This is a genomic window from Halopiger thermotolerans (assembly GCF_054654555.1).
In genome coordinates this window covers 1-222,485 of the sequence record NZ_BAAIEU010000002.1, presented here as the reverse complement: position 1 = coordinate 222,485, position 222,485 = coordinate 1, and the positions used below count along the sequence as shown (strand labels likewise).

Genomic DNA, 222,485 nt, shown 5'->3' with positions numbered 1-222,485 from the left:
TCGCGGCCGACGAGTCCTGCGTCACGCTCGAGGACGTCCCGCAGATCGCGGACCGCTGCGACATCGCGAACCTGAAGCTGATGAAGTGCGGCGGGCTGCGGGAGGCCTGTCGGATGATCAGCACCGCCCGCGCGCACGGGCTCGAGGTGATGCTTGGCTGTATGACCGAATCGAACGCCTCGATCGCGGCGGCCTGTCACCTCGCACCGCTTTTGGACTACGCCGACCTCGACGGCGCGCTGTTGCTCGCCGAGGATCCCTACGAGGGCGTTTCGATGCCCGACGGCCGGATCGATCTCGCGGGGCTCGACCGGCCGGGGACGGGCGCGCGGCTCGAGTAGCTGCGATTCCGACTCCGGCCGCCCCTTCGATCAACTGACCGTACTGTCGCGTTCACTCGCAACACGGTTTTACGGCGGTCCGCAGCGTGCGACACGCTGCCATGGCAGACGAGAGCGACGGGTCGGCGGACGCGGACGGATCGAACGGGCCGGTACCCACCCGACGCGCCGTACTGAAAGCCTCGAGCGGCGCGCTCGCGCTGCCGGCGGTCGGAGCCGGACGCGTGCGGGCCGCCGACGGCGACGGTAGCGACGGCGGCCCGCTCGACGCCCTGCCGATCGACGAGCCCTGCCCCGAGGCCACCCTCGAGCCGAGTATGGGCCACTGTGAGAGCGCGACGACGGCGGGCTGCGCCGACGGCCATCCCGCAACCGTCGCACTCCGGGAGGCCGTTCAGGAGTCGCTCGAGACGCGGTATCCGACCGCGGGCGCGCTGCTCGACGCGGGGTACAAACCCTACTTCGACACGCTCGAGTACGGCGACGATAGCTGGTCCCACTGGCTCAGTCCAGAATTCATCGGCGACGACGCGGTCTTAGATCCCGAGCGACCGGAGTCGGTGCTCGTCGACAACCGGTCGTGGCGCTCGATCGGCGTCATGTTCATCGCGACCGGAAGCGGCGAGGCGCTCGAGCCCCCGCCGCCGGTCTACGAGGGCGACGAGGCCGTCTGGCGGGAGGAGACCGCGATCGAATACGGTGCTGACGACCGGCATTCGGAGAGCGACGGACCGGGAGCCGACGAGCAGGAGAGCCGGCCGGACCGCTGTTCTCCCTGGCACTACCACGCCGGCTTCCCCGGCCGCGCCGCGTGGTGGTACTACCAGCAGGTCTACGAACGGGCGTTCGCCGACGGCGACCTCTCGATTCCGTGTCACACTCCCTGCATGATGCACGTCTGGTCGGTCGACCACCCCGAGAGCGTCTACGCCCACGACGCGCCCCCCGAGGAGTATCGAACGCAGGAACCGGCCGACGAACCGGGGTTCAAGACCGACGCCGAACCCGGCACCGACGAACTCGGCTGGGACGTGATGCCCGACGGTCTCGTCCCCGAACGGCCCGACGAACCCTCGCTGCTCGAGTTTCGCCGATAAGCGCCGTCCGTCTCCCGTCTCCTACCTCGAGACGTCCGTTTTACCCGTCCCGTCGAGCCAGCCCCACTCCTCGAGCGCGGTCAGCACCCGATCGATCGCCTCGGGGATCGTCCGCCGGTCCGTGTCGATCGCCACCTCGGCGTCCGGCTCGTCGAACTCGCGGTAGACGACGTGGACGCCCTGCTCCGCGATCGGATCCGCCCGAGTTCGGTTGCGCTCGAGGCAGGTCTCGAGGCTCGCGGTGACGCGGACGAACCGCACGTCGGGGAGCGTCCGGAACTGCGTCTGCCACTCGCGGCGGTAGAAGGTGCCGTCGACGAGCGTGAGATCGGCGGTCGCCTCGCGGGCCCGCTCGTACAGCCGTTCGTAGGTCCGACTCGAGAAGTCGTCAGAGTGGAGGGTCTCGACGGCGACGGGGACCTCGCGGGCCTCGAGCCGCTCCCGGACGCGGTTCGTCAGCGTCGTTTTGCCCGCCCCCGGCGGCCCGCAGATGACGAGGATCACTGATACGGCCGGCCGTAGCGCCCGCATGCACTAACAGTATGTGATCCGCGACTCGAGTCCGATCGCGACCGGTCGCTGGCCGGTCGCTGGCCGGTTAGCGCCAGGTCGGACCCGCTTCCCCCTGCGAGTCGTCCTCGGCATCGGCGCCGGAATCCGGCCACGAATGCGTCGGCTCCCAGCCGAGCATCGCGGCCGCCTTCGCGTTCGAGAGCGCCGCCTCCTTCCCCTCGAGGGTGCAGTCGGCCGGCAGGTCGCCGCAGATCGCCTCGACGAGTTCGGCGGTCGGGCGTCCGAGGTAGTTCTCGTCCGCGACGCAGTGGAACGCCTCGTGGCCGTCGCGGTCGGCCGCCAGCGCCGCCTCGACCATCCGGGCCACGTCCCGAACGTCGACGTAGGAGCCGAAGTCGCCGCCCGACTCGACGGTCGTCAGATCGGAGTCGTCCTCCGCCGGCCGTGCCCGCGCCTTCTCGGGCGTGAAGATCGTCGCCGGTCGGATCGTCGTGACCGAGACGTCGTACCGGCGGGCCGTCGCTCGAGCGATCGCCTCGCCGCAGCGTTTCGACAGCCCGTAGGAATCTTCGGGTCGCTGCTCGTGGGCCTCGTCGATCGGCAGGGCGTCGGGCTGCCAGCCGCCGGCGGCGAACAGCGCGCCGTAGGCCGCCTGCGAGGAACTCCAGACGACGTCGACTCCCTCGCGGCCGGCCGCCTGTAGGACGTTGTACGTGCTCGTTACGTTGTTCTCGAAGACCCGCGTCGCGGGGTTGTCCAGCGGATCCGAAATCGCGGCCAGGTGGACGACCGCGTCGGGGTCGACCTCGCAGATCGTCTCCCAGGTCGGCGCCTGCTCGGTCAGGTCCACGGCCCGAAAGTCGGCGTTGGCCCGGACGCCGCTGGGCCGCTCGAGGTCGACGCCGACGACGTGCGTGCCGCGGTCGGCGAGGCGGTCGACGACCCAGGATCCCACATCGCCGGTCGCTCCCGTAACGAGGGCGGTCTCGACGTCATGGTCGAACTCGGGCTCGAGGTCCGCCGTCGATGTCGAAAACGAGGATTCGTCGGCCATACCGCCCGTCCAACGTTCGGCCACTAAACCGTATGTCTACCTCTCAGTGGTCGGGAACGAATGCTGTCGATAATAGTTCGACGAGAAAAGCCTAGGCCGGGATTTGAACCCGGGCTCTCGTCCTTACCAAGGACGCGCTTTACCGCTAAGCTACCCAGGCGCGCATTCCTTCGTTGTCCGGAGTCGACTTTATGGGTTTCGATTCGCCATCGGGCGTGGGGCTCAGTACCGGGGCACGGATCGCCACTCGAGAGAGCGAGCGCTACTGAAGCGCGTACCACCTGAAAATCGAACCACACCGGGCCGAGACGGCTACGGATCCGTCGCCGACGTCGCGCGATCCGTCGGGCCGTCCTCGAGCGACCGATCGTCGAACTCGAGCGGGCGGTCGTCGAACGAGTCCTCGCCGAGCGACGGCTCGAGGTCGAGGTCGGCCAGACACTCCGCGGCCGGCGGGAAGGCGGTGCCGGCGTCGGCGGCGAGTTCGTCGGCGAACGCGAGCAGTCGAGTGGAGGGCGAGCAGCCGACGGCGGCCGCGCCGGTCTGGACGGCGAGCTCGAGGATGTCCCGCTCGAGGTTGGCGTCGATCGCCGCGGGGTCGCCGGTTCCGTCGGCGGCGACCGCCGTGCGTCTGGTCTGGTCGCGGCCGAACGCCTGGACCGTCCGAACCGCCTTGTCCGCGGCGTCGGTGCGCGCGAGCAGGTAGAACCCCCGCGAGACGAGGATGTCCGCAGCCAGAATCTCGAGGTCGCTCTCGATCGCGTCGGCGTCGGGCTCGGCCTCGTCGTCGACGACGCGCCAGGGCTCCTCGTGGGCCAGCGTGCGCGTGAGCCGCAGGCCCTCGTAGATGAGCTGGACGCCGGCCGCGTGCGTGACGAGCGCGTCGGCGTCGCTCTCTGCGGGTTCGCCCTCGAGTTCGGCGGCGTAGCGTTCGGTTGCGGACGGCAGCGGTCCGTCGGTGTCGGTTCCAGTGCTACCAGTCCCGTTCCCGGTTCTGGCACCGGCCCCGGCTGCGCCGGACGCCGCGATCGCGGCGCTCGTGACGGTGAGTGCGCCTGGAACCATCGATGCACCGTCGAGAACGGATTCGACGAGATCGTGCAACTGCGGTGGTTCGACGTCCGCAACGGCTTCGCGGGCGGCACGCCGACAGTTGTCGGCCGTCTCCATTAGCGGGAGGTTATGACGGGGGAGGCAAAGACCTTTGGAAACGCCCAGTGGTCAGCCGGCCGAACGGATCGCCACCGCCTGCGAACCGACGTGCGTGACGTCCGCGTAATCGGCGACAGCGATCAGAACACGTCGCTGTGACACGATAGCGATCCTCAATGTACGGTCGTGGGTGCGAGAGAACGCGAGACGATGCCCGGGATAGCCGTTCTCCCCGGAGAGCGCGTCGATCTGCGGCCGATCGAGGAGGACGACCTCGAGTTCCTGCAGACGCGCATTAACGACCCGCGGGTCCGGCGCGGGATCGGCCGCGCGAAACCCGTCACCGGCGCGCAGAACGCGAGTTCTTCGAGAACGTCGTCTGCGACGACGACAGTATCACCCTGCTGATCGTCGTGATTCGGAACCAGTCGGCACGATCGGCGTTCACACGCTCGAGTCGGTCGGCTTCGCGCGAGAGGGCGCCACCGGACGCCGAGTTCGTCGACGGCGAGTACCGGGCCACCCACCGGTACGGCCTGCTCGCGGACGAGCGGCGGAAGCAAACGCGGGCGAAGTAGCGGCGGCGAGAGCGGCTGACCGACCGCCCAAACTCAGTCGAGCGGCTCCGGCGCCGGCGGCACATTGCGTTTGTGCTCGCTGCGCTCGTACATCGTCCGCACCCGCTCGACGGTTTCTTCCTCGACCTCGAGCAGGCGGGCGGTCGCGGCGACCGACAGCGGTCCGTCGACGTGGGCCGCGAGGATCGAATCGAGCGTCTCGTAGCTGATCCCCAGTTCGTCCTCGTCGGTCTGGTCGGCCCACAGCTCAGCCGTGGCCGTCTTGGCGGCCAGTTCCTCGGGGACGCCGACGTGGCGCGCGAGCTGGCGGACTTGTCCCTTGTAGAGGTTGCCGATCGGGTGGCAGTCGACGGCGCCGTCGCCGTACTTGGTGAAGTAGCCGACGGCGGCCTCGCTTCGGTTTCCGGTGCCGACGACGAGTCGGCTCTCGTGGTTGGCGACGAGGTAGTTCAGGACCGCTCGGACGCGCGCTCGCGCGTTGCCGACGGCCTCGCGGTCGCCCTCGGCTTCGGGATAGGCGGAGAGGATCTCGTCGACGATGGGCTCGATTTCGATGACGTCGTACGCGATGTCCAGCTCCTGGGCGACCCGCTCGGCGTCGCTCATGTTGCCCTCGCTGCTGACGTGTGCGGGGAGGACGAGCCCGTGGACGTTCTCGGGCCCGAGCGCTTCGACGGCGAGGTAGGCGGTAAGCGTGCTGTCGATGCCCCCCGAAAGTCCGAGGACCGCACCGTCGGCCCCCGCAGCGTCGACCCGCTCGCTGATAAAGTCCGTAATGTGCTCGCGTCGCCGTTCCAGTTCCGCGTCCGAAAACCGAAGGTCAAGCATTTGTCGTCAATACGAACGGGAGTGCCAAATAGCCTCCCCTCGAGCGGAAAAAGTGGACGAGCGGGCGATTCGGCGGTTGATCGAGAACGCTACGTTGAAGTGGAATCGGTGGCTATAGCTACCTGACCGCAGTGCGCCGGTGGTGAGCAAATTCGACGGATTTGCGATCCACGGTGCGAGCGATCAACGAAAGCGAGCGCCGGTGGTGAGCAGTTCCGCAGGAACTGCGAGCTACGGAGCGCGAGGAACGAAGTGACGACATGCGCCGGTGGTCTAGTGGTAGGACATGAGCTTCCCAAGCTCATAGCCCGGGTTCAATTCCCGGTCGGCGCACTTTTCGATTCTCGCCGATCGATCCGTGAGCGGCGCGTCCAGTTGTCGCAAACGACGGGGAGAGTCGTCGCGCGAGCGCCGCGGACGTGGGGCGGCTCACCGTACCATACGGCGATCGATTGGAAAGCCATAATACGTCCACCGACCAAGGAAGCACTGCGAGCCCGGGTGGTGTAGTGGCCCATCATACGACCCTGTCACGGTCGTGACGCGGGTTCAAATCCCGCCTCGGGCGTTTTCTCCTGCGACCTACACGACCAGCGACTTCTGGCGCGGTCGGCGCCGACGCGCGCGGTCGAGATGCGATCTCGGGCGACTCGCGGCGTCGGCGACCGTCGTGAGCGGGCGGACCGCGGGACGGGCCGCCGTCGGCACACGCGAAACGCCCCCACTCGAGAGTCAAGGCCTCGAGTTGAGTTGCGCGGCCGTCGATACGGAACAGAACCCTTAAGTCTCTCACCGGGGAACCGAGTATTGCAAGCCCGGGTGGTGTAGTGGCCCATCATACGACCCTGTCACGGTCGTGACGCGGGTTCAAATCCCGCCTCGGGCGCTTTTCGAGTATCGTTCCGTTCTCCGCAGCGTCGCCGTTCGAGAGCGCGCTGATCGTACTGGTCCGGTTCCTCACACCTGCTCGAGGGCGCGTACTTCCGGTAGCGTCCATCGACGCCGGATCGACGCAGGTCAGATCGGCGCAGGGTTCCCGACGGGTCGGCGCTGCAATCGGGTGCCGAGTGCGGTCGACGGCGTCGCGATCGGCCAGCACCGCCGAGAGAACTCGTCGGTACGACCGGCGCTACCGGGAGATTTCAGCTACCGGGCCATCAGGCTTAATTATCGTATATGACATGAGTACGTATGCAGACCTCACGCGACGAACCGTCGGACGAGTCGCTACATCGACGGATATACGAAACGGTGCGGAGCCGATACGCCTTCAAGATCGGCGTCGCGATTCTCGTACTGACGGTCGTCCTGCTCGGGACCGGCTACGTTGCGTTCACGCAAGCGCAGGCGAGCGTCGAATCGAACGCGGAGGAAACGCTTCGCAACGCCGCGGAACGCGAGGCTGACGGGATCGACAAGTTCGTCCAGGATCGGAGCGAAAACACCGTGGAAATCTCCAACAGCGTCGACGTCACCCGCGCGGAGGGGAGCGAACGCCGGGCGGCGCTGCGGACGTATCTCAAGGCGATGCCGGACAGCGTCCACGCGATCCACTACTACAACATGGAGACCGACGAGATCGAAGTGAGTACGCAGTTCAACCGGGAAGGGGATCTGATCGGTCAGATGGCCCGGCCCTGGGCGGTCAACGGAGACGCGTTCAACACGAGCGGCGACGTGCGGTCGTTTGAACCGTACGACGCCGACGGCGAGAAGCGGCTCGGGTTCGTCAGTCCGGTCTCGGGACAGACGGATCACGCGATCGTCGTGACCGTCAATCTCGAGGAGCGCAGCAAGCTCCTCACGTCGCCCGTCGACGGCGGCGAGGTCGAGGTCGTCTCCTCGAGCGGCCGGGTCACGCTCGCCGAACGGCCCAGCGCGATCCACAACGAGTCGTTCCTGGCCGGGAAACTGCCCCATCTGCAGACGGGGACGTCGGAGACTCGCGTCGATCAAGTGACGGCCGAAAACGACGTCGTCGGGGACGATCAGGTCGTCGTGGCGACGGTCCCGCTCGAGGAGAAAGACTGGGCCGTGACCGTCGTCGCGCCGGAGAGTGCGGTGTTCGATACGGCCAGCGCGGTCACCCGGAACATTCTACTGCTGATCGGCATCTCGCTCGTCGGTTTCGTCGCCGTCGGCGCAGTGATCTCCCGGGACGTCAACAACTCCCTCGAAGAGATGACCGGCTACGCCGAGGCCATCGAGGACGGGAATCTCGAGGTCGAGATCGACCGGTCCCGAACCGACGAGTTCGGCCAACTTGCCGGCCTGTTCGACCGGATTCGGAACACGCTGCGGGAGCGACTGACGGAAGTCGAGCAGCAGGCCAAAGAGGCCGAACGGGCCCGCGAGCAGGCCGAGGAATCGAAGGCGGAGGCCCAACAGGCCAAGGCCGAGGCCGAGGAAGCGAAAGCCGAGGCCGAAGCCCTGAGCCAGCACTTGGAGGAGAAGGCCGACGAGTACCGGCGCTCGATCGAGGCCGCCGCCGACGGCGACCTCACCCAGCGCCTCGAGACGGCCAGCGAGAGCCAGGCCATGACCGAGATCGGCGAGGCGTTCAACGAGATGCTGACCGACATCGAGGCGATGGTCGTGCGCATCCAGACCGTCGCCGGGCAGGTCGACGAGAAGAGCTCCGAGGTCACCGCCTCGACGGAGGAGATCCGCGCCTCGAGCGGCGAGGTCGCCGAGAGCATCGAGGAGATTTCCGCCGGCGCTGAAACCCAAAACGAGAAACTGGCCACTGCAGCGGCCGAGATGAGCGACCTCTCGGCGACCGTCGAGGAGATCGCCTCCTCCTCGAACACCGTCGCCGAACAGGCCGACCAGGCCGCCGAACGGGGCGAGGAGGGGCGGGAAGCCGCGAGCGACGCCGTCGAACAGATGGACCGCATCGAGTCCAAGGCCGTCGACACCGCCGCAGAGATGGAGACCCTCCAGGAGGAGGTCGAACGCATCGGCGAGGTCGTCGAACTCATCGATCAGATCGCCGAGGAGACCAACATGCTCGCGCTGAACGCCTCCATCGAGGCCGCCACCGCCGGAGACGCCGGCGACGGCTTCGCGGTCGTCGCCGACGAAGTCAAGTCCCTCGCCGAGGAGACCGCCGAGGCCACCGAGGAGGTCGAGGACCTCGTCGAGACCGTCGAGGCGTCGACCGAGTCCGTCGCCGACGACATGTTCGAGATGCGCGACGGCATCGCGGACGGCCGGGAGACGATCGACCGCACCGTCGATACGCTCGAGTCGATCGTCGACTCGGTCGACGACGCGAACGCCGGCATCCAGTCGATCAACGACGCGACCGACGACCAAGCGGATTCCGCGCAGGAGGTCTCGACGATGGTCGACGACATCGCGGCCGTCAGCGAACAGACCGCCGACGAGGCGCAGAACGTCTCCGCCGCCGCCGAGGAACAGACCAGCGCCATCACACAGATCTCCGACAGCGCCGAATCCCTCTCCGAGCGCGCCGAGGAACTCCAGTCGCTGACCGCTCACTTCGACACCGAGACCGACGCCGACGCCGACGACGGACCGACCGAGTCAGAGTCGCTCGTCGCGGTCGACGACTGAACGACCCGGCCGCCGACCCGTTTCGAACCGATTTACGCGCCAGATGCGAACGGGAGAATTACGCGCCGGCGAGGGGATGAAACACAACCCTTAAGTCTCTCACCGGGAAACGACGTATTGCAAGCCCGGGTGGTGTAGTGGCCCATCATACGACCCTGTCACGGTCGTGACGCGGGTTCAAATCCCGCCTCGGGCGTCTTCTTCCGCGAACAACGTCGACGAGCACCGCGAGGCGTCTATTCGTCACTCGTAAGCGGACGATTCCCCACAAAGGAGGTTGAACGACATCCCCACAAAGGGAGTTGATCGACAGAACGAACAAATATCGTGAGCGACGTTCGGGTGGTTCGAATCCCGCCTCGAGCGCTTCTCGAGATACCATTATCGATCGTGCGTCGAGACGTCGACTCGAGCGTTTTCGTCCGAGCATCCAGTCGCTTACGCTGTCAGCAGCACTACTCGCGCTTCTACTCCCGTTTTTACCGTTTGGACACCCCCACGCCGATCAGCAGACGGCGTCCGATCAACTTACGTGCCGGTCGCGTCATCATTCGAGCGCGAATTACACGTTGTTCCGATATGACGAATCCCATCACCGTCCTCGTCGTCGACAACGAGCCCGGCTTCGCGACGCTTGCCTGCGAGATGCTCGAGCGCGAACGCGAGTCGATCGACGCCGTGCCGGCGACCAGCGCCGACGAGGCCCTCGAGCTCCGCGAGCGGCGCGCGATCGACTGCATCGTCAGCGACTACGAGATGCCGGCGATGAGCGGCCTCGAACTCCTTGAGCGGGTTCGGGAGGACGATCCGGATCTCCCGTTCATTCTCTTTACCGGACGCGGCTCCGAGGAGGTCGCCAGCGAGGCGATCGCGGCGGGCGTCACGCAGTACCTCCAGAAGGGGACCGGCGACGAGCAGTACACGCTGCTGGCCAACCAGATCACGAACGCCGTCGCCCAGTACCGCACCGAAACCGAGCTGCGGGAGAGCGAGCGCCGCTACGAGCGGACGCTGACGACGCTCCACGAGACGACGCGGGACCTGATGCGGGCCGAGAGCAAGCGCGAGATCTACCGGTCGGCGGTCGACACCGCCGGCGACATCCTGGACGTGCCGCTCGCCGTCGCCTACGCGTTCGAACCGACGGCCGGTCGCCTCGAGCGCGCGGCCGCGACCGATTCGGAGCGGCTGGCCGAGCCCGCGGCGACGGTGGAACGCGGCGACAGCCGGGTCTGGGACGCGTTCTCGGAGGGGGACAGCGCCTACTACGAGGACCTCGAGTGCGACGAGATCGCCGAGGCGGAACGGGAGGTGAAGACGGAAACGGAAGCGGAAACGGAGGCGAACGCCGCACCCTCGGCCGACCGCGGCCGGAGCGAACTGATCGTCCCGCTCGGCACCCACGGCGTCCTGATCGCGCGGACCGAGGACGCCGACGGGTTCGACGAGACGATGACCGAGCTCCTGCACATCCTGGCGGCCAACACCGAAGCGGCGCTCGACCGCGCCGAGCGGGAGGAGCTGCTCCGGGATCGCGACCGATCGCTCACGCGAAAGAACGAGGAGCTCACCCGGCTCAACCACATCAACGAGATCGTCCGCGAGATCAACCACGGCGTCGCTCAGGCCGCGACGCGCGAGGAGATCGAGTCGATCGTCTGCGAACGGCTCGCCGACACCGACCGCTACCGCTTCGCCTGGATCGCGACGGCCGACGACGAACCGCCCGCGCCGACCGCGTGGGCCGGCGTCGACGCCGCGTACGTCGATCGAGTGCGGGACGACGGGAGGTGTGCGCCCGAAATCGAATTCGTCGAGAGCGTCCTCGCGGCGAACGACGTCTGCGTCGTCGAGAACGTCCTCGAGGACGACGCCTGGGAGCCGCGGCGAAAGGAGGCGCTGACCTACGGCTTCCAGACGGTGCTGGCGGTGCCGCTTGTCGACGACGAACGGCAGCGCGGGGCGCTGGTCGTCCACGTCGGCGGCGTCGACGCGGTCGGCGACGGCGAGCGCGACGTGCTGGGCGAACTCGGCGAGACGATCGGCTACGCGATCCGCTCGGTCGAACGGACGCGCGCGCTGTTGACCGACAGCCGGCTCGAGCTCGAGCTCCGCTGTACGGATCCGCGGCTGCTTCTCAACCGCCTCACCGAGCGGGTCGACGGCCGCGTCGCGCTCGAGGGCGTCATCGACCGCGGCGACGAGATCGTGACGTTCGTCAGCGCGCCCGCGACGGCGGCGTTGCCCGAGCTCGTCGCGGACAAGGCGTCGGTCGCGAGCGTCTCGGTCGTCAGCGACGGCGAGGACGAGTCCCTGTTCGAGGTGACGGTCGAACCGACGCCGTTCTTCGAGACGCTGCGGGGGTACGACGTCGCCCTGCGGACGGCGGTCGGCGAGGACGGCGCGACGACCATGACGCTCGAGTTGCCCCAGCGGGTCGAGCCGCGGTCGCTCGTCGAATCGATCGCCGAGGCCTACCCCGAGACCGAACTCGAGGCGCGCCGCGAGCGGACGACGCTTTCGGCCCGCCAACTCGATACCCACCTCGAGGAGCGCCTGACCGACAAGCAACTCGAGGCGCTGCAGGCGGCCCACTACAGCGGCTTCTTCGAGTGGCCCCGCGAGAGCACCGGGGAGGATCTGGCCGCGACGCTGTCCGTGTCGGCGCCGACCTACCACTACCACCTGCGAGCGGCCCAGCGAAAGCTGGTGTCGCTGGCGTTCGACGGCGACTCTAAGTAATTAGTACTCATCTCGAGAGAGTACTAAACAGATAGAGATCATATTTAACCCCGATCAACCCCTACCAAGAAGTGGCGATCTGCGATAGGCTATCGCCACCCCCAATCCCCCACCCCCACTTGCTTCGGACGACTACTCCTCGAGCGTAGCGGCTGCGTCGCGAGCGAACGCGCGTGAACCCGTTCTGTGAGGAGAGCGCCTACCGTGGCCGCGACTGCGAGTCGATCGCCTCGTCCCATTCGATCCAGTCCTGTTCCCAGCCCCGGCGCGACTCCGCGCGGCGCTGGGCGTGCTCGACGTCCTCGCGCGCCGTCCGGTTGCGCTCGACGGCGCCGGACTGTTCGCCCTCCACGAGCAGCGGATCGAAGGCGACGGGGCCGCGCGGGTCGCGGTCGCCGTCGGCCGTCACGACCTCGAGGCGCTGGGACTGCGAGCCGCGCGGGAGCACGAGGCGGCCGTCATCGGCCAACTGTGCGAGCAGCGCCCGCGGCGGGTCGACCGCCGCGGCCTCGAGCAGGATGCGGTCGAACGGGGCGTACTCGGGGAGGCCGTCGGCGCCGTCCCGGCGATCGACGAGGACGCCCTCGTAGCCGGCCGACGCGAGGTTGCCCCGCGCCTCGTAGACGAGCGGGCGGGCGATGTCGATCGCGTGGACGTTCGCCTCGCCGACGAGTTCGGCTGCGACGGCGGCCGTGTAGCCGACGCCGACGCCGACGATCAGCACGGAGTGGCCTTCCTCAAGGTCGAGCGCCTGGAGCATGCGGGCGGCCGTGCTGGGGGCGAGCACGCGGGTGCCGAAGGCCTCGTGTTCGCGATCGGCGTAGGCCGCCCGCTCGTCGTCGACGAACTCGTGGCGGGGGACGTCGCGCATGGCGACGGCGACGGCCTCGTCCCGGAGGACGTCCTTCGCGGCGGACTCGAGGCCGTCGACCATGTCTTCCCGGAGTACCGCGGGGTCCATACTCGAGCTATCCGATCGCCGGTTATGAATGGTCCGCTTGCGCTACCCGCCCTCTCTCGTGCGGTTTCACCCCTCGACGGGCGTCGACGACTGCGAACTCGAGCCCGTCAGCCGCGCATCTGCACGAACCGAACGCCGCCGTGTTCGGTCCGCTCGAGCGACCCGTCCGCGCGCTTGTCGGCCTGCACGAGGGTCTGGTGACTGGTCCCGACAGGAGCGAGGATGCGGCCGCCGGGACGGGCCTGCTCGACGACTGGATCCGGCAGCTCCCGCGTCGCGCAGGTGAAGTAGGCGGCGTCGTAGGGCGCGTGCTCCGGCCAGCCGTTGCGGCCGTCGCCGACGCGAACCGAAACCTCGCCGTAGCCCGCGTCGGCGAGCCGTTCGCGGGCCTGCTCGGCGAGTTCCTCGCCGTACTCGACGCTGTAGACGTGCTCCGGGCCGACGATTTCGGCGGTGACCGCGGCGTGGTAGCCGCAGCCGGTGCCGATCTCGAGGACCTCGTCGCCGGGCTCGAGATCGAGCCGGTCGGCCATGACCGCGACCATGTGGGGTGCGCTGATGGTCTGGCCGTCCCCGATCGGCAGCGGGCGGTCCGCGTAGGCGTCGCCCCGCCGATCGGGCGGGACGAACTCGTGGCGCGGAACCGCCTCGAGGGCCTCGAGGACGCGGTCGTCGTCGATCCGGTGGGCGACGGTATCGACCATTCGCTCGCGGGCGGCCGCGTAGTCGACGTCGGGGTCGCCGTCGGCGCTCGAGCGGAACCGATCGAACATGGTTGCGTCTAGCACGGCCCGCGCAATAGGCTGTCGGGCGCGAATGCCGGCCGCGCCGTCCTCGAGCGGGAGCCGGGCTCAAACGCGGGCGTTCAACCGAATCGCGGGAACGTGACAGGCCGAAGACGCGACCGCGCGGGGTTGAGAAGACCTATACCGGCCCTGTCGGATACTCGCTGCTATCGGTCAATATGGATGCCGTCCGGAAAGTCGTTCGATCGCAACGGTCGCTGCTCGTCGTCCTCGCTGCGACGCTCGTCGGCGTCGCGTATCCGAGCTTCGCTGCCCCGCTTCAGCCGATCATCCCCGCCCTCGTCGCCGGCCTGATCTTCACGTCGTTCTACGGGTTCGACCTCGCCGAGTTGACCGGCCGGGGGCGAAGCGCGTCCGTGCCGGTCGTGCTCTCGCTGGGTTGTCTCTACCTGCTCACGCCGCTCGCGCTGTATCCCGTCGCCGCGGCGGTGCTGTCGGGGGACCTCTTGCTCGGCGTCCTCGTCGTCCTCGCCGCACCGCTGACCGCGGGCAGTTCGATCATCTGGACGCGGTTGAGCGGCGGGAACGCGCTGCTGGCGACGGTTATCGCCCTCGCGTCGCTGCTGCTCGCGCCGCTCGCGACGCCGTCGCTCATCGCGCTGTTCGCCGACTCGACGGTCGATATCGCCGCCGCCGAGATTCTCGTCGACCTCGCGGCGATCGTCCTCGGCGGCGGGCTCCTCGCCTATTTCGTCCCGAACGGCGCTGTCTCCGACGGTCGGCTGGACGCGTTCTCCCTCGCGACGATGGGGATCCTGATCTACGCCGGCGTCGGCGCGTCGGCCGGCGGGATCGACACCCTGGAACTCGCGTTCGTGGGCGGCCTCGCGGTGGCCGCGTTGGGCCTCAGCGCCGGCCTCGCGTCCGCCCTGTACGCCCGCGGGCTGGGCGGCGACGACTGCGTCGCCGTGCTCTTCTCGAGTTCGATGAAGAACCTGAGCGTCTCGGTGATGGTCGGCGCGGCGTTCGGCGGCGGCGCAGTCGTCGCCGCGATCACCGCCTTCCACGTGGTACAGCAGCTCGTGAGCAGTTCGCTCGTCCACCGGCTCGCCTCGAGCGGCGCCGCGCAGTCATCGACGACCGTGACCGCTGCTCGCGCCGACGATTAGCCGTCGTGAATCGCAGAGAAAACGAGGTTACCAGGCCGACCAAGCGCTGGTCGTCTGATCGTAGGCGTAGACGCGCTTGGCGTCCTTCGCGAGGACCGTGTCGCCCTCCATCTCGTAGCGGTCGCGCTCGTAGCCCGTCGCATCGTCGCGGACGACGAAGGCGTCGATCTCGATCTCGTCGTCGCCGAACTCCTCAACCGCGCCAACCTCGAACTCGTAGTCGCCGGGGACGCGGACCGTGATGGAGCGGCTGTCGTCCCGTCGGCCGTCCTGCGGGTGGACCGTGACGTTGACCGCGACGTTGTCGACCTCGCGGGTCCAGACCGTCGCGATCTCGTCGGCCGGCGCCTCCTCGACCCGGCGGTGCTCGTCGAGTTCGACGCTGGTCACACGGACGGTCGAGAGGACCTCCTCGGTCTCGAGAATGAACTCGTCGCCGACCTCGACGGTCTCGTCCTCGGGCGTGGTGACGTTCGCGGTGAAGGACTCGCCCTCCTGCGAGACGACGACGTCGAGGGTGACCTCGCGCTCCTGTTCGGGCTGTACCTTGTGGACGTGTCCGCACTCGCTGCAGCGGACGGTGACGGTTCCGCCGCCCTCGCTGGCGGTCAGAACCTCGTGGACCGTCTCGAGCTCCGGCGAGCACGAGGGGCAGGGCGTGGGGACCCGGTCGGGGATCTCCGATGTATCGCTCATAGCACGCTCTAAACGCCACGCATTGAAAAGGCGATTGGACCGTCCCCGCCACCGTTCGCGTCGAACCGTCGCTCGAGTTCGAGCCGTCGCGCTCTCACTCGCCGACGTGTGCCACCCGCTGGCCCGCGTGGACGTACGCCTCCTCGCGGGTTTCGGTCGCGGTCCGCGGGTGAGCGGTGCGGACGTCGCTGAACCGGATCGGGAGCCCCATCCCGAGGAAGAACGACGAGCGATCCTGCAGGTGGAAGTGAAGGTGGGGTTCGGTCGTGTTTCCGGAGTTGCCACAGCGCGCAACCTGCTGCCCCCGCTCGACCCGCTCGCCGGATTCGACAGCGACGCTGCCCCGCTGGAGATGTGCCAGCACGCTGTACTCGCCGTTCTCGTGGTCGATGATCACGTGGTTCCCGAGGATGGAGCGCTGGAGCGGATCCATCCAGCCGTTCGTTCGGTGGTAGTCGCGGTGGTCGTTTCGGGTGCTCACGACGACGCCGTCGGCCGGCGCGAGGACCGGCTCGCCGAAGCAGTAGTACTCCTCGGGGGGTCCGCGCTCGCCCGCAGTCGTCCGGCCGTCCTCGTCGGTGATCACGAAGTCGTAGGCGTAGCGCTGGGTGAGAATCCCCCACGAGTGGGAGTACTCCCGATCGGGGCTGCCGTTGACGACGGTCCAGGTCCCCTCGAGCGGGAGCCGGTAGTCGACGTCGCTCTCGTAGGTCTCCGCGGACGGCAGATCGCCGCGGTAGCGGGCGAGGATCGGGAGGTGGCCGACCATCTGCAGGATCCCCGTGACGAGGACGATCGGCTGGAACTGCAGAAGCAGCATCGAAAGGAGGGCGCGAGCGGTAACGCTCCGGTCGCCCGAATCGATCCAGTCGGTCGGCTCCGCCGTATCGGCCTCGGCGTCAGCGGCGGATTCGCCCTCGGTTTCGTGTTCGTGCTCGTGCCCGAGAGCGCTCGTCACCGCGCCGCCGACGAGGCCGGCGAACCCGGCGGCCAGCGGCCACAGCGCGGCGAGGAACAGGAACGCGAACACCTGCAGCGCCTCGAGCGGTTCGTACAGGTATCCGGGTACCGAGAGGAACCCGAGGCTGGCGAGCAGCGTCGGACTCGGGACGAAGCGGCGGACGGCGGCCAGCCGACCGGGTTCCGCCGCGGATTCGGACTCGGGCTCCGGGTCGGGGGCGAGCGGATGACGAGTCTCCATACGCTGACACTTGCGCCGACGAGCGAATCAAGCTTTGGCGAAGGAAGTTTCTATAACCTATCGGACGGGTTCGCCGCTACTCGATCTCGAGGTCGACCACTCGCGCTGTCTCGTCGACGATCGCGCACAGCCGCGCATCCTCGACGTCGACGGTCAGACGAACGCGCTGCGGGCCGTCGTCGGCCTCGAGAAGTTCGATCCGGCCGTCGCCGCTGACGAGCTCGAGCTCCCACCAGTACTGGCTGCGGATCGGTCGCCCCTGCCGATGGTAGAGGGACTCGACCCGCGGATGGGTAAATAGGACGAAGCCGACCGGCGCGTCCCACCGGGCGCCGCAGGCGTCGCAGCGCGCGGCGAACCGAACCGATCGGCCGTCGACGGCGGCAGTAGCGTCGGCGTCGGTGTTCGTCTCGGTCTCGTCGAGCAGCCGAATCCCCGGCTCGACCGGCGAGTAACACTCCGAGCAGGTCCCGTCGGCGACCAGTTCGTACGACTGGACGGCGAGCGTCGTCGCCAGGTCGACGATCTCCTCGAGCGAGGCGCCCGCGGCGGCGTTCGGCGGGAGCGTCCAGACGAACAACGGGTGGTCGTTCTCGCAGGTCACCTCGAGTACGCCGTCCCGGTAGCTGGCGCGGGCGGTCGTCCCGCAGCGGCCGCAGGCGCTCTCGAGGGCGGCGGGACCGCGCCGCTCGCGGTCGGTGTATGTGCCGGCGATGATCGCGTTGATTACCTCCGAACCGGCGTACGTGAGTCGGTAGCCGCCGGCGTTCGCGCCCGCGGCGGTCTCGTCCGCGCCAGCCCTACCGTCCCCGTCGCACTTCTCGACGAACTTCCCCCGAAGCTGCTCGAGGTGGTAGCGAAACCGCCCGGAATCCCTGATCCCGACGGTCTTTCGCAGCGTCGAGAACCGGACGACCGGCTCGGCGGTCCCCGCATCCGCCTGCGCGTGCTCGAGAAACGCCCGCAGGATCTCGACGCGGATCGGATTCCCGAGCGCGGCGAAGGCGTCGGCTGGCTCGAGGGCGAGCCGCGACTCGCGTTCGTCCTCGGTCCCAGTGTCGGGCATCGAACACGCCGACGCGCTCGAGCGACTTTAACGTTCGACGGCGAAAAAAGGACGCCGACGCTACTGCTCGCTCGGCGTCGGCAGGTCGATCTGTTCGCCGTCGACGAAGACCGTCGGGTCACGGACGATGCCGTCGAGGTGCAGCGGCGCTTCCGTCTCGCCGCCGATGCCGGCGTTGTCGCCGATGGCGATGTGGATCGTCCCCGCGGCCTTCTCGTCCAGGAGGACGGAGCCCACGAGGTCGGTGACGCCGACGTTCGTCCCGATCCCCAGTTCCGCGAGGTTGTAGGCCGCGTCGCCGACCTCCTCGGCGGCTTCCTCGACCTGCCGACGGATCTCGTCGTCCGAAATCTCGGTGACGTAGCCGTCCTCGACGACGAACTCGAGTTCCTGACCCGCCTCGAGCAGCCCGTGGGGGCGCATCGTCCCGTCGACGACGTAGGTGCCGTCGGCGGACTCGGGGCTGATGAACACCTCGCCGGCGGGGAGGTTCGAGAACGAGCCGGGGTCGCTCACGTCGCCCGTGTCGTCGAGCCACTCGCGGTCGCCCAGTTCGAAGGTGATGTCGGTGCCGCGCTCGGTCGTCACGCGCACCTCGTCGGCGCCGGCGACGCGCTCGAGCATGCGTTCGCACTCCTCGCGGATGCGGTCGTAATCGGCGTCGAGGCCGGTGACGAACACCTCGTCGGTGATCCCCGGCAGGGTCGCGCCGCGAGCGCCCTCGTCGGTCGCATCGGACCGAGCGCGGGTGTGGCTCAGGCTCTTGGTCGTCGGCGCGAGGAAGGCGTCGGCACCGCGCATCGCGGCCGCGACAGGTGCTGGCGGTTCGGCACCGTGTTGCTCGCCCGGCGGATACCGGACGATCGTCGCGTCGTCGGTGATTTCGCGTGCGACCTCGTAGAGGACGTCGCCGATGGGTTCGCGCTTGTCGTCGGTGACGACGACGCAGGACTCGTCGGCCTCGAGTTCGAGACACTGCTCGACGGCCGTCCGGGCCGCCGTTCGACGGGCGGCGTCGGAGTCGGCAGAATCGGACATGGTTCAATATGGGGCAAGCGCCGGGTTATGTCTTCCCTTCGCGGGAATGCCGTTTCCGTTCGCGCTCGGCGGCCTCGGTCGTCCGCTCGTCGCGCGCTCGGACGGTCCGCCGGAGCGCGTCGTGGCTCTGCCCGCGCGTCGCGCCCTTCGAGAGGCGAACCCCGTCGAACGTCGCCGTCGTCGGATCCTCGCTCGAGCCGACGGAGCCGACGTGATCCATCTGATAGGCGACGTGCGTCAGGTAGCCGAGCACGAGCGTCAGCCCGGCGAACGACGCCCAGATGCCGATCGGCGAAAGGTTGGCTGCGCCGACGCCGATCCCGACCACGACGTAGACGAACGAGTCGACGATCAGCAACACCGTGATCGTGACGAGCACGTCGTTGACCGCGGTCACCGCGGCGTTGTACTCGATCCACTCGCCGTAGCTGCGGACGAGTCGCTCGGCGAACGCGGCGTCGGAAAGCGCCGTCTCGAGGGCGTCCCGGCCGACGCCGCCGCGCAGGTTCGAGGTGGTGTAGGTGACGCCGGCGATCGCCGTCGAGACGAGCATGAGGACGGCCCCGGAGACCGTGTGGGGGTTGACGAACGCCTGGACGTCGATCTCGGTCTGCCCGACGACCGACAACCCGGTGACGAAGACCCCGATGATCAGCAGGTTCGCCTTCAGGATCTCGATCGCCTTCGCGTCGATCTCCCGCAGGCGCTCGACCTGGTAGTCGAAGGTCGTGCGGGCCTCCTCGAGGGCGAGCGCCCGAGTTTCGGGATCGGCGCCGTCGAGGCCGTCGTCACGGACGCCGGCGCCGCCGACACCGTCGCTCGAGTCCCCCGCGTCTACTGCCCGATCGTCGGAATCGCTGTCGATCTCGCTCTCGCTCTCGGTCGCCACTGCGAACGGATGGACGCGCTGCGACCAAGAAGGTATGGATCGGAGAGAGTCAGGAAGCTGCGGACGTTTCGCTCAGGCCTCGCGTTGCAGCACGTCGACGCCGACGAGTCCCTCCCCGGTCAGCGCGCGGACGTAGGCGCCGCCGGCGACCGAGACGTGGCCGAAGTCGTCCTCCTCGAGGCCGTACATTTCGATCGATCGGGAGGTGTCGCCGCCGCCGATCACGGAGAAGCAGTCGGTCTCGGCGATGGCCGAGAGCACGTCGACGGTACCGTCGGCGAACCGCTCCTCCTCGAAGACGCCGAGCGCCCCTTTGACGAAGACGGCCTCGGACTCGCGGACGAGGTCGGCGTACTCGTCGGCGGTGTCGGAGCCGACGTCCAAGTAGGAGGTTTCCTTGTCGATGTCCTCGACGGCCTCCTCGGCGCGCTCGCCGTCGTCGTCCTCGTAGGCGAGGTCGCTCGCGAGGTGCAGGCGGTCGCCGTACTCCTCGAGGACCCGTTCGATAGTCTCCTGGTGGTCGTCCCACTGGTGGTCGAAGAACTCGGTGCCCTCGACGTCGTAGCCGAGGTCGTAACCGGCCGCGCGCAGGAACAGTTCGCCGACGATGCCGCCCAGACAGAACCGGTCGACGGTGTCGTCGACTCGCTCGATGACGGGGATGAGGTCCTCGGCCTTCGTGCCGCCCAGCACCATCGTGACGGGGCCGTCGAACTCCCGCTCCTGAATCGCGGAGTTGGCGGTGTACTCGGCCTCCATCACGCGGCCCGCGTAGGCGTCCATCACGAGCGGGAAGCCGACCAGCGAGGCGTGCGAGCGGTGGGCCGCCGAGTAGGCGTCGTTGACGTAGGCGTCGAACTCGGGGGCGAGGGTCTGCACGAACTCCGTCTCGGCCTTCACTTCGGGGTCTTCCTCGGGCAGTTCCTCGTCGCACATCCGGGCGTTCTCGAGGACGAGCATGTCGCCGGACTCGAGGTCGTCGATGGCGTCGAGCGCCTCGTCGCCGAACGTGTCGGGGACGAAATCGACGTCCCGATCGAGGTGGTCCGCGAGGATGTCGGCGTGTTGCTCCAGCGAGACGAAGGTGTCCCGGCCGGGCCGGCCCTGGTGGGCGAGGACGGCGACCGCGTGGTCGTCGTCGAGCAGTTCCGCGAGCGTCTCCGCGTGGCGGGCGAACCGGCGGTTGTCCTGCACGACCCCGTCCTCGACGGGGGCGTTAATGTCGATGCGTACCAGTAGCCGCTGTCCTGCCTCGAGGTCGTCGAGCGTCTTGAACGTCGTCATGGTGTTCGTCGTAGCGAAAAGAGGGCTGCGAACGGGCTTAAAAGTTCGATAGACGGGAGCGGGAACCGACGGGGCGTCGGCTTACTGCGCGACGGCTTCCTCGGCGTCGACGTCGTCCGCTTCGGCGGCGACGTACGTCGCGAGGTCGAGCATCCGGTTGGAGAAGCCGAACTCGTTGTCGTACCAGGTCAGGACCTTCACGAGGCCGTCCTCGAGGACCATCGAGGCCTCCAGGTCGACGTACGAGGAGAACGGCAGGCCGATGATATCGCGGGAGACGATCTCCTCGTCAGTGTAGCCGAGGATGCCGGCGAGTTCGTCGTCCGCGGCGTCGCGGAAGGCCTCCTCGAGTTCCTCCTTCGTGACGTCCTCCTCGAGGTCGACGGTGAAGTCCGTGATCGAGCCGTTCGGGACGGGGACGCGGATCGCCATCCCGTCGAGCTTGCCCTCGAGTTCGGGCAGGACTTCGGTGGCGGCGATCGCGGCGCCGGTCGTCGTCGGGATGATGTTCTCGGCGGCGGCCCGGCCGCGGCGGCGCTTGCTCGAGGGACCGTCGACGATGCTCTGGGTGCCGGTGTAGGCGTGGACGGTCGTCAGCAGGCCGGACTCGATGCCGAACTCCTCGTCGAGCACCTTCGCGACCGGCGCGACGGAGTTGGTCGTACAGGAGGCGTTCGAGACGACGTCCTCGCCGTCGTACTCGTCGTGGTTGACGCCGTAGACGAACATCGGGACCTCCTTCTCGCCCTTCGGCGGCGCCGAGATGACGACCTTGTCGGCACCGGCTTCAAGGTGCTGGGACGCGTCGTCGTAGGTACGGAACAGCCCGGTCGCCTCGAAGGCGACGTCGACGTCGAGCTCGTCCCAGGGCAGTTGGCTCGGGTCGCGCTCCGAGAGCAGTTCGATCTCGCGGTCGCCGACGCGGAGCGTGTCGCCGTCGCGGGAGACCTCGTCGAGGCGCCCGTGGACGGAGTCGTACTTGAGCAGATACTCCATGTCGTCCGCGTCCATCACGTCGTTGATGGCGACGATCTCGACGTTGTCGTAGGAAAGCGACGCGCGCAGGACGTTACGCCCGATTCGGCCGAACCCGTTCAGGCCGATCCGAAGCGCTCCGTCCGACCCCGCACCACCGCTGTACGAATGTTCACTCATATCTGAGTAATACGCGCCCCGCCGTTAAAGTTGTTGCCCCTTCCGAAACGTTGGTAAACGATCGATACAGATCTGTCAGCATCCCGGCCGCTACCGGAATTACCCCTACTACCACATTCCTTATATATTGGTGTTCCTTGGTGTGTACTAGTTCACACACTTCCCTGTTGCGATTACACCCGAGTAACTCAATTTCGAGTTAAGATCTATCAATTTACTGCAAAACAGTTATGAGCGTTCGCGGTGGAGAACGATCCGTATGATACGGGTCGGAGTCAACGGGTACGGAACCATCGGCAAACGCGTCGCGGACGCCGTCCGCGCACAACCCGACATGACGGTCCACGGGGTCGCGAAACGGAGTCCGGATTACGTCGCAGTCGGGGCCGCGGAAGCGGACTACCCCGTCTACGCCGCCGACGAGGATCGCGCCGACGGGTTCCGCGAGATCGGCATCGACCTGGCCGGCACGGTCGACGACCTCGTCGCGGAAAGCGACGTGATCGTCGACGCCACGCCCTCCGGAATCGGCGCCGAGAATCGACCGCTGTACGAACGTCACGACACCCCCGCGATCTTTCAGGGCGGCGAGGACGCGACCGTCGCGGAGGTGAGCTTCAACGCTCGAGCGAACTTCGAAGAAGCCGAGGACGCCGACTACGCCCGCGTCGTCTCCTGTAATACGACCGGGCTCTCCCGGTTTCTCGCACCGCTGCACGAAACGTACGGCATCGACAAGGCCCGCGTCACGCTGGTCCGCCGGGGCGGCGACCCCGACCAGACCGGGCGCGGCCCGATCAACGACACGGTTCCGGACCCGGTATCGATCCCCTCGCACCACGGCCCCGACGTCCAGACCGTCTTCCCCGAACTCGACATCGACACCATCGGCCTGAAGGTCCCCACGACGATGATGCACGTCCACGCCGTCAACGTCACCCTCGAGGACGAGCCCGACGGCGTCGACGCGGTTCGCGACCAGTTCCGCGCGGAGGATCGGCTGCTCACGATTCCGGAGTACGCCGGCATCGACGGCGCCGGGACGCTCAAGGACTTCGCGATGGACGCCGGCCGCCCCCGCGGCGACATCTGGGAGAACTGCATCTGGGGCGAGTCGATCACGCTGCAGGGACGGGACCTGTACTGTATGCAGGCGATCCACCAGGAAGCCGACGTGGTTCCGGAGAACGTCGACGCGATCCGCGCGCTCACCAGACTCCTCGACGGTCCCGAGAGCCGGTCGCTGACGAACGAGACGCTGGGCATCGACCTCGGTCGACTCCGCGGTCGCGAGGACCTGACGGCCGACCAGCAGCCCGCGGAGCAAGTCTCGTCCGACGACTGAAGACTGAACCCGTCGCCGTCGAACGCGGCTCGTCTCGGCACCCACAGCGACGACCGCCCGAGCGCCGGCCGCCGCTCACCGATCGAAGCGCGGGGAAAGTTTTTGCACCTCCCCTTCTTATACACGCCCATGCGCCGAGACGACCGCGACGAACCCTTCGACGACCTGTTTCGCGAAATCGAACGGATGATGAACGAGATGATGAGCGGTGCCGACGGAAACGTCGACTTCAACACCTCGAGCAACGCCGACAGCGGCTTCGGCGCGGACACCCACGTCGACATCCACGAGACCGACGACGAGATCCGCGTCGTCGCCGACCTCCCCGGCGTCGAGAAGGACAACATCGAACTCGAGTGCGACGGCAAGACCCTGACCATCTCCGCCGGCAGCGAGCACCGCCAGTACGACGAGCGCGTCTCCCTCCCGACCCGGGTCAACGAACACACCGCCTCCGCGACGTACAACAACGGCGTGCTCGAGGTCGTCTTCGACCCCGCCGAGGAATCGTCCGACATCAGTCTCGAGTGAGCGGGACGTCGCGGTCGCCGTCGCGGCCGTGCGCTGTTCCGTCGGCCGGACCGCGATCGCTTGCCGGTTCGTATCCGTAGTTTAGTTTCGGCACCGGTTCCGACTCCGTCGCCGCCCTATTCTCACCACTACCCCGGAGCCGAGCGCCTACTCGTCCGCCGCAGCCGACCGAATCGCGTCCGCGAGCCGATCGTAGAACCCCGGCTCGTACTTCGTCGCCTCGTCGATCGTCGGCCGGGCGTTCGTCTCGTTGACAACCAGCCGACCGTCCGTCTCGAGCAGGTCAACGCCGAGGAACGGAATCTCGAGTTCCGCCGCGACCCGCTCGGCCAGCTCGCGGTGCCGGTCGGGCAAGTCGACCCCAGTCGCCTCGGCCCCGCGGTGGACGTTGTGCTTCCACTGACCCTCCGACACGGCCTCGTCGGGCAGTCGCCGCTCGACCGCGCCGACGTACTCGCCCTCCAGCACCATCACGCGGTAGTCGACGGCGTCCGGCAGGTACTCCTGGACCAGAAACGACCGGTCCCCGGTCGCCTTGTAGTCGTGGACCAGCGAGAGGTAGTCGCAGATGCCCAAAAACGAGTCCAGGTCGTGGGCCTTCGCGACGCCGACCCCCCGCGTCGTCGAGTTCGGCTTGACCACCACTGGGGGATCGAACCGCTCAAAGACGTCGGTCAGTTCGGCCTCCGAGACGTCGTTCGAGACGTACACCGACCGCGGCACCGGCAGGTCGGCCCGCTCGAGGCGCGCGAGCACCTCCCCCTTGTTCCGCGAAGTCAGCACCGTCTCGTGGTCGTTGAGCCACGGGAGCTCAAGGAAGGCGTCAGCCACGCCCCCCTCCATGAGCCGCCCGGGGTAGACGAAGCCGACGTCGTACTCGTCGGGCTCCCACGGCGGGGCGGTCAGGTCGACCACGCGCTCGCTCGCGGGCACGTGATGGACCCGGATGCCGCGCTCGGCCAGCGGCTCCCCCATCCGCTGAAACGTTTCCTGATCGTTCGCGACGGCGAGGTCGATCATACTCGGCTCTCGGGCGCAGAGGGGCAAAAAGGTGCTCGAGACGGCGACCCGCAGCGTGCAGATCGATCCGGCCGGGAGCGCGGCTCGAGCGATGCGAGAGCCGCGCGACTCGGGGGAGGGTAGGCTGTCACACCGTCGCGACCGCGAGCGAGTGAAACGAGCGAGCGGGCCGACGACTGACGTGGAGAACGCTACGCGTTCGGAACGGAGGGAGGAGTGCTTTTGGTCCAGCTTTTACCGAGTGACAGCGCGTCGTGCAGCAGCGTAGCTGCTGTCGACGCGAAACGAACGTAGAGTAAAAGGTGGTTCGTCCTACGCGATCAGCTTCTCTTCGCCCTTCTCGACGACGATGCGGCACGGCGGCGAGATCTTGTTGTAGGCGCGGCGGAACGCGTCCTTGGCGAACTCGGCGTCGTCGACGTCACACCAGACGGTGAAGATGCGCTCGCCCTCGTCGATGCGGGCGGCGGTGCCGACGATCTTCCCGAACGCCTGGCGCATTCCGTCGGAAACACGGTCCGCACCCGCGCCGGTCGCCTGCTTGTTCTCCCGGATGACGTGGTGGGGGAACTTGCGCAGGATCATCTTGTAGTTGTTCTCGCCGGCGTTTTTCAGCATGTGGCGGTTCGCCGACAGGCGCGAGGCCTCGAGGCTCCCGTGGCGGATCTGGACCTCCTCCTCGGTGATGAGGCTGATCTGAATCGGGTAATCCTCGGGATCGGCGCTGACGTCGCCCATCTTGTGCTGTGCGATCTTCGAACCCGGGATGCCGGTAATGTACTCGCGGCGGGTGTATGCCGGCTTACTGATCTCCCGGTACATGGAGGCAGGTTTGTCGGACATGGTGGTTACTTACGAAAACGGAAGCCTACCGTGCGGATAAAGCCTTCGAACCGTCGCCTCGAGCGGGGTGGTAATGAGGGGACAGCAGGAGCGCTAGCGTGGGAAGTGGTAGCATCCACTTCGCTCGACCGTGAGCCGCAAACGGAATAGAGGAGATAGAATCTAACGTACGCGCTCGAGCGCGGCCACTGCGACTGGCACCGCTCAGTTCGCCGCCGCAACCGCAACCGGCGCGTACCCCGCGTCCGTCCGCTCGACGAGCCCCTGCGTCGAGAGCGACTCGAGCACGCTCAGGATCGCCATCTTCTGCATCCCGAGCGCTCGGTGGAGGTCGGTCAGCGTCGCGCCGCCAGACGTCTGGAGGAACAGATAGACGAGTTTGCCCTGCGAGGACTCGAGGTCGGTGGGTAACGGATCGATTTCGGTCGGTGAACGCTGTTTCGTTTCTGATAGCATACATTCACCGTCCACGAACTCCTGTATAACTCTATGGTGTAAGGTGGTTATACGGACTATTCGATAAGTGTGCGATAATATGTCTTGAACAAGCGATGACCGTCCTCGATTCGAGAACGAATTCCGGCGGAAGACGCGCCGGAACGAGCAGCGAACCCTCGGTCCGGCACCGTGCTTAAGGAGCAGCCACGGCTACCATACAGCATGATGCGGAGCTTTCGGATCGGATCCCTGTTCGGGATCCCGATCAAGTTGGATATCACGTTCCTCCTGGTGCTCCCGCTGTTCGCCTACCTCATCGGCGTCCAGATCGAGCAAGTCTCGGAGGTGCTCAACGTCGCCCTCGACGCCGGAATCAGCGTCGATGCCGTAACTTCAGGGGCGAACCCCTGGATCTTCGGCCTCGCCGCGGCGCTCGGTCTGTTCGTCGGCGTCGTCCTCCACGAACTCGGCCACTCGCTGACGGCCCAGCGATACGGATTTCCGATCGACTCGATCACGCTCTGGCTGTTCGGCGGCGTCGCCCAGTTCACCGAGATGCCGGAGGACTGGCGCCAGGAGTTCGCCATCGCCGTTGCCGGACCGATCGTCTCCGTACTGGTCGGCGTCGTCTCCTACGGCCTGTTTTCCGTGACGCCCGCCGGTCTAGACGGCGCGCGGTTCGTCCTCGCCTACCTCGCCATCCTGAACGTCGCGCTGGCGGCGTTCAACATGCTCCCCGCGTTTCCGATGGACGGCGGCCGCGTCCTGCGTGCGTTTCTCGCCCGTTCGAAACCCTACGCGAAGGCCACCCAGCAGGCCGCCAGCGTCGGGAAGATCTTCGCGGTCCTCATGGGTATCTTCGGGATCGTTCCGCCCGTCAACATCATCCTCGTCGGCGTCGCCTTCTTCGTCTACGTCGCCGCCTCGAGCGAGGCCCAGCAGGTGACCATGAAGGCGGCCTTCCAGGACGTGACGGTCTCCGACATCATGACGCCGGCCGGCGACCTCCACACCGTCGAGCCGGACACCTCGGTCGCGGACCTGATCCAGCGGATGTTCAGCGAACGCCACACCGGCTATCCGGTTATCGAACGTGACGCCGCCGGTGGGGATCGGCTGGTCGGGCTCGTGACGCTAACCGACGCTCGCGAGATCGATCCGGTCGAACGCGACGCCTACACGGTCGACGACGTGATGACGACCGACCTCGAGACGATCGCGCCCGATTCGGACGCGATGGAGGCGATCGATCGCATGCGCGCGAACGATATCGGCCGCCTGCTCGTCGTGGACGACGGCGACCTCGTCGGGCTGATCTCGCGGACGGACGTGATGACCGCCTTCGACATCGTCCAGAAGAGCGGCGCCTTGAATCCGTCTCGGTCGCCCCAGACCGCGGACTGAGCGATCGGCTGCGGACCGGCAACCCACGACTCGAGAAACCCGGCAAAACCGTCCGTAACTCCCGTCTCGAGGGCCGAGACCAATATTCTTAACCGCGGCCGGGGCCGACGATTCGGCGATGCCACCGGCCATCGAGACCGTCGATCTCGTGAAGGAGTACGGCGACTTGCGCGCCCTGCAGGAGCTGTCACTGACCGTCGAGGAGGGCGAGTTCTTCGGCCTGCTCGGCCCCAACGGCGCGGGGAAGACCACCTTTATCAACACGCTGGTCGGGCTGGTCCGCAAGACCGGCGGCGAGGCGCGGGTCTTCGGCTACGACGTCGAGGACGACTACCGCGAGGCCCGCGACGCGATCGGGCTCGCCCCACAGGAATTTAATGTTGACAGGTTTTTTCCGATTCGAGAAGTCTTGCAACATAAGGCCGGCTACCACGGAATCCCCGAGGACGAGGCCGCCGAGCGGGCCGACGAGGTCCTCAAGCGCGTCGGCATCTACGACAAGCGCGACGAGCGCTTCGACTGGCTCTCCGGCGGGATGAAGCGTCGACTGCTGCTCGCCCGCGCGCTCGTCACCGATCCCGATCTGCTCATCCTCGACGAACCCACGGCGGGCGTCGACGTCCAACTGCGCCACGACCTCTGGGAGCTCGTCACCAAGCTCAATGAGGAAGGGACGACGGTCCTGCTGACGACCCACTACATCGAGGAGGCCGAACGCCTCTGCGATCGGGTCGCGATCATGAACGAGGGCCGAAAGGTGACCGTCGCGACGCCGGACGAACTCAAGGAGCGGGGCACCGACACCATCTCGGTGCGCCTCGAGTCGGCCCCGTCGACGACGCCCGATCTCGGCGCGGCCGAGTACGCCCACGAGACGACGCTCGACGGCGACCGCCTTGAGGTCCGCGTCGACGACGGCGGCTCGACCGCACCGCGGCTGCTCAACGACCTCGAGGCGAAGGGGTACGAGATCGCCGACCTCGAGATCACGCGCACCTCGCTCGAGGAGATCTTCGTCGATCTCACCCGCAGCGAGGACCGGACGGTGACGCGGTCGTCGGCGTCGTCGGCCTCGAGCGCCGGTGACAGTGACGACGAGGACGGCGAGCGCGGTGGAACCGCCGAGCGCGAACAGGAGGGGGTCGCCTGATGCTGTCGGTCGGCTTCCGCGCATTGTTCCGGCGCGAGGTGTTGCGGTTCGTCCGCCGGCCCAAGAACACGTTCATGCCGCCGGCGATCACGAACGTGCTCTACTTCGCCGTCTTCGGGCTCATCCTGGGCGGCCGGATCGACGAGATCGCGGGCTTTCCCTACATCCTCTTTATCGTCCCCGGGCTCGTCGTCCTGGGGGCCATCTCGAACGCCTTCGAGAACGCCTCGTTCTCGATCTTCCACGGGCGGTGGAACGAGTACATCCACGAGACGCTGACCTCACCGCTGTCGTATGCCGAAATGGTCATCGCCTACGTCGCGGCCAGCGCGGTACGGGGCCTGATCGTCGGCGTCATCATCGCCGTCGTCGGTCGACTGTTCGTCCCGATCAGCATCGAGCACGGGCTGTTCCTCGTCGCGACGATGGTCGTCATCACGGCGCTCTTTGCCGGCCTCGGAATTATCGGTGGTCTCGTCGCCCGCGACTTCGACGACCTGACCGTGATGAACCAGTTCATCCTGCGGCCGCTGGTGTTCTTCGGCGCCGTCTTCTACTCGCTCGAGACGCTCGAGCAGGGCTGGCAGATCCAGGTGTCGCTGTTGAATCCGATGGTCTACATGGTCGACAGCGTGCGGTACGGGCTGTTGGGCTACTCGGATCTGCACTCGGTCGGCATCCTTCCCGCACCCTACGGCGATCTCGCCCCGCTGTTCTCGCTGGGCGTGCTGACGACGGCGACGCTGGTCGTCCTCGCGATCGATATCTACCTGTTCAAGATCGGTTACGGGCTGACGGACTGACCGATTCAGCGGCTGTGAATGGGATTCCGGGTCGTACGAAAACGGGGACTCGTCGCGCAGTGTCGTTCCGATAGTGAGACGTTCGCGACGAGATAATTGCGCTTTCTTTCGTCCGAAACGGGAAGTGAGGTTTTTATTTTCGGATTGGGACGATCGCATATGGCTCCGCTCGGAAACGGGAAAGCAGGATCAGAGCGCGACGATGACGATCGGTTAGATGATTACGGGAGGTCTTCTGTGAATTCGTATATTTCGGAAAAAGCGGAGAAAGAGACGGAATCCCTCTCTGTCGAAACTCGCGTCGAAAACGCCAAGAGCGCCACGGTTACAGCGGACGTTCTTACGAGTACGAGTCCGGAAGATCGGGGCAACTACATCGAGAAACGGTTCGTAAACGAGTCGCTGATAACGTATCTCGGCCCTCGAGAGCAGCCCCACTTCGTATTCCACGCCAAATCGAAAGCCGCGAGAAAGGACGGCGAGTCCGTGCTGAAACCGGATCCGTCCGGGGGACTTGCCATCTGCTTTACCGACGAGCGGATCCTGCTCGTCGCCGGACAGGAAGACGGCGATTCGAGCGTCGACGTCACGTACTCCGAGCTGGACGACTACGAAACGAGTACCGGGCGGTTGAAACACCGCATCACGGTCAGTTCCGCGGACGGTACGGAATACGACATTTACGTCGCCAATCACTACGGTTCCGACGACCTCGCTCAACTGTCTGACTTTTTAGCCGGAACGATCGCGGGGACGGGTGAGGGTGACGAGGACGCGAGTAGCGAGACGGGAGACGCCAGCGAGGACAGTGGAGACGAACCGGACGAAGAAGCGAACGACGAGTGCGCGGACGTGGATGAGGACGAGGAGGAAGAATACCGTACCGAGACCGACGAGAAACGCATCGCGTCCCTTCTGGCCGACACTGAAAACGATTCAGTCTCGCGGGCTAAACTGGAGGGGATCGCGACGCAGTCCCACGAACCGATCGTTCGATACCTCGAAGACGGGGAAGCGGTGCGACACGTGTTCACGGACAAGAGCGGCGGCGTCACGGAATTCAAAGAGGACGAGACGAACCGGCGGATCAAACCGTACGGTTCCTCGAACACCGCCTACATCTTCACCGACGAACGCATCGTCGCGGTCGTTCCCCAGTCCGACGGAGACGAGGTCGTCGAAATACCGTACGACGCGTTGGTCGATTACAACACCTCGCGGGACATCTATTTCAAATACCAGGATCCGACGCTCGGAGTCAGCCGGATCAAAATCGGCGTGAAAACCGAAACGAAACGCTACGAATTCCGTATTCGCGTGACGTATCTCGAGGAGTGCAGGGAGTGGATCCGATTCGTTCGCAAGGAGATGCACGACGAGTACGAGGAGATTCTCCTCTCGGCGGAACTCTCCGCCGAGAAGCCAAAACTCGGCCTCTCCATCCTCGATAGAGAAACCGGCGAAGCCGAGATGGAAACGAGCGGCTGGGAGTACGGCGTGGGATTCGTCGAGCGTGAGCAGTCGACGTCGAAAATCGAGAAAAAGGGATACCAGACCTACGCCAGCGACTTCGTCGTTACGGACGACGGGATTCAGGTCGTGTTTACGGAGGCCAACGAGGGCGGTACCGTCCGGATGCACCGGTCGTATCACGAGATCGGGAAAGTCGATCTGACGAGTTCGGGATTCATCATCTACTGTCGGGACGGCATCTACAAATTCGACTACCACTACGAGTACGAGGAAGCGGTCGACCCAGATCGAATGAAGGAAGTCGGAGAACACCTCAGAGAGAGGGTTCGAGCGGCAAACGAGCCAGAACGAGAACCCGGGACCGCAGACGACCGAGGCGAGGCCGACGAACTCGATAAGTTAGAACGGCTCGCAGAGCTCAAAGAGCAGGGCGTAATCACCGAATCGGAGTTCGAGGAGAAGAAATCGGAACTCCTCGACAGTATCTGAGGAACGACGAGTCCCGACGTCGAGACAGTGATTCCCCGGTAGCTCGTGCCGGTGGCGGTTTAGGACGGCAGTAGAACACGGACGAGACACCCGGTTCGCTCCGATCGACCGGCGGCTGGCCGCCGAGCCCACGACCGACCCCCGATCACTCGGCGAGTTCGATGATCTCCTCGCGGACCGACAGCAGCGTCTCCAAGTGGTCGGTCTCGAGCGTGCGGACGGTAACATCCCGATCCTCGTAGACGCGCTGCACGGGCTCGAGCCGGACGTTCACGTCGTCCGCGCCGTGCCAGACCGTCGTCGGGACGTCGGGTTCGGGCTCGGGGAGCGACCAGTCGCCGGCCAAAAATCGGCTCTCGCGGACTGCACCCGACGGCCGGCCCGCCAGTCCGGTCCGGAAATCGTGGCCGACGAGTTGGGCGGTGACGTCGTCGAGATTTCGCTCGGTGAGCTGGTCGACGACGAACGCGTCGCCGCGACGCTGGGCGAACAGCCGGGAACAGCGCAGCGCGATGTCGAGCAGTCGCGGAAACCGGGCCAGCGACGCGAGCGGCCCCTCGCTCTCGGGGACCGGCGCGCTGATGACGCCCGCGGCGGTGACCCGGTCCGGGAACCGGTCGGCGACGGCCAGCGCCGGGGGTCCGCCCCCCGAGAAGCCGGCGACGGCGAACGACTCGAGGCCGAGTTCGTCGGCGAGGTGGCGACAGTCGTCCGCCCACGTCTCGAGCGTGCCGTCGGGATGGGGATCGGAACGGCCGTAGCCGGGGCGGGTCGGCACGATCACGCGGACGCCGCGCTGGCGGGCGGCGTAGGAGAGGACTGCACCGAGGACGCACGATCCCGGGACGCCGTGGTGGAAGACCAGCGGCGCGCCGTCCTCGCGGCCGTACGTCGCGTACGCGAGCGTCCGACCGTCGGGCAGCTCGACCGTCTCGACGTTCAGATCGCGATCCAGGGCGAGGTCGACGTCCGGAACCGAGTTCGACTGGAGTGGAAGCATCGGTATCAGTACGGGATCGGCGAGCGCAGGGTACGATCGGCGACGATACACGACTGTGGACGCGGCCGGCCGAAAATAGCTCCGGTTTGCGAGACGGTGCGCGGGTTCGAGACGGCGCCTCGAGCGGGCGACCAGCGGTCTACGCGTCCCGTTCGGCGACCTTCACGAGTTGCTTCCCGATGTTCTCGCCCTCGAACAGGCCGAGGAAGGCGTCGGGCGCGTTCTCGAAGCCCTCGACGACGTTCTCGCGGTAGTGGAGGTCGCCCTGCTGAATGAACTCCGAGAGGGACTCGAGGGCCTCGGTCCACCGGCCCTGATAGTCGCCAACGAGGAAGCCCTCGACCGTCGCGCGGGACTCGATGAGCTTGCTCAGCTTGCGCGGCCCAGTCGGCGTTTCGGTCGCGTTGTACAGCGAGATCTGGCCGCAGACGGCGACGCGGGCGTCGACGTTCAGCAGCGGCCAGACGGCGTCGGTGATCGGGCCGCCGACGTTGTCGAAGTAGGCGTCGACGCCGTCGGGGCAGGCCTCGGCCACCGCGGCCTCGAGGTCGTCGGTTTCCTTATAGTTGATCGCGGCGTCGAAGCCGAGCTCGTCGGTCAGCCACTCGATTTTCTCCTCGCTGCCGGCGGTGCCGACCACGCGGGCGCCCGAGAGCCGGGCGAGCTGGCCGGCGACGGAGCCGACCGCGCCCGCCGCGGCGGAGACGACGACCGTCTCGCCGGGCGAGGGATCGGCCACGTCGAGCATGCCGAAGTAGCCGGTGATGCCGGGCATGCCCAGCACGCCCAGCGCGGTCGAGACGGGGCCGAGCTCCGGGTTTACGGGCCGAAGTTCGTCGGCGTCCGCGACCGCGTGCTCGGCCCACAGGAGGTTGCCGGTGACGACGTCCCCCTCGCCGAACGCGTCGGCCTTCGATTCGACGACCTCGCCGACGACGCCGGCCTGCATGGGCTCGCCGACGTCCCACGGCTCGGCGTAGGACTCCTCGTCGCGCATGCGGCCGCGCATGTACGGGTCGACGGACTGGTAGAGGGTCTTCACGAGGACCTCGCCCGGACCGGGTTCGGGGCGGTCGACGGTCACGAGGTCGAAGTTCTCGCGGGTCGGTTCGCCGGTCGGGCGGCTGGCGAGTCGCCACTGTCTGGTTTCCGCCATGTCGAGTCGTAGCGGTCGGCGAGGGATGAAACGTCGCCTCGCGGAAGTGAGTGCCGATGCTGCGGTCGAGCGGGGCGAGACGCACCGCAGCCGCGAACGCGCTCGACGCTCCACCACCGACCGAGCCAGCGTGGGAGCTTTTTCACCGCCGTCCGCGTACGGTACTGTATGGCGACCGACAACGACGGCGGCGATCGCGACCGGGGCGACGCCGAGTCGAGCCCGGCGGCCAGCGGCGTCGATTCCGACCGGGAACACGACCGCGACGCCCTCGAGACGCTGCTCGCCGGTAACCGACGCCACGTCGAGTCGCTGCCCGAGGACTACTTCGAGGACGTCCAGACGAGCCAGCATCCGGGCGTCGTCGCGATCTGTTGCTCGGACTCGCGGGTCCCGCAGGAGCACATGTGGGGGGTCGACCACCCCGGTGCGGTCTTTACGCCGAGCAACATCGGCAACCAGGTCTGGGACGAGGACGACGGCGAGCGCATCGTCGACGGCGGGATCCTCTACCCGATCCACCACACAGAGACCGCGGTCGCGGCGGTCGTCGGCCACACCGGCTGCGGCGCCGTGACGGCGGCCTACCGGGTCGCGACGGGCGGCGAGATGCCCGGCCCGCAGGGGGTCGACAAGTGGGTCGGAATGCTCGTCCCCGTGGTCGAGGAGGCCATAGAGAGCGGGGCCGTCGACCCCGACGGCGACGAGGAGACGGTCGTCAACCAGCTCGTCGAGTACAACGTCAACCGCCAGGTTGCGTTCCTCCGGAACGCGGCGGACGTCCCGGACGATATCGCCGTCTACGGCTTCGTCTACGACTTCCAGCGGGTCTACGGCGACGCGGACGGCCGCGCGTACCTGATCAACGTCGACGGCGAGACCGATCCGGCGGCGATCCGCGAGCGCGTTCCGGACGGCTACGAGACGGCGGCCGCCAGCCTGCTGTCCTGACTCGAGGAGCCCCTACGATCCGGCGTCGGACCGTTTTCCCGCAGCCAGCCGTCGACACCGTTTTACCACTCCCGGAGAACGTATCGACCATGCGTTCGCTCCTCGAGTCCGACGTCGGGTTCTACTACGCCGTCGGCGCGTTCGTCGCCGTGATCTTCGTCATCGGACTGGCGACGCTCGCGGTGCTCTCGCCGGCCGGAATCGGCGCTCAAGAGCTGGGCGGGCTCGTCGTCGGCTTCGTGCTGTTCATGATCGTCTACTTCATCTCGATTACGATCCACCAGCTCGAGAAGCGCGAGGAGCTGTAATCGCGGGACAGCGGTGTCGAAACAGGCGCAAAAGTAGGGTCAGTCCTGCGCCGACGCCGAAATTCCTTCTTGCCGCTGATCGCGACCCGACGCCGCCGGCCGCGACGCCGAGGCCCACGCGAGATTACCCTGATAGTGGAACGCCTCGTTGTCCTGCTCCGGATCGACGACCGTCAGATCGGCGATCCAGCCGTTGTCGAGCAGTTCGGCGACCTCGTCGTGACGGCGGAGGATCTCGGTCACGCGCTCGACGGGCGCGTGGATGACCGCCGTCAGGCGGAGCGGCTGATGGTACGACTCGTCGTCGGACAGTTGCAGCGACTGGAGCGGCAGGCCCGTCATCAGGTCGCCGCCGTTGCCCTGCACGACGCCGACGTTGCCGAGCGCGTTCTGCGTGACCTTCGAGCCGCTGCCGTAGACGCCGTTGTCAACCGTCGCGAAGTAGTACTGGTTGTTGATCCACTGAGTGACCACCAGCGGCCCGGTCACGATGGCCTCGAGCGCCTCGCCCTCGGGGTCGGTCGTCCAGTCGTAGGAGTGGAGGAACGCGCGGCCGTCCAGGTTCTCGTCGTCGGTCAACTCGCGCGGTCCGATGACGAAGGAGGCGTTACCGGCCAGCCCCCACTCGGGACGGGTTTCGGCCCAGTCGGCGGCCCTGCGTTCGACCTCGACGACCGCCTCCTCGGGGTCGGGGTCGACATCGGTCTCGTCGGTCATCGACTCGAGGCGCTCGGCCGCCGCGCCGGCCTGGGCGCGCTCTAAGTCGGCGCGCAGTTGCTCGAGGTCCTCGCGGTGGCTCTCGGGGACCGCCTCGTCGAACAGGGTGATCTCGTCGGTCGTCGTGTTGTGCTCGCCGGCGAGGAAGACCGTGTCCTCGGGGATGTGGAACCCGCGCTCGCGGAGTTCGGCCTGCACGTCCGGATCGTTACAGATCGTCGCGAGCACGCGGGCGTTCGGGCCGCCGGGGTTGCCGGCGCAGGCCCCGCAGTCGAGGCTCGAGTCGAAGGGGTTGTTCGTCGTCTCGCTCGCGTGGCCCGCGAAGACGACCAGGCGGGCGAACTCCGTCCAGCCCATGAGCGCGAAGGCGTTCTCCGCGTACTCGACTTTCTCCTCGAGGGTCATGCCCTGCGGCAGGTCGTGGTCCGCGTGGGCGTGATCGTCGTGGTCGTCGTAGTCGATCGCAGGCGAGCAGAACTCGTGTTTGCTCGGGACGCGGTCCGCGACGGCGCTCTCGAGCGAGGCGATCGCCGAGGGGGCGAGCGTCCGCGCGGCCATCGCCGAGCCGTAGGCGGCGCCCCCGCCCTCGACGAACGGGAAGGCGGCGACGACGTTGGCCTTGAGCCGCTTGAAGTGTTTGCGCGTCGCCGTCGCGAGGCCGGTCCAGCGGTCGCGTTTCGCCGTCGTCTCCGGGTCGTCCGGCCGGTCGACCACGCGGTGCTCGGGGTCGACGATCGGCGGACAGGCGTCGACGGGAGCGGTCGCGTCGTACCCCTGATACCGCATCGGGACGCCGAAGAAGCCGGCGTAGCCGTGGGTCTCGTAGTCGCCTTGCCGCTCGATGTGGCGGCGGATGATCTCCGAGCGCGTGTCGATGCAGAACACCAGTTGTGCGTCGGGGCGGGACGTCTCGCCCGCGTCGGCGGGATCGGTCACCGAGCCGTCGATTCGCTCGAGCAGGCGCTCGCGGTAGCTCTTTTCCCAGGCGGTCAGCCAGATCTCGGGGAGCGGGGGCTCCTCGGCCTCGCCGTCGTCGGCGTTTGTCTCGTCGTTCGCAGGCTCGATCGGCGCGTCGAGCAGGTCCGCGAGGGTCAGCCGCACCGCGAGGTAGTCCGCCAGCGTGATCGGGTACTCGGCCTGCCAGGGGTCGGTGTCGTCGTCGACGCGCTGCTTGATGAAGCCGGTCCAGCCCGGCAGCGCGGCGAAGTGGTGCTCGGCGACGTCGACCCACTGGTCTTCGGGATGGTCGCCGAGGACCGCCTCGATCGCCTCGGTCGCCGTCTCGGGCAGATCCGCGGGGTCGTCACAGCCGGGCACGTCCCCGTCGTAGGGCGCGACCGAGCGCCAGGCGGCGTAAAAGCCGTCCTCGCGGTTCGGCATCGGCCACTTGGCCTGGCCCTCGTCGAGGAAGGCGGCGAGCCACTTCGAGAGCACGCGGTCGACGGTCTCGGTCGCGTCGTCGGCCTCGGTATCGCGCTCGGCTTCGGCCGCGGCCATCTCCTCGAGGAGCATCTCCGGATCGCGGTCGATCCCGCGGGCCTCGAGTTCCTCGCTCAGGACGTCCGGATCGATCTGGCCGCGCTCCCAGGCTTTCCGAAAGACGTCGGGGTGAGGGTAGCCCCGGCCGCCGAACAGGGACTCGGCCTCGTCGACGGCCCGATGGAACGGCCGGTCCTCGAACCCCGAAAGGGGGTTGGCCGTGACGAACGAGTACAGCGGCCAGACGGCGCCGACCCGCTCGGCCGCGCGCTCGATCGTCGCGGCGAGGGGGTCCTGATCGGCGGCGGTGCCGGTCGCAGGGTCGTCCGCCGCCTGATCGCGTTGCTGTGGCGTCTGTTCGGCTTGCGCGTCGTGGTCGAGTTCGGATTGAGCCGTCGGCTTAGACATCTTTGTACTCCTCCTTGTTCGTGAGGACGGTCGCGGAATCCGGCTGCGAGAGGTTCAGCAGCGAGACGTAGAGGCGCTCGCTCGAGCGGTGCCACCCGAGTTCCGTCGCGACGTAGGCCCCGACGAACAGGGCGACGACGAGCCCGTGGGCGATCGTAACCTCGGTCGAGGCGTGGGTCATCGGTGAGGGAACAACGGCCGAGATCGCGTTGTACAGCAGGGCGTAGCCCCCGATCGCGGTGAGGACGACCAGCGGGACGCTGACGAACCGGACCGACCGCGGCAGGGTCGTCCGGTTGAGGATGTCCCGCGCCGCGGTCAGGGTCGTCAGGACCACGACGAGCGTCAGGATCGTCCCGCTGTCGAACGCCAGGCCCGTCGCCTTCCCGGTGAGAACGCCGAACAGCACGCCGCCGCCGACGGCCGTCGCCAGGCTGACGGCGGCGCTCGCGAAGCCGAACTCGGTGTGGCCGGCGTGTTTGGCGGTCGATTCGGGCGCGGCCTCCTCGACGACGGCGCCCGACGAGAGGAACAGGTAGGCCTTGTAGAACCCGTGTAGAATCAGGTGGGCGATCGCGGCCGCGAAGAAGCCCAGTCCGCACTGGAGGATCATAAAGCCCATCTGGGCCATCGTCGAGCTCCCGAGCTTGCGCTTGACGTTCGTCTGGACGAGCAACATCGCCTGGCCCAGCAGGGCGCTGACCGCGCCGAGGACGACGATAGCCGACATGATCGCGAGGCGGTCGGAAACGAGCGGCGCGAAGCGGGTCAGCAGAACGCCGCCCGCGTTGACGAAGCCGGCGTGCATCAGCGCCGAGGCCGGCGTCGGCGCCGTCATCGAGGACAGCAGCCAGCCGTGGAACGGGAACAGCGCCGACTGGATCAGCGCCGCGAGGACGATCCCACCGGCGGCGACGAGGCCGACCGTCGGGGAGACGTCCTCGAGGCCACCGAGGATGCCGGCGATCGAGGTCGTTCCCGTCTCCCAGGCCAGCAGCGCCAGGCTGCCGGCCAGCACCGCGCTGCTGGCGACGAAGTAGCGACGCGCCAGCGCGCCGGCGGCGCGGGCCTGCTCCCAGTCGCGGACGTGGCCGATGAGGCCGGCCATCAGCAGCCCCATCGCGAGCCACGCCGCCGCGAACAGCGCGACGTGATCCGCCGCCGCCAGCGCCATCACGACGAGCGTGAACGCGAACACGCGAGCGAAGAATCGCTCGAGGTCGCGGTCGCCCGCCATGTAGCGCCGGGAGTAGCTGTGAACGATGCCGCTGAAGAAGGTGACCACGACCCACAGCACCGCGGTGAGCCCGTCGACGACCGCGTAGTCGACGCCGGTCCACGGCTCGCCCCGCCGGATCGTCAGCGCGAGAACGCCGACGCTACAGAGGAACAGTACCCATACCAGCCGCGTCGACGCCCGGGGGACGACCGAATCGTCCGTCGTCGTCAGTTCCGAGAGTTGTGCGGCGTCGATCGAGCGTTCGTCGGTCATGCGTCGAGTGTCACCTCCGACCGGCGCGGACGGTCCCGCCGCGGGGCCGATCCGCCCAGTCGTCGTTACCACCGCTTTGAACATCCTGGTTATTATAACCTGCTGTTCGAACAAATCGTTCGCCGAAACCCGTGTGAAAGAACATCATGGTCTATCGCAAGAAGTGCCGCGAACCGACCTGCCGATTCACCATCCGTCCAGAGGGTCCGCCGCGCTGGCAGGACGGAGACGCCGCTGACGCGGCGGAACCGTCGGACTCGAGCGGAGAGCAGTAGTATAAAAAGCGAATCGGAACCGGAGCCGGGTGACGGCGCGATCACTCAGCGGAGAACTCGTCGAACGAGGTCGACTCGTGACTGCGCACGAGCACCTCGTCGGTGATCGTCAGCCCCATGTCCGAGAGCTCCTGCGCGATCGGCGTGATGTCGCGATCGTTCTTGACGACGGCCGTGACGAGGAGGTTCTCCTCGCCCGTCACCAGTTCCTGCACCGAGACGACGCCCGAGATGTTCAGAATGTCGTCGATATAGTCGCCGCGGTCCGGGATCGGCGCCGTACAGAAGAGCAGCATCCGGATCGGATAGCCGGACTTCGTGTAATCGATGTTGGCGCTGTACCCCTTGATGACCCCCTCCGACTCGAGGCGCTGGATGCGCTTGCGGACCGTGCTCGAGGACGCGTCGGTCCGTTCGGCGATCTCGCCGGAGGAAAGGTTCCGGGCTTCCTCCTGGAGCGCGTAGAGGATCTCCCGGTCGACCGCGTCGAGCTCGTACTCGGTCATACCGCGTCGTTTCGACCGGCGAATATAAGGGACTTCGCCTGCGTCCCGCGGGCTGGGCCCACCGGACGGCCGAGGACGCTCGCGGATCTCGCCCGGCTCGGGGGAACGGGAAAGGCGGCGACGGAACCGTGATACCCGGTGTGTCGGCGGTCCGCGAGTCGCAGCGTTTATACGTATCCGTCCACTCTCTTTAGAAGCAATGGCGCAAGGAACCGTTGATTTCTTCAACGACACTGGCGGCTACGGATTCATCGAGACTGAGGATGCGGACGAGGACGTCTTCTTCCACATGGAAGACATCGGCGGCCCGGACCTCGAAGAAGGGCAGGAACTCGAGTTCGACATCGAGCAGGCCCCCAAGGGCCCGCGCGCGACGAACGTCGAGCGCCTGTAAGGCGGATTCGTAACGGTATCGGCTCTTGACTGCAGTATTTTACACCGCCCAGCTGCGGCTGTCGGGTGCGATCGGCGACAAGTAAGGGACTTTAGTAGCGCCGCGTTCGAGGATCGAGTATGGCTGACTCCTCGTCGGGGCCGGAATCCGAACCGGACGTCGACGCCGCAGATCGTGTGTCCGCAGACGGCGACCCGCAACCGCTGGTCCGGCGCAGCGACGACGTCTCCTACGAGGCCGTCGACGCGGCCGACGGCCTCGAGAAGGGCGTCCTGATAAGCGACGAGCACGGCGCGCCGAACTTCGCGATCCGTCGGTTCGTCCTCGATCCCGGCGCCGAGGTCCCGAAACACACCAACGCCGTCGAGCACGAGCAGTACGTGCTCGAGGGCGAATACACCGTGGGTATCGAGGACGAGGAGTACGAGGTCGCAGCCGGCGACTCCCTGCTGATCCCCGCCGGCGCGGTCCACTGGTACCGCAACGAAAGCGACGAGCAGGGGGCCTTCCTCTGTGCCGTCCCGAACGGCGACGACGAGATCGAACTGCTCGACGACTAGTCGCTCGCGCAGGACCGCTCGAACGCACCAACTTGGCGCTGTCATAGCAATCGTCTTCCTGACTACTGGGTCGAACCGCAACTACTAAACACTCTTTAGGCACACCTAAACACGAATGGCAGGATCGCACTCGACGGGAGGACACGCAGTCCGCGAGCAAGAGGGATGGTTCACCGGGACGCTCGTCCTGTTCTGTCTCGCGAGTACGGTCGTCACGGTCGTCGCGGGGCTCGTCCAGGTGAGTTTCGGCTCGTACTCGATGACGCTCGCGGAGACCTGGCGGGCGGTCTTCGACCCGTCGATCGTGTTCAACCGCGCCGCGTGGAACGCGTTCCTCTTCGGGGGCGAACTGCCCGAGATGAGTCGAAACAGCATCGTCGTCTGGAACATCCGGCTGCCGCGGGTGTTCGTCGCGATCATCGCCGGGACGACGCTGGCGGTGTCGGGGGCGATCTTCCAGGCGGTGACGCGCAACGAACTGGCCAGCCCCTTCGTGCTCGGCGTCAGTTCGGGGGCCGGGTTCGCCGTCCTCGCAACGCTGGTCGTCTTCAGCGGCCTCGCGCCGCTCCTGCCGCTTATCGCCGCGCTGGGCGGCACGATCGCGTTCCTGGTCGTCTACGCGATCGCCTGGAAGGACGGGACGAGCCCCGTCCGGCTCGTGCTGGCTGGCGTCATCGTCAACATGGTCTTCCAGTCGCTCCAGCAGGGGCTGTTCTTCTTCGCCGACGACATCGGCGTCGTCCAGACGGCGATCGCCTGGCTGACCGGGTCGCTCACCGGCACCGGCTGGGACGAAGTCCGCATCGCGACGATCCCGGCCGCCGTGGCGATCCTGTTCGCGATCGCCGGCGCGCGACAGCTCAACATCTTGCTGCTCGGGGAACAGACCGCCCGCTCGCTCGGCATGCGCGTCGAGATGGTACGGTTCCTGCTCTCGGGCGTGGCCATCCTGGCCGCCAGCGTCGCGATTTCGATCGCGGGGATCGTCAGCTTCTTCGGGCTCGTCGTTCCCCACATCGTCCGCAACACCGTCGGGAGCGACTACCGACAGCTGATGGTCGGCTGTCTGTTCGCCGGACCGGCGCTGATGGTCGCCGCCGACGTCGGGGCCCGCCTCGCGCTCGGCGGCACCCAGCTTCCGGTCGGCGTCGTCACCGGCCTGCTCGGCGGGCCGTACTTCCTCTACCTGATGCGCAAACAGCGATCGATGGGTGAACTCTGATGACGAGACACACCGCGAACGACACGGACCTCGAGGGTGACGTCGAAACGACGACGGGACGTCGGGGCACGGACGCCGACGGCGAGCGCAATCGAGAGACGGACGATACTGGCGAGAGCCGCAACGGAATCAGCGTCCAGAGCGCGCTCGTCGGCGACGACCTCGAGTTGAGCTACCCCGGCAGCGACGAGACGATCGTCGACTGCACGCGCCTGGACGTACCGGAGGGCGAGATCACCGCCCTCGTCGGCCCCAACGGCAGCGGCAAGAGCACGATGCTGAAGGCGCTCTCGAAGCACCTCGAGCCCGATACGGGAACCGTTCGGTTGCGCGGCGAAGACCTCCGGTCGTTCGACCGCCCCGAACTCGCGCGCGAACTCGGCCTCCTCTCGCAGGAGAACGACTCGGTCAGCGGGATCACCGTCGAGGATCTGGTCTACCACGGTCGCTATCCGCACCGAGGCTTCTTCGAGGGCATCTCCCGCGAGGACCGCGAGGCGGTCGAACGCGCCCTCGAGCTGGCCGGCGTCGAGCACCTCCGGGATTCCGAGGTCGGCCAGCTTAGCGGCGGACAGAAGCAACTCGCCTGGATCGCGATGGTGCTGGCCCAGGACACGGACATCCTCCTGCTGGACGAGCCGACGACCTTCCTCGATCTCCACCACCAGTTCCGCGTCCTCGAGACGATCCGCCAGCTCAACGAGGAGAAGGGCGTCACCGTCGCGGTCGTCCTCCACGACATCTCCCAGGCGGCGCGGTTCGCGGACTACCTCATCGCGATGCGGGACGGCGAACTGTACGACTGGGGGCCGCCCGAGGAGATCGTCACCGAGCAGTTGCTCGCGGACGTCTTCGACGTCGAAGCGACCGTCACCTACGACCCCGAACTGCAGGTCCTTCCGAAGCGAGCGCTGCAAGCTGACAACGAGTAACCTCGATACCAGAACGCTTTTCTACTTTTAGGCGAGCCTAAAGAGTAATGACTGACGACAGCCACCGGTCGAGACGAACGATCCTTCGAACGGGCGCGACGGTTGCCGCGGCGGGCCTTTTCGCCGGGTGTACGAGCGACGGGAACGGAAACGGTAACAGCGACGCCGAAGGCGGCAACGGGAACGGTAACAGCAGCGCTGACACCAGCAGTAACGGCGACGGCGACAGCGACGACGGCAGCGGGGACGGCTCGAGCGAGAGCTACTCCGTGACGATGGAGCCCGTCGGCACCGTCGAGTTCGATTCCGTCCCGGAGGCGTGGGCGGCCAACAACGGGAGCTGGGCCGACATGGGGATCGCCCTCGGCCAACAGCCGCCCGAGGCCGTCTACCTCACCGCGCGCTATCACACACAGTACTACGACGAGATTCCCGACGTCAGCGTCGACAAGAGCGGGATGGACGCGCTCTGGGACGACGAACTCGATCCGGAGGAGTTCGTCGAACTCAGCGGCGACGTCGACGTGTTCGTCATGGACCCGAACTTCCTCATCAACCGGGGAGACTGGGACCAGAGCGATATCGACCAGATCGAATCGATGGGGACGCCCTTCTTCGGCAACAGCATTTTCTCGCAGGACTACGGCTGGCACGACTACGAGTTCCTCTCGCTGTACGAGGCCTTCGAGAAGCTGGCGGAGGTCTTCCAGGAACAAGAGCGGTACGAGGCCTTCGCGTCGCTCCACGACGAGTTCCAGAGCGAGGTCGAATCGATCGTCCCGCCGGAGAGCGAACGGCCGGACGTCGCGATCGTGTGGCCGGCCGGCGACGGGACGTTCTACCCCTACACCATCGGCGACGGGACGGGCTACAAGCAGTGGCGCGATCTCGGCGTCGGCGACGCGCTGGGCAAGGCGGGCGTCTCGGACTTCACCAGCGACCGCGGGACGATCGACTACGAGAACCTGCTCGAGATCGATCCCGACGTGCTCCTGCTTCGCGGCCCGAGTAACGAGTCCCTGACCGCCGAGGAGTTCCAGAATCAGGTCGTCGCGGAGATGGAAAACCACGACATCGCCAGCGAACTGACGGCCGTCCAGAACGGCGACGTCTACCGCGGCGGCCCGCTCTACCAGGGGCCGATCGCGAACCTCGTGCTGACCGAGCGCGCCGCACAGGATCTCTACGGCGTCGAGAAGGAACTGTTCGATCGGCAGCGAGTCAGCGACATCGTCAACGGAAACTTCTGAGCTGACGCGGCTGTAGTTGCGAACGCGGCTCCGGTGGGCCGTCGCGCTTTCGCTTTTCGTCTTTCTTCTGTCGCCGTCGTTCGAACCCCGACCTGCCCGATGCGCTCGAGCGACCCCGCGACTCGAGCGCGACGCCCGTCGGCGAGCCGAGGCGGTCTCGCGTCGGTCCAGTCCGAACCGCTGAAATACCGCGCTCCCGTACCCGTGGTCGTGTCGAAGCAGGTCCAGCAGGTCGAAACGATCTTCTGCCACGAGACGGGTGACGACTACCTGATCGTCGTCCAGCGCGACGGCGAGCGGCTGTTCCGAGCGAAGCTCGTCCTCTCGGAGACGTCGGCCGGACCCCGGCCCGCCAAGTTCCGCCTCAAGCAGGGCTCGAGCGAGGAACCCCGCCAGCCCGACGAGTTCATCGAGCTCGCCCGTCGAGCGAAGCGGATCCGCATCTCCGAACAGACCGCCCCCGAGAAGCGCCGTGAGTTCAAAGAGATGCTCGCGGGCTACCAGCTCGAGGACAAGGCAAAGACCGTCCGGACCTGCCGGTACTGCGCCTCGGCGGGCCGGTACTCGCCGATCACCACCGAGACCGCCGTCAAGGACGACAACGACTGGATCTGTCAGGACTGCGCGCGCCAGGAACTCGAGCGCCAGCTCTCGTTTTCGAGCGGCGGCGAGGTCACCGGCGCCGCCAAGGAACGGCTCGAGGACCTCATGCTCGAGGTCCAGGACCTAGAGCGGATCGTCAACCTGCTCAAGGGGCAACTCGACCCCGATCTGACGAAGTTCGATACGATCTCGGCGACGACCGACGAGATCGACCCCGTTCCGGTCGACTCGCTGAACCTCCATCCGGGCCTGCAGAACCTGCTCGAGGACCGGTTCGAGACCCTGCTTCCCGTCCAGAGCCTCTCGGTCGAGAACGGCCTATTCGATGGCGACGACCAGATGGTCGTTTCCGCGACGGCGACCGGGAAGACACTGGTCGGCGAGATGGCCGGGATCAACCGCGTGCTGAACGGGAAGGGGAAGATGCTCTTTCTCGTCCCGCTCGTGGCGCTGGCCAACCAGAAGTACGAGGACTTCCAGGACGAGTACGGCCACCTCGTCGACGTCTCCATCCGCGTCGGCGCGAGCCGGATCGCCGACAACGGCAACCAGTTCGATCCCAACGCCGACGTCATCGTCGGCACCTACGAGGGGATCGACCACGCCCTGCGGACGGGCAAGGACATGGGCGACATCGGGACCGTCGTCATCGACGAGGTCCACACGTTAAAGGAGGAAGATCGCGGTCACCGCCTCGACGGGCTGATCTCGCGGCTCAAGTACACCTGCGAGCAGCGCGCGAAACGGCGCGACGACTACGGCGGCGCCCAGTGGATCTACCTCTCAGCGACCGTCGGTAACCCCGAACAGCTCGCCGACGCGCTCGAGTCGAAGCTCATCGAGTTCGAGGAGCGCCCGGTGCCGATCGAGCGCCACGTCACCTTCGCCGACGGACAGGAGAAGGTCCGCGTCGAGAACAAACTCGTCAAACGCGAGTTCGACACCGAGTCCTCGAAGGGGTATCGCGGGCAGACGATCATCTTCACCAACTCCCGGCGGCGGTGCCACGAAATCTCGCGCAAGTTGGAGTACTCCTCGGCGCCGTACCACGCCGGCCTGGATTACAAGCGCCGGAAGAAAGTCGAGCGACAGTTCGGCGAACAGGAGCTATCGGCGGTCGTGACGACCGCTGCACTCGCGGCCGGCGTGGACTTCCCCGCCTCGCAGGTCATCTTCGACTCGCTGGCGATGGGCATCGAGTGGCTCTCCGTCCAGGAGTTCCACCAGATGCTCGGCCGCGCGGGCCGACCCGACTACCACGACAAGGGGAAGGTGTACGTCCTCGTCGAACCCGACTGCGCCTACCACAACTCGATGGAGGGGACCGAGGACGAGGTCGCGTTCAAGCTCCTGAAAGGCGAGATGGAGTCGGTGATGACCCACTACGACGAGGCCGCCGCCGTCGAGGAGACGCTGGCGAACATCGCGGTCGGCGGCAAGGCCGCCAAGGCGTTAAACGACCGCATGCTCGGCGAGGTGCCGACGAAACACGCCATCGGCAAGCTCCTGCAGTACGACTTCATCGACGGCTTCGAACCGACGCCGCTCGGACAAGTCGTTACCCAACACTTCCTCGAGCCCGGCGAGGCCTTCACCCTCGTCGACGGCATCCGGAAGGACGCCCACCCCTACGACCTCGTCGCCGACCTCGAGTTGCGGGACGAGGATCTCTGAGGAGTCAGTCCTCCTCTCCCTCGCCCTCACTCTCGAGTGGGTTCGATTCGGGCGGATTTCGATTGCGGGGACTCTGGGGGCTCGAGGCGGTCAGCAGATTCTGGAGGTACCGCATCGCAGTAGCGATGGCCATCACGCTGTCCATCAGCGCCTGCTGGGACGCGCCGTCTGGATAGATCCGGTGCTCCATCTGAAGGGTCTCGGCCTCGCGAAGTTCACAGGCCCCGCCCTCCTCGTCGAGGAACGTGTAGAAGCCGGGCGTCGTCGCGAGCACGGGTCCGATCTGGCTCAACAGTTCCGCCCGTTGGCCGTCGTCGCGCACGAGCCGCCTAGCCCGCTCGCTGTCGAGTCCGCTACGGCCGACGACCCGGATCGGCCCCTTCGTCTCCTCCTTGATGAGGTGGATCGGCAGGCTCGAGAGGGTCACCTGCAGGTTGAACTCCGTCTCCTCCTGCGTGTGCGCCGTTATGTCCTGGATTGCGTTTCGGTCGAGCCACCAGCGGACCTGTCGTTCGCTCACGTGGGTCGTCATGGCACGGGTACGACTCCGGGAAAATAAAGCGTTGAGCCGGCAGCAGCCGTCGTTCAGATCGCGATCGGCTGTCCGCCGGTGCGGAGTGCTCGCGAAAGCCTCCCGTCCGAGCGGGTCGGTGCGGACGCTCAGGGGACGAACGCGACGCCGAACAGCGACAGCAGGATCACCAGCAGCGAGCCGGGGAAGCCTCCGATCGCGACGACGACGAGCGCGATCGGCGTGACGGCGACGGCGAGGCCGAACACCGCCTGTGCGAGAAACAGCACGATGAGACCGACCACCGCGTTGACGATGAAGGGCCTAACCGTCTGGATTAACGTGGAGGCGCCCAGCACGGCCGCGAGGACGAGGACCAGCAGGACGATCTCGAGACCGGTAACCATACGCGAGACTACCTCGAGACGATACAAAACGGTTCGGATCGGAACGAAACCCTTTATGACGTCCGCCCGAAAGAGTGGATGCGGGATCGTGGGTTAGCCTGGTATACTTCGGGCCTTGGGTGCCCGTGACCCCGGTTCAAATCCGGGCGATCCCATCCGTTCTATCGCGAACAACAGGCGTCGAGTAGCGCTTGGTGCGAGCGGCGAGCCGATAAAAATAGAATTCTCGATCAGTTCCAACTCGGAGTGCTCGGGACGGGAGGGTGGCTCTCGGTTACGCTCTGGTGGGTGCTCGCGTGGCGGGCTGACCTGCCTTCGAGGAGGCAGGCCAGTCGGATGTGAGAGAGTGACACTGGTAAGTACTGTCCCATCGTTGTTTGGGTCACAGCCGTCGGGCCGGAATACCACTCCGGAGAAGCGGCGTGACGACCGCTCCGAGGGAGATACCCCGTTGAAAGGCGAGTCGAAGCCGAAGAACATACGACTCGTCGCGAGCGGGGAGTCCGATCTCGCGGGGTCCGTCAGCGGACGACTCTACCGCTGCCAACATTCGCGGGCATTGACGATTCCGCACGTCAGAGACTCTCTAGACCGCTTTCCGGAATTCGTTTCTGCGAGCGCAGGCCCTTTTCTCGTCACGTCCCAACCGCCGCCCATGCAGGGAGACGCTGACCCGGAGACGTGTCCGACCGCGAACGGCATGCCGATGCTCGGCCTCGGCACCTGGCAGAACGAAGACCCCGAGGAGTGCGCCGAAAGCGTCCGCACGGCCCTCGAGACGGGGTATCGTCACATCGACACCGCCCAGGCCTACGACAACGAGGAAGCCGTCGGCGAGGGCATCGAGCGGGCCGACGTCGACCGCGAGGATGTCTTCCTCGCCACCAAGGTCTGGATCGACAACCTCGCGCACGACGACGTCCTCGAGACGACCCGCGAGAGCCTCGACCGGCTGGGCGTCGACTACGTCGACCTGCTGTATGTCCACTGGCCCGCCCGAACGTACGACGCCGAGGAGACGCTGTCCGCGTTTTCGGAGCTCTACGACGAGGGCCTGATCGAGCGCGTCGGCGTGAGCAACTTCCAGCCCGAACAGCTCGAGGAAGCCGTCGAAATTTGCGACGCGCCCATCTTCGCGAACCAGGTCGAACTCCATCCGCTGTTGCCCCAGGAGGAACTCCGCGAGGTCTGTGACGCCCACGACGTCGAGGTCGTCGGTTACTCGCCGCTGGCCCGCGGACAGGTGTTCGACCAGCCCGAAATCCAGGAGATCGCCGCGAAACACGACGTCAGCGAGGCGCAGATCAGTCTGGCCTGGGCCCGCGAAAAGGGCGTCACCGTGATTCCGAAGGCGACTGGCGAGGAGCACATCCAAGACAACTTCGAATCGCTCGCCGTCGATCTCGACGCGGACGACGTCGAGACGATCGACGCGATCGAGGAAACCGACCGGCAGATCGACCCCGGATTCGCGCCCTGGAACTGATCGCGTCCGTCGCGGTCGCCGCCATCGGTATCGGTCCCGACCACCGTTTTCACGACGACGAGAGCCGACGCCTGCTCGCGGTAGAATTCAGTCTCCGCTCGAGAACGGGTCGTTTAGCTGCCTCGAGCGACGACCGCCTCGAGCAGGTCAGGCCGGCAAAACGGGGACACGACTCACTCGTCGGAATCGATCTCGTCTCGGGTCTCCGTAGCGGCCGGGCCGGTTTCGGTCACGTTCTCGAGCAGGGTTTCGTTGACCTTGGTGAACTCCGTTCCCCCGCACCGACAGCCGTCGCGTCGGCCGATCGGAAGGATCGATCCGTCCGACAGTTCGGTCGCCGCGTAGAGCGCGCCACAGTCCGTGCAAGCGGCGATCATCCGATCCGCATCGTCGCCGTTGCGTTCGTCCATCGCTGCTACGTCGGTATACCGTCTGGAAATAGCTGCTGTAACGATCTGAGAAACGTCAGGTCCGTTGTCACGGCCGTAACAACGGCCCGCCGGCGAACGGCCGGCGGCATCGGCCGCCGGTTGATACCGGAGCGCGGTCCTACTTCCAATCCCGATCCCGGCGTCGCTCGGACCGACCCCGACGGTGACCGGTTCGCAGTGCGCACGTCCCGGGAAGTCCACGCGGTCGCGGACGCCGTCCGTCTAATCGCGACCGTACCGTCGCCTCGATCGGATTCGGCGAGGACGACTGCCGGAATCGAATTATTCCATCGGCAGTTACCAAAATGAATTGGCCGTACATACATAACTGAACGAGACATATTCGGAATCGTGGCCACGTGAACGACAGGGACCGAGACAGGACACGGCGTGTGCGTTCCCGGCCGACGTCGGGAACGACAACTCGTTCGACGTGGCCGCCCCCGTCGCGACACGCGATCAGTTTCGCCCCGCTTTGCTACCATTTATACCCGTTGACGCCCGTACCACAGTGTAATGGCGCAGGCGCAAGCGGGTAACTCCGAACTCGTCGATTCCTTCGAGCAGTTCTTCCGCAACTACTACGACAACGAGATCAAGCAGCTTGCGCAGCAGTACCCGAACGAACAGCGATCGCTCCACGTCGACTGGCAGGACCTCTACCGCTTCGATCCCGATCTGGCCGACGACTTCCTGAACCAGCCCGAACAGCTCCAGCGCTACGCCGAGGAGGCGCTGCGACTCTACGACCTCCCGATCGACGTCAGCCTCGGGCAGGCCCACGTTCGCGTCCGAAACCTGCCCGAAACCGAGTCGCCCGAAATCCGAGAGATCCGCGCCCGCGACATGAACTCCCTCGTCCAGGTGCGCGGGATCGTCCGCAAAGCGACCGACGTCCGCCCCAAGATCGAGGAGGCCGCCTTCGAGTGCCAGCTCTGTGGCACCCTCACCCGCGTTCCGCAATCCAGCGGCGACTTCCAGGAACCCCACGAGTGCCAGGGCTGCGAACGACAGGGCCCGTTCCAGGTGAACTTCGACCAGTCCGAGTTCGTCGACTCCCAGAAGCTCCGCATTCAGGAGAGCCCCGAGGGACTGCGCGGCGGCGAGACGCCCCAGTCGCTGGACGTCCACGTCGAGGACGACATCACCGGCGAGGTCACCCCCGGCGACCACGTCTCCGCGACCGGCGTGCTCCGCCTCGAGCAGCAGGGCGACGGGCAGGACAAGTCCCCGGTCTTCGACTTCTACATGGAGGGGATGTCCGTCGACATCGAGGAGGAGCAGTTCGAGGACATGGACATCACCGACGAGGACAAAAAGCGGATCTACGAGATCTCCAACCGCGAGGACGTCTACGAGCAGATGATCGGATCGATCGCGCCCTCGATCTACGGCTACGAGCAGGAGAAGCTCGCGATGATCCTCCAGTTGTTCTCGGGCGTCACGAAGCAGTTGCCCGACGGCTCGCGGATTCGCGGCGACTTGCACATGCTCCTGATCGGGGACCCGGGTACTGGTAAATCGCAGATGCTGGGCTACATCCAGAACATCGCCCCACGCTCCGTCTACACCTCCGGCAAGGGTTCCTCGTCGGCCGGTCTCACCGCCGCCGCCGTCCGCGACGACTTCGGCGACGGCCAGCAGTGGACCCTCGAGGCCGGTGCGCTCGTGCTGGCCGACCAGGGGATCGCGGCGGTCGACGAGCTCGACAAGATGCGCCCGGAGGACCGCTCGGCGATGCACGAGGCCCTCGAACAGCAGAAGATTTCGGTCTCGAAGGCGGGGATCAACGCCACCCTCAAGTCCCGGTGTTCGCTGCTGGGCGCGGCAAACCCCAAGTACGGCCGCTTCGACCAGTACGAACCCATCGGCGAGCAGATCGACCTCGAGCCGGCGCTCATCTCGCGGTTCGACCTGATCTTCACGGTGACCGACCAGCCCGACGAGGAGAAGGACCGCAACCTCGCCGAGCACATCCTCACCACTAACTACGCGGGCGAGTTGACCACCCAGCAAGAGCAGATGACCTCGCTGGAGGTCAGCAACGAGGAGATCGACGAGATGACCGAGCAGGTCGATCCGAAGATCGACGCCGAACTCCTGCGCAAGTACATCGCCTTCGCGAAGCAGAACTGCCACCCCCGAATGACCGAGGAGGCCCGCGAGGCGATCCGAGACTTCTACGTCGACCTCCGATCCAAGGGGACCGACGAGGACGCGCCCGTCCCCGTGACGGCCCGGAAGCTCGAGGCGCTCGTCCGGCTCTCGGAGGCCAGCGCCCGCGTGCGGCTCTCGGATACGGTCGAGGAGTCGGACGCGAACCGCGTCATCGAGATCGTCCGCTCCTGTCTGCAGGACATCGGCGTCGACCCCGAGACGGGCGAGTTCGACGCGGACATCGTCGAGGCCGGCACCTCGAAGTCCCAGCGCGACCGGATCAAGAACCTCAAGCAACTCATCAGCGACATCGAGGAGGAGTACGACGACGGCGCGCCGGTCGACATCGTCTTAGAGCGAGCCGAGGAGGTCGGCATGGACCAGTCGAAGGCCGAACACGAGATCGACAAGCTCAAACAGAAAGGCGAGGTCTACGAGCCGAGTACGGATACGCTGCGGACGACCTGAGGGCGGCCGATCGTTCGATTCTCGAGCGCAAACGGGAGGCGGATCGTTTCCGACACGGGGATGCTCGGGCGGTGTCCGCGGTCGGCGCTACCTGACTACTGTTCGGCGAGGTCTTCGAGCGCGGTGACCGTCGAACGAATCGTCACCGGCGCGACGTCGGCGACGTCGGCGGCGGCCGCCTGAGTGACCGTCGGCCACTCCTCGCGTTCCTGGGTCGCCTTGTAGAGACAGCCGCCAGCGACGCCGCTCGGGTTCCGGCCGCCGACGCGTCCGGCTTCGGAAAGCGCGTTGGCGTGCTCGCGGGCGCGGCGTTCGACCGCAGTGCCGACCTCGAGTTGCGCGGCGTACCGCGGGAGGTACTGCGCAGGATCGATCGGCCCGGTCGGCAGCCCCAGTTCGCGGTTCAACGCGTCGTAGGCGGCCCGGAGTTCGTCGGCGTCGGCGCGAGCGACGGCGGTGATCTCGTCGATCGTGCGCGCGACCGACCGCGTTCGACACGTCGCGTAGATCGCGGCGGCGGCAAAGCCCTCGAGCGAACGGCCCTGAAAGAGCCCGTCAGACTGGGCCGATTCGAACAGGGTACAGGCCTGTTCGCGCGCGGAGTCCGGTAACGAAAGCTGCGCGTTGACGCGCCTGATTTCGGCGAATCCGTACACCTGATTCCGTTCCGCTTTCGAGGAGATGCGCGCGCGATTGTGCTCGCGGCGGAGGCGTGCGATCTGTCGCCGTTTGCGGCCGGTCAATCGGGTCTCGTAACTCGAGTCGGAGCCGGATCCGTACCCGATTTCGGTCGACAGCCCCCGATCGTGGCGCGATCGGGTGAGCGGCGCGCCGGTCCGTCGGCGATCGGTCTCCTCGTCGTCGAACGAGCGCCATTCGGGTCCCCGATCGACCGCGTCTTCGGTCGTGACGAGTCCGCACTCCTCGCAGACCGTCTCGGTCTCGGTCTCTCGCAGTCGACCGTTGCACTCCGGACAGACCGAATCGGAATTCGAATCGGAAGTCGCCATGTTGCCAGTGGTAATAGTTGATTTATGCACGATGGTATTTAAACTAACGGACGAAGTGAAATAAACGAGGGCAGACGGTAGTGCGATCGACGTTCTATCGCATTTCCTGAGAGTAACGAACGTGGGTACTGGCAGCGACATCAATCGGATCTAACAGGCAGCGCGCCGTTTTATGCCGCGTCCCGGTGTAGCAGCGCGGCAACAGCACGCTCGAAATGACGGCTCACTACACGGAACCGTTTCGACGGCACGCTACCGACGCGGCGCTTCCCACGCTCCCCCATCTCACCTCGATGACGTGGCGACACGGACTGTTCGTTCACTGGCCGATCGATCCTGATGCGCTCCGGCCGCGGATTCCCGACCCGCTCACGCTCGAGACGTGGGAGGGAGACGCCTGGATCAGCGTGCTGCCGTTCGTCCTGGTGAACGTCGGCCTCCGGGGCACCCCGTCGGCGACCAGGATCGCCTTTCCCGAACTCAACGTCCGGACGTACGTCCGCCATCGGGACGATTCCGGTCTCTTCTTTTTCAGCGTCGACGTCGACAGCCCGCTGCTCGCGGCCGTCGCCGGGCAAACGCGCCTTCCGGTCCACTACGCGCGGATGCACGTCAGCGGAAGCGAAACGGGGATCGCGTTCTCGAGTCGCCGAGCGGACGTCGATCCCACAGCGGCGGGGGAACCGGACCGCGGGTCGGGCTGGTTCTCGGCGACCTACCGGCCCGACGGCGAGGTGTTCAGAGCGGAGCCGGGGACGCTCGAGTACTGGCTCACAGAACGGCGGCGGTTCTACGCGCCGGCGAACGGCGGCGTCCTGACGGCTGAAGTGTCCCACGAGCCGTGGCCGCTGCAGCCGGCCGAGGTGACGATCCACGAGAACACGATGTTCGAGGCGAACGGGATTCCGACGCCGATCGACTCGCCGATCGCGTACTACTGCGACGAACTCTCGATGACGGGATCGGCTCCGCGCCGGGTCTAACCCGGCGCCGGAGTGCGGATCGAATCATCGATCGGGAACTATCGCCAATTTTACTTCGGTACATAGTTAACTTTCCGCACCGTCGAGCTATGCCATCGTTACTGACCGGCGACGCCGCCGATGAGCGTAACCCGTTCGTGTACGTAGTCGCGGCGTTAGCTGCACTCAACGGCCTTCTGTTCGGTTTCGACACCGGCGTCATCTCCGGTGCGATGTTGTACATTCGAGAAACGTTCGAACTGACGGCGATCCTCGGCGTCTCGATGAACTCGTCGCTCGTCGAGGGCGTCATCGTCAGCGGCGCGATGGTCGGCGCGATCATCGGCGCCGCCTTCGGCGGTCGCCTCGCCGACCGGCTCGGGCGCCGCCGACTCATCCTGGTCGGCGCCGTGATCTTCTTCGTCGGGTCGCTCATCATGGCGATCGCGCCGACCGTCGAGATCCTCATCCTCGGCCGGATCATCGACGGGATCGGCGTCGGGTTCGCCTCCGTCGTCGGCCCGCTGTACATCTCCGAGATCTCGCCGCCGAAGATCCGCGGTTCGCTGGTGTCGCTGAACCAGCTTACCGTGACGACCGGCATCCTCGTCGCCTACCTCGTCAACTACGCGTTCTCGGCGGGCGGCGACTGGCGCTGGATGCTCGGCCTCGGCATGCTCCCCGCGGCCGTCCTGTTCGTCGGGATGCTCTTCATGCCCGCGAGCCCGCGCTGGCTCTACGAACAGGGTCGCGAGGCCGACGCCCGCGAGGTGCTGGCTCGCACCCGCGTCGAACACCAGATCGACGACGAACTCCGCGAGATCAAGGAGACGATCCACACCGAGTCGGGTAGCCTGCGCGACCTGCTGCAGCCGTGGGTCCGGCCGATGCTGATCGTCGGAATCGGGCTGGCGGTGTTCCAGCAGGTCACCGGCATCAACACGGTCATGTACTACGCGCCGACGATCCTCGAGTCGACCGGCTTCGAGGACACGGCCTCGATCCTCGCGACGGTCGGCATCGGCGTCGTCAACGTCGCGCTGACCGTCGTCGCGGTCCTGCTGATCGACCGCACCGGTCGCCGGCCGCTCCTGCTGACGGGACTGGGTGGCATGACCGTTACCCTCGGCGTTCTCGGCGCCGCGTTCTACCTCCCCGGTCTCTCGGGGATCATCGGCTGGGTCGCGACCGGGAGTCTGATGTTGTACGTCGGCTTCTTCGCGATCGGCCTCGGCCCGGTGTTCTGGCTGATGATCTCGGAGATCTACCCGATGGAGTTCCGCGGGACCGCGATGGGCGTCGTCACGGTCCTGAACTGGGCCGCAAACCTGGTCGTCTCGTTGACCTTCCTCCGACTGGTCGACGTCTTCGGCCAGTCCGGTACCTTCTGGCTGTACGGCGTGCTCTCGCTTGCCGCGCTCGCGTTCTGTTACCGGCTCGTCCCCGAGACGAAGGGCCGCTCGCTCGAGGAGATCGAGAACGATCTGCGCGAGACGGCGCTGGGAACCGACACCGAACGCGACTCGTCGGTGCCGACCGGAAGCGACGATTAACGAGGAAAACTGCGGTTCGTATTTTTCCAGGCTCGAGGGCGACGCCGACGGATCGCCGAGTCCGACGGCCTCGCTACCGCTGGCTCGTGTCGATCATCCCGAACGCGTAGCCGTCGTCGGCCGCGTTCGCGTTCTCGTAGACGACGCGGGCCGCCGCGACGTCCTGAATCGCGAGGCCGGTCGAGTCGAAGACCGTGACGCCGGTCTCGTCCGTCCGGCCCGCCTTCGCGCCGACGACGAGTTCACCGATCTCCGCGTAGATGTCGTCGTCAGTCAGCACGCCCTCGCTGTACGGGACGTTGATCTCCCCCGAGTGGGTGCACTGCTCGTGGTCGTCGATGACGATCCGGGCGGCTTGCAGCAGGTCGTCCGCGAGTTCGTGTTTCCCTGCGGCGTCGGCCCCGATCGCGTTGACGTGGGTGTGCTCGCCGACGTCGTCGGGGCCCACGATCGGGTCTCGGACGGGCGTGACCGTCGAGAGCACGTCGCAGTGGCCGGCCTCGGAAATCGAGCCGCCGCGGACGTCGAACCGGTCCTCGTAGGTCTCGACGAACCGCTGTACGCGCTCCTCGTCCCGATCGGCGACGACGACCTCCTCGATCGGTCGCACCTCGCTGATCGCCTCGAGTTGCGTGTAGGACTGGACGCCGGCCCCGACGATGCCGAGCGTCGTAGCGTCCTCGACGGCCAGATAGTCGGTGGCGACGGCCGCGGCGGCGCCGGTGCGTTTCATCGTCAGCGCGGTGCCGTCCATGATCGCCAGCGGGAAGGCGGTCTCGGGGTCGGAGTAGATCATCGTCCCGAGGACGGTCGGCAGGTCGTGCTCGGCGGGGTTGTCCGGGTGGACGTTGACCCACTTGACGCCGGCAGCGTCCCAGTCGCCGGTGTCGAGGTAGGCGGGCATCGAGCGGAAGTCCCCGTTGTACTGGGGCAGTTCGATGTAGGACTTGGCGGGCATCTGCGTGTCGCCGCGCTCGAAGGCGCCGAAGGCCTCCTCGACGCCGTCGATGACGGCAGCCAACTGCGCGTGCTCGTCGACGGCGTCGCTGTCTAACAGAAGCGTATTCATACTGGCAAATATCGCGGGAAGCTACTTAGGCGTCGTGAATCGGCGGCGGGCGGGGCGACGGCTCGAGTGAGACGCACAACCCGTCGAACCGGCCAGAATTCTTATTGAGCAGCTATCGAGACAGACGATATGAATCGGCGCCGGTATCTCTCCGTCACGGCGACGACGTTCTCGGTTTCGCTCGCCGGCTGTTCGACCGCGGACGATTCGAACTCGAGCGACGAGACCGTCGAATCGTCTGCCAGTTCTGACGAGGCGGAGCGCGGGTCCAAGAGACCGAGCGAGGAGGAGATCGCGGCGGACGCGAAGCAGCTCGTCGACGGCGCCACGATCCGGTATCCCGACGGACTCGAGCAGTCGCTCGAGCGCGCGGCCGACGGCCGGGTCACGTTTGCGGACCCGGAAATGGCGTTCGACGTCAGCACGTCCGACGAGTTTGCGGCTTCGCGAGATCTGTCCGTCTCGGGGCCGGCCGCGTGGATCGCACCGGTGTACGAAGGCGGGTACCGGTGGACGTACCACGTCTTCGCCAACGAACGGTTTCGCGACGCACGGTCCGAGTGGACGGGGTTCTCGATCGACTCGAATCGAGTGGGCGGCTCCGAACGGGTGTCGTGGACGGCCATCGACGAGGTGTTCCACACGTCGCTTCCCGGACGGCAGGGGAACACCGCCGGCGTCGTGGACAGCGGTCAGGTCCCCTGGTCGGGACCGGGAATCGTTATCCGACCCGACGTGTCGATTCCGTCCGTCTCCCTCTCCTTCGACTACGACGCGAACGCCGGACGGATCGAAATCGCGCACGAGGGCGGCGATACGTTCCACGCCGAAGACGTGGTCATCCGCTCGAACAGCGACACGGCGAGCCTCGAGGTCGTCGAACCCTTCTCCGGGGAGGTGACGCAGGGGGACACCGCCGCGTGCGACGTCAGTGCCCTGTCCGGCGGAGACATGGTCTACGTCGCCTATCAGACGGGGACGGTCGGCCGCGGAATCGGCTCGTACACGCTTCCGGAGGACGGGAACTGAGAGCAGCGTAGCGGAGGACGAGCCACACCGCACACGGCCTTACGCCGTCGCGCGGAACAGGACGACGCCAGTTCGGTACGCTGCGAGTCGCTCCCCCTCTCCGTCGGATTCGTACCGGACGTCGAACGCGTCCACTACGTCCCGCTTTCTGTCAGCGTCGTTCGTCACGGCCGACACTTGTAACGCATTCTACATGAACGTTGTAAGCAACCGGATCAGGAAGGACTCGAGAACCGAACCGAGCGAGATCAGAACGGAAACAGGTCGGAGCGAAACCACGGATTCGAGAGCTACGACGAAACGGCAAGAGATGGGCCGACTCGAAAGCGATGCGAGCGGTAGGCGAGCACTCCTCGTCCCGGCGGTCGTCAGTTCGAACGGGAGAGTTTCGTCAAACCATCCTTCGGGCCGAACATCGGCGAGTGAGCGGTTCGAAGAACCCGAACGATGCCGTTCCCCGAGCGCGGCTTTGCCGCGCTCGGGCCGACGAGCGACCGTCGGGAGCGAGGAGTGCTTTTGGTCCAGGTTTTACCGAGCGAACGAGCGAGCGGCGTGAGCGAGTGAGCGCAGCGTAAAAGCTGGGCTTACATCATGCCGCCCATGCCGCCGCCCATACCGCCCATGCCGCCCATGCCGCCGCCGGGGCCGCCGGGCATCTCCTCGTCGTCATCGTCGTCCTCGACGGCGAGGTCGCCAGCGGCGATGACGTCGTCGATGCGCAGCAGCATGACGGCGGCTTCGGTGGCGGACTCGATGGCCTGGGTCTTCACGCGCAGCGGCTCGTAGACGCCTTCCTCGGCCATGTCGATGGTGTCGCCGGTGTAGGCGTCCAGGCCGGCGGACTCGTTGCCGCCGTCGTGGTCCGCGCGAAGCTCGACGAGCGAGTCGATGGGATCCAGCCCCGCGTTCTCGGCCAGCGTGCGCGGGATGACCTCGAGCGCGTCCGCGAAGGCCTCGACGGCCAGCTGTTCGCGGCCGCCGACGGAGTCGGCGTAGTCACGGAGCGCGAGCGAGAGGTTGACCTCCGGGGCACCGCCGCCCGCGAGGACCTTGCCGTCCTCGAGGGTGGTGCGGACCACGCCCAGCGAGTCCTCGACGGCGCGGTCGACTTCGTCGATGACGTGCTCGGTGCCACCGCGGAGGATGAGGGTGACGGCCTTGGCGTCCTCGACGTCCTCGACGAAGATGCGCTGGTCGCCGGCGATCTCCTTCTGGGCGACGCTACCGGCGAAGCCGAGGTCGTCCTCGCTCAGGTCCTCGACCGTGGAGACGGGCGTGGCGCCGGTCGCGCGGGCCAGCTGGGTCTGGTCGCTGGACTTGACGCGGCGGACGGCGATGATGCCCTCTTGGGCGAGGTAGTGCTGGGCCATGTCGTCGATGCCGCCGTCGACGAAGACGACGTCGGCGCCGACTTCGGCGATGCCCTCGGCCATCTCCTTGAGCTGCTGTTCCTCCTGCTCGAGGAACTGCTCGAGCTGGTCGGGGTCGGTGACGTTGACCTCGGCGTCGATCTCGGTCTCCTTGATCTCGAGGTCGCCGTCGATGATCGCGACCGAGGCGTCCTCGGCGAAGTAGGGCATGCTGTCGGAGACGCGCTCCTTGTCGACGATGACGCCCTCGACGAGCTCGGAGTTCTCGACGGAGCCGCCGACGACCTTCTCGACTTTGATGTTGTCGGTGTCGACGCCCTCGTCGTCGGCGACGGTCTGGACGGCCTGGACGACGAGGTCGGCCAGCAGGTCGCGGGCGTTCTCGGCGCCCTTGCCGGTCATCGCGGTGGCGGCGATCTGGTGGAGGATCTCGTCGTCGTCCTCGTCGACGTCGATCGCGATCTCCTCGAGCGCGTCGGTGGCCTCCTCAGCGGCCTGGCGGTACCCCTGCGCGAGGGTGGTCGCGTGGATGTCCTGCTCGAGGAGTTCCTCGGCCTGGCTGAGGAGTTCACCGGCGACGACGACGGCGCTGGTGGTGCCGTCGCCGACCTCGTCCTCCTGGGTCTCCGCGACCTCGACGATCATGTCGGCCGCGGGGTGGTCGATGTCCATCTCCGAGAGGAGGGTGACGCCGTCGTTCGTGACGACGACGTTGCCCGTCGAGTCGACGAGCATCTTGTCCATTCCCTTCGGACCCAGCGTCGTCCGGACGGACTCGGCTACGGCTTTCCCGGCCTGGATGTTCATCGACTGAGCGTCTTTCCCGGAGGTCCGCTGGCTGTCCTCCGAGAGGACGATAAGGGGCTGGTTGCCCATCTGCTGTTGTGCCATAGTCGTCCGAAGGATTGATTGTGATTCTATATAAGTTTTTCGAGAAGGTGCGAAACAGACCGGGCAACGAGAGCGCAGTACGGCGGTTTCGCGGCACACACCGGCCAAGTATTTATAACCTGTTCCGAACGGTAGCGGGCGAGAATCGTCGGTCGCCGGGACCGGACGGCGACCCGGCTCGAGGCGGGATCAGGACTGGCCGCCGGGGAACCGGTGGTACTCCATGCCCTGATGTTTCATCTCGTTGTGGCGCTCCTCGAGGAACGAGTAGACGGCCCCGTGGGGCGCGCCGTCGAGCAGCATCTCGGCAGCGCTGCGGACGGCGTCGACCTGTTCGGGCGTGCCGATGATGCCCAGCGTCGAGCCGTAGATGACGACGTCGGCGCCGGTCAGCTCCTCCATGAGCTCGCGGGTTCGGCCCTCCTCGCCGATGAGCCGGCCCTTCTGGCGCTTCATGTCGTTTTTGTTGCGCGACGCGGCGTCGATGTCGACGACGTCGAACAGCATCATCTCGTCCTCGAGGAGTCGCAAGGCGTCGTCGGGCGCGAAACCGCGACCGATCGCGCGGACGATCTCGGGGCCCTTGAGCCCGAGCACGGGATCGCCGACGGTTTCGACGGCGACGGAGCCGTTCTCCGAGTCGATGTCGAGTCGCACCTCGGCCTCGGCCTCGATTTCGCGCATCGTCTCGCCACCCTCGCCGATGAGAACGCCGATTCGGTCCTGCGGAATCTTCACGTGTTGCATACGGTACGGTACTGGCTGGTCGAGGTTAAGACCTTGGTCCGAGCGTTCCGACACCTTTCGAGCGAGCCGTTCGTCGGCCTCTCGAACGCGAACGCGCTCCGGCGGGCCCGCGGCGGTCGGCCTGTCAGTCGTCAGCGCCGGTCGGTCGCTCCGGCTCGGTTCCGACTTCGTAGAGCGGGTTCGTCACCGTCCCGTGCTCGGACGCGTGGGGACGACCGGGCGCGTCGTCGTACCCGTAGTCGAAGATCCGGTTGCGGTTGAGGCTGAGCTTGGTGAACTCCGGTTGGAGCAGATCGAACAGCTCGAACCGCTCCTCTAGCTCAGGGAACCGGGACTGGTAGTCGAGGATCGCGTCTCGAGCGTGCGTCCAGAACCGCTCTTCGGGGTAGTCCTCGTGCTCCTCGAGGATGTCCGCGACGTACCGGAGGACGCAGACGAAAAGGCCGCAGAAGATGAACTGGCAGAGCCCTTCCGGGGGCTCTTTCCGAAGCACGTCGTGCATCTCGTCGGAGAGAGCCTCCAGTTCCGGCAGGGGCTGGTCGCTCACGTTGACGTCGTCGACGAAGTCTTTGACCGCCAGCCGCGTCGGCACGCCGTCCTCGACGATCAGGATCGTGTTCTGGCCGTGCGGCGAGAAGACCGTTCCGTACCGGTAGAGGAAGTGCAGGAGCGGCGGCAGCACCGTGTCGAAGAACTCCTCGAGCCACTCGTCGAGAGTGAGTTCCGACCGATCGACGAGACGCGAGAGGTACGGCACCCCCTCGCCGTCGACGTGCATCAGCGACGAGAGCGTGATCGCGCGCTCGTCGTCCTCGAGGAAGGTGTAGATCGACTCCCGCCAGATGGCGCCGAGCAGCTCGTGGTACTGGTAGGGGGAGCCGTCGATGTCAGTGAAATCTGAGTGGTCGTAGTTGACGCCGGCGATTTCGCCGGGAAGTACGAGCCCCTGTTCCTGGAGGAACTCGTCCCGGTCGTAGATTCCCTTGATGTACTCGGTGACCGTCGGTGCGAGCTCCGTCCGCTCGCCGGGAAGGCCGCGCCAGACGAGCGTGTTGAGGATCCGCATCGGCACCTTCACGTGGTGTTTCTCGTCGTGATCGACGTTGACGAAGGTGCGCACCGACTGCTGCGGCAGGTACTCGTCCGGCCCCTCCCCGAGGGGGACGATGTCGTCGGCGGCGATGTCGTCGGGGAACAGCGGTACGATGCTGTTCTCCCACTGCCAGTCGTGGACCGGGAGGAAGTAGTAGGCGTCCGGATCGAGCCCCCGTGAGGCGAGTTGGTCGCGGAAGCTGTCGTAGCGGTCGCCGAGCTCGCTCCCGACGAGCGAGTCGTGGTCGATCCCCTCGGTCGCGACGAACGTCGCCTTCTCCTTCCGCACGGCGGCCCATGAGAGCGTAACCGGGTTCTTCTGCTCGGGGGCGTATCGCTCGTAATCGTCGTAGCCCCATCCGAGCCGACCCTTGTTGTAGGTGATCCAGGGGTGGCCGTCCATCTCCCCTTCGAGACCGGCGTAGTCGAACGCCAGCGGGTCGACGCCGTCGCGGTCGCGCTTCCGCGCTTCGATGTGGGCGTCGGCCAGCAGCGTCCGCTTGTATTCGCGGACGAGGTTCCCTTCGGTGAGTCCGTCGAGCTCCGTCGCCTCGCCGAGGTCGCGGAGCAGTCGGAGCGGATCGCCGACGTCGCTCCACGACCCGTCCTTGCGGCGCTCGACGGTGTCGCCGTGAACGTGTACGCTGTCCATCAACCGCTCGGTGGCCTCGAACCGGTAGCTCGCGTCGCCGAGGTCGAAGCGGTAGACGGACCGATCGCCGCCGGCCTCGATCTTCCGAGGGGTGACGATCTCCTCGTAGGTGAACTCCTCGAGCATCTTCGTCAGGAGGCGGCGTTCGACCGTCTCCCAGATTTCGGCGTCCAGTGCGTCCTGCAGCGTGGTGTCGTTCGGATCCATGGTTAGTCGTTTCGAGTGGGGGTCGGGGTCGGTTCGCTCCCGCTCTCTCGCTCGCAGTCGCGCTCGCGTTCGCGGGAGGCGCCGGGCGCGTGTTCGACGAACTGTTCGACCGCGAAGTCCTGATAGACGGTGTCGGTGTCGTCGGGGTACGCCTCGCGTCCAACGAGCCGGTTGACGAACTTCGCGTTCCGGTAGCAGCCGAGGCCGAGGTCGGGAACGCCGACGCCGTGGGTGTGGAGTTCGGCGTTCTGGAGGAAGATATCGCCCGCGACGTCGACGTCGAGGCGGTGGTCTTCGGTCACCTCGAAGCGCCCTCGGTCGTCCCAGTTGATGACGTCCTCGAGCGGGTCGAGGAAGGCCGGAATTGGCCGTTCGTATCCGGTGCCGAGAACGACGACCTCGCTCTCGTGGACGAACGACTCCTCGGCCTGCCACTGGTGGCAGTCGAGCGCGTAGGCGTCGTCCGCCGCCGCGATGTCTCGGACCTCCGTCATGGCGAAGAGCCCGACGTCAGGGTCCCGGTCGCCGATGGAGCGCCGGTAGAGCAGGTCGTAGATCTCGGCGCTCGTCTCCGGATCGACGCCCTTGTAGAGGAGATCCTGGTTCGGGATGAGGTCGTCTTTCACCGCCTGGGGCAGGTCGTAGACGTACCGCTCGTACTCGGGCGTGAAGTGCTGGAGACCGAGCTTCGAGTACTCCATCGGGAAGAACCCGTCCGAGCGGGTCAGCCAGTCGAGGCGGTAGTCGTGGTCCGGCTGGCGCTGCAGCAGGTCCTGGAACACTTCGGCGGCGCTCTGGCCCGAGCCGACGACGGTGATCGAGTCCGCCTCGAGCGCCCGCTCGCGGTTGTAGCGGTACCGCGCGGTGTGGAAGACGTCCTCCTCGGGGTGGCCCCGAAGGTGCTCGGGGATCTGCGGTCGACTCCCGATCCCGAGCGCGACGGTCTCGCCGCGGTACTCGAACCGGTCGTCGGTCTCCGGATCGCGGGCGACGACGACGTAGTGCTCGCGGTCGTCGTCCCACCGAACCGCGGTGACCTCGCGGCTGAACCGACACGTATCGAGGTTCTCGGCGACCCACCGGAGGTAGTCGTCGTACTCGCGACGGGGAACCTGGAAGGTCTCGTAGAAGTAAAACTCGTAGATGCGTCCCGTCTCTCGGAGGTAGTTCAGGTAGCTGTGGGGGTTCGTCGGATCCGCGAGGGTGACCAGATCCGCGAGGAACGGCACCTCGAGCGTCGCCCCCTCGAGGAGCATCCCCTCGTGCCAGTGGAACTCGGCGTCCCGCTCGAGGAAAGCGGCGTCGACGTCCTCCTCGACGCCGTCCAGCATGGCCGCCAGCCCGAGGTTGAACGGGCCGAGTCCGATCCCGACGACGTCGCGGACCGCGGGCTCAGTCATCGGCGCCCACCCCCTGTGCCGGGCCGGCCGTCGCGTCGTCGAGCACGTCCGTCTTGAACCGCTCGCGATTACAGACCATCAACAGGGCGTCCTTCTCGGCCTCGTCGAAGCGAAACTCCGTTCGCGGTTCGAACCCGCAGCGTTCGAAGACGCGAATGACGCGCTCGTTGCGGACGTCGGGTTCCGCGATCACGCGCTCGGTCTCGGGGTGGCGGAACTGCATGGCGACGACCGCCCGCATCAGCGGGAGCGCGTAGCCGTTCCCGAGGTACTCCTCGGGGCCGATGAGCAGGTGAACGCCCTGGTCGGCCGGATCGGCGTCGTAGTGGTTCGCGACGTCGTCTTCCGCGGCCCAGTAGCACTCCCAGTAGCTCATCGGGACGTGGTCGAGACACCCGACGTAGGGCGTCAGGTGGTCGTCCGCGAGCTTCTCGGCGAGGCGGTCGCGAAACGCCGGCAGCGGGAGGTCGAGCTCCCAGTAGGGTTTCACGTGGTCGCTCCCGAGCCAGGCATGTAGCCTGCCGAGATCTCGCTCGACGGTCGCCTGGCGAAGCGAGACCGTCTTCTCGATGCTTCGGTCGTAGGTCTGATACTCGTAGTTCGTCGCGATGGTCGCGTCCGGTCCGGTCATGTGTCGAGTTCGGTAACGATCGGGTTCTTCACGTCCGCGTAGACGGACTGGTTCTCGAGGTCGTTCTCCAGTTCGTCCAGTCCCCGGAAGCGGGTGAGCAGGTTGGCCTTGCAGGGGACCGTGGACGATTCCAACAGCGGATCGAGGAACGACGACGACGGCCGGTCGTACCGCCGGCGGGCGCGCTCGAGTTCGTCCCGGAGCAGCGACAGGAGGCGTCGCTCCGGAACGAGTCCCGCGCTCCCGAACGCGTTGACGACGTCGAGCGCGTTGTTCAGCACGACGTAGTAACGGAGTCGCTCGTCGGCGACGGCGTCCGAACAGACGGTGTCGGCTCGCTCGCCGACCCCCGGCAGGTACTCGTCGACCCGCGGATACTGCGACTCGGGGAAGTAGAACCCCTGATTGTCGCGGTAGCGGAACTCGCTCGGGTAGCCGTCCTCGTCGAGCGTGAGCACCGAATTCTGCTGGTGGGCCTCGACGCCGACGCCGCCGACGAGGTACAGCCACAGCACCGGGCGAATCGCGGTCTCGAGGTACCGTCGGAACCACTCCTCGCTGACGGCCTCGGTGTCCCGTCCCTCGCGGTCGGCGATGGTCGCGACAAGACGGCCGAGACGCGACCGGCCCGCAATGGCGTCCTGACAGAGCGAGACGAGCGGCGTGGAGCGGCTGGCCAGTTCGTCGCGGAAGGGGTTGGTCCGCAGCGCGGTCTCGAGCCCCGACTCCCGCTCGTCGCCGACGTCGAGCGCGAGGTAAGCGGGGTCGCGGACGACGTCGAAGTTCGGGAACGCGTCGTCGAGTTCGTCGCCGAACTCGGTGTCGAGCAGTTCCGCGACGGCCACGCCCCGCTCGAGTTCCGGACGCTTGTTCGTCCGCACGGAGTTGGTGATCTGCACGTTCAGCGACGACTTCACCATGAAGGGCGCGTCCGCGCTGTAGAGCGTCCGCACCGAGGTGGTCGGGTAGAACTCCCGACCGCGCTCCCCGAGGGACTCGAGTCCGTCCCCGAGATGGCGCCGGACGCGGGGCTGATCGAGGAGGTAGTCCGCCTGCCACGGGTGGACGGGCAGCAACACGTCGTCGCTCTCGACGTGGTCGGCGACGAACGAGTCGGACACCGCGGGATCGTCGCGGAGCGCGTCTTTCACCCACGCCGCGGCGCCTCGCTCGAGCGCCGAGTCGGCCGACACGAGGTCGGGGTCGGCGCGGAAGTAGTGGAGGGAGAACGACCCGCGCAGTTCCGGCGCGTACTTCTCGCGGTTCCTGGCGGCGATCCCCCGACGGCTCTTCGGCGTCGGATGCCGGTGGTGACCGAAGACGAGCGCCTGCTCCGCGTCGCGGAACGACAGGCGCTCGTCGTAGAGCCGTTCGTCGTCGCCGACGCGCGCGGCGACGAACGATTCGACGTTGCGCTTGCTCCGGAGGACCCGCTCCAGTAGCGCGTCCGGAACGGCCTCGCCGTCCCGCTCGAGCGAGAGGTCCTTCACGACGAGCGAGGCGAGGGTGGCCGCGTCGGCCGCGTGGACCGTCCCGTCCGGAAGCCGGTACCGCACCGGCGTCTCGAACAGGTGCCGTTCCGTCGGCGAGCGGTGCTCGAGCGGCGCCAGCACGTCGATCCCCTGCGCGGGGAGGCGCTTGGACAGGAGCCCGTCGAGTCCGGGTTCGACGCCGGAGACGGCCTCGTCGTGCACCACGTAGTCGCCGGTTTCCCGGAGGTAGCAGTTGAGGAACGCGTGGACGGTCGCGTCGTCGGCGCGACGCTCGGGATCGACGGCCGACTCGTCGGAGCGTTCGACGCCGAGGCTCATGCGGCCACCTCCCGGTCCGTAACGGCATCCGTTCTGCACGCCCGGATGGCGTCCAACATCGCGGCGACGTCGTCGAGCGTGGCCGTCGGGTTCAGCAGCGTGAACTTCAGGCTCGTCACGCCCTCGACTTCGGTCCGGGCGACGACCGCCCGTCCGTCGGCGAGGAGGTGGCGGCGGACCGCGGCGTTCAGCCGGCTCACCTCGTCGTCGTCCATGCCGTCACGGGGCCGGTAGCGGAAGACGACGGCGTTCAGCGTCGGCTCGTGTAGCAGCTCGAAATCGTCCGCGGCGTCGATCAGCGACGCCGTCCGATCGGCCAGTTCGAGCGTCTCCTCGACCAGCGCCGCGATCCCCTCGCGACCGAGGGCGCGGAACGCGAGGTACGGCTTCAGCGCGTCGAACCGACGCGTCGTCTGGACCGACTTCGCGACGAGGTTCGGAACGCCGGCCGCGTCGTGGTCCTCGGGGTTGAGGTAGGCGGCGTTGCGCGCCATCCACTCGAAGTCGTCGCCGTCCCGGAGCAGGAACGCCCCGCAGCTGATCGGTTGGTAGAACAGCTTGTGGAAATCGACGGCGACGGAATCCGCGCGCTCGATGCCCTCGAGCAGTCCGTCGCGGTCGTCGGTCAGCGCGAGCGCGCCGCCGTACGCCGCGTCGACGTGGAACCAGAGGTCGCGTTCGGCGGCTCGATCGGCGAGTTCGGCGAGCGGGTCGACGCTCCCGAAGTCGGTGGTGCCCGCGGTTCCGACGAGCGCGAACGGCTCGCGGCCGCGCTCCTCGAGCGACTCGAGCGTCGCGTCGAGCGCGTCCGGGTCCATGCGACGGTCGTCGTCCGTCGGCACGGTGACCACGGCGTCCTCGCCGAGCCCGAGGTGATGGGCGGCTTGGGCGCCGGTGAAGTGGGCCTCCGCCGAGCAGAGGACCCGGAGCGACTCGGCCGCCGCCGGGAGCCCGCTCGCCTGCACGTCTCGGTCGAACTGCCGACCGCAGTACCGGTCTCGAGCGAGCAGCAGCCCCTGGAAGTTCGACTGCGTTCCGCCGCTGGTGAAGACGCCGTCCGCGCTGTCGGGCAGGCCGAACAGCCCGCAGAGCGCGTCGACGACGCGCCGCTCGAGGACGGTCGCAGCGGGCGCCTGGTCGAACGAGTCGAGCGACTGGTTCGTCGCGGTGAGTATCGCCTCGGCGACGAGCCCCGGAATCATCGGCGGACACTGGAGGTGGGCCGCACACCGCGGGTTCGACGTGCCGACCGAATGGGCGAGTACCGCCTCGGCTACCTCGTCGATGGCGGCGTCGAGCCCCTCGCCCACCTCCGGAATGACGGGGCGGTCGAACTGCTCTGCGAGCGCCTCGGGCGAGCGGCCGGAGTACGGATCGCCGCCGTCGGCGAAGCGCTCGAGGACGGCGTCCACCGCCCGATCCATCGCGTCGCGGTACGCCGCGTTCCCGCTCTCGGAACCGAGGAACAGCTCGCCGGCGCTCATGCGGTCACCTCCGCGGGGTTCTCCCGGTCGTTCGCGACGGCCGCGACAGCCTCGTCGAAGATGGCGGCGATTTCGTCGATCTGGTCCGTGGAGACGATCAGCGGCGGGAGGAACCGCGCGGTCGCGCTCCCGCGCCCGCCGAGTTCAACGATGAGTCCGCGGTCGAAACACTCGGCCTGGACGGCCGCCGCGAAATCGCCGTCCGGCGCGTGCGGGCCCGCGCCCTGCCAGTCGGACGCCGGGTCGACGAACTCGACGCCGAGCATCAGCCCGCGCCCGCGGACGTCGCCGATCGCGTCGAACCGCTCGGCCGTGGCCTCGAGGCGCTCGCGCAGTCGCGCGCCCACGTCGGCGGCGTGGTCGTCGAGATCGTTCTCGAGCACGTAGTCGATGGTCGCTTCGCCGGCGGCCATCGCGAGTTGGTTTCCGCGGAACGTGCCCGCGTGGGCGCCCGGCTCCCAGACGTCGAGCGATTCGTCGTAGACGACGACGGCGAGCGGTAGTCCGCCGCCGATCGCCTTCGAGAGGGTGATCACGTCAGGGACGATATCCGCGTGTTCGAACGCGTACAGCTCGCCCGTGCGGCCGAGCCCCGCCTGGATCTCGTCCAGGATCAGCGGAACGTCTCGCTCGCGCGTGATACGACGGATCTCTCGGAGCCAGTCGTCGGGCGCGGGGATCGCGCCGCCCTCGCCCTGGACCGGTTCGAGGATCATCCCCGCCGGGTCGGTGATCCCGCTCTCGGCGTCGTCGAGCAGGTTCTCGACGTATCGGCTGGCGATTCGGTGTCCCTCCTCACCGCCGACGCCGAACGGGCACCGGTAGTCGTGCGGGAAGGGGAGGTGATGGACGTCGCTCATCAGCCCGGGAACCGGTTCTTTGGCGTCGGTATCGCCCATCAGCGAGAGCGTGCCGTTGGTCATCCCGTGGTAGGCGCCCTGAAAGCCGAGAACCGATCGGTTGCCGGTAGCCGTCTTCACCAGTTTGAGCGCGGCTTCGACGGCGTCGGTCCCCGCCGGGCTACAGAACTGGATCTTCGCTCGCTCGCTGAACTCGTCGGGGAGGCTCGCGAACAGCGAGTCGACGAACCGCTCCTTCGCGGGCGTGGAGATATCGAGCGTGTGAACCGGCCGGTCCGCCTCGAGCGCTCGCTCCATCGCCTCGACTACGCGCGGGTGATTGTGTCCCAGCGCGAGGGTGCCGGCCCCCGCGAGGCAATCGAGGTACTCGTTCCCGTCCAAGTCCGTCACGACGGTGCCTTGCGCTTCGCGGATGGCCAGCGGGAGATGGCGGGGATAGGTCCGCGCGTTCGATTCCCTCCGGGCCTGCTGGGAGAGGATCTCGCGGTTTCCGCCTTCCAGGTAACTCACGATTCACCACCCCCGCGGCTCTCGAAAGCGGTCGCGGGACGTGACTGAACGCATGGAGTTGACTGCCGCATACACGCTTTAGGCTAGCCTAAAAATATATAAAATCCCCGGATTCTTAGGGCTACCTAAAACTGATTGATGCTAACGTGATCTGGGTTTGAGTTGGAATTCCAAACAATTACGCTCGAGACGCACTAGCGGCGACTCATCCCGTTTGCTGGCTATCGCGTGTAGTAGAGTCGGTTCGATCAGGTAAACCGGCTTACTTGTTCGGGGGATTTCCCGTCTCGACGGAACGTATCGTACCGATCAACGACTGCGATATTAAAGTTTTAGGAAGGCCTAAAGACAGTGGCGGGAACGGAGCCGATCGGCGGTCGCGCGGCGATCGCAGGACCGGCGCGATCGGTCGCTCGCCTGGACGTTCCGGGGGTTGCCTCGCCGACTCGACGGCGGCGAGTCGCCGCGAGCGCGGTCGACGAGACCTCGAGTCCGACGCTCCCTCGCCGGAGCGAACCGATCCTATCCGAGTTCGTGGAACCGGACCGACTCGGTCCGGGTGTCGACGGTCGCGACGGTGCGGTGCTCGTCGGGGATCGTCGGGAAGTGCGCGCCCGGATTCAGAAGCGTCGTCCGTCCCTTCTCGGTCAGGTCGCGCTCGTGGTGGTGGCCGTAGCAGACGAAGTCGTACGCCTCGGCGGCCGCCAGCGCCTCGACTTCCTCCTTCGATTCGCCGTGAAGTACGGCGAACGAGAGCCCGTCGAACTCGAGGGCGGCGAAGCGGCCGTGGAGTTCGCTCTCGGAGCCGAGGTCGTCGAAGGCCGCGTGGAGGCCCGCGATCTCGCCGTCGTTGTTCCCGAGGACGCCGTGGACCTCGAACTCCTCGAGGGCGGGCAGCAGCGGCGGGGCGACGAAGTCACCGCAGTGGACGACGACCTCGACGCCTTCCTCCGCGAAGAGCTCTGCCGCTCGTTCGGCCGCCGCTACGTTGTCGTGGGTGTCGGAGATGATGCCGACGTTCATACGCGACAGCGCGCGGGCGAGCCACTAATTCGTTCGGGAGTCGGCCGCGTCGCGGCCGACGAGGCGGTTAGAACTGCGCCGGGACGCCGGCCCGCTCGAGGGCTCGCCGACGTTCCGCGCCAGTGAGCCGGTAGGGCTCGAGTTCCGATTCCAAATCGCCAAGTGCCGACCGCCGCTGCTGGTGCTTGTCGAGGAACGCTGCAATTCGCTCGATCGCGAGTTCCTTCAGTTCGCCGCTGAGCAACTCGCCCGAGCGATACCGTTCGGCGACGGCCTCGAGTTTCTCGTCGTCCGGTTCAAAGAAGAATCGGAGATACTGGAAGGGGACGTCGACGGTCGGATCGCCGCCCTTCTCGCGGTGTTCCTCGAGCGTCGACCGGCCGCCCGTGTAGGCGTGGTTTCGGATCGTCTCGGCGACCGTTTCGGGATCGTCTGCGAGTTCGATCGACGGCGCGTCGCCGGAGGTGCTCATCTTCCCCGGCCCCTCGAGGCTCGGGAGGAACCGCCCGAGCAGGGCGCCCGGCTTCGAAACCGGCAGCGCCTCCTTGGCGGCCACGTCGCGACAGACCCGGACGTGGGGATCCTGATCGACGGCGATGGGGACCAGCGTCGGCTGCCGGCCGTCGACGAGTTGGGGCAGCAGGAGGTGGGTCGCCTGCACGGCGGGGTAAAACTGCAGCCCGACGGTGTCCTGCTCGCCGTAGACGGCCTCGACGGTCGCGGGCGTGAGGTGCTTCGCGAGGCGAACCGCGATCGGGTAGATCACGTCCGCGTCGGCGGTGTCGACGACGATCCGCGTTCGCTCGGGATCGAAGCCGACTGCGAGGACATCGCGCAGGTTGTCGCGAGTGTGCTCGCCGATCACCTCGAAGGACTGGTCTTTCGCGAGGTACTTCTCGTCGTCCGAGAGCGGGATATAGACCGTCGCGCCCGTCGCTTGCTGGAAGCGCTTTGCGAGGTACAGCGGCAGGACGTGCCCGAGGTGCATCGGCCCTGACGGACCGCGGCCGGTGACGATCGCGTGCGGCACGCCGGATTCGGCGGCCTCGAGGTAGCGATCGACGTCCCGCCCGGCGTAGAAGGTTCGCCGGCGGAGCATCGGGTGGTCGGGGAACTGGGCGATCTGTTCGTCGGTGAGGGGATCGGCGCCGAAGCGCTCGAGGAGTTTGTCGTAGTCGATCTCGCCGGCGACGGCGTAGGGAGTGACAGTAAACTCGCCGTCGGCCGGCTCGGCTCCGTCGACTGCGGCGGATCGGTTCGAAATCGGTGCGGCGTCGTGCGGTGTGTCGTCGGTGTCGTCGGACATTCGTCTCGAATTTGGGTTCGACTGCAGCGGCTAGAGTGCGGTACGGGAACCGAGTAGAACGGAGGGAGCCACCGCCGCTGCAGTCGACGGGTTAGGCCGCGTCGCCCGCCGCGACGGTACTGTCCGCTCTCGAGGGGACCCACCAGCGCCACTGCCACTCGAGAGCGGCCGTCATCACTCGAGTGTTCGAACTACTGGTGAAAGAGCGTTTCGGCGATCAAGACGCTGTATTCGAGTCGGTCGGCGAGTAACGCAACGCTCAGTCTCGAGACGGATCCGGCTCCGGGCTCGTGACGAACTCGAGCAGTTCGTCGGAGTCGGTGTCCATTCCTTGCCGGGAGAAGAAGCTCGCGACGTTCTCGCAGTCCCGTTCCAGGAAGTCGCGGCTGTTGGGGTGGTGGACCGTGACGGCCTGCCCGAGGTCGATGACGACGAGTTGCCCCTCGTGGAAGACGACGTTGTACTCGCTCAGGTCGCCGTGGATCAGGCCCGCCGAGTAGAGCCGGCGCATGTACTCGCGCATGACCTCGTAGGCGGTCTCGGGGTTCTCGATCTGGACCTCGCCGAGTCGCTTCGCGCGACCGTCCTCGTTGCCGATGTACTCCATGACGAGGACGTTGCGCTCGGACGCGATCGGTTCCGGGACGCGAACGCCGGCCTTCTTCGCGCGGCGGAGGTTCGCCAGTTCCTTCTTGGTCCACGCGAGGACGACGTCCTTCTTCTTGCCGCCTAGACCCTCGAAGCGGGGGTCGCCCTCGAGGTAGTCGCGCATCTGCCGGAAGTTCGAGGCGTTGATCCGGTAGACCTTGACTGCGACCTCGCGGTCGTCGCCCAGCGCGTGATAGACGTTTGCTTCCTTGCCGGTCGAGAGCGGACCGCCGAAGGCCTCGACGTAGCCGTCCTGCACCAGCTTGTACAGCGCCGCGAAGGTAGCGTCGTCGAACACCGACTGCTCGACCTTGAACTGGTCGGCGTCCTTGATGCGCTCTTGGAACTGGTTGAACTCGCGGTCGCGCTTGCGGGCGATCCTGTCGGCCTCCGTATCGGAGACGTCGATCTCCTCCCACTCGTCGCCCGGCGTCTCCGCTTCCTCGAGGTCGACCAGTCCGTACTCCGTGTCCGGTCCCTGTCCCATCTACCGGGGTGTAGGAGTCGCGACGGGTAAAGTGCTGGGTCCCGGCGCCGCGCCGTCGCCGGGCCGATCGTGAGTGGTGAGAACACATCGAACGCGAAGACGCGAATGGCGCTGCTTTTGTAACCGCTGTCGCAAGCACGGGTAGAGCGTAGCATGGGATTAGATTTCACACCGAAAACGTACGACGAAATACCTGCGGACAAGCGGCCGTCGCTGGGCGAAGCGCTCGTTCCGATCGCGGCGATGTTGCTGTTCCTCTCGATCGGAATGATCTGGCTCGAGATGGACCCCCAGATGCCGCTGCTGTGGGGGATCGCCTTCGCGGGGCTGTTCGGCCGGTACTACTTCGGCTACGAGTGGGACCGACTCTACGACGGGATCGGACGCAGCATCCTGATGGGGCTGCAGGCCATCCTCATCCTGTTCGTCATCTACATGCTGATCGCGTCCTGGATCGACTCCGGGACGATCCCGTCGCTGATGTACTACGGGCTGGAGTTCCTCTCGCCGGGGATCTTCCTTCCCTTCACCATCGTCATCTCGGCGGTCGTCGCCTTCGCGATCGGCTCCTCGTGGACGACGGCCGGGACGCTCGGCGTCGCGATGATCGGCATCGGCTCCGGGCTGGGCATTCCGGAGCCGATGACCGCCGGCGCTGTCCTCTCGGGGGCCTACACCGGCGACAAGAACTCGCCGCTCTCGGACACCACGAACCTCGCCGCCGCGGTGACGAACACGGACCTGATGGACCACATCCGGGCGATGCGCCCCGGTACCGCGATCTCCTTCGCGATCTCGCTGCTCCTGTTCGTCCTCCTGGGACTCAGAGCGAGCGGGGCGATCCCGGTCGACCGCGTCGCCGAGATTCAGGCCGGCCTCTCGAGTAGCTACGCGATCTCGCCGCTCACGTTCCTGCCGCTCGCGCTCACGTTCGCGCTCGCGTTCTACGGCTTCCCGGCGCTGCCGTCGCTCGGCGCCGGCATCTTCGCCGGCGTCGGGATCACCACCGTCGTCCAGGGGAAGGGATTCGCCGCCGCCTGGAGCACCGTCCACTACGGGACCGAACCCGAGACGGGCGTCGAGCTCACGAACGAACTGCTCGCGGTCGACGGCCTCTCGGGGTCGATCTGGGTCGTCTCCATCGTCGTCGCGGCGCTGGCGCTGGGCGGCATCCTGCAGGAGACCGGCGTCCTGGCGGCGATCGCCTACCACATCGGACGAGCCATCAGCAGCGTCGCCGGGCTGACGGCCGGGACGGCAGTCGGAACCGTCGCGATGAACTTCTTCTCGGCGGAGCAGTACATGGCGATCGTCGTCCCCGGGATGACGCTGCAGAATCTGTACGACGAGTACGACCTCGAGAGTCGGAACCTCTCGCGGGCGGTCGAAGCCGCCGGGACGACGACCTCGGCGTTCGTCCCGTGGGGCTCCGGCGGGGTCTACATGGCCTCGGCGCTCGGCGTGCCCGTGATCGAGTACGCCCCGTACTACTTCTTCGGGATCCTCTCGCCGCTGGTCCTGATCGCGATGGGCGCGACCGGCTGGGGGATCTTCTACAAGGACGCGGCCGACCCCGAGCGGGACGCTCCGGTGGAAGCCGCGTCGCCGGTCGCCGAAGACTAAGGCGGCGGGACGGCATGCGTCTCGCGTCGGCGGTCTCGTGCCGGCGCGGACTTTTCCCCTCGCGCGACGTACTGCGTCCATGATCGACCAGCGCGAGCGAGAACGACGGCGATCGGAGGGGCAGCGATGACGACCTACGACGTCACCCTCGAGTGGCCGGGCGGCCGAACCGAAACGATCGACGCGCCCGAGCAGGAGTCGGTCCTCGAGGCGGCCCAGCGGGCCGGCGTCCGGTTGCCGTACGACTGCCGGAAGGGGACCTGCATCACCTGCGTCGGTCGGTTGCTCGAGGTCGGGGGCGACGGAGAAAGCGACGAGACGGACGCCGACTCCGAACCGAACGGCGCGGACCGCACCCCCGATCCCGCCGACGCCTTCGCGTACCGGCGGTCGCCGGCGGCGCTCACCGACGGCGAGCAGGACGACGGCTACGTCCTGCTGTGTATCGCACAGCCCCGAACCGACTGTCGCCTCGAGGTCGGCCCGCAGATCCGCGCGGGCGTCGGCGACAGCCCCTGGGCGTAGCGGCCGACCGTCCGTCCCGGCGGCCCCCGCACAGACTTATCTACTCGTTCGTGGTGGGAACTACTATGAGTGACGCTAGCACACCAAGCGACGCGGAGCCGGAACCGGAGCACGACCACGAGCACCACCACGACCACGAGGGGCCCGGCTACGCGACGCCGCAGGCCGCCATCGAGGAGGGCGAGCGGGAGAAACTCGCCTACGTGATGAGCCTCTACGTCGGAACGGACGTCGACGCGCCGGACTTCGTGGCCGTCGTCGACCTCGATCCCGATTCGGACACGTACTGCGAGATCGTCGACCGGATCGAACTGCCGAACCGCGGCGACGAACTCCACCACTTCGGGTGGAACGCCTGCTCGTCGTCGTGTCACATGGAGGGCCTCGAGCGCCGGCACCTGATCGTGCCCGGCCAGCGATCCTCGCGGATTCACGTGATCGACGCGAAAGACCGGCGCAACCCGGAACTCGAGACGGTCATCGAACCCGAGGAGGTCTTCGAGTACGACCTCTCGGCGCCCCACACGGTCCACTGCATTCCGGACGGCGAGATCCTCATTAGCATGCTCGGGGACGCCGACGGCGACCTCCCCGGCGGCTTCCTCGAGTTGAACGACGACTTCGAGATCGAGGGGCGGTGGGAGCCGCCGGGCGAGATCGAGATGAACTACGACTACTGGTACCAGCCCCGCCAGAACGTGATGGTCTCGAGCGAGTGGGCTGCCCCGAAGACCTACTATCCGGGCTTCGACCTCGAGGACGTCGAGGAGGGCAACTACGGCCACCAACTCCACTTCTGGGACTGGGAGGACGGCACCGTCGAGCAGACGATCGACCTCGGCGAGGAGGGGCTGATCCCGCTCGAAGTCCGATTCCTCCACACGCCCGAATCGACCCACGGGTTCGTCGGGGCCGCGCTGTCGTCGAACATCTTCCACTTCTGGCGCGACCAGAGTGGCGAGTACCGCGCCGAGAAGGTCATCGACTTCGAGGACCGCGAGCACCCCGACTGGGACATGCCGGTGCCCGCCCTGCCGACGGACATCCTGATCTCAATGGACGACCGCTACCTGTTCGGCTCGAACTGGCTCCACGGCGACGTCTGGATGTACGACATCTCCGATCCGGCGAACCCGCGACGGGCCGACTCGCTGTCGGTCGGCGGCACCTTCGGCGACGTGCAGGAGGTGCAGGGGCGGGAACTGTCTGCGGGGCCGCAGATGATCCAGCTTTCGCTGGACGGCGAACGGCTCTACTGGACGACCTCGCTGTTCTCCTCGTGGGACGAGCAGTTCTACCCCGAGGAGGGCGAGCGCGGCTCGGTGATGCTGAAAGCCGACGTCGACCCCCGGAAAGGGACGATGGAACTCGACGAGGACTTCCTCGTCGACTGGGGCGAGTGTCCCGACGGGCCGGCCCGCGCCCACGAGATCCGGTGGCCCGACGGCGACTGCACGAGCGACGTCTGGCAGTGAGAAGAGGGATGGCGAGGCGCCACGCGGTGACCCTCGAGTGGCCCGACGCCGACCGCGAGCGGCGGACGATCGCGGTCTCCGAGGACGAGACGGTCCTCGAGGCCGCCGAGCGCGCCGGCGTCGCCCTGCCCTTCGGCTGTCGGACCGGCGCCTGCGGCACCTGTACAGGACGGTTGCTGTCGGTCGGCGAATCAGACGGATCGGATGGAAGCGACGACGCGACAGCCTCGAGCGACAGCGACGCCCTCGACGTCGCGGACGCCTTCGCGTATCGGCGGCCGCCGCGCGCGCTGAAAGGGCGCCACCGCGCGGCGGGCTACGTCCTGCTGTGTATCGCCGCGCCGCGGGCCGACTGTCGGGTCGCGGTCGGCTCGAGCGTCCACACCGAACTGGTGGAGAATCCCTGGAAGTAATGGTACCGACCGATCGAGAGCAGTGCGACGACGTCTCTCGTTACCGAGGCGGCGTCACGCGACGGGCAGCGTAAAGGAGAACGTCGACCCCTCGCCGGGTTCGCTGTCAACCCAGATCTCGCCGCCGTGGCGCTCGACGATGCGTTCGCACAGCGCCAGTCCGATCCCGGTCCCGTCGTACTCCTCGCGGCTGTGGAGCCGATCGAAGACCGTGAAGACGCGATCCTGATTCTCCGGCGCGATGCCGATCCCCTCGTCGCGAACCGAGAGCACCCACTCGGCGCCGCGCCGTTCGGCGCCGACGTGAATCTGCGGCGGCTCGTCGCCGCTGTAGGTGATCGCGTTCGACAGCAGATTCTGGAAGACCTGCCGCAACTGGCTGGCGTCGCCCTCGACGCGGGGCAACTGCTCCGCCACGATCTCGGCGTCGGTCTCCTCGATGCGGAACTGGAGGTCCTCGAGGACGTCCTCGAGGATCGCGTTCAGGTCGATCGGTTCGAACGGTTCGCCCTGCGTTTCGACCCGCGAGTACTCGAGGAGGCCGTCGATCATCTCGCGCATGCGCTCGGCGCCGTCGACCGCGAAGTCGAGGAACTCCCGCCCGTCGGCGTCGAGTTCGTCCTCGTATCGCGACTCGAGCAGTTGGAGGTAGCTGGTGACCATCCGCAGGGGCTCCTGGAGGTCGTGAGAGGCCGCGTACGCGAACTGCTCTAACCGTTCGTTCGACTCCTCGAGTTTTCGCTGGTATTCCCGGCGTTCGGTGACGTCCTCCACCACGAGCATGCCGGCGTCCACGCCGTCGGCGGCGGTTCCGACGGGCAGCGTGTGCGCGAACAGGTGGCGGCCGCGATAGTCGATCTCGAACGAGTTCGCCTCGCCCTCCAGGGCGGCGCGGAAGTACGGTTCGATCTCCTCGACGAGGTCGTCCGGGTGGAGCTCCGGGATGCGTTTCCCGATCCGATCCTCGGGATCGATGTCGAGGGTCTCCATGAGCTGTCCGCCGACGGCGGTGTACCGCAGGTCGCGGTCGAACAGCCCGACCGATCCGTTCGGGAAGTTCTCGACGAGCGTCCGGTAGCGGCGCTCGCTCTCCTCGAGTTTGCGCTGGTTCTCCCGCCGGTCGGTGATGTCGGAGATGGTGACGACGCCGCGGACGATGTCGCCGGCGGCGTCTCGAATCGGCATCCCCTCCACCCTGATGACGCGGCGTTCGCCGTCGTTGGCCTCGATCTCGAACACGTCCGGATCTCGGACCTCCTCGCCCTCGAGCACGCGGGCCAGCGTCCACTCGTCGGGGGCGACCGGCTCGCCCGAGTCCGCCCACACCGCCGGGTACCGATCGTACTCCGCGACGGATGCAGCCTCGAACAGGCGTCCGCCCCAGATCGCTTTCGCCGTCTCGTTGACCTCGATGATCCCACCGTCCGCGTCGGCGACGATGACGCCGACCGGAAGCACTTCGAACAGCGTCTCGAGTTGGTCCGTATACCGCTCGAGTTCGAGTTCCGCCCGTTTGCGCTCCGTGATGTCCGTGACCGCGCCGGGGAATCTGACCGGCCTGCCGTCCGCATCGCACTCGGCGCGACCGCGAGCGACGACCCAGCGAATCTCGCCGTCGGCGTTCTCGACGCGGAACTCGGCCTCGGCCTCGCCGCCGGTTTCGATGGCCCGCTCGATCTCGGCCTCGACCCGGTCGCGATCGGCCTCGTGGATCGAGTCGAGATAGCGGTCGAGCGACACGCCCTCCCGCGCCGCCGCCGGATCGATCCCGAACGTGCGGGCGAACGTAGCGTCGGTGGTAACCGTATCGGACTCGATGTCCCACTCGTAGGTACCGACGGCACCGGCCTCGGTCGCGGCCTCGAGTTGCGACTTGGCGTCCTCGAGGTAGCGCTCGCGTTCCTTGCGCTCGGTGATGTCCTGCACCATCGTCATGCCGGCGAAGACGTCGCCGCGTTCGTCGGTAATGGGGACCGCCCAGAGGTTCCACTCCCGACCCGCGTACTCGAGTTCGATCGAGCGCTCCTCGCCGTTCAGTGCGGCCTCGAACGCCGGTCGGAGCGCGTCGGCGGTCTCGTCGTCCCAGACGTCGCTGAAGTGGTTCCCCTCGAGGTCGTCGGGATCGACCGGAATGTCGTCGAACGCCTGCCCGGCCGCGAGTTCGTACCGGAGATCGTGATCGAACAGCGTGACGATGCCGTTCGGGAAGTACTCCGTGAGCGTCCGGTAGCGCTGCTCGGACCGCTCGAGCGCTCGCTGGGTTTTGACCTGTTCGGTGATGTCCTGAGACATGCCCAGCGCGGCGAAGACCTCCCCCTCGTCGTCTCGAACCGGCACGAAGTGGAATTTGTATATTTCGTCGCCGACTGCGCTCTCGAACTCCGATATTTCGCCGTCGAGGGCGGCCTCGTATCCGGGGACGACGATGTCTTCCAGCTCTCGCGGCAGCGCGTCTCGAAGCGGCTTCCCCTCGAGGTCCGCGCGGGTGACGTCCGCGTCCCCCTCCGGGGTACCGCCGAAGGTGACGTACCGGAGGTTCTCGTCGACGAGCGCGACGGCGCCGTTCGGGAAGTGCTCGATGAACGTCCGGTAGCGCCGCTGGAACTCCTCGAGCATCCGTTCGCGCTCCTTGCGCTCGGTGACGTCCCGGAAGTAGACCGACAGGCCGGTCTCCGAGGGGTACGCGCGCACCTCGAACCAGGCGTCGAGGGGCTCGGGGTAGTACTCCTCGAACGAGACGGGCTCTTGCTCGTACATCGCGCGCTCGTACTCGGGTTTGAACCGTCGCTCGATCGCGTCGGGGAACGCCTCCCAGATGTTCGCACCGATCAGCGTCCGTCCGTCGGGGGCGATCAACTCGCGAGCGTGCTCGTTGAGGTACGTGAACCGCCACTCCTCGTCGAGCGCGAAAACGGCGTCCGAAATGCGACCGTAAATCTCCTCGAGGTCGGTCCCCTCCGTCGACGAAGCCGGCTCCATTCTACCGTAATCAGATGGGCGACGGATAAAACCCCTCCGCCGATCGTGCGACAGCGGCTCACGGGTCGACTCGGGCGGTAGACGGGAGCGGACCCGAATCGACGGACGACGGACTCGACCGGACCGTCCCGGCCCCCATTCAGTACTGTTAACCGAAACGAGCGGCTATCCCCCGACGATCAATGTCCGTCGCCGACGAGGACGCCGACAACCCGTACCTCCGGGATCCGCCGACCGACTTCGCGCCGCTCGAGGACCTCTCGGCGGACGAGGCCCGCGAGCAGGTCGGACTGCTCCGGGAGGCGATCCGCGAGCACGACCGCCGCTACTACGTCGAGAACGACCCGATCATCGCCGACCGGACCTACGACGCGCTCTTTACCCGGCTGCAGGCCCTCGAGGACGAGTTCGACCTCTCCCACCCCGACAGCCCCACCCGCAGCGTCGGCGGCGAGCCGATCGAGGAGTTCGACACCGTCGAGCACGTCGCGCCGATGCTCTCGATCGACAATAGCGGCGACGCCGACGACGTCCGGGAGTTCGACGACCGCGTCCAGCGGGAAGTCGGCACGGTCGACTACGTCTGCGAGCCCAAGTTCGACGGCGTCTCGATGGAGTTCGTTTACGAGGACGGCCGCTTGGAGCGGGCGGTCACCCGCGGCGACGGCCGCGAGGGCGACGACGTCACCCGCAACGCCCGCACCATCGGTTCGGTCCCGCAGAAACTCCACGGCGACCATCCCGACTTCCTCGCGGTCCGCGGCGAGGTCTACATGCCGAAAGACGCCTTCCAGGCGTACAACCGCGAGCGCATCGAGCGCGGCGAAGACCCGTTCGCCAACCCGCGCAACGCCACTGCGGGGACGATCCGCCAGCTCGATCCGTCGGTCGTCGCCGACCGGCCGCTCGAGGTGTTCTTCTTCGACGTGCTCGAGGCCTCGGACTTAGAGGACAGCCACCGCGACGAACTCGAGCGGTTCCCCGACTGGGGCCTGCGGGTCAACGAACGGGTCGAAGTGGTCGAGGACATCGACCAGGCCATCGACTACCGCGACCGCATGCTCGAGATTCGGGACGACCTGAACTACGAGATCGACGGCGTCGTCATCAAGGTCGACGACCGCGACGCCCGCGAGGAACTCGGGCGGACGGCCCGTCACGACCGCTACGCCTACGCCTACAAGTTCCCCGCCCGCGCGGAGGTGACGCCGATCGCCGACGTCGCGGTCCAGATCGGCCGCACCGGTCGCGTGACCCCCGTCGCCCTGCTCGAGCCGGTCGACGTCGGCGGCGTCACGGTCTCGCGGGCGAGCCTGCACAATCCCGAGGAGATCGAGGCCAAGAACGTCAACGTCGGCGACACCGTCCGGGTGCAGCGCGCGGGCGACGTGATCCCTTACGTCGAGGAGGTCGTCGAGAAGGACAGCGAGGGCCACTACGAACTGCCCGATCGCTGCCCCGTCTGCGGCAGCGCCATCGAGCGCGACGGGCCGATCGCCTACTGCACCGGCGGACTGGCCTGCGACGCTCAGCTCCGGCGCTCGATCCAGTACTACGCGAGCGACGACGGCCTCGACATCGAGGGGCTGGGCGAGAAGAGCGTCCGCCAGCTGGTCGAGGCCGGCCTCCTCGAGTCGGTCGCGGACCTCTACGAACTCGAGCGCGATGAACTGACTGATCTCGAGGGCTGGGGCGAGACGAGCGCCGAGAACCTCATCCGAGAGATCGAAGACAGCCGCGAGCCGCCGCTGCCGGACTTCCTCTCCGCGCTGGGCATCCCCCACGTCGGGCCGACTACGGCCCGAGAACTCGCCCGCGAGTTCGGCACCTTCGAAACGTTCCGCGAGGCGGCCGTCAACGACCCCGAGCGCCTCGAGGACGTTCCGGACGTCGGCGAGACCGTCGCCGACCAGATCCACGAGTTCTTCACCAGCGAGGCCAACGCGGAGGCCGTCGACGCCATCCTCAAGCACGTCTCCCCGCAGGAAACGGACGTCGAGACGGGCGACGAACTCGAGGGGCTCACCTTCGTCTTCACGGGCTCGCTCGAGGGCGTCACCCGCGACGAAGCGCAGGAAGCGGTGGAAGCACACGGCGCAAACGCCACGAGCAGCGTCTCCGGCAACACGGACTACCTCGTCGTCGGCGAGAATCCGGGGCAGACGAAGCGAGACGACGCCGAGGCCAACGACGTGCCGATAATCGACGAGGACGCGTTCCGCGCGTTGCTAGCGGAGAACGGCGTCGACCTCGAGTGAGCGACCGGCGGGATCGCGGCGCCGGCTCACAGTCGTCGGCTGACGACCACGGCCACGGCGATCGCCGCGGCGACGACGCCGATGACGGTGGGGACGAGCCGGCCGTCGCCCCACTCCCAGCCCAGGAACTGCGTGCCGACGATCGCGACGATCGCGACGGCCAGTCCGATCGCGGTGACGAGCGGCGAACCGCTTCGATTGAGGGCACTTGCCATGTGTGAAACGTCCACGTCCGACCGGATAAGTGCAGATCGGGATTTCACGCTCAGAAACAGCAGGGAGACAGCCGCTCGGCGATCGTCGCAAGCGCATCCCGGCCCTGTACCTCGCCCTCCCGTTCGGGGAGCGTGACGACCTCGACACCGGGAAACGTCTCCCGGATCTCGCGAACTCGCTTCTCGTGGCGCTCGTGTCGAGACTGACACCGCGAACACCCCTCCTCGGGATCCTCGAAGACACGGTTCACGACGAGCCGGTCGACCGCCACGTCGGCCTCGCGGAGCCGCTCGACCAGCCGCTCGGACTCGGCGATAGCCATCCGCTCGGGCAGCAGGACGACGCGAAACTCGGTTCGGTCGGGGTCGGTCAGGATATCGCGAGCGCGCTCGAGGCGGGCGCGAAACGCCTCGAGGTCGTCCTCGTCGTCGCGACCGGACAGCATCGACATCGGCCCGAACATCGCCGTCCGGGCTGCGTTCCCGATCCGGCGGGCCTGTCCGCGCAGCGATTGGGTCGTCTCGAGGGCGAGTCCCATCACCTCGGGCATGTCGAACAGCCGCAGCGTGTGGCCGGTCGGCGCGGTGTCGAAGACGACGACGTCCCACTCGCCAGACTCGACGTACTCGACGAGCAGGTCCAGCGCGGCGATTTCGTCGCTCCCCGCGGGCGCGCCGCCGGCGAAGAGCCGCTCGATTTCGGCGTCCGAGAGGCGAATGCCGGCGCTGCGGAGGTCGGCGGCGAGCGCCTGCGCAAGGGCCTCGTAGCGGTCTTTTTGTGTATCTGGGTCGATCTCGACGGCCCACAGACCGCCGGCGTCGCGATCGGCTCCGGAATCGTCGTTCACGGCGCCCTCGAGGTCGGCGTCCGGAATCTCGGTCGGCGTCGGACCGAGGTCGATCTCGAGCGAGTCCGAAAGGGAGTGGGCCGGGTCGGTCGAGACGACGAGCGTCTCCCGCCCCGCGCCGGCGAGCCGAATCCCGGTGGCGGCCGCGCAGGTCGTCTTGCCCACGCCGCCTTTTCCGCCGTAGAGGATGCAGTCGGTCGGCATCGACCGCAGCTACCAGCGGCCGGTACCTAAACGCGCTGTCAGGCAGGGATGAGAGTATCGCGAGCCGAAACGCAGGCGACGTTAGAGGTCGACCCGATCGAACCGGTACAGCGCGATCGCGATCGGCACGACGATCCAGCACAGCAGGATGATAAAGGAGAACCAGTTCTCGAGGTAGAACGGGATGCCGTTCGAGAAGTAGTAATCGGGATAAGCGGTTCCTAATTCGCCGCTACCGGCCGAACTGAGGACGGTGATCGCGTTCTGGAATGCGGTCCCCGGATCGATCGTGTCGATGAACAGCGCCCAGTCGGGCAGCCGTTCCATCGTCACCTCCTGGGTCCCGTTCTGGGTCGGGATCTCCCGCGTGTAGGGGACGCCAGCGATCGTCCCGCGCCGCATCAGCAGTCGCAGCGCGCTCTGGAGGGCGTTCCAGACTACGTAGAACAGGAGGAAGACGCCGAACATCGCCGCGCCGGCGATCGTCGTCGACCGCGTCACCGACGAGAGCGAGACGGCGACGCTCGTGTAGGCGATCCCGTAGACGATCGCCATCGCGAGCAAGCTCGCGTAGTCGACGACGTCGAACCCGCCCAGCAGCGCCGCGACGACGACCGCGGCCAGCGCGAAGCCGATCGTCAGCGAGATCGAAAGCACGGCCGACCGACCCAGCAGTTTGCCCAGCAGGACGTCCTTGCGAGAGTGGGGCAGGGAGAGCAAGATCTTGATGCTGCCCGTCTCGCGCTCGCCGGCGATCGACTTCCAGCCCAGTATCAGCGCGATCAGCGGGATGATCAGCCGCGTGATCTGGCTGACGAACAGCACGAGCGCGTCGGTCGTCGCGCCGGCCTGTGCGATGTCCTCGCCGAAGTACGAAAGCGCGCCCGTGACGGCGACCAGCAGCGTGAAGAAGAAGACGCTGAGGCCCCAGAACATCCACGAGCGGATCGAGTCCCGGAAGTCCTTCTTGGCGACCGCGAGGACGCTCTCGAGGGTGATCGAACTCGAGGGGGCGCCGGACGACGGCGTCGTGGCTCGGGCGTCGGTGTCCGTCCCGGCGCCGGTATCGGCGCTCATCGCGCCTCCACCTCCGTACCCGTCGTGTACGACCGGAAGACATCCTCGAGCGAGGCCTCCCGCGTCGAGAAGTCCCGCACCTCGATGCCGCGGTCCTCGAGTTCGCCGAGGACGGCGGTCTTCGAGCCGTCGGCCTGAACCGAGACGGTGATCGTCGGGGGATCGTCCCCTTCAACTACGACGTTCGAAACGTCCGGCAGCGCGCGCACCGCCTGCAGGGCGTCGTCGTCGATCCGGTCGACCGTGACCCGGAGCGTGGTGCCGCCGCCGATCGAGTCGCGCAGCCCCTCGACGGAGTCGACGGCGACCATCTCGCCGTCCCGGAGGATGCCGACGCGGTCGCAGACGACCTCGACCTGCTCCATGATGTGGCTCGAGAAGAAGACGGTGGCGCCCCGCTCGTTCTCCTCGCGGACGATGTCGCGCATCTCGCGGGCGCCGTTGGGGTCGAGGCCGGTGGAGGGCTCGTCTAAGATCAGGAGGTCCGGCTCGCCCACGAGGGCCATCGCGAGCATGAGCCGCTGGGACATCCCCTTCGAGTAGCCGCCGGCCTTCTTGTCGATCGCGTCGGCGAGGCCGACCCGCTCGAGGAGGGCTTCGGGGTCGTCGTCGGCGCCCTTGGACTCGATGGCGAACGCGAGGTGCTGGCGGGCCGTCAGGCGGTCGTAGGTCTCGACGCCCTCGGGGAGGACGCCGGTCCGCGCACGGATCTCGCGGCTGTTTGCCTGGGCGTCCATGCCCAGCACCTCGACCCGCCCGGCGGTCGGTCGGATGAAATCGAGGAGGACGTTGATCGTCGTCGACTTGCCGGCGCCGTTGGGACCGAGGAAGCCGAACACCTCGCCCTCCCGGACCTCGAAGGAGAGGTCCTCGAGCGCGAGGGTGTCTCCCTGCCCGTAGGACTTGGTCAGGGAATCGACTGTGATAGCGGGCATGGCTGAGTAGTCAGGCCGTTTGCCGAAAAGGGTTGCCACTTGCAGCGGATAATATTCCGACCCAAAGGGGGCGAAAAAACCGCCGAATCGGATTCGCGCCGTCGTTTCCCGGTCAGATCGGATCGTCCGGATCGTACTGGTCGGCGGTCCGCTCGGCCTCCCTCGCGTAGCGCTCGCGGGTCGCCTCGTCGGTCACCGGCTCGAGTTCCGACTCCGGAATCTCCGTCGCAGCGGTGATCTGCGACCCGGTTCGCAGCGACGTCGTGGACCGCTCCCACTGTTGGTAGCGGGATCCGTCGCGGGTCGCGTAGACGATCGTGACGAAGTTGCGGTCGCCGAACTCGCGCTCGACGAGCCAGCACCGAACCGTTTCGTCCGTCGCTCCCGTCTCGTCTCCGTCGTCCGTCGACGCCGCTGCGTCGCCGTCCGTCGCGTCCGTCGAATCGGTCATGCACGCCCGTTCGGCCCCCGTCCTCGAGAATGTACCGCGTTCGCGGCGCCGTATCGCGACCCGTCCACCGCCCGTCGGTACTTCGCGCGCCGCGAATCGGCCCGGACGTACTTGGGTCTCGGCCGCGCAGACGGAACCGACGAACGTACCGATGGCCTGGACCTGGAGCGACCACGTCGATCAGTTGCTGTACAACGGCGAACGCCAGCAGCGCCGCCTCGAGTTCGCAGACGCGATCGTCGTCGTCACGACCCATCGGGTGCTCGTGTTCGCCGGGGACGACGGCGGCGTCGCCTCGCCGTCGGCGGAGTCGGAGCTGGGCGCCGCGTACCGCGCCATCGACCGGCCGAACGTCCGCGGCGTGGCCGTCGAAACCGGCGGGTCGACGCGCTACCTGCTTCGGGCCCTCGGGCCGGGACTCCTCGGCGGCGGCCTGGTCGCGGTCGGAATCCTCCTCGACGCGACCGGGCTCGTTCCCGAACTCAGCGGTGCCAGCGGCGCAGACGGACCGGGCGGCGCGACCGGCGTCGCGAGCGGCGTGTTCGACGCCGTCGAAACCGTCCTCTCGGCCGTCGAACTCGCGACGCTCCTGCTCGGCGCGCTCGCGCTCGCCGCCGCCGGCTGCTACCTCGCGCTGTACCTCCGCTCGCGCTCGCGGCGGATCGTCCTCCGGATCAGCGGCGGCGAGGACGTCCAGCTGCCGATCACCGACGCCGACATCGAGGCCGGCATCGCGAGCGAACTCGAGTCGGCGCTCCGGCCGGGGGACGAGGCGGACGACGTCGATCCGATCACCGTCCCCTCGGCGGAGATCGACGAGGAGGCGGGCGGCCGCGGCGTCGACGGCCCCGCGGATCTCGAGCCGGGGCGACGGAACGGCGGCCTCGAATCGGGCGACCCCGATGAGTCAGGCTGAAACGCACCGACGACCTAGGGCCGCCGATGAACGCCGAGGGGGTTCGCGACCGCGCGCGATCGCTGCCGCGAGAGCCCGGAGTCTACCAGTTTCGGGAGGGCGAGACGACGCTGTACGTCGGGAAGGCCGTCGACCTCCGGAGCCGGGTCGGCTCCTACGCCGACCCGCGCAGCGCCCGCATTCGGCGGATGGTCGAGCGCGCCGACGACATCGAGATCGCCGTCACCGACACCGAGACGCAGGCCCTGTTGCTCGAGGCGAACCTGATCAAGCGCCACCAGCCCCGGTACAACGTCCGGCTGAAGGACGACAAATCGTATCCGATGGTCCAGTTGACGGACCACGAAGCGCCGCAGATCGAAATTACGCGCGATCCCGACGAGTCCGCGACCGTCTTCGGTCCCTACACGAACAAGGGGCAGGTCGAAACGGTCGTGAAGGCGCTGCGGGAGACCTACGGCGTCCGCGGCTGCTCCGACCACAAGTACGCCAACCGCGACCGGCCCTGCCTCGACTACGAGATGGGGCTCTGTACCGCGCCCTGCACCCGCGAGATCGACCTCGAGAGCTACGCGGAGGACGTCACGGCCGTCGAACGGTTCCTCGAGGGCGAGACCGGCATCCTCGCGGACCCGCTGCGCCGGGAGATGGAGGCCGCCGCCGCAGACCAGAACTTCGAGCGCGCCGCCAATCTGCGGGATCGCCTCGAGACGGTGCGGGCGTTCCACGGCGAGGGCGGCGAGGCCGTCCAGTCGGTCGGCGACGAGCGCGCGGTCGACGTGCTCGGCGTGGCCATCGAGGGCGAGGACGCGACCGTCGCCCGCCTACGCGCCGAGGACGGAAAGCTGGTCGACCGGGAGCGACACACGCTCGAGGCGCCCGGTTCGGCGGGCGTCGACGGCCCCGAAGACGCCAGCGACGCTGCTGAGGGCGGCGTCCCCGCCGTCCTCGCGGCCTTCATCGTCCAGTACTACGCCGAGCGCCGGCTGCCCGACGCGCTCCTCCTCCCCGAGCGCCACGGCGACGAGGAGGTCGCGGCCTGGCTCGAGGCCGAGGGCGTCTCCGTGCGCGTCCCCGGCGCGGGACGGGAGGCGAAACTGGTCGACCTCGCGCTGAAGAACGCCCGCCGGAACGTCGGCCGCCGCGACGAGTGTGCCATGTTAGCCGACGCCCTCGAGATCGAGTCGGCCCGCCGCATCGAGGGGTTCGACGTGAGCCACGCCCAGGGGAAGTCAGCCGTCGGTAGCGACGTCACCTTCGTCGACGGCAGCGCCGAGAAGGCGGATTACCGCCGGAAGAAACTCACCGACCAGAACGACGACTACGACAACATGCGCGCCTTACTCGAGTGGCGCGCCCGGCGGGCCGTCGAGGATCGGGACGACCGGCCCGATCCCGACCTGCTGTTGATCGACGGCGGCGAGGGGCAACTCGAGGCCGCCCGCGACGCGCTCGCCGACGTCGGCTGGGACGTGCCGGCGGTCGCGCTGGCGAAGGCCGAGGAACGCGTCGTGACGCCCGACCGGGAGTTCTCGTGGCCCGACGACGCGCCCCACCTCCACCTCCTCCAGCGGGTCCGCGACGAGGCCCACCGCTTCGCGGTCCAGTACCACCAGACCGTCCGCGACGAGGTCAAGACCGTGCTGGACGACGTCGAGGGCGTCGGCCCCGAAACCCGCAAGCGGCTGCTGGGCCGCTTCGGCAGCGTCGAGAACGTCCGCGAGGCGAGCCTCGAGGACCTCCGGAGCGTCCCCGGAGTCGGCGAAAAGACGGCGGAGACGATCAAATCGCGACTCGAGGGGTAGTGACCGCGACGAGCGAGACGGTTCCCGAGAGTGTCACGACCGCGTGGCGGAAACCACTTAATTCGGATCGTTGGACGTAGGACCATGACAGACGTGTGGAGCCGACGACACCTTCTGGCGGTCGCCGGGACGGCCGCGGCCGCCGGCTGCCTGGACGCGATCGGATCCGACGCATCGACCGACGAAGCGGGTAATTCGACCGACGAGACCGACGGGGACGAGGGTAACGGCGACGAGTCGGAATCGACGATCGGCGACGGCGATAGCAGTGGCAACGAATCGGCCGACGGGAACGAGACCGACGGCGACGGTGAATCGTCCATCCACGGCAACTACGACTACGAAACGACCGAGGTCACGGTCGTCACGCCCGAGGGCGACGAACTCGGCGCCGTGACGGCGGCCATCGCCGATACGGACGAAACTCAGTATCTCGGCCTGAGCGACACCGAGGAACTCCCCGAGGACCGCGGCATGCTGTTCGTCTACGAGTCCGTCGCGGACCGCACCTTCGTCATGCGGGAGATGGACTTCGGCATCGACATCATCTACGCCGACGCGGACGGCACGATCACCAGCATCCATCACGCGCCCGCGCCCGAGCCGGGCGAGGACGGCGAGAGCGAGGAACACCAGTACCCCGGCCGCGGGCAGTACGTCCTCGAGGTCAACTACGAGTGGACCACCGAGCGCGACGTCAGCGAGGGCGATGTCCTCGAGTTCGACCTGGACGAGTGACGCGCCGGCCACCACATCGAAACGGTTGCGAGCGCAAGGACAGGGCTATCCGCGCGTCCGGCCCAACGTCACCGTATGTCAAACGACGACGACCTCGAGGACCTGCTCGACGAACTCGATAGCCAGGGCGACCTCGAGACGTCACAGCAGGTGTTGCGGCTCCGGACCGAGAGCCGACGGTACGACAAGCCGGTGACGATCGTCGAGGGGTTCGACCTCCCGAAGTCGGAGATCGAGGACGTCGCCTCGGACCTCAAGAGTTCGCTGGGAACCGGCGGGACGGTCACCGAGGACCACATCGAGTTGCAGGGGGACCACCGCGACCGCGTTCCCGACCTGCTTCGCGACCACGGGTTCGACGTCCAGGAGTAGCGCTCCGTCGAGCCGTTTCAGGAGGGGAACGTATCGGCCATCCGACGGGGTGTTAGCACTTTACCGGCCGCCGGCGTAGCGCGCCGTATGACAGCAGGAGCAATCGAGATCCGACTCGCGACGCTCGAGGACCGCGAACGGATTCGCGACGTGGCCCGCGACACCTGGCACGACACCTACGACGAACTCGACGCCGACACCATCGACGAAACGATCGACGAGTGGTACGGCGACGACGCGCTCGAGGCGGCGCTCTCGAAGGCCGGGACCGCGTTCCTCGTCGCCGAGCGGGAGGGGGAGATCGTCGGCTTCACGCACGGCGTCGTCACCGAAGACGAGGGCGACGTCCTCCGCATGGCCGTCCATCCGGACCACCAGGGCGAGGGGATCGGCACGGCGCTGCACGAACGGCTCTGCGAGGACCTGCAGGACTTCAACATGGAGCGGATGCGCGCGATCGACCTCGCGTCGAACGAGGGCGGCCGCGAGTTCTACGAAAGGCAAGGGTTCGAGCGGACCGGCGAAGGAGAGGTCGAGATCGGCGACGAGCAGCGCCGCGAAGTGGTCTACACGCTCGAGTTGTAGTTCCTCCGGAACTGCAGAGCCGACGGACGTAAGCGCGAATATTGCCCGAGATAAATGTAAGTGGAAAACAATATTATATCCCAACACGAACGGAGGGACATGACAGCAGGACAGCTGTTACGCTGGCCGATCGACGTCCTCGTTCGCCCCTCCGATTTCGTCCGCGTCGACCCGGAACAGGAACCCACGAATAGGATCGACGCGATCGTCGACGCCGTTCGGCTCGGGCTCGTGTACTTTGCGAACCTCCTCCTGTACACAGCGCCGCTCACGCTGGCCGGCTACGGCGTTCGAAGCGGCACGACTGCTCCCCGACCCGTCGCCGTCACCCTCGAGCCGATCGTCGGCAACCCCGATGCGATCTGGCAGTTCGGAACGGCGCTGTTCGCGAACGGCGTCTTCCTACTGCTCGCAACGGTGCTCACGCTCGTCACGTTCCACGCCGGTGCGGTTCTCGCCGGGAGCTCGAACGGGCTGGTCCAGTCGCTGCGCGCGGTGAGCTACTCCACCGGCATCTATCTGGCAGTGATGTTCTCGATCGTCGTCTCCGTGTCGACGGAGTCGGGATTCGAGACCGCAGAAGCCCTGCTGCTCTGGCTGCAGGCGTCGTTTATCCAGTTTTTCATCGACTTCGTCGGCGCGGATCTAGTCCCCCCGGTCGAAGCGAGTCGGCCGGAGCTGTCCGCGATCACGACCGTCGAACAGGCGCTCCTGACGGTCCTGTTGCTGGCCGGAGTGTACTTCCTGTACGTGCTCTACGCGGGTGCGCGAACGTCGCACGGCGCAACGCGACTGCAGGCCCTCTGTGCGACGGCGTTCGTTCTTGCCTCGCCCGCGCTGTACGTTCTCGGAGCGATTTACCTCACGATCGGCGTATGACGGACCACAGGCACGACGGCGATTCCGAGCGCAACGCGACAGACGCTGCCACCGACGACCGCGGCGATGATGCGGTGAACGGAACCGGCGTCACTGACGGTGCTGACAGCGGCACCGTTGAGACCGCTACCGACACAGAGACGGCCGGCAGCGAGCGGACGGCATCGCCGGTCGAACCGTCGACTGACTCGAGTGCGGCTGCGACCCCTGCTGACGAGTCCGCGGCTCGGGAGCGGACGGTTACGATGGCGTACGACGAAAGTTCGACGGCCGGGCAGTCGAACGCGACTGCGGGTCCGACCGGGACGATCCGCTACGAAACGACGCCGATGCTCCGACCCGTGTTGCTGTTGCTGGGTTCGGTACTGTTGTGCGGCACGGTCGCACTGGCAATCCCTACGTTTCGCCCGGGGCTGTTCGGCGATCCGGTGATCGCCGAGATCGTCCGGTACGCGATCGCCGTGCTCGTGACGGTGACGGTCGTTCGGTTTGCGGTCCAGCTCGTCGTGCTGTGGCGAACGCGGTACGAAATCCGCGACGACGCCCTGATCCGGCGGTACAACCTCGCGTACAAACGAACGGTCCGGAAGATTCCGGTCAGTAAGCTTCGCGGACACGAGTTTACCCAGAGCCGCTATCAGGCGTCCCTGGGCGTCGGCACGATTCGGCTGCTGACGGCCGGCACTAATCGCAGCCTCGGCTTCCTCGCCTTCGAACACCTCAGAGAGCCGGAGGTCGTTCAGGCGCACATTCAACGGCTTCTCGCCGAGCGGGACCGGCGCTCGAACGACGGCTAACCCGCGTCCTCAGCCGCCATACTCACTCACGTCGATCTCAAGGACGGATTCGCCGTCGTCGCGGGTCGGAACGGCGGCCGTGTCGATCGCATTCCGTTCGCCGACGCCGACGGTAACCGTCGTCGCCGTCTCGAGGAGCGAATATCCGTGCAGCTCGAGCGCTGTAGCGGCCTCGAGCACGGTCGATTCGGGGACGGCGACGACGGTTCGCTCGTCCTCGGTGCCGAGCCACCGCCCTCGCGTGCCGTCGAACGTTTCTAATCGCGCGTCGGTGATTCGCTCCGGTGGATAGGCGCCGCTGACGAACGTGAGCGGCGAGTCGGAACCGAGCTCGTACTCCTCGAGGACGGTGTCGCCGCGGCGGAGCCGCACGAGAAAGCAGGCATAGGCGAGATGCCTGGTGTCTGATGCGCTGGCAGCGTGCTCCGCGGGGACGAACGTCGCCTCCCAGTCGAGCGTGAGCGTGCGACCGGTGATGGCGAGGGTACCAGTCCACCGGTCGAGTCGCTCGCCGGTCTCGTCCTCGACGACAACGGCGAGGTCGCGATCCCCCGGTTCTGTCGGCGTGAACGTGGTCTCGACGGTTGTGTTCGAGTCGGCCTCGAGGGCGAGCGCCTTCCGTACGAGGGTTCGATCGTCGGCGGTGATCACGACTGTGACCTCGCGAGCGCTCGACCGCTCGGTCGCGGTTCCGATCTGCCACCGGAGAGGGACGTCATCGCGGACAGGCACCGATGTCGGCACGTCGATCGGGTCGATTTCCGGGTCGACGGGCGAGGGCGTTTCGGACGCGAATCGCATACAGCCGGCTGTTCCGGCGAGCAGGATGGGCGCCCCCATCACGAACCGACGTCTGTTCCAGACACCGCGACCGTCCATGGACACTAGTTACGTTACTAACACTATCTCTTATAACCGTTGACCGATCAGGGCCACGACCGGCCGTCGAGAGTCAACGCGATCTCACCGTCGACGTTGCTCGCCCGTCGACGACGTCGACGTTCGCTCGAGTAACGTTCTTTATTTCTATAATGAACGAGGTAGTAGATACCGAGGTCGAAATCGATGCTCCCCCCTGAACGGTTCCCAGTTTCAGTCCTCCTCGTACTCCTCACCGTCGTCGGCGCGGGAGTAGCCGGCCCCGTCCCAGTCGACGGTGTCACGACCGGTATCGAATCGCCTCCCGACAGCACTCCGAACGCAGCCGCGTCGGTGCAGGACGCGACGACGCGAGCGGCGGTACAGGGACCAGCGGTGACGCAGTTCGGACCGCAGGTGCAGTCCCCCACACCCGCGACTCCGAAACGGATTCCGACGGTCACTGCGTTCGGTACCGTCGAGAACGAATCGGGCGCCGAAAACGAATCGACGACCGGTACGCGAAACGAATCCTCGTCCAACTCGGGAAACGAGTCGTCGGCTGATAGCGGCAACGAATCGTCGTCCGGCGCAGAAAACCAAACGGCTACCGAGCCCGATGAAAACGAGACGGAAGCGAGTCCGACCGCAGCATTCGAGGCGCCGGAGACGGTCGACGCCGGAGAAACGATCTCGTTCAACGCCTCCGAGTCCGATTCGGGCGGCGACGACGAAATCGGCTTCTACATCTGGGAGATCGACGGCCCCGACGGGCAAGACGAGGTCATCACCCAAGAGCCGGTGATCGAGTATACCTTCGACGAACCCGGAACGACGGAGATCGTCCTCGAGGTGTTGACGGAGGCGAATCGCCGTGCGAAGACGACGGCGACGGTCGAGGTCGTCGATCGGTCGCCGACGGTCGTCGGTCGACTCGCCAGTACCGACGACGAGTGGGACGCACAGACGGTACAACTTCGCGAGGACGGTGAGGTAGTCGCGGAAAACGAAACGCGCGGCGACGGCTCGTTTACCCTCTCGCCCGACGAGCCCGGAACGTACGAGATCGTCGCCGTGGACCCGGATTTGATCGCGAATCGTACCGAAACTGACAGTGGGGGCTCCGTCGATCACGTCGACCTCCACGCCCTCGATACCGTTCGATTCGAGGAGAACGACGAAACCGTCGACGTCGGATCTATTCCCCTTCCCGATCCGCACGAACTCGAGACCGTCGTTGTCGGAAATCAGTCCGGAGCAGCGGTCGAAGGCGCCACGGTGACGTATACCCACAGGAGCAACGGTGCGACGGTCTCGTTCGAGACGACGACCGACGCGGATGGACGCCCGATTCCGGAATCGGATCGGCCGCTCACCGTCGCCGGCGATGTCGTTATCGAAGTCGAACCGCCCGACGACGGATTCGTCCCGCGAACGCAGATCGACACCGTGACTGTCGACGAGGCGACGAACCACACGGTGCGACTCCCCGAAGCGATCAACGCCACCCTCGATGTGACGCCGAACCCCGCACCGGTTGGTGAGAACGTGACGGTAACCGTCGCCGACTCGAACCGTCCGATCGAGTCGGTATCGTGGACGGTCGACGACCGGGAGCGAAACGACGCCGTCGTAGGACGGAAGCCGCGCTCGATCGAGATTCCGATTACCGAGCCGGAGAACGTCACCGCGAGCGCGCTGGTGCGCGGGACGGGCGGCACCGAAACGGTCATCGCCACGACGATCGCCGTTACCGAGCCAGAACGGTCGCTCGAGATCGAGCGGCCGGACCGGATCCGTACCCACGAGCCGTTCACCGTCACCGCGGTCCAGATCGTCGACGGCGATGCGAACCTGCCTCAACTCGAGACGTACGCGTGGGAACTCCGCGATGCCGACGTAACGATCGCGACGAAGCGGACGAACACGTCGACGGCCGAGTTCACGGTCGAGGAGCTAGGCGAATACACGCTCGCCCTCGAGGTTCGAGACGAGTTCGGGCTGACCGAAACGACGACGACGTCGATCGAAGCAGACGTGACACCCGCGTGGGCGACGAACCGGTCGTCGTACTTCGAGATCGACGACGTCGAGGCGCCCGCCGTAGTCGAGCCTGGCGGAACGGTGCCGGTCACCGTAACGACGACGAACACCGGCGAGGTACCCGATCTCGTCGACGTGACCGTCGATGACGACGCCGGTAGCGTCAAGCGAACGCGTCTCGAACTCGGCACCGGGGAGACCGAGTCGGTTACGCTCGAGCACGCCGCTCCGAACGCGACCGGTGAGTACAGACTTGTCGTGGCCACGGAGGACAACCGCGCGACGGTACCCTATACCGTCAGTCGCAATGCGAGCGGGGCAACGACAGCCGCGGGGTCGGAGCCTGCCACCTCGGACGAGTCGCGAGAGCTCGATCTGTTGCCGGTACCGTCGGTCGGGACAGACGTTCACGTCGGTGCAAAACCGGTAGGCATGACGGTACTTCACGACGCCGTCCTCACGAGCAGCGTTCTGGCGATTCTGCTCGGATTCGGGCTCGTCGGCTATGCAGTCTATGCGCGACCTGACCGAGAGCGGACCGACCGCTCTGATTCGCTACCCTCGGCCGACGTCTCGGACAACGAACCCGAGCCGGGCGAAGGGTAGCAGTGTAGCGACCGGTACTCGCCACATAATTAACGATGGTTGACAGACAGCGGTAGGTATTTACTGTGTGACGCTCAACACATTTTTAGAGATGTCTAATCCTCTGTTTAGGAGTGTAGTATTTAGAGGTGTGACGGCATGAACGACCTGCTGACGGTCCTCCTCGCGTCATTACGAGACGGTTACGTGCAGGTGAGTGCGTTCGTCGCGATAACGGTGCTCGCGTTCGGCCTGATCCAGTATCGGACCGACGGCGCACTACTGGCGGCGATCGAGGACAACGAGCGGCTGCAGGTGCTGTTCGGCGGCCTGCTCGGGCTGACCCCCGGCTGCGGCGGTGCGATCATCGTCATGCCGCTGTACGTCCGCGGGACGGTGAGCTTCGGGACCGTCGTCGCGACGCTCGGGGCGACCGCGGGCGACTCCGCGTTCGTCATCCTCGCGCTCGCGCCCGAGGCCGCGCTGTACGCCTACGGCATCGCCTTCGCGGCCTCGGTCGCGACCGGCTACCTCGTCGACTCGGTCGGGCTGGGCGTCTCGCGGGTCGACGCCGCCGTGGCTCGACTCTCCCCCAACGCGACGCCCGACGGCGGCACCGTCGTCAACGGCGGCGTCGGACCGAACCCCGCCCACGACTACTGTGGGCCGGCGCCGACCCACGCCCACGAAACCGGCCCGGATCGACACTCTCGAGTGCTGACGCCGCTCTCCCACCTCGCGCACGTCCTGTGGTGGGTCGCCGCCCTCGCGGGGCTGGTGCTCGGAAGTCTCTACCTGCTCCGGGGCGGCCCCGAAGTTCCGCTGACGACCGGCCTCGGCTTCGACGGCCTGTTCACCGTCGTCGGGATCGCCGGCGCCGTCCTGTCGCTGTACCTCTACGCCGTCGGCCGCCACTACGTCGGGGAGGGCGAGATCGCACGGGCTCGAGACTCCTTCAAGTCGGTCTACGACACGCTCACCCACGCGGCGATGGAGACGAGTTTCGTCACCGTCTGGGTGCTCGTGGCCTTCCTCGTCTACGAGTACGCCGTCCTCCTTACCGGGCTGAACGTCGCCACGCTGGCCTCGACGGCCGGCGTGCTCGCGCCGATCGGCGCCGCGGTCGTCGGCCTCATTCCGGGCTGTGGCCCGCAGATCCTGCTGGCGAGCGTCTACGCCGAGGGCGGGCTGCCCTTCTCCGCGCTGACCGCCAATGCGATCTGCCAGGACGGCGACGCGCTGTTCCCGCTGCTGGCCGTCGACGCCAAGGCGGCCGTCGTCGCCACGGTCTACAACTTCCTGCCCGCGGTCGTCGTCGGCGTCGCGTTGCACCTGCTGTGGGCGCCCGTCTTCGGGATGCAGGAGTTCGGCTTCGGCGTGCTCTAAAGCGGCTGCCGTTCGCTCTTGGAAAATCAGTCGACTCGAGAACCTTAGCCGCTCTCGTCGGCCGTAATCTCGATCGTCCCCTCGGCCGTCTGGTCCTCGTTGAGCGTCACCTCGACCGCGAACTTGCCCGGCGCCGACGGATTATCGACCGCCGGGTACTCGACGACGACCACGTCGCCGTCCTCGAGCACGTACTCTGCGTCGAGTTCGACGGTGAACGAGTAGTCGTTGTTGTTGACGCCGCTGATGTGGGTCTCGTTGAACTCGCGGTCAATCGACCCGTCGCCGTTCGTGTCCACGCCGAGTGCGATCTCCTCGTGCTGGGCGCTCCCGACGGTGAAGTGCTCGCGCGGGTACGTCACCGACAGCGACTCCCACTCGCTGCCGGCGACCGATTCGTTCGCCTCGATTCGCACGGTCTGATTGGTGGCCGTCGCGTCGGCCATCCGGTTCTGGGACTCGACGGTCTCGTTGCCGGCGGCCGCGGGCGTTCCGTCGGCGTCGGACGACGGGGCGCCCGTCTCGCCGACGAATCCCGAACAGCCGGCGATCGATACGAGTACCGCGAGCGCAACGACGAGTAGTATTCGGCGCATCTGCCACCCGCTCGTGGCACCGGCGGTGAAAGTCTTCTGATCGCGAACGTGGCTCGAGCCTCAGAACTCCTCGGTCGGCGGCGCGATCCCCTCGTCCTCGTCGCCGCCCTCGAGGTCGAACTCCTCGCGCACCTCGCGGATCCGATCCCGGATGTCGGCGGCCAACTCGAACTCGAGGTTGTTCGCGGCCTCCTGCATCTGCTGCTCGAGTTCGTCGACGTAGCGGGCGGCGTCGTCCTCGTCCTCGAGCGACTTGCCGGAGACCTCGGAGGTGTCGGTCTTGCTGCCGGGGAGGTTGGTCTCGCCGATTTCCTTCTCGATGGTGGTGGGTTCAAACCCGTGTTCCTCGTTGTACTCCTGCTGAATCCGGCGGCGGCGGCGGGTCTCATCGATGGCGGCTTCCATCGCCGACGAGGGCTCGTCGGCGTAGAGAACGACCTTGCCGTTGACGTTTCTCGCCGCGCGGCCCATCGTCTGGACCAGGGTCGTCTCGGAGCGCAGGAATCCCTCCTGGTCGGCGTCTAAAATTCCGACGAGAGAGACCTCGGGGATGTCCAGCCCCTCGCGCAGCAGGTTGATCCCCACGAGGACGTCGATCTCCCCCAGCCGCAGCGAGCGGATGATCTCGTGGCGCTCTAAGGTGTCGGTCTCGTCGTGCATGTAGGCGACGTCGACCCCGGCCTCCTCCAAGTACTCCGTGAGGTCCTCGGCCATCCGCTTGGTGAGGGTGGTGACGAGCGTGCGTTCGTCGCGTTCGATGCGCTCGTCGATGCGGTCCATCAGGTCGTCGATCTGGCCGGTGGCGTCCGCGACCTCGATCTCGGGGTCGACGAGGTGGGTCGGCCGAACGATCTGCTCGACGATCTGCTCGCTGTGCTCGCGCTCGTAGTCGCCCGGCGTCGCGGACACGTAGAGGGTCTGGTCGGTCTTCTCCTCGAACTCCTCGAACGTGAGCGGCCGGTTGTCGTACGCGGTGGGGAGTCGGAAGCCGTTCTCGACCAGCGAGTCCTTCCGGGACTTGTCGCCGGCGTACTGGCCGCGTATCTGAGGGAGCGTCTGGTGGGACTCGTCGACGACGGTGAGGAAGTCGTCGGGGAAGTAGTCGAGCAGCGTGTAGGGCGGATCGCCCGACTCGCGGTCCGAGAGGTACACGGAATAATTCTCGATCCCCGAGCAGTAGCCCGTCTCCTGCATCATCTCGAGATCGAAAGTGGTCCGCTCCTCGATGCGCTGGGCGGCGATCATGTCGCCCTGGCGCTCGAAGTAGGAGATGCGCTTGTCGAGGTCCTCGCGGATCTCCTCCATGGCCCGCTCGAGTTTCGTCTCGGGAATCGAGTAGTGCTCCGCGGGGTGGACGAGCACGGCCTGCTGGTCGCCCTTGGTCTCGCCCTCGAGGGGGTCGACCTTGACCATGCGGTCGATCTCGTCGCCCCACAATTCTACACGGACGGCGTAGCGGCCGTACATCGGGTAGATCTCGACGGTGTCGCCCCGCACGCGGAAGGTGCCCTGGGTGAAGTCGACGTCGTTGCGCTCGTAGTTCAGGTCCACGAGTTGCTTCAGGAGTTCGTCGCGGCCGATCTCCTCGCCGACCTCGAGGCGCAGGGACATGTCGACGTAGTTGCGCGGGTCGCCCAGCCCGTAGATGGCGGAGACGGAGGCGACGACGATGACGTCCTCGCGCGTCAGGAGGGAGCGCGTCGCCGAGTGGCGCAGGCGGTCGATCTCGTCGTTGATCGACGCGTCCTTGTCGATGTAGGTGTCGGTCTGCTCGACGTAGGCCTCGGGCTGGTAGTAGTCGTAGTAGGAGACGAAGTACTCGACGGCGTTCTCGGGGAACAGGTTCCGGAACTCCTCGTACAACTGCGCCGCGAGCGTCTTGTTGTGGGCGATGACGAGGGTCGGCTTCTGAATCTCCTCGATGACCCACGAGACGGTGTTCGTCTTCCCGGAGCCGGTGACGCCCAGCAGGGTCTGCTTGTCCATCCCCTGCCGAAAGCCGTCCGCGAGTTGTTCGATCGCTTCGGGCTGGTCGCCCGCGGGTTCGAACGGCGCGTCGACCTCGAACGGCCGGTCGACGTCGGGACGGTCCGGCTGGAGGGGCCCTCGAGAATCGGAGTCGCTCATTATCGGGAACAGGGATTCGAAGTACTTTACGCGCTCGCATGCGGCGAGTGCGGCCGCACCGGTCGCTGCCGGTTCTCGCGCTGCGCCGAAAATAGCTAGATGGATCGAGTCGCTCCGGCCGCGTCAGTCGTCGCTCGCGCTCATCGCGCCGTCGACCGAGATTTCGGCCTCGAGACCGCGATCCGCGGTGTCGGCGGGCGGCTCGAGGTAGCCGATCGCGCTCGCGGTGTAGGCGGTGCCGGCCTCGACCGTCGCGTCGAACTCGGCGACGACGGTTTCCGGGTCGCCGGCCGGCCGGATCGACAGCGCGTAGCTGCCGGCCGGCACGGCGAGGTAGTTCGTCGACTCGCCGAACGAGAGGCCCGTGAACAGCGGCTCGCCGTCGGCGTAGACGTCGACCGCGGGCGCGTCCGGCGAGGCGTGGAACGCCCGCACCAGCGCCGAGCCGGCGTCCGTGAGGACCTCGGGACGGAACGTGCCCGCGCCGAGTTCGCCGATCGCCGCCACGGTGTAAAAGCCCGAGCCGACGGTGATCTCGCCCTCGAACGCTTTCGTCTCCGGATCGCCGGCGGGCGTGATCGTCACCGTGTAGGTGCCCGGCTCGACCTCGAGGTACGGCGAGACTTCGCCGTATGGGACGTCCTCGAGGACGCGGGTCCAGTCGACGTAGACGTCGACGTTCGGTGCGTCCGGCGCGAAGTGCGCGACGCGGACTGCGGCAGCGGGGACGTCGGTCGCCGGCTCGTCACCGTCGGCCTTTCCGCTTTTCTTGTGTTTCGATCGTTCGTCCGATTCGTGTTCGCCCGTCGCGAAGACGGTTCCGCTGGCTGCGGTCAATCCTCCGGCGACGCCCAGCGATTTCAGGGCCGTCCGTCGTGATACTGGCATGGTGCGACCGAGTCGGAGGACCGGGAGCGAAAAACTGTGCGTGTTAGTATCGATGGTTGTCCCGCCGTTTCCCGTCGTCGCTGGCGGTGTAGCCCGTCGGTGACGAGCGAAGGGCGGCCGTAACGCAGGGCGATCGACGGACCGGCCTCGGCCCCTCGAGTGCCGAGCGGCGGCTTGCGGTCGCTCCGTCCCGTAGTCGCCCCGTATTCGACCGTCCGATCGCCCTTCTCGCGGCGGCTATCCGAACGTGGCGATTGCTCGCTCAATGGTTATGGGCCGCCTCGTGGTGGAATCGTCTATGACGGACCAACTGCAGCAGGCCCGCGACGACCTCGAGGAGGCGGCCAAATCGGCCGACGACGACGAGGTGCGCGGCGACATCCGCGAGACGACCGACGCGTTCGCCGACTACGTGATGAGCGACACCGAGCCGGATCACGCGATCCTCGACGAGCGGCTCAACACGCTCCGGCAGGTCCGCGAGCGGGCGGACGGCAACACCGAGGCCAAGGTCGAGTCGGCCATCGAAACGATCGAGGACTACCGCGAACAGGTCGATCAGGCGTAGCCGTCACCGCCGCTCCTTCGGAGCGAGCCGGATCCGAACCGTACGCGACGAGCGAGCAGTGCTCAGTACTCGCCCGGCGTCCGCTCGTTGACGTCGACGTCCGCGTCCGTCTCCGCGAGCAGTTCGCCGAAGCCGTAGCGTTCGAACTGGTCGACGACGGCCGCGCGCTCGCTCTCGTCGACCGCCTCGAGGATCGTTCCGAGGACGGTCGTCGCCGCTTCTTCGCCGTGCAGTTTCGTGGTGTCCATGCGCTGGTCGATCCGGGAGACGAACTCCTCCTCGGAGAAGCGCCGGCCCGACTCGCCCTGCGTGAGGTGCTGGCTCAGCTCGCCGGGCAGTTGCGCGGCCAGATCCCGCGCTTCGTCCTCGCTCAGCCGCTCGCCGAGCGTCCGGAGGACCGCCCGCGTCGCATCGTCGGCCGCCTCCTCGTCCGCGTCGGCCGCGGCGCGGTCGCCGACCCTCTCGAGTAGTGCTGTTCGGTCCATATCCGTCGAAGGGCAACTCCGCTCCTCACGGTTCGGGCGGCAACTGCCGGGTGCCGGACGCCGGCGGGAGCGTCGGCTACCTCCTGGCGCCCGGCCCCGTCTCCGGAATCGCCGCGCCGAAATCGAGCTCCTCGAGCCGTTCGCGCAGTCCCTCGGCCTCCTCGTCGCTGATGTGCTCGAGCGTCGTTCCGACGACCGCCCGCGCGAGCGCCTCCGGCTCGCCGGTCTCGGCGCGGTCGGCGCGGTCGCCGATGCGCTCGAGGAATTCGTCGTAGTCGAATCGCCGTTCGGAGGCGCCCTCGGCGAGGTGATCGCCGATCTCGTCGGGGAGTTCGCCGTCGATGCGCTGCAGGCGCGTCTCGTCTAACCGTTCGCCCAGCGTCGACAGCACCGCCTGCGTGGCGTCGCGCGCGTCGGCTTCGTCGGCGAGGTTGGCCTCGTACTGGACGGAGCCGTAGAAGTCGTGACGTTCCATACGGCCGGCTTGGACGGAGTCGCCCGTTGCGGTTGGGCCGGCGACTGCCGGCACGTCGCGGCCGCGGCGGACGCCGATACGGCGGAACCGATCAGACGGCGAATCGGTTACTCGAGGCGATCCAGCACCGCCTCCTTCTCGTAGGACAGCGATAGCGAACGCGACCGGCCGCGGCCGTCGACGTCCGTGTACTCGGCGTCGATCAGGCCCAGTTGATCGAGTTTGTTGACGATCTCCGAGTAGCGCGTGTAGCCGAGGTCGGTCCGCTCGTGGAAGGCGTCGTAGATGTCGCCGGCCTGCTCGCCGTCGTGGTGGGCGATCACCTCGAGCAGTGCCTGCTCGGTGTCGGTCAGCCCCGAGAGGCTGCGCGCGAGGTTGATGTACTTGGACTTCTCGTAGGCCTCCTCGACGTCCTGGCGCTCGACGGTGCGACTCGCGCGCATCTCGGCGTTCAGTCCCGCCCGCCGCAGGAGGTCGATCCCGACGCGCAGGTCGCCGCTGTCGGCCGTGAGTTCGGCGACGTACTCGAGGGTCGACCGGTCGATGACGCCGTCGTGGAAGCCGCGTCTCACCCGCTCCTCGAGGATGTCGACGATCTCGGGCTGGTCGTAGACCGGGAAGTAGACGTCCTCGGGGCGGAAGACGCTCTGGACGCGCGAGTCGAGTTCGTCGATCACGTCCAGGGCGGGATCGGAGGAGACGACGACCACGCCGATCTTCGCGCCGGGGAACTCCTCGTGGGCGCGCAACAGCGAGTACAGCGTGTCCGAGGCCTCGTTCTCGTAGAACAGGTAGTTGACGTCGTCTAAGGCGACGACCAGGACCTTGTCGTCCTCGACGAGCTTCTCGGCGATCTGGCCGAACAGCTTCTTGAACGAGATCCCCGAGGAGGGGGGCTCGTAGTCGAACGTCCCCTCAAAGAGCCGCGAGAACACGGAGTAGCGGGTCGCGTTGACCTGACAGTTGACGCGGATCGTACGGACGTCGCTGGTCTGGGCCCCGACCTCGTCGAACAGCTTCTGAATGGCCGTCGTCTTGCCCGTCCCGGGCGGTCCGCGAACCATCACGTTCAGCGGCCGCGACCCGCGCACCGCCGGTCGGAGCGCGTACGTCAGGCTCTCCATCTGGCCCTCGCGGTGCTTGAACGTCTCGGGGACGTAGTCGATTTCGAAGACGTGCTCGTCCCTGAACACGGATTCGTCCCACGACAACATCCCCTCGTCGGGGTCGTCTGCCATCACTTTCACCACGCTGTCGGAGCTACTTAGTTGTTCGCAGCGAATCGCCCGTTTCCGATCGGTAATCGCGCTGTTCCGCACGCAACGCGGTCGTCATGGAGGAAGACTCACGCCAGTTCGACGCGGTCCGTGCCGCGCTCGAGGTCGGCGCGGTCGATCCGACTGTTGTGGACCATCCGAACGTGGGCGCGAACGAGCCGTTCGACCTCGTCGGCGCTGCTCGAGCGGATGCGAAACTGACAGTTCCCCTGGGAGCACTCGAATTGGTAGGGCATACCGTGACAGATGCCGCGTCGAGTCGTAGGTATGCTACTTGCATAGTATAGGGGCTGAACTTCCCCGCCGCTCGTCGAGTCGCCTCGTCGTCCGTCACTCGAATTTCTCGAGCAGCCGATCGTAGAAGCCCGGTTCGGCTCCGTCGGTCCTCGCGCGCCCGCCGTTGGTCGCGACCGCCCCGGAATCGCCGTCGCCGGTCCCGTTCTCGGTCGCCAGCTTCTCGACGATCAGCTCCGGAGTCGACCGCGCGAGGTGGTCCTTGACCGGCGAGCGGTTCACCTCGAGTTCGCCGTCCACGAGTCCGACGGCCTCGATGCCGTCGACGGTGACGTCGAAGTCGGCCATCTCGCGGATCTCGCCGGCGAGGTGGGAGACGAAGACGGCCGTCGCGCCGTTCTCCTCGAGGGCCTCGAGGATGCCGGCGATGATCTTCGCCGAGGCGCCGGGTTCGGTGATGCTCTCGAGTTCGTCGACCAGCACGAGCGAGCCCTCGCCGCCCTGCGCGAGGTCGGCGAACTCCCGCACCGTCGACTCGAAGGCGCCGGCGTCCAGCGTCCCCTGGGTCTTGGCGTGGTAGTGCAGGTCGTCGAAGCGCCGCAGTTCGGCGCCTTCGGCGGGGACGGGCAGGCCCATGTGCGCCAGCACGACGACGCTCGCGACGAGGTCGAGCGTCGAGGTCTTCCCGCCGCTGTTGACCCCCGAGAGCAGAGCGACGCCCGAGACCGCGTAGTCGACGGGGTCGATCGCCTCGAGGGGTTCGTCCAGCAGCGGGGAGCGGCCGCCCTCGATGGCGAAGCCGGTCTGCTCGTCGGACGCCGAGGCGTCCCAGACGAATTCCGGCATCGTACACTCGAAATCGGCCGCGAACCGAGCGATTGCGAGTTCGACGTCCAGCTCGAGGGCCGTCCGGACGAGCCCGCGGGCGCTCTCGCGCTGGTCGGCCAGATCGGCGGCGAGTTCGCGCTTGAGCCGGCCCGCGCGTCGCTCCTTGGCGGCGGTCAGCTCCTCGCGTAAGCGGCTGACGGCGTCCTCGTCGCGCTCGACCGGAAACGTCGGCTCGTCGCCGAAGACCCGGCGCGCGATCTCGGCCTCGCCTGTATCGAGGTCGAGCGCGTCGATCAGGTGCTCGCGGGCGGCCTCGACGGCCGCGGCGTACTCGTCGGCCAACTCCCGGGAGAGCAGCGAGTCGACGCCGGCGCCGCGCTCGACCAGCGACAGGAGATCGGAGCCCTCGATGGTCACGTCCTCCTCGCGGATCGCGTCCCGCAACTGGTCGTTCGCCACGCTCTCGGCCGCGCTCACGGCCGCGTCGAGGTTGTCGACCGCCGTCGTCAGCCGGTCGAGTTCGTCGTCGCCCGCGACGGTGCCGTCGTCGTCGAGCCGCGAGAGGCCGTCCTCGAGCGCCGCGAGGTCGCAGTCGGCTTCGAGATCGGCAGCGCGGTGGACGTCGATCGCGGCCCGCAGTCGGTCTCGATTGCGCGCGAAGAAGGCGAGCGGCCGCTCGGGGACGATCTCGGCCGGGTTCTCGAGGGCGTCGGGGCGGACCTGGACGTCGCCCTCGACGGTGACGCCGGCAAACGATTCGTCCAGGGCGATCACCGTCGAGTAGCCCCGCGCGAGTTCGGCCAGCCCCTGCGCGTCCTCGACGACCTCGACGGAGAGTTCGGGGATCACCTCCTTCGCCTCCGCGTACCGCTCGGCGTCGGTCGTCGCCAGGCAGCGCTCGCGGACCCGCACGTCGCCGGGCTCCCGGAGGGGCTCGACCCCCTCGAGCGCCGCGAGCACGTCGGGGTCGGGCTCGCGCTCGAGGGCCTCGCGAGCGAACTCCCGGACCTCCTCGATCCGGGAGCGACAGGGACTCGGGTAGATCGTCTCGAGGCGCTGGGCGGCGTAGTCGGTGACTGTCCGCTGCTTCAGCAAGCCGAGGACCTCGCGGTAGATCTCTCTGGCGCGATCGGTCGCGAGGAAGCCACCGGGGTCGTCGTGTTCGTGGCGAATCGCGCCGCGCGCGATGCGGGCGGCCCGGCCCTGGCTGATCCCGGGTGCGGTCGCGATCGTCGCGACGTCGCCCGCGCGCAGCGCTCGCTCGGGATCGTCGAGTGCCGACAGCGCCCGCGCGGTCTTTTCGCCCACGCCCGGGATCGACTCGAGGTCCATTGCTTCTCGACGGTCGTATCCAACCGGAGCGAGAAAAAGTTCCCGCCCGGGTTTTACGGCGGCGGCGTGGTATCGTCCCGCATGCCGATCGACGCGCTCGAGTACCACGAGCGGACGAAACACTCGCCGCGGAGCGTCCGCGAGGGCGCGAGCGGCCTGAACTTCGACAACAAGCCGCGGCCGTACAAGGCGTACGTCGACCTGCCGACGCGGTCGCTCGCCGAGCGGATCCGGCCGCCCCAGCAGCCGGCGCTTTCGGCGATCGCGGAGTCGACGCCGGACGGGGACCCGACTCGGGAGCAAAAGCCGACGCTCGAGACCGTCACCACTCTCTGTTACTACGCGGCTGGCATCACGAAATCCATCGAACGACGCGGCCGGACGCACCTGTTCCGCGCCGCAGCGACGACCGGCGCGCTGTACCATATCGATCTGTACGTGATCTGCGGCGATCTCGAAGGTCGCGAAGACGATCCGGCACGAGCGGAATCCGGCCTCGAGGCGGGCGTCTATCACTTCGACCCGCGAACCCTGTCGCTGGACGTTCTCCGCGAGGGCGACCACCGCGGCGTCCTCGCCACGGCGGCCGGGGACGACGCCGTCGCCGACGCGCCGCTGTCGATCGTGACGACCTCGACGTGGTGGCGCAACGCCTGGAAGTACGCGGATCGCACCTTCCGCCACGCCTTCTGGGATTCGGGGACGACGCTGGCGAACCTGCTGGCGGTCGCCCACGCGCTGGACTACTGTGCCGAGGTCATGACCGGGTTCGCAGATCGGCCCGTCGCCGACCTACTCGGCGTCGATCCCGAACGCGAGGCGCCGCTCGAGATCGTTCCGATCGGCTCCAGTTCCAGGACCGGCGATCCGCCCGGCGAGCCACCCGCCGACGAGCCGCCCACCGTCGACCCGATCGATCCCGAGACGGAACCCCTCTCGCCGAACGAGAAGCGGTTCCCGCTGATCCACGAGGCGTGGCAAGCCGGGACGCTTGAGGACGGTGCCGACGCCCAGCGGTGGCGCACCGACCGCCCAGGCGGCCCCATCGGCCGCCGCGACCCCGGTGACGGCGAGCGGGTTCTGCTCGAGCCCGTCGATTCGGAGACGGCCTCGAGTCGGCCGCTCCACCGGACGATCCAGCGACGGGGCTCCTGTCGGGAGTACGACCGCGATCCGATCAGTTTTCGCAAGTTGTCGACCGTCCTCGATCGGGCCGTGCGGGGCGTGCCGATGGACGTTCGCCGTCGGGACGACGGAGGGAAGGGACCCGAGAGCGGCGCTGAGCCGCTGTCGTTCGTCGACCCCTACCTGCTCGTCACCGGCGTCGACGGCCTCGAGCCCGGAACCTACCACTACCACCCGGCCGCGGGCGAACTCGAGCGGCTCCGAAGCGGCGAGTTTCGGCGGGAGGCGAGCCACCTCGCCCTGGATCAGCGGCTGGGCGGCGACGCCGCGGTCTGTCTGTACTTCATGAGCGATCTCGCCGAGATCGTCGACGCGCTGGGCGATCGCGGCTATCGGGTCGCCCAACTCGAGGCCGCCCTGACCGCGGGCCGACTGTATCTGGCGACGTACGCGCACCGCGATCTGGGCGGGACCGGACTCACGTTCTACGACGACGTCGTCACGGACTTCTTCGCGCCGCGGGCCGCCGGACAGACGCCGATGTTCCTGTACACGATGGGACGGCCGGCCTGACGGCACACGGTCGGCGGGAACGCTCCGCCAACTGACGCGGAATCGTACTTTTATACGTGTCGGCGTCCCCCTGTCGAATATGCAACCGACGCGCGGGGCCGCCCGCACGGACTCGAGACGACGAGGTCGACCGACAGTTGTCCCGACCGCGACCGACGATCCGCAGGGGCGAACGCATGGGGTATGAACGACTCGACCTCGCGGTCGATCGGTTCGAACTGCTGCGGACGTACGCCTACGGGCTCTGCATGGGGACGGCGGACGCCCTCCCGGGCGTCTCCGGCGGCACCGTCGCGCTCCTGCTCGGCTTCTACGGGCGGCTGATCGCGGCCGTCACGGCGTTTACACCCGGCCGGATCGTGACGGTGCTCCGGGGATACCGTTCCGATCGGCGGACGAAGGCGCGCGAGGCGCTGCTCGAGCTCGACCTGCAGTTTCTGGTTCCGCTCGGCGTCGGAATGGTCACTGCCGTCGTCCTCATCGCCGATATCGTCTCGTCGCTCGCATCGTCGCACCCGCTCCCGATGTTCGGCTTCTTCACCGGGCTGATCGCCGCCTCGGCGGTCACGCTCGGCCGCAGCCTCGAGTTTGCGTCCCGATCCCACGTCGTAGCGGCGATCGTCGGCGCCGGACTCGCGCTGCTGGTCGCCGCCGACCTGGTGAGCCTCCCCGGCAGCGGCCCGATCGTCATCGTCACCGCCGGCGCGCTCGCCGTCAGCGCGATGATCCTGCCCGGCGTCTCCGGCTCGCTGATCCTGATCCTGCTCGGTCAGTACGTCTTCCTCTCCTCGGAACTGAGCGCGTTCGTCCGCGCGATCGGCGACGTCGTTCTCGAGGGCGGGTCGACGGCGGCCGTCGTCGATCCGGGAACGACGGTGATCCTGTTCGTCGTCGGCGGCGTCGTCGGCCTCGTCACCGTCGCCCGCGTCGTCCGGGCCGCGCTGGATTGGCGTCGGAACCTGACGCTCGTCTTTCTGGTGAGTCTCATCGCCGGGTCGACGCCCGCGCCGCTGCACAACATCGGCGAGGTACACGCGTGGACCGCCGAGACGATCGGGCTGACGGTCGCGTGGGCCGCGGTCGGCGCAATCGCCCTGTTCGCGCTCGAGTACCTCGTCGGCGGGTTCGATCCGGAGTGAGTCGGGAGGATCGACGCTGCAACGAGAGGTGGCCGCCGAACCGTCTCCGCAACGGTTCAATCGCCGAAATCGGCGTCCTCGAAGTTATCGTTCGCCAGTTCGTCGATCATGTCCTCGATTTCGTCCCGTTTGTCGTCGTCTAGATCGTCGATCGCGCCGACGCCGTGCCCGCCGCTTTTGGCCGTCTGCAGGGCGTTCTTGTTCAGGTTGCCGTCCGGATCGACCACGGGGAGTTTGAGGTCCGTGAAGTTCTCCGGAGGAAAGCCCGACGCCGAGAGGATGAAGTGATCCGCGACCTCGCCCAGGTCGTCCGTATCGAAATCCTCGAGTTGCGGCTCGTCCCACTCGTCGGTCGTCGTGCCCGAAAACTCGGGTTCGTGCATCTCGTAGTCAGACATACCTGACCGTTCACCGACGCGGACGATCGGTCTGCTCCTTGCGTGTTCAACGGTCTCGAGTGCCCGGTAGCCGGCAGGAGCGGTGATCCGAAGCGGCGTCGCGGTCGCCGGGTCCCGCTAGTCGACAATGTCGACCGTATCGCCCACTGAAACCGCCTCGCCGCGATCGGCCGGTGGCACGTTCGCGATGATCATCAGCGTGTAGTAGTGGTCGAAGGCGTCCCGGTCAGCCCATTCGGGGAACGTCTCCTCGCGCTTCCGGACGAACCGCTGCTGAAACTCCTCGATCGGATCGCCGGTATCGGGGTCGCGCTGGGGGACGACACAGCGGCCACAGGGCGTGACCCCCTCAACCCGAATCCCTTCGATCTCGAACGCCGGGGCCTCCTCGCCGACGAATCGGTCCTCCCAGAACGCCGGGACGCCCGAAATTTCGACGTTCGCTCGGATGCGACGGCGCGCGCCCTCGAGGGTCATTCCCTCGTCGTCGAACCACGACGCGACCTCGCGCAGCGTGGCCGTGCTGACGACCGACGGTCCCATCTCGCGGCGATCCACGTAGCCCAGCGACCGGTCGCGCTCGAGGGAGACGTCCGCGTCGAAGAAGTCGCCGAACCACGCCTCGGCGCGATCGCGGTCGCTCTCGTCCTCGAGGGCGAACCGGCGGCGCTCGCCGTCGGCCGTCTCGAGGACGAGTTCGCGCGTCGCGGGATCGAAATCGGTCTCAAGGTCGTGGACGCGGTCGGTCCGCTTGCCGTTGATGACCTCGCCGTCGTCGTCGAACAGGGCGAACTCGCGGTCGTACTCGACGGTGCCGCCCTCGAGGATCGACGCCGACTCGAGATCGATGCCGTCCAGGCCCTTCACGGGGTACACCCTGAGCCGCTCGAGTTGTGCCATTGGCGACAAGTACTGGATCGACCCACGTATAGGTGTTTGTTCGAACAACGTTCGGCGGGAAACATACGACGAAATTTCGGGTTCGATCTCGAGGAGTACCGACCGCAGTCGAGAACGGTGCCATCGGTCGGCAAGGGCGAGCGACCGAAATCGCCCGACAGCAGCCGGTCGTCGCTTGCAGGGTGTACTACTATCCGATCCATCCGGGTAGGACCGTCCGATGAGTCACACAAACGACGCCGACGAGGTCAGATCGCTCGAGATCGGATCGGTCGCCGACCTGTTCACCGACGCGACGTTCCCGATGACCACCGACGAGGTGCTCGAGGAGTACGCCGACGTCGAAATCACCTACCCGCGCGAGTCGGACACGCTTCGGACGATCCTCGAGACCTCGGGCCACGAGACCTACGAGAGCCGGAACGAGCTCGAGCTGGCGATCCTGAACGGCGTCAGGCGGGATGCCGTCGGCCGACCGCGGTACAGCGACCGCGGCGACAGTCCTCACGACACCGACGAGCACATGCGGATGCAGCAGTCGTTCTGAACGCGTTCGCGTCTTTCCACCGCCCCCGATTCACCGCCTCCCTACGTATGAGTACTACACAGACCCCACGCGACGCACTGACGGCCGAACTCGAGCGGCTCTACTACATCGAACGGGAACTCCGCGGCGAACTCGAGACGCTGTCGTCCGACGTCGCGATCGACACGCTGGACGACCTGCGCGAACTGGAGTGTCGCGAGCAGTTGCAGTACGCCATCGACGAGCACCGCGAGCAGAGCGACCGCCACCTCGAGCGCATCGAGCGGGCCTTCGAGGCGCTCGACGCGGCGCCCGACACCCGGCGCGTTCCGGAGCTCGACGGCCTGATCGCCGACAAGGAGAAGTTCAACAACGTCGTGCTGAACGACGAGCTCCGGCCGCTGTTCTACATCGAGACGGTGCTGAAACTCGAGGCGATCGAGTGTACGGCCTACGAGCGGACGATGGGGCTCGCCAGCGCGCTCGAGGACGACGCCGGCGACGCGGTCGTCGACGCGCTCCGGGAGAACTACGACGACGAGCGAGACCTCCGCTCGGAGGTCGACTCGCTGGCCGACGGCGAGGCGATCGAGCGGCTGCTCGCCGCGGGGACGGCCGCCGAGTCCGCCGACCGGGCGTCGCTGGATCGATCGCAGTGATCGCCGCCGCGCCGCTCGCGGTTGCAGTCGTATCGCCATTACACCGCCACCACCGTACCACCGCACCACCGCCACCACCCATGAACGTCGAAACCCTCGAGGACCTGTTCGGATACCAGCTACAGCACGCCTACTACGTCGAGCGCACCCACCTCGAACTGCTCGACGAGATGGCGACCGACGCGCCCAGCGACGAGCTCGGCGATCGGTTCGCCACCCACCGCGAGGAGACCGCCCGCCAGATCGAGCGCCTCGAGAGTGTCTTCGAGGCGCTGGGGCGTCGGCCGCGGGCCAGCCGCGCGCGCTCGGTCGACGGGCTGGCCGACTCGAGACGGATGCGCGACGGCGCGGGCGGCGAGCCGAGCGTCCCGGACGACCTCGAACGCGGGCTGCTGGCCGAACGGCTCGAGATCAGGAGCTACGAGACGCTGGTGCGGCTGGCCGGTCGTCTCGCCTACGCCGACGACGTCGTCGAACCGCTCGAGACGAACCTCGCGGAGGAACGGGAGACGCTGCAGGCCCTGGAGGAACTCGAGACGGAGCTGTCGATCGGCGAGGCGATGGAACTCGGGGAGGCGTAGCAGCGGCCGCGGGGGCGGGGACGGCGAGCGCGGACCGGCCGTCGGCGACCGAGAACCGGGTTCGACGGCGTCACCGGCGCGACTCCGCCGCGGCGCGGGTCCGATCCCCGCCGAACCGATCGTACCGCGCCCGCCTCCCCGCGAGCCGGCCGATCGGCGCGACCGTTCGGACGAGCGCGCGCTGGACGGGGATCGGGATCCGTGCGAAGGCGAAGGCGTCGCGGTACTCGTCGGCGAGCACCGCGAGCTGCAGCGGGCCGGGCAGCCCCCAGCCGTTGGTCCTCCCCTCGCGGGCGAGGCCGAACATCGTCTCGAAGAACGGGCGGAGCTCGAGCCCGGGCCGGAGTTCGATCACCGCGCGCATCTCGTCGGGCCCCTCGTTCCAGATCGTGTGGGCGGTTCCGGGAAGCACCGAAAACCGCGTGCCCGGCGTCGCCGTCCACTCGTCGCCGTCGATGCGGACGCCGAGCCGCCCCGATTCGACGGCGATCCGTTCCGCCTGATTCGGGTGGACGTGGTCGACCTTCCCGACCGCGAAGCCGCCGGGCGCCAGCCGGTACTCGAACCGCAGCGCGGACTCGGTCGCCCGGCGAAACCGGATGCGCTCGCCCGTCACCGGGTTCGCGATCTCGTCGGCGTCGCTCGAGGTCGTGCGGAGCATGGGTGGGCTGGGTCGACTTCGCCGACCCAGCGGAAAACGGTTCGACCGGAACGTGCCGACTCGACGGCGCTCGCGGGCCGTCCGCACGCACCTGCAGGCACGGCCACTTCGGCGCGAGGGGTCGAAACGGCAGTAAATCGCAGCGACCGGACCCGAATCGAGCGGTCCGATACGACCGGCGGCGACGACCGCGGCGCGTCCGAGAGCCGCGCCGCACAGCGACACCGCGACTCTGATCATGCACACGAGCCTCGAGGTCGACTACTGGACCGTCGATAGCGACGGCGACTTCGCGCCGGCGGGACCGATCGCCGACGCAGCGGACGGGATCGAAAGCGAGCCGCGCGATCCCGGGTCGCTGCTGACGGTGACGACGCCCCCCTGCGAGTCGATCGCCGCGCTCCGGCGGGCGTTCGTCGCGCGACTCGAGGCGGCCCGCTCGAGGGCCGCGACCGCGGAGCGGCGACTCGTCCCGCTGGCGACGCCGATTAACGGGGACCCGGCCGTCGGTCGAGACGGGAGCGAGCGCAGCCGAGTGCGACGGGCGATCGCGGGGACAAGCGGTGGAGACACCGATAGCACCGGTATCGACACCGACGTCGACGGCGGCCTCGAGACGAACGGCGACCGCGTCCCGGACTGCGCCGGCGCTCGAATCCGCGTCGAGCGGACGTCGCCGACCGACCAGCTCAACGCCCTGCTCGCGCTGACCCCTGCGCTCGCGCTGGTCAACTCGACGCCGTACCTCGACGGCGACCGCGTCGCTGCGGGCGCGCGGACCCACTGCTACCGCGAGCGATTCGGCGGGTCCCGCGGCGACCGGCTCTGCCGGTACGTCGAGTCGACCGCGGAATGGCGCGACCGCCTCGCGGAGCGATACGAGCGGGTCAAAGCGCGAGCGGTCGCGAACGGCGTCGACGCGACGGCGGTGGACGAGCACCTCTCGCCCGTCGACGCGGGCTGGACGCCGGTCAGGGTGTGCGACCGCGACGGGGTACCGTCGACGCTCGAGTGGCGGGCGCCGGACGCCGCGCTGCCGCGACAGCTCCTGCGGCTGGCCGAGGACGTCGCGACGGTGATGGACCGGCTCCGCCGGGGAACCGTCCGCATCGGGGGACGCGGGGGGCGCGGGAGACAAAGCGGCCGCCTCGAGCCCGAAAGCGACGACCTGGCGCCGGGCCGCGTCACGAGCGACGGCCTCGCGCTCCCCCGCGCGACAACCGTCGCGGACCTCGTCGACGCGGCGACCTACGAGGGGCTCGAGTCGACGCCGCTCGCGGCCTACCTCGAGCGGATGGGCTTTTCCGTCGGCGACTACCACCCGATCTCCGCGCGGATCGACGGCCGCCAGTACGTGACCCGGGCCGACGCGCGGGAGCTCCGCCTCGAGTACGCGGGGCTGCTCGAGGCCGACGTCGCCGAACTCGCGGGGACGCTCGACTGACGGCGCGCTGGGCGAGCCGGCAGCGGCTCACCCGTCGTCGGTCGAGCCGCCGTTTCGGCCGAGCACCGCGGCGACGACCGCGGCCGCGAGGCCGACGAGGAGCGCGAGCGGCCGGCGGTGCGTGCTCGCCCACAGCTGGACGCTTCGCCCCCGGGCTCGCTCGTCGAACGGTCCGCGAGCGCCGTGGTCGCCGGCCACCGGCTCGTGGAGGTTGTTCGGTCGATCCGAATCGGCGGGCTCGTCGGTCAGCTGGGAGTCGTAGCCGCCGCTGGCGAGCATATTGTCAAGTCGCCGCGGGATCAGGCGCTCCCCGAGGATCGCTTTCACCGTCGACCGGCCGACCCACAGTTCGTCCTTGCCGCGGTCGACGGCCCAGAGGATCCCTCGAGCGGCGACCTCGGGCTGGTAGATCGGCGGCACCGGCTGGGGTTGCTTCGGCAGTCGGTTTTTCGTCCACTCGAACTGCGGGGTGTTCATCGCGGGCATCTGCACCATCGACAGCTCGACGTCGCAGTCGTCGTGGATGAGTTCCGTCCGGACGGACTCGGTAAAGCCCTGGATGGCGTGTTTCGCGCCGCAGTAGGCCGACTGGAGCGGGATGCCGCGATAGGCCAGCGCCGAGCCGACCTGCACGATCGTCCCCTCGTCGCGGGGCCGCATCCGCTCGAGCGCGGCCTGCGTCCCGTGGACGTAGCCGAGGTAGGTGACCTCGGTGACGCGGCGGTAGTCGTCGGCGGTCATCTCGGCGGCGGGCGAGAACACCGACACCATCGCGTTGTTCACCCAGACGTCGATCGGGCCGAACGCGTTCTCGACGGTCTCGGCCGCGGCCGCGACCTCCTCGTAGTTCGAGACGTCGGTCGGGACGACGATCGCCTCGCCGCCCGCGTCCTCGACCTCCTCGCGGGCGCCCTCGAGGCCGTCCTCGCCTCTCGCGAGGAGGCCGACCTTGGCGCCACGTTCGGCGAACGCGCGAGCGGTGGCTCGCCCGACGCCGGCCGATGCACCCGTGACGACGACGACTTCCGAATCGGTCGTTGCTGACATCGTTAGCTACGAAGCGGGTTGAGTCGATCGAACGTCTCGAGGGTCGCGTACTGCTCCCAGCCGCCGTAGCGGTCCTCGAAGGAGCCGCGCGGAACGGTGCAGATCACGATCAGCGCGCCGGCGACGACGGCGTTGATCGTCGCGAGCAGCGGGACGCCGCCGAACAGCCACGGGGCGACGGCGACCCACGCGGCCAGCGGGACGTTCAGGAACCGGATCGCGCGCGCCGGCTCGGCGGTCGCGATCACGGTAAAGGAGACGACCAGTGAGCCGACCAGGTGGCTGCTGTCGGCCATGAGGCCGGTCGTCCCGAAGACGGTCGGCGAGAGCATGAGCCAGACGCCCAGCGCCATCGCAGCCAGCAGCGTCCACGGGGTCGAGACGCCCCAGAACGGCTCGCCGACCGGTGAGTCTCCGATCGGTCGAGTCGCGTCTCCGTCGACGCCGGACTCGTCCTCGGTGATCGTCCCGCCCATCCAGAAGGCCGTCCAGAGGCTGTCGCCCTGACGCATCAGGCGGACGACGTACTGGCCCATCGCGACGACCTCGTCGACCGTCAGCGCGATCATCCAGAGCATGCCGAACGCCGACAGGAGACAGAGGGTACACCACGTCCCGACCATGATCGGCTGCATGATGACCAGCAGCACCTGCACGAAGCCCAGCGGGATCACGACGACTCCGAAGAAGGCGACCATCCACGGCATCGTCCGCCAGCGCCGTCGGTCGCCCATAAAGCCCATCAGCGCCTCGACGGCGTAGGCGACCGCGCCGAGGCCGGCGTCCGAGACCGGGAACGCCTCCGACACTCTCGAGGTGAGGATCTGCTCGGTTCCCGACCCGTAGATGGGGTCCCAGACGCTCTCGATGTACCCAAGCTGGAAGGCGGCCATGTACCACGAGGCGAAGAAGCCGAAGATCCCGAGCGCGATCAGCGGCGCGCGCTGGGCGCCCGTCGAGGGGTTGTACGACCACCCGGGCGGGACGGTCGGCCCGTCCATCTCCGAGCGCATCACGATCAGGACCGTGAACGTGATCACCATGACGCCGACGAGTCCGCTGTTGGCGTAGGCCGCGGCCGTCGGCGCCGAGAACGCGATCGGCGCGAACACCAGCCAGAGGCCGACGAAGCCGTTGGCGTAGTTCGCGTAGCCGCTCTCGTAGTAAATCGTGGTGCCGGCGAGCGCGATCAGGACGAGGCCGCTGACGACGCTGTTCCAGAACACCAGCGCGCTGCCGTAGCCAAGCGCCGGCGCGGTCGCAACGAGCCAGGCGCCCAGCGCGATGACGGCGTACTGGACCCAGGTTTCCTTCGTCGGATGGGCGAGCATCATGTCGCCCGGCCGCATCGAGTCGTCGCCGTTCCCGCCGTTGCCGTTTCCGCCGCCGTCGCCGTTCCCGCCCGCACCATCCGCACCGTCCGCACCGCTTCCGTCACCGCCGTCCGATCGCGAGCGCCGCTTGCGTGCGTCGGTCGTCACCGCGGTCGGTTCGTCGGTCGAGTCGTGGTCTGTGTCGCTCATGCTCTCTCTGTTACTCGGTATCGTTCGGTCGTCGCACGATCGGCGTGCTCGAGTCGACGTCGCCGGCCCCCGCAGTACCGAGCGGCGCCGTCGAGCGGTCGCTCGAGCCGTCGGCGTCGGTCAGGTAGAGCGCGGCGTTGAGCAGGCCGATGTGGCTGTACGCCTGCGGGTAGTTGCCCCGCTGCTCGCCGCACTCGTCGTCGACCGCCTCGCCCAGCAGGCCGAGCGGGCTGGCGTACTCGAGGACCGACTCGAAGCGCTCGCGGGCCTCGTCGGTCCGGCCGGCGAGCGCGAGCGCGGTGACCAGCCAGAACGAGGTGACGACGAACGGATTGTCGACGCCCGGAAGGCCGTCGTCGCCCTCGTAGCGCCGGACGAGCCCCTCGTCGGTCGCCAGCCGGTCGATCGTCGCGTCGATCGTCCCCAGTACGCGGTCGTCGTCGGGCGGAAGGAACCCGACCACCGGGACCAGCAGGTTCGCCGCGTCGAGCGTGTCCCGATCGTCGAGCGAACGCACGAAACTGTTCGTCTCCTCGCTGACCCCCCGCTCTATGATCGCCGTCCGGACGTCGTCGCGGGCCGCCCGCCAGCGCTCGACGGGCGCGTCGACGCCGTCGGCCGCCTTGGCCAGACTGATCCCGCGGTCCAGCGCCGTCCAGCACATGACCTTCGAGTAGACGAACTGCTCGCGGTCGGACCGCATCTCCCAGATGCCGGCGTCGGGCTCGTCCCAGCCCTCGGCGACGTAGTCGACGAGGTCCCGAACCACCCCCCAGTCGTCGGGCCGCATCGGCTCGCCGTAGCGGACGCTCTCGTGGAGCGCGAGCACCAGTTCGCCGTAGATGTCGAGTTGATACTGGTTTTGCGCCGCGTTGCCGATGCGAACGGGCGCGGAGCCGCGATACCCCTCGAGGTGGTCGAGGACGCGCTCCTCGAGATCGTTCCCGCCGTGGAGGCCGTAGACCGGCGGCATCTCCGCCGGGTCGTGGCGCCCGCAGTGGTCGAGACACAGCTCGAAGTAGGAGCGGGCCTCCTCGAGGTGGTCCAGTTCGGCGAGCGCCCGAACGGTGAAGGCGGCGTCGCGGATCCAGTTGTACCGGTAGTCCCAGTTGCGGACGCCGCCGCAGTCCTCGGGGAGCGAGGTCGTCGGGGCCGCACATACCGCGCCCGTCTCGCGGTGGATGAGGAGTTTGAGGACGAGCGACGAGCGGACGGCCAGATCGTGCCACGGCCCCGCCACCGGGCAGTCGTCGCCGTCGCAGTCGTGGGTCCAGTCCCGCCAGTAGTCGACCGTCTCGGCGAGGGTCTCCCGGTGGCGCGAGGGCTCGAGTGGGATCGCCTCGTCGTACCCCAGGACGAGCCAGCGGGTCTCACCGGGATCGAGGGTGGTCGTCGCGGTCGCCGCGGTTGCGGTCTCGGTTCTAGTTCCGGTTCCGTTTTCGGTCTCGGCCGCACCGCTGCCGGCATCACCCGAACCGCCCGCGCCGTCGCCCGTCGGCTCGAGCGCCAGATCGCTCGAGAGAACTGCTTGCTCGCCGTCGCCGATCGCGGCGACGCCGTCGGCGGTCGGTTCGATCCGGGGCACGTCGCGGGCGTAGTCGAACCGCGGCTCGAACGCGACGGAGACCTCGAGCGGCCCCTCGTCGCACTCGAGTTTCCGGTAGATGGCCGGCGGCCGATCGTCCCCGTCCTCACTACCGTCTCCGGCCCCGTCCCCATCTCCCGCGGCTGCCCCGCCCGCCGCCGCGACCGGCATGAAGTCCGTCAGCGTCGCCGCGCCGTCGGCGGTCCGAAACGTCGTCTCGAGGACGTTCGTCCGGTCGCGGTACCGCTGGACGGACTCGAACGACGCCGTCGGGCGGACGGCGAAGCGGCCGCCGCGGTCGGCGTCGAGTGCGGCGGCGAAGACGCTGGGGGACTCGACGTGCGGGGCCGGCCACCAGTCGATCGAGCCGTCGGCGCCGCTCAGCGCGACGGTGTTTCCGTCGCCGATCGCGCCGTACGCCTCGAGCGGTGGGTATTCCATCGAACGGGGTGTGAGTGCGGTGTGCGGTAGTCGTTATTCGGCGGTCGTGCGGACGGACGGGGCAGGGGCGGCGGCCGCGGCGTAGGCGTTGTAGCCGCCGAAGCTCGCGATCACGGTCCCGACGGCGACGTCGTTCCACAGCGCCGGCGCCGCGCGGCCGAGCCCGAAGGCGAACGGCGCGACGACGAGCCAGCCGCCGAGGACCGCGACGAGGGCCGCGCCGGCCGCGCTCGGCGATCGCCGGCCGCGGACGCCGGCGTAGTTGTACCCGGCGAGGACGGCGACCGCGCCGCCGACCAGAACGTCGTTCCAGCGGGCGATTCCCGGCCCCGACGCGGCGACGGCGGCGACGATCAGCCAGCAGCCGAGCAGGCAGTTGCCGGCGGCGGTGAGCCTCGTCGTCGCGTCCATCCGTCGGTCGCGATCAGGCTGAGGCCATGTTCCGGCAGGTCTCAGCGCACTCCTGGAGCACGTCGGCACAGACCTGACAGTGCTCGGCGTCGTGGCGTTCGCACTCCTCGGCGCACTCCTCGCAGGCGCCGGCGCAGGCCTCGGCGAGTTCCGTGCTGTAGTTCGAGTTCCGGGCCATGAACCGGGCGTGCATCGTCGTCAGGTCGGCGACGTCGCGACAGAGGCGGAGACACTCGGCCATCTCCTCGCCCTCGCCGGCGCACTCGTCGGCGCACCACTCGCAGGCCTGAGCGGCCTCGAAGCAGTTGTCGATACACTCCTGCATCTCCTCGTTTTCGCTCACGTGGTCGATCTGTTCCAGTGCCATCGTGGTCGACCCGTCGGGAACGACCGGCTTCGTTATCCACAGCCCACAGCGAACCGGCCGAACGGTGAGGCGTGATACCCGCCGCAGTCGCCGCGGTGCGGCCGATCGGTGAGGATCGGTTTACGACCGATTACTCTCCGCGGCGCGGGCGCGCCGGTCGACCGCGTCGCCGAACGGCGAATCGATCGCCGTCCGAACCCGCCCCTCGGCGGATCCGACCGGACGGCGCCGCGCGGTTGAAATCCCATGCCGCGCCTTAACGACCGCCGGGACCGTCACTCCGCTCGTGGGTCATACCGTCGTTCACCTCCTCGGCGTGCCGGTCGCGATCGTCGCCAGCACGGCGGCCGGGATATTCGCGCTGCTCTCGTGGGGCATCTTCCGGAACTCGCCCTTCGGGACGGCGATCGCCCTCCTCTCCGTCGGCATGGTGACGCTGACGATCTACCACACGATGGTGCTCGTGACCGGGCCGGAGACGCTCGCGCTGCACGTGCTCCGGAGCGCGGCGAACACGATCGTCGCGATCGTCCTCGGCCTGCTGATACTCCGCCACCGACAGTTCTACCGGCGGGGGTCCGGAGGTGACGCGCCGTGGACGGACTGAGCCCCTTCGCCGGCTACAACCTCGCGATCGGCATCGTCGTCGCCCTCGAGTTGCTGTATTTCCTCTCGCTCGAGGCGTCCGTCGCGACCTACCGTCGGTTCGTGCTCGTCACCGTCGCGGGGTTGACCCTTGCCGTGACTGGCGGGCCGATCGCCGAACTGGTCGCGCCGGCGCTGGTCCACTGGGTCCACGCGCTCGCCGCCCTGCTGGTCGTCTTCGGGCTCTACGATCCCGTGACGAACGACACCCGGACGACCGAGTGGGCGCGGGTGCTGCTGAGCGAGCCCTCGCGGATCCGGCGGCCGGCCGAGTGGATGACGCCGATGGACGACGAGATCCTCGCCGCGTTCCAGGGCACTGGACTCACGCTTACGCCGTCGGTCGTGGCGTTCAACACCGGCTTCAGCCGAAAGGAGGTGAACCGCCGGCTGATCGAACTCGAGGCCCACGGGTTCGTCGAGAAGGAGGAGCGCGGCAAGTATCGCCTGACGCGACGGGGCGAGCGATACCTTCGGGGACAGATCCGCACCCGCACCGGCTCGGCGGCCGACGACGATGACGACGGCGCCGTTCGCGGGTGAGAGACGGGGCGACGATCGACCGATCGCGAGTTCGCGTCAGTTCCCGTCGTCGTACTCGTAGTCCGTCTCCGGATGCTCGGAACCCTCCGTTCGGGAGCCGACCCAGGCCCCCAGCGAGAGCCCGTAGATGAGGTGGCCCGCGTGAAACAGCGCGAGTTCGTCCGCGTCGAGTTGGATACCGAGTAGTTCCTTCAGCACGACCTGCGAGCCGAGCGCCGACAGCACCATGCCGTAGACCGACCCCCAGACGAGGCCGCGCTGCTCGGGTTCGATCGCCTGTTCGGCGTCCTGCAGTTCGAACAGGGCGCCGAACATCGCGCCGCCCTGAATGCCATAGGCGAGGTGCAGGACGAGGCCGGCGATCGGATGGCTGTCGGGGTCGTGGTCGCGGGCGACGTACTGCGACCAGAAGTTCGCCGACGGCGGGAGCGACCGCATGATCGGCAGCCGGAAGGCCGTCATGATCAGGGTCGCAACGAAGCCGGCCTGAACCCCCCGGGCGACCGCGCCGGGGATGTTTTTGTCTGCGGTGCGCGAGCGCTCGTCCGCGGCTCGACCCTCGGACGCGGATCCGGCGGACGGTCGCAACTGACTCAGACGATCGGATACTGACATGGGAGAGACGGTACTGCGAGCAGCGTCTTAACGCTCGGGCGCGCTGGTGACGGGCCGGGCCGGATCGACGGGCGGGCGTCACGCGGTATTAAACTACTTGGTGGTCGACCGCGACGACGGAGATATGACGAACGCGCTACTGGTCGGCGAGAATACGTTTCCGTTCCACAGGATCGAGGAAAAGGGGCCGGAACTGGTCGATGCGGTCGGCGACGCCGCCGACGTGACGACCACGACCGACCGCGACGACCTCGCCGCGCTGCCCGACTCGGCGTACGACCTCCTGATCGACTACCTCACCGAGAGCACGCTCACCGACGATCAGCGGGAGGGGCTGCTCGAGTTCGTCCGGGCGGGCGGCGGCTACCTCGGCGTCCACTGCGCCGCCGACCTGCAGAGCACGGAACCGTCGGACCCTGACTCGGACGCGGTGCTCGAGAAACGCGACGAACCGATCCCGGAACTGCGCTCGCTGCTGGGCGGTCACTTCCTCGACCATCCCGAGCAGGCCGAGTTCGGCGTCGATATCGTCGCCGATCATCCCGTCACCGAGGGCGTCGACGATTTCAGCGTCCACGACGAACCCTATCGGGTCGACGTCGACGACGGCGACGAGAGCGACCTGACGATCCTCGCCCGGATGGACCACCCCGACCCCGAGTTCGAGGACTACCCGATCGCCTGGGTCCGAACGGAGGGGGACGGCCGAGTCTGCTACGTCTCGATCGGCCACACGGACGAGGCGCTGCGAAGCGACGGGTTCCGCGAGCTCCTGCGGAACGCGATCGCGTGGACGACGGCCTGAGTGTGAGTGCGACCGCCGGTCGTACTCGAGACTGATCACTTGATCGGCGACCCGCTACGCACCGGATCGACGGCCCGCGAGCGGATCGGGCGGTTATTTACGCCCCTTCGCGAAACGTTGGACCATGGATTTCGGTATACTGAGTACCGCTGGCATTGCGCGAAAGGCCTTTCTCCCCGGCATCGAACCGACCGAGCACGAGGTCACGGCCGTCGCCTCTCGCGACCTCGAGCGGGCCGAGGCGTTCGCCGACGAGCACGGGATCGCCGACTACTACGAGGGCTACGAGGCGCTCATCGAGGAGGCGGACATCGACGCGGTGTACATCCCGCTACCCAACGAGTTCCACGCCGAGTGGACGACGCGGGCGGCCGACGCCGGCCTCGACGTGCTCTGCGAGAAGCCGCTGACCGTCGACGCCGCGGAGGCCCGCGAGGTCGTCGCCCACTGCGAGGAGCAGGACGTGACGCTGATGGAGGCGTTCATGTACCGCTACCACCCCCGCACCGAGCGCGCGCTCGAACTCGCCAGCGAGGAACTCGAGGAGATTCGCTCCGTGACGGCGTCGTTCAAGTTCCCGCTGTTCGGCAACCCGGACGACATCCGCCTCTCTCCGGACCTGCACGGCGGCAGCCTGATGGACGTCGGCTGCTACCCGGTCTCGCTGGTCCGACAGCTCCTCGGGGAGCCCGACAGCGTCTACACCTACACGAACGACTCCCGGGATAGCGGCGTCGACACCGAACTGGCCGCCATCTTCGAGTACGACCACGCCTCGGCCCGGATCGCCTCCGGGTTCGACACCCAGGACGTCCAGCGCTACCGCATCGAGGCCGCCAACGGGTGGATCGAGGTCGAGGGCGCGTTTAACCCCTCGAGCGATACGTACGAACTCGAGTACTACATCGACGGCCGCCACGCCGTCGAGACGTTCGACCCGGTCGACCAGTACCGCCTCGAGATCGAGCACTTCGCCGAGTGCGCCGAGAGCGGTCGCCAGCCCCGCACCGACGGGAACGAGGCGATCGCCAATATGGAAGTCATCGGCGCGCTCTACGAGAGCGCCGAGACGGATCGCGCCGTCGACGTCGACGCGGCCTGAGCCGGCCGCGTCCGCGACGCGTCGGGGTGCGACGCCGACGACAACGCGCTTTTGCCCGTCCGGTACGAACGGGGGGCTATGACAACGGTCGAGGACGAGGTCGAGGCGAAACTCGAGGCCGCGCGCGACGACCTCGCGAGCCGCGACGGGGTGCTCGTCGCCTTCTCCGGCGGGGTCGACTCGAGCGCGGTGGCCGCGATCGCCCGCGACGCCCTCGGCGACGACGCGATCGCCTGCACCGCGAAAAGCGAGACGCTCCCCGAGGCCGAACTCGAGGACGCGAAGCGGGTCGCCGACGAGATCGGCATCCGCCACGAGATCGTCTCCTTCTCCGAACTCGAGAGCGACGACTTCGTCGAGAACGACGACGACCGCTGCTATCACTGCCGAACGATGCGACTCGGCGAGATGCTCGAGACGGCCCGCGAGCACGGCGTCGAGACGGTCTGCGACGGCACGAACGCGGACGACCCCGGCGCCGGCCACCGCCCCGGCCTCCAGGCCGTCGAGGAACTGGACGTCCACTCGCCGCTGCTGGCCCATGACATCACGAAGGACGAGGTGCGAGCGATCGCCGAGCACTACGGCCTCTCGGTGGCCGACAAGCCCTCGATGGCCTGTCTCTCCTCGCGGATCCCGACCGGCCTCGAGGTCACCGAGGAGCGCCTGACGCGAGTCGAGCAGGCCGAAGCGCTGTTGCGCCAGTGGGGATTCGACCAGTTCCGCGTCCGCGACCACGACGGCCTCGCGCGGATCGAGGTCGCGCCCGACGAACTCGAGCGGGCGCTGACGACGGAGTTCGCCGAGACCGTCCGCGAGGAACTGTCGCAGATCGGCTTCGACCACGTGACGCTGGATCTGCACGGGTACCGGACCGGGAGCGTCAGCCCCGAGACGAACTCGGAGACCGACGAGCCGGTCGTCGAGGACGTCTTCGCGGCTGAATCCGAGACCGACGATTGACGATCGCAGGATGAGCGTGCCAGTTCGCTCCTGATCGGAGACTCGATCCCGTAACTGGTGTCGGGACCGATCCGAATTCGATGTCGGTTGTTCCATTGTCCACTACCGACCTTTCCTGGTGGACAATCGGTCAGAATATAATCGTATTATCGGCAGTGGATTCGTAGAAGGTGTAGTTTCTGCACTAACGTCCGGGAATATTGCGCAATGCGATACGAACGTAGCACTCGGCTCGGTATCACTGATCGATGGACGCCGACGTGCCGCCCGCGTGGAACACGGAAGAGAGTCGGTCGTACACGCCGGCCGACACCGACCGAGAGATGCAGTATCGAACCTACCGCCACGAATCCGGCGACCTCCGGCTGAAGGTCGCGCCGGCGTCGCTGGACGGCGAAGACCACCCCGGCTACACGCTGACGGCGACCGCCTACCCCGGACTCGACTTTGCCGAGACGATCCGCGTCAGGACCGTGCTGACCTTCGAACGGTGCAACCGGATCGCCCGCCAGTTCATGGACCTGTTCTCCGCCAACTACGACGGTCCCGGCTCGCTCGAGGACGCCGTCGACTACGCCTACGAACGGACGCGGGAACACCGGTGACTCGAAACCGACGTCGCCGTCGCGAGCAGTGAGAATCACCGTCGACTGACAGTCAATATATCGTCCAGTTTACAATACCGACGCACTTTTTACTCGTATCCGAGTAAGGAGTTTTGATGATGTGGCAAGACCTCGTCTTCCTCGCCGGCAGCGCCCTTTCGATCGTCTTCCTCGCCCCGACCGTCCGCGACGCGACCGCCAAGGTCCCGCTGGGCTCGAGCGTCCCGTCGATGACCATCGGCGCGGTCTACGCCTGCACCTACGCGACGATGGGCATGACCTTCTCCGCGGCCGGCTCGCTCGGCGTCGCGACGATGTGGTCGCTGATCGTCAGCTACCGCGCTCCGATCGATCGGACCGGCCCGACCAACGCGCTGTACTTCGCCCGGAGGACGCTCGCGCGCGGCTACCGAACTGCGCTCTCGCTCCGTGGGTCCGAGCCCGAGCAGCAGTCTCACGCCACCCACGAGCCGTCCGGCGACTGAGCGCTCGAGTAGACGCAGCGGTCTCCCATTTCGATTCTCGCGGCTGCAAGAACGACGGCCGACAGGCTGGCTGTCGCACAAGCAGCGAACCAAGCGATCTCGGTGAAACCCTCGATCGGTGATGAGTCTCGGCGGTCGTGCTGAATAGCATATCTTGCACGGACGAAGAGAGGGTCAGAAGCGGCCTCGACCGGTATTCCAGGAACGCTCGAGCCAAGCATTTTCCCTGTCGAAGTAGAAAGGCGGGTATGCCAGAGGCCGAGACGCGCGGCTCGTATTCTGCCCGGTTACGTACCGGGAGCGACCGTCCGCCAGCGCACCGACCACGGGGCTCTATCGGGGTCGCTACGCACCTCGAGGCGACGGAATCGATTGACCATGTCGCGTGAGGACGCGAGCGACTCGGCGGCCCTGTCGTGGCTCCGGGCGACCGACTGGTTTTGGATGATCGTCGGCGGGTTCTACCTGCTCGGGTACCTCTTCTGGTACGTGCCCGCGTTATCCGGACTCCCCGCGACGCTGCGCGACCCGCCGGAGCGGTTCCCGTGGCACTGGCCTCTCGACTTCCTCGTCACGGCCCTCGCCGCGACGGTGCTCCTGCGTCTGGGATTCGGGCGAGCGACGCGACTGGCTGCGGTAACGGGAGCCGATACCCGCGACCCGGGGACGGAGGGGGCACGGCCAACCTCCGATCGGCCGGAACGCTGAGGGCCGATCCGTCAGGTCGGTGCGACGCGCGACAGGAAAGACGTCTCGTCCTGTTCCTTGCGTCGAAGAACCGCCCGCAGGTACAGCGACGTCATTGCGAGTCCGGCGATTACTAGCGCACTGAGCCCGAGCAGGTATTCGAGCCGAGCGGTCATGGCGTCCGACCTAGTTCGGGCCGCGGTCGCATAAGGCTGGGGTCACGCCGCGCTTCCCCGGTACCGGTCGTTCCACCGGGAGAGGAGCCGTTGGGCCGGCCCCGTTTCCATGAGCCGCACGAGCAGCCGCATCAGCGACCCGCGCCACGTCTCGGGGAGGGCCCCGGCGAGGACGCCGGCCCACGCCAGCGAGCCGACCCGGTACCGAGCCCGAGGGTCGTCGGCCTTTGCCGCCGTTAGGACCGTCTCCGCGACCGCATCCGGGGAAGAAATGAGAGGGCCGCCTCCCTGGATCGGCCGCATCTCCGCGAGGAGCCGGTACAGGTCGGCGTATGCCCTCGAGTGAGGGAAGTCGTCCAACTCGTCCTCCATTCGGTCGTAGAAGTCAGTGGCTACGAACGCGGGACTCACTGCGGCGACGTCGATACCGAACGGTGCGACCTCCGCGCGGATGGCCTCGCTCAGCGTCGAGAGCGCCGACTTGGAGGCGCTGTACACCCCAGTCCCCGGGAACGGCAGCTCTTCGTTGAAACTCGTCACGTTCACGATCGTCCCGCCCCCGACCTGACGCATGTGCGGGACCGCGGCGCGTATCAGCCGGTGTGGGCCGAACGTGTTGACGTCGAACTGGGACTGCACGGCCTCGACCGGCACGTCCTCGACCGGCCCGAGTTGCCCGTACCCCGCGTTGTTCACCAGGCAGTCGAGGCGGCCCGCCTCGTCGATGACCCACTCCGTGACGCGCGTAGCGTCGGCCGTCGAGGTGACGTTCAACCGCGCGGTCGCGGCCCCGGCGTTCGCTAACTCGACGAGCTCGTCTTCGTCCCGTGCGGTGGCGTACACCTGCCAGCCGTCGTTCAGGAACGCCCGGGCGGTCGCCCGCCCAATCCCCGTTGAACAGCCCGTAATAAGAACCGTGTCAGCCATCTCCACGTCTCGATTCGGTATCTAACAGCAAAAGTCACGGGGGGCGGCCGTTCAGTGCCGACATCCCGGATATCTACTGCTATTCATCGCTGGAATCCGTCTAACTGTCATCAATGGCCGATACACACGGTGTATTCAGCACGCGATCCGTGTCAAGCTCTGAGGGTTTTAACCGGCCAACTGGATGGTCTCGTGCGCTCGTCCCTGCTCGAGACTAAACCCACTGACGGCGATCGAACCGTCTCGGCCTCGAGGAGGACGACGCGAAGATCGGCGGTTGGAGTTCGGAGTTGCGAGGCGTCGCGGCCGCGTCAGTCGTCCGACGGCGCGGCCGACTCCTCGGCGGCCGCGGCCGCAGACGGCGCGTCGGCGAAGGGGTACCACGACTGCTTGGCGTCGTCCATGTACGGCGCCTCGAAGTCCGTCTCCTCGGGTTCGCAGAACTCGATGAGTTGCTCCTGGCCCGTCGCCTCGACCCACTGGCGGAACGTCTGGCCGTCCTCGCGGTGGGCCGCGTAGGCCTCGAGCAGGTTGCGGATCGCGCCGGGCGCCTCGTCGGCCGGGACGCGCTGCTGGATCCAGTCGACGAAGGAGGGGTCCTCGCCGACGCCGCCGCCGACACCGATGTCGAAGGCCTCGACCATCTCGCCGTCCTTGCGGGCGCGCATTCCCTGCAGGCCGATGTCGGCGGTCATCGCCTGGCCGCAGTCGGCCGTACAGCCCGAATAGTGCATCTTGATCTTCCCGACGTCGTCGGGCAGGTCGACGTTGTTCTCGAGCCAGCGGATCGTGCGGGCCATCCGCGCTTTCGTCTCGGTCAGCGCGATCGAGCAGAACTCCGTGCCGGTACAGGCCATCGCGCCCCGCTCGAAGGTGCTGGGTTCGGGCCGGTAGGTCTCGAGCAGCGGTTCCGCGAGCAGGTCGTCGACCGCCTCGTCGGGGACGTCGACGACGACGGGGTTCTGCCGGCGGGTCAGCCGGATCTCCCCGGAGCCGTACTCGTCGGCCAGGTCGGCCAGTTCGATGGCGTCCTCGGCGGGCAGGCGGCCGACGGGGACGCTCAGGCCGACGTACTTGAGCCCGTCCTGCTTCTGGTCGCCGACGCCGACGTGGTCGTGCGGTCCCTCGTCGCGGGGGCGGCCGGCGTTGTAGGTATACTTGCCGCGGAAGTCCTCGCCGGCGGTGTGCAGGTCGACGTCGACGTACTCCTCCTGAAGGGTCTCGCGGATCTTTTCCATGCCCCAGTCCTCGGCGAAGAACCGGGCGCGGTTCTTCGAGCGGTTCTGCCGATCCCCGTAGTCGTGGTAGAGTTCGACGAAGCCGCGGCCGACCTCGTAGGCGTTCTCCGGGCGGACGAAGACGTCCAGCGGCGTCGCAGCGCGAGGCTGGCGACCGCCGAGGCCGCCGCCGATGCGCACGTTGAAGCCCCGTACTTCCTCGCCCTCGATCTCCTTGGTCGCCGGCTCGAACCCGATGTCGTTGATCGAGTCCTGCGCGCAGCCGACCCGACAGCCCGAGACGCTGATGTTGAACTTCCGGGGCATGTTCGCGAGGGCGTCGTCACCCCGCAGTTCCTCCTCGAAGCGCTCGAGCAACGGCCCGGACTCGACGAACTCCTCGGCCTTGCCGTGGAGCGGACAGCCGGAGATGTTACGCATCGTGTCGCCGCCGGCCGAGCGGGAGTGGACGCCGACGGCCTCGAGCTTCTCCCAGATTTCGGGGATGTCCTCGAGTTTGAGCCAGTGCAGTTGAATCGACTGGCGAGTGGTCAGGTCGATCCACCCGTTGCCGAACTCGGGGTTTTCGACGGGGCCCTTCGCGTAGTCGCGGGCGACCTCGCCGATGCGACGCAGCTGCCCCGGCTCTAAGATGCCGCTGGCGTTGGTCAGCCGCATCATGAAGTACTCCTCCTGTCCGGAGCGCTGCTGGAAGACCCCCCAGAACTTGAACCGGGTGGTCCACTCGTCGACCTCGTCCTCGGGAATGGCCTCGAAGCCGCCGTTCGCGGCGAACTTCTCGATGTGCTCGCGCACCTCGTCGCCGTAGCAGTCTTCCTTCTGCTCTTCCTTCTTATGCGCCATCGGCGATCACCTCGGTACCGAACGAACGATCCGGTGCCGATTCGCTGATTTTCACTCCAAACATTTCGGAATTCACGTTTCTACGCCACGTTCCTAACCAATATAACACTAATCGTTGACAAATGAGTGAAAACGTCCGCGTTTCGGGAGCGGACGTGAGATGTACAATCGGATATGATCTGTATAAGGACGTTTCCTCGCAGCCGACCCCGGGTTCAGTCGACGGTACGCGGTGTGGCTCGAGGCGGTTCACTCGCTAGCGGTGGCGGTGTCCCGGCATCGATCACTCGCCGTGGTTCGGCCGAATCGCTCACGCGGTCACAGAAGCGAGCGCCCTCACGTCGCGTTCGCGGGGCGGCTCGAGGCGCACCGCGCACTGCTTGAAGTTGGGCTCCTTCGAACGCGGATCGACGTCGGGCAGCGTGAGGTCGTTGACCGCAGGGTGGTGGATCGGCAGCCAGACCACGCCGTCCGGGATCGACTCGTCGGTCTCGACGCGGACGGTGACCGCGGCGCGGCGGGAGACGACGCGGCCGTATTGGGCGTCGTCCTGAACCGCAGCGTCGACGTGCTCGCCCCCCTCGAGTTCGTCGGCCAGCGCGACGGCCGTCGCGGGGCTGACGCGGGCGACCGGCGGCTCGTCCTCCCGAGTGCGAACGCCCGTGTTGTACGCGTCGGGGCGGCGCCCGGTCGTCAGCGTGAGCGGGTACGACTCGTCGGTTTCCTCCGGGAGCGGACGGGCTCGGCCGCTCGAGAACTGCGCGCGGCCCGAGTCGGTGGAGAACGTCCACGACTCGTCGGCGTCGGCCGCGCCGTCCTCGCCATCCGCGTCGCCCTCGTAGTACCGGTACCCCGCCGAGACGTCCGGTTCGGGCGCAGGCCAGCGAACCGCCGTCTCCGCCTCGAGGCGCTCGTAACTGATCCCCGAGAGGTCCGCGGGCGTCCCGGCGGTCAGCGCCGCCAGTTCGTCGAAGACTGCGGCGGGCTCGAGTGGCGTCTCGAACAGGTCAGGGACGACCCGATCGCCGATCGCACCGATGAGTTCGAGGTCGGTCCTGATCCCCGACGGCGTCTCCGTCGCGGCGCGGACTCGGGAGACAGTCCGCTCCATGTTGGTCGTGGTCCCCTCGGACTCGCCCCACGTTGCGGCGGGCAGCACGACGTCGGCGCACTCGACCGTCTCCGAGCGGAACGAATCCTGCACGACGAGGAAGGCGTCCTCGAGTCGCTCGCGAACGCGGGTCGCGTCGGGCATGCCTGCCGCGGGATTCGTCGCGACGGCGTAGACCGCCTCGACGTCGTCGCCGATCGCGTCGACGACGCCGACCGGGCCGGGGCCGGGATCGTCGGGCAGGCGAGACCGGGGGACGTCCCAGTGCTCTGCGACGGTCCCGCGGTGGTCGGGATCGTCGAACGGCCGGTGGCCGGGCCAGGTCCCCTTCGAGGAGCAGACGCGGGTCCCCATCGAGTTGGCCTGGCCGGTCAGCGAGAACGGCCCCGAACCGGGTCGAAGGTTGCCCGTCGCAAGGCAGAGATCGATCAGGGCGCCCGCGGCCGCGGTGCCGTTGACGCTCTGGTTGATCCCCATGCCCCAGTAGATGAGGGTGGGATCCTCGAGCGCCGCGGCGATGCGGTCGACGTCGTCCATCGCGACGCCGGCGCGCTCGGCGGCCGCCTCGGCGTCGGGGAGTTCGACGCACAGGTCGTCGAAGCCCTCGGTCGCCGCGGCGACGAACGCCTCGTCGACGCGGCCGGTCTCGACGACGCGGGCGAGCACCGCGCGGGCCAGCGCGAGGTCGCCGCCGGGCTCGAGGGGGACGTGGTGATCCGCAACGTCGGCGGTCTCGCTCTCGATGGGGTCGACGACGAGCAGTTCCGAGCCCTCGGCGTCGGCGGACTGGGTGATCCACCGGAACATGACCGGGTGGGCCGCGGCCGGGTTCGCACCCCAGACGAGGTGGGTCTCCGCCTCGGGAATGTCGTCGTAGGTCGGCGGCGGCGCGTCGCTGCCGAAGGCGTCGTAGTAGGCCGTGACGGCCGAGGCCATACACAGCGTCGTGTTGGCGTCGTAGTACGGCGTGCCGAAGCCGCCGCGGGCGAGCTTGCCCAGCGCGTAGGCGGCCTCGTTTGTCTGCTGGCCGCTGCCCAGCACCGCGACGCCCTCGGGGCCGTTCTCGAGCGCGCCCTCGAGTCCCTCGGCGGCTCGCTCCAGGGCCGTCTCGAGGGTCGTCGGCACGAGCTCGCCGTCGCGGCGGACGAGCGGTCGAGTCAGCCACTCGCCGTCGGGCTCGGCGGTCTCGGTGATCCCGCGCTGGCAGGCAAGCCCGTTGTTGACCGGATGGGAGGCGTCGCCGCGGACGGTATCGAGCCCGTACCCCTGCTCGACGGACCGCTGAACGTGGCCGCAGCCGACGGCACACCGCATGCACGTCGTCGGGACGAGATCGGTCATGCGATCCACCTCCCGGTTCGTCCGATCGCAGGGCCGATCGATTTACAAACTCGACTCTTCGAGACGAATCGATCCAATATCATTCAGTTATTCACGGGAATAGGAGAACGTACACAGCCACTAAACGGTAATCGTTTACAATATCGGACAAATACGACGAGGGATGAGAGCCTCCGCCAATATACGAATGCCCTGGGACAGTATAAGGCCGTAAAATCGCGGGTGAGGCCCGCTCGATCGGACGCGCGTCCACGAGTATTCGAGTTCCGTGGTACCGTCCCCCACACGTCCGCCCCAGCTCGCAAATCCGCGAACGGACGCCGACTACTCGAGGAGCGACTCCCCGATTCGTCAGATGGAACGTCGACTGCCGGAGCTACCGGCTCGGCGATCGAAAGAGACGGACGCGAAAGGGCAGACGGGACGAAGCATCGCGAAACGGGTTCGGACCGGGATCGCTCCTCACTCCGTGCCGACCCACTTCAGGATCAGCAGCGTCCCCTCGAACAGCCCGACCATGACGATCGCGACGAGGATCGGCGCCATCCCCGAGGGGTCGAACGTGAACATGAACGAGAGGCCGAGGAACGCGGCCCAGAAGTACAGGCGCTTCTGGGCGAGCCACCGGCGGGTCGTCACGCCCATCATGATCGCCAGCATGATAAAGAGCGGAATCTGGAAGACGACCGCGAGGAAGCCGGTCAGCGTGATGATGAGGTCGAACGTATCGCCGACCGCGTACGCGATGTTCGCGCTCCCCTCGGCGTAGTACGTAAAGTACTGGAAGAGGACGGGCAACACCAGCAGGTAGGAAAACACCATGCCGACGCTCGCGAGCACGACGCTCGTCGGGACCGCCGCGAGGTAGTACTTGCGCTCGTGGGGGTACAGCCCCGGGCGCATGAACAGGTAACACTCGTAGACGAACGTCGGCAGGGCGACCATGATCCCCAGCAGCGCCGAGAGCTTGATCCGGGTCAGCCACAGCTCCAGCGGGTGGTAGACGTGCGGCGGCGGCACCTCATCGGCCGCAGAGGGGAAGACGTCGGTCCAGATGAAACTGATCGCGTCGGACGCGAACAGCAGTCCGACCGCCGTCCCGGCCGCGCCGAACAGCAGGACGACCGCCAGCCGGAGGATCATCTCCTCGATGTGATCGGCCAGCGGCATCTCCTCGTCGTCCGGCGGCGTCTCGAGGCCGCCGATATCGTCCCCGTCGGGATCCGGATACTCGGGGTCGGGGTAGGACTCGCCGGCGCCGGATTCGGGGTTGACGACGCCTTCGCCGTCGGTTTCGACGGGCGGCGTCTCGGTGTCGGCGTCGGGGTCGGTATCCGGATCGGTTGCGGTGTTCGCATCCGCATCTGCGTCCGAGTTCGTGCTCGCGTCTCGATCGGAGTCCGGGCCGTCGGACGGCGCCGACCCCCCGTCGGGGAGCAATCGCTCGTCGCGGCGCGTGCGAGATCGAGCGCGGACACGGGATGCGACGGGATCCGCGTCTCCGTCGACTGCCGACTCGTCCGACATCTATCGGGATATAGATAGGCCGCCGGTTATAGGCCTTTTTCTTACGGCCACTTCGCGCGACTGTCACGGACCGCTCGGACTGACCCAGGTCGGCCGCCGAATCGCCGTCAACGGCCGATTTCGACTCGAGGACTCGAAAGGTTGATAACCGGATGTCAGTTACCCACGGGCAATGAGTTCTGCCGTCGACGAGGACACCGCCCGAGCGATCAATAGCGGGCGGGAAACCCTCGGCGCACTGCTCTCGAGCGCCCAGACGCACCTCCAGAAGGTGTTTATCGTCTTCGTTATCGGCTTCATCGGCTCCTTCTACGCCCTGCGGGCCTTCGTCTGGGACTTCCTCAAGGCGACGGCGAAGCAGGGGATGAGCGAGGAGGTCAGCCAGGCGGCCGACATCATCACCCGGACGCCGTTCGAGGTCATCCTCCTCCAGGCGAAGATCGGGATGGTCGTCGGCATCATCTTCGCGATTCCGGCGTTGCTATACTTCTCGCGGGACGCGCTGCACGAGCGCGGCGTCCGATCGGTCGTGCCCGTCTCGAAGTGGTACGCCGCCGGGCTCGCGATGGTCTCGGCGGTCCTCTTCTGCGTCGGCGCCGGCTACGCCTACGGAGTGTTCTTCCCCTTCGCCTTCGATTTCCTCGCGACGATTTCCTACGAGGCCGGCGTCAGCCCCCACTGGGGGATCACCGAGTTCACCGAGTTCACCGTCCTGCTGACCCTCTCGTTCGGCCTCGCAGCGCAGTTGCCGCTGCTAATGAGCGCTCTCGCGTACACCGAGATCGTCTCGTACGAGACCTTCCGAGACAAGTGGCGCCACGCGGCCGTCGCCATCGTGGTCTTCGGCGCGCTGTTTTCGCCGCCGGACCCGTTCACGCAGATCATGTGGGCGCTGCCGCTGTTCGTCCTCTACGTCTTCAGCCTCGGCCTCTCGAAGGTCGTCACCAACATCCGCCGCCGCGGCGCGACCGAACTCGACACCGGCGTCGCCCTCATGAAACGGCGCGTACTCCAGTTCGTCGGCGCGCTGGCGGTCGTCGCCGTCGGCGCGACCGTCTTCATCAACCAAGACGGCCTGGACCGGACCGAGGAGGCGCTGCTCCCCCTGCTGCCGTCCGGGTTCCGCCCGAACGGGCTCACGCTCGGCGGCCTCGAGTCGCTGTCGGCCGAGTACGGCCTGCTCGGCGACGCCGCCGTTGGGTTGGTCGTCGCGGCCGGCGTCGGACTCGTCGTCCTCGTCGGGTACACGATCAGGGTCCTGCAGTCCCCGGTCTACCCCCGGGAGGACGACATCCGGACCGCGGACGACCCCGACGACGTCGACTTCGAGGCGCTCTCCGCCGAGGACGTCGCTGACGTTCCGGCACAGGTGTTCCTCTCGATGGACGAGGAGGAGGCCCTCGAGTACTCCCGGCAGGCGATGTACGACGACAACCGGGACAAAGCCGAGGCGATCCTCAACCGGTTCGACTCGCTGCAGGAGCAGGCGGCCGAGAGCGATTCAGGGACGACGGCGGACGCCGACGGCGTGGCGGCCAACAGACCCGACGCCGCCGGCGGTGAAGACGAGGACGAAAGCTTCGTCGCGAGCACCGCCGCCGGAATGCTCGACCCCTTCACCGAGGACGAGACGACCGAGGACGACATCGGCGGCTACGCCTACGACCTCGCCTTTATCATCGACAGCCTCACCTCCAAGACGATCTACATCGTCGGCGTGTTCATGGCCGTCCTCGGCGGCACCTTCATCGCGCTGTACCAGGGCGGCTTCAGTCTCATCCTGGCGCAGTTCATCGATCAGGTCCCCGACGAGGCGCTCGCGGCGGTCGCCGACGGGAACGAGGCCTACCTCAGCGGCGACATGACGACCGAGGCGACGATCCAGTTGCTCCAGGACCTCGGCCTGGTCGTCGCGCTCGAGCCCGTGGAGGTGCTGATCTTCATGGTGAAGGTGAGTACGATCCTCGGGTTCCTCGCCGTCTTGCCGTTGATCTGCTACTGGAGCTGGCCGGCGGCCAAGGAGCGGGGCCTCGTCACCGGCGACTCTCGGACCTTCCTCGTCTGGGGGCTCGCGCTGTTCGTCGGCTTCGGACTCGGAGTGGTCGTCGGGTTCTACTGGATCGCGCCGGCCGTGATCTCCTACCTGATCACCGACGCGCTGGCCAACGGGATGGAGGTCTCCTACCGGATCAACAGCTTCTCCTGGCTCGTGATCTACACGACGCTGGGCGTGGGCTTCCTGTTTAACATCGTCGTCACGATGGCGCTGTTCCACGTCGGCGGCATCGTCAGCTATCGGACGATGCTCGAGCGGTGGCGGCCGGCCGTCGTCGGCATCTTCACGGTCGCGGCCTTCGCCAGCCCGAAGGGCATTCTGACGATGCTCCTGCTGGCGATCCCGATCGCGCTGACCTACCTGCTCGGGCTGGCCGTCCTCTACGTGCTCACCGCGGGCGGTCGCCTCTTCGGCGGCGGTCGCGGCGGTGCGCCGGCCGAGCCGGAGGCCGACGCGGACGGCGCCGTCGCCGAGTGAGCCGTTTCGTTCTGTTCCGTTTTCCTTCGGACGGCTCGAGCGGTTCGCCGACTCCGACGGCTTAAGGGGACCCCCTGCAAACCGTACGCACACTGATGCCAAAGATCAGCGTCGAAATTCCTCAGGAACTGCTCGACGATCTGGACGAACACGTCGGCGACGACGGGAAGTTCGTCAATCGCAGCGACGCGATCCGCGCCTCGATCCGGAAGACCCTCGACATCATGGACGAGATCGACGAGCGCCACGACCGCCTCGAGACGGACGAGTGAAAAGAAACTGATCCGTCAGTCCCGGTCGATCCGCTGGGCGAACCCGAAGTTCGGCTTGACGTCGTCGACGCGCACGTCGACCGTCTCGCCTTCCTCCGTCGACGGGACGAACAGCCGGTAGCCCTCGACCGAGGCGATGCCGTCGCCCTCGCTGCCGACGTCTTCGATCTCGACCTCGAGTTCGTCGCCCGGCCGCACGGGAGCGGTGAGCCGCCCCTTCGCGATGAAGTACACCTCCGAGGATTCGTCCCGGGAGGCGTCGGGGCTGGTCGCGCGGACGTACTGGAACTCCTCCTCGACGTCGGCCCGGAAGTCGTCGACGTCCGGGCCCTCGAAGACCTTCACGACGAAGTCGCCGCCGGTGTCGAGCAACTCGAGGGCGGTCTCGAAGGCCTGCCGGGCGAGGTGCAGCGAGCGCGCCTGATCGAGCGAGTACTCGCCGGACATGTTCGGCGCCATGTCCGAGACGACGGCGTCGACCTTCCCGTCCGCGGCGTCGATGACGCGGTCGCGGGTGCGCTCCTCGGTCATGTCGCCGCGAACGGTCTCGACGCGGTCGTCGATATCGTCGTCGAACGACTTGATCCGCTGGAGGTCGACGCCGACGACCCGGCCCTCGGGGCCGACTTTCTCGGCGGCGACCTGCAGCCACCCGCCGGGGGCCGCCCCGAGGTCGACGACCGCGTCGCCGCGGGAGATGACGTCCTCGAGGTCGTCGAGTTGTTTGAGCTTGTAGGCCGCCCGGCTCCGGTAGCCTTCCTGTTTCGACTTGTTGTAGTAGTGGTCGCGTCCTGTCATGGTCGGGTGATCCGCGCCCCTCGAGGCGGTCGAGCCGGCGTCGGCCGACGGGTCGAGGGGGCGATCGTATTCGTCGATCGGTACGGGCTAGACGCGGAAAGACTTGCTGAAACGGCGTCGCAGATCGAACCGGCGAGAGCGACGGCGACGAAGCCGGACGCGGCAGCTTCGTGCACACCGCTTACGGGCGGTGACCCCGACCGGTCGACTATGGAGACGCCACCCGAACTGGAAGCCGCCGCGGGGGAGAAGGACGACGCGAAGATCACCAACCGCGAGTACGAGGACGAACAGGTCATCGCCGTCGATTTCGGGCCCAGCAGCGGCGAGCCGACGCTCGACATCGCCGGTGACACCGCGATCGTCGTCGTCGGCGACGATCAGTTCGAGTTCGAGATTCCGTCCGACGCGACGGACGTGACGGTCAACGACGGGATCTTGACGATCCGGGGGTAACGGGATCGAGCGGTATCGACCCCCTACGCCCGCTCGAGCGCCGCCTCGAGATCCGACTCGATCACGTCGACCTTGCTCCGGTCGTACAGCGCTGCTGCGGGGTGGAACGACGGGATGACGAGCCGCCCGTTCCGTTCGAATTCCTGCCCGTGCAGATCAGTGATCGTCTCGTCGGTGTCCAGAATCTCGGCGGTCGCGAAGCTCCCCATCGGAACGAGCACCGTCGGATCGACGCGCTCGATTTCCGCCTCGAGAACGGGCCACCAGGCCTCGATCTCGTCGACGTGAGGGTCGCGGTTCTCCGGCGGTCGGACCTTGACGAGGTTCGTGATGTAGCAGTCGCGGCGGTCGTAGCCGATCGCCTCGAGGGTGCGATCGAGTTGCTTCCCGGCCTGGCCGACGAACGGCTCGCCCTGCTTGACCTCCTGCCCGCCGGGGGCTTCGCCGACGAGCATGGCGTCGGCCGAGAGCGGGCCGACGCCGGGGACGAACCGCTCGGGGTCGAAGTGCTCGTCCGGGACCGCCTTGAGGGCGTCGGCGAACTCCGTTTCGAACTCCCAATCGGCGGCCTCGTCGGCGTCCGCGGAGTCGGTAGCATCGCCGTCGCTCATGCCACGAGTTACGGGAGCGGCGAACAACATCGTTGCCTTGCGCACGCACCGAGGGCGGCGGACGACGCTCGTGCCGTCGCCGCGGGCCGGATCGACGGCCACAGCAGTCGCGAGACGGACGCTTTTGTCGCCGGCCGTGGAACGGTGCGTATGGCCACGCACGTCCTCGTTCCGGTCGACGACTCGGATCCGTCCGACGCCGCCCTCGAGTTCGCGCTCGAGGACCAGCCCGACGCGACGATCACGGCACTCCACGTCGTCGATCCGGCCGAGCTGCAGGGGTATTCCGCGTTCGCGGGGAAGGCAGCCGCGGAGGACGACTATGACGACGACCGCCTGCAGCAACTCGAGTTTTCGACGGAGATCCTAGACGACGCCGTGGAGCGAGCCGAGGAGTACGGCGCGGCGATCGAGACGGACCAGGTGGTCGGCTCCGTCGCAGACGCGGTCATCGAGTACGCCGACGAGCACGGCGTCGATCGGATCGTGATCGGCAGCCACGGCCGGACGGGGGCGAGCAGAGTCCTGCTGGGGAGCGTCGCGGAGACGGTCGCGCGGCGCGCGCCGGTGCCGGTGACGATCGTCCGCTGAGGCCGGCCGCCGTGGATCCGCGGCGGAACGCGACGTGCGCATTCAAGGGCTACCGTTAGACGCGCTGCCCGCGACGGCCTAGACATGGCGGTACCAGACGTCAATAAGGTCGAAACGGAGGACGACTACATCCACGTCCGGTTTCGCGATCCCGACCGGTACGACGAGATTCGGACGCCCGACTGGGCCGAAGAGCCAGCCGCATCGATCTCGACGGGCAGCGAGGTCCGCACGGGCAGGGTCAAGGGCGAGGAGGACTGGGAAATAACGAGCGTCCTGATTCAGAAGAACGTCGGCGAGGACAAGGCCAAGGAGCAGGCCAAGGAGATCGTCGAGAAGATCGAATCCTGAGCACCGCCCGAGCTCGAGTCCCGGCTCGGCTAGAGCCGGGACGCCCGGAGCGAGGACCCGCTGCGAAACGACGCGATCGGCGAGATCACCGACGCGGCGACCGGCTGCGCGACGAGCACTGAGCCGTGGCCGCAGGACGCGGTGACGTGGCCCGGTGGCGCGTGCACCGATCGCACACGCCCGCGCGTAAAGGGTGGCTTTTTATGTCGACCGTCCGTAGCCCGTCCTATATGTTCAAGGCCATCGTGAGCGCGGAAACGCTCACCAGCGCGCTCGATTCGGTGAGCGTGCTGGTCGACGAGTGCAAGATCCACCTCGAGGAAGACGGGCTCGAAATCCGGGCCGTCGATCCCGCCAACGTCGGGATGGTCGACCTCTCGCTCGACGCGGCTGCGTTCGAATCGTACGAAGCCGACGGCGGGCTGATCGGCGTCGACCTCTCGCGGCTCGAGGACATCGCGGGGATGGCCGAGTCCGGCCAGCTCATCCAGCTCGAACTCGACGAGGAGACCCGCAAGCTCCACATCCAGATCGACGGCCTCGAGTACACGCTCGCGCTGATCGATCCCGACTCGATCCGCCAGGAACCGGACATTCCGGATCTGGACCTGCCCGCAGAGGTCGTCCTCGAGGGCAAGGACGTCAACCGCTCGGTCACCGCCGCCGATATGGTCTCGGATCACATCGCGCTCGGCGTCGACGAGGGCGAGGAGTTCTTCTACGTCGACGCAGAGGGCGACACCGACGACGTCCACCTCGAGCTCACCCGCGAGGACCTGATCGACCTGCAGGCCGGTCCGGCCCACTCGCTGTTCTCGCTGGACTACCTGAAGGACATGAACAAGGCGATTCCCTCGGACACCGAGGTGACCCTGCATCTCGGCGAGGAGTTCCCCGTCAAGATCTTCTTCGGCTTCGCGGAGGGACAGGGCCAGGTCACCTACATGCTCGCGCCGCGCATCCAGAGCGACTGAGCGCCCGTCGGCAGCGCTCGCCCTCGAGCGGCGGCCGCCGAACGGATTTCGTTTCTTCTCTCGCCGCCGTCTCCGACGCGACTCGAGGGGCCGTCTCCGGATCGCCCTCCGGCGCTTGTCGCCGGCAGTCACGGACGGAATCACTTAAAGGAGCCACATAGGAAGGAGACCACCTACCGGTCCGGTCGGCATCAGAGAGGGTATGCCCTCCACTGACACGTCCGACGACACACAGCGGTACGTGGCGACGTTCGATCCCGACGGCGAACGCGCGAGCGAGGCGGTCGTGACCGCGGTCGCGGACCTGATCGACGCCGACCCCACGTCCATCTCCCCGCTGTACGACGCCGTCGATCCGGACGCGCTCGACTCGCTCGTCGCGCACGCACGACGGGCCGACGACGCCGGCACCCACGAACTCCGGTTCGCCTACGAGGGGTTCGACGTCGGCGTTCGAACCGACGGCCGGATTCAAATCGAAGCCGCGAACGCGCCGGCGAACTCGAGCGCCTGAGCAACGACCTCGCGAAAGCGCGGACCGCGGTCGCGCTCTATCGTCCCTGGTCGTCCAGAAACGCCAGCAGCGACTCGTTCACGCGGTCGTCGTCCTCGACGAAGAAGCAGTGCGAACCGCCCTCGACGTACTCGAGTTCCGCGTCCGGAATCCGCTCGGCGAGCAGCCGCGCGTTCGCGGGCGGCATCACGCGGTCGTCGGTCCCGTGCAGGATCAGCGTCGGCACGCGGAGGCGCTCGAGGCGGTCGCCGACGTCGAAGTTCGCGACGGCGGCCGCCTGCGCGACCTGCGCCGGGACGCCGGCGTCCTGCTCGCGTCGCCACTCGACGATCCGGTCCATGAGGTGGGGGTTCCGGTTGGTGAACCGCTCGGAGAAGGCCGGCCGCATCGAGTCGCGAAGCCGGTTGCGGTCGCCGTCGCCGCCGGCCTCGAGCAGCCGCTGGCGGACGTCCTCGGGAATCGGCGCGGCGTCCGGCCCGCCGTGGCTGGTACACAGAAGCGTCAGCGACGAGGCCCGCGAGTACTCGACGGCGTACTGCTGGGCGATCATGCCGCCCAGGCTCGCACCGACGAGGTGGGCGCTGCGCACGCCCGCGTCCTCGAGGACGGCCTCGAGGTCGGCGGCCAGCCCCTCGATCGAGTAGCCGGCCAGTTTGAACAGCAGCGGCCGCCGAACGCGCCCGGGCAGCCGTGGGAGAAGCGGCGGCAAGCCGGCGTCGGAGCGGCCGGTGCCGCGGGTATCGGGCGCGATCACCGGATACTCGTCGCGGACGGCCTCGCGCTGCCAGCGCCACATCCAGCGGCCAAAGCCCAGTCCCTGCAGGAAGACGACCGGATCGGCGGTATCGGCACCCTCGGCGGGTTCGTGCTCGTAGTAGATCGACACTCCGTCGCGCGTCGCCCGTGGCATACCCGAGTAGACGTGTCGGATCCTCTTGAAATCGACCCTCAGATGCAGGGAGCGAACGCGGATCGCTCGCCGATCGATCCACGAGCGGGCGGTAATACGATGTTACTGCGAGCGCCGAGCGGCATCGATCGCGCACCGCCCGCCGACCGCGTCGACCCCGCCGACGCCGCGGCGCGGACGGGTACCATAAAGAGACAGTGTAGTAATCACGACGTTTATCCCGCCTCGGTAAAATCTCATTACCGATGCAGCGACTGCACGCCCGGTACCCGTTCCTCGAGGCCGCCCGCGAGACCGTGGCGACCGAGACGGTCGATCTGGCCACCGTCGTCGAGCAGGACGAGGCGGTCGTCGATCGCGCCCGTCAACGCGTGATTACCGCCATCGAGGACGGGACGGTCGGGGACCCACACCGCGACGCCCGCGTTGAACTGCTCTCCTACCCCGTCGCGCGCGTCCTCGTTTCGATGGTCGACGAGCGCGTCCTGGTGCGCAAGTACGCCCGCGCCGAGGCCGCGACCGCCTACGACCGCTTTACGGCCGATCTCGAGGACACGACCGAGCTCAAGAGCGTCGAATCGACCGGGCTGGAACTCGCGGACCTACTCGCGGAGTTCGACCTGCAGGACGCGGTCCGGGAGACCGCCGACGGCGAGTACCGGATCGACGTCGGGACCTACGTGCCGCTGGCCGAGGACCTCTGGGAGGACGGCTGGCGGCTCGTGAACCAACCCCTGGACCGCGGCGCAGTGCCGGTCGACGAGAGCGATCTCCTGACGCTGCTGCGCGAGGCGATCCGCACCCGGATCGACGACGGCCTCCCCTTCGAGGTGCCCGACGCGATCGGGGAGACGCTGGAGGCCGAGGTCGCCGAGATTCGGGACGTGCTCGCAGACCTCGATCTCACCCGGGAGATCGACACCGTCGTCCCCGACCTGTTCCCGCCCTGCATGAAGGCCCTGCTCGATCAGATCCAGAAGGGCGAACACCTGCCCCACCACTCGCGGTTCGCGATCACCGCCTTCCTGACGAGCATCGGGATGACGACCGACGAGATCGTCGAACTCTACCGCGTCAACTCATCGTTCGGCGAGGAGATGACTCGGTACCAGACCGACCACATCCGCGGCGACACCTCGCCGACGGAGTACTCGCCGCCCTCCTGTGCGACGATGCAATCGTACGGCGACTGCGTCAACAAGGACGACCTCTGCGAGCAGATCCCTCACCCGATGGCCTACTACGAGGAGCGGATCGACGACGCGGACGACGACGACCTCGAAGACTGGCGCGAAAACGACGCCAACGAGGGAAGCGCCGCCAGCGGCGATTAGCCGGCGACGGACGGGAAGAAAGAAACGATCGGAACGCGACCGGTCGGGATCGCGTCGAGGTTTCGAATCGATCTGTTAGAACGTGCTCTGAGACTCCGCGTCGGCGTCGACCTCGTCATCGTTCTCGAGGCCGTCCTCCGGATCGTTCAGTACGTAGGCGAGACCGACGCCGACGGCCGTCATCAGGACGATGAACCCGACGATGACGCCCACGAGCAAGTGGGCGCCGCTGGGCCGGAGAACGCCGCTTTCGCCGCCGTAGGCGATGCCGATGAAGACCATGGCACCGAGCATCAACAGAACGGCGCTAACGGCGGTGACGATTTCGATCAGTTGCTCGCGCTCGGGCATTACAGGGTCGGTTTCGCCGGCCGGTCCAAAAGGGCTTCGAAGGACTCGTCGCCGCCCTACATCGTCGCCATTTCCCGCTCGAGGGAGCGCAGTTGCTCGATGCGCTTCTCGGTCGGCGGGTGGGTGCTAAAGAGGCGACCGACGACGCCCGACTTGATCGGGATGATGAAGAAGGCGTTCATCTCGGCCTCCTCGCGCATGTCCTCCTTGGGCACCTTGTCCATCCGGCCGGAGATCTTCATCAGCGCCGAGGCCAGCGCCGACGGATTGCCGGTGATGGCGGCCGCGCCGCGGTCGGCGGCGTACTCGCGGTACCGCGAGAGCGCCCGGATCAGCAGGTAGCTGATAATCCAGACGATAAGCGAGGCGAGGATCGCGACGACGATGCCGCCGCCACCGCCCTGTCGACCGCGGCCGTGGCCGCCGCCGAAGAACGCGCCCCAGCGGACGATCATGAACGCGATCGTCGAGAGGAACGACGCGATCGTCATCACCATCATGTCCCGATTCTTCACGTGGGCGAGTTCGTGGGCGAGCACGCCCTCGAGTTCCTCCTGATCGAGGGTGTTCAGGAGCCCCGTCGTGACGCAGACGGCGGCGTTTTTCTGGTTGCGCCCGGTCGCGAAGGCGTTGGGAACGTTCGAGTCGGCGACCGCCACCTTCGGCTTCGGGAGGTCGGCTTGCTGGGAGAGCCGTTCGATCGCGCCGTGTAGTTGCGGGTACTCGTCGGCCGATACCGTCCGCGCACCCATGCTGCGGAGGGTGAGCGTGTCGCTGAAGTAGTACTGGACGAGGGACATGCCGCCGAACATGAGGGCGAAAACGAGCAGTCCACCGCCCATGTACGCGGTGATCACCCCTGCGAAGACGATGTACAGCGCGAACAACAGAAACATCGTCAGGAACATCCGGAAGCGCAGTCCCCAGTCCGCCTGCCAGTTCATAGGTCACCGTAGGGGTCGAGGCGGAATAAGTGTCACCAACGGGACGTACGATATATCCTCGAAACGTTATACGTTCTCGCGGCGCTCGAGCGACCCCTTCGTTTCGCATGGAGACCGCACTACGCGGTACCGTCTGACGCGTCGAGATCGGCGGTCGTCTGACGGACGGCTGACGCGTTCGAACCGGTCCTCGAGCCGGATCGTGCCGGTCGTCGATCCGCGACGCGAGGGGCGGAACCCCCTCGTTTCGCGTGGAACTCTCAGAATGTGAGACTCGGTGATCGATCGCTCGGCGGAGGAGGAGCGCGGAGCGCGCCGTTTAACTCGCTCAGCCCCCAACCGAGGATACTATGAGTGACTCGCGTGCGTTCTGCCCCCGCTGCGGGGATCCAGTCCCCGAGCGGTCGGCGAGCGACGCAACGGACCCGCTCCGGCCCGGCGCCGAGGTCGAACTCTGCGATTCGTGTTACTTTGAGGACTTCGACTTCGTGGACGCGCCGGATCGGATCGACGTTCGCGTCTGTTCGCAGTGCGGTGCGGTCCACCAGGGGAACCGCTGGGTCGACATCGGGGCCCGCGACTACACCGACATCGCCATCGAGGAGGTCAGCGAGGCGCTGGGCGTCCACGTCGACGTCGCGGACGTCGCCTGGCAGGTCGAACCCGAGCAGGTCGACGAAAACACGATCCGGATGCACTGTTTCTTCACGGGCGTCGTCCGCGGCACGCCGGTCGAGGAGGAGGTGACGGTCCCGGTCAAGATTTCGCGCCAGACCTGCAAACGCTGTGGCCGGATCGCCGGCGACTACTACGCCAGCACCGTTCAGATCCGCGCCGAGGATCGAACGCCGACCAGCGAGGAGACCGACCGCGCCGAGGAGATCGCCCACCAGGTCGTCGCCGACATGGAGGCGACGGGCGACCGCAACGCCTTCGTCACCGAGATCGGCGAGGTCGACGACGGGCTGAACATCAAGGTCTCGACCAACAAGATCGGCAAGAAGATCGCGAACAAGATGGTCGAGGAGTTCGGCGGCACCGTCAACGACGCCGAGACCCTCGTCACCGAGGACGAGGACGGCAACGAGGTCTATCGGGTCACCTTCGCCGTCCGCCTGCCGCCCTACACCCCCGGCGACGTCATCGACCTCGAGAACGACGACGAAGGACCCGTGCTCGTCCGCAGCGCCCACGGCAACCTCAAGGGCACCCGCGTGACCACGGGCGAGCGCTACGAGGCCGGCTACGAGGAGGGGAACTCACCGGACGCGCGCAAGCTCGGCGAACTCGAGGACGGCGTGGAGACGACGGTCGTCACGGTCGAGGACGAGAACGCGGTGCAGGTGCTCGATCCGGAGACCTATCAAGCGAAGACCGTCTCGCGGCCGGACTACTTCGATCCCGACGCCGAGACGGTCCCCGTCCTGAAGAGCCGCGCCGGCCTGCACATTCTCCCGGATCCGGACCCCGAGACGGGCGGCGACGGCGATGACGAACCGTACGATCCCTACGCGCACACCGATACCGATGGCTGAGGACGGCCGCGGCGACGACCTCGAGCCGGATAGCGACGGCGGCCCCGACCGCAGCGTCGGCGGCGACGGAGCCGACGCCGGCGACGCCCTCGAGCGCGCGGACGCGCCGCTGGCCGCGATCGTCGAGAAACGGCGGGCGGAGACCGCCATCGAGTCGCTGCGCGCGGAGGGCGTCTACGACGACGACCGGCGGGTGCGCGAGGCTCGAGGGCGGCGTGCCGAGACGGCTGCGGAGTCCGATCGCGAGGACGAACCCGACAAGGTCGCACTGCCGGTCACCGAGCCCCCGACCGAGACGCGGGTGCTCGAGGTCGTCCGCCAGCTCGAGCCCGACTACCGGACGACCGACCTCGCGGACCTGCTGGCCGAGCGGGGCTGGAGCGAAAGCGAGATCGAGACGGCGCCGAGTTCGTGGGCCGTGATCGGCTCGGTCGTGCTGGTGACGGTCCCCGAGGGCTGTCCCGACGAGACGGAACTGGCGGAGGCGCTGCTCGAACTCCACGGGGAGGCCGACAGCGTCCTCGCGGACGAGGGGGTCGCCAACGACGGCCAGGCCGGCACCTACCGCGAACCCCGGACGCGGCTGCTCGCGGGCGAGCGAGACACCGAGACGATCCACACGGAACACGGCACGCGCTACGGGCTCGACCCCGCGAAGGTGATGTTCTCGCCGGGGAATCAGGCCGAGCGCGCCCGGATGGGATCGGTTAGCGGCGACGACGAGCACGTCTTCGACATGTTCGCCGGGATCGGCTACTTCACCCTCCCGATGGCTCGAGCCGGCGCGCGGGTGACCGCCACCGAGATCAACCCGACCGCCTTCCGCTACCTGCTCGAGAACGCCGTGTTGAACGACGTCGACGACCGGGTCGAGGCCTACATGACCGACTGCCGCGATCTGGCGGGCGAGATCGAGGCCGACCGGGTCGTCATGGGCTACTACGGCAGCGCGGACGGCACCGACGCGGACGGCCACGGCACGCGGTCGGACGAGGCCCACGACTTCCTTGAGCACGCGTTCGAGGCGCTAGTCCCCGGCGGCGTCGTCCACTACCACGAGGCCACGCCCGAGAACCGGCTGTGGGAGCGGCCGCTCGAGCGGCTTCGGACGGCCGCGGCCGACGCGGGACGGACGGTCGACGTGCTCCAGAAGCGCCGCGTAAAGAGCCACAGCGCGGGCGTCGTCCACGGCGTCGTCGACGCGCGGATCGAGTGACGGCGGGGCGGTAAATCTCGCGCTACGGCCCGCCGAACGGTCGTGAGATACATGCTACTGGAACTCGAAGCGAGGCGTATGAACACTCGAAACAAGATCATCGCGGCGCTGTTCGCCCTGCTGACGGCGACCTCGATGATCGCGATGCCCGCGATGGCGCTCTTCTAAGTGCGGCTCGTCCGGCCGCGGACCCGCACGACGGAAACTGACGGAGGGCTACCCGTCGGTATCCCATACGTCGGCAAGCGGACTCGAGGACGAGGACGATGACGACCGCCTCGAGCGCCGCGAGCGCGTCCGACCGCGGCCGCCCGCGTCGTCGGTCGCCGTCCCGTCGCGACCCCGCGTACTCGCCGCACCGGTGCCCCCGGAGACCGCCGCCCGCGGCTGGAACTCCGGCAGCCCCGGCTCCGACAGCCGATCGACCTGATCCGCGAACCAATCAGGCATGTCCGTCCGCGCGCGCTCGAATAGATCCAGCAGGCTCGAGTCCGCGAGGTAGGTCGCGCCGTGGTCGTCGGGAGCGCGGACGACGCGGCCGCAGGCCTGAATGACCGTCCGGAGGGCGGTACGGTAGTACCACGCCCACTGTCCCTCCTCCAAGCGGTGGGCGACTCTCGAGTCGCCGGTGTTGAGAAACGGCGCCTTGCACAGCACCTGCCAGCGACAGAGATCGCCTTTGAGGTCCAGCGCTTCCTCCATCTTTACGGAGAGGAAGACGTCCGGATCGTCGCTGGCTTTCCACTCCTCCAAGGCGGCGTCGCGGTCGTCCCGGTCGTGGACGCGGATGCGCTCGCCGACGCCGAAGTCGCGCAGGAGGTCGGCCAGCCGCTCCTGAATGTCGTAGGAGTGGGCGTGGATCAGCCCCTTCTCGTCGGGGTGGCGCTGCATGAGCCGGACGATCGTGCGGGCGATCTTCGGCGTCGTCTCGTCGCGGTGCTCGTAGGTCATCTTCCCCTGGGTCACGTCGTACAGCGGCCGGTTCTCGACGGGGAACGTGTGGCCGACGTCGACCAGGGCGACGTTGTCGGGGGTCAGGCCGACCTGGCGGCAGAAGGCCTCCTTGTTGAGGATCGTCGCCGACAGCAGCGCGAACTTGTTGCCCCGGTCCCAGACGGTGTGCTGGAGGTACTTTTCGGGGTTCATCGGCTTGATCGTCAGCGGGCCGCCCTGGGGGTCGTCGCCGTCGGTGTCGTCGTTCTGGCCGCTCGAGGACGAGGATGGGGGCGACTGGTCGACCAGCCACGTCGTCGGACTATCGGGATCGCGGTAGTCGGAGACGAACCAGTCGAGTTCGCCGATCAGCTCCTGCAGGCGGTCGCGTTCCCGCACCTCCGCCGGCGAGAGCGAGTCTTGCGCGAGCAGGTCGTCCTTGCGCCGGGTGCAGGTCTGCGCTAAGTTCTCGGCGTAGCGGACGGCCCGATCGACGCCGTCGATCTCGGGGACCCGAAGGTCGTCCCAGAACGGCACCGTGCGCGGCCCCAGCTGGATCGTCGCGTACATTTCCGCCCACTCGGCGAGGCCGTGGGCCTCATCGACGACGACCACGTCGCGCTTGCGGAAGACCTCGCTGCCGGCGGTCTGCATGAAGTAGGCCAGCGTCATCGCCGCGATCTCGCGGTTGGAGGCGATCGCCCGATCCGAGAAGTACGGACAGCGGTGCTTGACCGAGCAGTCGTACCCCCGCTCGCGGACGCAGGGCGCCTGGTTGACCGGGGTGTCGCGCTCCTCGGGGAGAATGCAGGTATAGTTGGACTTCCCGCGGATCACGTTCAGGTCCGCGAGCAGGTCGTCGGCCGCGACGTCGTCTAACTGGGAGACCTGCGGCGTCGTGTAGTAGGCGCCGGCGGCCTCGCTGGGCTCGGCGTCGTCGACGGTGCGGGCGCAGCCGGCGACGGCCCGCGCGAGCAGGGACTTGCCGCTCCCGGTCGGCGCGCGGACTAACACCACGTCGTTGCCGGCCGCGAACGCGTCGCGAATGTCGCGGAGGGCCTGCTCCTGGTTCCCGCGGTAACTCGGCGCGGGAAACTCGTCGAAGATCCGCTCGGGGTTCACCGTTCGACTCACGGATCGGCCGCGTCCTAAAGGCTACGGACCGTTGCGCGGACTGCAGGCGACGCCGTCGATCGCGGCGATCGCGAACGCAGGATCCGAGGCGACCGGTCCGACCGGAAGGGACGCTCGAGGCCCGATATCGGCCGGTAGGTGGCGAATACCGGGAGGTAGCGGGTCGATTACAAATACGAAATTCGCCGTTCGATCGACGTGCGGAAGGGTCGCTCAGCGGTAGAGCACCGCGGTGCCATCGGCCCGCGGCGGCGTCAAGCCTCGTGGCGTTCAAATCCCACCCCTTCCGCTTGCGGTGCGGTTGCAGTTACCTGCAGTGCGATTCCGTCGACGATCGGTTCCGACGCGCCAGCGCTCGCGTGTCCGCGCCAGTGTCCGTGGTCGCGGGGTCGACGAACCTGTCAGGTCGGATCCCCGCGACCGCCTCCTCGCCTCCGCCTTCTCCCATTTTTCCACGGTCGATCGGCCCGGCGGTCGCCGACGCGGTGACGGCGACGATCCGCGACGGGCCGGCCTACAGCACGCGCAACTGCGACGTCTCGCCGTCCCGCTCGAGGCGCTCGACGTCCTCGGCGGTCGGCTCGTCCGGCAGGGCCTCGATGCAGGGGTAACACAGCAGGTGCTCCGACCCGTCCTCGAGTTCCAGGGTCATCGCGGTCCCTTCGCTGCCGTCGCGGTCGCCGAACGTCCAGAGGTTGGCGATCCCGCCGGCGACCGAGACCCGTCGGCCGCAGCCGTCGCAGTAGTTCTTGCCCATGTGCGACGGTAGGGACCGGACGGTGAAAGTCGTTCCTCCGGAGGGGACGACGGCACGGAGAGCGACCGACGGTCGCGAGCCGACGCGACGGTGCCCCCGGCGACGGACCGGCAAAACGGCGCGCCGGGCGAGTCGTTATCCCGTCCGACGCGTATCCTCGCGTATGGAGGTGAACTGCGAGGGCTGTGCGGGCTGTTGTATGGACTGGCGAGCGCTGACGGCGCGCGAAGACGTCGCCGGGGACCGTCGCCGCGACGCGCTCGACGACGACGCGACGCGGGAGTCGCTCGACGGCGATCCGAACTTCGTGCCGCTCACCCGCGACGAGGTTCGGACGTTCCTCGAGCGCGGCATGGCGGCCGCGCTGACCCCGCGGTTCTGGAAGGCCGCCGACGAGGCCGAAGCGGTCGCGATCGACGGCCACGAGGTCGCGGCCGTCGCCGACCGCCCCGTCTTCTTCGTCGGCCTTCGAAAGCCGCCGAAGCCGGTCGCGCCCTTCGGCCGCGAGGCGGAAACGTGGCTCCCGGCCTGCGTCTTCCTCGATCCGACGACGCTGCAGTGTCGGATCCATGACAGCGACCGCTACCCCGACGAGTGCGCCGCCTACCCGACACACAACCTCGCGCTCGAGCAGGAAAGCGAGTGCGAGCGCGTCGAAGATACCTTCGGCGGTGATCGGCTGATCGACGATTCGGTACCCGAGGACCCCGAGGGACTCCTATTGGGGTCGCAGGCGATCGGCGAAAAACTGTTCTGTCACCCCGCGCCCGAGCGCCTCGAGGGGATCGTCGAGCGCGTCGCGGCCGGCGATCTGACCCCCGAGGACCGCGCCGAGTGTCTCGCGGTCGCCGCCGCCTCGAGCCCCGGAACCGTCGCGATTTCCGAGTATCACTACGAGTGGGGCAGAGAGCGGACGCTCGAGGCGACCGCGGCGGACGATGCGGACGACGCGGACGCCGAGTCGTGGGTCGGGCCGGCGATCCGCGAGTGGGAGCGGCGGCGCGCCGCAGCCGACGCTGCCGACGACGTCCCGCCCGCGAGCGTCGCCCGCGCCGTCGAAGACGACCGCGGCGCGCCGGCGACGCCCGGCTGGGACGACCTCGAGTCGTAGTGCGGTCGCTCCCGGCTGAGAGATCCGCCGCCGTTACTGCGGACCGCAGCGGCCACGGAGAGAGGGGGAGACCCGTCGCTCGAAACGGCGATCGGCGCTACTTCGGCTACTTCGACTTGATCTGCTCGAACTGATCGAGGAGTTCCTCGGTGGACTCGCCGGAGTCGTACTCGACCTCGCCGTGGTAGATCGTCCGCTCGTCGTCGAAATCGGCGTCCACCCTCGAGGATTGCTGTTCGCGTCGCTCGTGTTCATCCTCGTCATAGGCACCCATTGACATGGTAAGTATACACATGTAGTCGCGTCTCGTACATCAATGTAACGGTCATTCATGTCATACCGGCGCGTAAAACGTATGGCCGCCCGCGGCGTAGGAATCCCGTGGCACAGCCGCTTCGCTTTCGCTACTCGCCCGAGACCTGGAGCGAGCAGCGGGTCCGACAGGACATTTTACAGCCGCTCCGGTCGAACATCGGCGCCCGCGCCGTCGCGCCGCGGTTCGAGATCGGCGCCGACTGGACGACGCACCGATTCGAGATGCAAAACGGCGACCTCGCCTTGTTCGCACACGGCGGCGACGGGGACGGCGGCTACTGGATGGGGAACACGGAAACGCCGTCCTCGCTGTGGCGAACCGACAAGTTCGGCTGGGACGAGGTCCCCTACCACGTCGCCCGGTGGACCCAGCGGGAACTGCTCGCGACCCTCCACGACGAAGATCCCTGGCTCGCCGACTACCCGCACCTCTCGTGGTTCTTCTTGCCCGTGTTCATGTCCAAGGACGGCCGAGAATCGACGCGCGCGTTCTTCCGCGAGTACGCCGCCGGCTTCCCCGACGCCGGCCGCCGCGAGACGACCCAGTTTTTCGAAGACTTCCTTTCGACCGGCGCGCTGGACGACTACCGACACGTGATGGCCGGCAAGCTCGGCACCAGCAACCACGTCGATCGGGTCCGCATGAGCGCCACGATGGGCGAGTTCATCGCCGCCAAGATCCTCACCGACGCCGGCTACGAGGTCGTCCCCGAGATCGAGGTGACGACGGGTCACTCGCTGGACTTCCGCGCGAAAGACCCCGCGACGAACACGAACGTCCTCGTCGAGGTCACCCGGCCGCAGCCGCCGGCTGACCGCGCGGCGAACGGCCCCGTCGCCGCCGTCCGGGACACGGCCGAGACGAAGACGAACGGCCAGCTGGCCGAACACGGCGGCGGCGCGGTGCTTTTCGTCGACTGCTCGAGTTTCCGCGACGACAGCTGGGCAGCGGTCCGCGGCGAACAGCCGGACGTGCGCCACCGGCCCGCGGTCGTCTACCGAGCGCGGCCGAACGGCCACGTCGAAGGCTACCGAAAGGGTTCGGTGCCGCTCGCGCTCGAGAATGCGATCGAGTTTCTAGACTAACCGCTGCGGAGCGGTGCTGTTCCGTAACAGGAGGAAGTCGTGTACCGCTCGCGTCGCGAGCGGTTTCTCCGAGCGCGCCGTCGGCGCGCTCGGCACTTTTTCATCGAAGTTTTTGCGCGAGGGCTCGCCGAAGGCGAACCCGACGCGGAAAAAGTTCGCTAGAACGACACGGCGTCAGGCGAGTACGGACTCCCGACCGGGGTCGGGTCCCGGTCGCTGTACCCGACGCGACCGACCGCCTTGTCGCTCACCGCAGTGTAGATAGCGAACCGCGCGTCTTCCGGCGTCTCGAAGGTCTCCGACTCGAGACGATCGAGTACGTCGCAGACCTGTTCGCTCCCGTTCGGGAGCTCGAGGGTGTGGTTGCCGCAGTCTGCGATCAGTTCCTCGGTCGTCGCGGGGTAGTCGTAGTCGTCGATGACTTCGCCGGTGCCGTTTAGCAGCATTACACCCAATCCTCTGTGAACAATGATTATAAACATTGTCCATAATGGTTTTCTAGCGAGCCAATGGGGATTATATTCCTAATATGGCACGGCGTCTCGCGGTGTGAGCGCGAGGAAACGCCTTTCCGGGCGGGCCCGTTCGAGTGAGCCATGCCCTACGCGGATCTGCACGTCCACACGACCCGCTCGGACGGCAGCCTCGAGCGCGCGGAAGTCCCCGCGGCCGCCCGTCGCGCCGGCGTCGAGGTCGTCGCGCTGACCGACCACGACCGCCTGCAGCCCGTCGACGAGCCGATCGTCGAGCGCGAGGGCGTGACGATCGTCAACGGGATCGAACTCCGCGTGGAAGTCGGCGCGGCGACCGCCGACCGCGTGGCCGACGCCCGCGTCGGCGGCCAACGCGTCGACCTCCTCGGCTACGGCGTCGAGCCGACGCCCGCCCTCGAGGGGCTCGTCGAGGAGATCCAGACGAATCGGATCGAGCGCGGCCGGAAGATCGTCGAGCGCGTCGAGGATCGGCTGGGGATCGACCTCGACGTCGCGATCGACGAAGGATTTGGCCGACCTCACGTCGCGCGGGCGATCGACGCTCATCCCGGGACGGCGTACGACTACGAGGGCGCATTTGCGGACCTCATCGGGAACGACGACCCCTGCTACGTCCCGCGGGAGATCCCCTCCTTCGAGCGTGGGCGGCGGGTGCTCTCGGCGGCCTGTTCGCTCGTCTCGCTGGCCCATCCGCTCCGGTATCCCGACCCCGAGCGCGCGCTCGCGCTGACGGCCGCCCTCGACGCCGTCGAACTGTGGTATCCCTACGACCGCGACGTCGACCGCGGGATCGTCGAGCGGGCGATCGACCGCCACGACCTGCTCGCGACCGGCGGCAGCGACGCCCACGAGGACGTGCTGGGGATCGCCGGACTGACACGCGACGCCTACGAGCGGCTTGAATTATCTTCTGAGTAACGGGAATTGCGGCCGATAGCGGAGGGTTCAATGCGCCGCAGGTCGTACACGTGTGTATGCAGTGCCACTACTGCGACCGCGAAGCCGCCTTCGCAGCAGAATCCGACGGGCTGAAGGTTGGACTGTGCGAGGAGCACTTCCGGGAGCGGTTGCAGGAACTCGCCGAAGCGGACGGGCTCGAACAACTCAAGGAGCAAGTCGACGTCGACCGAGCCGAGTAAGGGAAGCCGCGGCGAGACGATCCGCCAACCGCGAAGCAACGCGACCGATTGCGGGACGACGTACGGCGGACGACCGATCGCGTTCTGTTCGCTTTTCGACCGCTCGAGAACGAACCGATCAGCGACGGGACCGAACGGAGACGCGAGACCGCGGGTACTCGAGCAATCTCGAGGACGAGGTGATCCGAGTCGAATTCGACGCTCACTCGAGGGACGATCCGACCGGTCAGGCCGTGCGACCGGCGTCGACGTCGATCGCGTCGACGGGGCAGACGTCGACGCAGAGCATGCAGTCGATGCACTGGGCCTCGTTGGCCGGGTCGGCCTTCCGCTCGCTCTCGGGGTGGCCCGGCGTGTCGACCCACTCGAAGACGTCGACCGGGCAGTCCTCGAGGCAGGCGCCGTCGGCGAGGCAGATGTCGAAGTCGACCGCGACGTGCGTGCCGTGGATGCCGAGCTCCTCGGGCTCGTCGACCGGCCCCCAGACGGCGTGGCCCTCGTGCTCGTCGACCTGGTCGCGGTTTTCGTGGAACTGCGGATCGATAGCCATGTTACCGAGTGAAAACGGCCGTCGCGCACTTAAACGTGCGGAATCGGGGGACGCTCGAGCGATCGCCCGTCGTTCGGCGGCCGAATCGGTTCGGGCAAACGGCGCTGGACTGGAGCACGCCTCGGCCGAATTTCATTCTCGAGCGGTCGAGCGAGTAGCGTCGCGAGGTTACTGCCCGCGCGGATCCTCGCTGCGGGGCGGTTCGTCGAGTCGGCCGATCCGGTCGTCGAGCAGTTCGCGGATCCAGACGGCGAGCCCGTGATCGCGGCCGTACGTCCAGACCGCCATCTCCTGGACGACGTCGGGGAGATCGCCGTCCTTGACGCCGGCCGCGACGATCGACCGGTGGTCGACCATCAGGAGTTGTCCCGGCCACTCGTCGTAGACCTCGTTCGTCGACTCGAGGTCCGCGGCGACGACGATCTCGGCGTCCGGAATCGCCTCGGCGTACTCGTCCCGAACGTCCGCCGAGGGCACTTCGACGTACACCGTGACGCCGCGCTCGGCTGCCGAGCGCAGCGCCTCGCGGATTCGGCGTTCGACGACCGACGGCGCCGCGACGAGGTAGTGGACCGTCTCCTCGGCCTCCTCGAGGAAGGTGACGACCCGATCGGTGACGTGCTCCTTCTGGGTGATCGACCACATCCCTTCGTCGTCCGAGGCGGTGGGCTCCTCGACCTGCTGGAGCGCGTTCTCGGCGACGTTGATCCGCGAGTCGTAGTCCTCGCGGATGCGGCGACACGCCGTCTCGACGGCCACCGCCCGGTACTCGCGGGGGTCGGTCTGTTGCACCTCGACCAGTCCCTTCCGGTCGAGGCGCTCGATCGTGTCGTACACCCGCGATCGCGGCACGTCTGCGACCTGGCTGACTTCTCGGGCCGTGCCCGACGAGATGCGGGTCAGTGCGACGAAGCACCGCGCCTCGTACTCCGTGAGTCCGAGCTCCTCGAGGGCGCCGACGGCTTCCTCAGCGTCGCTACTGGCCATCTTTCTAGAGAGATAGGCGCCACGACGCTAAAACTCGAGGCCTTCCTTGGACGGCCCGGGCCGGTCGGTCGCCGCCACGAGCAATCGAAACGCGTCGTTCCCGCAGGGGCAGCCCTCGACGCTCCCGATCGGCGTGGGGCCGCCGCTCGCGGGCACCCAGACCGCGATCGCCCGGTTGCAGTCGGTGCAGCGCGCCGCCGCTTTCCGTCGTGGGTCCGCCATTGTCGGACGAAGCGCGCCCGGATAGATAAGCGAGGTCGGACTGCAACGGGCGCACGCACGCTGGTACTCCGATCGGAACACCAGCGCCAGCACCGGCGCTCAGTAGCCGAGCGAAAGCGCCCAATTGAGCGCGAGCGCGACGACCACCAGCGCGAGCAGGCCGGCGAGGACGGCGAAGGCGACGCCCCACCCGACCAGATCCGCCACGAGGCCGGTCCCGGCCGATCCCGTCGCGCCGACGATCCCGTAGACGGTCCGAATCAGTCCGAACCCGACCCCGCGCTCGACGCTCGAGAGGACGTCGATAAAGCGCGGCAACAGCGCCGCGCCCCAGCCGAGCCCGATCCCGAGCAGGATCGTCGCCACCGCGACGGCGACGACGCCGGGGACGGCGATCAGCAGTCCGAACCCGGCCGCGGCCAGCACCATACAGCCCGCGGTCGCGACGTCCCGGCCGAACCGGTCCGAGATCGCGCCGACGCCGACCTGCGTGACCGCCTGGACGACGAAGTAGGCCGCGAAGACGGCGCCCGCGAACGGCGTCGACTTCCCGCGGTACTCGACCAGAAAGGTCGGGAGAAACGACGCCGTCGCCTGCCAGACGAACGCGCCCGCGATCGCGAGACAGATCGGAAAGGCGATCGACGGCCGGGTGAGCAACTCGAGGGCGGGCTCGAGGTTGAACCGCTCGCGCATGGGCTGGTCGGGGCGATCCGGCGGCGTCGGCCGCACCCGCCGAGCGAACAGGTAGAAGACCGGCAGGGCGACCGCGGCGCCGACGGCGACGGCCGGCCGCCAGCCGTAGCGGACGCCGATCCAGGCCGCGATCGGCGGCGCGACGAGGCCGGCGGCGGGCCCGCCGCTGTTGTGGACGCCGATCGCGGTTCCGAGGTCGTCGTAGGTCTTGGTCAACAGCGTCGTCGCGACGCTGTAGTGGAGGCCGGCGACGGCGCCGAGGACGACCGTCCCGCCGACGAAGGCGGTGAAGGTCGGCGCCAGCGCGAGGAACAGGCAGGCGACCGCCGTCCCGCCCAGCGAGACGAGGATGATCGGCCGCTCGCCGTAGCGGTCTGCGAAGATGCCGCTGGGATACTGCGAGAGGAAGTAGGCCATCCACATCCCCGAGAGGGCGAGGCCGATCGTCGCGTTCGAGACGCCGAAATCGGCGGTGATCCGCGGGACGACCGGACTGATCGCGACCCGGCCGGCCATGGTCCCGAAAAACGCGAGCGTCGACAGCGCGAGCACGGTCTCACGGTAGCGCCACCGCTGTGCCGTCGCCGTTTGCCCGCCCGAATTGTCGTACTCCATCCGGTCGACGTATCCGTCGGCCCGGACGGATGAGCGTGTCGCCAGCACGGACCGGCGGGCGGAGAAGACGGCCGACGGCACCGCGTCCGTCCGCCGCTCCCTCCGTCCCTTCCCCCAACCGCCCCCGAAAGAGCGCGCCCCTTTTGACTCGGCCCTCGCTAGAGGCGTACATGAACCTCACTCACCGTCCGCGACGGCTCCGGCAGGACGGCGTGCGCGGGCTCGTCAGCGAGACGAACCTCGAGCCGACCGACTTCATCGCGCCGGTGTTCGTCGACGCGACGACCGACGAGCGCCGCCCCATCGAGTCGATGCCCGGCCACGAGCGCGTGCCGCTCGACGAGGCCGTCGCCCGCGTCGAGGAAGTCCTCGAGACCGGCGTCGAGGCGGTCATGCTCTTTGGCATCCCCGAGTCGAAGGATCCCGAGGGCACCCGCGCCTGGGCCGACGACGGCGTGATTCAGGAGGCTACGCGACGGGTCACCGACGAGACGGACGCCTACGTCATCACCGACGTCTGCCTCTGCGAGTACACGACCCACGGCCACTGCGGCCCGCTCGAGGAGGAACTGCGCGGCGAGGACCACGAGCATGGACCCGCCTGCGATCACGATCCGGACCCGACGCTGACCGTCGACAACGACGCCGCCCTCGAGTCGCTCGCACGAACCGCCGTCTCCCACGCCGAGGCGGGCGCCGACATGGTCGCCCCGAGCAGCATGATGGACGGCATGGTCGGCGCCATCCGCGAGGGACTCGACGACGCGGGCTACGAGCACGTGCCGATCATGAGCTACGCGGCCAAGTACGAGAGCGCCTTCTACGGGCCGTTCCGCGACGCCGCCGACGGCGCACCCTCGTTCGGCGACCGCCGCCACTACCAGATGGATCCCGCCAACGCCCGCGAGGCGCTGCGGGAGGTCCGCCTCGACGCCGAGGAAGGGGCCGACGTGCTGATGGTCAAACCCGCTTTACCCTACCTCGACGTCGTCAGCGCCGTCCGCCGGGAGTTCGACCACCCCGTCGCCGCCTACAACGTCTCCGGCGAGTACGCGATGCTCCACGCGGCCGCCGAGAAGGGCTGGCTCGACTTAGAGGAGGTCGCCCGGGAGTCGCTGCTGTCGATCAAGCGGGCCGGCGCGGATCTGATTCTCACCTACTTCGCCGAGGATGTCGCGTCGGAACTGTAGATCGGGACGCGAGTGCGGGATTTTGGAGTCCGAATTACCCCCGACAACCCGGGCTATTCGGACGAACGTCCATCGGGGTGCGATGCTCGACGTGCGACCGGCAACATCTGCCGCGCGCGAGCCGACGAGGGCGGTTCGAGCGGCGTTTCGGCGCCGCTCCGGGAGAAACCCGACCTAATTTCGATTGACGAACGTCGAATATATAACCACGACGAGAAAGACACTCGACGCTCAACAGCCTTATACACATTAAATTACCTCTAGATTTGTTCGGTTGTCCCTATTACCAGACCATTTCCAGACGCATGTCAACGCTAATCCTTATATTAAGATAGTCCGTCGGCATCAAACGTGATTCAGAAGACAACCATGAACTCGAGTGGCCCATACGTGGACATTCGTCTACAGACTGATGAGGACACTGCGGAACTAACGGAGGTGTGGGAGTGATGGAACCGACCGTCCTCCAGACCGACGTCGAGATGCTGACCGAGGCGATCAACTACACCTGGATCCTGGTCGCCACGTTCCTGATCTTCTTCATGCACGCCGGCTTCGCCATGCTCGAGGCGGGGCAGGTACGCTCGAAAAACGTGGCGAACCAGCTGACGAAGAACCTGCTGACCTGGTCGGTCGGCGTGACGGTGTTCTTCCTGATCGGCGCCACCGTGGAGGGGCTCGTCGCCGGAAACGGCCTCGCGTTCCAGTTCCAGAGCGACGCGGCGAGCTGGATGGACTGGCTGTACGGGGCCGTCTTCGCCATGACGGCGGCGACCATCGTGTCAGGAGCCGTCGCCGGACGCGCGAAGCTTCGCGCGTACGTCACCTACACCTTCCTGCTGGCCGCGGTGATCTACCCGGTCGTCACCGGCCTCACGTGGGCCGGCGGGCACATCGCGTACGGCGACGTCGTGTTCCACGACTTCGCGGGCGGGATGATCGTCCACGGCATGGGCGGCATCGCCGGCCTCACCGCCGCGTGGATCCTCGGCCCGCGCATGGATCGGTACAACAGTGACGGCACCGCGAACGTCATCCCCGGTCACTCGCTGACCTTCGCCGCGCTGGGCACGCTGATCCTCGCGTTCGGCTGGTACGGCTTCAACGTCGGCACCTCGGCGATCATCGGCGAGGGCGCGTTCCTCGGCGACCAGCTCGGTCGCGTCGCCCTGACGACGACGGTCGCGATGGCCTGCGGCGCGATGGGCGCCGGACTCGTCGCCTGGCTCAAGACCGGCAAGGTCGACACCCTGTACGTCGCCAACGGGCTGCTGGCCGGCCTCGCCGCGATCACCGCGATCCCCGACACCACCGCGTGGTGGGGCGCGTTCGTCGTCGGCGGGCTCGCCGGCGTACAGCTACCGCTGGTCTTCGAGTTCGTCGAGCAGTACCTGAAGATCGACGACGTCTGCGCGGTCTTCCCCGTCCACGGCTCCGCGGGGATCCTCGGAACGCTGCTGTTCCCGTTCGTCGCCGCGCCAGGCGTCGTCGAGAGCGTTCCGACCGCGTTCGTCGCCCAGGTCATCGGCGTCGCCGTCATCACCGCCTGGACGGTCGTCGCGACCGGCCTGATCTGGTTCGCGTTCAAGGCTGCGGGCCAGGCCCGCGTCACGCCCGAACACGAGCGCGAAGGGCTCGACGTCTCCGAACACGGCGTCGACACCTACCCCGAGTTCGGCGAACCCGACGTCGCAACCGACGGCGGCGAACTTCGCACCGACGGCGGTGCGGAGGTAGACGAGATCATTCGCGCCGACGGGGGCAAACCCAACGGCGGCGAGATCAAGATGGTCACTGCGATCATCCGCCCTGACAAGCTGGGCGACGTCAAGAAGGCCCTCGCCGAGGTCGGCGCGCCGTCGCTGACCGTCACCAACGTCTCCGGACGGGGCTCCCAGCCCGCGAAGAAGGGCCAGTGGCGCGGCGAGGAGTACACGGTCGACCTCCACCAGAAGGTCAAGATCGAGTGCGTCGTCGCCGACATCCCGGCCGACGAGGTCGTCGACGCGATCGGCGAGGCCGCCAACACCGGCGAACCGGGCGACGGGAAGATCTTCGTGATCCCCGTCGAGAGCGCCTACCAGGTCCGCACCGGCAAGACCGGCCAGGACGCGGTCTAAGCTCGACCGACCGCGTCCCGCACCCGCGTCGGTCGCCGCTGACACCGACACCCGGAACGCCGTGTCCGCGACCGCTGCTCGAGCGGCGAACCCGGATTTCGGCTCGATCGGTTCCAGTTCCGCCTCGAGTTCGAGCGCCGGCTATCATGTTCGGGAGAGCTGCGAGCGGACCTCGGTACTACTTTGCCGCCGCGTTTCCTAGGGCCGGCTATGAACGAAGACAACTCGCGCGAGCTGTACGACCGAGCGCTGTCGGTCATGCCCGGCGGCGTCAACTCCGCCGTGCGAGCGGCGATCGAACCGTACCCGTTCTTCGTGCAGAAGGGCGACGGCGGCCACGTGATCGACGCGGACGGCAACCGCTACGTCGACTGGGTGATGGGACTCGGCCCGCTGCTTTTGGGCCACGATCTGCCCGAACCCGTTCAGGCCCGCATTCAGCAGAAAGCCAGCGAGGGCCCGATGTACGGCACGCCGACGGAGATCGAGGTCGACCTCGCGGAGTTCGTCGTCCGCCACGTGCCGAGCGTCGAGAAGATCCGGTTCGTCAACTCCGGGACCGAGGCGACGACGTCGGCGGTCCGGCTCGCGCGGGGCTACACCGGCCGGAACAAGATCGTCGTCAACCAGGGCGGCTATCACGGCGCCCAGGAGTCGACGCTGGTCGAGGGCGACGCCGAGAATCCCAGACCGTCGTCGGCGGGCATTCCGCAATCGTTCGCCGAGCACACGCTGCCGGTCCCGTTCAACGACGAGGAGGCCGTCCGCGAGGTCTTCGAGGAGCACGGCGACGACATCGCCGCCGTCCTCACGGAACCGATCCTCGGCAACTACGGCATCGTCCACCCCGAGGACGGCTACCACGAGTTCCTCCGCGAGATCACCGAGGAACACGGCTCCCTGCTGATCTTCGACGAAGTGATTACGGGCTTCCGCGTCGGCGGCCTCGGCTGTGCCCAAAGCGAGTTCGGCGTCACGCCCGACATCACGACCTTCGGGAAGATCATCGGCGGCGGCTTCCCCGTCGGTGCCATCGGCGGCCGCGCCGAGATCATCGAACAGTTCACCCCCTCCGGCGCCGTCTTCCAGGCCGGCACCTTCTCCGGCCACCCCGTCACGATGGCCGCCGGCCTCGAGACGCTCAAATTCGCCGCCGAGAACGACGTTTACGACCACGTCAACGGCATCGGCGACCGCCTGCGCGAGGGCCTCGAGGAGATCGTCGCCGATCAAGCGCCCGAGTACACCGTCGCCGGGACGGACTCGATGTTCAAAGTGATCTTCACCCGCGACGGCGAGGCGCCGAAGAACGCTGCCGACGTCAAGAACGCCGAGACCGACCGCTGGCGCCGCATCTTCTGGGGCCAGATGAAAGAGCAGGGGATCTTCCTCTCGCAGAACCAGTTCGAGTGCCAGTTCGTCAGCTACGGCCACACCGAGGAAGACGTCGAGCGGACCCTCGAGGCGTACAAGGAGGCGCTGTAGCTGCCGAGTAGCGTCCGACGCGTTCTCGAGTCGAACGGGTCGTATTCGGTCATCCGATTCGGCCGCGAATAGAACCGGGCGGCCGTCTCGGAAGCCGCTACCACGAGCGGACGACGCTAGATTCTTGACGCACTGATCGGTTATGGAGCATCGGTATGCACTGCCGGTCAGTGGCGGCTACCGCTATCGAGATCGATAAGAGACGACCGGCCCGTCGCGATCGCTACCGTCTCCGGCTTTTTATACGATAACTCGGCTCGATAGCGTATGGGTGCAACACCGTCGAATCATCGGAGTATCGACTCGAAATGGCTGCGGCCCCTCGAGTACGTGCTGTTCGGAACGGCGGCGATCTACGGGTTCTTCGCGCTGCTGTTGCTGCTCGCCCCCGCGGTAGGAATCGCCGGTGGCGTAGGCGGTCTGGCGCTCGTGACCGGCGTCGGCATGCTGGTCCTCGTCCCCGTCGGATTCGTCGCCGCGGTCGTCGTCGCGATCGCGGTACACAAGGACGGCGAACGGGTGCGAGCGGCCGACCTCGAGTGGACACCGTCGGCGGTCCTGTACCCGATACTCGGGTTCGTGTTCTCTGGGCTGGCGGCGGTAGACTACCTCTACAAACGACACGAGTACACGGCGTCGTCGCCGGCGAGTTCGTCGTGGTGGTACGGCGTCGTCGGATTGCTCGCGCTCGTCGCGATCGGCACGGCGATCGCGGCCGTCGCGCCGTCGGTCGGGGGAGAACTGTCGACCGTGTTGGCCGCCGGACTTCCGATCTGTCTCTACAAGGACTGCGGGTACGTCCGGAGCGTTGCGGACGGCTGGCAGCCGAACCCGGTAACGTACTTTGCAGGGGCGTGGGTCGCGCTGCTTGCAGTGTTCCTGTTTCCGTTGATCGGACTCTCGATGTACCTGGTACTCGTCGGGATCTACGCCTCCAAACGACGAACGGCGGGCGTACTGTAATCGGCCCTAAACCGGCCGTGCAGGGACCGCAGGCAAAACGAAAGCCGCTTGAGGAGCCGGTCAGTCGTCGTCGCTGACCGGTTCAGCCGGTCCGACCGGCTCGTCGTCGCCGAAGATCCGGTCGGCGATGACGTTGCTGCGCGTCTCCTCGGCGGTCGGCTTCCGCTGGAACAGTAGCTTCGCGACCACGTCCCAGGCGAAGATCGCCGCGCCGGCGATCAGCAGCGTATCGCCGGGCATGCGCAGCCAGAACAGCGTCTGAACGATGCCGCTGTTGTAGAACTCGAGGCTGCGCGAAGCGGCGTACCCCTGCGTGAACGCGGTCTCGAGCTGGAGGAAGCCGACGGGCAGCAGCGACAGGAACAGCATCAGCGCGAGCCCGGCGTTGCACAGCCAGAACGACCAGGTCAGGCGACGCTCGGACCAGTGGGACTCGCGAGTGGTCACCCGGAGGATGTAGACGGCCATCCCCATCGCGAGGAAGCCGAAGGCGCCGAACATCGCGCCGTGGGCGTGGGCGACCGTGAGGTAGGTCCCGCTCTGGAAGTAGCTGATCACCGGCAGGTTGATGAAGAAGCCGATGACGCCCGCACCGAAGAAGTTCCAGACGCTCGAGGCGACGATGAAGTAGAAGACCATCCGGTAGGGGAAGTCCTTCGACGCGCCGTCCATGGCGCGGTACTGGCCAAGTGCCTCGTAGAGGATAAAGAGCAGCGGAACGAACTCGATGGTCGAGAAGACGCTGCCGATCGGCAGCCAGACCTCGGGGAGGCCGGCCCACCAGTAGTGGTGGGAGACGCCGATGATGCCGCTACCCATGACGAGGGCGGCCTGGAAGATGACCGCCTTCTCCGCGGACTGCTTGCGCAGGAGGTTCATCGAGACGAGCGTCAGCGAGATCACCACGAGGATGAAGAACTCGAAGACGCCCTCGACCCACATGTGGACGACCCACCAGCGCCAGAACTCCGTCACGACGATGTTCGTCCGGGGCGTGTAGAGGAAGCCGGCCATGAACAGCAGGCCGATCGAGCCGCCCGCGTAGACGATCATGTGGGCCAGTCCGTACCGCGGTTCGCGATCGAGTAAGGGCTTGAAGCCGCGGGCTACGAGCGCGGTCCAGCCGAGGAAGCCGACCAACAGGCCGGCCTGCCAGACGCGCCCGATCTCCAGGTACTCCAGTCCCTCGTTGCCGAGCAGCCACCAGAGCTGCCCGTCGAAGAAGTTGTTGATGCCGAGCCAGATGCCCGCGAGCGCGCCGACGGCGACGACCAGCAGGGCGCCGATCAGCCCCTTGACGTACAGGGCCTGCTTGCGCGGCTCGCGGCCCGTCAGCAGCGGCGCGAGGAACAGTCCCGCGCCGAGCCAGATCGTCGCGATCCAGAGGATGCCCAGGTCGACGTGCCAGGTGCGGACGATCGACCAGGGCAGGTACTGGAGGATGTCGATGCCGAGGAACTCGTGGAGCCCGAAGAAGTCGTCGCGCTCGACGTAGTAGTGAGCGAGCAAGCCGCCCAGCAGCGTCTGGGCGACGAACAGGAGCGCCCCGATGAGGACGAACCTGGAGCTCAACAGCTGGCTCGGCGTCAGATCGATCTCCTTCGGGTGGGGGATCGAGACGCCCTCGGCCTCGGGCTCGGGGAGTTCGATAGCCTGGTAGAGCCAGATGGCGATCCCCGCGCCGCTGACTAGAAGCACCATCGCGATAACGCTCCAGGTCATCACCGGACCGCCGGCGTCGTTGCCCGCGGCGGGCGAGTAGGGGAAGTCGTTGGTGAACGAGGCCTCGGAGCCCGGTCGGTCGGTGTGGGAGATCCAGGCCGTCCACAGCGCGAAGTCGGCGAAGTCCTCCGCCGCCTCGGCGCTCTGGATCTGCCCTTCGGGGATGCCACGCTCGCGGTCGCCCTCGTGGTAGCGCTCGACGTAGTCCTGGCGGACCTGCTCGTGGGCGTAGGCTTCGGCGGCCGAGTATTCGACCTGCGTCTCATCGTAGTTGCTCGATTGCAGCTCCTGGCGGACCCGCTCGTCGATCGCCGCCTGCTGTGACGCCTCGAGGTCCTCGTAGGCGGCGTCGTGCTCGTGTTGCGCGTAGTACTCGCGCATGTACTCGGTCTTCAACTCGAGCGTGTTGGCGGTGTAGTCGGTGTCGTAGTAGCTCCCGCGCCCGAGTATCGACCCCTGGTTCATCAGCCCGTTCTCCTGGAAGGCTTCCTTCCCGTCGCGGACGTCCTCGCTCGTCGCGACCGGCTCGCCGTCGGGACCGACGATCCGATCGGGGATGTCCGGCGAGTTCGCGTACGAGAGCCACGCCCCACCGCCCATGACGATGAGGTTCACGACGAAAATCGCCGCGAGGAACGTGGCGAGTCGCTTCCTGGTTACTTGCATGACGGGCGGTACTCGGTCGTCATGCCCCGTCAAATAGCCCGAGAGTTCCTACGAACTGGAAAAACGCGCGAACGGGTTCGGGATAGCGGTTAGGGGGAATGGGGATGTAGTGCTGCGCCGTCGCCTCGAGGCTCGAGGAGAGACACCTCCCCGAACCGGGCGGATTGACACGGGAGACGTCCCTCGAGCGTGAACGGACTCAGCGCTCGAAAACGAGGTCGATTTCGCTCCGTCAGTTCGGAACCGTAACGATGTCGTCCCGGTAGCGCTCGATGGCCTCGAGAACGGCCTGCCGATCCTCCTCGTCGACGTCGAACTCCGCGAGCGTCTCGTCGAGGTGGGTCGCGATCGCCTTGAAATCCGCGGGGGTGATGCCCAGGTCCTCGTGGGCGGCTTCCATCTCCTCGCCAGTGTACTCGACGGGACCCCCGGCGACGGAACTGATGAACTGGGTCTGGTGGGCGCGCTGTTTCTGCATGTCGACGTCCTCGAAGTAGTGCGCGACCTGTTCGTCGGCGACGACGCGATCGTAGAACCGATCGACGACTTCGGCGATCCCGTCCTCGCCACCGAGTCGATCGTACAGCGTGTCTGTCATCCACTCATATGTACCCTTTTCAAGAGGTATAAATGACGTCCCGAACACGTTGCGCAAAAACTATGTATGGCATTCTCACCCAACGGCAGAGTTTCGGATGAGAGTCGTTCTCTCCGGGGAATTGCACGACTCAGTCGGCGTCGTTCGCGGACCGATGTCACGGGAGGGCGTCCCCGACCGCCGGACAAGCGTGCGCTTTTCATACCCGAGGCACCCACTGGCGCCTATGAGAACGCGCGGGACGCTGCGACTGGCGACGCGGGGGTCCACACTCGCCCGGCGACAGGCCGCCCTGGTGAAGGAGGCGCTGGAAGACCGCCGGTACGAGGTGGAACTCGTCACGGTCGAGACGACGGGGGACCAGATCAGAGACGAGCTCATTCATCGGCTCGGCAAGACGGGGGCGTTCGTCCGCGAGCTCGACGAACGCGTCCTCGAGGGCGAGCTCGACGGGGCCATCCACTCGATGAAGGACATGCCGACCGAGCAGCCCGACGACCTCGTGACCGCCGCCGTCCCCGAACGCGGACGGCCGGGCGACGTGCTCGTCACCCCCGACGGCTCGACCCTCGAGGAACTCCCCGAGGGCGCAACCGTCGGCACCTCGAGCCTGCGGCGTCGCGCGCAACTGCTGTCCGAGCGGGACGATCTGGAGGTCGAACCCCTCCGCGGGAACGTGGATACGCGCCTCGAGAAGCTGCTCGCGCCCGCACTCCAAGAGGAACACCAGAAGCGCTCCGAGGCGGACAAAGAGCGCAAAGCGAACACCGGCGACGAGGACTTCGAGCCCGAGTACGACCGCACCGTCGACGAGTGGTTCGACGACCTCTCCGAACTCGAGCGCCAGGCCCTCGGCCGCGAGGTCGAGACCGAGTACGACGCCATCGTCCTCGCGCACGCGGGCCTCGAGCGCAGCGGGTTGGCTCACTATGTCGATTACCAAGAACTGCCGACGTCGACGTTCGTGCCCGCACCCGGACAGGGGGCGCTGGCGGTCACCGCGACCGACGGCGAAACGGCTCGGGACATCCAGTCGGCGATCGACCACCCGCGCAGCCGGGTCGAGACGACCGTCGAGCGGACGATCCTCGCGGAACTGGGCGGCGGCTGTATCGCGCCTGTGGGCATCTACGCGGTCGTCCAGGGCGAGTACGTCCACGCCGCCGTCAGCGTCTTCGACCGCGACGGCGAGGAGTCGGTAACTGGCACGCGGGACCTGCCGATCGAGCGCCACGCCGAGGCCGCCCGCGAGTTCGCGCGGGACCTCGCCGATCGCGGCGCCGCGGAACTGATCGAGCAGGCGCGGGAGGACGCAGGCGACGACGTGGGCGACGCCGATGACACCGATGGCGGCAGTACTGGCGGCGTTCCCTCGGAAGATAAGCCCGCGGGGAAATAGGTAGGATATACTGAGATGGACGCACGCGACATCGAGGCCGAACCCGGCACCGTCTACCTCGTCGGCAGCGGCCCCGGCGACCCCGGGCTGTTGACCGTCAGAGCGAAAGCCCTGCTCGAGGACGCAGACGTCATCCTCCACGACAGGCTGCCGGGGCCGAAAATCATCGGGATGCTGCCCGACGAACGCTGCGAGTACGTCGGTAAGCACGCCCAGGGCGAGCGAACGTCCCAGTCGGAGATCAACGAGCGGCTGGTCGAATACGCCCGCGACGGCAAGAAGGTGGTCCGACTCAAGGGCGGCGACTCGTTCGTCTTCGGCCGCGGCGGCGAGGAGGCGGAGTACCTGGCGAATCACGGGGTCCCCTTCGAGGTCGTCCCCGGCGTCACCTCGGCGATCGCCGCCCCCGCCGTCGTCGGAATCCCGGTCACCCACCGCGACCACGCCTCCTCGGTCTCGTTCGTCACCGGCCACGAGGACCCCACGAAGTCCGAGTCGGCGATCGACTGGGAGGCCCTAGCCGAGGCCGGCGGCACCATCGTCGTCCTGATGGGCGTCAAGCGGCTCCCCGACTACACCGAGGCGCTGCGCGAGGCCGGCATGGACCCCGAGACGCCGGTCGCGCTCGTCGAACGCGGCACCTGGCCCGAACAGCAGGTCGCGACCGGCACCCTCGAGACCATCGTCGAGGCCCGCGACGAGGTCGGGATCAAGCCGCCGGCCGTGACGGTGATCGGCGACGTCGCCGCCACTCGCGAGTCGGTGGTCGACGTGCTGGAGAACGAGTACGCGCCCGCCGTCGACCGCGCGATAGAGGGGGTGGAGGAAGGGGCGAAACCGACCGGCGACGCGCCGACGGTCGCTGTCTTCCGTCCCGACGACGACCGCATCGCGGACGCCGTCGGTCTGCTCGAAGACGTAGGCGCCGAACCCATCCCGGACCCGATGCTGGCCGTCGAGGGAACCGGTGCGACGCCCCGCTCCGACGCCGACTACGTCGTCTTCACGAGCAAGACCGGCGCCGAACTCGTCGCCGAGGCCGGCTGGGAGCCGACCGACGAGACCGTCTGCGCGATCGGCCCCGCGACGGCCGACGCGCTGCGGACCGAGGGGTACGCGGTCGACCTCGTCCCCGAGGAGTTCACTTCGAGCGGCCTCGTTACCGCGCTCGAAGACCGCGTCGCGGGCGCCCGCGTCGAGGTCGCCCGCAGCGACCACGGCAGCCCCGTCCTGCTCGAGGGCCTCGAGGACGCCGGCGCGTACGTCCACGAGACGGTGCTCTACCGCCTGGTTCGCCCCGACGATAGCGGCCGCTCGGCGGAGTTGGCCGCAGCCGGCGAGCTCGACGCCGCCTGCTTCACCTCGTCGCTGACGGTCGAACACTTCCTCGAGGCCGCCGCCGAGCGCGGCATCCGCGAGGAGGCGCTCGCGGGGCTCGGGGCCGCCACCGTCGGCGTCATCGGCGAGCCGACCCGCCAGACGGCCGCCGAGCACGACATCGCGGTCGATCTAGTGGCGAGCGAAGCCACGTTCGAGCGGCTCGCGCGCGAGACCGTCGACGCAACGCGCGAGGACTGACCGGCCGCGCCGGCGGCACCGACGGTTCAGGCGGCGCCGGGCGCCGATCGACCGCCGCAGACGGAGTCCGCGACTTTATCACGAAAGCCGTCCCAAGAACACTTCGATGGCTGGGCCGATTCCCGAACTCGAGGAGCCGGCGACCCGCTGTGCGCGACGGCTGTGCGAGGCCGATCGCGTCCTCTTGGCGTCGCACATCGACGCCGACGGACTGACCAGCGCCGCGATCGCCGCACAGGCCTTAGAGCGCGCGGCGATCCCCTTCGAGACGGTCTTCGAGAAGCAACTCGACGCGGACGCCGTCGCTTCGATTGCGGCGACCGACTACGACACCGTCCTCTTTACCGACTTCGGGAGCGGCCAACTCGATATCATCGGCGACCACGAGGACGCGGGCGATTTCACGCCCGTCATCGCTGACCACCACCAGCCCGCCGACCGCGAAACCGAGTACCACCTCAATCCGCTCCTGTTCGGGATCGACGGCGCCTCGGAGCTGTCGGGCGCCGGCGCGAGCTACGTGCTCGCGCGGGCGCTCGCCGAGGAGGCCGATCAGTCGGTCGCGGCGGACGGCGGCGCCGTCTCGACGGAGTCAGGAACGCCCGCGCGCGCCGACAACCGCGACCTCGCGGCCCTCGCGGTCGTCGGCGCCGTCGGCGACATGCAGGCCTCCGGCGGCGAACTCCACGGCGCGAACGAGCAGATCGTCGCCGAGGGCGTCGACGCCGGCGTCCTCGAGACCGGCAAGGACCTCGCGCTCTATGGAAAGCAGACCCGGCCGCTCCCGAAACTGCTCGAGTACGCCACCGACGTCCGCATTCCGGGTATTTCGAACGACGAAGCCGGCGCCCTGCAGTTCCTCGAGGACCTCGACCTCGAGTTGAAACGGGACGGCGAGTGGCGCCGGTGGGCCGACCTCTCGAACGAGGAAAAGCGGACCGTCGCCAGCGCGCTCGTCAAGCGAGCCGTCTCGCGGGGAGTTCCCGCGACGAAGATCGAGAGCCTCGTCGGCACCGCCTACGTCCTCTGCGAGGAGCCCGTCGGCACCGAACTGCGCGACGCCAGCGAGTTCTCGACGCTGCTGAACGCGACCGCCCGCTACGAGCGGGCCGACGTCGGCCTCGGGGTCTGTCTCGGCGACCGCGAGGGCGCGCTCGAGCGGGCCCGGACCCTCCTGCGAAACCACCGGCGGAACCTCTCGGAGGGGATCGACCTCGTCACGCGGGAGGGCGTGACTCACGAGGATAACGTCCAGTGGTTCCACGCGGGCGACCGCATCCGCGAGACGATCGTCGGCATCGTCGCGGGGATGGCGATGGGCAACGAGGGGATCAGCCGCTCGAAGCCGATCGTCGCCTTCGCGCAGAAAAACGACGAGGAGGTCAAGGTCTCGGCGCGCGGGACCCACTCGCTCGTCCGCAAGGGGCTGGATCTCTCGGTCGTAATGGGCGAGGCCTCCCGGGCCGTCGACGGCGACGGCGGCGGTCACGACGTCGCGGCCGGAGCGACCGTCCCGATCGGTCGCGAGGAGGAGTTCGTCGAACTGGCCGACGACATCGTCGGCGAACAGCTGTCCTGAGCCGAGCGACGCCTCCCGCGGGCGACCGCGACTTACGAACGAGACCGTGAGCGAGAGCGCTCCATCGACGACGGCACCGTCGGCACGAGCGGCGCGTGGGAGGTCACCACGAAGGTTCCCTTCCGGACCGCCCCCTTCGCGTACTGGACGGCGCTCTTGCGGATCGGCGTTCGTTTCCCGCGGATCTGAGTCCGCCCGTCGAGGATGGCCTCGACGAGTTCGTCGCCGTCGATGTCGGCGCGGGTCGGGTTCTCGGCGCTCGGCGTCACGAGCACCTCGGTGTAGGCCTTGCCGACGTTGGGTAGGTAGTGGGCGTCGCTGGCGCCGATCTCGGGGTAGTCGCGGCGACGGGCAAAGGTTCTCGCGCGGCGGTTCCGGTAGCCGGTAAAGAGCATCGAGTTGTAGGTCTCGATGGCGTCGACGTCCTCGACGTGGCGTTTTCGAATGCCGTGGCGACTGCGCTGGAACGGATGGGGGACGATCGCGACGCCGCCGAGGTCGCGAACTGCCTGGACGGTCTCCGTGACCGGCTGGCCGGGCTCGGGACGTTCCTCGACGCCGATCGCCAGCAGGTGGCCGTGTTTCGTCGAGACCTCGACCCCCGGAATGCCGATCAACCCGTACTCGGGGGCCAGTTCGGCGGCCCGCAGCGACTCACTGATCTCGTCGTGGTCGGTGATGACGACCCCGTCGAGACCGATGTCCGCCGCGTGCTCGAGGATGAGTTCGACGGGTTCGTGGCCGTCGTAGGAATCGTCGGAGTGGACGTGAAAATCGATGTGGAACGGAATCTGGGTCGTCATAGGGGCGGGGAGATACGGCTAATAGCCCGTTGGACAGCATAAACGCTGTGTTGCCGACCGGGAAGCGACGATCGATTTGGTATATCGTAATGTGATTTATACTGCATTCGAACGCCGTCAACGTAGCCGCCGACCGATCGTGACTCGAGGAGGCTACGCGGCGAGGATCGGGACACGGTCGACGAAAACGGACTGTAGAGTCGCCACGTCGGTTCTGACGGAAACCTATCGACATACCCCGCTTCTTAGGCCCGCCTAAAATCCAGTAGACTTATCTTCCTTTAGGTTGGCCTAAATCATGAGCGAGGCGCGATCCGAAAGCGAACTCGCCGGTTCGAAGGCGATTGCTGCGCGGATCGCGACGAACGGGTCCAGATCCGACTCGAACGCCACAGGAACCCAGTACCATGGTCGGAACGACACTGCGAGAGATACGCGAGCAGATCGAACAGTTAGCGAGCGACAGCGGCGAGTACTACGTCGTCTGCGCTCGGTCCGGCGAGCGGCCGGTTCCCGTCGCGGGCAAGCGGTTTCCCACCCGCGAAGCCGCGGTCGAGGCCGTGCGAGCGACCGAGCAGTACCGGGCCGCGCTGCGTCGGTACGACCCGCAGCTCCCGTTTTACGATCCAGTCGTCTGTCAGGAGGGACAGGACCCGGCGACCGATCGGGCGCCGCCCGTCTCGAGCGGCGCCGAGTCGGCCGACGGCCGCTCGCGGGACGTGACCGACCGCGGGCGACAGCCGCTGATCGGCTTCTGCCACGACGTCTCGGGGGCCGTCTTCGAGGCGCTCTCGGCGCGCGACCACGCCGCCGCCGAGAGCGCGATCATGGACACGTACCTCGCCGCCGCGGAGGCCGTGACCGACCCGGACGCCCTCTGTCTGGTGTTGCTCGAGAGCATGGCGACGGAACTGGAGCGCCACCTCGCGCCGAGCGAGCGCGTCGGCGTGCTCGAGGCGGCGGCGCGGAACCTGTCGCCGGTACAGGTGTCGGCGGCCGAGGCCGAGATCGAGGACCCGGTCGAAGCGAGCCTCGAGCACTTACACTCGCTGTCGCTGATCTCCGAGTACGGGGTCGTTCGCCGCCCGCTCGAGGCCGGCGGCGACGCCTGGGTCGTCTACCTGCGCGGGTACGCGATGGAGAGCAGCGAGCGGCGGTTTCCGACGCTTCCGATCGGGATCGACCTGCTCCGGCGGACGGCGGCAGCGGACGCGGGAACGAAAACGAAAGCGGAACCGAAACCGGAACCCGATCGCCGCCCGCCGCTCGGGGTCAGCGAGGCGAACGCGCTCGGCGACGACGACTGGCGCCTCGTGTTGACGACCGACGCGGCGGCGGACGGGCTGATCTGCGTCGCGGAGGGGACCGAACCGTGACCGCCGAGACCGACGACACGGCGGCGACGACGACGGACGTCCACCGCGCGCTCGAGTGCGTCGCCGAACAGCGGGCGACGGTCGCGGACCGGATCGACGCGTTCGAGACGTTCGCCGCTCGCGTCCGCGAACTGCCGGCGGGACCCGCCGCGACGGCGGCCGGCCCGGTCGCACAGGCGACGCCGACGGCGATGACGTCGCGGGTCGCCGGGGCGGGGCCGACGCCGGACCCCTGCGCCGTCGTCCGGCAGACGTTCCTCGAGACGATCGTCCCCAACACCACCGTCGAGATCGACGGCGAGGAGTCGGTCATTCGGGCGCTCGCGGCGGAGTTCTCGCGGGACATCGCGGTCGCGCTGACGACGAACGCGACCTGGACCGCGGAGCTGAAAACCGCCGTCGTCGAGGCGGCGACGACGCGGCGGCTGGAAGCCAAGCGACTGCAGGCGGCCCTCGAGACCGAAGCCGAGCGCCTCGAGGCGCTCATCGACGACCTCGATCCGATCGTCGCGTGGCTTCGATCGACCGCCTCGGAGTCGCTGCAGCAGTACGGGTTCGACGAGTTGCGGGCGAAACACGACCGGCTCGAGGGGTTTTGCGACCGGCTGACGACGGTCCTCGAGGAGCGACAGAGGCGGTTACAGGAGCCGGTTCGTGACGCCGACGACGTGCCGTACCGAACGCTCGTGGAAGCGGTGTACGCGTCGTTCGATTCCCGGTATCCGGTTCTCGCGACGCTCACGCGCCTGTACCGGGTCTGCCGGGAGTGTCAACGAACGGTTCGCGACCACCTGGTTCGACGGGCGTGACGCAGACGGTGGTCGGTCGTCAGTGCGGCGGTAAAAACGGCGAAGCGGCGCCGTTACGTCACGCTTCGTCGGCGTCGGCGGCGGCGGTTCTCGAGCGGTCGTCCGGGACGAGCGCCGGGAGCGAGACGCGCTCGAGGATCGCGGAGACGTCGAACGGATCCTCGATCGACTCGGCCATGGCGTGGACCTCGCGCATGCTCTTTAGCAGGCCCTCGACGGCGGCGCGTCTGGTCGAGACGCGGCCGATGGCCTCCGAGACGGATCGATCGCGCAGCGAGTACCGATAGCGCAGTTCCCAGCAGTAACCGAGCCCGAGCCGAGGATGACAGCGGTCGGTCGTGGTTCGGTCCGCGACGAGTTCGATCGGCGGCTGGCAGTATCGATAGGCGAACCGCCCGTCGCGGAGTTCTGCGGCGCCCCATCCCGGCGGTAACGCTTCCGACGGAATGGGTCGCTGATCGATGGACATGTGATTCGTATTAACGGTTGGGCCGGGGGTGTTCGTTCCGCTTGCGTACGCAGTCAGGTTTGTAGGCGGTCGGTACCGATTCAACGGGTCGAAGTGTCTTGGTAACGAATCCCTAACGGTCGTCGCGGCGGCGATTCGCCGCGACCGATCGTCCGACTTTTGTCGTCGCTCGCGGTGTATTCCGGTATGGCCGACTTCGACCCCGAGAAGTTCGAAGACAAGTACGCCAACTACTTCCCGGAACTCCAGCAGGCGTACAAGAACGCGTTCAACCGGATGAACGACCGCTACGACTCCGAACTGGTCCACGCGATCGACCAGCAGGTCCTGAACGAGAGCGAACCATTCTACGAGGGCGACGGCGAGTTCCGCGTAGAGCTCCCCGACGACCCGTACGATCGGATTTCCGGCGTTCTCGTCGAGGAGGAACGGTTCGAGGAGGTCCTCGAGAACCACGTCGAGGAGATCGAGACGGAGCTTCGACGAGTGTTCGACTTCGAGTGAGGCGGCGTCGAGCCCGAACGGGCGGACGACCCGGCGGCGATCGCGGCGGCTCGAACGGCCGTCGCGGCGGCTCTCGCGGCCGTTTCGCTCGACCGGCGAACGGGTAGGACGGAAGGTTTAGGGGGACTCACGCCCAAGGGCTCTCTATGAGCACCGAAACCCAGGACGGAGACGACCTCGAAGAGCGCGTCGCGAACTTCCTGCGACGCAACTTCCCGCAGATCCAGATGCACGGCGGCAGCGCGGCGATTCAGGACCTGGACCGCGAGAGCGGCGAGGTCTCGATCGCGCTGGGCGGCGCCTGCAGCGGTTGTGGCATCTCACCGATGACGATTCAGGCGATCAAGAGCCGCATGGTCAAGGAGATTCCGGAGATCGAGCAGGTCAACGCCCACACCGGCATGGACGGTGGCGGTGGCGACATGGGCGGCGGCATGGAGCCGTCGTTCCCCGGCGAAACCGTCGACGACGACGGCGAGCCCGACGAAGGCCCCGAAGCGCCGTTCTAAGTCGTCTCCGGACGCTATCCGTTTCGTTGTTTTTCGCGAGTAGCGCCTCGTCCGCGAGCCGACGGCCCGGTCAGCGCAGGTTCCGGCCGCGCTCCCACGTTCGAACGAGCGCCGCCAGCGTTCGGTTCGTCGGGGCCTCGAGCCCCTCCTCGGCCGCTCGATCGACCACGGCGCCGTTTATCGCGTCGATTTCGGTCCGGCGGTCGGACTCGAGGTCCCGGCGCATCGACGACGCGTTCGCGGCGGTCGTCTCGGCGACCCGCTCCATCGCGGCGACCGCCTCGCGGTTCGACAGCCGGACGTCGCAGGCTCGAGCGACGCGGGCCGCCTCCCGCGTCGCCGCTCGCGCCACGTCGTTCGCCGGCGCCTCGAGCACGGCGCCGTTACTCGTCGCCGTAAGCGCCGTTACCGCGTTGATGCCGGCGTTAACGGCGACTTTCTTCCACAGCCGGCGCGGCATGTCCGTCGCGACCGTCGTCTCGAGTCCCGCCGCCGTAAACGCCGCACCGATTCGATCGGCGACCGGCGATTCGCCGCCATCGCGAGCGCCGAGGGCGATCTCGCCGACGCCGGTGCAGGCGACCCGACCCGGCCCGCGGTACAGCGCACCGTAGGTCGCCGTGCCGGCGAGTACGGGCGTCGGACCGCCGAGGCGGCTCGCGAGGAGCGCCTCGTTCCCTAGCCCGTTCTGGAGGGAGAGCACGGCGTCGAACGAGCCCGTCGCGAGCGCGTCGGCGGCCGTCCCGGTGTCGAAGGCCTTGACCGCGACGATCGCGAGGTCGGCCTCGCGGTGCCGTCCGTCGGTCGTCGCGGCTGGTCGGACGGTCGTCGGCGTCTCGAGGGGCGCGTCGCCCGTCTCGTCCTCGAGACGGAGCCCTGACTCGCGAACCGCCGTAACGTGATCCTCGCGACCGACAAGCGTGACCTCGTGCTCGCGGGCCAACAGGCCGCCGACGAGACTTCCCAGGCTTCCGGCGCCGAACACGAGCACGTCCATGCCACGAGGTGAACCGAGCGCGGTAAAAACGGTTTTCGTCGCCGTTCGCCCGCCCGGCGAACGGCGTCAGTCCTCGGTCCAGTAGTACAGTTCCTCGCGTTCGGCGCCGCAGTTCGGACACGCGTCCGGAACGTCGTCCTCGAGGCGGCCCATCTCGCCGCACTCCCAGCAGCGCCACATCAGTTCGGCCTCGCCGAAGCGCTGGCCGGAGCGGACGTGTTCGACGCTCAGCCCCTGTATCCCCTCTCGGAGCGAGATGTAGAGGCCGTCCTCGTCGACGCCGCGAATCTGGCCGATTTCGGTGCCGTCCTCGGTGTAGACCGTTGTTCCGAACGTGAGCTGGGGTCGTTCTTCGGCCACGTGAATCACCGCTAGAAAACGAGGTCTCGAGCGATCATAAATCCTAACGTGCTATATAGAATCCGCGAGTTTCCTGAACAGGAGAGAGAACCGGACCGACGGACGCAGGGCTCTCCGCCAGATTTCCGTCGCGATCGCGCCCGCTCGCGTGAGAGACACACGTGGCTCGAGCAGACGCGAAAAAGGCGGCTCGAGCGCCGGTGCGGCAGGGGACTCGAGTGCTGGGGCTCAGTCTTCGGTCCAGTACATCAGGTTCTCCCGTTCGGTGCCGCAGTTCGGGCACTCCTCGGGCAGCCCGTCGTCGATGTCGCCCATCTGGCCGCACTCCATGCAGCGCCACATCAGGTGGGCCTCACCGAACTCGTGACCCGAGCGGGCGTGTTCGACGCTCATCCCTTCGGCGCCCTCGCGGGTCGTGACGAAGAAGCCGCTCTGTTCGAGTCCGCGGACGCGCCCGAGCGCGTTGCCGTCCTCGTCGTAGACCTTCTGTCCCAGGTTGATGTCGTGAACCTCCTCGACGGCCTCCGCGTCGCCCTCCTTCGCCGGTGTCTCGCCAGTTTCGACCATGCCCGAACGTCCGCCGCCAATGCGGATAAAGACACAGCGCGCATTGTGCGAGCGGCCGCTGGCGGGTCCGAGAGCCGAACGAACGCCAGTATGAGATACCGGTCGGGTTACAAACGGTGGCCGGGAGCGCGGTTACCGCGACTGCGGCGATCCGCGCGACTCGGGGGAGGGCAGGCGTTCACACCGTCACCGACCGCGAGCGAGCGAAGCGAGGCGGCACTGCCGCCTCGGAACCGCGACCGGCGCAGCCGTGAGCGGGCCGACGACTGATGTGAGCGAGAGAGCGACGCGAACGAGCGAACGGAAGGAGGTGTACTTGTAATCGAAATTTTGCCGAGAGCCACCCTCGCTGGCCCACAGAGCAAAATTTCGTTCTACATGAAGTCCTCGATCCCGCTTTGCTTGTTCTTGTCGTTCTCGAAAATGCTCTCGAGCGAGCGCTCGAGGACCTCTAAGCGCTGTTTGGTGTAGTCGCGGCAGTCGTACTCCTCGGCGACCTGGATCGCGGTCTGCATGTACTTGTTCACCGACCCCTGGTGGACGGTGAGGTTGACCTGGCCGCCACACTCCCGGCACTCGCCGGTCAGGGGCATCCGGCGGAACTTCTCGCCGCAGTCGAGACACCGGGTTTCCTGGCGCGAGAAGGCCCGCAGGTTGCCGATCAGGTCCGGCAGGAAGTGGTACTCGATGACCCGCTCGGCGACGTCGGTCTCGTCGACGGCCTCGAGCTTCCGCGAGAGCTCGAGCTGGGCGTCCATCTTCTCCATCATCGAGCCCAGCGTCTTGTAGGCGGAGAGGTCGGGCCCCATCGCGATGTCGGTGGTGTCGTGGGTGTGCTCGAAGCCGGTGTACTCGCCGTCCGTGCCGAGCGTTTCTTCGGCGATCTGGATGTCGACCTCCTCGGGATCGGCCTGCTCGCGGGTCGCGAGGTAGAACTCCCGGGGGTACTGCGAGACGATGTCCATGTTGTGGGCTTCGTCGTCGATCTCGGAGGGATCGATGCGGGAGGACATGACGAGCGGGGCGTCCATCTTGCCGCCGCGCTTGTCCGGCAGGAACGACTTACTGAAATTGAGAAGCCCGTCGAGGAGCAACATGACGCAGTCCTCGTCGCCGTCACAGTTGCGCCGTTTCGCAGCGTGGAAGTACGGATGCGCGTATCCGACGGCCGCGCTGGTGAAACCGATCACTCGTCCGACAGTTGCGGCGCTCGTGTGCGGCGCCATGCCGAAGACGAGTTCGCCCACGAGGTCCTGCCGGTCCTCGATCTCGTAGAACGGCTCGAGGCCGTAATATTGCTCGAGGAGGTCGTCGATGAAGTCGGCGGTCTGCATCATGTGCTCGGCGGCGCCGTCCGAGAGGACGATGTCCTGGACCTTGAGTTCGACCAGCTGGTCCTCGTGGGTCAGCGGCTCGCCGTGGATGTCCTCCTCGTACCCCAGCGCCTGGAGTTGGCCGACGTCGACGTCGAGTTCGCTGGCCCGAACTGCCGTCACGGGCAGGTCGGTCATGTCGTAGCGGACGGTGCCGTCCTTGAACGCCGAGACGTCGTGTTTGGCCCGCAGGATCCCCTTCTCGATGGGTTCGGGGATCTTGTTCGTCGAGGACAGCCCCTTGACGCCTTTGAGGATGTCGAAGGCGTTCTCGCGCTCGCCGACCGACTCGAGCGCCGACCGGTACTCCTCGTTGACGTCGATCTCGCGGGTTTCGACGCAGGTTCCCTCGCGCTCGCAGCGGTCGCACTCGACGCGGCCGGCCTCGTCGGGCTCGAGGGAGTCCTCGCAGTCCGGACAGCGGTAGTCTGGCTCGGTGCGGGCGTTGCAGTCGGGACAGCGGTTCTTGAACGTCTCCGTCGCGCAGTCGGGACAGCGCTGGCGGCCGACCTGGACTTCGACGACGCCCGGCGTATCCGACATCGTCTCGGCGTGCTTCGCGGCGTCGGCGACGTTGCGCTGCGTGCCGCCGGCCTCGCCGATCGGGAACAGGGTGTGGACGGCGGGGCTCAGGTCGCGGCTCTCCGATTTTTCGGGCCGACCCATCCGGTTCCCGATTCGGGTGGGTGCGCGCTCGCGAACCTCGAAGGGGGCGACCTCGTTGACCGCCTCGATGGCGTTGTCGCCCGCCTCCTCGTGGCCCCAGGTGCGGGCCCGTTCGGAGAGGTCATCGTCGGTCCACGTGCGCTCGAGTTCGACGGTGGGTTCCTCAGGATCGGATTCGGGCTCGCGTTCCGGCTCCTCGCCGCGACCGTCGGGATCCGGCTCAAGCGCGGCGCCATCGGCGACCGCCTGTCGGGGCTCGCAGCCGACGGTGCGGACGAACGGCCGCCAGTCGTCGATCTCGATGCGGTCCTCGCCCTCGCGTTGGCGGTGCTCGATGACGATCGTCTCGAGGGCGTCGGCGACAGCCTCGTCGTACTCGAGGACGAGGATGCTGTCGTCGCCGTTGCCGTTCACGCTGCCGTCGCCGTCCTCCTCGATCCGCCCCTCGGCGACCGCCGCCGCGAGGTCGCAGAAGGCCTCGACCGAGATGTCGTGCCAGAGGTAGGTGTACTCCGGATGGAGGGGCGCGTCGTACTCGACGGCCCACTCGAGGGCCTCCTCGGGATCGGGGAACTCGAGGTCGATTCGGGGATCGTCCTCCAGCGCCTGGACGTCCGCGCCGGCTTCCTCGAGGTCCTGCACCCACCACTCGTAGGTGTAGGAGGCCGGCGCGAGCGGGTGGTTGTTCTCGACGAACTCGCCGTAGTTGACCAGATACTCCCCGAGATCGAGGATCTTCTCGACGCCGTTTCTGATCTCGAGGGCGTCCTCGGGGTCGTCGATCCGGCGGACGTCGCCGTTGGCGAGTTTGACGGTCGGGCCCTCGATGGAGTCGACGGGGACGACTCCCGCCGCTTTGCCGGGCCGCTCGGTCTTGATCTGGGTCCCGGTCGCGAGGAAGTCGTCGACCAGATGCATCGCGGCGGGGTGGACGCCGGCGGTCGCGAAGCCGTGGTTGCGCGCGCGACCGTAGCGCAGCCGGAAACCACCCTGGGCGCAGGGGTGGGAGAAGACGGGGCGGCCGGCGATCAGGTCCCGGAGGAACTTCTTGGACTCGTCGACGCGCGGGGGTCCCTGCGGCTCGTCGGATTCGGCACCTTCCTCGTCCACATCGGCTTCGTCGGCATCTGCTTCTTCGTCGGCGCCGTCATCGCTCTCGTCGCCGTCGTCGCTTTCCTCGTCGCCTGCATCGTCGTAGTAGGTGCCGTCGATCAGGTCCTGCAGCCACGGCCAGTCGACCTCCTCGAGGTTGCGGGTGTAACGCTGGATCTTCGGCGCTTTGAGGGCGATCCCCTCCGCGAGGACCAGACACATCCCGCCGCGGGCGCTGTTGGTGTCGACCCGCTCCAAGTCGCGGAAGCCGGAGACCTCCTCGTCGCCCGTCGCTTCGCCGTCCAGCATGATCGGCATGTGCTTCGCGATGAACTTCGTCTCCTTGTCCTTGGGCGTGTACTGGAGACCGGTCTCCTTGTCGTAGAGGGCGATCTCCTCGGCGTAGCGCTCGATCTCCTCGTCGCGGGCCTTGTACCCGTCGATCCCCACGAGCGCGCGGGTGTAGTCGGCAACGAGCACCGAGAGGGCCTGCGCGGTACCCCCCGCCGAGCGGATCGGACCGGCGTAGTAGACGTTGACGAACTCCGTCCCGTCGTCGTTCTCGAGGATTTCGACCTTGTCGATCCCCTCGATGGGGGCTGCGACGACCCCCTCGGTCAGCAGGGCGACCGCCGTTCGAACGGCGCCCTCGACCTTCCCCGCCTTGGTCTCGTAGTCGCCGACGCGGCCCTCGGCGAAGTCCTCGGCGAGTTCGAGCGCCGCTTCCTCGCGGGACATTTCGCCCTCGAGTTCGCGGACCCGCTCGGCGACCCCGTCGATCCCGAGGATGTTCTCGACGCGGTCGGCCATGTCCCGCGCGGTCGGAATCTCGACCTCGGGTTCGGGGTCGGCGCCGCGCTCTTTGGCCGTCTCGGCGACCTCGAAGGCCTCGTCGAGGCGGGACTCGAGCGTCTGGAAGTACCGTTCGTCTTCCTCGCGCATGTCAGAGCCAGAGGTCCAGTTCGGTCGTCTCGTCGTATTCGCGCTCGAGGGGCTCCTCGAAGACGCGCATGTGGACCTCGCCGGCCCAGACCGTCCCCTCGTTCAGGTGGCCGGCGTAGGTCGTGCCCTCGTCGTCGGAAAGCACGGCGTGGGTGTGGGCGAACCGGTCGTCCTCCAGCAGGGAGACGTTGCCGACGCAACTGGCCACCTCGAGCGGTTCGTCGAACTCGATGGGGTAGTACTCGCACTCCTCCTGATCGTAGAACCAGAGTTCGGCGTCCTGCACGGCGCCGAGCGCGGTAAACCAGGCCGCGTCGGCCTCGACTTCGTCGGCGAGCGATTCGATCTCGGCCCGCCAGTCGGCCCCCGTCTCGAGGCGGGCGACGTACTCCTCCGCGGTCTCGACGGCGCGGTAGTGCATACTGAATCCGTGTGTTCGGCCGGAAGAAAAAGACCACGGGTCGAGCGTGGTCGTCGGTCGCGTCCTCGAGGTAGATCGACCCCGCGCGGGTCGACGGACGGATCGAGCCGTCAACGCACGATTTTCGCCCACGGTGTACCGTATTGGGCGAATTATCCGGTGGTAAGAACCGATTTGTCCGGTTTACCCTGTCGATACCAAAATAGTATGAGAGGTATCATCAAGCAGGATGGTACTGGACAAGACGACCGTTACGCGACGGCGGCTGCTCGGCTCGGGCGCCGCCGTCTCGGCGGCGCTCATCGCAGGGTGCATCGGTGGCGGCGGCGGCGGAAACGGTGGCGGCGGCGACGGCAGCAACCGGTTCCACTTCACGCAGGAACAATCGCGGGAGGAGCAGTTCGACCCCGTCGTTTCGAACGACGCCTACAGCTTTCAGGTGATACAGCTGGTCTTCGACGGCCTCTACGAGTACGGCGAAGGGCTCGAGCTCCAGCCGAAGCTCGCGGCGGGCGAGCCGACCGTCGAACGGGACGGGACGCGCTATATCTTCGAACTCGAGGAGGGCGCGACGTTTCACAACGGGAACGAGGTGACCGCTACGGACGTGGCCCACTCGTTCACCGCGCCCGTCGAGGAGGAGACGGAGAACGCCTCCGAGTACGACATGATCGAGAGCACCGAGGTCATCGACGACTATCAGCTGCAGGTCGATCTCGGCGACGACCCCTACGGCCCGTTCGAACTCGCGACGATGGGAGTGACGGTGGTGCCGAAGGACGTCCGGACCGAGGACCGCGAGGCGTTCAACAGGGATCCGGTCGGCTCCGGCCCCTTCAAGTTCGCCGAACTCCAGGAGAACGAGTACGTCGAGATCGAACGCAACGAGGACTACTGGGACGAGCCCGTGCCGAACCTCCAGCGCGTTCGGTTCGTGGCCCACGACGACGACGCGGGACGGGTGTCCGACATCCGCGCCGGAAACACCGACGCCATCGCAGGCATTCCGAACGACGACTGGGACGTCCTCGAGAACGAGGAGGGGATCAACCTCCACTCGTCCGAGAGCCCGTCGTTCATGTACATGGCGTTCAACTGCAACGAGGGGCCGACGACCAACCCCGAAGTGCGGCGGGCGATCGCCCACTCGTTCTCGATGTCGGATTTCATCGAGTCCAACGCGGGGAACGTGACCTCGCCGATGTACAGCCCGATTCCTCCCGTCGTCAACGAGGTCTGGGGGTTCCCCCAGGACGAGTACCAGGAGATGTTGCCGAGCTACGACCCCGACGAGGCCCAGGCGCTGCTCGACGAGCACGCGCCCGACGACTTCACGCCGACGATCATCACGCCGGAGGGGATCCGCGCGCAACTGGCCGAGCGGATCGCCACCCGACTGGACTCGATCGGCTACGGCGCCGACGTGCAGGTGCTCGACTTCGCGACGCTCGTGGACACCTACACCTCGGGCAACGCCGACGACTACAACATGTACCTGCTGGGCTGGACCGGCGGCCCCGACCCGGACTTCTACCTCTACCCGCTGTTCCACGAGAGCCAGGCGGGGGTGAATCAGGGTCACTACTACGAGGGTAGCGACGGCTTCCACGAGGCGATCGCGGAGGGACGCAACACCGCCGGCCAGGAGGAACGGTACGACATCTACGAACCCGTCATCCGAGAGATCGTCGAACAACTCCCCGCCCTCCCCGCGTTCACGCAGGACAACACGATGGCCTCCCGCGACTACGTGCAGGACCTCCAGGCCCACCCCGAGGTGACGCGGAACCCGGACCTGGTCGCCGACCACGCGAACGTCTCGATGGAGTGAGACGCTCGCGGAGCGACCCGGCGGCCGCGTCCGCCGTCGTTCGACGCCGACGGGCACACGCTCACGCTCGACCGACCCCGACATGAAACTGCTCAAGTACGCGCTCTTCAGGCTCGCACAGGCGATCCCCGTCCTGATTGGCATCTCCGTCATCACGTTCCTGCTGGCGAATCTGGGGCCGGGCGATCCAGTCAGCCTCATGCTCCAGGGACAGGAGCACGACGAGGAACTGATCAGGGCGATCGAACAACGGTACGGACTCGATCGACCGCTCCACGAGCGGTACGTGACGTACATGGCCGGAATCCTGCGGGGCGACCTCGGCCAGAGCATCTACCACCAGCGCCCGGTCTCGAAGCTGGTGCTCGAGCGGATCGGGCCGACGCTCCTGCTGGTGCTGTCGGCGTACGCGTTCGCGCTCGCGTCGGCGATTCCGCTCGGCATTATCGCCGCCGATCGGCGCAACGAGCCGACCGATCACGTCTCGCGGATCGTCGCCCTGATCGGCGTCAGCACGCCGTCGTTCTGGATCGGCATCGTGCTGATCCTCATCTTCGCGGTCAAGCTCGGCTGGCTCCCCTCGAGCGGGCTGATATACCCGTGGCGGCCGCCGAGCACCTACCCGTCGATCGACGGCCACCTCGAGCTGTACTACCAGTCGCTCAGACACCTGCTGTTGCCGATGATCGCGCTGGGGACCCTGCAGATGGCGACGATCATGCGCGTCGAACGCACGCAGATGATCGAGTCGCTGCAGGGCGAGTACGTCAAGCTGGCGCGGGCCTACGGCGTGCCGGAGCGAACGATCCTGCGAAAGCACGCCTTCAACGTCGCCCAGCTGCCGATCATCACCATCGTCGGACTCAACCTGTCGACGGCGCTTGGCGGCGCGGTGCTGGTCGAGACGGTGTTCAACATCAACGGCATGGGGCGGCTGTTCGTCAACGCGATTTCGCAGAACGACTACCAGCTCGTGATGGGCATCACGATCATCCTCGGCGTGCTGTTCGTGGTCGGCGTCATCATCACCGACATCTCGTACGCGTACGTCGACCCGCGAGTGACCTACGGAGAACGCGAGTAAACGTAAGCATGGCAGTAAGCGAATCCGACTTCGAGAGCAGGGACGCGGCGACCGCCCGCGAGGACGTCGAAGCCCGCGTGGGCTGGCGCCACACCGTCGCGCGGATCAAGCGGGACACGACGGCCCGCTGGGGGCTGTACGTCGTGACGACCGTGTTGTTCGTCGCGGTGTACGCGCTCGTCGACAGCAACCTCTCGACGCTGACCGCCGGCCGCCTGTCTGATTACACATTTGCGCGGGCGCTCCCCATCTTCGACCACCCCACCCGGATCCCGCCGCCCGGCGAGGGCACCGCGCACATGCCGCCGTACTTCCCGCTGGCCGACCAGCCGTGGAACCCGCTGCCGGCCGGCGGCACGCTCGAGCACCCGCTGGGAACCGACCACACCGGCCGGGACTACTTCACGCGGATCGTCTACGGGACGAAGGTGTCGGTGTTCGTCGGGCTGGCCTCGACGTTCATCGGCCTCGCCGGCGGGACGCTCGTCGGCGCCGTCGCCGGCTACTACGGCGGTCGGGTCGACGACGTCCTGATGCGGATCGTCGAGACGATCTACGCGATCCCGCCGCTGATCCTCATCATCGTCTTCACCGTCTTCGTCGGCGGCGCGAACATCTGGTACGCGGTGCTCGGCGTCGGGATCGCGTTCATCCCCGTCTTCGCCCGCATCATCCGGAGCCGCGTCCTGAGCGTCCGCGAGATGGACTACATCGAGGCGGCGCGGGCGGCCGGTGTGAAGGACCGCGAGATCATCCTGCGACACGTCGTCCCGAACAGCTTCGCGCCGGTGCTCGTGTACGCGACGCTGCAGATCGGCGTGACGATCCTCATCGTCGCCGGCCTCTCCTTCCTCGGCTACGGCGCACAGCCGCCGACCCCGGACTGGGGCCAGATGCTCCAGGTCTCCCACGGCTACATGCACTCGAACGTCTGGCTCTCGATCTGGCCGGGGCTGGCGATCATGATCACCATCATGGGCTTCAACCTGTTCGGCGACGGCCTGCAGGACGCCCTCGATCCGCGAATCGACGACTGACAATGAGCTCCGAACCACTCCTCCGCGTCGAGAACCTCAAGACCCAGTTTTTCACCGAAGCCGGTACAGTGCGCGCAGTCGACGGCATCTCCTTCGAGGTCCACGAGGGCGAAATCGTCGGCCTCGTCGGCGAGAGCGGCGCCGGCAAATCGGTCGCCTCGATGAGCCTGCTGCGCCTCGTCGAATCGCCCGGCGAGATCGTCGCCGGCGAGATCACCTACAAGGGCGAGACCATCTTCGGCCTCGAGGAGGGGCCGGACGGCGAGTTGCGCGAGCGCGACGAGATGCTCTCGAACGAGGAGATCCGCACCCGCATCCGGGGCAACGAGATCGCCGTCATCTTCCAGGATCCGATGGAGTCGCTCAACCCCGTCTTCACGGTGGGCGCCCAGCTGCGGGAGTTCATCGAACTCAACCGCGACCTGTCGGAAGACGAGGCCCGCCGCGAGGCGATCGACATGCTCCGCGAGGTCGGCATCCCCGACCCCGAGGAGCGGTACGAGGAGTACCCCCACCAGTTCTCGGGCGGGATGCGCCAGCGTGTGCTGATCGCGATGGCCTTAGCGTGCGAGCCGAGCCTCATCATCGCCGACGAGCCGACGACGGCGCTGGACGTCACCGTCGAGGGCCAGATCATCGATCTCGTCGACGAGCTCCAGTCGAAGTACGGGACCAGCTTCATCTGGGTCACCCACGACATGGGCGTCGTCGCCGAGATCTGCGACCGCGTGAACGTGATGTACCTGGGCGAGATCGTCGAGCAGTCTCCGGTCGACGAGCTCTTTTACGACACGAAACACCCCTACACCGACGCCCTGCTGGACTCGATCCCCCGGCCCGATCGGACCGTCGAGCAACTCGAGCCCATCGAGGGCGTGATGCCGGAGGCCATCAACCCGCCGTCGGGCTGTCGGTTCCACCCGCGCTGTCCCGACGCGCGGGAGGTGTGCCGGCGCGTCCACCCCGAGACCAAGGCGGTCGATCGGGCCGGCGACCACCCCCACCGCGCGGCCTGCGTCAAGCACGACGCCTTCGACGTCGGCTACGAGGAGAGCGTGCCGCTCGAGGGGACGTCGCAGGGGTCCACGGAGGCGGCGAACGCGGCGGACACGGCGGACGCACCGCACGAGAGCGGCGACCGCGCCGGCGGCGGCAGCGTCGACGGGGCCGACGCCCGGGCCGACGGCGACGGCACCGGAACTGGAACCAGAACCGGAGGTGACCGCCGTGAGTAACGTCGGCCGCATTACGGGCGAGACGGACACCGACGTCGCCGAGGGCGAAACCCTGCTCGAGGTCGACGGGCTGACGAAGTACTTCGATCAGGAGTCCGGGCTGTTCGCCGGCCTCTCGATCGACACGGACCAGTTCCCGCCGATCGACGTCAGTCGGGAGCGGGTCAAGGCCGTCGACGACGTGAGCTTCGAGGTGCGGCGCGGCGAGACCCTCGGACTCGTCGGCGAGTCCGGCTGCGGAAAGAGCACCCTCGGCCGGACGATCCTCCGCCTGCTCGAGCCGACCGACGGGACGATCTCGTTCAAGGGCGACGACCTCGCGACGATGAGCGGCGACGAGCTCCGCGAGAAACGGGCGGAGATGCAGATCATCTTCCAGGATCCCCAGTCATCGCTCGACCCCCGGATGAAGGTCGGGCAGATCATCGAGGAGCCGATGCGCGCCCACGGCATGTTGGACGACGAGGGGCGGGAAGCCCGCGCCAGGGACCTGCTCGAGAAGGTCGGGCTGGATCCCCACCACTACAACCGCCACCCCCACGCGTTCTCGGGCGGCCAGCGCCAGCGGGTCAACCTCGCGCGAGCGCTGTCGGTCGATCCGGACTTCATCGTCTGCGACGAACCCGTCTCGGCGCTGGACGTCTCCATCCAGGCGCAGGTGCTGAACACGATGAACCAACTCCAGGAGGAGTTCGGCCTGACCTACCTCTTTATCGCCCACGATCTCTCGGTCATCCGGCACATCTCCGACCGCGTGGCGGTGATGTACCTGGGCAACATCGTCGAACTGGCCGACAAGGAGGAACTGTTCGAGAACCCCCAGCACCCCTATACGGAGGCGCTGCTCGAGTCGATCCCAGTCCCGGACCCGCGAGAGCGAGACGCCCGCGGCGTGCTCGAGGGGGAGGTGCCGAGTCCGGTGAACCCGCCCTCCGGCTGTCGGTTCCGGACGCGGTGTCCGCGCCTGATCGCGCCCGACGAGTTCGAATTGACCGACGAGGAGTGGGCGCACACGCGGGCGTTTATGCGCGCGGTCAAACGCCGGACGTTCGAACCGATGCCGGCCGCCGACCTCGAGCGGGAGTTCTTCGGCGGCGACCCTCCCGGCGGCGAGGCCGGCGAGATCGTCGCGGACGCGATCGAACTGGTGGCGACCGACTCCCATCGGGGCGCCGAGGGGGACGGCACGACTGCGGGATCGTCGGCCGACGGCGAGGCCGCCGACGCCGTCGACTGGGAGACGGCCACCGACCGCCTGCTCGAGGCCTTCGCCGAGCGGAGCATCTGCGCCCGCGAGCGCCCGGCCTACGAGATCGAACCGGAGTACGGATCGGGGACTCACTACGCGGCCTGTCACCTCCACCGCTGACGGACGACCGCACGCTCGCCGTCGGCGCGTCGGCCCGCGACGGGACGCTTGCAGCGACGCCGTGTAGCCGACGAATCTCGAGGGGCCGCGGCCGCGGCCCGTCCGCAGCGCGCTCACCTCGTCCGGGAGCGACCGGTCGCGCTGCCGACCGGTAGCCGGGGCGACAGGTTTTCAGAATCCGTGCGAAGCGTTGACTGATCCGTGAACAACGATTAACTAACGGGATCGATCACTGCAAAATACTTATCCGTGTCCCGCGAGTATTTACTCGTGTATGAGTAAGATCCTCGCTCTGATGGCGACGTACACGCAGACCGGCGCAAAGATTCGACGAACGATCGCGCACTCCCCCGACCTCGGCGACGGCGATGCCGCGAACGACGACAGCCCCTCGGGCCGCATTCCACCGGGCGGAATGCTCACCGGATAACGGGGGCGAAATAGTTGCACGGACCGCGAGCCGACCGCTGCTTTTCGATCGCCCGCGTCGACCGCCTCGCCGGCCGGCCGACGCCGGGTTTCACTTAAGTTCGATAACAGTCGTATCGCTCGGCCGATAGCGATCGGCGCGCGTCGCGACGAACGCCTCGATCTCGTACTCGCCGGGATCGGGAACGATCGATTCGTGCCGGTCGCCAGTTCGCTCGAGTCGCCCGTTCCACGTGACGGTCGCGCACTTTCGCTCGCCGCCGCGGAAGGAGATCGACGACGGCCGGTCCCGAAGGTAGCGTCGCTCGTCGGTCGCCTCGAGTTCGCCGTCGACGCGCCAACCCCACGGCCGCTGGCGCGGCGTCGGCACGTCGACCGGCAGGGGGAGTCGGTTCGCGAACTCGACGGTGATCTCGACGGGCTCGCCGCGCGGGTAGACCGCGCGGTCGGTGGCGACGGAGACGGCGATCGCGCGCCGCGCGAGGGCCGCGGGGACGAGCCGCTCGAGGCCGAACCCGGACGCGAGGGCGTACTTCGACTTGGCGGTCTCGAGGCCGGCGTCGCGGCTCGAGCGTGCTCCCGAACGTGTGTTCGATCGGCCGTCTCGCGGCCGGGAACCGCGCATGTACGGACGCACGATCCCGGGGCCAGTAAAGCTAGCCTCGAGAGCGGCGGCGTCGGTCGCGCGTGATCAGAAAGAGCGCACTCGAGCGGCCGTACGCGATCGATTTCGTTCCTTTCCGACGGCTATCGACTATTGTGACAGCGGCCGGTAATTCGGAACCGAAAGAATAGAGGATCCCCCAACCCCCGTTATCGCCACGCGGTTAGCGTCGGTGCGTCATCGGCCTGCATCGAAAGCCATGCGTCGTCGGCCGAAATGTCGGCGATGACGTACGCATCGCCGTCGCTCGCGTCGGTCGAATCGATCGATCCGACGACGGTTTCGTTCTCCGTCATGGCGTGGGGGTTCGTCGCCATGTATGTTACTGATTCCCACCCACATATAAAGTCGTCGAATCGGACTGTCCGTCTGACGGACCATTCCGCCGGGCGGTCGGCGGTCGCCGGCGTGTGAAACACTGGGTTTATACTCATTTTCGCCGTACCGTGGGGATATGAACGTAGCCGACGCGATGACGCCCCGCGAGGACGTGGTGACCGTGGAGCTGCCGGGGACCCGGTCGGACGTCCTCGAGTACCTGCAAGAACAGCCGTTCTCGTCGGTGCCGGTGGTCAAGCCGACCGACGACGGGCCGGAGTACCGCGGGCTGATCTCCCGGGACGCCCTGATTGAACAGCCCGACGAGGACCAGCTGGTCATGCTGATGGACGAGGAGGTCCCGACCACGACGGCCGACACCGCCCTCGAGGACGTCGCGCGGACGATGGTCGAGGAGGGCGCGCGTCGCGTCCCCGTCGTCGACGGCGAGTTCGAAGGGATCGTCACCGTCACCGACGTGGTCCACGCGATCGCGACGGGCGATCAGCCGACCGACGGCACCGTCGAGGCGTGGGCCAGCGAGAGCGTGAACGCGACCTACGAGGGGACGCCGCTGCCGGTCGCCGAGCGCGAACTCTCCTACGCGAACGTCCCCTACGCCGTCGCGCTCGACGACGACGGGCGGATGAGCGGCATCCTCACGGTCGTCGACGTGCTCGACGTGGCTCGCATCGTCGAGGGCGAGGAGGAGACCGGCGACAACTTCGGCGATCAGGACGACGAGTGGTCTTGGGAGGGGATCAAGGCCGTCGGGAGCCGCTATCTGCCGACGCGGGACATCGAGATCCCCACCGGTCCCGTCAGCGAGTTCATGAGCGACGACGTCGTCACGGTCTCGGCGAACACGTCGATCCAGGAGGCGGCACAGCGGATGATCAGCAACGACATCGAACAGATCCCGATGGTGACCGGCGAGCGGCTCGTCGGCATCGTCTGCGACGTCGACATCTTGGAGGCGCTCTATGAGTGAGCAACAGCACACCGATCCCGAGGAGAGTACGGCGACGAGCGAAAAGCTGGTCGAACTGGCCAAGCGGCGCGGCTACTTCTTCCAGTCCTCCGGGGCGTACGGCGGCGTCGGCGGCTTCTACACCTTCGGCCCGCAGGGCGCGGCCCTGAAGGGCAACGTCGAGGACGCCTGGCGCGACCGGTTCGCGGTCGCCGAGGGCAACATGGAGATCGACGCGCCGACGATCATGCCCGAACCCGTCTTCGAGGCCTCCGGGCATCTGGACGGCTTCGACGACATGCTCGTCGAGTGTCCCGAGTGTGGCGAGAGCCACCGCGCGGACCACGTCGTCGAGGACAACACAGAGTACGAGGACGCCGAGAGCCTCCCGATTCCGGAGGTCGAGGAGGTCATCGCCGAGTACGAACTCGTCTGTCCATCCTGCGGCGCCGGCCTCGCAGGTCAGGCCGTCGAGGCGTTCAACCTCATGTTCGCAACGAACATCGGCCCCGGCGACTCCGATCCGGGTTACATGCGCCCCGAAACCGCGCAGGGCATCTTCGTCGAGTTCCCGCGCCTCAAGGAGTACGCGCGCAACCAACTGCCGTTCGGCGTCACCCAGATCGGCCGCGCCTACCGCAATGAGATCAGCCCACGGCGCTCGATCATCCGCACGCGGGAGTTCACGCAGGCCGAACTCGAGTACTTCGTCGACCCCGAAACCGACGAGCCGGACCTCTCGAGCGTCGAGGACGTCGAGGTGACGCTGTACCCGGCCAGCGAGCAGAACAAGGAGGACGGCGAGGAGATCCGGACGACGATCGGCGAGGCCGTCGAGGAGGGCGTCATCGGCGACGAGTGGGTCGCCTACTTCCTCGGCGTCGCGAAGCCGTGGTACGAGGCGGTCGGCGTCGACATGGACCGGTTCCGGTTCCGCCAGCACCTCTCGGGCGAGCGCGCCCACTACGCGGCGGACTGCTGGGACGCCGAGAGCGAGATCGACGGCAACTGGATCGAGATGGCCGGCTTCGCCTACCGGGGCGACTACGACCTCTCGAAGCACGGCGAACACGCCGACGACCGCTTTACGATCTTCAAGCAGTACGACGAGCCCAAGACCGTCGAGCGCGCGACGGTCGACCCCGACATGAGCTACCTCGGCCCCGAGTTCGGCGGCGACGCCCAGGCGGTCGTGCAAAAGCTCGAGGACCTCGCCGCGCGCGACCGCTCCGCATTTGAGGGCGACACCGTCGAGATCACGCTCGAGGGCGAGACCCACGAGATCCCGACCGAGAAGACCGGCTTCAGCGTCGAGGAGCAGACCGAGGCGGGCGAACACATCACGCCCCACGTCGTCGAACCCTCCTTCGGCGTGGATCGGCTGGTCTACACCGTCCTGCACCACGCCTACCGCGAGGACGAGGTCGACGGCGAGCAGCGCACGTACCTAGAACTCGAGCCGGAGGTCGCGCCGACCTTCGTCGGCGTCTTCCCGCTCCAGACCGACGACGAACTGGTCGAACAGGCCGAAGACATCGTCGACGACCTCCGCGAGGTCGGCCTCTCGGTGACCTACGACGACTCGGGCAACATCGGCCGGCGCTACCGCCGCCAAGACGAGGTCGGCACGCCGTTCTGCGTGACCGTCGACTTCGAGACGCTCGAAGAGGAGGAGACGACCGTCACGGTCCGCGAGCGGGACACGACCGAGCAGAAGCGGCTGCCGGTCGACGAACTGCCCGAGACGCTGTCGGCGCTTCGCGAGGGCGACCTCGCGTTCGAGGACCTCTAAGGTCGAACCGGCCGCTCACCGCTCGACGAAGGCAAACTCCGTCCCGCCGCAGTTCGGACACGCCTCTCGATCGATCGGAACCGGCTCCAGCGTCTCGAACGCCACGACGACGGTTCCGCAGTTTGCGCACTTCGCTTCCGTGACCATCGTTTTCAGGAAGACGGCTCTCCGTCTTCGGTTTCCAGCGACGGTCCTGGGTTCGGTTCCGCCGCGACGCACACCTCCCCCTCGCCGTCGACCACCACCGTACAGCCGGCGTACCGAAACTCGACCTCGCCGTCGAATCCGTCGCGATAGAGCGCGTTCAGGGCGTCGGGATCGACGGCGGCGTAAAGGGGCTCGATATCGACCGGATCGGTATCCGTCGTCGCGGCGACCGTCTCGACGATTGCGGGGACGACGGCCTCGGTATCAGAGCGATAGTCAGCGGTCATCGAGTACGCGTACGGTTTATTCCAGTTTATGTACTTTGGAAAGTTACCCGTCTATCCGCAGGCAGAGAAGCTTATTTCTCGATTACGACAACTAAATTATGGACGGGGTCGGGTCAGTCGGACCCGTCCGGCTGAAAGTCGTCGAACGGTTCTCTGGTTTCGGCTTTGATCATCTCGGAGTCCTCGACGTCGACGCCGATCGATTCGATGTCGGCGATGGTATCCACGACTTCGTCCCTGGTCCGGCCGACGACCTCGACGTGCAGGTTGCGGTCGCCGGAGATCAGTTCGCGAACGCTGATCACCCCGTGGTGGTCGATGACCTCGTCCATCGCGTCGTGGCGATCGACCGGATCGACCGTACAGAACAGAAGGATGCGGTGTGGAAACCCGCCCGTCTCGTAGTCCACCATCGTGTGGTAGGTCTTGATCACGCCCCGCTCCTCGAGGTCGTCGATCCGCTGGCCGACGGTCGTCGCGGAGACGCCGATCGCATCGCTGATCGACGCGTTCGTGACGTTGCGGGCATCGCGCTGCAGTCGGTACAGGATGTTCCGCTCGAGTTCGTCGAGGTCCGTCGAATCGCCCGACATACGTCTCCAACGAACGCGGGGGAGGAAAACCCGCGTGCTTGACATAGACGCTTCGCGGTCGGTCGTCGCGTCCCGCTCGAGCGGCGCTCGACTCGAGACCGCGAGCGGGAACGCCGCTTCTCGTCGGCAACCGACGGCCGATGGGGCGGAATTGAGACGTATAGGACGAAGGGGAGGTTTCCTAACTGAACGTAACCGACGGACTGAAGGTCGTCTCCGTCAAGCGGTGCACTGATGGCCGACGAACTGAAGCGGCGACTCGTCCACGCAAGCGGCTCTGGGCTCGTCGCGCTCTACCTGCTCGCGGACGCCCTCGAGCTGGGGCTGACGTGGGCTTGGTTTCGCATTCTGATGGTCGTCCTCGCGCTCGGCGCGCTCGTCCTCGAGTTCGTCCGGCTCCGGTTCGGCCTCGACTGGCGGCTCTACGAGGTGCTGACCCGCGAGTACGAGGAAGACAACCCCGCGGGGTACGCCCTGTATCTCATCAGTATGGCCGCCGTCGTCGTGGTCTTCCCGCCGAAGATCGCCCTCCCCGCGATGTTGATGCTCACGCTCGGCGACCCGATCAGCGGCACCGTCTCGGACAACAGACTCCAGCGGGTCAAGGGACCGAGGGTGCTCGTCACGATGTTCGTCGTCTCGGCGCTGTTCGCCGCGCCCTTCCTCGCCGAGTCGCCGCTGGCCGTGGCCGCGGCCGCGTTCGGCGCGACCGTCGCCGACGGCGTCACGCTCGAGATTCGTACCTACATCATCGACGACAACCTGACGATCCCGGTCTACGCCGCCGGGCTAGCGTGGCTGGCCCTCGAGTTCGGGCCCGCGTGATCAGTCCGTCGGCGCCGTCCCCGCTACCGTCACCGACGGCGTTTTACTTTCACCGCGGTACGGGAACCCTTATTCGCGGCGGCGATGAACTGCCCGCCAATGGCAACGACGGACGAGGGCGGCGAACAGCCGACGATCGACCATCCCCTTCTCGAACCCGACTTCCTCGAGCGCCGGCTCTACCAGCTGCGGCTCGCGGGCACGGCCGCGAACCACCACACGCTCGTCTGTCTCCCCACCGGACTGGGGAAGACGACCGTGAGCCTGCTCGTGACGGCGCGCCGGCTCGACGAGGTCGGCGGGAAGTCGCTCATGCTCGCGCCGACGAAGCCGCTCGTCCAGCAACACGCCGACTTCTACCGCGAAGCGCTACAGATCCCCGACGAGGAGATCGTCGTCTTCACCGGCGACGTCAGCCCGGACGACCGCGCCGAGACCTGGCAGGAGGCGACGGTCGTGATGGCGACCCCGCAGGTGATCGAGAACGACCTCGTGGGCTCGCGGATCTCGCTCGCCGACGTGACCCACATCACCTTCGACGAGTGCCACCGCGCCACCGGCGACTACGCTTACAACTACATCGCCGAGCGCTACCACGAGGACGCCCAGGAGCCGCTCGTGACCGGCATGTCGGCCTCGCCCGGCGGCGACGAGGAGGCCATCCTCGAGGTCTGCGAGAACCTCGGCCTCGAGGAGGTCGAGGTGATGACCGAGGAGGACGCCGACGTCTCGGAGTTCACCCACGACACCGACGTCGAGTGGGAGCGCATCGACCTCCCGGACGAGGTCCTCGAGATCCGCGATACCCTGAACGAGGTGATCAAGGAACGCCTCGAGAAGCTCAAAGAGCTCGGCATCGCAAGCTCGACCCAGCCCGACCAGTCCCAGAAGGACCTGAACAAGATGCGGGCGGAGCTCCAGCAGCTGATCAACAACGACCAGTCGGAGGGGTTCGAGGGAATGTCGATCCACGCCGAGGTGATGAAGCTCCGCCAGGCCGTCACGCTCGTAGAAACCCAGAGCGTCGAGGCCGTCCGACGATATTTCGATCGCCAGCGCAACCAGGCCCGCTCCTCGGGCGCCTCAAAGGCCAGCCAGCGGATGGTCTCGGACCCGCGAGTTCGGGAGGCCATGCGCAAGGCCGAGGACTTCGACGAGATCCACCCCAAGTACCGGAAGACGCGGATGCTGCTGGCCGAGACGCTCGGCCTCGAGGACGGCGAGCGCGTGATCGTCTTCACCGAATCCCGCGACACCGCCGAGGCGCTGACGGACTTCCTCTCGGAGAGCTTCGACGCCAAGCGGTTTGTCGGACAGGGCGACCGCGAGGGCTCAGACGGCATGACCCAGAAGGAACAGCAGGAAGTCCTCGACGAGTTCCGGGCCGGCGAGTTCGAGGTGCTCGTCTCGACGTCGGTCGCCGAGGAGGGGCTGGACGTTCCCGAGGTCGACCTCGTGCTGTTCTACGAGCCCGTTCCCACCGCGATCCGCTCGATCCAGCGCAAGGGCCGAACCGGCCGCCAGTCGGAGGGACGGGTCGTCGTCCTCATGGCCGAAGACACCCGCGACGAGGCCTACTTCTGGATCTCGCGGCGGCGCGAGCAGGAGATGGAGGACGAACTCCGCGAGCTGAAGGGGATGGCCGACGACCTCGAGGAGGAACTCGACGATTCCCAGCAGGCGCTGACTGATTTCGACGGGAGCGAGGAGCGGCGCTCCTCGGACGGGGCGAGCGGCGACGCCGCGAGCCGAGGCGACGAAAGCGAAGTGAAAGTAGACGCTAGAGAGGAAGACCCCGACGCCGTCACGGATTCTTCCAGTGGAAATGAGGGGGATTCGACACAGCCCGGTCTGCGCGACTTCGCCGGCGAAGCCGACTCGAGTTCGGGGGACGCTGACGAAGCGGACGACGTCGAAACGCACGAACCGTCCGCCGAGGGCGACGCCATCGAAATCGTCGCCGACCAGCGCGAGATGGACGCCAACATCGCGCGAGACCTCTCGAGGCGCGACGAGATCGAGGTCAGCCTCGAGACGTTAGACGTCGGCGACTACGTCTGCTCGGACCGGGTCGTCGTCGAGCGCAAGTCCGTCGCGGACTTCGTCGACTCGCTGGTCGGCGGCGACCGCTCGGTCTTCGAGCAGGTCGGCGCGATGGCCCGCCACTACTCCCGGCCCATCGTCGTCGTCGAGGGCGAGGGGCTGTACGAGCAGCGGGACATCCACCCCAACGCGATTCGGGGCGCGCTCTCGAGTCTCGCCGTCGACTTCGACGCGAGCGTCCTCCGGACCGAGAGCGAGGACGACACCACCGAACTGCTAGCCACGATCGCGGGCCGCGAGCAGGAGACGGCCGATCGCGAGGTGTCGGTCCACGGCGAGAAGCAGTCGAAGACCCTGGCCGAACAGCAGGAGTACGTCGTCGCCTCGATCGCCGAGATCGGCCCCGTCACGGCCCGGTCGCTGCTCGAGGAGTTCGGCACCGTCGAGGGCGTGATGATCGCGACCGAAGACGAACTGCAAGAGGCCGACGGCGTCGGGCAGGTGACGGCCGAGCGGATCCGGGAGGTCGTCGGCAGCGAGTATCAGGGCTAAGCGACTCCTCGAGGGTAACGGCGAAAAATCAGTAGGACGGATGCGACGGCGCCGGACGCTGCCGTCGGTTCGCCACGGTGTCGATTTCGGGGCGAGTCGTCGCTCAAGCGCAGTGGGCGGCAGTTACCGCATTACTGCGAACGACTGTGTCGAGCGCCGATGGCGACGATGCTACCGAGGACGGCGAGCGCGATCGGCGCGCCGAATCCGGGGAGGGCGAATCCGCCGTTCTCCTCGCCGTCCTCGGTTTCGTTCGCGTCCGTCGAGTTGCCGCTGTCGGTCGACTCGTTCGACGCGGATTCCTCGTCGGAACTGTTGGATTCGTCAGCGTCGGCGCTCTCGATCAGGACCGTTCCGGCATCGACCGAGTCGCCGTCAGCCTCGAGCGTCAGGTCGTACTCGTACGGACTGAGCTGCTCCTCGAGGTCGCTCTGAGAGGCGTTCGAAACCGCCGTTCCCGGACCGGCCTGCAGGCCCTCGTCGATCGAATCGACGCCGAGCGAGCCGGTGTCGAGAACGACGACTACCGTGCCGTTCCCGTTCGTATCCTCAACGGTTGCGGTCGCCTCATAGTTGGTCTCGTTTTCGTCGCCGAACGTGAGCGTTCCGTCGGTGGCGTTGCCGATATCCAGCGCGACGGTCACCTCCTCGCCTCGGTCGACGGTCCACGATTGCGCGTCGTCGCTCTGGAGGGCGACGCCGCTTGCAGCCGCGGCGGAGGGGGCGGCGGCTGCGGTTAGTACGGCCGCTACGAGTATCAGGGCGGACAAGCGTGAGCTGTCTATCATGTTTCGCTTGCGGCCACACATTCAAATGAATAAAATAAGTATCTTGTCGTATCTATCGTCGCCAGAACGCGACCGCTACGTCCGAAGGAACCGCGTGCTCGACAAACCGGACGAAAACGGCGAGGAAAATGCCGGCGATCGGAGGAGCGTCGTCGGTTCGAGGCTCGGGACTCGAGCAACGCCGGCCGTCGTCAACCCTTGTACCCTGCGTATTTCATCACGTCCGCGAAGACGTCGGTGTCCATGGCGTCGCGGTAGACGATGCCGGTGACCATCCCGCCGGGGTAGGAGTCCCCGTTCATCGCGTGGTTGACCTTGTGGCAGTGGGCCAGGTAGATGCCGGGGTCGGCGTCGGCCTCGAACTCGATGGTGTGCCGTTCCGCGGGCGCGATGTTGGTGACGTCCTGTTCGTACTGGGCCGCCTCGGGGACCTGGCCGCCGTCCTTCTCGACGAGGCGGAACCGGTGGTTGTGCGTGTGCATCGGGTGGGACATGTAGCCCGCGTTGACCATGTGGAGCCGAACGGTGTCGCCGCGGTCGACGATGATCGGCGAGCCGTCCTCGGGGTGGAGCGTCCGCGGCAGGCTCTTGCCGTTGATCGTGAACACGTCCGGTTTGCGGTCGCGGGGGCTATAATCGACGTCCTCGCCGGCGAACTGGCGGTTCAGCCGTGAGTCCCAGTCCTTCAGCGTGAAGAAGTACTCCTTGTCGGCGGGTTCGTACCCCTTCGGATCGACGCGGAAGATGCCGTACATTCCCATGTCGATGTGCTGATGGGTTTGGTAGTGGCAGTGATAGAGGTGCGTGCCGGGGACGTTCGCCGGAATCGTGTAGGTGTGTTTCTCGCCGGGCTGGACGGTGATCCCGGTCGTCGTCGGCACGCCGTCGTTCTCCCACGTCTTGCGGACGCCGTGGAAATGCAGCGTGTGCGGGTGGGTGGCGTCCGTGTTGTCCAGCGTCACCTCGATGTCGTTGCCCTCGGTCGTTCGGATGATCGGGCCGGGGACGCTGGGCTCGCCGTCGTCGGCCTGGAACGCCCACACGCGGGGAAGTTCGACCGGGCCGCCCATCGAGTCCATCGGGTGGACGGCGTGGCGGGCCGTCACCGACCGCAGCGTGATGCTGCCGCCCTGTTCGTCGACGTTGACGACTTCCGGCGGACTCGTCCAGGGAAGGTCCGATCCACTATCCTCGTCGGCGGACGACGTGTTCGTCGTCGCCGGCTGGGCCTCCGAGCCGCCCTGGCTCGAGGTACAGCCGGCAAGCGCCGCCGCCGCACCGACGCCGGTCGCCGCAACGAACTCGCGTCGAGAGAGCCCCAATCCGGGTGCGCCGATAGGATCTTTCATACGGTGTTCCCTACGAAGACCCACCGTATAACGGGGATACTCAGTTCTTAGTAAATGGGAGGAGCCGGAAACATGTTCGCCGCGGCTATATAAGTGAGATCGAAGCAGCCCCAACAATATCGCGACTCGTTCTCCCGAAGCCGACGGTCGCGATTCGGACCCTCACGTGATCGGTTCGGCGCTGATTCGAATTGCTCCCGCCGAACCGACGAGTGAGCGAGCGAGAAGACGGGATCGAACTAGCGTCTCGAGGCGCGAGCAGAAAACGTCGCGAGGAGTCACCGAAGCGTCGACAGCGCCTCGCCGGCCTCGCGCGCGGCCTCGAGACACTCCTTCGCGTACCGGGGATCGTCCGTCGCGGCGGCCTCGCCGGCGAACTTCTCTACGGCCTGGACGAGCGACTCGCGGGCGCTCTCGAGATCGCCGTCGACCGGCGGGGACGCGGCCGCACGGCGGGTCGATCGCCCGCGGCGGCCGACGGACCGGCGCTCCGCGGCGGCCGACTGGGAGTGCGAGTCCGAGTCGTCCCGGTCGCCGGCACCGCCCTGCGATTGCGACGCCGACTGAGAGGGGGGCGTCCGCACGTCCCCTGCCCGCTGGACGTGTCGGGCGGGATCGGCGGACTCGGAGCCGCGCTCGCCCGAGGCGCTCGCGGATCGATCCTGCCCGTCCGCGCTGCTCGAGTCAGCGCCAGCCGTCTCGTCGGCGCTGGCACCCTCAATCGCGCTGGCGTCGGCACTGGCACCGGAACCGGACCCAGCCTCGGCCGGCGACTCGACGTCGATCGACTGCGACGACGCGTCGCCCGCGGCGGACCCGCCGGCGTTGGCGGGATCGGCGGCGTCGCCGCTCCCGGCGCCGGCGGACTCCTCGGCCGGCTGGGCCTCGAGGTCCGTCCCCTCGACGGCGTCGGGATTGCCGTGACAGCTCGGGCAGAAGGTGGTCCCGTCCTGCTGGAACAGCGGGTCGCCGCAGGTGCCGCAGTGCATGTTGGTCATCGTCGCGCCCTTGAGCAGCAGATCGCTCATGCGCTGGGTGGCCTCGCGCTCCGCCTTGTCGCGCTCGTACTTCTCCCGGAGCTTCTCGCGCTCGGCTTCCTTGTCGAAATCGCTCATATTCGACTAGAGGTGGCGGGCCGTCGAAAAAGCTGCGACGGAGCGACGGTACTGCTGCGGCGCACCCTTGAGTTCGAACAGTGCGACGTCCTCACTCCGTTCGCCGGTACATCCCCTTCGAGGCGGGACGCGTCTCCTCGTAGCCGAACCGCTCGTAGAACCCGTCGACGTCCGCCAGCAGGTTCACGTACGCGTTCGGCGGCGCCGTCTCGTCGAGATATCCCTCGAGGGCGTCCATAATTCGTGTTCCGAGCCCCTTGCCCTGATGGTCGGGGTGGACGGCCATATCCGAAATCTGGTAGACGGTTCCGTCATCGCCGACGATCCGACCCATGCCGACGACCTCGTCGGTCGGTTCGTGGACCGCGACGACGCCGAACAGCGAGTTCGGGAGGCCGCGTTCGATCCCCTCGAGCGACCGGGGCGGCATCCCTGCAGCCTCGCGCAGATGAGCGAACGTTTCGGGGTCCGGAAGTTCCTCGCGGATGGCGTACGGGTCCGATTCGGCAGCGTCAACCATGGGTCAGTGATCCCGTCGATCGTACAAAATTCTGCTTACAACGCCGCTCTCAAACCCGAGGGCGAGGACGCAGACGCAATGCTCCGATCGTGCCCGCTCAGGCTGGCTGCTCGCCCCAAAACGTCCGAAGCGCCGCTGCAATCCGTTCGGGCGCCGACTGAATACCGACGTGACCGACGCCCTCGAGTTCCGCGAGCCGGCTCCGCTCGAGCCGTTCGTCGAGCGTCCGAACGGCATCGCGAAGGTGCGCCGGCCCGCGTTCGCCCGTCAGGAGGAGGGCTGGCCGCTCGAAGTCGACGGTCGCGGGGAGGTCGTAGGCCTCGACGGCAGCAGTTTCGCGAATCACGGTCTCGAGGAGGTCGAACTGGACTTCGTCGGGCCAGATCGGTAACCGCTCGGGCTCGGGGATCCCGGCGCCCTCCCGGTAGAAGCACTTCATCGCGGCTTCGCGGCCGTCGGTCGAGAACCGGTCCTGCAGCCGGTCGCTGAGATCGTCGTCGCGGTGGTCGCCGACGAGTAGCGACGGCTCGTAGAGGACGAGCCGGTCGATCGGTATCTCGTCGGCCGCGGCGAGCGCGACGAGCCCGCCGAACGAGTGGCCGAACACCGAGATGTCGCCCTCGAGCGCGTCGACGATCGCGCGGAGGTCGTCGACTTCGCGCTCGAGGCCGTAGGCCTCGGCGTCGCCGCTCTCGCCGCGGCCCCGTCTGTCGGGCACCACGAGCGTGAACTCGTCTGTGAGGTGCTGACGGAGGGGGTGCCAGGCCCGTCGCGTCGCCGAACTCCCGTGGAGGAGCACCAGCGGCGGTCCGTCGCCGACCGTTTCGTAGCCGATACGCGTGCCGTCTGCCGACGTTACCGTCTGCATCGTTGGATGTACCGATTCGGGCCGGTTCCGGGTAGGGCTGACTCTCGATCGTCCGGCCGTTTAAAAGACGATCGGCCGGTGGACCGCCCTCAGCAGTCCAGCGGCGGCCACGTCGTCGCGACCGATTCCTCGAGGAGTTGCGTCTGGGCGCGGCGCAGGCGTTCAGAGGCCGACGACGCCGAAATATCGAGTTCCGCGGCGACGTCCTTGAGCGACGCGCCCCTCGGCACGTCGAAATAGCCGAGTTCGTAGGCCGTCCGCAGCGCCTCGCGCTGGGGATCGGTGAGCCCGTCGCCCGGCGGCTCCGGATCGCCGTCCCGTGTGAGCCGGCGGAGCCGGAAACAGTCGTTGCGTTGCCAGAACTCTCGGAAGGCGTCGAACGCCGGGCGGTCGGCGAACCAGCCCGTCTGCGTCCACCCCTCGCCGGTCACCTCGATCCGTTCGACGATGGCGTCGGCCGTCGCGAGCGCCTTCAGGCCCTCGAGATCATCGAGGTGAGGCCCGAGCTGTTCCTCGAAGCTCAGGGCCGGCAGCGCCTGGTACCGCCGCGTATCGCCGGCCTCGCCGACCAGCGTCCATTCGGCAACGTCGACGGCGTCGTCGAATGCGCGTTCGATCGCCGCTGGCTCGCCGCCCGTGACGGTGGCGAGAAACGGCGGCCGATCGCCGTGGTTGTACTGCAACTCGAGCGTCAGCGCCGCGTCCGGCACGGCAGCCGCGACGCCCACGAGCGGGAGGTGCTCGCAGGTGATGTCGAATTCGGCCACGAGACCCATGCCGGCCAGTAGCCGAATCCGGCCCTAAATTAGTTCTATTCGATCGCTGAAATCGACCGCCGCTCGGCGTCGCCGCGCCCGGCTCCGGTTCACGAACGACGCTCGAGCGCCGCCTCGACGGCGTCGACGGCCGCCTCGGGCGTCTCGACGGTCTCGATTTCGAGCGCGAGGTCCTCCAAGCTCGAGACGTCGTGGGTCTCGAGGCCGACGACGGGGCGGTCGTAGATCCCGGCGAACCCGATCTCGGTGAGGGTGCCGACGCCGCCGGCGAGCGCGATCACGGCGTCGCCGTTCAGCGGGACGAGCGCGTTTCTGGCGTGGCCGAGCCCGGTCGCGATCGGGACGTCGACGTAGTCGTTGGCCGCGCTCGGCGTCGCCTCCGGTAGGATGCCGATTGTCGTTCCGTCCTCGGCCTTCGCCCCGCGACAGACCGCTTCCATCGTGCCGCCGCGGCCGCCGCAGACGACCGCGTGGCCTCGAGTCGCGAGTTCGCGGCCGACTGCCTCGGCGATCGACGCTTCCTCGTCCGTGATCGTGCCGCCGCCGATGACGCTGACGCGCATACTCGAGTGGGCGAGAGCGGAGCCTATGGACGATTCGGTTGCCGCTGGTCGTCGTCCGCCGAAGGGGTCGACAACTGTCGAACAGAAAGCTCGTCGAACCGGCCGAAGCGCCCGTTTTCGACGGATTTAACGCAAGGGGTGGTAGAGTTTTACACGGTATGACGAAAGTTAGCGTGGTCGGCGCGGCCGGAACGGTCGGGGCCGCCGCTGCCTACAACATCGCGCTTCGGGACGTCGCGGACGAACTGGTGCTGGTCGACATTCCGGACAAGGAGGACGACACGATCGGCCAGGCCGCCGACGTCAACCACGGCGCAGCGTACGATTCGAACACGACGATCCGACAGGGGGGCTACGAGGACACCGCCGGCTCGGACGTCGTCGTCATCACCGCCGGCATCCCGCGCCAGCCGGGCCAGACCCGCATCGACTTGGCGGGCGACAACGCGCCGATCATGGAGGACATCGGCTCCTCGCTGGCCGAGCACAACGACGACTTCATCACCGTCACCACGTCGAACCCGGTCGACCTGCTGAACCGGCACCTCTACGAGTCGGGCGACCGCGCCCGCGAGAAGGTGATCGGCTTCGGCGGCCGCCTCGATTCGGCCCGCTTCCGCTACGTCATCGCCGAACGCTTTGACGCGCCCGTGCAGAACGTCGAGGCGACCATTCTCGGCGAGCACGGCGACGCACAGGTCCCCGTCTTCTCCAAGGTGCGGGTCAACGGTCGAGACCTCGAGTTCGACGACGAGGAGAAGGAGGAACTGCTCGAGGAGCTCCAGACCTCCGCGATGAACGTCATCGAGAAGAAAGGCGCCACGCAGTGGGGTCCCGCCACGGGCGTCGGCCACACGGTCGAAGCGATCCTGCGGGACACGGGCGAGGTGCTGCCCTGCAGCGTCAAACTCGAGGGCGAGTACGGCCACGAGGACGCCGCCTTCGGCGTGCCCTGCAAGCTCGGCTCGGACGGCGTCGAGGAGATCGTCGAGTGGGACCTGACCGAGTTCGAGCGCAACCAGCTCGGCGAGGCCGCCGAGAAGCTCTCTGATCAGTACGACAAGATCGCGTAACGATCGATCCCGGATTCTTTTCGACGCAGACCCGACGTACCGGCGACGGTGCCGAGTGGCTATAAAAACGATCGAATCGGACTCAGGGAATCAACTGCTCGCCGTCGTCGTCGTAGATTTTGATCGCGTCGACGGGACACGTCCGCGCGGCGAACTTCGCGTCGAGTTCCGCGTCGTCGGGCACCTCGCGGACGAAGACGCCGTCCTCGACCTCCTCGCTGCCCTCGAGGTCGGCCGTGCCGGTCGATTTGTTCTCTTTGAAGGCGTCCCACTCCGCGACGCACTGGAACATCCCGATGCAGGTGTTCTCGTCGAATTCGACCTTCATGGGCGTCCGTTCGGCCGACGCGGGTAAAGCCCTGACGGGACGTCGATCGGCCCGCGGCCGGCGCGGGTCGGACTCGAGTCAACGCTTTTCCGGGTGGTCGTGGAAGACGCGCGGACGGAATGGTCGCTCCGTCGTCCCCGCTGGTCATCGGCGTCGCGATCGTCGCCTGTCTGTGCATGGCGTGGGTGCTCGGCGCCAACAGCAACTCGCCGCCCTTCGCCCCGGCGATCGGCGCGAACGCGATTTCGACGATGCAGGCCGCGTTCGTCATCGGGCTGCTCGCGACCGCGGGGGCGCTCATGCAGGGCGGGAGCATCTCGAAGACGATCGGCGCCGACCTCATCGACGGCGTCGCGATCACGCCGCTGGCGGCCACCGCGGGGCTGCTCACCGCGGCGACGTTCATGGGGATCGGTATCTACACGCGGTACCCGATCCCCGCGGCGTTCGCGACGACGGGCGCGATGGTCGGCGTCGGGCTCGGGCTGGGCGGCGATCCGGCGATGGCGACCTACCGCCGACTCGGGACCTTCTGGCTGCTCGTGCCGATCATGTCCGGCGGGCTCGCGTACGCGACGGCGACGGTCCTCCGGCGCGACGACGTACCGGAATCGATCGGCGTCCCGCTGTTAGCGGGGATCGTCGGTGCCATCCTCGCGAACGTTCGACTGAGCGTCATTCCGGATCCGGTCGCGGACCAGGGCACGCTCGCTCGGTTCCTCGCCCGTCGGTTCGGCGGCGGCCCGACGCTCGCCGCCGGCGTCGACCTCGGGATCGTCCTCGTGACGATCGGCGCCGGCGCGCTCGCGTTCTACTGGGTTCGCAAGCGAGTCCTCGTCTCCGTCGAGCGCGGCATCCGCTCGTTCCTGCTCGTGCTGGGCGGCATCGTCGCCTTCTCCTCGGGCGGCTCGCAGGTCGGGCTCGCGACGGGGCCGCTCGAGAACCTGTTCCGGACCGAACTCGGGCTGCCGAGCATCGCCTTACTGTCGATCGGCGCGGCGGGGATTCTCGCCGGCGCCTGGATGGGCGCGCCGCGACTCCTGCAGGCGACCTCGCGGGAGTACGCCCAGCTCGGCGTCCGGCGCTCGATCGCGGCGCTGGTCCCCGGCTTCATCATCGCGCAGGTGGCGATCGCGCTGGGGATTCCGATCTCGCTGAACAACATCGTCCTCTCGGGCGTGATCGGCGGCGGGCTGGCGGCCGGCTCGGCCGGCGTCTCGCGGCGCAAGATCGGCGTCACGATCGCGTTCTGGCTGCTGACGCTGGGCAGTTCGACCGCCGTCGGCTACGCCCTCTACCGGGCGCTCGCGGCGGTCCTCGGCGGGTGATCCGGAATCGACCTCTCGGGTCAGTCACCAGCGTACTTACTCGAGGACCGTGACCGGTTCAGTGGTCCGCTCGACGACCGTCGCGGCGATGCCCCGGCCGAGGAATCGGCGTAAGAATCCGGACGACCGGGTATCGTGGCCGTACATGACGACGTGGTCCACGGCCTCGTCGCTCGCGTATTGCGGAACGACGGTTCCGGGCCGCCCCTCGACGGTTTCGATCCGCACGCGATCCCGTTTCGCGGGTGCAACGGTCTCGAGCAAGGCCTGCGACTCCCGGCGCGCCTGCGCCGTTCGCTCCTCGTCGCGCTCGAGGACGCCGCCCTCGCTGAGCGGGGCGTCCAGCGGCGTCACGACCGACAGCAGCGTGACGTCGGCGTCGGGGAACGTCTCGAGGGCGTAGGCCAGCGCCTCGTCCTCCCGCGGACGGCCGAGTGAAGGGACGAGGACGCGGGCGGGGTCCGAGTCGGCCATACGCGACCTTCGGTCGCCACGGGCATCGGTCTATCGCCGGCGCCGCGCAGGTCGGTCGCTCGAGCACTCCGTTCGGCCGCCGAGACGACAGTTTAAACCCCGGGACGCGCCAAAAGCGGGTAATGAATATCGAGGAGCTGTCCGGGCTCCCACCCGGTGCCGTCTCTCACTTTCGGGACCAGGGCATCGAGGAGCTCTATCCGCCACAGGCCGAGGCCGTCGAGGCCGGCGCGACGGAGGGCGACAGCCTCGTCGCCGCGGTGCCGACCGCCAGCGGCAAGACGATGATCGCTGCCCTCTCGATGCTGTCGGCGGTCCAGCGCGGCGGGAAGGCGCTGTACATCGTTCCGCTGCGAGCGCTGGCCAGCGAGAAGAAGGCGGAGTTCGAGGCCTACGAGGAGTTCGGCGTGACCACGGGCGTCGCGACCGGCAACTACGAGTCGACCAGCGACTGGCTCGCCACCAAAGATATCGTCGTCGCCACCAGCGAGAAGGTCGACTCGCTGGTTCGCAACGGCGCGGACTGGCTCTCCGAGTTGACCTGCGTCGTCTCTGATGAGGTCCACCTCATCGACGACCGGAATCGGGGGCCGACCCTCGAGGTGACGCTGGCCAAACTCCGGAAGCTCAACCCCGATCTACAGACGGTCGCGCTCTCGGCGACGGTCGGCAACGCCGACGAGATCGCCGACTGGCTCGACGCCGAACTCGTCGAGACCGACTGGCGCCCGATCGACCTTCGGATGGGCGTCCACTACGGCAACGCCCTGAACTTCGACGACGGCTCGACGCGGGAGGTGCCCGTCGAAGGCTCCGAGAAGCAGGAGGCCGCGCTGGTTCGGGACATCCTGCAGGAAGGCGGCTCCTCGCTCGTGTTCGTCAACTCGCGTCGCAACGCCGAGGCCGCCGCCCGCCGACTGGGGAAGGTTGCGAGCCGCGAACTCACGGCCGAGGAGGAGGCGGAACTCGCCGAACTCGCCGAGCAGATCCGCGACGACAGCGACACCGAGACGAGCCGCGACTTAGCCGACTGCGTCGAGCGCGGCTCGGCCTTCCACCACGCTGGCCTCTCGTCTACCCAGCGCTCGATCGTCGAGGACGCCTTCCGAGACCGGCTGCTGAAGGTGATCTCGGCGACGCCGACGCTGGCCGCCGGCGTCAACACGCCCGCCCGACGGGTCATCGTCCGCGACTGGCGGCGCTTCGACCCCAGCGCGGGCGGGATGGCCCCGCTCGACGTCCTCGAGGTCCACCAGATGATGGGCCGAGCGGGCCGGCCGGGACTTGACCCCTACGGCGAGGCCGTCCTGCTGGCGAAGAACCACGACGAGAGCCAGGAGCTGTTCGACCGGTACGTCTGGGCCGAGCCCGAGCCTGTCCGCTCGAAGCTGGCGGCCGAGCCCGCCCTGCGGACGCACGTGCTGGCGACCATCGCCTCCGGGTTCGCTCGTACTCGCGAGGGGCTGCTCGAGTTCCTCGAGGCGACGCTGTACGCGAGTCAGTCGAGCGAGCCGGGGCGGCTCGAGCGGGTGACCGACGACGTGCTGGACTACCTCGAGCGGAACGATTTCATCGAGCGCTCGGGCGGCGAAACTGCGACAGACGCCGAGGACGGCGCGTTCACCTCCGCCGCCGACCTCGCCGAACGATCCGCCGGCGAGGAGGAACTCGAGGCCACCAGCCTCGGCCACACCGTCTCACGGCTCTACCTCGATCCGATGAGCGCCGCCGAGATCGTCCACGGCCTCGAGAGCGCCGACGACCGGCCGACCGCGCTGGGGCTCTACCAACTCGTCTCGCGTACGCCGGACATGTACGAACTCTACCTCCGGTCCGGCGAGGACGAGAAGTTCGGCGAGCTCTACTACGAGCGCGAGGCCGAACTACTCGGCGACGCGCCCAGCGAGTTCGAGGAGGACCGCTTCGAGGACTGGCTCGCGGCGCTGAAGACCGGCAAACTGCTCGAGGACTGGGCCGAGGAGGTCGACGAGGAGAAGATTACCGACCGGTACAAGATCGGCCCCGGCGACCTGCGCGGGAAGGTCGACACCGCCGAGTGGCTGCTCGGGGCCGCCGAGTCGCTCGCGCGGGAGATCGACACCGAGTGGACCGTCGCGGTCCGAGAGGCCCGCGCCCGCGTCGAACACGGCGTCAGCGACGAACTGCTCGAACTCGTCTCGGTCGGCGGCGTCGGCCGCAAGCGCGCCCGCCGGCTCTACGAGGCCGGCATCGAGGAGCCCGCGGACCTGCGCAGCGCCGACAAGGGCGTCGTCCTGAACGTCCTCAAGGGGAAGAAGACGGCCGAGAACATCCTCGAGAACGCGGGTCGCGAGGATCCGTCGATGGACGGCGTCGAACCGATCGACGGGGACGCCGGCGGCCCAATCCGCGACTCGAGTACCGAGGGCGAAGCGACCAGTGCCGACGGCGACGGCGCGACCGCCGATGCCGACGAGAGCCAGTCAAGTCTGGGTGATTTCTGATGGAGCTACTCGAATGCCGACTCGCGATCGACGACCTCGATTCGTTCGTCGCCGACCTCAACGGGATCGGCGACCGACACGACGTGACGATTCAGGCGTTCGACGCCCGCTACGTCGCCGACCGGCGGCACATAGAGCGGGCCGTCGAACTGGCCGACCGGGCCATCGACCGCGGCGAGAACGTCGCCCGAAATCGTGCGGTCGAGATCCTGCTGTACGCCGCCGGCCGCCGGCAGATCGATCGGGCGCTCGAGATGGGCGTCGACGCGGGGGAGAATCGAGCGGTCGTGCTGGTCGATAGCCGGTCCGACGGCGATACCGGCGAGGCCGAAGCCGCCGCGCTCGAGGCCGTCACGGGCCTCGAGGCGTTCGTCGAACGCGCGCCGACGCTCGAGTCGACCGACGAGGACACGCTGTGTGGCTTCTTCGAGATCACCGACGCGGAACGCGAGGCGACGGACGCGTCGCTCGCGGCGCTGGTCCGCGAACGGGTCGCGCTGCTCGAGGTCGAGAAGTAGCGACGCTGCGGCGATCGTCGCCGCCGGACCGCGCCATCCAACCGATCCGATACCCTCGAGCCAGTCCACCGCGCGCGTCGGTCCGATCGCGTCGGTATCGTGTCAAATGCGGCGTCTATAGCCGATTCCGAACCGACCATCTATATTGGACGTCGGCGCCTGGGCTCGGACGAATGATCAGGAAAGTGATGACGGTCGTCCTCGTCCTCGGCGTCTGTACCACCGGTGCACTCGGCGGGCTCTACGCCGCCGGCGTCGTCGGCCTCCCCGACGCCGGCCTCGCGGACAACGAGTGGGGCGAAGTCACCGACGAGCGGATCGAGGTGATCTCGACGGTCTGGATCGACAACCCGAATCCCGGGATCGAACTCGAGGACGCGACCCTCGAGTACGACCTCGCGATGAACGACGTCGCCCTCGCGAACGGATCGGTCGACGGCGTGGCGGTGCCCTCGGGTAACTCGACGAGAGAGATCCGGACGGACCTACGCTACGAGCGCCTGCCGTCCTGGTGGGTCTCGCACGTCCGGAACGACGAGGTGAGCAACCTCACGGCCGACGTGACGGCCCACGTCTCGGTCGGCCCGCTCTCGGGGTCGCCCTCCTACGCTCACGAGGACGAGATCGAGACGGACCTGAAGGCGATGATCGAGGAGTCGCTGGCGGCCCACGAGGGCGAGCACTCGCTATCGCCGGTTCGGACCGGCTCGGGGCCGCAGCGGGAGTTGGTCGAGCCGACGGTCGAAATCCGCGACACTGACGCCGAGTGGGGCGAGGTGACCGAGAATCGGACCGAACTCCACCTCACCTTCGAGGTGCACAACCCGAACGCCTACCCGCTACCGACGCCGGCGCTGACGGGTGAGATGGAGTTCAACGACCGGCTGGTCGCCCAGTGGGACGCTCACGAGGTCGAGTTGCTCGATGCGCCCTCCGATACGACGATCCCGCCGCAGGGTACCCGGGAAATCACGTTCGTCGCCTCGATGGACAACGACGACGTCGTCTCGTGGTTCGCGACCCACGTCGACAATGAGGAGCGAACCGACGCCGAGATGCGCGCCCAGCTGGCGATGACCATCAACGGCGAGACGGTGACGATCCCCGAGGACGGCGACGCGATCCGCTGTAGCTACGACATGCGAACCGCCATCTTCGTCGAGCAGGAGGCCGGCCTCGAGAACCGGAGTTGCGAGGTCATGCCGTGGGCGACGCCCGACGGCGGCGCGCTCGAGGACGGCGGCGCGGGCCTCGATCTGACCGACTGGGAGAGCGAGGGGAGCGACGGCTCGAACGAGACCGGGTCGGACGATAGCAGCTCCGACGGCCCGCTCCGGCTCGGTATCTGAGGAAGCGGGCCGCTTGAGTCAGTCGTCTGCCGTTCCCCCGTCGCCCGTTTCGCTGCCGAACCGCCGTTCCCTGGCTTCGCGCAGGCCGTCGCAGATGCCGCCCTGGCTCGACATGTTGACCTGCGCGACCCGGCCGCGCTGGTGGACGAGATCGAACGACTCGGGATCGATCGGCTCCCCGTCCGGCGTCCGAAACAGCGGCTCGGCGTCGTCCGCGACGACGCCCGTCTCGCGGGCCTTCTCGAGGTAGCGGTCGATCGGCGCTGCCGGGACGGTGACGGCGACCGTCCGGTCCCGGACGTAGATGGCGATGCGTTCGGCTTCCGCTCCGCCCCCGCTCCCGGCGGACTCGTCGGCAGTTCTGAGTTCGTACCGCTCGAGGTCGGTCGGCCGCAGGTCGACGATCGTCGCGGGCTTGAGGCCGGCCTCGAGCAGCGTTTCGACGGCGTCGTACTGGCGGGCGACGCGGGCCTTCTCGTCTAAGTCCGCACGGACGGCCTCGACGTCGCCGTCGGCGTCGGGGAACGACTCGGCGAACGACAGCCGTTTGTTGACGCCGCGGTTGATCTCCTCGTCGTGCATGTGCTCGTCGAGGACGATACGGGCCTCCTCGACCGACGACAGCGACTCGACCTCGTCGCGGGCGTCGACGGCCATCATCCAGGCAAAGGCCGGCGAACACCACGCCGTCGGCAGGGTGAACTCGACCGTGACGCAGTCGCCGTCGATCTCGATCGCGTCGATGTACTCGAGTTCGACGATCGAGCGGTCGAGTTCGGGATCGGTGACCCGATCCAGGCGGTCGCGGACGGCCGCCCGCGTCGGGCCGGGCGACCCGGCGCGGCCGTCGGATTCGGTTCCGCTCATCAGTCGTCCGCGGGGGCTGGTTCCCCGCTTGCGTAGTGGTCCTCAAGGTCGAACCGCTCGCTGATGTCGTCGTCCTGGAACTGGCGGCGCTTCTCCTCGAGGTCGATGTCGTACAGTTCGGCGGCGTTCTCGCCCATGACCTTCTTCTTGGTCTCTAGGTCCCACTCGACGCCGTACTCCATGCGGTGTTCCTGCAGGAACTCGGCCTCCATGACCTCCTCGACGAGCCAGTCGGGGTTCCACAGCGCGTAGTCGGAGCCAAAGAGGATCCGGTCCTCGCCGAGCCACCAGAGCAGTTCGGACATGATCTCCGAGAACTTGCCGGGGCGGTTCTGGGCGAACGGCGCGGCGACCGCGAGCCCGCCGTAGACGTTGTTCTCCTGAGCGGCGATCCAGCAGAAGTCGTCGAGGCGGGGCAGGCCGACGTGCTCGACGATGAAGTTGAGTTCCGGGAACGACGACGCCGCGTCGTCGACGTCGGCCACGTCGAAGGCGTCGCGGTTGAGGGGTCGAATGGTCGGCCCCTTGTGGGCGTGGATGTTCTCGATGCCGAGATCGGAACACTTCTGGAGGAACTCGAAGGCCTCCTCGTCGTCGAGGCGCCACCCCTTCGAGTCGCCGCGCCACTCGGCGGTGTAGAGTTTCACGCCCGGCACGTCGTAGGTCTCGTGGAGTTCCTCGAGGTACTCGAGGCCCTCGTCGCCGTCGCGGGGATCGAACGAGCCGTTGAGGACGAACCGTTCGGGATACTCCTCGGCGAGTTCGGCGTTCTGCTCGGTGGTGTTGAACCCCTCGTCGTAGAAGTCCGTGAGGTAGGTCGGCTGGAAGATGCCCATGTCGACCGCCGCGTTACCGAACATGTCCTCGACCATCCGATCGGGGCCGTACTTGCGGTACTCCTCCAGGCTCCACTGCCGGTCCTCGGGCGTGAACGTCGTGTGGTAGTCGTAGAAGCACTGGATGAACTCCTCTCCCCCCTCGTGCTGGATGTTCTCCTCGGTCGCGTCCCACAGGTGCACGTGGGCGTCGATGACGAAGACATCCTCACCGTCATGCTGATACATGGCACACTGGCAGTCAACACGGTCCAACATTATTCTTTTCCACAGATTAGCGGACTGCCACCGAGGACGACACTTATCAGCGGGAGTTATCGACATTCATCCAACATATTCGTCGGGTAGTGATAGTATAGAAACGTGTTCGGTGGGCGAGAGGCGGGGTGAATGTTTACGTCATGTGCGGTGAAGTGCGGTATGCTACCATGCAAGCAGCCCGACTGCACGAGTACACCGACGACATGAGCGACGCCCTACAGATCGACGACGTCGACCGGCCGGAGCTCGAGCGCTCCGACGGCGTACTGGTCGAGGTCGAGGGCGCAGGGTGGTGTCAGACTGACAACCACATCATCGAGGGGATGTGGGCGGACTACGCGCCCCAAGACCTGCCGATGACGCTGGGCCACGAGAACGCGGGCATCGTCGCCGAGACGGGCGAGGAGGTGACGCTGGTCGAGGAGGGCGACCCCGTGATCTGCCACCCCGTCCAGACCTGCGGCATCTGCCGGCCCTGTCGGCTCGGCGAGGACATGTACTGCAAGAACAGCCAGTTCAACGGACTCACAACCGACGGCGGCTTCGCCGAGTACCTCCAGACCAACGAGCGCGCGGTGATCCCGCTGCCCGACGGCGTCGATCCCACTGAGATCGCGCCCCACGCAGACGCGGGGATCACGGCCTACCACGCCGCCAAGAAGGCCGTCGACGAACTGAACCCCGGCGACGCCTGCGTCGTCATCGGCATCGGCGGTCTCGGCCACATCGGCCTCCAGTGTCTCGAGGCGATGAGCGCCGCCGACATCGTCGCCGTCGACGTCAAGGACGAAGCGCTCGAGCTGGCCGAGGATCTGGGTGCGCGACACACCGTCAACTCCGCCGAGGAGGACCTCGCGGACGCCGTCGCGGACCTGACCGACGACGAGGGCGCCCAGCAGATCCTCGACTTCGTCGGCGCCGACGAGACGACCGGCGCGGCGCCGGACATCGTCGCCGCGGGCGGCGACCACCACATCATCGGCTACGGCGGCCACATCCACGAACCCTGCCAGGCGCTGGTCGACGGCGAGTTCTCCTTCAAGGGGACGCTCGTCGGCCAGTACGCCGAACTGCAGGAACTCGTCTCGCTCGTCGACCGCGGCGACGTCGAACTGCGCACCGAGCGGTACGATCTCGCGGACATCAACACGGTCGCCGAACGGCTCGAGCACAACGAGATCGAGGGGCGTGCGGTCGTGACCCCGCCCTGACGCGGTGCGGCGAGCCCCGATTTTCACGCTCGCCGCAGCGGGACTCAGCCGCTGTACGGCACCGTGAACGGTCCGTACGGGAAGCGGTTCGCTTCCGAGAGCGTAGCCAACAGCTGCTGACGAGTCGCTGGCATCGCGCACTCGCTCGTCTGAATCGGGTGATTGAGTCTTCTCGACGGTGTACTCCGAGAGTACAGCGATATATAATTTCCATAACTGATACTTCTCTCGGTCGATCTTCACTCCGATCGGCGCCGTACCCACGGACCCCGATATAGCTCGGACATATACGATTCAGCGTTCGAATAGCAAGTTATAGTGAGAATGATACAATCTGTGTGGATATTCTCTGCGGACGTGTAATGCAGATCGACGGACTAGATGACTGGAATATCGATCGGCGAATGCTTCTCAAGGCGGTAAGTGGAACGGGAGTGGCGCTGGGCGGTCTCACGGGTTCGGTCGGCGTCACTGCCCAAGAGTCCGACGGAGAACGGACGCTGCCCGACCTCGACGACCGAGCACGATTCAACATCGGATACGCGACCCCGCACGGAGCCGAACTGGCAAGAGAGGCGGCGAACGGCGTCGTCCACGAAATCGACCCGATCGACGCGATCACCATCGAGTCGACGCTCGACGCCGCGCAGGACCTCGCCGGCTCCGGTCACATCGAGTTCGTCGAGGTCGACTCGGTATACCGGCTCATCCTCCCGCCACAGGAGGTACGGGATCGTGATCTGACCGATCAACGGGTGCCGTGGGGCATTGAACGCATCGGTGCGCCCGCCGCTCACGCGGCCGGCATCCGGGGCGAGAGCGCTCACGTGGCAGTGATCAATACGGGAATCGATCCGACCCACGAGGATCTTCGTCAGAACGTGGGCGACGGCATCGGCGTCATCCCGTGCCGAGGAGAGTGCGAGACGGAATGGGACGACGATTTCGGACACGGAACGCACGTCGCCGGCACTATCGGCGCGCTCGACAACTGGCTCGGAGTTCTCGGCGTCGCACCGGACGCGACGCTGCATTCCGCCAAAGTGTTGAACAGCAACGGGGTCGGCTTCGCGTCGGACGTTGCGCTGGGTATTCTCTGGACCGCCGCGCAGGGCTACGACGTCGCGAACATGAGTCTCGGCGGCCCGTTCTCGACGGTGGTCCAGGACGCGCTCGAGTTCGCGGCCGAACGAGACGTGCTACTGGTGGCCGCCGCGGGGAACCAATCGGGGCCGGTCAGTTACCCTGCAGCCGCCGACGAGGTGATTGCGGTCAGCGCAACGACCGAAACCGACGAACTCGCCGTCTTCTCGAACGTCGGACCGGAAATCGAACTGGCCGCTCCCGGTGTCGACGTTCTCTCGACCCTGCCGAACGACCGTTACGCAAAACTGAGCGGGACGTCGATGGCGGCACCGCACGTGAGCGGAACGGGGGCATTACTCGCGGGGATCGGCTACTCCGCCGACGAAGCGCGAACCTTCATGAAGGAGACCGCGGAAGACCTCGGCCTACCGCCCGAGGAACAGGGAGCGGGGCTTGTTACCGCCGCAGCCGTCGCCGAGCGGCGACCGAAAAAGGGCGGGCGGAAAACCGCACCCTAATCCGGTTTCCGCTATCGCGTTTCGGGTCGAAACAGCGTCCTACCGTCGACCACGCTGCTTCTCCGTTTCGTCCCTTGTCGCGACGAAAGACGCGTCGTCGTAACGAGGGTAGCCGATACCCACCCGGCCGCGATTGACGCGTTCGGTGCGTCCGAGCAGGTCAGCCGACGGGCCGGGACCACTCCTCGTCGGATCCAGTTCGCTCGAATCGAATGCCCTGACCGCACTCCGGACAGTTGAACTGCCGAAACTCTACCTCGCTTCCCACTACCGGAATCGTCTTTGCAGTTCCCTCGTTTCTGAGTTCCATTTCGATGTCGCACGTCGAACACGTGGGCGGTTCAGCCACCGGATCGTTTTCGATGGACATCGGCCCATCGTTGTATGTTATCGCTGCACATATTTAGGCGTTCGCGTCCGCGTTTCGGGCGGACACGACGGAGCGACGAGACGCGGTCGCGGCGCCGCACCGGCAGTACCCTCTTGTGCGGCCGGAGAATACGCCCGCCATGGCCACCCTCGAGGACCCCGTCGAGATCGGCGGCTGCGAGGTTCCGAATCGGCTTTACCGTGCACCGCTACTCGAGTGCGCGGGCAACGGCCCCGACGCCGTCGACACGCTGATCGAGGATCTCGAGCCCGCCGCCGAGTCGGGGGTCGGTCTGGTCTGCCAGGGCGCGACCATCGTTCGCGGCGAGGGCGGCTGCGCCGCGCCGGGGATGACCCGGGTCCACGACCCCGCGTTCGTCTCGCGCCTCGAGCGGCTGACCGACCGGATCCACGACCACGGCGGCCGGATCTTCGTCCAACTCGAGCACGGCGGCCTGCGGAGCATGGAGACCTGGCACGCCGAGTACCGGCGCGAATACCCGGACCTGAAGCAGCTGGCAGTCTCGAAACCGCCGTGGCAGTTGCGGCTACTCGATCGACTCGGCTTTCTCTCTTACGACCCGCACGTGCTCTCGACCGACGAGGTGTACGACCTCGCGGCCGACTTCGGCCGAGCGGCGTCCTACGCCGTCGACGCGGGCTACGACGGCGTCCACCTCGCGGGGGCGAACATGGGGATCGTCCAGCAGTTCCTCTCGCCGTTCTACAACCGCCGGGACGACGAGTTCGGCGGGAGCCCCGACGCGCGCCTCGAGTTTCTCGCACTGGTCCACGACGAGATCCGCGACCGCGCTGGCGACGTGCCGCTGATGACGAAAGTGCCCGCCGAGACGCCCGCGCCGCCGTCGCCGCTCGTCCGGCGGAAGCTCTCGCTCGAGGACGGCATCGAGATCGCACGACGGCTCGAGAAGATCGGCTACGACGCGGTGGTGCCCGTCCAGACGTCGGTCGTCTGGGACATGAGCATCGTCCGCGGGGAGTACCCTGAACGGGCGTGGACCAACGAAGCGCTGCAGGCGGAGTACGACGCGGCTTTCGGGGGACCGCTGCGGCGGCGACTGGTATCGCTGGCCAACCGGCTCGAGTCGCTGCAGTACGACTTCGAGCCCGCCTGGAACGAGGACTTCTGTCGGCGGGTCCGCGAGCAGGTATCGATTCCCGTGCTTGCGGAAGGTGGGATTCGGAGCCGGGCGCAGATGGATCGCCTACTGGGTGACGAGAATACGGAGCCCGCCTGCGACATGGTCGGCATGGCCCGCCCCTTCTACGCCGAACCCCGGCTGGGCGCGCGGCTGCTCGAGAGCGAGACCGGCTCCGCGACCGACAACCCGCGGGTCGTCTGCGAAAGCTGTAACAACTGTACGGTGCCCCAGGTGACCGGCGCGCCGGGAGTCTGCCGGACGCCCGAGGTACTTCGGCGGCGGGGCGAACTCGAGCGAGAGGGTGCGTACGACCGTTCCGAACCCGACTAGCGGCAGCGGTGCCGAAAGCGACGTCAGGCCGTCACGACGTCGCTCGTCAGCTCCGCAAGCGTTCCTTCGACCGTGTAATCGGGCGCGTCGATCCGGAATCGGGACGACGGTTCGCCCGAGTAGTGCAGCTGAAGGTTGTACGAGCCGTCCGCCGCGATCGGACCGGCCTCGAGGCGGTCAGCGTCGACCTGCTCGAGCATGACCAACTCGCCGGCGTAGGTGGGATCGGACTCACCGCGGATCTGGTAGGTGGCCCGCTCGTCCGAGACCTCCGACCCTTCGATCGGATAACCGCGATCCAGCCACGCCTGGAACCCCTCGTCGAGCGCGTACACCTCCTCGTAGCCGTTCTGAATCAGCGGTGCAGCGCGTGCGCTGGAAAGGTGATGCGGACAGCCGCAGTAGGTGACGATCCGGTCGTCAGTCGGCCACTCGGCGACCGGATCGTCGTCGGGAGTGTACGGCGGCGCGGAGCTCAACACCGCGCCGGCGATTCGCATTTGCTCGTACTGACTGGCGCCGCGAGCGTCGGCCATCCGCGCTTCCTGCCGCTGATACCAGTAGTAGACGTCGTCGATCGGCGCCAGCGGTACCTCGACGCCGTCGACCGTCACCGTCTCGTAGGCGTCGGTGTCGATCGAGCGTTCCTCGGGCATCGTCTCCGGTTGCGGCCCGTATCCGTCAGCGTCGCTGCCGCTACCGCCGAGGCACCCGGCGACGGTGCCGAGCGCCGTCGCCCCGCCGAGCGCGAGGAACCTCCGTCGATTCATATACCGTCTCTAGCGACGAGGACAAGATATGGCTTCTGGTGACGGTCACGTCACCGCCGACCCCTTCATTTCAACTGGAAACCGGGAGACGGCGCTCGGACGGAACTCGAGTCGAAAGAACGAAAGGAGTAGTCCATCCTGGATTCGAACCAGGGTCGAAGCCCCCAGAAGGCTTCAGGATTGGCCACTACCCCAATGGACTATCGCTGCACCAGATTGTTAGGCAGGTCCCTATTTATGATTGTCGGGTTCGATTTCTGGTTGGGGGTTGTCATCATCCTCGAGGTGCTCTCTGCGGTGGCAGTTCGCACAGAGAACGATACACCGGTCGATCGCCGCGCTGATACGCTCCTTCGAGCGTCCGGTAACGACCATCGTCGCAATCTGCCTCGAGACACACACCTTCAGTCGTCGCGCCCCGTTTGGTCCCGGCGGCCGGTATAAGCGTCCGGCCGGTGAATCGATCCGGCGAATATCACCACCGAGATTCGAACCGATACGACTTTTCCCCTCTCGAGCGCACCGACGCGTATGTACGTCGGACGATTCGTCGTCGTCGGCCCCGAGGTCGGCGCCTACCGCGTCTCCTCGAGATCGTTCCCGAACCGCGAGATCGCCGCTCGAGACGAGGCGCTCACCGTCGGCCCCACCGACGACGCGCCGGAGACGGACAACCCGTACGTCTCCTACAACTGCCTGCGAGTCGTCGAGACGCCGACCGGCGAGACGGCCGCCTTCGGCAACGGCTCGCACGTCGACCCGATCGCGGAGAAACTCGAGTTAGGGTATCCGGCCCGCGACGCGCTCGCGGAGAGCCTGCTCGCGCTGGATTACGAGAAGGACGACTACGACACGCCCCGGATCGCGGCGACGATCGGGGACGACGGGGAGGCGCTGATCGGCACCGTGCGCAAGGACGCCCTCATCGTCGAAACGGTCGACGAGCCGACGCTGGTCGCGACCTACGAGAAGAACGCGCCCGAAGCGTTCGAGTTCGAGGCCGAGACGGCCGAGGAAGCGGCGCAAGATGCGTACGGGCTCGAGTTCGAGCACGCGGTCTGTGCGGCCGGCGTCGCCCGGACCGACGACGGGTTCGAGACGGCGATCGAGAACGGCGAGTAAGTTCGGGCCAGCCCGGACGGGGATGACGGCGGCGATCACGCTCGCCCATGCCGGCGTGTCCGGTGCCGTCGCCGTCGCCCTCGAGGCACCGGGTCGCGGCCGGCGTCGACGTGGCCGCCGACGAAGGCGGTGTGACGGCCGACAGCCGACGGCCCCCATGGCCGCCGACGGCTGCGAGCGCGACCGGCCAACCTACAAACCCCTCGCGTGCGTTACCTTCGCGCAGGACGATGAAGGTCGGACTCATCTCTGACGTCCACGGCAATCGGGTCGCCCTCGAGACCGTCCTCGAGGAGATGCCGCCGGTCGACGAACTACTGTGTGCGGGCGACGTGGTCGGCTACAACCCCTGGCCGGCCGACTGCGTCGACGAACTCCGCGAGCGGGAGGTGCCGACGGTGATGGGCAACCACGACGCCGCGGTCGCCGCGGAGACGCCCTTCCGGTTCAACGGGATGGCCCGCGCGGGCGTCGAGTACGCTGAACGGCAGCTTTCGGACGACCAACTCGAGTGGCTCGCGGACCTCCCCGTCGAGCGCACCGAGTGCGACGGCCGGGTGAAGCTCGTCCACGGCCACCCCGACGATCCCGACCGGTATACGCGGTACACCTACCCCGAGGAGTTCTCCGCCAGGATGCTCGGCGACGAGGACGTGCTCGTGCTCGGCCACACGCACGTCCAGGGCGTCCGCAAGTACGCCGAGGGCATCGTCGTCAACCCCGGTAGCGTCGGCCAACCGCGGGACGGCGACCCGCGGGCGGGCTACGCCGTGGTCGACCTCGAGGCGATGACCGTCGACACCGATCGCGTCGAGTACGACATCGACGCGGTTCAGGAGGCCGTCCGAGAGGCCGGCCTTCCGGAGCGGATCGGGAGTCGGCTCGAACGGGGCAAGTGAAACGAACCCTTTTAGGCGATTTCGTTGATACGCTCGGGTATGGCATTTACCGGCCAGACCGCGCGTATCGCCAGGAGATATCCGCGCCGCGTTACCGGCCGGTGTCGTTGCCGATCGCCGCTTCACCGACCGCGTCGCCGAGCGACCGCGCCGTCCGCAGCCGTCCACGGGGTGAGCGATGCTTCGGCGACTGCGTGAGGACGTCCGGGCGATGTGCGAGCGTGACCCCGCCGCGAAGGGGTGTCTCGAGGTCGCGCTGGCCTACCCCGGCGTCCACGCGGTCTGGGGCCACCGGCTCAGCCACTGGCTCTGGAATCGGGAGTTTCGACTCGTCGCCCGGCTGTTCTCGCACCTCGTGCGGCTGCTGACGGGCGTGGAGATCCACCCGGCTGCGGATCTCGGTCGCCGAGTGACGATCGACCACGGCATGGGCGTGGTCATCGGCGAGACCGCTGAAATCGGCGACGACGTCCACATGTACCACGGCGTTACGCTGGGCGGGGACACAAACGAACCGGTCAAGCGCCATCCCACGGTCGAGGACGGCGTCCAGATCGGGGCGAACGCGACGCTGCTGGGCGATATCACGATCGGCGAGGACGCGGCCGTCGGCGCCGGCTCGGTCGTCACCGACGACGTCGAACCGGGGGCGACCGTCGTCGGCGTCCCGGCGAAGCGAGTCGACGACTGAGACGGCAGGCGTCGCTCGAGTTACGTTCTACGAGGCCGTCACTGCTGATCGTCGCTCACCGTTCCGTTCGTGCCCGGCGGCGACTCCTCCGCCGGCACGCCCTCGTCCGTTTCGGCGTCGCTCGCGGACTCGCCGACTGCCTCGTCGGTCATCGTCTCCTCGGGAGCGGATCGGTAGCCCAACTCGAGGTGGAGTTTCGCGGTGCAGTCCATCGCGGTCTCGTCGACGTCGGTTTCGTCCTCCTGCTGGTTGAGATAGCCGTTGCAGCGGCCGTGCTTGACGACGTTCATCAGCGTTGCAGCCGAGCCGCACTCGGGGCAGTCGATGTAGTAGTTGCCGTCGTCGTCTTGGTGCCAGGCGTCGGGCGTGAGTTCGGTGTACGCAGTGTCTTCGCGGTCGCGCTGGCTCATAGGTGTACGCGCCAGCGCGACAGCGATAAAGCGACACCCGGAGGTTGCAAACCGGCCGTCACTAGCAGTACGTTTAGTTTTCGAGGCTACACCTCATAGATGGTTTTAACGCGTTCAATATCCGCACGAAGTCCCTGATATGCGCTTTCTTCAGCGAGGTCCGGGTTCACCTCGAGAGCGAATTCCACGAACTCCGACGCGGTCTTGATTATCTCCGCAACGAATGGCTGAGTGCGAACGGTCGCAGTTGGTTCGTACGCTTCTCGTGCCGCTGGCGATTGTGCGCTCTCTTTGGAGTAGCAGACTGAGACCGTTACGGCGTTCTCCTCGCGCGGTTCGAATGCGAAATACACTGGACCGTTCCCTCCCTTGACGACCGCGTTTTCGCCGTTAGCGACATCTAACAGAGCCTGGAGCAGTCCACTGAATAGGCTGACGAGATACTCGCGAAGTTCCGTCGTGTCCTCACCGCCAATCAGAGACTGGTCACCGGTAGACATGGTATCGATCCATCCAAGCAGATCCGCAGAACCGGTTTCTAACTGCTCTCGGAGACCGTTGTCGTATCGGACGGTGAAATCAAATGTATCCATATTCATCTCTAGATTTCTAGATTATCTCGCCACTTTTGCTAATCGCGAATTCAGATAGACTCTCTGCGTCTTCTTCAGAGACTGCCGTTTCAAGTTGTGTCGATCGACGGAAAGTCGGGAGTTACGGTAGCCTGTACCCCAGCACGTCCGTACGGCTGCTTACAAACCGTACACGTTCACTCGTCGTGACTTCCTGATCGACATCTGAAAGATCGAGTAGCATCGCTCCGCATCCGAGTGAGATAACTGCCGAAGAGAGGTTCTCGAAGGACGCAGGATCAAGTTCCTGTCCTCGATCACCCGGTTCGAATCCGTCTACGAGCCGTATCTCCTCCAGCAACGTGGCAGTATCGTCAACGACGGCTTCGACGGTCCCTTGGAACGCGTGATCCTGCCACCCAGTCGGATTGTCTGTCGACGGGTCGATCGAACGCCCCTCGGATTCGACGGGCACCACGTCTGTCGTCATCGTCGCCATTAGCAGTACTTCCGCGTCTCTCTGTTCGAGCCACTCGGCAGTCGCAACCCGAAGAGCGCCGCCTTTGCTCTGCTTGTAGCCGTCGAACACGCCAAACTTCGTTCCGTCTACCGAGACGATAACGCGTCGCTGTCCGTTTTTCGGTCCGACGTCGTCGATCTGTGCATCGATGAGTTCCATCGTGATCAATCGGTATCTACGGCAGGTTTTGGGGATATGCTGTTTGAGTGAACTCGATTGATTCCACGTAGACCGTGACTGGTCTCTTGTCCTCGTGCTTTGGGAATCGCGTCGATCCCGCGTTTGAAGCGCCACAGCCAGTATGCCTGCCTGGCGGTGTCAGCTTGACTCGACAGGGCTTCGGCATCGAGTATAGCAGAAGAGAAGGAAACGTTACTGAAGGTGACCGTCAGCCACGTCTCGGACGGCTCTGAGTTCCTCGTTCATATCTTGGAACCACCCGTACTCGTCAACACTCTCGTTCAGTTGTGCGATGCGATCGAGCAAGTCTGCTACGGCCGTAACGGCTTCATCGACCAGCACTGGTAGCAGCAGGATAGCATCAAGCGACCGTTGATCGCGAGGCACTACCCGTCGTTTTGGGTCGTCGATCGCATCGCGGCTATAACAGATCGTGACGTGACCATGCTGTTCATCTTCTAATTCGAATACCAGATATGCCTCGTCGTGAGTAGGCACGCCTCCGCGGCCACCCCGGAGCAGCTTCTTCACAGCGTCTAGTGCTTTCCTGACAGAACGCGTGAATAAAGTGAGGCTGTATTCTTCCACCCCGTCGGCCGTTGAGAGACGCACGGATCCCGAACTAGGCGGTCGCCCGCTTTTCACGTCGTCGACGCTCGGCGACGTTAAAACGAACTCGATCGAAAACTGGACTTCGTCGTTCATGGCTTGGTTTTATTGCCTAGCTTAGGAGTCAGCGTCGATATACATTCGTGGCAGCATTTGATCGCAAATCTCGAGTGCCTCATCTGATTCAGTTAACTTTGTTTCAAATTCAGTGAGCAAGCTTATCCCCATTCGGGAGACAGTGGACGGACTTCGGTGAGATACTCGTGAGCAGCGTTACTCGCAGTCTGTTCGTGGGACACCATCCTCGAGTGGGAATTTTTCTTGCAGTGGATCCGGTAGATCCTGTCCGTTCGGCCAGATTGTCGTTGTCTGCTTCTCATCGAACTGGTTTGCATCAATTGCCTACCTTTGAGATAGACCCATCCGTGATTTTCATCGGATCCGAGCGTAGACTCATTCTCAATCGCTAGGAAATTTACATTACGGAGGATACAGACCTAGATACTTTTCCACTTCTCGCGGATGAGGTCCGCTTCTCTCTACGAGATCAAGATACGGAACAAGGAGTACAGCCCCTGAAACCCGTTCTTCGACACGTTCCCCGGGCGCGTCAAGGAGGTGTTCGCGACCGATCTCCGACACGATTGGTTCCGAGAAGTAATTGAACCAAAATATGTGCTCAAGATCTCCCCGTCGGAGGGCATCGACATCTTGTCGATCGGATGCGCGTTCACCAGCTGGGAAATCACCAAATCCGTAGAATACCTCCGTTTTGTCGGCGAAGTTCGCAACGAGATCGAGTACAGTGTTCACCTTCCACGCTTCATTCTCAGATGGATCTGCTACCTTCAACTCCCTTTTGGGGATTTTGAAGGTATAATATGGTAGCTGGGGAACTCCATCGTAGTCATCCCAGTTCTGGAAGGTAAATTGGATACCATCTAACCAGAGCTGAAGATATCCTTCTTCGTTTTCCAGTTCGGATAGCGCTCGTTCCGTCGGCATATCCGATTGAGGCCTATCCATTGATTTCGAATAGTAGTGGCACCGATCGTTACTTCCTCCTTCTTCAGTGTGGCACCCATTCTCAAATAACCATTCGAGAGCATTCTGAGGGGCAGTTTTTTCTCCTGGTTGATAGCACAAATGCAGTGTGAGGAGCCAATCAGACGTCATTTTATTCGACCTCATTAACAGAGTTGAAATTCACAGTGATATCTGAGTCAGCATTTTCAAGCACAAATTCTTCAATAGTCGGTACT

Annotated in this window: 208 protein-coding genes, 8 tRNA genes and 4 pseudogenes (1 of these 220 running past the window's edge); 108 read left to right on the top strand and 112 right to left on the bottom strand. The window is 67.2% G+C overall.

What is annotated here, in order from left to right; translation table 11 throughout:
- Positions 1–341, top strand: partial view of a dipeptide epimerase gene (locus ACYQ26_RS03510; RefSeq protein WP_459807074.1) — the 3' portion only. 709 nt of this gene lie to the left of the window's left edge; only the last 341 of its 1,050 coding nucleotides appear in the window; its start codon lies beyond the left edge, outside the window; the stop codon is at positions 339–341.
- 101 nt (positions 342–442) lie between these two features.
- A complete protein-coding gene (locus ACYQ26_RS03505) occupies positions 443–1,438 on the top strand; it encodes a hypothetical protein (protein WP_459807073.1) in 996 nt (331 codons plus the stop codon).
- A gap of 21 nt (positions 1,439–1,459) precedes the next feature.
- On the opposite strand, the gene ACYQ26_RS03500 is transcribed toward ACYQ26_RS03505, so the two are convergent.
- From ACYQ26_RS03500 to ACYQ26_RS03485, 4 genes are all read right to left on the bottom strand, one after another.
- Positions 1,460–1,942, bottom strand: coding sequence for an ATP-binding protein (locus tag ACYQ26_RS03500; protein WP_459807759.1), 483 nt, complete (start codon positions 1,940–1,942; stop codon positions 1,460–1,462).
- Between the two features lie 94 nt (positions 1,943–2,036).
- Positions 2,037–3,005 carry an NAD-dependent epimerase/dehydratase family protein gene (locus ACYQ26_RS03495; protein ID WP_459807072.1) on the bottom strand — a complete coding sequence of 323 codons (969 nt, stop codon included), beginning with the start codon at positions 3,003–3,005 and terminating at the stop codon, positions 2,037–2,039.
- Between the two features lie 88 nt (positions 3,006–3,093).
- A tRNA-Thr gene (locus ACYQ26_RS03490) sits at positions 3,094–3,165 on the bottom strand.
- 152 nt (positions 3,166–3,317) lie between these two features.
- Positions 3,318–4,175 carry a DUF7114 family protein gene (locus ACYQ26_RS03485; RefSeq protein ID WP_459807071.1) on the bottom strand — a complete coding sequence of 286 codons (858 nt, stop codon included), beginning with the start codon at positions 4,173–4,175 and terminating at the stop codon, positions 3,318–3,320.
- A 192-nt stretch (positions 4,176–4,367) separates the two neighbouring features.
- Here ACYQ26_RS03485 and ACYQ26_RS03480 point away from each other — a divergent pair.
- Positions 4,368–4,735 (top strand): annotated as a pseudogene (locus tag ACYQ26_RS03480) (GNAT family N-acetyltransferase).
- A gap of 33 nt (positions 4,736–4,768) precedes the next feature.
- Here the strand turns inward: ACYQ26_RS03480 and ACYQ26_RS03475 are convergent.
- Positions 4,769–5,563 carry an NAD+ synthase gene (locus tag ACYQ26_RS03475; protein WP_459807070.1) on the bottom strand — a complete coding sequence of 265 codons (795 nt, stop codon included), beginning with the start codon at positions 5,561–5,563 and terminating at the stop codon, positions 4,769–4,771.
- Positions 5,564–5,825: 262 nt separating this feature from the next.
- Here ACYQ26_RS03475 and ACYQ26_RS03470 point away from each other — a divergent pair.
- From ACYQ26_RS03470 to ACYQ26_RS03445, 6 genes are all read left to right on the top strand, one after another.
- A tRNA-Gly gene (locus ACYQ26_RS03470) sits at positions 5,826–5,896 on the top strand.
- 162 nt (positions 5,897–6,058) lie between these two features.
- Positions 6,059–6,131 (top strand) — tRNA-Asp (locus ACYQ26_RS03465).
- A gap of 245 nt (positions 6,132–6,376) precedes the next feature.
- Positions 6,377–6,449: transfer RNA gene (locus ACYQ26_RS03460), tRNA-Asp, on the top strand.
- A gap of 305 nt (positions 6,450–6,754) precedes the next feature.
- Complete coding sequence (locus tag ACYQ26_RS03455) at positions 6,755–9,142, top strand: methyl-accepting chemotaxis protein (protein WP_459807068.1); 2,388 nt, start codon at positions 6,755–6,757, stop codon at positions 9,140–9,142.
- A 123-nt stretch (positions 9,143–9,265) separates the two neighbouring features.
- Positions 9,266–9,338, top strand: a tRNA-Asp gene (locus tag ACYQ26_RS03450).
- 383 nt (positions 9,339–9,721) lie between these two features.
- The gene (locus tag ACYQ26_RS03445; RefSeq protein ID WP_459807067.1) at positions 9,722–11,884 is read left to right on the top strand and encodes a bacterio-opsin activator domain-containing protein; all 2,163 of its coding nucleotides are present in this window, start codon (positions 9,722–9,724) and stop codon (positions 11,882–11,884) included.
- A gap of 199 nt (positions 11,885–12,083) precedes the next feature.
- On the opposite strand, the gene ACYQ26_RS03440 is transcribed toward ACYQ26_RS03445, so the two are convergent.
- Together ACYQ26_RS03440 and ACYQ26_RS03435 are read right to left on the bottom strand one after the other, a co-directional pair.
- On the bottom strand, positions 12,084–12,845 hold the full coding sequence (locus ACYQ26_RS03440) for a protein-L-isoaspartate O-methyltransferase family protein (RefSeq protein WP_459807065.1): 762 nt from the start codon (positions 12,843–12,845) through the stop codon (positions 12,084–12,086).
- 107 nt (positions 12,846–12,952) lie between these two features.
- Positions 12,953–13,618: a protein-L-isoaspartate(D-aspartate) O-methyltransferase gene (locus tag ACYQ26_RS03435; RefSeq protein ID WP_459807063.1), complete on the bottom strand. Its 666-nt coding sequence runs from the start codon at positions 13,616–13,618 to the stop codon at positions 12,953–12,955.
- Positions 13,619–13,809: 191 nt separating this feature from the next.
- On the opposite strand from ACYQ26_RS03435, the gene ACYQ26_RS03430 reads away from it, so the two are divergent.
- Complete coding sequence (locus tag ACYQ26_RS03430) at positions 13,810–14,760, top strand: bile acid:sodium symporter (protein ID WP_459807061.1); 951 nt, start codon at positions 13,810–13,812, stop codon at positions 14,758–14,760.
- 27 nt (positions 14,761–14,787) lie between these two features.
- On the opposite strand, the gene ACYQ26_RS03425 is transcribed toward ACYQ26_RS03430, so the two are convergent.
- The 7 genes from ACYQ26_RS03425 to gap all read right to left on the bottom strand — a co-directional run bounded on the left by ACYQ26_RS03425 (position 14,788) and on the right by gap (position 22,089).
- A complete protein-coding gene (locus tag ACYQ26_RS03425) occupies positions 14,788–15,456 on the bottom strand; it encodes an HVO_0476 family zinc finger protein (RefSeq protein ID WP_459807059.1) in 669 nt (222 codons plus the stop codon).
- A 94-nt stretch (positions 15,457–15,550) separates the two neighbouring features.
- On the bottom strand, positions 15,551–16,657 hold the full coding sequence (locus tag ACYQ26_RS03420) for a M23 family metallopeptidase (protein ID WP_459807057.1): 1,107 nt from the start codon (positions 16,655–16,657) through the stop codon (positions 15,551–15,553).
- 76 nt (positions 16,658–16,733) lie between these two features.
- On the bottom strand, positions 16,734–17,723 hold the full coding sequence (locus ACYQ26_RS03415) for a DUF7351 domain-containing protein (protein ID WP_459807055.1): 990 nt from the start codon (positions 17,721–17,723) through the stop codon (positions 16,734–16,736).
- Positions 17,724–17,783: 60 nt separating this feature from the next.
- Positions 17,784–18,761: an aminopeptidase gene (locus ACYQ26_RS03410; protein ID WP_459807053.1), complete on the bottom strand. Its 978-nt coding sequence runs from the start codon at positions 18,759–18,761 to the stop codon at positions 17,784–17,786.
- A gap of 25 nt (positions 18,762–18,786) precedes the next feature.
- Positions 18,787–19,650 (bottom strand): hypothetical protein, encoded by an 864-nt coding sequence (locus ACYQ26_RS03405; RefSeq protein ID WP_459807051.1) that lies wholly within the window; start codon positions 19,648–19,650, stop codon positions 18,787–18,789.
- Between the two features lie 72 nt (positions 19,651–19,722).
- On the bottom strand, positions 19,723–20,934 hold the full coding sequence (locus ACYQ26_RS03400; RefSeq protein ID WP_459807049.1) for a phosphoglycerate kinase: 1,212 nt from the start codon (positions 20,932–20,934) through the stop codon (positions 19,723–19,725).
- Between the two features lie 81 nt (positions 20,935–21,015).
- Positions 21,016–22,089: a type I glyceraldehyde-3-phosphate dehydrogenase gene (gene gap / locus ACYQ26_RS03395; RefSeq protein WP_459807047.1), complete on the bottom strand. Its 1,074-nt coding sequence runs from the start codon at positions 22,087–22,089 to the stop codon at positions 21,016–21,018.
- Between the two features lie 259 nt (positions 22,090–22,348).
- Between gap and ACYQ26_RS03390 the strand changes: the two genes are divergently transcribed.
- Together ACYQ26_RS03390 and ACYQ26_RS03385 are read left to right on the top strand one after the other, a co-directional pair.
- On the top strand, positions 22,349–23,434 hold the full coding sequence (locus tag ACYQ26_RS03390; RefSeq protein WP_459807045.1) for a type II glyceraldehyde-3-phosphate dehydrogenase: 1,086 nt from the start codon (positions 22,349–22,351) through the stop codon (positions 23,432–23,434).
- Positions 23,435–23,563: 129 nt separating this feature from the next.
- The gene (locus ACYQ26_RS03385; RefSeq protein WP_459807043.1) at positions 23,564–23,965 is read left to right on the top strand and encodes an Hsp20/alpha crystallin family protein; all 402 of its coding nucleotides are present in this window, start codon (positions 23,564–23,566) and stop codon (positions 23,963–23,965) included.
- A gap of 147 nt (positions 23,966–24,112) precedes the next feature.
- Here ACYQ26_RS03385 and ACYQ26_RS03380 read toward each other — a convergent pair whose 3' ends face one another.
- From ACYQ26_RS03380 to ACYQ26_RS03370, 3 genes are all read right to left on the bottom strand, one after another.
- Positions 24,113–24,985, bottom strand: coding sequence for an ATP-grasp domain-containing protein (locus ACYQ26_RS03380; RefSeq protein ID WP_459807041.1), 873 nt, complete (start codon positions 24,983–24,985; stop codon positions 24,113–24,115).
- A 312-nt stretch (positions 24,986–25,297) separates the two neighbouring features.
- Complete coding sequence (locus ACYQ26_RS03375) at positions 25,298–25,828, bottom strand: 50S ribosomal protein L16 (RefSeq protein WP_459807039.1); 531 nt, start codon at positions 25,826–25,828, stop codon at positions 25,298–25,300.
- Positions 25,829–26,032: 204 nt separating this feature from the next.
- Positions 26,033–26,284 carry a helix-turn-helix domain-containing protein gene (locus ACYQ26_RS03370; RefSeq protein ID WP_459807037.1) on the bottom strand — a complete coding sequence of 84 codons (252 nt, stop codon included), beginning with the start codon at positions 26,282–26,284 and terminating at the stop codon, positions 26,033–26,035.
- A 204-nt stretch (positions 26,285–26,488) separates the two neighbouring features.
- Between ACYQ26_RS03370 and ACYQ26_RS03365 the strand changes: the two genes are divergently transcribed.
- The 4 genes from ACYQ26_RS03365 (at position 26,489) to ACYQ26_RS03350 (ending at position 31,585) form a co-directional block, all read left to right on the top strand.
- A complete protein-coding gene (locus ACYQ26_RS03365; protein WP_459807035.1) occupies positions 26,489–27,670 on the top strand; it encodes a CBS domain-containing protein in 1,182 nt (393 codons plus the stop codon).
- A gap of 118 nt (positions 27,671–27,788) precedes the next feature.
- Positions 27,789–28,820, top strand: a complete 1,032-nt coding sequence (locus tag ACYQ26_RS03360; RefSeq protein ID WP_459807033.1) for an ABC transporter ATP-binding protein — start codon at positions 27,789–27,791, stop codon at positions 28,818–28,820.
- The gene (locus tag ACYQ26_RS03355; protein WP_459807031.1) at positions 28,820–29,623 is read left to right on the top strand and encodes an ABC transporter permease; all 804 of its coding nucleotides are present in this window, start codon (positions 28,820–28,822) and stop codon (positions 29,621–29,623) included. The genes ACYQ26_RS03360 and ACYQ26_RS03355 overlap by 1 nt, the downstream gene beginning before the upstream one ends.
- Before the next feature lie 159 nt (positions 29,624–29,782).
- Positions 29,783–31,585, top strand: coding sequence for a PH domain-containing protein (locus tag ACYQ26_RS03350; RefSeq protein ID WP_459807029.1), 1,803 nt, complete (start codon positions 29,783–29,785; stop codon positions 31,583–31,585).
- Between the two features lie 145 nt (positions 31,586–31,730).
- On the opposite strand, the gene ACYQ26_RS03345 is transcribed toward ACYQ26_RS03350, so the two are convergent.
- Together ACYQ26_RS03345 and ACYQ26_RS03340 are read right to left on the bottom strand one after the other, a co-directional pair.
- On the bottom strand, positions 31,731–32,585 hold the full coding sequence (locus ACYQ26_RS03345) for an alpha/beta fold hydrolase (protein ID WP_459807027.1): 855 nt from the start codon (positions 32,583–32,585) through the stop codon (positions 31,731–31,733).
- A 139-nt stretch (positions 32,586–32,724) separates the two neighbouring features.
- Positions 32,725–33,741, bottom strand: a complete 1,017-nt coding sequence (locus tag ACYQ26_RS03340; protein ID WP_459807025.1) for an NADP-dependent oxidoreductase — start codon at positions 33,739–33,741, stop codon at positions 32,725–32,727.
- 168 nt (positions 33,742–33,909) lie between these two features.
- Here ACYQ26_RS03340 and ACYQ26_RS03335 point away from each other — a divergent pair, with 168 nt between their 5' ends.
- Together ACYQ26_RS03335 and ACYQ26_RS03330 are read left to right on the top strand one after the other, a co-directional pair.
- On the top strand, positions 33,910–34,692 hold the full coding sequence (locus ACYQ26_RS03335; protein WP_459807023.1) for a carbonic anhydrase: 783 nt from the start codon (positions 33,910–33,912) through the stop codon (positions 34,690–34,692).
- 89 nt (positions 34,693–34,781) lie between these two features.
- Positions 34,782–35,000 (top strand): hypothetical protein, encoded by a 219-nt coding sequence (locus ACYQ26_RS03330; RefSeq protein WP_459807020.1) that lies wholly within the window; start codon positions 34,782–34,784, stop codon positions 34,998–35,000.
- A gap of 39 nt (positions 35,001–35,039) precedes the next feature.
- On the opposite strand, the gene ACYQ26_RS03325 is transcribed toward ACYQ26_RS03330, so the two are convergent.
- The 3 genes from ACYQ26_RS03325 to ACYQ26_RS03315 form a co-directional block, all read right to left on the bottom strand.
- The gene (locus ACYQ26_RS03325) at positions 35,040–37,604 is read right to left on the bottom strand and encodes a DUF2309 domain-containing protein (protein WP_459807018.1); all 2,565 of its coding nucleotides are present in this window, start codon (positions 37,602–37,604) and stop codon (positions 35,040–35,042) included.
- Positions 37,597–39,096 carry a proton-conducting transporter transmembrane domain-containing protein gene (locus tag ACYQ26_RS03320; RefSeq protein ID WP_459807016.1) on the bottom strand — a complete coding sequence of 500 codons (1,500 nt, stop codon included), beginning with the start codon at positions 39,094–39,096 and terminating at the stop codon, positions 37,597–37,599. The genes ACYQ26_RS03325 and ACYQ26_RS03320 overlap by 8 nt, the downstream gene beginning before the upstream one ends.
- 316 nt (positions 39,097–39,412) lie before the next feature.
- Positions 39,413–39,877, bottom strand: coding sequence for an Lrp/AsnC family transcriptional regulator (locus ACYQ26_RS03315; protein ID WP_459807014.1), 465 nt, complete (start codon positions 39,875–39,877; stop codon positions 39,413–39,415).
- A gap of 199 nt (positions 39,878–40,076) precedes the next feature.
- Between ACYQ26_RS03315 and ACYQ26_RS03310 the strand changes: the two genes are divergently transcribed.
- The 6 genes from ACYQ26_RS03310 (at position 40,077) to ACYQ26_RS03285 (ending at position 46,512) form a co-directional block, all read left to right on the top strand.
- A complete protein-coding gene (locus ACYQ26_RS03310; protein WP_007141040.1) occupies positions 40,077–40,271 on the top strand; it encodes a cold-shock protein in 195 nt (64 codons plus the stop codon).
- 119 nt (positions 40,272–40,390) lie between these two features.
- On the top strand, positions 40,391–40,831 hold the full coding sequence (locus ACYQ26_RS03305) for a cupin domain-containing protein (RefSeq protein ID WP_459807012.1): 441 nt from the start codon (positions 40,391–40,393) through the stop codon (positions 40,829–40,831).
- Positions 40,832–40,946: 115 nt separating this feature from the next.
- Positions 40,947–42,053 (top strand): FecCD family ABC transporter permease, encoded by a 1,107-nt coding sequence (locus ACYQ26_RS03300; protein WP_459807010.1) that lies wholly within the window; start codon positions 40,947–40,949, stop codon positions 42,051–42,053.
- Positions 42,053–42,985, top strand: a complete 933-nt coding sequence (locus ACYQ26_RS03295) for an ABC transporter ATP-binding protein (RefSeq protein WP_459807008.1) — start codon at positions 42,053–42,055, stop codon at positions 42,983–42,985. The genes ACYQ26_RS03300 and ACYQ26_RS03295 overlap by 1 nt, the downstream gene beginning before the upstream one ends.
- Before the next feature lie 47 nt (positions 42,986–43,032).
- Positions 43,033–44,235: an ABC transporter substrate-binding protein gene (locus ACYQ26_RS03290; RefSeq protein WP_459807006.1), complete on the top strand. Its 1,203-nt coding sequence runs from the start codon at positions 43,033–43,035 to the stop codon at positions 44,233–44,235.
- Positions 44,236–44,445: 210 nt separating this feature from the next.
- Positions 44,446–46,512: a DEAD/DEAH box helicase gene (locus ACYQ26_RS03285; protein WP_459807004.1), complete on the top strand. Its 2,067-nt coding sequence runs from the start codon at positions 44,446–44,448 to the stop codon at positions 46,510–46,512.
- Positions 46,513–46,516: 4 nt separating this feature from the next.
- On the opposite strand, the gene ACYQ26_RS03280 is transcribed toward ACYQ26_RS03285, so the two are convergent.
- Entirely contained in the window at positions 46,517–47,044 is a 528-nt protein-coding gene (locus tag ACYQ26_RS03280) for a DUF2299 family protein (RefSeq protein ID WP_459807002.1), read from the bottom strand.
- Between the two features lie 128 nt (positions 47,045–47,172).
- The gene (locus ACYQ26_RS03275; RefSeq protein WP_459807000.1) at positions 47,173–47,430 is read right to left on the bottom strand and encodes a pro-sigmaK processing inhibitor BofA family protein; all 258 of its coding nucleotides are present in this window, start codon (positions 47,428–47,430) and stop codon (positions 47,173–47,175) included.
- Between the two features lie 82 nt (positions 47,431–47,512).
- On the opposite strand from ACYQ26_RS03275, the gene ACYQ26_RS03270 reads away from it, so the two are divergent.
- Together ACYQ26_RS03270 and ACYQ26_RS03265 are read left to right on the top strand one after the other, a co-directional pair.
- A tRNA-Pro gene (locus tag ACYQ26_RS03270) sits at positions 47,513–47,585 on the top strand.
- 500 nt (positions 47,586–48,085) lie between these two features.
- Positions 48,086–48,916 (top strand): aldo/keto reductase, encoded by an 831-nt coding sequence (locus ACYQ26_RS03265; protein WP_459806998.1) that lies wholly within the window; start codon positions 48,086–48,088, stop codon positions 48,914–48,916.
- Between the two features lie 173 nt (positions 48,917–49,089).
- Here ACYQ26_RS03265 and ACYQ26_RS03260 read toward each other — a convergent pair whose 3' ends face one another.
- Positions 49,090–49,326, bottom strand: coding sequence for a hypothetical protein (locus ACYQ26_RS03260; protein ID WP_459806996.1), 237 nt, complete (start codon positions 49,324–49,326; stop codon positions 49,090–49,092).
- A 537-nt stretch (positions 49,327–49,863) separates the two neighbouring features.
- On the opposite strand from ACYQ26_RS03260, the gene ACYQ26_RS03255 reads away from it, so the two are divergent.
- Entirely contained in the window at positions 49,864–51,972 is a 2,109-nt protein-coding gene (locus ACYQ26_RS03255; RefSeq protein ID WP_459806994.1) for a minichromosome maintenance protein MCM, read from the top strand.
- Between the two features lie 95 nt (positions 51,973–52,067).
- Here the strand turns inward: ACYQ26_RS03255 and ACYQ26_RS03250 are convergent, their stop codons facing one another.
- Positions 52,068–52,982, bottom strand: a complete 915-nt coding sequence (locus ACYQ26_RS03250; protein WP_459806992.1) for a transcription initiation factor IIB — start codon at positions 52,980–52,982, stop codon at positions 52,068–52,070.
- A gap of 215 nt (positions 52,983–53,197) precedes the next feature.
- Between ACYQ26_RS03250 and ACYQ26_RS03245 the strand changes: the two genes are divergently transcribed.
- Together ACYQ26_RS03245 and ACYQ26_RS03240 are read left to right on the top strand one after the other, a co-directional pair.
- Complete coding sequence (locus ACYQ26_RS03245; protein ID WP_459806991.1) at positions 53,198–53,965, top strand: YqjF family protein; 768 nt, start codon at positions 53,198–53,200, stop codon at positions 53,963–53,965.
- 89 nt (positions 53,966–54,054) lie between these two features.
- Positions 54,055–55,497 carry a sugar porter family MFS transporter gene (locus tag ACYQ26_RS03240; RefSeq protein ID WP_459806989.1) on the top strand — a complete coding sequence of 481 codons (1,443 nt, stop codon included), beginning with the start codon at positions 54,055–54,057 and terminating at the stop codon, positions 55,495–55,497.
- 73 nt (positions 55,498–55,570) lie between these two features.
- Here the strand turns inward: ACYQ26_RS03240 and ACYQ26_RS03235 are convergent, their stop codons facing one another.
- A complete protein-coding gene (locus ACYQ26_RS03235) occupies positions 55,571–56,566 on the bottom strand; it encodes an ornithine cyclodeaminase family protein (RefSeq protein ID WP_459806987.1) in 996 nt (331 codons plus the stop codon).
- A gap of 129 nt (positions 56,567–56,695) precedes the next feature.
- Here ACYQ26_RS03235 and ACYQ26_RS03230 point away from each other — a divergent pair, with 129 nt between their 5' ends.
- The gene (locus ACYQ26_RS03230; RefSeq protein ID WP_459806985.1) at positions 56,696–57,595 is read left to right on the top strand and encodes a hypothetical protein; all 900 of its coding nucleotides are present in this window, start codon (positions 56,696–56,698) and stop codon (positions 57,593–57,595) included.
- A gap of 39 nt (positions 57,596–57,634) precedes the next feature.
- On the opposite strand, the gene ACYQ26_RS03225 is transcribed toward ACYQ26_RS03230, so the two are convergent.
- The 12 genes from ACYQ26_RS03225 to rio1 all read right to left on the bottom strand — a co-directional run bounded on the left by ACYQ26_RS03225 (position 57,635) and on the right by rio1 (position 72,714).
- Complete coding sequence (locus ACYQ26_RS03225; protein WP_459806983.1) at positions 57,635–57,763, bottom strand: hypothetical protein; 129 nt, start codon at positions 57,761–57,763, stop codon at positions 57,635–57,637.
- A 416-nt stretch (positions 57,764–58,179) separates the two neighbouring features.
- Positions 58,180–59,841 carry a thermosome subunit alpha gene (thsA, locus tag ACYQ26_RS03220; RefSeq protein WP_459807757.1) on the bottom strand — a complete coding sequence of 554 codons (1,662 nt, stop codon included), beginning with the start codon at positions 59,839–59,841 and terminating at the stop codon, positions 58,180–58,182.
- 204 nt (positions 59,842–60,045) lie between these two features.
- Complete coding sequence (locus ACYQ26_RS03215) at positions 60,046–60,603, bottom strand: KH domain-containing protein (RefSeq protein WP_459806981.1); 558 nt, start codon at positions 60,601–60,603, stop codon at positions 60,046–60,048.
- Positions 60,604–60,727: 124 nt separating this feature from the next.
- Complete coding sequence (locus ACYQ26_RS03210) at positions 60,728–62,554, bottom strand: IucA/IucC family protein (protein WP_459806979.1); 1,827 nt, start codon at positions 62,552–62,554, stop codon at positions 60,728–60,730.
- Positions 62,555–62,556: 2 nt separating this feature from the next.
- Positions 62,557–63,954 carry a lysine N(6)-hydroxylase/L-ornithine N(5)-oxygenase family protein gene (locus ACYQ26_RS03205; protein ID WP_459806977.1) on the bottom strand — a complete coding sequence of 466 codons (1,398 nt, stop codon included), beginning with the start codon at positions 63,952–63,954 and terminating at the stop codon, positions 62,557–62,559.
- A complete protein-coding gene (locus ACYQ26_RS03200) occupies positions 63,947–64,585 on the bottom strand; it encodes a GNAT family N-acetyltransferase (RefSeq protein ID WP_459806975.1) in 639 nt (212 codons plus the stop codon). Before ACYQ26_RS03200 ends, ACYQ26_RS03205 begins: the two co-directional genes overlap by 8 nt.
- A complete protein-coding gene (locus ACYQ26_RS03195; RefSeq protein ID WP_459806973.1) occupies positions 64,582–66,396 on the bottom strand; it encodes an IucA/IucC family protein in 1,815 nt (604 codons plus the stop codon). Before ACYQ26_RS03195 ends, ACYQ26_RS03200 begins: the two co-directional genes overlap by 4 nt.
- Positions 66,393–67,880: a pyridoxal phosphate-dependent decarboxylase family protein gene (locus ACYQ26_RS03190; RefSeq protein WP_459806971.1), complete on the bottom strand. Its 1,488-nt coding sequence runs from the start codon at positions 67,878–67,880 to the stop codon at positions 66,393–66,395. Before ACYQ26_RS03190 ends, ACYQ26_RS03195 begins: the two co-directional genes overlap by 4 nt.
- The gene (locus tag ACYQ26_RS03185) at positions 67,877–69,250 is read right to left on the bottom strand and encodes a diaminobutyrate--2-oxoglutarate transaminase (protein WP_459806969.1); all 1,374 of its coding nucleotides are present in this window, start codon (positions 69,248–69,250) and stop codon (positions 67,877–67,879) included. The genes ACYQ26_RS03190 and ACYQ26_RS03185 overlap by 4 nt, the downstream gene beginning before the upstream one ends.
- Positions 69,251–69,772: 522 nt before the next feature.
- The gene (locus ACYQ26_RS03180) at positions 69,773–70,273 is read right to left on the bottom strand and encodes a metallophosphoesterase (protein ID WP_459806967.1); all 501 of its coding nucleotides are present in this window, start codon (positions 70,271–70,273) and stop codon (positions 69,773–69,775) included.
- Positions 70,274–70,340: 67 nt separating this feature from the next.
- The gene (locus tag ACYQ26_RS03175; RefSeq protein WP_459806965.1) at positions 70,341–71,579 is read right to left on the bottom strand and encodes a tryptophan--tRNA ligase; all 1,239 of its coding nucleotides are present in this window, start codon (positions 71,577–71,579) and stop codon (positions 70,341–70,343) included.
- 259 nt (positions 71,580–71,838) lie between these two features.
- Positions 71,839–72,714, bottom strand: coding sequence for a serine/threonine-protein kinase Rio1 (gene rio1, locus ACYQ26_RS03170; protein WP_459806963.1), 876 nt, complete (start codon positions 72,712–72,714; stop codon positions 71,839–71,841).
- 153 nt (positions 72,715–72,867) lie between these two features.
- On the opposite strand from rio1, the gene arcD reads away from it, so the two are divergent.
- The 4 genes from arcD (at position 72,868) to ACYQ26_RS03150 (ending at position 76,750) form a co-directional block, all read left to right on the top strand.
- The gene (gene arcD / locus ACYQ26_RS03165; protein WP_459806961.1) at positions 72,868–74,337 is read left to right on the top strand and encodes an arginine/ornithine antiporter ArcD; all 1,470 of its coding nucleotides are present in this window, start codon (positions 72,868–72,870) and stop codon (positions 74,335–74,337) included.
- 126 nt (positions 74,338–74,463) lie between these two features.
- Positions 74,464–74,862 carry a 2Fe-2S iron-sulfur cluster-binding protein gene (locus ACYQ26_RS03160; protein WP_459806959.1) on the top strand — a complete coding sequence of 133 codons (399 nt, stop codon included), beginning with the start codon at positions 74,464–74,466 and terminating at the stop codon, positions 74,860–74,862.
- 65 nt (positions 74,863–74,927) lie between these two features.
- A complete protein-coding gene (locus ACYQ26_RS03155; RefSeq protein ID WP_459806957.1) occupies positions 74,928–76,337 on the top strand; it encodes a selenium-binding protein SBP56-related protein in 1,410 nt (469 codons plus the stop codon).
- Between the two features lie 8 nt (positions 76,338–76,345).
- Positions 76,346–76,750, top strand: a complete 405-nt coding sequence (locus ACYQ26_RS03150) for a 2Fe-2S iron-sulfur cluster-binding protein (protein ID WP_459806956.1) — start codon at positions 76,346–76,348, stop codon at positions 76,748–76,750.
- Positions 76,751–76,804: 54 nt separating this feature from the next.
- Here the strand turns inward: ACYQ26_RS03150 and ACYQ26_RS03145 are convergent, their stop codons facing one another.
- Positions 76,805–79,729 carry a PAS domain-containing protein gene (locus ACYQ26_RS03145; RefSeq protein WP_459806954.1) on the bottom strand — a complete coding sequence of 975 codons (2,925 nt, stop codon included), beginning with the start codon at positions 79,727–79,729 and terminating at the stop codon, positions 76,805–76,807.
- A 182-nt stretch (positions 79,730–79,911) separates the two neighbouring features.
- Between ACYQ26_RS03145 and ligA the strand changes: the two genes are divergently transcribed.
- Positions 79,912–81,987, top strand: coding sequence for an NAD-dependent DNA ligase LigA (gene ligA / locus ACYQ26_RS03140; RefSeq protein WP_459806952.1), 2,076 nt, complete (start codon positions 79,912–79,914; stop codon positions 81,985–81,987).
- 26 nt (positions 81,988–82,013) lie between these two features.
- Here ligA and ACYQ26_RS03135 read toward each other — a convergent pair whose 3' ends face one another.
- The 5 genes and pseudogenes from ACYQ26_RS03135 to ACYQ26_RS03115 form a co-directional block, all read right to left on the bottom strand.
- Positions 82,014–82,202 carry a multidrug transporter gene (locus ACYQ26_RS03135; RefSeq protein ID WP_459806950.1) on the bottom strand — a complete coding sequence of 63 codons (189 nt, stop codon included), beginning with the start codon at positions 82,200–82,202 and terminating at the stop codon, positions 82,014–82,016.
- A gap of 50 nt (positions 82,203–82,252) precedes the next feature.
- Positions 82,253–83,254, bottom strand: coding sequence for an ArsA family ATPase (locus tag ACYQ26_RS03130; protein WP_459806948.1), 1,002 nt, complete (start codon positions 83,252–83,254; stop codon positions 82,253–82,255).
- Positions 83,255–83,335: 81 nt separating this feature from the next.
- Positions 83,336–84,331 carry an ABC transporter permease gene (locus ACYQ26_RS03125; RefSeq protein ID WP_459806945.1) on the bottom strand — a complete coding sequence of 332 codons (996 nt, stop codon included), beginning with the start codon at positions 84,329–84,331 and terminating at the stop codon, positions 83,336–83,338.
- The gene (locus ACYQ26_RS03120; protein ID WP_459806942.1) at positions 84,328–85,266 is read right to left on the bottom strand and encodes an ABC transporter ATP-binding protein; all 939 of its coding nucleotides are present in this window, start codon (positions 85,264–85,266) and stop codon (positions 84,328–84,330) included. Before ACYQ26_RS03120 ends, ACYQ26_RS03125 begins: the two co-directional genes overlap by 4 nt.
- A gap of 112 nt (positions 85,267–85,378) precedes the next feature.
- Positions 85,379–85,645 (bottom strand): annotated as a pseudogene (locus tag ACYQ26_RS03115) (DUF7967 family protein); the annotation flags it as partial.
- A gap of 223 nt (positions 85,646–85,868) precedes the next feature.
- Between ACYQ26_RS03115 and ACYQ26_RS03110 the strand changes: the two are divergent.
- The 7 genes from ACYQ26_RS03110 to ACYQ26_RS03080 all read left to right on the top strand — a co-directional run bounded on the left by ACYQ26_RS03110 (position 85,869) and on the right by ACYQ26_RS03080 (position 91,809).
- Positions 85,869–86,633 (top strand): hypothetical protein, encoded by a 765-nt coding sequence (locus ACYQ26_RS03110; RefSeq protein ID WP_459806940.1) that lies wholly within the window; start codon positions 85,869–85,871, stop codon positions 86,631–86,633.
- Between the two features lie 26 nt (positions 86,634–86,659).
- Positions 86,660–88,438, top strand: a complete 1,779-nt coding sequence (locus ACYQ26_RS03105; RefSeq protein WP_459806938.1) for an excinuclease ABC subunit C — start codon at positions 86,660–86,662, stop codon at positions 88,436–88,438.
- Between the two features lie 84 nt (positions 88,439–88,522).
- Positions 88,523–89,176 (top strand): DUF192 domain-containing protein, encoded by a 654-nt coding sequence (locus ACYQ26_RS03100; protein ID WP_459806936.1) that lies wholly within the window; start codon positions 88,523–88,525, stop codon positions 89,174–89,176.
- Positions 89,177–89,251: 75 nt separating this feature from the next.
- On the top strand, positions 89,252–89,548 hold the full coding sequence (locus ACYQ26_RS03095; RefSeq protein ID WP_459806934.1) for an SUI1 family translation initiation factor: 297 nt from the start codon (positions 89,252–89,254) through the stop codon (positions 89,546–89,548).
- A gap of 102 nt (positions 89,549–89,650) precedes the next feature.
- The gene (locus ACYQ26_RS03090; protein ID WP_459807756.1) at positions 89,651–90,133 is read left to right on the top strand and encodes a GNAT family N-acetyltransferase; all 483 of its coding nucleotides are present in this window, start codon (positions 89,651–89,653) and stop codon (positions 90,131–90,133) included.
- A gap of 99 nt (positions 90,134–90,232) precedes the next feature.
- A complete protein-coding gene (locus ACYQ26_RS03085) occupies positions 90,233–91,012 on the top strand; it encodes a hypothetical protein (RefSeq protein WP_459806932.1) in 780 nt (259 codons plus the stop codon).
- On the top strand, positions 91,009–91,809 hold the full coding sequence (locus ACYQ26_RS03080; RefSeq protein ID WP_459806930.1) for a PH domain-containing protein: 801 nt from the start codon (positions 91,009–91,011) through the stop codon (positions 91,807–91,809). The genes ACYQ26_RS03085 and ACYQ26_RS03080 overlap by 4 nt, the downstream gene beginning before the upstream one ends.
- A 9-nt stretch (positions 91,810–91,818) precedes the next feature.
- Here ACYQ26_RS03080 and ACYQ26_RS03075 read toward each other — a convergent pair whose 3' ends face one another.
- Positions 91,819–92,694 (bottom strand): hypothetical protein, encoded by an 876-nt coding sequence (locus ACYQ26_RS03075; RefSeq protein WP_459806927.1) that lies wholly within the window; start codon positions 92,692–92,694, stop codon positions 91,819–91,821.
- 369 nt (positions 92,695–93,063) lie between these two features.
- Between ACYQ26_RS03075 and ACYQ26_RS03070 the strand changes: the two genes are divergently transcribed.
- Together ACYQ26_RS03070 and ACYQ26_RS03065 are read left to right on the top strand one after the other, a co-directional pair.
- Complete coding sequence (locus ACYQ26_RS03070) at positions 93,064–95,316, top strand: PKD domain-containing protein (protein ID WP_459806925.1); 2,253 nt, start codon at positions 93,064–93,066, stop codon at positions 95,314–95,316.
- A 138-nt stretch (positions 95,317–95,454) separates the two neighbouring features.
- Positions 95,455–96,681 (top strand): putative manganese transporter, encoded by a 1,227-nt coding sequence (locus ACYQ26_RS03065; protein ID WP_459806924.1) that lies wholly within the window; start codon positions 95,455–95,457, stop codon positions 96,679–96,681.
- A 44-nt stretch (positions 96,682–96,725) separates the two neighbouring features.
- Here ACYQ26_RS03065 and ACYQ26_RS03060 read toward each other — a convergent pair whose 3' ends face one another.
- From ACYQ26_RS03060 to ACYQ26_RS03050, 3 genes are all read right to left on the bottom strand, one after another.
- A complete protein-coding gene (locus ACYQ26_RS03060; RefSeq protein ID WP_459806922.1) occupies positions 96,726–97,277 on the bottom strand; it encodes a hypothetical protein in 552 nt (183 codons plus the stop codon).
- Between the two features lie 60 nt (positions 97,278–97,337).
- On the bottom strand, positions 97,338–99,404 hold the full coding sequence (gene uvrB / locus ACYQ26_RS03055; protein WP_459806920.1) for an excinuclease ABC subunit UvrB: 2,067 nt from the start codon (positions 99,402–99,404) through the stop codon (positions 97,338–97,340).
- A gap of 123 nt (positions 99,405–99,527) precedes the next feature.
- On the bottom strand, positions 99,528–100,292 hold the full coding sequence (locus tag ACYQ26_RS03050; RefSeq protein WP_459806918.1) for a DUF4397 domain-containing protein: 765 nt from the start codon (positions 100,290–100,292) through the stop codon (positions 99,528–99,530).
- A 298-nt stretch (positions 100,293–100,590) separates the two neighbouring features.
- On the opposite strand from ACYQ26_RS03050, the gene ACYQ26_RS03045 reads away from it, so the two are divergent.
- Positions 100,591–100,860 (top strand): DUF7553 family protein, encoded by a 270-nt coding sequence (locus ACYQ26_RS03045; protein ID WP_459806916.1) that lies wholly within the window; start codon positions 100,591–100,593, stop codon positions 100,858–100,860.
- Between the two features lie 62 nt (positions 100,861–100,922).
- On the opposite strand, the gene ACYQ26_RS03040 is transcribed toward ACYQ26_RS03045, so the two are convergent.
- From ACYQ26_RS03040 to ACYQ26_RS03020, 5 genes are all read right to left on the bottom strand, one after another.
- On the bottom strand, positions 100,923–101,345 hold the full coding sequence (locus tag ACYQ26_RS03040; protein WP_459806915.1) for a DUF2267 domain-containing protein: 423 nt from the start codon (positions 101,343–101,345) through the stop codon (positions 100,923–100,925).
- A gap of 76 nt (positions 101,346–101,421) precedes the next feature.
- The gene (locus tag ACYQ26_RS03035; RefSeq protein ID WP_459806913.1) at positions 101,422–101,820 is read right to left on the bottom strand and encodes a DUF2267 domain-containing protein; all 399 of its coding nucleotides are present in this window, start codon (positions 101,818–101,820) and stop codon (positions 101,422–101,424) included.
- Positions 101,821–101,927: 107 nt separating this feature from the next.
- The gene (locus ACYQ26_RS03030) at positions 101,928–103,058 is read right to left on the bottom strand and encodes an ORC1-type DNA replication protein (RefSeq protein WP_459806912.1); all 1,131 of its coding nucleotides are present in this window, start codon (positions 103,056–103,058) and stop codon (positions 101,928–101,930) included.
- Between the two features lie 107 nt (positions 103,059–103,165).
- Positions 103,166–103,333 carry a DUF1059 domain-containing protein gene (locus ACYQ26_RS03025; protein ID WP_459806910.1) on the bottom strand — a complete coding sequence of 56 codons (168 nt, stop codon included), beginning with the start codon at positions 103,331–103,333 and terminating at the stop codon, positions 103,166–103,168.
- A gap of 94 nt (positions 103,334–103,427) precedes the next feature.
- Entirely contained in the window at positions 103,428–105,491 is a 2,064-nt protein-coding gene (locus ACYQ26_RS03020; RefSeq protein ID WP_459806908.1) for a MutS-related protein, read from the bottom strand.
- Positions 105,492–105,572: 81 nt separating this feature from the next.
- Here ACYQ26_RS03020 and ACYQ26_RS03015 point away from each other — a divergent pair, with 81 nt between their 5' ends.
- On the top strand, positions 105,573–107,189 hold the full coding sequence (locus tag ACYQ26_RS03015) for a SagB/ThcOx family dehydrogenase (protein ID WP_459806907.1): 1,617 nt from the start codon (positions 105,573–105,575) through the stop codon (positions 107,187–107,189).
- Positions 107,190–107,365: 176 nt separating this feature from the next.
- Complete coding sequence (locus ACYQ26_RS03010) at positions 107,366–108,328, top strand: DUF368 domain-containing protein (RefSeq protein ID WP_459806906.1); 963 nt, start codon at positions 107,366–107,368, stop codon at positions 108,326–108,328.
- A 56-nt stretch (positions 108,329–108,384) separates the two neighbouring features.
- Here ACYQ26_RS03010 and ACYQ26_RS03005 read toward each other — a convergent pair whose 3' ends face one another.
- Together ACYQ26_RS03005 and ACYQ26_RS03000 are read right to left on the bottom strand one after the other, a co-directional pair.
- Complete coding sequence (locus ACYQ26_RS03005) at positions 108,385–108,726, bottom strand: hypothetical protein (protein WP_459806904.1); 342 nt, start codon at positions 108,724–108,726, stop codon at positions 108,385–108,387.
- 117 nt (positions 108,727–108,843) lie between these two features.
- Positions 108,844–109,626, bottom strand: coding sequence for an MOSC domain-containing protein (locus tag ACYQ26_RS03000; RefSeq protein ID WP_459806902.1), 783 nt, complete (start codon positions 109,624–109,626; stop codon positions 108,844–108,846).
- Between the two features lie 220 nt (positions 109,627–109,846).
- Here ACYQ26_RS03000 and ACYQ26_RS02995 point away from each other — a divergent pair, with 220 nt between their 5' ends.
- The 3 genes from ACYQ26_RS02995 to ACYQ26_RS02985 all read left to right on the top strand — a co-directional run bounded on the left by ACYQ26_RS02995 (position 109,847) and on the right by ACYQ26_RS02985 (position 111,392).
- The gene (locus ACYQ26_RS02995; protein ID WP_459806900.1) at positions 109,847–110,173 is read left to right on the top strand and encodes a DUF5789 family protein; all 327 of its coding nucleotides are present in this window, start codon (positions 109,847–109,849) and stop codon (positions 110,171–110,173) included.
- Between the two features lie 47 nt (positions 110,174–110,220).
- A complete protein-coding gene (locus tag ACYQ26_RS02990) occupies positions 110,221–110,811 on the top strand; it encodes a YciE/YciF ferroxidase family protein (protein ID WP_459806898.1) in 591 nt (196 codons plus the stop codon).
- Positions 110,812–110,891: 80 nt separating this feature from the next.
- Positions 110,892–111,392 carry a YciE/YciF ferroxidase family protein gene (locus ACYQ26_RS02985; RefSeq protein WP_459806896.1) on the top strand — a complete coding sequence of 167 codons (501 nt, stop codon included), beginning with the start codon at positions 110,892–110,894 and terminating at the stop codon, positions 111,390–111,392.
- A gap of 70 nt (positions 111,393–111,462) precedes the next feature.
- On the opposite strand, the gene ACYQ26_RS02980 is transcribed toward ACYQ26_RS02985, so the two are convergent.
- A complete protein-coding gene (locus tag ACYQ26_RS02980; RefSeq protein WP_459806894.1) occupies positions 111,463–112,053 on the bottom strand; it encodes a cupin domain-containing protein in 591 nt (196 codons plus the stop codon).
- 238 nt (positions 112,054–112,291) lie between these two features.
- On the opposite strand from ACYQ26_RS02980, the gene ACYQ26_RS02975 reads away from it, so the two are divergent.
- Positions 112,292–113,497 carry a glutamate--cysteine ligase gene (locus ACYQ26_RS02975; RefSeq protein ID WP_459806892.1) on the top strand — a complete coding sequence of 402 codons (1,206 nt, stop codon included), beginning with the start codon at positions 112,292–112,294 and terminating at the stop codon, positions 113,495–113,497.
- 27 nt (positions 113,498–113,524) lie between these two features.
- On the opposite strand, the gene ACYQ26_RS02970 is transcribed toward ACYQ26_RS02975, so the two are convergent.
- Genes ACYQ26_RS02970 through ACYQ26_RS02950 form a run of 5 tightly spaced genes read right to left on the bottom strand, consistent with a single transcriptional unit; the run spans position 113,525 to position 118,871 of the window.
- Positions 113,525–114,544: an SDR family oxidoreductase gene (locus ACYQ26_RS02970; RefSeq protein WP_459806890.1), complete on the bottom strand. Its 1,020-nt coding sequence runs from the start codon at positions 114,542–114,544 to the stop codon at positions 113,525–113,527.
- 2 nt (positions 114,545–114,546) lie between these two features.
- Positions 114,547–116,067, bottom strand: a complete 1,521-nt coding sequence (locus ACYQ26_RS02965) for a vitamin K epoxide reductase family protein (RefSeq protein ID WP_459806888.1) — start codon at positions 116,065–116,067, stop codon at positions 114,547–114,549.
- A gap of 10 nt (positions 116,068–116,077) precedes the next feature.
- Positions 116,078–118,093 carry a glycoside hydrolase family 15 protein gene (locus ACYQ26_RS02960; RefSeq protein ID WP_459806886.1) on the bottom strand — a complete coding sequence of 672 codons (2,016 nt, stop codon included), beginning with the start codon at positions 118,091–118,093 and terminating at the stop codon, positions 116,078–116,080.
- Positions 118,094–118,126: 33 nt separating this feature from the next.
- Positions 118,127–118,504, bottom strand: a complete 378-nt coding sequence (locus tag ACYQ26_RS02955) for an SPW repeat domain-containing protein (protein WP_459806884.1) — start codon at positions 118,502–118,504, stop codon at positions 118,127–118,129.
- A gap of 13 nt (positions 118,505–118,517) precedes the next feature.
- Positions 118,518–118,871 carry a four-helix bundle copper-binding protein gene (locus ACYQ26_RS02950; RefSeq protein WP_459806882.1) on the bottom strand — a complete coding sequence of 118 codons (354 nt, stop codon included), beginning with the start codon at positions 118,869–118,871 and terminating at the stop codon, positions 118,518–118,520.
- A 286-nt stretch (positions 118,872–119,157) separates the two neighbouring features.
- Between ACYQ26_RS02950 and ACYQ26_RS02945 the strand changes: the two genes are divergently transcribed.
- Both ACYQ26_RS02945 and ACYQ26_RS02940 read left to right on the top strand, forming a co-directional pair.
- The gene (locus tag ACYQ26_RS02945) at positions 119,158–119,478 is read left to right on the top strand and encodes a hypothetical protein (RefSeq protein ID WP_459806880.1); all 321 of its coding nucleotides are present in this window, start codon (positions 119,158–119,160) and stop codon (positions 119,476–119,478) included.
- The gene (locus tag ACYQ26_RS02940; protein ID WP_459806878.1) at positions 119,466–120,059 is read left to right on the top strand and encodes an ArsR family transcriptional regulator; all 594 of its coding nucleotides are present in this window, start codon (positions 119,466–119,468) and stop codon (positions 120,057–120,059) included. Before ACYQ26_RS02945 ends, ACYQ26_RS02940 begins: the two co-directional genes overlap by 13 nt.
- A 36-nt stretch (positions 120,060–120,095) precedes the next feature.
- On the opposite strand, the gene ACYQ26_RS02935 is transcribed toward ACYQ26_RS02940, so the two are convergent.
- The gene (locus ACYQ26_RS02935; protein ID WP_459806876.1) at positions 120,096–120,674 is read right to left on the bottom strand and encodes a DUF6789 family protein; all 579 of its coding nucleotides are present in this window, start codon (positions 120,672–120,674) and stop codon (positions 120,096–120,098) included.
- A 124-nt stretch (positions 120,675–120,798) separates the two neighbouring features.
- Between ACYQ26_RS02935 and ACYQ26_RS02930 the strand changes: the two genes are divergently transcribed.
- The 6 genes from ACYQ26_RS02930 (at position 120,799) to ACYQ26_RS02905 (ending at position 125,342) form a co-directional block, all read left to right on the top strand.
- A complete protein-coding gene (locus ACYQ26_RS02930; RefSeq protein WP_459806874.1) occupies positions 120,799–121,479 on the top strand; it encodes a ThuA domain-containing protein in 681 nt (226 codons plus the stop codon).
- Between the two features lie 124 nt (positions 121,480–121,603).
- Positions 121,604–122,581 carry a Gfo/Idh/MocA family protein gene (locus ACYQ26_RS02925; protein WP_459806872.1) on the top strand — a complete coding sequence of 326 codons (978 nt, stop codon included), beginning with the start codon at positions 121,604–121,606 and terminating at the stop codon, positions 122,579–122,581.
- Positions 122,582–122,659: 78 nt separating this feature from the next.
- The gene (gene larE, locus ACYQ26_RS02920) at positions 122,660–123,544 is read left to right on the top strand and encodes an ATP-dependent sacrificial sulfur transferase LarE (RefSeq protein WP_459806870.1); all 885 of its coding nucleotides are present in this window, start codon (positions 122,660–122,662) and stop codon (positions 123,542–123,544) included.
- 248 nt (positions 123,545–123,792) lie between these two features.
- The gene (locus ACYQ26_RS02915; protein WP_459806868.1) at positions 123,793–124,149 is read left to right on the top strand and encodes a hypothetical protein; all 357 of its coding nucleotides are present in this window, start codon (positions 123,793–123,795) and stop codon (positions 124,147–124,149) included.
- Positions 124,150–124,265: 116 nt separating this feature from the next.
- Entirely contained in the window at positions 124,266–124,634 is a 369-nt protein-coding gene (locus tag ACYQ26_RS02910; RefSeq protein ID WP_459806866.1) for a hypothetical protein, read from the top strand.
- Positions 124,635–125,012: 378 nt separating this feature from the next.
- Positions 125,013–125,342, top strand: a complete 330-nt coding sequence (locus ACYQ26_RS02905) for a hypothetical protein (protein ID WP_459806864.1) — start codon at positions 125,013–125,015, stop codon at positions 125,340–125,342.
- A 197-nt stretch (positions 125,343–125,539) separates the two neighbouring features.
- Here ACYQ26_RS02905 and ACYQ26_RS02900 read toward each other — a convergent pair whose 3' ends face one another.
- From ACYQ26_RS02900 to tatC, 4 genes are all read right to left on the bottom strand, one after another.
- Positions 125,540–126,424 carry an SDR family oxidoreductase gene (locus ACYQ26_RS02900; RefSeq protein ID WP_459806862.1) on the bottom strand — a complete coding sequence of 295 codons (885 nt, stop codon included), beginning with the start codon at positions 126,422–126,424 and terminating at the stop codon, positions 125,540–125,542.
- A gap of 311 nt (positions 126,425–126,735) precedes the next feature.
- On the bottom strand, positions 126,736–128,505 hold the full coding sequence (locus ACYQ26_RS02895) for a nitrite/sulfite reductase (protein WP_459806860.1): 1,770 nt from the start codon (positions 128,503–128,505) through the stop codon (positions 126,736–126,738).
- A gap of 310 nt (positions 128,506–128,815) precedes the next feature.
- Positions 128,816–130,957 (bottom strand): assimilatory nitrate reductase NasA, encoded by a 2,142-nt coding sequence (gene nasA, locus ACYQ26_RS02890; protein ID WP_459806858.1) that lies wholly within the window; start codon positions 130,955–130,957, stop codon positions 128,816–128,818.
- Between the two features lie 462 nt (positions 130,958–131,419).
- Positions 131,420–132,484 carry a twin-arginine translocase subunit TatC gene (tatC, locus tag ACYQ26_RS02885; protein ID WP_459806856.1) on the bottom strand — a complete coding sequence of 355 codons (1,065 nt, stop codon included), beginning with the start codon at positions 132,482–132,484 and terminating at the stop codon, positions 131,420–131,422.
- A gap of 172 nt (positions 132,485–132,656) precedes the next feature.
- Here tatC and ACYQ26_RS02880 point away from each other — a divergent pair, with 172 nt between their 5' ends.
- Positions 132,657–135,017 (top strand): twin-arginine translocase subunit TatC, encoded by a 2,361-nt coding sequence (locus tag ACYQ26_RS02880; protein WP_459806853.1) that lies wholly within the window; start codon positions 132,657–132,659, stop codon positions 135,015–135,017.
- A 95-nt stretch (positions 135,018–135,112) separates the two neighbouring features.
- The gene (locus tag ACYQ26_RS02875) at positions 135,113–135,289 is read left to right on the top strand and encodes a ribbon-helix-helix domain-containing protein (RefSeq protein ID WP_459806851.1); all 177 of its coding nucleotides are present in this window, start codon (positions 135,113–135,115) and stop codon (positions 135,287–135,289) included.
- Positions 135,290–135,304: 15 nt separating this feature from the next.
- On the opposite strand, the gene ACYQ26_RS02870 is transcribed toward ACYQ26_RS02875, so the two are convergent.
- Positions 135,305–136,087 (bottom strand): 23S rRNA (uridine(2552)-2'-O)-methyltransferase, encoded by a 783-nt coding sequence (locus ACYQ26_RS02870; RefSeq protein ID WP_459806849.1) that lies wholly within the window; start codon positions 136,085–136,087, stop codon positions 135,305–135,307.
- 210 nt (positions 136,088–136,297) lie between these two features.
- On the opposite strand from ACYQ26_RS02870, the gene ACYQ26_RS02865 reads away from it, so the two are divergent.
- Positions 136,298–136,543: a DUF7127 family protein gene (locus ACYQ26_RS02865; RefSeq protein WP_459806847.1), complete on the top strand. Its 246-nt coding sequence runs from the start codon at positions 136,298–136,300 to the stop codon at positions 136,541–136,543.
- Between the two features lie 23 nt (positions 136,544–136,566).
- Here the strand turns inward: ACYQ26_RS02865 and ACYQ26_RS02860 are convergent, their stop codons facing one another.
- Positions 136,567–137,154 (bottom strand): uracil-DNA glycosylase, encoded by a 588-nt coding sequence (locus ACYQ26_RS02860; RefSeq protein WP_459806845.1) that lies wholly within the window; start codon positions 137,152–137,154, stop codon positions 136,567–136,569.
- A 150-nt stretch (positions 137,155–137,304) separates the two neighbouring features.
- On the opposite strand from ACYQ26_RS02860, the gene ACYQ26_RS02855 reads away from it, so the two are divergent.
- The 4 genes from ACYQ26_RS02855 to ACYQ26_RS02840 all read left to right on the top strand — a co-directional run bounded on the left by ACYQ26_RS02855 (position 137,305) and on the right by ACYQ26_RS02840 (position 139,584).
- Entirely contained in the window at positions 137,305–137,745 is a 441-nt protein-coding gene (locus tag ACYQ26_RS02855; protein ID WP_459806843.1) for a universal stress protein, read from the top strand.
- Between the two features lie 84 nt (positions 137,746–137,829).
- Positions 137,830–138,096: a hypothetical protein gene (locus ACYQ26_RS02850; protein WP_459806841.1), complete on the top strand. Its 267-nt coding sequence runs from the start codon at positions 137,830–137,832 to the stop codon at positions 138,094–138,096.
- Positions 138,097–138,326: 230 nt separating this feature from the next.
- On the top strand, positions 138,327–139,070 hold the full coding sequence (locus tag ACYQ26_RS02845) for a DNA polymerase sliding clamp (RefSeq protein WP_459806840.1): 744 nt from the start codon (positions 138,327–138,329) through the stop codon (positions 139,068–139,070).
- A 202-nt stretch (positions 139,071–139,272) separates the two neighbouring features.
- Positions 139,273–139,584, top strand: a complete 312-nt coding sequence (locus ACYQ26_RS02840) for a HalOD1 output domain-containing protein (protein ID WP_459806838.1) — start codon at positions 139,273–139,275, stop codon at positions 139,582–139,584.
- Between the two features lie 37 nt (positions 139,585–139,621).
- Here the strand turns inward: ACYQ26_RS02840 and ACYQ26_RS02835 are convergent, their stop codons facing one another.
- Positions 139,622–140,494, bottom strand: a complete 873-nt coding sequence (locus ACYQ26_RS02835; protein WP_459806836.1) for an alpha/beta fold hydrolase — start codon at positions 140,492–140,494, stop codon at positions 139,622–139,624.
- Positions 140,495–140,739: 245 nt separating this feature from the next.
- Here ACYQ26_RS02835 and priL point away from each other — a divergent pair, with 245 nt between their 5' ends.
- The gene (priL, locus tag ACYQ26_RS02830; protein WP_459806834.1) at positions 140,740–141,828 is read left to right on the top strand and encodes a DNA primase regulatory subunit PriL; all 1,089 of its coding nucleotides are present in this window, start codon (positions 140,740–140,742) and stop codon (positions 141,826–141,828) included.
- 75 nt (positions 141,829–141,903) lie between these two features.
- Here the strand turns inward: priL and ACYQ26_RS02825 are convergent, their stop codons facing one another.
- Both ACYQ26_RS02825 and htpX read right to left on the bottom strand, forming a co-directional pair.
- The gene (locus ACYQ26_RS02825) at positions 141,904–142,179 is read right to left on the bottom strand and encodes a DUF7472 family protein (protein WP_459806832.1); all 276 of its coding nucleotides are present in this window, start codon (positions 142,177–142,179) and stop codon (positions 141,904–141,906) included.
- A 56-nt stretch (positions 142,180–142,235) separates the two neighbouring features.
- A complete protein-coding gene (htpX, locus tag ACYQ26_RS02820; protein WP_459806830.1) occupies positions 142,236–143,123 on the bottom strand; it encodes a zinc metalloprotease HtpX in 888 nt (295 codons plus the stop codon).
- A gap of 350 nt (positions 143,124–143,473) precedes the next feature.
- On the opposite strand from htpX, the gene ACYQ26_RS02815 reads away from it, so the two are divergent.
- Positions 143,474–144,658 carry a 60S ribosomal export protein NMD3 gene (locus ACYQ26_RS02815; protein WP_459806828.1) on the top strand — a complete coding sequence of 395 codons (1,185 nt, stop codon included), beginning with the start codon at positions 143,474–143,476 and terminating at the stop codon, positions 144,656–144,658.
- A complete protein-coding gene (locus ACYQ26_RS02810; protein WP_459806826.1) occupies positions 144,651–145,874 on the top strand; it encodes a class I SAM-dependent methyltransferase in 1,224 nt (407 codons plus the stop codon). The genes ACYQ26_RS02815 and ACYQ26_RS02810 overlap by 8 nt, the downstream gene beginning before the upstream one ends.
- 216 nt (positions 145,875–146,090) lie before the next feature.
- Here ACYQ26_RS02810 and ACYQ26_RS02805 read toward each other — a convergent pair whose 3' ends face one another.
- Complete coding sequence (locus ACYQ26_RS02805; RefSeq protein ID WP_459807755.1) at positions 146,091–147,929, bottom strand: helicase C-terminal domain-containing protein; 1,839 nt, start codon at positions 147,927–147,929, stop codon at positions 146,091–146,093.
- Positions 147,930–148,143: 214 nt separating this feature from the next.
- Here ACYQ26_RS02805 and ACYQ26_RS02800 point away from each other — a divergent pair.
- A tRNA-Gly gene (locus ACYQ26_RS02800) sits at positions 148,144–148,230 on the top strand.
- 225 nt (positions 148,231–148,455) lie between these two features.
- On the opposite strand, the gene ACYQ26_RS02795 is transcribed toward ACYQ26_RS02800, so the two are convergent.
- Positions 148,456–148,698 (bottom strand): DUF7561 family protein, encoded by a 243-nt coding sequence (locus ACYQ26_RS02795; protein ID WP_459806825.1) that lies wholly within the window; start codon positions 148,696–148,698, stop codon positions 148,456–148,458.
- A gap of 163 nt (positions 148,699–148,861) precedes the next feature.
- Between ACYQ26_RS02795 and ACYQ26_RS02790 the strand changes: the two genes are divergently transcribed.
- Positions 148,862–149,809, top strand: coding sequence for a YkgJ family cysteine cluster protein (locus ACYQ26_RS02790; protein ID WP_459806824.1), 948 nt, complete (start codon positions 148,862–148,864; stop codon positions 149,807–149,809).
- A gap of 106 nt (positions 149,810–149,915) precedes the next feature.
- On the opposite strand, the gene ACYQ26_RS02785 is transcribed toward ACYQ26_RS02790, so the two are convergent.
- Complete coding sequence (locus ACYQ26_RS02785; protein ID WP_459806822.1) at positions 149,916–150,089, bottom strand: DUF5786 family protein; 174 nt, start codon at positions 150,087–150,089, stop codon at positions 149,916–149,918.
- 101 nt (positions 150,090–150,190) lie between these two features.
- Here ACYQ26_RS02785 and ACYQ26_RS02780 point away from each other — a divergent pair, with 101 nt between their 5' ends.
- Entirely contained in the window at positions 150,191–151,210 is a 1,020-nt protein-coding gene (locus ACYQ26_RS02780; protein ID WP_459806820.1) for a DUF5784 family protein, read from the top strand.
- A gap of 158 nt (positions 151,211–151,368) precedes the next feature.
- Here the strand turns inward: ACYQ26_RS02780 and ACYQ26_RS02775 are convergent, their stop codons facing one another.
- Positions 151,369–151,656, bottom strand: coding sequence for a DUF5789 family protein (locus ACYQ26_RS02775; RefSeq protein WP_459806819.1), 288 nt, complete (start codon positions 151,654–151,656; stop codon positions 151,369–151,371).
- 150 nt (positions 151,657–151,806) lie between these two features.
- Between ACYQ26_RS02775 and ACYQ26_RS02770 the strand changes: the two genes are divergently transcribed.
- Both ACYQ26_RS02770 and ACYQ26_RS02765 read left to right on the top strand, forming a co-directional pair.
- Complete coding sequence (locus ACYQ26_RS02770; protein WP_459806817.1) at positions 151,807–152,622, top strand: PHP domain-containing protein; 816 nt, start codon at positions 151,807–151,809, stop codon at positions 152,620–152,622.
- Positions 152,623–152,678: 56 nt separating this feature from the next.
- Positions 152,679–152,843: a DUF6757 family protein gene (locus ACYQ26_RS02765; RefSeq protein WP_459806816.1), complete on the top strand. Its 165-nt coding sequence runs from the start codon at positions 152,679–152,681 to the stop codon at positions 152,841–152,843.
- Positions 152,844–153,069: 226 nt separating this feature from the next.
- On the opposite strand, the gene ACYQ26_RS02760 is transcribed toward ACYQ26_RS02765, so the two are convergent.
- The 4 genes from ACYQ26_RS02760 to ACYQ26_RS02745 all read right to left on the bottom strand — a co-directional run bounded on the left by ACYQ26_RS02760 (position 153,070) and on the right by ACYQ26_RS02745 (position 155,961).
- A complete protein-coding gene (locus ACYQ26_RS02760) occupies positions 153,070–153,393 on the bottom strand; it encodes a 4Fe-4S dicluster domain-containing protein (RefSeq protein WP_459806815.1) in 324 nt (107 codons plus the stop codon).
- Positions 153,394–153,561: 168 nt separating this feature from the next.
- The gene (locus tag ACYQ26_RS02755; protein ID WP_459806814.1) at positions 153,562–154,380 is read right to left on the bottom strand and encodes a TrmB family transcriptional regulator; all 819 of its coding nucleotides are present in this window, start codon (positions 154,378–154,380) and stop codon (positions 153,562–153,564) included.
- A gap of 27 nt (positions 154,381–154,407) precedes the next feature.
- The gene (locus ACYQ26_RS02750) at positions 154,408–154,602 is read right to left on the bottom strand and encodes a hypothetical protein (protein ID WP_459806813.1); all 195 of its coding nucleotides are present in this window, start codon (positions 154,600–154,602) and stop codon (positions 154,408–154,410) included.
- Positions 154,603–154,701: 99 nt separating this feature from the next.
- Positions 154,702–155,961, bottom strand: a complete 1,260-nt coding sequence (locus ACYQ26_RS02745) for an MFS transporter (RefSeq protein ID WP_459806812.1) — start codon at positions 155,959–155,961, stop codon at positions 154,702–154,704.
- A 122-nt stretch (positions 155,962–156,083) separates the two neighbouring features.
- Between ACYQ26_RS02745 and hemB the strand changes: the two genes are divergently transcribed.
- From hemB to ACYQ26_RS02725, 5 genes and pseudogenes are all read left to right on the top strand, one after another.
- On the top strand, positions 156,084–157,103 hold the full coding sequence (gene hemB / locus ACYQ26_RS02740; RefSeq protein WP_459806811.1) for a porphobilinogen synthase: 1,020 nt from the start codon (positions 156,084–156,086) through the stop codon (positions 157,101–157,103).
- A gap of 449 nt (positions 157,104–157,552) precedes the next feature.
- A pseudogene (locus ACYQ26_RS02735) lies at positions 157,553–158,758 on the top strand (ammonium transporter); the annotation flags it as partial.
- Positions 158,759–158,890: 132 nt separating this feature from the next.
- Positions 158,891–159,223 carry a nitrogen regulatory protein GlnK1 gene (gene glnK1 / locus ACYQ26_RS20465; protein WP_487247244.1) on the top strand — a complete coding sequence of 111 codons (333 nt, stop codon included), beginning with the start codon at positions 158,891–158,893 and terminating at the stop codon, positions 159,221–159,223.
- 210 nt (positions 159,224–159,433) lie between these two features.
- Complete coding sequence (gene hemL / locus ACYQ26_RS02730; RefSeq protein ID WP_459806810.1) at positions 159,434–160,708, top strand: glutamate-1-semialdehyde 2,1-aminomutase; 1,275 nt, start codon at positions 159,434–159,436, stop codon at positions 160,706–160,708.
- A 267-nt stretch (positions 160,709–160,975) separates the two neighbouring features.
- Positions 160,976–161,671: a hypothetical protein gene (locus ACYQ26_RS02725; RefSeq protein ID WP_459806809.1), complete on the top strand. Its 696-nt coding sequence runs from the start codon at positions 160,976–160,978 to the stop codon at positions 161,669–161,671.
- 60 nt (positions 161,672–161,731) lie between these two features.
- On the opposite strand, the gene ACYQ26_RS02720 is transcribed toward ACYQ26_RS02725, so the two are convergent.
- Entirely contained in the window at positions 161,732–164,059 is a 2,328-nt protein-coding gene (locus tag ACYQ26_RS02720; protein ID WP_459806808.1) for a nitric-oxide reductase large subunit, read from the bottom strand.
- Between the two features lie 232 nt (positions 164,060–164,291).
- The gene (locus ACYQ26_RS02715) at positions 164,292–164,657 is read right to left on the bottom strand and encodes a group I truncated hemoglobin (protein ID WP_459806807.1); all 366 of its coding nucleotides are present in this window, start codon (positions 164,655–164,657) and stop codon (positions 164,292–164,294) included.
- Positions 164,658–164,883: 226 nt separating this feature from the next.
- Between ACYQ26_RS02715 and hemC the strand changes: the two genes are divergently transcribed.
- From hemC to recJ, 4 genes and pseudogenes are all read left to right on the top strand, one after another.
- Positions 164,884–166,056: a hydroxymethylbilane synthase gene (gene hemC, locus ACYQ26_RS02710; protein WP_459806805.1), complete on the top strand. Its 1,173-nt coding sequence runs from the start codon at positions 164,884–164,886 to the stop codon at positions 166,054–166,056.
- Positions 166,057–166,071: 15 nt separating this feature from the next.
- Positions 166,072–166,860 (top strand): annotated as a pseudogene (gene cobA, locus ACYQ26_RS02705) (uroporphyrinogen-III C-methyltransferase); the annotation flags it as partial.
- 15 nt (positions 166,861–166,875) lie between these two features.
- Complete coding sequence (locus ACYQ26_RS02700; RefSeq protein ID WP_459807751.1) at positions 166,876–167,634, top strand: uroporphyrinogen-III synthase; 759 nt, start codon at positions 166,876–166,878, stop codon at positions 167,632–167,634.
- Between the two features lie 106 nt (positions 167,635–167,740).
- Positions 167,741–169,213 carry a RecJ family nuclease gene (recJ, locus tag ACYQ26_RS02695; RefSeq protein WP_459806803.1) on the top strand — a complete coding sequence of 491 codons (1,473 nt, stop codon included), beginning with the start codon at positions 167,741–167,743 and terminating at the stop codon, positions 169,211–169,213.
- A 32-nt stretch (positions 169,214–169,245) separates the two neighbouring features.
- Here the strand turns inward: recJ and ACYQ26_RS02690 are convergent, their stop codons facing one another.
- Positions 169,246–170,016, bottom strand: a complete 771-nt coding sequence (locus tag ACYQ26_RS02690; protein ID WP_459806801.1) for a CehA/McbA family metallohydrolase — start codon at positions 170,014–170,016, stop codon at positions 169,246–169,248.
- 407 nt (positions 170,017–170,423) lie between these two features.
- On the opposite strand from ACYQ26_RS02690, the gene ACYQ26_RS02685 reads away from it, so the two are divergent.
- Positions 170,424–171,392, top strand: a complete 969-nt coding sequence (locus tag ACYQ26_RS02685) for a DUF7551 domain-containing protein (RefSeq protein WP_459806799.1) — start codon at positions 170,424–170,426, stop codon at positions 171,390–171,392.
- Positions 171,389–172,201 carry a DUF7260 family protein gene (locus ACYQ26_RS02680; RefSeq protein ID WP_459806797.1) on the top strand — a complete coding sequence of 271 codons (813 nt, stop codon included), beginning with the start codon at positions 171,389–171,391 and terminating at the stop codon, positions 172,199–172,201. Before ACYQ26_RS02685 ends, ACYQ26_RS02680 begins: the two co-directional genes overlap by 4 nt.
- Before the next feature lie 58 nt (positions 172,202–172,259).
- Here ACYQ26_RS02680 and ACYQ26_RS02675 read toward each other — a convergent pair whose 3' ends face one another.
- Complete coding sequence (locus tag ACYQ26_RS02675) at positions 172,260–172,670, bottom strand: hypothetical protein (RefSeq protein ID WP_459806795.1); 411 nt, start codon at positions 172,668–172,670, stop codon at positions 172,260–172,262.
- A gap of 186 nt (positions 172,671–172,856) precedes the next feature.
- On the opposite strand from ACYQ26_RS02675, the gene ACYQ26_RS02670 reads away from it, so the two are divergent.
- The gene (locus ACYQ26_RS02670; protein ID WP_459806793.1) at positions 172,857–173,174 is read left to right on the top strand and encodes a DUF5783 family protein; all 318 of its coding nucleotides are present in this window, start codon (positions 172,857–172,859) and stop codon (positions 173,172–173,174) included.
- Positions 173,175–173,320: 146 nt separating this feature from the next.
- Positions 173,321–173,683, top strand: coding sequence for a NifU family protein (locus tag ACYQ26_RS02665; RefSeq protein ID WP_459806791.1), 363 nt, complete (start codon positions 173,321–173,323; stop codon positions 173,681–173,683).
- A 70-nt stretch (positions 173,684–173,753) separates the two neighbouring features.
- Here the strand turns inward: ACYQ26_RS02665 and ACYQ26_RS02660 are convergent, their stop codons facing one another.
- From ACYQ26_RS02660 to ACYQ26_RS02640, 5 genes are all read right to left on the bottom strand, one after another.
- Positions 173,754–174,680, bottom strand: a complete 927-nt coding sequence (locus tag ACYQ26_RS02660) for a ketopantoate reductase family protein (protein ID WP_459806789.1) — start codon at positions 174,678–174,680, stop codon at positions 173,754–173,756.
- Between the two features lie 66 nt (positions 174,681–174,746).
- Positions 174,747–175,040 carry a DUF7130 family rubredoxin-like protein gene (locus ACYQ26_RS02655; protein ID WP_459806787.1) on the bottom strand — a complete coding sequence of 98 codons (294 nt, stop codon included), beginning with the start codon at positions 175,038–175,040 and terminating at the stop codon, positions 174,747–174,749.
- A 228-nt stretch (positions 175,041–175,268) separates the two neighbouring features.
- Positions 175,269–175,607: a DUF7130 family rubredoxin-like protein gene (locus tag ACYQ26_RS02650; RefSeq protein WP_459806784.1), complete on the bottom strand. Its 339-nt coding sequence runs from the start codon at positions 175,605–175,607 to the stop codon at positions 175,269–175,271.
- A gap of 374 nt (positions 175,608–175,981) precedes the next feature.
- Complete coding sequence (locus ACYQ26_RS02645) at positions 175,982–179,680, bottom strand: DNA polymerase II large subunit (RefSeq protein WP_459806782.1); 3,699 nt, start codon at positions 179,678–179,680, stop codon at positions 175,982–175,984.
- A 1-nt stretch (position 179,681) separates the two neighbouring features.
- Positions 179,682–180,101, bottom strand: a complete 420-nt coding sequence (locus ACYQ26_RS02640; RefSeq protein ID WP_459806780.1) for a PPC domain-containing DNA-binding protein — start codon at positions 180,099–180,101, stop codon at positions 179,682–179,684.
- Between the two features lie 229 nt (positions 180,102–180,330).
- On the opposite strand from ACYQ26_RS02640, the gene ACYQ26_RS02635 reads away from it, so the two are divergent.
- From ACYQ26_RS02635 to ACYQ26_RS02610, 6 genes are all read left to right on the top strand, one after another.
- Positions 180,331–181,932, top strand: coding sequence for an ABC transporter substrate-binding protein (locus ACYQ26_RS02635; protein ID WP_459806778.1), 1,602 nt, complete (start codon positions 180,331–180,333; stop codon positions 181,930–181,932).
- Positions 181,933–182,014: 82 nt separating this feature from the next.
- A complete protein-coding gene (locus ACYQ26_RS02630; RefSeq protein ID WP_459806776.1) occupies positions 182,015–183,016 on the top strand; it encodes an ABC transporter permease in 1,002 nt (333 codons plus the stop codon).
- A gap of 8 nt (positions 183,017–183,024) precedes the next feature.
- The gene (locus ACYQ26_RS02625; protein WP_459806774.1) at positions 183,025–184,053 is read left to right on the top strand and encodes an ABC transporter permease; all 1,029 of its coding nucleotides are present in this window, start codon (positions 183,025–183,027) and stop codon (positions 184,051–184,053) included.
- 2 nt (positions 184,054–184,055) lie between these two features.
- A complete protein-coding gene (locus ACYQ26_RS02620; RefSeq protein ID WP_459806772.1) occupies positions 184,056–185,288 on the top strand; it encodes an ABC transporter ATP-binding protein in 1,233 nt (410 codons plus the stop codon).
- Positions 185,272–186,657 (top strand): ABC transporter ATP-binding protein, encoded by a 1,386-nt coding sequence (locus ACYQ26_RS02615; RefSeq protein WP_459806770.1) that lies wholly within the window; start codon positions 185,272–185,274, stop codon positions 186,655–186,657. The genes ACYQ26_RS02620 and ACYQ26_RS02615 overlap by 17 nt, the downstream gene beginning before the upstream one ends.
- Before the next feature lie 274 nt (positions 186,658–186,931).
- Positions 186,932–187,087: a hypothetical protein gene (locus ACYQ26_RS02610; RefSeq protein WP_459806769.1), complete on the top strand. Its 156-nt coding sequence runs from the start codon at positions 186,932–186,934 to the stop codon at positions 187,085–187,087.
- Positions 187,088–187,177: 90 nt separating this feature from the next.
- Here ACYQ26_RS02610 and ACYQ26_RS02605 read toward each other — a convergent pair whose 3' ends face one another.
- On the bottom strand, positions 187,178–187,711 hold the full coding sequence (locus tag ACYQ26_RS02605) for a DUF7974 family protein (protein ID WP_459806768.1): 534 nt from the start codon (positions 187,709–187,711) through the stop codon (positions 187,178–187,180).
- 188 nt (positions 187,712–187,899) lie between these two features.
- Positions 187,900–188,067 carry a DUF7556 family protein gene (locus ACYQ26_RS02600; protein ID WP_459806767.1) on the bottom strand — a complete coding sequence of 56 codons (168 nt, stop codon included), beginning with the start codon at positions 188,065–188,067 and terminating at the stop codon, positions 187,900–187,902.
- Positions 188,068–188,204: 137 nt separating this feature from the next.
- Between ACYQ26_RS02600 and ACYQ26_RS02595 the strand changes: the two genes are divergently transcribed.
- Together ACYQ26_RS02595 and glyS are read left to right on the top strand one after the other, a co-directional pair.
- Positions 188,205–189,059, top strand: a complete 855-nt coding sequence (locus tag ACYQ26_RS02595; protein WP_459806766.1) for a CBS domain-containing protein — start codon at positions 188,205–188,207, stop codon at positions 189,057–189,059.
- Complete coding sequence (gene glyS / locus ACYQ26_RS02590) at positions 189,052–190,830, top strand: glycine--tRNA ligase (RefSeq protein ID WP_459806765.1); 1,779 nt, start codon at positions 189,052–189,054, stop codon at positions 190,828–190,830. The genes ACYQ26_RS02595 and glyS overlap by 8 nt, the downstream gene beginning before the upstream one ends.
- A 15-nt stretch (positions 190,831–190,845) precedes the next feature.
- On the opposite strand, the gene ACYQ26_RS02585 is transcribed toward glyS, so the two are convergent.
- The 3 genes from ACYQ26_RS02585 to ACYQ26_RS02575 all read right to left on the bottom strand — a co-directional run bounded on the left by ACYQ26_RS02585 (position 190,846) and on the right by ACYQ26_RS02575 (position 191,857).
- A complete protein-coding gene (locus ACYQ26_RS02585) occupies positions 190,846–190,977 on the bottom strand; it encodes a hypothetical protein (RefSeq protein ID WP_459806764.1) in 132 nt (43 codons plus the stop codon).
- Between the two features lie 5 nt (positions 190,978–190,982).
- Entirely contained in the window at positions 190,983–191,264 is a 282-nt protein-coding gene (gene ddfA / locus ACYQ26_RS02580) for a DdfA family disk-determining factor (protein ID WP_459806763.1), read from the bottom strand.
- A gap of 113 nt (positions 191,265–191,377) precedes the next feature.
- Positions 191,378–191,857 (bottom strand): Lrp/AsnC family transcriptional regulator, encoded by a 480-nt coding sequence (locus ACYQ26_RS02575; RefSeq protein WP_459806762.1) that lies wholly within the window; start codon positions 191,855–191,857, stop codon positions 191,378–191,380.
- 234 nt (positions 191,858–192,091) lie between these two features.
- Here ACYQ26_RS02575 and ACYQ26_RS02570 point away from each other — a divergent pair, with 234 nt between their 5' ends.
- Both ACYQ26_RS02570 and ACYQ26_RS02565 read left to right on the top strand, forming a co-directional pair.
- Positions 192,092–192,682 carry a dolichol kinase gene (locus ACYQ26_RS02570; RefSeq protein WP_459806761.1) on the top strand — a complete coding sequence of 197 codons (591 nt, stop codon included), beginning with the start codon at positions 192,092–192,094 and terminating at the stop codon, positions 192,680–192,682.
- A gap of 99 nt (positions 192,683–192,781) precedes the next feature.
- A complete protein-coding gene (locus ACYQ26_RS02565; RefSeq protein WP_459806760.1) occupies positions 192,782–195,277 on the top strand; it encodes a DEAD/DEAH box helicase in 2,496 nt (831 codons plus the stop codon).
- 131 nt (positions 195,278–195,408) lie between these two features.
- Here ACYQ26_RS02565 and ACYQ26_RS02560 read toward each other — a convergent pair whose 3' ends face one another.
- From ACYQ26_RS02560 to ACYQ26_RS02530, 7 genes are all read right to left on the bottom strand, one after another.
- Positions 195,409–196,065 (bottom strand): DUF7827 domain-containing protein, encoded by a 657-nt coding sequence (locus ACYQ26_RS02560; protein ID WP_459806759.1) that lies wholly within the window; start codon positions 196,063–196,065, stop codon positions 195,409–195,411.
- A gap of 191 nt (positions 196,066–196,256) precedes the next feature.
- Entirely contained in the window at positions 196,257–197,414 is a 1,158-nt protein-coding gene (locus ACYQ26_RS02555; RefSeq protein ID WP_459806758.1) for a multicopper oxidase domain-containing protein, read from the bottom strand.
- A gap of 278 nt (positions 197,415–197,692) precedes the next feature.
- Entirely contained in the window at positions 197,693–198,529 is an 837-nt protein-coding gene (locus tag ACYQ26_RS02550) for an Sjogren's syndrome/scleroderma autoantigen 1 family protein (RefSeq protein ID WP_459806757.1), read from the bottom strand.
- A 91-nt stretch (positions 198,530–198,620) separates the two neighbouring features.
- The gene (locus tag ACYQ26_RS02545) at positions 198,621–199,049 is read right to left on the bottom strand and encodes a GNAT family N-acetyltransferase (RefSeq protein WP_459806756.1); all 429 of its coding nucleotides are present in this window, start codon (positions 199,047–199,049) and stop codon (positions 198,621–198,623) included.
- Between the two features lie 97 nt (positions 199,050–199,146).
- Positions 199,147–199,917: an alpha/beta fold hydrolase gene (locus tag ACYQ26_RS02540; protein ID WP_459806755.1), complete on the bottom strand. Its 771-nt coding sequence runs from the start codon at positions 199,915–199,917 to the stop codon at positions 199,147–199,149.
- 89 nt (positions 199,918–200,006) lie between these two features.
- The gene (locus ACYQ26_RS02535) at positions 200,007–200,693 is read right to left on the bottom strand and encodes a helix-turn-helix domain-containing protein (protein WP_459806754.1); all 687 of its coding nucleotides are present in this window, start codon (positions 200,691–200,693) and stop codon (positions 200,007–200,009) included.
- Positions 200,694–200,782: 89 nt separating this feature from the next.
- Positions 200,783–201,256, bottom strand: a complete 474-nt coding sequence (locus ACYQ26_RS02530) for a TIGR00725 family protein (protein WP_459806753.1) — start codon at positions 201,254–201,256, stop codon at positions 200,783–200,785.
- Positions 201,257–201,414: 158 nt separating this feature from the next.
- Between ACYQ26_RS02530 and mdh the strand changes: the two genes are divergently transcribed.
- Positions 201,415–202,329 (top strand): malate dehydrogenase, encoded by a 915-nt coding sequence (gene mdh / locus ACYQ26_RS02525; protein WP_459806752.1) that lies wholly within the window; start codon positions 201,415–201,417, stop codon positions 202,327–202,329.
- 82 nt (positions 202,330–202,411) lie between these two features.
- On the opposite strand, the gene ACYQ26_RS02520 is transcribed toward mdh, so the two are convergent.
- Positions 202,412–202,657, bottom strand: coding sequence for a ferredoxin (locus tag ACYQ26_RS02520; RefSeq protein ID WP_459806751.1), 246 nt, complete (start codon positions 202,655–202,657; stop codon positions 202,412–202,414).
- 119 nt (positions 202,658–202,776) lie between these two features.
- Between ACYQ26_RS02520 and ACYQ26_RS02515 the strand changes: the two genes are divergently transcribed.
- Entirely contained in the window at positions 202,777–203,985 is a 1,209-nt protein-coding gene (locus ACYQ26_RS02515; RefSeq protein ID WP_459806750.1) for an inorganic phosphate transporter, read from the top strand.
- Between the two features lie 36 nt (positions 203,986–204,021).
- Here ACYQ26_RS02515 and ACYQ26_RS02510 read toward each other — a convergent pair whose 3' ends face one another.
- Positions 204,022–204,459 (bottom strand): universal stress protein, encoded by a 438-nt coding sequence (locus tag ACYQ26_RS02510; RefSeq protein WP_459806749.1) that lies wholly within the window; start codon positions 204,457–204,459, stop codon positions 204,022–204,024.
- Positions 204,460–204,581: 122 nt separating this feature from the next.
- On the opposite strand from ACYQ26_RS02510, the gene ACYQ26_RS02505 reads away from it, so the two are divergent.
- From ACYQ26_RS02505 to ACYQ26_RS02495, 3 genes are all read left to right on the top strand, one after another.
- Entirely contained in the window at positions 204,582–206,942 is a 2,361-nt protein-coding gene (locus ACYQ26_RS02505; protein WP_459806748.1) for an ATP-dependent DNA helicase, read from the top strand.
- On the top strand, positions 206,942–207,460 hold the full coding sequence (gene cgi121, locus ACYQ26_RS02500) for a KEOPS complex subunit Cgi121 (RefSeq protein ID WP_459806747.1): 519 nt from the start codon (positions 206,942–206,944) through the stop codon (positions 207,458–207,460). Before ACYQ26_RS02505 ends, cgi121 begins: the two co-directional genes overlap by 1 nt.
- Before the next feature lie 173 nt (positions 207,461–207,633).
- Positions 207,634–208,809 (top strand): LEA/WHy family protein, encoded by a 1,176-nt coding sequence (locus ACYQ26_RS02495; RefSeq protein ID WP_459806746.1) that lies wholly within the window; start codon positions 207,634–207,636, stop codon positions 208,807–208,809.
- Between the two features lie 18 nt (positions 208,810–208,827).
- Here ACYQ26_RS02495 and ACYQ26_RS02490 read toward each other — a convergent pair whose 3' ends face one another.
- Positions 208,828–209,676: an iron-sulfur cluster assembly protein gene (locus ACYQ26_RS02490; protein WP_459806745.1), complete on the bottom strand. Its 849-nt coding sequence runs from the start codon at positions 209,674–209,676 to the stop codon at positions 208,828–208,830.
- Positions 209,676–210,740, bottom strand: coding sequence for an amidohydrolase family protein (locus tag ACYQ26_RS02485; protein ID WP_459806744.1), 1,065 nt, complete (start codon positions 210,738–210,740; stop codon positions 209,676–209,678). The genes ACYQ26_RS02490 and ACYQ26_RS02485 overlap by 1 nt, the downstream gene beginning before the upstream one ends.
- A gap of 200 nt (positions 210,741–210,940) precedes the next feature.
- On the opposite strand from ACYQ26_RS02485, the gene ACYQ26_RS02480 reads away from it, so the two are divergent.
- From ACYQ26_RS02480 to ACYQ26_RS02470, 3 genes are all read left to right on the top strand, one after another.
- Positions 210,941–211,984 (top strand): NAD(P)-dependent alcohol dehydrogenase, encoded by a 1,044-nt coding sequence (locus tag ACYQ26_RS02480; RefSeq protein ID WP_459806743.1) that lies wholly within the window; start codon positions 210,941–210,943, stop codon positions 211,982–211,984.
- A 362-nt stretch (positions 211,985–212,346) separates the two neighbouring features.
- Complete coding sequence (locus ACYQ26_RS02475) at positions 212,347–213,588, top strand: S8 family peptidase (protein ID WP_459806742.1); 1,242 nt, start codon at positions 212,347–212,349, stop codon at positions 213,586–213,588.
- A gap of 509 nt (positions 213,589–214,097) precedes the next feature.
- Positions 214,098–215,450, top strand: a complete 1,353-nt coding sequence (locus ACYQ26_RS02470; RefSeq protein WP_459806741.1) for an oxidoreductase — start codon at positions 214,098–214,100, stop codon at positions 215,448–215,450.
- Between the two features lie 23 nt (positions 215,451–215,473).
- Here the strand turns inward: ACYQ26_RS02470 and ACYQ26_RS02465 are convergent, their stop codons facing one another.
- Both ACYQ26_RS02465 and ACYQ26_RS02460 read right to left on the bottom strand, forming a co-directional pair.
- The gene (locus tag ACYQ26_RS02465) at positions 215,474–216,220 is read right to left on the bottom strand and encodes a rhodanese-like domain-containing protein (RefSeq protein ID WP_459806740.1); all 747 of its coding nucleotides are present in this window, start codon (positions 216,218–216,220) and stop codon (positions 215,474–215,476) included.
- A gap of 129 nt (positions 216,221–216,349) precedes the next feature.
- Positions 216,350–216,422 (bottom strand) — tRNA-Gln (locus ACYQ26_RS02460).
- A gap of 329 nt (positions 216,423–216,751) precedes the next feature.
- Here ACYQ26_RS02460 and ACYQ26_RS02455 point away from each other — a divergent pair.
- The 3 genes from ACYQ26_RS02455 (at position 216,752) to cysE (ending at position 218,932) form a co-directional block, all read left to right on the top strand.
- A complete protein-coding gene (locus ACYQ26_RS02455; protein WP_459806739.1) occupies positions 216,752–217,342 on the top strand; it encodes an IMP cyclohydrolase in 591 nt (196 codons plus the stop codon).
- Between the two features lie 230 nt (positions 217,343–217,572).
- Positions 217,573–218,241 (top strand): metallophosphoesterase family protein, encoded by a 669-nt coding sequence (locus ACYQ26_RS02450; RefSeq protein WP_459806738.1) that lies wholly within the window; start codon positions 217,573–217,575, stop codon positions 218,239–218,241.
- 178 nt (positions 218,242–218,419) lie between these two features.
- Positions 218,420–218,932: a serine O-acetyltransferase gene (gene cysE, locus ACYQ26_RS02445; RefSeq protein WP_459806737.1), complete on the top strand. Its 513-nt coding sequence runs from the start codon at positions 218,420–218,422 to the stop codon at positions 218,930–218,932.
- A 38-nt stretch (positions 218,933–218,970) separates the two neighbouring features.
- Here the strand turns inward: cysE and ACYQ26_RS02440 are convergent, their stop codons facing one another.
- The 5 genes from ACYQ26_RS02440 to ACYQ26_RS02420 form a co-directional block, all read right to left on the bottom strand.
- Positions 218,971–219,342, bottom strand: a complete 372-nt coding sequence (locus ACYQ26_RS02440; protein WP_459806735.1) for a hypothetical protein — start codon at positions 219,340–219,342, stop codon at positions 218,971–218,973.
- An 86-nt stretch (positions 219,343–219,428) separates the two neighbouring features.
- A complete protein-coding gene (locus tag ACYQ26_RS02435; protein ID WP_459806734.1) occupies positions 219,429–219,935 on the bottom strand; it encodes a hypothetical protein in 507 nt (168 codons plus the stop codon).
- 121 nt (positions 219,936–220,056) lie between these two features.
- Positions 220,057–220,593, bottom strand: a complete 537-nt coding sequence (locus tag ACYQ26_RS02430) for a hypothetical protein (protein ID WP_459806733.1) — start codon at positions 220,591–220,593, stop codon at positions 220,057–220,059.
- Positions 220,594–220,806: 213 nt separating this feature from the next.
- Positions 220,807–221,319, bottom strand: a complete 513-nt coding sequence (locus ACYQ26_RS02425; RefSeq protein WP_459806732.1) for a hypothetical protein — start codon at positions 221,317–221,319, stop codon at positions 220,807–220,809.
- A 384-nt stretch (positions 221,320–221,703) separates the two neighbouring features.
- Positions 221,704–222,228 (bottom strand): hypothetical protein, encoded by a 525-nt coding sequence (locus ACYQ26_RS02420; RefSeq protein ID WP_459806731.1) that lies wholly within the window; start codon positions 222,226–222,228, stop codon positions 221,704–221,706.
- Positions 222,229–222,485 lie beyond the last annotated feature (257 nt).

Excerpts from the sequence above, each read along its gene's own strand:
- ACYQ26_RS03505 (WP_459807073.1), top strand. The coding sequence starts at position 443 with ATGGCAGACGAGAGCGACGGGTCGGCGGACGCGGACGGATCGAACGGG.
- ACYQ26_RS03495 (WP_459807072.1), bottom strand. The coding sequence starts at position 3,005 with ATGGCCGACGAATCCTCGTTTTCGACATCGACGGCGGACCTCGAGCCC.
- ACYQ26_RS03485 (WP_459807071.1), bottom strand. The coding sequence starts at position 4,175 with ATGGAGACGGCCGACAACTGTCGGCGTGCCGCCCGCGAAGCCGTTGCG.
- ACYQ26_RS03475 (WP_459807070.1), bottom strand. The coding sequence starts at position 5,563 with ATGCTTGACCTTCGGTTTTCGGACGCGGAACTGGAACGGCGACGCGAG.
- ACYQ26_RS03455 (WP_459807068.1), top strand. The coding sequence starts at position 6,755 with ATGCAGACCTCACGCGACGAACCGTCGGACGAGTCGCTACATCGACGG.
- ACYQ26_RS03445 (WP_459807067.1), top strand. The coding sequence starts at position 9,722 with ATGACGAATCCCATCACCGTCCTCGTCGTCGACAACGAGCCCGGCTTC.
- ACYQ26_RS03440 (WP_459807065.1), bottom strand. The coding sequence starts at position 12,845 with ATGGACCCCGCGGTACTCCGGGAAGACATGGTCGACGGCCTCGAGTCC.
- ACYQ26_RS03435 (WP_459807063.1), bottom strand. The coding sequence starts at position 13,618 with ATGTTCGATCGGTTCCGCTCGAGCGCCGACGGCGACCCCGACGTCGAC.
- ACYQ26_RS03430 (WP_459807061.1), top strand. The coding sequence starts at position 13,810 with ATGGATGCCGTCCGGAAAGTCGTTCGATCGCAACGGTCGCTGCTCGTC.
- ACYQ26_RS03425 (WP_459807059.1), bottom strand. The coding sequence starts at position 15,456 with ATGAGCGATACATCGGAGATCCCCGACCGGGTCCCCACGCCCTGCCCC.
- ACYQ26_RS03420 (WP_459807057.1), bottom strand. The coding sequence starts at position 16,657 with ATGGAGACTCGTCATCCGCTCGCCCCCGACCCGGAGCCCGAGTCCGAA.
- ACYQ26_RS03415 (WP_459807055.1), bottom strand. The coding sequence starts at position 17,723 with ATGCCCGACACTGGGACCGAGGACGAACGCGAGTCGCGGCTCGCCCTC.
- ACYQ26_RS03410 (WP_459807053.1), bottom strand. The coding sequence starts at position 18,761 with ATGTCCGATTCTGCCGACTCCGACGCCGCCCGTCGAACGGCGGCCCGG.
- ACYQ26_RS03400 (WP_459807049.1), bottom strand. The coding sequence starts at position 20,934 with ATGACGACGTTCAAGACGCTCGACGACCTCGAGGCAGGACAGCGGCTA.
- gap (WP_459807047.1), bottom strand. The coding sequence starts at position 22,089 with ATGAGTGAACATTCGTACAGCGGTGGTGCGGGGTCGGACGGAGCGCTT.
- ACYQ26_RS03390 (WP_459807045.1), top strand. The coding sequence starts at position 22,349 with ATGATACGGGTCGGAGTCAACGGGTACGGAACCATCGGCAAACGCGTC.
- ACYQ26_RS03385 (WP_459807043.1), top strand. The coding sequence starts at position 23,564 with ATGCGCCGAGACGACCGCGACGAACCCTTCGACGACCTGTTTCGCGAA.
- ACYQ26_RS03380 (WP_459807041.1), bottom strand. The coding sequence starts at position 24,985 with ATGATCGACCTCGCCGTCGCGAACGATCAGGAAACGTTTCAGCGGATG.
- ACYQ26_RS03375 (WP_459807039.1), bottom strand. The coding sequence starts at position 25,828 with ATGTCCGACAAACCTGCCTCCATGTACCGGGAGATCAGTAAGCCGGCA.
- ACYQ26_RS03370 (WP_459807037.1), bottom strand. The coding sequence starts at position 26,284 with ATGCTATCAGAAACGAAACAGCGTTCACCGACCGAAATCGATCCGTTA.
- ACYQ26_RS03365 (WP_459807035.1), top strand. The coding sequence starts at position 26,489 with ATGATGCGGAGCTTTCGGATCGGATCCCTGTTCGGGATCCCGATCAAG.
- ACYQ26_RS03360 (WP_459807033.1), top strand. The coding sequence starts at position 27,789 with ATGCCACCGGCCATCGAGACCGTCGATCTCGTGAAGGAGTACGGCGAC.
- ACYQ26_RS03355 (WP_459807031.1), top strand. The coding sequence starts at position 28,820 with ATGCTGTCGGTCGGCTTCCGCGCATTGTTCCGGCGCGAGGTGTTGCGG.
- ACYQ26_RS03350 (WP_459807029.1), top strand. The coding sequence starts at position 29,783 with ATGGCTCCGCTCGGAAACGGGAAAGCAGGATCAGAGCGCGACGATGAC.
- ACYQ26_RS03345 (WP_459807027.1), bottom strand. The coding sequence starts at position 32,585 with ATGCTTCCACTCCAGTCGAACTCGGTTCCGGACGTCGACCTCGCCCTG.
- ACYQ26_RS03340 (WP_459807025.1), bottom strand. The coding sequence starts at position 33,741 with ATGGCGGAAACCAGACAGTGGCGACTCGCCAGCCGCCCGACCGGCGAA.
- ACYQ26_RS03335 (WP_459807023.1), top strand. The coding sequence starts at position 33,910 with ATGGCGACCGACAACGACGGCGGCGATCGCGACCGGGGCGACGCCGAG.
- ACYQ26_RS03330 (WP_459807020.1), top strand. The coding sequence starts at position 34,782 with ATGCGTTCGCTCCTCGAGTCCGACGTCGGGTTCTACTACGCCGTCGGC.
- ACYQ26_RS03325 (WP_459807018.1), bottom strand. The coding sequence starts at position 37,604 with ATGTCTAAGCCGACGGCTCAATCCGAACTCGACCACGACGCGCAAGCC.
- ACYQ26_RS03320 (WP_459807016.1), bottom strand. The coding sequence starts at position 39,096 with ATGACCGACGAACGCTCGATCGACGCCGCACAACTCTCGGAACTGACG.
- ACYQ26_RS03315 (WP_459807014.1), bottom strand. The coding sequence starts at position 39,877 with ATGACCGAGTACGAGCTCGACGCGGTCGACCGGGAGATCCTCTACGCG.
- ACYQ26_RS03310 (WP_007141040.1), top strand. The coding sequence starts at position 40,077 with ATGGCGCAAGGAACCGTTGATTTCTTCAACGACACTGGCGGCTACGGA.
- ACYQ26_RS03305 (WP_459807012.1), top strand. The coding sequence starts at position 40,391 with ATGGCTGACTCCTCGTCGGGGCCGGAATCCGAACCGGACGTCGACGCC.
- ACYQ26_RS03300 (WP_459807010.1), top strand. The coding sequence starts at position 40,947 with ATGGCAGGATCGCACTCGACGGGAGGACACGCAGTCCGCGAGCAAGAG.
- ACYQ26_RS03295 (WP_459807008.1), top strand. The coding sequence starts at position 42,053 with ATGACGAGACACACCGCGAACGACACGGACCTCGAGGGTGACGTCGAA.
- ACYQ26_RS03290 (WP_459807006.1), top strand. The coding sequence starts at position 43,033 with ATGACTGACGACAGCCACCGGTCGAGACGAACGATCCTTCGAACGGGC.
- ACYQ26_RS03280 (WP_459807002.1), bottom strand. The coding sequence starts at position 47,044 with ATGACGACCCACGTGAGCGAACGACAGGTCCGCTGGTGGCTCGACCGA.
- ACYQ26_RS03275 (WP_459807000.1), bottom strand. The coding sequence starts at position 47,430 with ATGGTTACCGGTCTCGAGATCGTCCTGCTGGTCCTCGTCCTCGCGGCC.
- ACYQ26_RS03265 (WP_459806998.1), top strand. The coding sequence starts at position 48,086 with ATGCAGGGAGACGCTGACCCGGAGACGTGTCCGACCGCGAACGGCATG.
- ACYQ26_RS03260 (WP_459806996.1), bottom strand. The coding sequence starts at position 49,326 with ATGGACGAACGCAACGGCGACGATGCGGATCGGATGATCGCCGCTTGC.
- ACYQ26_RS03255 (WP_459806994.1), top strand. The coding sequence starts at position 49,864 with ATGGCGCAGGCGCAAGCGGGTAACTCCGAACTCGTCGATTCCTTCGAG.
- ACYQ26_RS03250 (WP_459806992.1), bottom strand. The coding sequence starts at position 52,982 with ATGGCGACTTCCGATTCGAATTCCGATTCGGTCTGTCCGGAGTGCAAC.
- ACYQ26_RS03245 (WP_459806991.1), top strand. The coding sequence starts at position 53,198 with ATGACGGCTCACTACACGGAACCGTTTCGACGGCACGCTACCGACGCG.
- ACYQ26_RS03240 (WP_459806989.1), top strand. The coding sequence starts at position 54,055 with ATGCCATCGTTACTGACCGGCGACGCCGCCGATGAGCGTAACCCGTTC.
- ACYQ26_RS03235 (WP_459806987.1), bottom strand. The coding sequence starts at position 56,566 with ATGAATACGCTTCTGTTAGACAGCGACGCCGTCGACGAGCACGCGCAG.
- ACYQ26_RS03230 (WP_459806985.1), top strand. The coding sequence starts at position 56,696 with ATGAATCGGCGCCGGTATCTCTCCGTCACGGCGACGACGTTCTCGGTT.
- thsA (WP_459807757.1), bottom strand. The coding sequence starts at position 59,841 with ATGGGCAACCAGCCCCTTATCGTCCTCTCGGAGGACAGCCAGCGGACC.
- ACYQ26_RS03215 (WP_459806981.1), bottom strand. The coding sequence starts at position 60,603 with ATGCAACACGTGAAGATTCCGCAGGACCGAATCGGCGTTCTCATCGGC.
- ACYQ26_RS03210 (WP_459806979.1), bottom strand. The coding sequence starts at position 62,554 with ATGGATCCGAACGACACCACGCTGCAGGACGCACTGGACGCCGAAATC.
- ACYQ26_RS03205 (WP_459806977.1), bottom strand. The coding sequence starts at position 63,954 with ATGACTGAGCCCGCGGTCCGCGACGTCGTCGGGATCGGACTCGGCCCG.
- ACYQ26_RS03200 (WP_459806975.1), bottom strand. The coding sequence starts at position 64,585 with ATGACCGGACCGGACGCGACCATCGCGACGAACTACGAGTATCAGACC.
- ACYQ26_RS03195 (WP_459806973.1), bottom strand. The coding sequence starts at position 66,396 with ATGAGCCTCGGCGTCGAACGCTCCGACGAGTCGGCCGTCGATCCCGAG.
- ACYQ26_RS03190 (WP_459806971.1), bottom strand. The coding sequence starts at position 67,880 with ATGAGCGCCGGCGAGCTGTTCCTCGGTTCCGAGAGCGGGAACGCGGCG.
- ACYQ26_RS03180 (WP_459806967.1), bottom strand. The coding sequence starts at position 70,273 with ATGAACGTCGGCATCATCTCCGACACCCACGACAACGTAGCGGCGGCC.
- ACYQ26_RS03175 (WP_459806965.1), bottom strand. The coding sequence starts at position 71,579 with ATGTCCGACGACACCGACGACACACCGCACGACGCCGCACCGATTTCG.
- rio1 (WP_459806963.1), bottom strand. The coding sequence starts at position 72,714 with ATGGGACAGGGACCGGACACGGAGTACGGACTGGTCGACCTCGAGGAA.
- arcD (WP_459806961.1), top strand. The coding sequence starts at position 72,868 with ATGGGATTAGATTTCACACCGAAAACGTACGACGAAATACCTGCGGAC.
- ACYQ26_RS03160 (WP_459806959.1), top strand. The coding sequence starts at position 74,464 with ATGACGACCTACGACGTCACCCTCGAGTGGCCGGGCGGCCGAACCGAA.
- ACYQ26_RS03155 (WP_459806957.1), top strand. The coding sequence starts at position 74,928 with ATGAGTGACGCTAGCACACCAAGCGACGCGGAGCCGGAACCGGAGCAC.
- ACYQ26_RS03150 (WP_459806956.1), top strand. The coding sequence starts at position 76,346 with ATGGCGAGGCGCCACGCGGTGACCCTCGAGTGGCCCGACGCCGACCGC.
- ACYQ26_RS03145 (WP_459806954.1), bottom strand. The coding sequence starts at position 79,729 with ATGGAGCCGGCTTCGTCGACGGAGGGGACCGACCTCGAGGAGATTTAC.
- ligA (WP_459806952.1), top strand. The coding sequence starts at position 79,912 with ATGTCCGTCGCCGACGAGGACGCCGACAACCCGTACCTCCGGGATCCG.
- ACYQ26_RS03135 (WP_459806950.1), bottom strand. The coding sequence starts at position 82,202 with ATGGCAAGTGCCCTCAATCGAAGCGGTTCGCCGCTCGTCACCGCGATC.
- ACYQ26_RS03130 (WP_459806948.1), bottom strand. The coding sequence starts at position 83,254 with ATGCCGACCGACTGCATCCTCTACGGCGGAAAAGGCGGCGTGGGCAAG.
- ACYQ26_RS03125 (WP_459806945.1), bottom strand. The coding sequence starts at position 84,331 with ATGAGCGCCGATACCGGCGCCGGGACGGACACCGACGCCCGAGCCACG.
- ACYQ26_RS03120 (WP_459806942.1), bottom strand. The coding sequence starts at position 85,266 with ATGCCCGCTATCACAGTCGATTCCCTGACCAAGTCCTACGGGCAGGGA.
- ACYQ26_RS03110 (WP_459806940.1), top strand. The coding sequence starts at position 85,869 with ATGGCCTGGACCTGGAGCGACCACGTCGATCAGTTGCTGTACAACGGC.
- ACYQ26_RS03105 (WP_459806938.1), top strand. The coding sequence starts at position 86,660 with ATGAACGCCGAGGGGGTTCGCGACCGCGCGCGATCGCTGCCGCGAGAG.
- ACYQ26_RS03100 (WP_459806936.1), top strand. The coding sequence starts at position 88,523 with ATGACAGACGTGTGGAGCCGACGACACCTTCTGGCGGTCGCCGGGACG.
- ACYQ26_RS03095 (WP_459806934.1), top strand. The coding sequence starts at position 89,252 with ATGTCAAACGACGACGACCTCGAGGACCTGCTCGACGAACTCGATAGC.
- ACYQ26_RS03085 (WP_459806932.1), top strand. The coding sequence starts at position 90,233 with ATGACAGCAGGACAGCTGTTACGCTGGCCGATCGACGTCCTCGTTCGC.
- ACYQ26_RS03080 (WP_459806930.1), top strand. The coding sequence starts at position 91,009 with ATGACGGACCACAGGCACGACGGCGATTCCGAGCGCAACGCGACAGAC.
- ACYQ26_RS03065 (WP_459806924.1), top strand. The coding sequence starts at position 95,455 with ATGAACGACCTGCTGACGGTCCTCCTCGCGTCATTACGAGACGGTTAC.
- ACYQ26_RS03060 (WP_459806922.1), bottom strand. The coding sequence starts at position 97,277 with ATGCGCCGAATACTACTCGTCGTTGCGCTCGCGGTACTCGTATCGATC.
- uvrB (WP_459806920.1), bottom strand. The coding sequence starts at position 99,404 with ATGAGCGACTCCGATTCTCGAGGGCCCCTCCAGCCGGACCGTCCCGAC.
- ACYQ26_RS03050 (WP_459806918.1), bottom strand. The coding sequence starts at position 100,292 with ATGCCAGTATCACGACGGACGGCCCTGAAATCGCTGGGCGTCGCCGGA.
- ACYQ26_RS03045 (WP_459806916.1), top strand. The coding sequence starts at position 100,591 with ATGACGGACCAACTGCAGCAGGCCCGCGACGACCTCGAGGAGGCGGCC.
- ACYQ26_RS03040 (WP_459806915.1), bottom strand. The coding sequence starts at position 101,345 with ATGGACCGAACAGCACTACTCGAGAGGGTCGGCGACCGCGCCGCGGCC.
- ACYQ26_RS03035 (WP_459806913.1), bottom strand. The coding sequence starts at position 101,820 with ATGGAACGTCACGACTTCTACGGCTCCGTCCAGTACGAGGCCAACCTC.
- ACYQ26_RS03030 (WP_459806912.1), bottom strand. The coding sequence starts at position 103,058 with ATGGCAGACGACCCCGACGAGGGGATGTTGTCGTGGGACGAATCCGTG.
- ACYQ26_RS03025 (WP_459806910.1), bottom strand. The coding sequence starts at position 103,333 with ATGCCCTACCAATTCGAGTGCTCCCAGGGGAACTGTCAGTTTCGCATC.
- ACYQ26_RS03020 (WP_459806908.1), bottom strand. The coding sequence starts at position 105,491 with ATGGACCTCGAGTCGATCCCGGGCGTGGGCGAAAAGACCGCGCGGGCG.
- ACYQ26_RS03015 (WP_459806907.1), top strand. The coding sequence starts at position 105,573 with ATGCCGATCGACGCGCTCGAGTACCACGAGCGGACGAAACACTCGCCG.
- ACYQ26_RS03010 (WP_459806906.1), top strand. The coding sequence starts at position 107,366 with ATGGGGTATGAACGACTCGACCTCGCGGTCGATCGGTTCGAACTGCTG.
- ACYQ26_RS03005 (WP_459806904.1), bottom strand. The coding sequence starts at position 108,726 with ATGTCTGACTACGAGATGCACGAACCCGAGTTTTCGGGCACGACGACC.
- ACYQ26_RS03000 (WP_459806902.1), bottom strand. The coding sequence starts at position 109,626 with ATGGCACAACTCGAGCGGCTCAGGGTGTACCCCGTGAAGGGCCTGGAC.
- ACYQ26_RS02995 (WP_459806900.1), top strand. The coding sequence starts at position 109,847 with ATGAGTCACACAAACGACGCCGACGAGGTCAGATCGCTCGAGATCGGA.
- ACYQ26_RS02990 (WP_459806898.1), top strand. The coding sequence starts at position 110,221 with ATGAGTACTACACAGACCCCACGCGACGCACTGACGGCCGAACTCGAG.
- ACYQ26_RS02985 (WP_459806896.1), top strand. The coding sequence starts at position 110,892 with ATGAACGTCGAAACCCTCGAGGACCTGTTCGGATACCAGCTACAGCAC.
- ACYQ26_RS02980 (WP_459806894.1), bottom strand. The coding sequence starts at position 112,053 with ATGCTCCGCACGACCTCGAGCGACGCCGACGAGATCGCGAACCCGGTG.
- ACYQ26_RS02975 (WP_459806892.1), top strand. The coding sequence starts at position 112,292 with ATGCACACGAGCCTCGAGGTCGACTACTGGACCGTCGATAGCGACGGC.
- ACYQ26_RS02970 (WP_459806890.1), bottom strand. The coding sequence starts at position 114,544 with ATGTCAGCAACGACCGATTCGGAAGTCGTCGTCGTCACGGGTGCATCG.
- ACYQ26_RS02965 (WP_459806888.1), bottom strand. The coding sequence starts at position 116,067 with ATGAGCGACACAGACCACGACTCGACCGACGAACCGACCGCGGTGACG.
- ACYQ26_RS02960 (WP_459806886.1), bottom strand. The coding sequence starts at position 118,093 with ATGGAATACCCACCGCTCGAGGCGTACGGCGCGATCGGCGACGGAAAC.
- ACYQ26_RS02955 (WP_459806884.1), bottom strand. The coding sequence starts at position 118,504 with ATGGACGCGACGACGAGGCTCACCGCCGCCGGCAACTGCCTGCTCGGC.
- ACYQ26_RS02950 (WP_459806882.1), bottom strand. The coding sequence starts at position 118,871 with ATGGCACTGGAACAGATCGACCACGTGAGCGAAAACGAGGAGATGCAG.
- ACYQ26_RS02935 (WP_459806876.1), bottom strand. The coding sequence starts at position 120,674 with ATGTCAGTATCCGATCGTCTGAGTCAGTTGCGACCGTCCGCCGGATCC.
- ACYQ26_RS02930 (WP_459806874.1), top strand. The coding sequence starts at position 120,799 with ATGACGAACGCGCTACTGGTCGGCGAGAATACGTTTCCGTTCCACAGG.
- ACYQ26_RS02925 (WP_459806872.1), top strand. The coding sequence starts at position 121,604 with ATGGATTTCGGTATACTGAGTACCGCTGGCATTGCGCGAAAGGCCTTT.
- larE (WP_459806870.1), top strand. The coding sequence starts at position 122,660 with ATGACAACGGTCGAGGACGAGGTCGAGGCGAAACTCGAGGCCGCGCGC.
- ACYQ26_RS02915 (WP_459806868.1), top strand. The coding sequence starts at position 123,793 with ATGGACGCCGACGTGCCGCCCGCGTGGAACACGGAAGAGAGTCGGTCG.
- ACYQ26_RS02910 (WP_459806866.1), top strand. The coding sequence starts at position 124,266 with ATGATGTGGCAAGACCTCGTCTTCCTCGCCGGCAGCGCCCTTTCGATC.
- ACYQ26_RS02905 (WP_459806864.1), top strand. The coding sequence starts at position 125,013 with ATGTCGCGTGAGGACGCGAGCGACTCGGCGGCCCTGTCGTGGCTCCGG.
- ACYQ26_RS02900 (WP_459806862.1), bottom strand. The coding sequence starts at position 126,424 with ATGGCTGACACGGTTCTTATTACGGGCTGTTCAACGGGGATTGGGCGG.
- ACYQ26_RS02895 (WP_459806860.1), bottom strand. The coding sequence starts at position 128,505 with ATGGCGCATAAGAAGGAAGAGCAGAAGGAAGACTGCTACGGCGACGAG.
- nasA (WP_459806858.1), bottom strand. The coding sequence starts at position 130,957 with ATGACCGATCTCGTCCCGACGACGTGCATGCGGTGTGCCGTCGGCTGC.
- tatC (WP_459806856.1), bottom strand. The coding sequence starts at position 132,484 with ATGTCGGACGAGTCGGCAGTCGACGGAGACGCGGATCCCGTCGCATCC.
- ACYQ26_RS02880 (WP_459806853.1), top strand. The coding sequence starts at position 132,657 with ATGAGTTCTGCCGTCGACGAGGACACCGCCCGAGCGATCAATAGCGGG.
- ACYQ26_RS02875 (WP_459806851.1), top strand. The coding sequence starts at position 135,113 with ATGCCAAAGATCAGCGTCGAAATTCCTCAGGAACTGCTCGACGATCTG.
- ACYQ26_RS02870 (WP_459806849.1), bottom strand. The coding sequence starts at position 136,087 with ATGACAGGACGCGACCACTACTACAACAAGTCGAAACAGGAAGGCTAC.
- ACYQ26_RS02865 (WP_459806847.1), top strand. The coding sequence starts at position 136,298 with ATGGAGACGCCACCCGAACTGGAAGCCGCCGCGGGGGAGAAGGACGAC.
- ACYQ26_RS02860 (WP_459806845.1), bottom strand. The coding sequence starts at position 137,154 with ATGAGCGACGGCGATGCTACCGACTCCGCGGACGCCGACGAGGCCGCC.
- ACYQ26_RS02855 (WP_459806843.1), top strand. The coding sequence starts at position 137,305 with ATGGCCACGCACGTCCTCGTTCCGGTCGACGACTCGGATCCGTCCGAC.
- ACYQ26_RS02850 (WP_459806841.1), top strand. The coding sequence starts at position 137,830 with ATGGCGGTACCAGACGTCAATAAGGTCGAAACGGAGGACGACTACATC.
- ACYQ26_RS02845 (WP_459806840.1), top strand. The coding sequence starts at position 138,327 with ATGTTCAAGGCCATCGTGAGCGCGGAAACGCTCACCAGCGCGCTCGAT.
- ACYQ26_RS02840 (WP_459806838.1), top strand. The coding sequence starts at position 139,273 with ATGCCCTCCACTGACACGTCCGACGACACACAGCGGTACGTGGCGACG.
- ACYQ26_RS02835 (WP_459806836.1), bottom strand. The coding sequence starts at position 140,494 with ATGCCACGGGCGACGCGCGACGGAGTGTCGATCTACTACGAGCACGAA.
- priL (WP_459806834.1), top strand. The coding sequence starts at position 140,740 with ATGCAGCGACTGCACGCCCGGTACCCGTTCCTCGAGGCCGCCCGCGAG.
- ACYQ26_RS02825 (WP_459806832.1), bottom strand. The coding sequence starts at position 142,179 with ATGCCCGAGCGCGAGCAACTGATCGAAATCGTCACCGCCGTTAGCGCC.
- htpX (WP_459806830.1), bottom strand. The coding sequence starts at position 143,123 with ATGAACTGGCAGGCGGACTGGGGACTGCGCTTCCGGATGTTCCTGACG.
- ACYQ26_RS02815 (WP_459806828.1), top strand. The coding sequence starts at position 143,474 with ATGAGTGACTCGCGTGCGTTCTGCCCCCGCTGCGGGGATCCAGTCCCC.
- ACYQ26_RS02810 (WP_459806826.1), top strand. The coding sequence starts at position 144,651 with ATGGCTGAGGACGGCCGCGGCGACGACCTCGAGCCGGATAGCGACGGC.
- ACYQ26_RS02795 (WP_459806825.1), bottom strand. The coding sequence starts at position 148,698 with ATGGGCAAGAACTACTGCGACGGCTGCGGCCGACGGGTCTCGGTCGCC.
- ACYQ26_RS02790 (WP_459806824.1), top strand. The coding sequence starts at position 148,862 with ATGGAGGTGAACTGCGAGGGCTGTGCGGGCTGTTGTATGGACTGGCGA.
- ACYQ26_RS02785 (WP_459806822.1), bottom strand. The coding sequence starts at position 150,089 with ATGTCAATGGGTGCCTATGACGAGGATGAACACGAGCGACGCGAACAG.
- ACYQ26_RS02775 (WP_459806819.1), bottom strand. The coding sequence starts at position 151,656 with ATGCTGCTAAACGGCACCGGCGAAGTCATCGACGACTACGACTACCCC.
- ACYQ26_RS02770 (WP_459806817.1), top strand. The coding sequence starts at position 151,807 with ATGCCCTACGCGGATCTGCACGTCCACACGACCCGCTCGGACGGCAGC.
- ACYQ26_RS02765 (WP_459806816.1), top strand. The coding sequence starts at position 152,679 with ATGCAGTGCCACTACTGCGACCGCGAAGCCGCCTTCGCAGCAGAATCC.
- ACYQ26_RS02760 (WP_459806815.1), bottom strand. The coding sequence starts at position 153,393 with ATGGCTATCGATCCGCAGTTCCACGAAAACCGCGACCAGGTCGACGAG.
- ACYQ26_RS02755 (WP_459806814.1), bottom strand. The coding sequence starts at position 154,380 with ATGGCCAGTAGCGACGCTGAGGAAGCCGTCGGCGCCCTCGAGGAGCTC.
- ACYQ26_RS02750 (WP_459806813.1), bottom strand. The coding sequence starts at position 154,602 with ATGGCGGACCCACGACGGAAAGCGGCGGCGCGCTGCACCGACTGCAAC.
- hemB (WP_459806811.1), top strand. The coding sequence starts at position 156,084 with ATGAACCTCACTCACCGTCCGCGACGGCTCCGGCAGGACGGCGTGCGC.
- glnK1 (WP_487247244.1), top strand. The coding sequence starts at position 158,891 with ATGGTCACTGCGATCATCCGCCCTGACAAGCTGGGCGACGTCAAGAAG.
- hemL (WP_459806810.1), top strand. The coding sequence starts at position 159,434 with ATGAACGAAGACAACTCGCGCGAGCTGTACGACCGAGCGCTGTCGGTC.
- ACYQ26_RS02725 (WP_459806809.1), top strand. The coding sequence starts at position 160,976 with ATGGGTGCAACACCGTCGAATCATCGGAGTATCGACTCGAAATGGCTG.
- ACYQ26_RS02720 (WP_459806808.1), bottom strand. The coding sequence starts at position 164,059 with ATGCAAGTAACCAGGAAGCGACTCGCCACGTTCCTCGCGGCGATTTTC.
- ACYQ26_RS02715 (WP_459806807.1), bottom strand. The coding sequence starts at position 164,657 with ATGACAGACACGCTGTACGATCGACTCGGTGGCGAGGACGGGATCGCC.
- hemC (WP_459806805.1), top strand. The coding sequence starts at position 164,884 with ATGAGAACGCGCGGGACGCTGCGACTGGCGACGCGGGGGTCCACACTC.
- recJ (WP_459806803.1), top strand. The coding sequence starts at position 167,741 with ATGGCTGGGCCGATTCCCGAACTCGAGGAGCCGGCGACCCGCTGTGCG.
- ACYQ26_RS02690 (WP_459806801.1), bottom strand. The coding sequence starts at position 170,016 with ATGACGACCCAGATTCCGTTCCACATCGATTTTCACGTCCACTCCGAC.
- ACYQ26_RS02685 (WP_459806799.1), top strand. The coding sequence starts at position 170,424 with ATGGTCGGAACGACACTGCGAGAGATACGCGAGCAGATCGAACAGTTA.
- ACYQ26_RS02675 (WP_459806795.1), bottom strand. The coding sequence starts at position 172,670 with ATGTCCATCGATCAGCGACCCATTCCGTCGGAAGCGTTACCGCCGGGA.
- ACYQ26_RS02670 (WP_459806793.1), top strand. The coding sequence starts at position 172,857 with ATGGCCGACTTCGACCCCGAGAAGTTCGAAGACAAGTACGCCAACTAC.
- ACYQ26_RS02665 (WP_459806791.1), top strand. The coding sequence starts at position 173,321 with ATGAGCACCGAAACCCAGGACGGAGACGACCTCGAAGAGCGCGTCGCG.
- ACYQ26_RS02660 (WP_459806789.1), bottom strand. The coding sequence starts at position 174,680 with ATGGACGTGCTCGTGTTCGGCGCCGGAAGCCTGGGAAGTCTCGTCGGC.
- ACYQ26_RS02650 (WP_459806784.1), bottom strand. The coding sequence starts at position 175,607 with ATGGTCGAAACTGGCGAGACACCGGCGAAGGAGGGCGACGCGGAGGCC.
- ACYQ26_RS02645 (WP_459806782.1), bottom strand. The coding sequence starts at position 179,680 with ATGCGCGAGGAAGACGAACGGTACTTCCAGACGCTCGAGTCCCGCCTC.
- ACYQ26_RS02640 (WP_459806780.1), bottom strand. The coding sequence starts at position 180,101 with ATGCACTACCGCGCCGTCGAGACCGCGGAGGAGTACGTCGCCCGCCTC.
- ACYQ26_RS02635 (WP_459806778.1), top strand. The coding sequence starts at position 180,331 with ATGGTACTGGACAAGACGACCGTTACGCGACGGCGGCTGCTCGGCTCG.
- ACYQ26_RS02630 (WP_459806776.1), top strand. The coding sequence starts at position 182,015 with ATGAAACTGCTCAAGTACGCGCTCTTCAGGCTCGCACAGGCGATCCCC.
- ACYQ26_RS02625 (WP_459806774.1), top strand. The coding sequence starts at position 183,025 with ATGGCAGTAAGCGAATCCGACTTCGAGAGCAGGGACGCGGCGACCGCC.
- ACYQ26_RS02620 (WP_459806772.1), top strand. The coding sequence starts at position 184,056 with ATGAGCTCCGAACCACTCCTCCGCGTCGAGAACCTCAAGACCCAGTTT.
- ACYQ26_RS02610 (WP_459806769.1), top strand. The coding sequence starts at position 186,932 with ATGAGTAAGATCCTCGCTCTGATGGCGACGTACACGCAGACCGGCGCA.
- ACYQ26_RS02605 (WP_459806768.1), bottom strand. The coding sequence starts at position 187,711 with ATGCGCGGTTCCCGGCCGCGAGACGGCCGATCGAACACACGTTCGGGA.
- ACYQ26_RS02600 (WP_459806767.1), bottom strand. The coding sequence starts at position 188,067 with ATGGCGACGAACCCCCACGCCATGACGGAGAACGAAACCGTCGTCGGA.
- ACYQ26_RS02595 (WP_459806766.1), top strand. The coding sequence starts at position 188,205 with ATGAACGTAGCCGACGCGATGACGCCCCGCGAGGACGTGGTGACCGTG.
- glyS (WP_459806765.1), top strand. The coding sequence starts at position 189,052 with ATGAGTGAGCAACAGCACACCGATCCCGAGGAGAGTACGGCGACGAGC.
- ACYQ26_RS02585 (WP_459806764.1), bottom strand. The coding sequence starts at position 190,977 with ATGGTCACGGAAGCGAAGTGCGCAAACTGCGGAACCGTCGTCGTGGCG.
- ddfA (WP_459806763.1), bottom strand. The coding sequence starts at position 191,264 with ATGACCGCTGACTATCGCTCTGATACCGAGGCCGTCGTCCCCGCAATC.
- ACYQ26_RS02575 (WP_459806762.1), bottom strand. The coding sequence starts at position 191,857 with ATGTCGGGCGATTCGACGGACCTCGACGAACTCGAGCGGAACATCCTG.
- ACYQ26_RS02570 (WP_459806761.1), top strand. The coding sequence starts at position 192,092 with ATGGCCGACGAACTGAAGCGGCGACTCGTCCACGCAAGCGGCTCTGGG.
- ACYQ26_RS02565 (WP_459806760.1), top strand. The coding sequence starts at position 192,782 with ATGGCAACGACGGACGAGGGCGGCGAACAGCCGACGATCGACCATCCC.
- ACYQ26_RS02560 (WP_459806759.1), bottom strand. The coding sequence starts at position 196,065 with ATGATAGACAGCTCACGCTTGTCCGCCCTGATACTCGTAGCGGCCGTA.
- ACYQ26_RS02555 (WP_459806758.1), bottom strand. The coding sequence starts at position 197,414 with ATGAAAGATCCTATCGGCGCACCCGGATTGGGGCTCTCTCGACGCGAG.
- ACYQ26_RS02550 (WP_459806757.1), bottom strand. The coding sequence starts at position 198,529 with ATGAGCGATTTCGACAAGGAAGCCGAGCGCGAGAAGCTCCGGGAGAAG.
- ACYQ26_RS02545 (WP_459806756.1), bottom strand. The coding sequence starts at position 199,049 with ATGGTTGACGCTGCCGAATCGGACCCGTACGCCATCCGCGAGGAACTT.
- ACYQ26_RS02540 (WP_459806755.1), bottom strand. The coding sequence starts at position 199,917 with ATGCAGACGGTAACGTCGGCAGACGGCACGCGTATCGGCTACGAAACG.
- ACYQ26_RS02535 (WP_459806754.1), bottom strand. The coding sequence starts at position 200,693 with ATGGGTCTCGTGGCCGAATTCGACATCACCTGCGAGCACCTCCCGCTC.
- ACYQ26_RS02530 (WP_459806753.1), bottom strand. The coding sequence starts at position 201,256 with ATGCGCGTCAGCGTCATCGGCGGCGGCACGATCACGGACGAGGAAGCG.
- mdh (WP_459806752.1), top strand. The coding sequence starts at position 201,415 with ATGACGAAAGTTAGCGTGGTCGGCGCGGCCGGAACGGTCGGGGCCGCC.
- ACYQ26_RS02520 (WP_459806751.1), bottom strand. The coding sequence starts at position 202,657 with ATGAAGGTCGAATTCGACGAGAACACCTGCATCGGGATGTTCCAGTGC.
- ACYQ26_RS02515 (WP_459806750.1), top strand. The coding sequence starts at position 202,777 with ATGGTCGCTCCGTCGTCCCCGCTGGTCATCGGCGTCGCGATCGTCGCC.
- ACYQ26_RS02510 (WP_459806749.1), bottom strand. The coding sequence starts at position 204,459 with ATGGCCGACTCGGACCCCGCCCGCGTCCTCGTCCCTTCACTCGGCCGT.
- ACYQ26_RS02505 (WP_459806748.1), top strand. The coding sequence starts at position 204,582 with ATGAATATCGAGGAGCTGTCCGGGCTCCCACCCGGTGCCGTCTCTCAC.
- cgi121 (WP_459806747.1), top strand. The coding sequence starts at position 206,942 with ATGGAGCTACTCGAATGCCGACTCGCGATCGACGACCTCGATTCGTTC.
- ACYQ26_RS02495 (WP_459806746.1), top strand. The coding sequence starts at position 207,634 with ATGATCAGGAAAGTGATGACGGTCGTCCTCGTCCTCGGCGTCTGTACC.
- ACYQ26_RS02490 (WP_459806745.1), bottom strand. The coding sequence starts at position 209,676 with ATGAGCGGAACCGAATCCGACGGCCGCGCCGGGTCGCCCGGCCCGACG.
- ACYQ26_RS02485 (WP_459806744.1), bottom strand. The coding sequence starts at position 210,740 with ATGTATCAGCATGACGGTGAGGATGTCTTCGTCATCGACGCCCACGTG.
- ACYQ26_RS02480 (WP_459806743.1), top strand. The coding sequence starts at position 210,941 with ATGCAAGCAGCCCGACTGCACGAGTACACCGACGACATGAGCGACGCC.
- ACYQ26_RS02475 (WP_459806742.1), top strand. The coding sequence starts at position 212,347 with ATGCAGATCGACGGACTAGATGACTGGAATATCGATCGGCGAATGCTT.
- ACYQ26_RS02470 (WP_459806741.1), top strand. The coding sequence starts at position 214,098 with ATGGCCACCCTCGAGGACCCCGTCGAGATCGGCGGCTGCGAGGTTCCG.
- ACYQ26_RS02465 (WP_459806740.1), bottom strand. The coding sequence starts at position 216,220 with ATGAATCGACGGAGGTTCCTCGCGCTCGGCGGGGCGACGGCGCTCGGC.
- ACYQ26_RS02455 (WP_459806739.1), top strand. The coding sequence starts at position 216,752 with ATGTACGTCGGACGATTCGTCGTCGTCGGCCCCGAGGTCGGCGCCTAC.
- ACYQ26_RS02450 (WP_459806738.1), top strand. The coding sequence starts at position 217,573 with ATGAAGGTCGGACTCATCTCTGACGTCCACGGCAATCGGGTCGCCCTC.
- cysE (WP_459806737.1), top strand. The coding sequence starts at position 218,420 with ATGCTTCGGCGACTGCGTGAGGACGTCCGGGCGATGTGCGAGCGTGAC.
- ACYQ26_RS02440 (WP_459806735.1), bottom strand. The coding sequence starts at position 219,342 with ATGAGCCAGCGCGACCGCGAAGACACTGCGTACACCGAACTCACGCCC.
- ACYQ26_RS02435 (WP_459806734.1), bottom strand. The coding sequence starts at position 219,935 with ATGGATACATTTGATTTCACCGTCCGATACGACAACGGTCTCCGAGAG.
- ACYQ26_RS02430 (WP_459806733.1), bottom strand. The coding sequence starts at position 220,593 with ATGGAACTCATCGATGCACAGATCGACGACGTCGGACCGAAAAACGGA.
- ACYQ26_RS02425 (WP_459806732.1), bottom strand. The coding sequence starts at position 221,319 with ATGAACGACGAAGTCCAGTTTTCGATCGAGTTCGTTTTAACGTCGCCG.
- ACYQ26_RS02420 (WP_459806731.1), bottom strand. The coding sequence starts at position 222,228 with ATGCCGACGGAACGAGCGCTATCCGAACTGGAAAACGAAGAAGGATAT.